The organism is Pedobacter sp. GW456-11-11-14-TSB4 (assembly GCF_059424425.1).
Genome location: NZ_JBWKZK010000004.1, coordinates 1 through 230,686 on the forward strand (window position 1 = coordinate 1; position 230,686 = coordinate 230,686).

At 34.9% G+C, this 230,686-nt stretch carries 202 protein-coding genes and 1 tRNA gene (1 of these 203 cut by a window edge); 91 read left to right on the forward strand and 112 right to left on the reverse strand.

All coding sequences use genetic code 11. The features are described from left to right. From AC07XU_RS13845 to AC07XU_RS13855, 3 genes are all read right to left on the reverse strand, one after another. The coding region (locus AC07XU_RS13845) for a cadherin-like domain-containing protein (RefSeq protein ID WP_494944225.1) at window positions 1-10,094 on the reverse strand (10,094 nt) is incomplete at its 3' end. 283 nt (window positions 10,095-10,377) lie between these two features. After that, window positions 10,378-11,394 (reverse strand): helix-turn-helix domain-containing protein, encoded by a 1,017-nt coding sequence (locus tag AC07XU_RS13850; protein WP_494944226.1) that lies wholly within the window; start codon window positions 11,392-11,394, stop codon window positions 10,378-10,380. A gap of 124 nt (window positions 11,395-11,518) precedes the next feature. Continuing rightward, on the reverse strand, window positions 11,519-12,574 hold the full coding sequence (locus AC07XU_RS13855) for a helix-turn-helix domain-containing protein (RefSeq protein ID WP_494944227.1): 1,056 nt from the start codon (window positions 12,572-12,574) through the stop codon (window positions 11,519-11,521). Between the two features lie 132 nt (window positions 12,575-12,706). On the opposite strand from AC07XU_RS13855, the gene ku reads away from it, so the two are divergent. Next, window positions 12,707-13,477: a non-homologous end joining protein Ku gene (gene ku, locus AC07XU_RS13860; RefSeq protein WP_494944228.1), complete on the forward strand. Its 771-nt coding sequence runs from the start codon at window positions 12,707-12,709 to the stop codon at window positions 13,475-13,477. Window positions 13,478-13,488: 11 nt separating this feature from the next. On the opposite strand, the gene ligD is transcribed toward ku, so the two are convergent. Continuing rightward, window positions 13,489-16,149 (reverse strand): DNA ligase D, encoded by a 2,661-nt coding sequence (gene ligD, locus AC07XU_RS13865; protein WP_494944229.1) that lies wholly within the window; start codon window positions 16,147-16,149, stop codon window positions 13,489-13,491. Window positions 16,150-16,244: 95 nt separating this feature from the next. Between ligD and AC07XU_RS13870 the strand changes: the two genes are divergently transcribed. After that, complete coding sequence (locus tag AC07XU_RS13870) at window positions 16,245-17,147, forward strand: SDR family oxidoreductase (RefSeq protein WP_494944230.1); 903 nt, start codon at window positions 16,245-16,247, stop codon at window positions 17,145-17,147. 24 nt (window positions 17,148-17,171) lie between these two features. Beyond that, window positions 17,172-17,339: a hypothetical protein gene (locus AC07XU_RS13875; protein WP_494944231.1), complete on the forward strand. Its 168-nt coding sequence runs from the start codon at window positions 17,172-17,174 to the stop codon at window positions 17,337-17,339. An 11-nt stretch (window positions 17,340-17,350) separates the two neighbouring features. Here the strand turns inward: AC07XU_RS13875 and AC07XU_RS13880 are convergent, their stop codons facing one another. Continuing rightward, the gene (locus AC07XU_RS13880) at window positions 17,351-17,716 is read right to left on the reverse strand and encodes a response regulator transcription factor (RefSeq protein WP_494944232.1); all 366 of its coding nucleotides are present in this window, start codon (window positions 17,714-17,716) and stop codon (window positions 17,351-17,353) included. 99 nt (window positions 17,717-17,815) lie between these two features. Further along, window positions 17,816-18,415 (reverse strand): hypothetical protein, encoded by a 600-nt coding sequence (locus AC07XU_RS13885; RefSeq protein ID WP_494944233.1) that lies wholly within the window; start codon window positions 18,413-18,415, stop codon window positions 17,816-17,818. 153 nt (window positions 18,416-18,568) lie between these two features. Between AC07XU_RS13885 and AC07XU_RS13890 the strand changes: the two genes are divergently transcribed. The 4 genes from AC07XU_RS13890 to AC07XU_RS13905 are packed head-to-tail and all read left to right on the forward strand — an operon-like array spanning window position 18,569 to window position 21,441. Continuing rightward, window positions 18,569-18,937, forward strand: a complete 369-nt coding sequence (locus AC07XU_RS13890) for a SpoIIAA family protein (RefSeq protein ID WP_494944234.1) — start codon at window positions 18,569-18,571, stop codon at window positions 18,935-18,937. A gap of 3 nt (window positions 18,938-18,940) precedes the next feature. After that, window positions 18,941-19,378: a hypothetical protein gene (locus tag AC07XU_RS13895; RefSeq protein ID WP_494944235.1), complete on the forward strand. Its 438-nt coding sequence runs from the start codon at window positions 18,941-18,943 to the stop codon at window positions 19,376-19,378. Window positions 19,379-19,398: 20 nt separating this feature from the next. Continuing rightward, window positions 19,399-19,950, forward strand: coding sequence for a pyridoxamine 5'-phosphate oxidase family protein (locus tag AC07XU_RS13900; protein WP_494944236.1), 552 nt, complete (start codon window positions 19,399-19,401; stop codon window positions 19,948-19,950). A gap of 21 nt (window positions 19,951-19,971) precedes the next feature. Beyond that, window positions 19,972-21,441 (forward strand): glycoside hydrolase family 130 protein, encoded by a 1,470-nt coding sequence (locus AC07XU_RS13905; protein WP_494944237.1) that lies wholly within the window; start codon window positions 19,972-19,974, stop codon window positions 21,439-21,441. A gap of 196 nt (window positions 21,442-21,637) precedes the next feature. Here the strand turns inward: AC07XU_RS13905 and AC07XU_RS13910 are convergent, their stop codons facing one another. Further along, on the reverse strand, window positions 21,638-23,923 hold the full coding sequence (locus tag AC07XU_RS13910) for a glycosyltransferase family 4 protein (protein WP_494944238.1): 2,286 nt from the start codon (window positions 23,921-23,923) through the stop codon (window positions 21,638-21,640). Between the two features lie 211 nt (window positions 23,924-24,134). On the opposite strand from AC07XU_RS13910, the gene AC07XU_RS13915 reads away from it, so the two are divergent. Further along, window positions 24,135-24,214 (forward strand) — tRNA-Leu (locus AC07XU_RS13915). 114 nt (window positions 24,215-24,328) lie between these two features. Then, complete coding sequence (locus AC07XU_RS13920) at window positions 24,329-25,639, forward strand: sensor histidine kinase (RefSeq protein ID WP_494944239.1); 1,311 nt, start codon at window positions 24,329-24,331, stop codon at window positions 25,637-25,639. A 279-nt stretch (window positions 25,640-25,918) separates the two neighbouring features. On the opposite strand, the gene AC07XU_RS13925 is transcribed toward AC07XU_RS13920, so the two are convergent. Next, on the reverse strand, window positions 25,919-26,623 hold the full coding sequence (locus AC07XU_RS13925; protein ID WP_494944240.1) for a M15 family metallopeptidase domain-containing protein: 705 nt from the start codon (window positions 26,621-26,623) through the stop codon (window positions 25,919-25,921). Between the two features lie 157 nt (window positions 26,624-26,780). Then, a complete protein-coding gene (locus AC07XU_RS13930; RefSeq protein ID WP_494944241.1) occupies window positions 26,781-27,449 on the reverse strand; it encodes a response regulator in 669 nt (222 codons plus the stop codon). 88 nt (window positions 27,450-27,537) lie between these two features. Between AC07XU_RS13930 and AC07XU_RS13935 the strand changes: the two genes are divergently transcribed. The 3 genes from AC07XU_RS13935 to AC07XU_RS13945 all read left to right on the forward strand — a co-directional run bounded on the left by AC07XU_RS13935 (window position 27,538) and on the right by AC07XU_RS13945 (window position 29,359). Next, window positions 27,538-27,948: a hypothetical protein gene (locus AC07XU_RS13935; protein WP_494944242.1), complete on the forward strand. Its 411-nt coding sequence runs from the start codon at window positions 27,538-27,540 to the stop codon at window positions 27,946-27,948. A gap of 75 nt (window positions 27,949-28,023) precedes the next feature. Further along, complete coding sequence (locus AC07XU_RS13940; RefSeq protein ID WP_494944243.1) at window positions 28,024-28,584, forward strand: hypothetical protein; 561 nt, start codon at window positions 28,024-28,026, stop codon at window positions 28,582-28,584. After that, on the forward strand, window positions 28,577-29,359 hold the full coding sequence (locus AC07XU_RS13945) for a sensor histidine kinase (protein ID WP_494944244.1): 783 nt from the start codon (window positions 28,577-28,579) through the stop codon (window positions 29,357-29,359). The genes AC07XU_RS13940 and AC07XU_RS13945 overlap by 8 nt, the downstream gene beginning before the upstream one ends. Before the next feature lie 95 nt (window positions 29,360-29,454). Here the strand turns inward: AC07XU_RS13945 and AC07XU_RS13950 are convergent, their stop codons facing one another. From AC07XU_RS13950 to AC07XU_RS14005, 12 genes are all read right to left on the reverse strand, one after another. Beyond that, window positions 29,455-29,751: a DUF3817 domain-containing protein gene (locus AC07XU_RS13950; protein WP_494944245.1), complete on the reverse strand. Its 297-nt coding sequence runs from the start codon at window positions 29,749-29,751 to the stop codon at window positions 29,455-29,457. A gap of 79 nt (window positions 29,752-29,830) precedes the next feature. After that, window positions 29,831-30,358, reverse strand: coding sequence for a Fe-S protein assembly co-chaperone HscB (gene hscB, locus AC07XU_RS13955; protein WP_494944246.1), 528 nt, complete (start codon window positions 30,356-30,358; stop codon window positions 29,831-29,833). 38 nt (window positions 30,359-30,396) lie between these two features. After that, a complete protein-coding gene (rseP, locus tag AC07XU_RS13960; RefSeq protein ID WP_494944247.1) occupies window positions 30,397-31,779 on the reverse strand; it encodes an RIP metalloprotease RseP in 1,383 nt (460 codons plus the stop codon). A gap of 19 nt (window positions 31,780-31,798) precedes the next feature. Beyond that, window positions 31,799-32,965 carry a 1-deoxy-D-xylulose-5-phosphate reductoisomerase gene (locus AC07XU_RS13965; RefSeq protein ID WP_494944248.1) on the reverse strand — a complete coding sequence of 389 codons (1,167 nt, stop codon included), beginning with the start codon at window positions 32,963-32,965 and terminating at the stop codon, window positions 31,799-31,801. Between the two features lie 142 nt (window positions 32,966-33,107). After that, on the reverse strand, window positions 33,108-34,607 hold the full coding sequence (locus AC07XU_RS13970; RefSeq protein ID WP_494944249.1) for a GH3 auxin-responsive promoter family protein: 1,500 nt from the start codon (window positions 34,605-34,607) through the stop codon (window positions 33,108-33,110). A 112-nt stretch (window positions 34,608-34,719) separates the two neighbouring features. Beyond that, window positions 34,720-35,604 (reverse strand): glycerophosphoryl diester phosphodiesterase membrane domain-containing protein, encoded by an 885-nt coding sequence (locus tag AC07XU_RS13975; protein WP_494944250.1) that lies wholly within the window; start codon window positions 35,602-35,604, stop codon window positions 34,720-34,722. Then, entirely contained in the window at window positions 35,601-36,569 is a 969-nt protein-coding gene (locus tag AC07XU_RS13980) for a glycosyltransferase family 2 protein (RefSeq protein WP_494944251.1), read from the reverse strand. Before AC07XU_RS13980 ends, AC07XU_RS13975 begins: the two co-directional genes overlap by 4 nt. Window positions 36,570-36,637: 68 nt before the next feature. Next, the gene (locus tag AC07XU_RS13985; protein WP_494944252.1) at window positions 36,638-37,588 is read right to left on the reverse strand and encodes a glycosyltransferase family 2 protein; all 951 of its coding nucleotides are present in this window, start codon (window positions 37,586-37,588) and stop codon (window positions 36,638-36,640) included. 131 nt (window positions 37,589-37,719) lie between these two features. Then, window positions 37,720-38,307 carry a DUF4199 domain-containing protein gene (locus tag AC07XU_RS13990; RefSeq protein ID WP_494944253.1) on the reverse strand — a complete coding sequence of 196 codons (588 nt, stop codon included), beginning with the start codon at window positions 38,305-38,307 and terminating at the stop codon, window positions 37,720-37,722. Window positions 38,308-38,324: 17 nt separating this feature from the next. Then, window positions 38,325-38,999: a hypothetical protein gene (locus AC07XU_RS13995; RefSeq protein ID WP_494944254.1), complete on the reverse strand. Its 675-nt coding sequence runs from the start codon at window positions 38,997-38,999 to the stop codon at window positions 38,325-38,327. Next, the gene (locus tag AC07XU_RS14000; RefSeq protein WP_494944255.1) at window positions 38,989-40,254 is read right to left on the reverse strand and encodes a dihydroorotase; all 1,266 of its coding nucleotides are present in this window, start codon (window positions 40,252-40,254) and stop codon (window positions 38,989-38,991) included. The genes AC07XU_RS13995 and AC07XU_RS14000 overlap by 11 nt, the downstream gene beginning before the upstream one ends. Continuing rightward, window positions 40,251-42,293, reverse strand: coding sequence for a BatA domain-containing protein (locus tag AC07XU_RS14005; protein ID WP_494944256.1), 2,043 nt, complete (start codon window positions 42,291-42,293; stop codon window positions 40,251-40,253). Before AC07XU_RS14005 ends, AC07XU_RS14000 begins: the two co-directional genes overlap by 4 nt. Window positions 42,294-42,602: 309 nt before the next feature. Between AC07XU_RS14005 and AC07XU_RS14010 the strand changes: the two genes are divergently transcribed. Further along, window positions 42,603-43,370 carry a murein L,D-transpeptidase catalytic domain family protein gene (locus AC07XU_RS14010; RefSeq protein ID WP_494944257.1) on the forward strand — a complete coding sequence of 256 codons (768 nt, stop codon included), beginning with the start codon at window positions 42,603-42,605 and terminating at the stop codon, window positions 43,368-43,370. A gap of 61 nt (window positions 43,371-43,431) precedes the next feature. Here the strand turns inward: AC07XU_RS14010 and AC07XU_RS14015 are convergent, their stop codons facing one another. After that, window positions 43,432-44,967, reverse strand: coding sequence for a L,D-transpeptidase family protein (locus AC07XU_RS14015; RefSeq protein ID WP_494944258.1), 1,536 nt, complete (start codon window positions 44,965-44,967; stop codon window positions 43,432-43,434). A 39-nt stretch (window positions 44,968-45,006) separates the two neighbouring features. Next, complete coding sequence (locus AC07XU_RS14020) at window positions 45,007-46,584, reverse strand: L,D-transpeptidase family protein (RefSeq protein ID WP_494944259.1); 1,578 nt, start codon at window positions 46,582-46,584, stop codon at window positions 45,007-45,009. Between the two features lie 269 nt (window positions 46,585-46,853). On the opposite strand from AC07XU_RS14020, the gene hisG reads away from it, so the two are divergent. The 9 genes from hisG (at window position 46,854) to AC07XU_RS14065 (ending at window position 55,501) form a co-directional block, all read left to right on the forward strand. Next, a complete protein-coding gene (hisG, locus tag AC07XU_RS14025; protein ID WP_494944260.1) occupies window positions 46,854-47,705 on the forward strand; it encodes an ATP phosphoribosyltransferase in 852 nt (283 codons plus the stop codon). 69 nt (window positions 47,706-47,774) lie between these two features. After that, window positions 47,775-49,058: a histidinol dehydrogenase gene (gene hisD, locus AC07XU_RS14030; protein WP_494944261.1), complete on the forward strand. Its 1,284-nt coding sequence runs from the start codon at window positions 47,775-47,777 to the stop codon at window positions 49,056-49,058. Window positions 49,059-49,140: 82 nt separating this feature from the next. After that, the gene (gene hisC, locus AC07XU_RS14035) at window positions 49,141-50,181 is read left to right on the forward strand and encodes a histidinol-phosphate transaminase (RefSeq protein ID WP_494944262.1); all 1,041 of its coding nucleotides are present in this window, start codon (window positions 49,141-49,143) and stop codon (window positions 50,179-50,181) included. Window positions 50,182-50,262: 81 nt separating this feature from the next. Continuing rightward, window positions 50,263-51,396: a bifunctional histidinol-phosphatase/imidazoleglycerol-phosphate dehydratase HisB gene (gene hisB / locus AC07XU_RS14040; protein WP_494944263.1), complete on the forward strand. Its 1,134-nt coding sequence runs from the start codon at window positions 50,263-50,265 to the stop codon at window positions 51,394-51,396. A gap of 169 nt (window positions 51,397-51,565) precedes the next feature. After that, complete coding sequence (gene hisH / locus AC07XU_RS14045) at window positions 51,566-52,228, forward strand: imidazole glycerol phosphate synthase subunit HisH (protein ID WP_494944264.1); 663 nt, start codon at window positions 51,566-51,568, stop codon at window positions 52,226-52,228. 1 nt (window position 52,229) lies between these two features. Continuing rightward, window positions 52,230-52,979 (forward strand): 1-(5-phosphoribosyl)-5-[(5-phosphoribosylamino)methylideneamino]imidazole-4-carboxamide isomerase, encoded by a 750-nt coding sequence (gene hisA, locus AC07XU_RS14050; RefSeq protein ID WP_494944265.1) that lies wholly within the window; start codon window positions 52,230-52,232, stop codon window positions 52,977-52,979. A 96-nt stretch (window positions 52,980-53,075) separates the two neighbouring features. After that, a complete protein-coding gene (gene hisF / locus AC07XU_RS14055; protein ID WP_494944266.1) occupies window positions 53,076-53,831 on the forward strand; it encodes an imidazole glycerol phosphate synthase subunit HisF in 756 nt (251 codons plus the stop codon). A 113-nt stretch (window positions 53,832-53,944) separates the two neighbouring features. Beyond that, a complete protein-coding gene (hisIE, locus tag AC07XU_RS14060) occupies window positions 53,945-54,532 on the forward strand; it encodes a bifunctional phosphoribosyl-AMP cyclohydrolase/phosphoribosyl-ATP diphosphatase HisIE (RefSeq protein ID WP_494944267.1) in 588 nt (195 codons plus the stop codon). A gap of 69 nt (window positions 54,533-54,601) precedes the next feature. After that, window positions 54,602-55,501 carry a WD40 repeat domain-containing protein gene (locus tag AC07XU_RS14065; RefSeq protein WP_494944268.1) on the forward strand — a complete coding sequence of 300 codons (900 nt, stop codon included), beginning with the start codon at window positions 54,602-54,604 and terminating at the stop codon, window positions 55,499-55,501. Here the strand turns inward: AC07XU_RS14065 and AC07XU_RS14070 are convergent. Further along, window positions 55,498-56,214: a carboxypeptidase-like regulatory domain-containing protein gene (locus tag AC07XU_RS14070; RefSeq protein ID WP_494944269.1), complete on the reverse strand. Its 717-nt coding sequence runs from the start codon at window positions 56,212-56,214 to the stop codon at window positions 55,498-55,500. The two genes, AC07XU_RS14065 and AC07XU_RS14070, sit on opposite strands and share 4 nt — an antisense overlap. 94 nt (window positions 56,215-56,308) lie before the next feature. Between AC07XU_RS14070 and AC07XU_RS14075 the strand changes: the two genes are divergently transcribed. After that, window positions 56,309-56,962 (forward strand): YceH family protein, encoded by a 654-nt coding sequence (locus AC07XU_RS14075; RefSeq protein ID WP_494944270.1) that lies wholly within the window; start codon window positions 56,309-56,311, stop codon window positions 56,960-56,962. Between the two features lie 69 nt (window positions 56,963-57,031). Here the strand turns inward: AC07XU_RS14075 and AC07XU_RS14080 are convergent, their stop codons facing one another. Further along, window positions 57,032-57,811 (reverse strand): C40 family peptidase, encoded by a 780-nt coding sequence (locus AC07XU_RS14080; protein WP_494944271.1) that lies wholly within the window; start codon window positions 57,809-57,811, stop codon window positions 57,032-57,034. A gap of 95 nt (window positions 57,812-57,906) precedes the next feature. On the opposite strand from AC07XU_RS14080, the gene AC07XU_RS14085 reads away from it, so the two are divergent. Further along, a complete protein-coding gene (locus AC07XU_RS14085) occupies window positions 57,907-58,365 on the forward strand; it encodes a universal stress protein (RefSeq protein WP_494944272.1) in 459 nt (152 codons plus the stop codon). 108 nt (window positions 58,366-58,473) lie between these two features. Here the strand turns inward: AC07XU_RS14085 and AC07XU_RS14090 are convergent, their stop codons facing one another. Further along, the gene (locus AC07XU_RS14090) at window positions 58,474-58,824 is read right to left on the reverse strand and encodes a 4Fe-4S dicluster domain-containing protein (RefSeq protein WP_494944273.1); all 351 of its coding nucleotides are present in this window, start codon (window positions 58,822-58,824) and stop codon (window positions 58,474-58,476) included. Window positions 58,825-58,964: 140 nt separating this feature from the next. Here AC07XU_RS14090 and AC07XU_RS14095 point away from each other — a divergent pair, with 140 nt between their 5' ends. The 9 genes from AC07XU_RS14095 to AC07XU_RS14135 all read left to right on the forward strand — a co-directional run bounded on the left by AC07XU_RS14095 (window position 58,965) and on the right by AC07XU_RS14135 (window position 68,797). Next, a complete protein-coding gene (locus AC07XU_RS14095; RefSeq protein WP_494944274.1) occupies window positions 58,965-59,927 on the forward strand; it encodes an acyl-CoA reductase in 963 nt (320 codons plus the stop codon). Window positions 59,928-60,015: 88 nt separating this feature from the next. Next, window positions 60,016-61,908 carry a T9SS type B sorting domain-containing protein gene (locus AC07XU_RS14100; protein WP_494944275.1) on the forward strand — a complete coding sequence of 631 codons (1,893 nt, stop codon included), beginning with the start codon at window positions 60,016-60,018 and terminating at the stop codon, window positions 61,906-61,908. Between the two features lie 49 nt (window positions 61,909-61,957). Further along, window positions 61,958-62,161: a fructose-6-phosphate aldolase gene (locus AC07XU_RS14105; RefSeq protein WP_494944276.1), complete on the forward strand. Its 204-nt coding sequence runs from the start codon at window positions 61,958-61,960 to the stop codon at window positions 62,159-62,161. Between the two features lies 1 nt (window position 62,162). Beyond that, window positions 62,163-62,846 (forward strand): cell division ATP-binding protein FtsE, encoded by a 684-nt coding sequence (locus AC07XU_RS14110; RefSeq protein ID WP_494944277.1) that lies wholly within the window; start codon window positions 62,163-62,165, stop codon window positions 62,844-62,846. Window positions 62,847-63,096: 250 nt separating this feature from the next. Beyond that, entirely contained in the window at window positions 63,097-63,681 is a 585-nt protein-coding gene (locus AC07XU_RS14115) for a nucleotide exchange factor GrpE (protein ID WP_494944278.1), read from the forward strand. A gap of 144 nt (window positions 63,682-63,825) precedes the next feature. Then, entirely contained in the window at window positions 63,826-64,998 is a 1,173-nt protein-coding gene (gene dnaJ / locus AC07XU_RS14120) for a molecular chaperone DnaJ (RefSeq protein ID WP_494944279.1), read from the forward strand. Window positions 64,999-65,277: 279 nt separating this feature from the next. Then, the gene (locus AC07XU_RS14125) at window positions 65,278-66,189 is read left to right on the forward strand and encodes an ABC transporter ATP-binding protein (RefSeq protein WP_494944280.1); all 912 of its coding nucleotides are present in this window, start codon (window positions 65,278-65,280) and stop codon (window positions 66,187-66,189) included. Beyond that, window positions 66,182-67,516, forward strand: coding sequence for an ABC transporter permease (locus tag AC07XU_RS14130; RefSeq protein WP_494944281.1), 1,335 nt, complete (start codon window positions 66,182-66,184; stop codon window positions 67,514-67,516). The genes AC07XU_RS14125 and AC07XU_RS14130 overlap by 8 nt, the downstream gene beginning before the upstream one ends. Window positions 67,517-67,891: 375 nt before the next feature. Further along, window positions 67,892-68,797 (forward strand): Ppx/GppA phosphatase family protein, encoded by a 906-nt coding sequence (locus tag AC07XU_RS14135; protein ID WP_494944282.1) that lies wholly within the window; start codon window positions 67,892-67,894, stop codon window positions 68,795-68,797. Between the two features lie 51 nt (window positions 68,798-68,848). Here the strand turns inward: AC07XU_RS14135 and AC07XU_RS14140 are convergent, their stop codons facing one another. The 12 genes from AC07XU_RS14140 to ccsA all read right to left on the reverse strand — a co-directional run bounded on the left by AC07XU_RS14140 (window position 68,849) and on the right by ccsA (window position 78,998). Continuing rightward, window positions 68,849-69,418: a Maf family protein gene (locus AC07XU_RS14140; protein ID WP_494944283.1), complete on the reverse strand. Its 570-nt coding sequence runs from the start codon at window positions 69,416-69,418 to the stop codon at window positions 68,849-68,851. A 194-nt stretch (window positions 69,419-69,612) separates the two neighbouring features. Next, a complete protein-coding gene (locus AC07XU_RS14145; protein WP_494944284.1) occupies window positions 69,613-70,017 on the reverse strand; it encodes a hypothetical protein in 405 nt (134 codons plus the stop codon). A gap of 154 nt (window positions 70,018-70,171) precedes the next feature. Then, window positions 70,172-70,699 carry a KdsC family phosphatase gene (locus AC07XU_RS14150; RefSeq protein ID WP_494944285.1) on the reverse strand — a complete coding sequence of 176 codons (528 nt, stop codon included), beginning with the start codon at window positions 70,697-70,699 and terminating at the stop codon, window positions 70,172-70,174. A gap of 73 nt (window positions 70,700-70,772) precedes the next feature. Next, complete coding sequence (iscX, locus tag AC07XU_RS14155; protein WP_494944286.1) at window positions 70,773-71,018, reverse strand: Fe-S cluster assembly protein IscX; 246 nt, start codon at window positions 71,016-71,018, stop codon at window positions 70,773-70,775. Between the two features lie 75 nt (window positions 71,019-71,093). Continuing rightward, on the reverse strand, window positions 71,094-71,426 hold the full coding sequence (locus AC07XU_RS14160) for a 2Fe-2S iron-sulfur cluster-binding protein (RefSeq protein WP_494944287.1): 333 nt from the start codon (window positions 71,424-71,426) through the stop codon (window positions 71,094-71,096). A gap of 41 nt (window positions 71,427-71,467) precedes the next feature. Then, window positions 71,468-72,226: a Rossmann-like and DUF2520 domain-containing protein gene (locus AC07XU_RS14165; RefSeq protein WP_494944288.1), complete on the reverse strand. Its 759-nt coding sequence runs from the start codon at window positions 72,224-72,226 to the stop codon at window positions 71,468-71,470. Between the two features lies 1 nt (window position 72,227). Then, on the reverse strand, window positions 72,228-74,687 hold the full coding sequence (locus tag AC07XU_RS14170; RefSeq protein ID WP_494944289.1) for a heme lyase CcmF/NrfE family subunit: 2,460 nt from the start codon (window positions 74,685-74,687) through the stop codon (window positions 72,228-72,230). Further along, the gene (locus AC07XU_RS14175; protein ID WP_494944290.1) at window positions 74,687-75,103 is read right to left on the reverse strand and encodes a cytochrome c maturation protein CcmE domain-containing protein; all 417 of its coding nucleotides are present in this window, start codon (window positions 75,101-75,103) and stop codon (window positions 74,687-74,689) included. The genes AC07XU_RS14170 and AC07XU_RS14175 overlap by 1 nt, the downstream gene beginning before the upstream one ends. Window positions 75,104-75,390: 287 nt before the next feature. Next, entirely contained in the window at window positions 75,391-76,041 is a 651-nt protein-coding gene (msrA, locus tag AC07XU_RS14180; RefSeq protein ID WP_494944291.1) for a peptide-methionine (S)-S-oxide reductase MsrA, read from the reverse strand. A gap of 436 nt (window positions 76,042-76,477) precedes the next feature. Beyond that, window positions 76,478-77,899, reverse strand: a complete 1,422-nt coding sequence (locus tag AC07XU_RS14185) for a Glu/Leu/Phe/Val family dehydrogenase (protein WP_494944292.1) — start codon at window positions 77,897-77,899, stop codon at window positions 76,478-76,480. A gap of 145 nt (window positions 77,900-78,044) precedes the next feature. Then, window positions 78,045-78,263 (reverse strand): CcmD family protein, encoded by a 219-nt coding sequence (locus tag AC07XU_RS14190; RefSeq protein WP_494944293.1) that lies wholly within the window; start codon window positions 78,261-78,263, stop codon window positions 78,045-78,047. Between the two features lie 78 nt (window positions 78,264-78,341). Further along, window positions 78,342-78,998, reverse strand: coding sequence for a cytochrome c biogenesis protein CcsA (ccsA, locus tag AC07XU_RS14195; protein ID WP_494944294.1), 657 nt, complete (start codon window positions 78,996-78,998; stop codon window positions 78,342-78,344). Between the two features lie 183 nt (window positions 78,999-79,181). Here ccsA and AC07XU_RS14200 point away from each other — a divergent pair, with 183 nt between their 5' ends. After that, window positions 79,182-79,994, forward strand: a complete 813-nt coding sequence (locus AC07XU_RS14200; protein ID WP_494944295.1) for a hypothetical protein — start codon at window positions 79,182-79,184, stop codon at window positions 79,992-79,994. A gap of 8 nt (window positions 79,995-80,002) precedes the next feature. On the opposite strand, the gene AC07XU_RS14205 is transcribed toward AC07XU_RS14200, so the two are convergent. After that, on the reverse strand, window positions 80,003-80,665 hold the full coding sequence (locus AC07XU_RS14205) for a heme exporter protein CcmB (protein WP_494944296.1): 663 nt from the start codon (window positions 80,663-80,665) through the stop codon (window positions 80,003-80,005). Between the two features lie 73 nt (window positions 80,666-80,738). Between AC07XU_RS14205 and AC07XU_RS14210 the strand changes: the two genes are divergently transcribed. Further along, window positions 80,739-81,221: a methylated-DNA--[protein]-cysteine S-methyltransferase gene (locus AC07XU_RS14210; protein ID WP_494944297.1), complete on the forward strand. Its 483-nt coding sequence runs from the start codon at window positions 80,739-80,741 to the stop codon at window positions 81,219-81,221. A gap of 53 nt (window positions 81,222-81,274) precedes the next feature. Here AC07XU_RS14210 and AC07XU_RS14215 read toward each other — a convergent pair whose 3' ends face one another. From AC07XU_RS14215 to AC07XU_RS14235, 5 genes are all read right to left on the reverse strand, one after another. Further along, complete coding sequence (locus tag AC07XU_RS14215) at window positions 81,275-83,914, reverse strand: T9SS type B sorting domain-containing protein (protein ID WP_494944298.1); 2,640 nt, start codon at window positions 83,912-83,914, stop codon at window positions 81,275-81,277. A gap of 54 nt (window positions 83,915-83,968) precedes the next feature. After that, window positions 83,969-84,376: a hypothetical protein gene (locus AC07XU_RS14220; protein WP_494944299.1), complete on the reverse strand. Its 408-nt coding sequence runs from the start codon at window positions 84,374-84,376 to the stop codon at window positions 83,969-83,971. Window positions 84,377-84,448: 72 nt separating this feature from the next. Next, window positions 84,449-84,784, reverse strand: coding sequence for a gliding motility protein GldC (gene gldC, locus AC07XU_RS14225; protein WP_494944300.1), 336 nt, complete (start codon window positions 84,782-84,784; stop codon window positions 84,449-84,451). 102 nt (window positions 84,785-84,886) lie between these two features. Beyond that, window positions 84,887-85,153 (reverse strand): hypothetical protein, encoded by a 267-nt coding sequence (locus AC07XU_RS14230; RefSeq protein WP_494944301.1) that lies wholly within the window; start codon window positions 85,151-85,153, stop codon window positions 84,887-84,889. Further along, window positions 85,153-86,496, reverse strand: coding sequence for a DEAD/DEAH box helicase (locus tag AC07XU_RS14235; protein WP_494944302.1), 1,344 nt, complete (start codon window positions 86,494-86,496; stop codon window positions 85,153-85,155). Before AC07XU_RS14235 ends, AC07XU_RS14230 begins: the two co-directional genes overlap by 1 nt. A 328-nt stretch (window positions 86,497-86,824) precedes the next feature. Between AC07XU_RS14235 and AC07XU_RS14240 the strand changes: the two genes are divergently transcribed. Together AC07XU_RS14240 and AC07XU_RS14245 are read left to right on the forward strand one after the other, a co-directional pair. Further along, a complete protein-coding gene (locus AC07XU_RS14240; protein WP_494944303.1) occupies window positions 86,825-88,159 on the forward strand; it encodes a dihydroorotase in 1,335 nt (444 codons plus the stop codon). Window positions 88,160-88,316: 157 nt separating this feature from the next. Further along, window positions 88,317-89,405 carry a DUF3810 domain-containing protein gene (locus AC07XU_RS14245; protein ID WP_494944304.1) on the forward strand — a complete coding sequence of 363 codons (1,089 nt, stop codon included), beginning with the start codon at window positions 88,317-88,319 and terminating at the stop codon, window positions 89,403-89,405. Between the two features lie 40 nt (window positions 89,406-89,445). Here the strand turns inward: AC07XU_RS14245 and AC07XU_RS14250 are convergent, their stop codons facing one another. Then, a complete protein-coding gene (locus AC07XU_RS14250; RefSeq protein WP_494944305.1) occupies window positions 89,446-90,027 on the reverse strand; it encodes a MiaE family protein in 582 nt (193 codons plus the stop codon). A 237-nt stretch (window positions 90,028-90,264) separates the two neighbouring features. Here AC07XU_RS14250 and AC07XU_RS14255 point away from each other — a divergent pair, with 237 nt between their 5' ends. The 5 genes from AC07XU_RS14255 to AC07XU_RS14275 all read left to right on the forward strand — a co-directional run bounded on the left by AC07XU_RS14255 (window position 90,265) and on the right by AC07XU_RS14275 (window position 95,889). Next, window positions 90,265-91,509, forward strand: a complete 1,245-nt coding sequence (locus tag AC07XU_RS14255) for a glycosyltransferase family 4 protein (RefSeq protein ID WP_494944306.1) — start codon at window positions 90,265-90,267, stop codon at window positions 91,507-91,509. 37 nt (window positions 91,510-91,546) lie between these two features. After that, window positions 91,547-92,506, forward strand: a complete 960-nt coding sequence (locus tag AC07XU_RS14260; protein ID WP_494944307.1) for a Fic family protein — start codon at window positions 91,547-91,549, stop codon at window positions 92,504-92,506. Window positions 92,507-92,666: 160 nt separating this feature from the next. Continuing rightward, entirely contained in the window at window positions 92,667-94,526 is a 1,860-nt protein-coding gene (gene hscA, locus AC07XU_RS14265; protein ID WP_494944308.1) for a Fe-S protein assembly chaperone HscA, read from the forward strand. 362 nt (window positions 94,527-94,888) lie between these two features. Next, complete coding sequence (locus tag AC07XU_RS14270) at window positions 94,889-95,359, forward strand: hypothetical protein (protein WP_494944309.1); 471 nt, start codon at window positions 94,889-94,891, stop codon at window positions 95,357-95,359. A 119-nt stretch (window positions 95,360-95,478) separates the two neighbouring features. Beyond that, window positions 95,479-95,889: a hypothetical protein gene (locus AC07XU_RS14275; protein ID WP_494944310.1), complete on the forward strand. Its 411-nt coding sequence runs from the start codon at window positions 95,479-95,481 to the stop codon at window positions 95,887-95,889. 107 nt (window positions 95,890-95,996) lie between these two features. Here the strand turns inward: AC07XU_RS14275 and AC07XU_RS14280 are convergent, their stop codons facing one another. Beyond that, on the reverse strand, window positions 95,997-96,443 hold the full coding sequence (locus AC07XU_RS14280) for a DUF2059 domain-containing protein (protein WP_494944311.1): 447 nt from the start codon (window positions 96,441-96,443) through the stop codon (window positions 95,997-95,999). Between the two features lie 357 nt (window positions 96,444-96,800). Here AC07XU_RS14280 and AC07XU_RS14285 point away from each other — a divergent pair, with 357 nt between their 5' ends. The 6 genes from AC07XU_RS14285 (at window position 96,801) to AC07XU_RS14310 (ending at window position 104,590) form a co-directional block, all read left to right on the forward strand. Beyond that, window positions 96,801-99,155 (forward strand): DUF2339 domain-containing protein, encoded by a 2,355-nt coding sequence (locus AC07XU_RS14285; protein WP_494944312.1) that lies wholly within the window; start codon window positions 96,801-96,803, stop codon window positions 99,153-99,155. Beyond that, complete coding sequence (locus AC07XU_RS14290) at window positions 99,145-100,368, forward strand: DUF3999 family protein (RefSeq protein ID WP_494944313.1); 1,224 nt, start codon at window positions 99,145-99,147, stop codon at window positions 100,366-100,368. Before AC07XU_RS14285 ends, AC07XU_RS14290 begins: the two co-directional genes overlap by 11 nt. A 59-nt stretch (window positions 100,369-100,427) precedes the next feature. Next, complete coding sequence (locus AC07XU_RS14295) at window positions 100,428-100,880, forward strand: DUF1569 domain-containing protein (RefSeq protein WP_494944314.1); 453 nt, start codon at window positions 100,428-100,430, stop codon at window positions 100,878-100,880. A 231-nt stretch (window positions 100,881-101,111) separates the two neighbouring features. Next, entirely contained in the window at window positions 101,112-101,834 is a 723-nt protein-coding gene (locus AC07XU_RS14300) for a class I SAM-dependent methyltransferase (protein ID WP_494944315.1), read from the forward strand. A gap of 116 nt (window positions 101,835-101,950) precedes the next feature. Then, window positions 101,951-103,393, forward strand: a complete 1,443-nt coding sequence (locus tag AC07XU_RS14305; protein ID WP_494944316.1) for a S41 family peptidase — start codon at window positions 101,951-101,953, stop codon at window positions 103,391-103,393. A gap of 129 nt (window positions 103,394-103,522) precedes the next feature. After that, window positions 103,523-104,590, forward strand: a complete 1,068-nt coding sequence (locus tag AC07XU_RS14310) for a serine hydrolase domain-containing protein (protein ID WP_494944317.1) — start codon at window positions 103,523-103,525, stop codon at window positions 104,588-104,590. On the opposite strand, the gene AC07XU_RS14315 is transcribed toward AC07XU_RS14310, so the two are convergent. Beyond that, window positions 104,587-105,258, reverse strand: coding sequence for a TetR family transcriptional regulator (locus tag AC07XU_RS14315; RefSeq protein WP_494944318.1), 672 nt, complete (start codon window positions 105,256-105,258; stop codon window positions 104,587-104,589). The genes AC07XU_RS14310 and AC07XU_RS14315 overlap by 4 nt on opposite strands. Before the next feature lie 143 nt (window positions 105,259-105,401). On the opposite strand from AC07XU_RS14315, the gene AC07XU_RS14320 reads away from it, so the two are divergent. The 3 genes from AC07XU_RS14320 (at window position 105,402) to AC07XU_RS14330 (ending at window position 107,980) form a co-directional block, all read left to right on the forward strand. Continuing rightward, on the forward strand, window positions 105,402-106,295 hold the full coding sequence (locus AC07XU_RS14320; protein ID WP_494944319.1) for a bestrophin family protein: 894 nt from the start codon (window positions 105,402-105,404) through the stop codon (window positions 106,293-106,295). Between the two features lie 19 nt (window positions 106,296-106,314). Then, on the forward strand, window positions 106,315-106,938 hold the full coding sequence (locus tag AC07XU_RS14325; RefSeq protein WP_494944320.1) for a carbonic anhydrase family protein: 624 nt from the start codon (window positions 106,315-106,317) through the stop codon (window positions 106,936-106,938). An 85-nt stretch (window positions 106,939-107,023) separates the two neighbouring features. Next, complete coding sequence (locus tag AC07XU_RS14330) at window positions 107,024-107,980, forward strand: zinc dependent phospholipase C family protein (RefSeq protein WP_494944321.1); 957 nt, start codon at window positions 107,024-107,026, stop codon at window positions 107,978-107,980. Between the two features lie 377 nt (window positions 107,981-108,357). On the opposite strand, the gene AC07XU_RS14335 is transcribed toward AC07XU_RS14330, so the two are convergent. The 9 genes from AC07XU_RS14335 to AC07XU_RS14375 form a co-directional block, all read right to left on the reverse strand. After that, complete coding sequence (locus AC07XU_RS14335) at window positions 108,358-109,041, reverse strand: VTT domain-containing protein (protein ID WP_494944322.1); 684 nt, start codon at window positions 109,039-109,041, stop codon at window positions 108,358-108,360. 300 nt (window positions 109,042-109,341) lie between these two features. Beyond that, complete coding sequence (dnaN, locus tag AC07XU_RS14340; protein WP_494944323.1) at window positions 109,342-110,466, reverse strand: DNA polymerase III subunit beta; 1,125 nt, start codon at window positions 110,464-110,466, stop codon at window positions 109,342-109,344. A 33-nt stretch (window positions 110,467-110,499) separates the two neighbouring features. Next, window positions 110,500-112,161 (reverse strand): gliding motility-associated ABC transporter substrate-binding protein GldG, encoded by a 1,662-nt coding sequence (gldG, locus tag AC07XU_RS14345; protein ID WP_494944324.1) that lies wholly within the window; start codon window positions 112,159-112,161, stop codon window positions 110,500-110,502. Between the two features lie 41 nt (window positions 112,162-112,202). Beyond that, window positions 112,203-112,931, reverse strand: a complete 729-nt coding sequence (gene gldF, locus AC07XU_RS14350; protein WP_494944325.1) for a gliding motility-associated ABC transporter permease subunit GldF — start codon at window positions 112,929-112,931, stop codon at window positions 112,203-112,205. Window positions 112,932-113,029: 98 nt separating this feature from the next. Then, window positions 113,030-113,563: a hypothetical protein gene (locus AC07XU_RS14355; RefSeq protein ID WP_494944326.1), complete on the reverse strand. Its 534-nt coding sequence runs from the start codon at window positions 113,561-113,563 to the stop codon at window positions 113,030-113,032. Between the two features lie 197 nt (window positions 113,564-113,760). Beyond that, window positions 113,761-114,306, reverse strand: a complete 546-nt coding sequence (locus AC07XU_RS14360) for a hypothetical protein (protein ID WP_494944327.1) — start codon at window positions 114,304-114,306, stop codon at window positions 113,761-113,763. Then, the gene (locus AC07XU_RS14365) at window positions 114,307-115,017 is read right to left on the reverse strand and encodes an ATP-binding cassette domain-containing protein (RefSeq protein ID WP_494944328.1); all 711 of its coding nucleotides are present in this window, start codon (window positions 115,015-115,017) and stop codon (window positions 114,307-114,309) included. It abuts the gene before it with no gap. 1 nt (window position 115,018) lies between these two features. After that, complete coding sequence (locus AC07XU_RS14370; RefSeq protein ID WP_494944329.1) at window positions 115,019-115,939, reverse strand: glycerophosphodiester phosphodiesterase family protein; 921 nt, start codon at window positions 115,937-115,939, stop codon at window positions 115,019-115,021. Between the two features lie 63 nt (window positions 115,940-116,002). Continuing rightward, entirely contained in the window at window positions 116,003-117,052 is a 1,050-nt protein-coding gene (locus tag AC07XU_RS14375; RefSeq protein WP_494944330.1) for a patatin-like phospholipase family protein, read from the reverse strand. Window positions 117,053-117,625: 573 nt separating this feature from the next. Here AC07XU_RS14375 and AC07XU_RS14380 point away from each other — a divergent pair. Beyond that, window positions 117,626-119,104, forward strand: a complete 1,479-nt coding sequence (locus AC07XU_RS14380) for a glycine--tRNA ligase (protein ID WP_494944331.1) — start codon at window positions 117,626-117,628, stop codon at window positions 119,102-119,104. A 45-nt stretch (window positions 119,105-119,149) separates the two neighbouring features. Then, window positions 119,150-120,058, forward strand: coding sequence for a DUF6252 domain-containing protein (locus tag AC07XU_RS14385; protein WP_494944332.1), 909 nt, complete (start codon window positions 119,150-119,152; stop codon window positions 120,056-120,058). A 77-nt stretch (window positions 120,059-120,135) separates the two neighbouring features. Here AC07XU_RS14385 and AC07XU_RS14390 read toward each other — a convergent pair whose 3' ends face one another. After that, window positions 120,136-120,492: an arsenate reductase family protein gene (locus AC07XU_RS14390; protein ID WP_494944333.1), complete on the reverse strand. Its 357-nt coding sequence runs from the start codon at window positions 120,490-120,492 to the stop codon at window positions 120,136-120,138. Further along, on the reverse strand, window positions 120,479-121,684 hold the full coding sequence (locus AC07XU_RS14395; protein ID WP_494944334.1) for a C40 family peptidase: 1,206 nt from the start codon (window positions 121,682-121,684) through the stop codon (window positions 120,479-120,481). Before AC07XU_RS14395 ends, AC07XU_RS14390 begins: the two co-directional genes overlap by 14 nt. A 160-nt stretch (window positions 121,685-121,844) precedes the next feature. Here AC07XU_RS14395 and AC07XU_RS14400 point away from each other — a divergent pair, with 160 nt between their 5' ends. The 7 genes from AC07XU_RS14400 to AC07XU_RS14430 all read left to right on the forward strand — a co-directional run bounded on the left by AC07XU_RS14400 (window position 121,845) and on the right by AC07XU_RS14430 (window position 128,360). Beyond that, entirely contained in the window at window positions 121,845-122,927 is a 1,083-nt protein-coding gene (locus tag AC07XU_RS14400) for a calcium:cation antiporter (protein WP_494944335.1), read from the forward strand. A 144-nt stretch (window positions 122,928-123,071) separates the two neighbouring features. Next, window positions 123,072-123,560, forward strand: coding sequence for a GtrA family protein (locus AC07XU_RS14405; protein ID WP_494944336.1), 489 nt, complete (start codon window positions 123,072-123,074; stop codon window positions 123,558-123,560). Between the two features lie 475 nt (window positions 123,561-124,035). Continuing rightward, window positions 124,036-124,365, forward strand: a complete 330-nt coding sequence (locus tag AC07XU_RS14410) for a DMT family transporter (protein ID WP_494944337.1) — start codon at window positions 124,036-124,038, stop codon at window positions 124,363-124,365. 28 nt (window positions 124,366-124,393) lie between these two features. Beyond that, on the forward strand, window positions 124,394-124,855 hold the full coding sequence (locus tag AC07XU_RS14415; RefSeq protein ID WP_494944338.1) for an SRPBCC domain-containing protein: 462 nt from the start codon (window positions 124,394-124,396) through the stop codon (window positions 124,853-124,855). A gap of 308 nt (window positions 124,856-125,163) precedes the next feature. Next, on the forward strand, window positions 125,164-126,948 hold the full coding sequence (locus AC07XU_RS14420; RefSeq protein ID WP_494944339.1) for an aromatic amino acid hydroxylase: 1,785 nt from the start codon (window positions 125,164-125,166) through the stop codon (window positions 126,946-126,948). Window positions 126,949-127,042: 94 nt separating this feature from the next. Continuing rightward, window positions 127,043-127,744, forward strand: a complete 702-nt coding sequence (locus AC07XU_RS14425) for an SDR family NAD(P)-dependent oxidoreductase (protein ID WP_494944340.1) — start codon at window positions 127,043-127,045, stop codon at window positions 127,742-127,744. 79 nt (window positions 127,745-127,823) lie between these two features. Then, the gene (locus AC07XU_RS14430; RefSeq protein WP_494944341.1) at window positions 127,824-128,360 is read left to right on the forward strand and encodes a C40 family peptidase; all 537 of its coding nucleotides are present in this window, start codon (window positions 127,824-127,826) and stop codon (window positions 128,358-128,360) included. Between the two features lie 316 nt (window positions 128,361-128,676). On the opposite strand, the gene AC07XU_RS14435 is transcribed toward AC07XU_RS14430, so the two are convergent. The 3 genes from AC07XU_RS14435 to rpiA all read right to left on the reverse strand — a co-directional run bounded on the left by AC07XU_RS14435 (window position 128,677) and on the right by rpiA (window position 131,433). Further along, window positions 128,677-129,564 (reverse strand): flavin reductase family protein, encoded by an 888-nt coding sequence (locus AC07XU_RS14435; protein WP_494944342.1) that lies wholly within the window; start codon window positions 129,562-129,564, stop codon window positions 128,677-128,679. Between the two features lie 81 nt (window positions 129,565-129,645). Next, window positions 129,646-130,644 carry a fumarylacetoacetate hydrolase family protein gene (locus AC07XU_RS14440; RefSeq protein ID WP_494944343.1) on the reverse strand — a complete coding sequence of 333 codons (999 nt, stop codon included), beginning with the start codon at window positions 130,642-130,644 and terminating at the stop codon, window positions 129,646-129,648. Window positions 130,645-130,743: 99 nt separating this feature from the next. Further along, entirely contained in the window at window positions 130,744-131,433 is a 690-nt protein-coding gene (gene rpiA, locus AC07XU_RS14445; protein WP_494944344.1) for a ribose-5-phosphate isomerase RpiA, read from the reverse strand. 242 nt (window positions 131,434-131,675) lie between these two features. Here rpiA and AC07XU_RS14450 point away from each other — a divergent pair, with 242 nt between their 5' ends. The 3 genes from AC07XU_RS14450 to AC07XU_RS14460 all read left to right on the forward strand — a co-directional run bounded on the left by AC07XU_RS14450 (window position 131,676) and on the right by AC07XU_RS14460 (window position 135,511). Beyond that, window positions 131,676-132,842, forward strand: coding sequence for a homogentisate 1,2-dioxygenase (locus AC07XU_RS14450; RefSeq protein ID WP_494944345.1), 1,167 nt, complete (start codon window positions 131,676-131,678; stop codon window positions 132,840-132,842). A gap of 114 nt (window positions 132,843-132,956) precedes the next feature. Next, window positions 132,957-134,087, forward strand: a complete 1,131-nt coding sequence (gene hppD, locus AC07XU_RS14455) for a 4-hydroxyphenylpyruvate dioxygenase (RefSeq protein WP_494944346.1) — start codon at window positions 132,957-132,959, stop codon at window positions 134,085-134,087. Window positions 134,088-134,638: 551 nt separating this feature from the next. Continuing rightward, the gene (locus AC07XU_RS14460; RefSeq protein ID WP_494944347.1) at window positions 134,639-135,511 is read left to right on the forward strand and encodes a YihY/virulence factor BrkB family protein; all 873 of its coding nucleotides are present in this window, start codon (window positions 134,639-134,641) and stop codon (window positions 135,509-135,511) included. 87 nt (window positions 135,512-135,598) lie between these two features. Here the strand turns inward: AC07XU_RS14460 and AC07XU_RS14465 are convergent, their stop codons facing one another. Beyond that, window positions 135,599-136,189 (reverse strand): porin family protein, encoded by a 591-nt coding sequence (locus tag AC07XU_RS14465; protein ID WP_494944348.1) that lies wholly within the window; start codon window positions 136,187-136,189, stop codon window positions 135,599-135,601. A 136-nt stretch (window positions 136,190-136,325) separates the two neighbouring features. On the opposite strand from AC07XU_RS14465, the gene AC07XU_RS14470 reads away from it, so the two are divergent. Next, window positions 136,326-138,089, forward strand: coding sequence for a sensor histidine kinase (locus AC07XU_RS14470; protein WP_494944349.1), 1,764 nt, complete (start codon window positions 136,326-136,328; stop codon window positions 138,087-138,089). A gap of 52 nt (window positions 138,090-138,141) precedes the next feature. On the opposite strand, the gene AC07XU_RS14475 is transcribed toward AC07XU_RS14470, so the two are convergent. After that, complete coding sequence (locus AC07XU_RS14475) at window positions 138,142-138,441, reverse strand: hypothetical protein (protein WP_494944350.1); 300 nt, start codon at window positions 138,439-138,441, stop codon at window positions 138,142-138,144. Between the two features lie 145 nt (window positions 138,442-138,586). On the opposite strand from AC07XU_RS14475, the gene AC07XU_RS14480 reads away from it, so the two are divergent. Beyond that, window positions 138,587-139,759 carry a tetratricopeptide repeat protein gene (locus AC07XU_RS14480; RefSeq protein ID WP_494944351.1) on the forward strand — a complete coding sequence of 391 codons (1,173 nt, stop codon included), beginning with the start codon at window positions 138,587-138,589 and terminating at the stop codon, window positions 139,757-139,759. Here AC07XU_RS14480 and AC07XU_RS14485 read toward each other — a convergent pair. The 5 genes from AC07XU_RS14485 to AC07XU_RS14505 all read right to left on the reverse strand — a co-directional run bounded on the left by AC07XU_RS14485 (window position 139,714) and on the right by AC07XU_RS14505 (window position 144,900). Next, on the reverse strand, window positions 139,714-140,175 hold the full coding sequence (locus AC07XU_RS14485; protein ID WP_494944352.1) for a DUF4268 domain-containing protein: 462 nt from the start codon (window positions 140,173-140,175) through the stop codon (window positions 139,714-139,716). The two genes, AC07XU_RS14480 and AC07XU_RS14485, sit on opposite strands and share 46 nt — an antisense overlap. A gap of 310 nt (window positions 140,176-140,485) precedes the next feature. Then, window positions 140,486-141,073, reverse strand: a complete 588-nt coding sequence (locus AC07XU_RS14490) for a riboflavin synthase (protein ID WP_494944353.1) — start codon at window positions 141,071-141,073, stop codon at window positions 140,486-140,488. Window positions 141,074-141,151: 78 nt separating this feature from the next. After that, entirely contained in the window at window positions 141,152-142,669 is a 1,518-nt protein-coding gene (gene accC / locus AC07XU_RS14495; RefSeq protein ID WP_494944354.1) for an acetyl-CoA carboxylase biotin carboxylase subunit, read from the reverse strand. Between the two features lies 1 nt (window position 142,670). Beyond that, window positions 142,671-143,693 carry a threonine aldolase family protein gene (locus AC07XU_RS14500; protein ID WP_494944355.1) on the reverse strand — a complete coding sequence of 341 codons (1,023 nt, stop codon included), beginning with the start codon at window positions 143,691-143,693 and terminating at the stop codon, window positions 142,671-142,673. Window positions 143,694-143,760: 67 nt separating this feature from the next. After that, the gene (locus AC07XU_RS14505) at window positions 143,761-144,900 is read right to left on the reverse strand and encodes an alpha/beta hydrolase (protein WP_494944356.1); all 1,140 of its coding nucleotides are present in this window, start codon (window positions 144,898-144,900) and stop codon (window positions 143,761-143,763) included. A gap of 102 nt (window positions 144,901-145,002) precedes the next feature. On the opposite strand from AC07XU_RS14505, the gene AC07XU_RS14510 reads away from it, so the two are divergent. The 7 genes from AC07XU_RS14510 to AC07XU_RS14540 all read left to right on the forward strand — a co-directional run bounded on the left by AC07XU_RS14510 (window position 145,003) and on the right by AC07XU_RS14540 (window position 155,125). Beyond that, a complete protein-coding gene (locus AC07XU_RS14510; RefSeq protein ID WP_494944357.1) occupies window positions 145,003-146,022 on the forward strand; it encodes a LacI family DNA-binding transcriptional regulator in 1,020 nt (339 codons plus the stop codon). A 438-nt stretch (window positions 146,023-146,460) separates the two neighbouring features. Further along, window positions 146,461-149,520 carry a SusC/RagA family TonB-linked outer membrane protein gene (locus AC07XU_RS14515; RefSeq protein ID WP_494944358.1) on the forward strand — a complete coding sequence of 1,020 codons (3,060 nt, stop codon included), beginning with the start codon at window positions 146,461-146,463 and terminating at the stop codon, window positions 149,518-149,520. 22 nt (window positions 149,521-149,542) lie between these two features. Further along, window positions 149,543-150,916, forward strand: coding sequence for a RagB/SusD family nutrient uptake outer membrane protein (locus tag AC07XU_RS14520; RefSeq protein WP_494944359.1), 1,374 nt, complete (start codon window positions 149,543-149,545; stop codon window positions 150,914-150,916). A 15-nt stretch (window positions 150,917-150,931) separates the two neighbouring features. Further along, the gene (locus tag AC07XU_RS14525) at window positions 150,932-151,429 is read left to right on the forward strand and encodes a DUF5004 domain-containing protein (protein WP_494944360.1); all 498 of its coding nucleotides are present in this window, start codon (window positions 150,932-150,934) and stop codon (window positions 151,427-151,429) included. A 9-nt stretch (window positions 151,430-151,438) separates the two neighbouring features. Then, window positions 151,439-152,215 (forward strand): hypothetical protein, encoded by a 777-nt coding sequence (locus AC07XU_RS14530; protein ID WP_494944361.1) that lies wholly within the window; start codon window positions 151,439-151,441, stop codon window positions 152,213-152,215. Between the two features lie 7 nt (window positions 152,216-152,222). Further along, entirely contained in the window at window positions 152,223-154,004 is a 1,782-nt protein-coding gene (locus tag AC07XU_RS14535) for a SusE domain-containing protein (protein WP_494944362.1), read from the forward strand. 269 nt (window positions 154,005-154,273) lie between these two features. After that, window positions 154,274-155,125, forward strand: coding sequence for an N-acetylglucosamine kinase (locus AC07XU_RS14540; RefSeq protein WP_494944363.1), 852 nt, complete (start codon window positions 154,274-154,276; stop codon window positions 155,123-155,125). Between the two features lie 289 nt (window positions 155,126-155,414). Here the strand turns inward: AC07XU_RS14540 and AC07XU_RS14545 are convergent, their stop codons facing one another. Together AC07XU_RS14545 and AC07XU_RS14550 are read right to left on the reverse strand one after the other, a co-directional pair. After that, entirely contained in the window at window positions 155,415-155,843 is a 429-nt protein-coding gene (locus AC07XU_RS14545; RefSeq protein WP_494944364.1) for a T9SS type A sorting domain-containing protein, read from the reverse strand. A gap of 76 nt (window positions 155,844-155,919) precedes the next feature. Continuing rightward, window positions 155,920-156,609 (reverse strand): NUDIX hydrolase, encoded by a 690-nt coding sequence (locus tag AC07XU_RS14550; protein ID WP_494944365.1) that lies wholly within the window; start codon window positions 156,607-156,609, stop codon window positions 155,920-155,922. 122 nt (window positions 156,610-156,731) lie between these two features. Here AC07XU_RS14550 and pfkA point away from each other — a divergent pair, with 122 nt between their 5' ends. The 3 genes from pfkA to gap (AC07XU_RS14565) are packed head-to-tail and all read left to right on the forward strand — an operon-like array spanning window position 156,732 to window position 159,574. Beyond that, window positions 156,732-157,718 (forward strand): 6-phosphofructokinase, encoded by a 987-nt coding sequence (gene pfkA, locus AC07XU_RS14555; protein WP_494944366.1) that lies wholly within the window; start codon window positions 156,732-156,734, stop codon window positions 157,716-157,718. Window positions 157,719-157,724: 6 nt separating this feature from the next. Beyond that, window positions 157,725-158,567 carry a hypothetical protein gene (locus tag AC07XU_RS14560; protein WP_494944367.1) on the forward strand — a complete coding sequence of 281 codons (843 nt, stop codon included), beginning with the start codon at window positions 157,725-157,727 and terminating at the stop codon, window positions 158,565-158,567. Window positions 158,568-158,572: 5 nt separating this feature from the next. Further along, window positions 158,573-159,574, forward strand: coding sequence for a type I glyceraldehyde-3-phosphate dehydrogenase (gene gap / locus AC07XU_RS14565; protein WP_494944368.1), 1,002 nt, complete (start codon window positions 158,573-158,575; stop codon window positions 159,572-159,574). A 916-nt stretch (window positions 159,575-160,490) separates the two neighbouring features. On the opposite strand, the gene AC07XU_RS14570 is transcribed toward gap (AC07XU_RS14565), so the two are convergent. From AC07XU_RS14570 to AC07XU_RS14640, 15 genes are all read right to left on the reverse strand, one after another. Then, complete coding sequence (locus AC07XU_RS14570; protein ID WP_494944369.1) at window positions 160,491-160,997, reverse strand: hypothetical protein; 507 nt, start codon at window positions 160,995-160,997, stop codon at window positions 160,491-160,493. A gap of 298 nt (window positions 160,998-161,295) precedes the next feature. Next, window positions 161,296-163,650, reverse strand: coding sequence for a PAS domain S-box protein (locus AC07XU_RS14575; RefSeq protein ID WP_494944370.1), 2,355 nt, complete (start codon window positions 163,648-163,650; stop codon window positions 161,296-161,298). Between the two features lie 119 nt (window positions 163,651-163,769). Continuing rightward, window positions 163,770-164,339: a hypothetical protein gene (locus AC07XU_RS14580; RefSeq protein WP_494944371.1), complete on the reverse strand. Its 570-nt coding sequence runs from the start codon at window positions 164,337-164,339 to the stop codon at window positions 163,770-163,772. A 34-nt stretch (window positions 164,340-164,373) separates the two neighbouring features. Beyond that, entirely contained in the window at window positions 164,374-166,389 is a 2,016-nt protein-coding gene (gene glgB, locus AC07XU_RS14585) for a 1,4-alpha-glucan branching protein GlgB (RefSeq protein WP_494944372.1), read from the reverse strand. A 702-nt stretch (window positions 166,390-167,091) separates the two neighbouring features. Beyond that, the gene (locus AC07XU_RS14590; protein ID WP_494944373.1) at window positions 167,092-167,748 is read right to left on the reverse strand and encodes an ATP-binding cassette domain-containing protein; all 657 of its coding nucleotides are present in this window, start codon (window positions 167,746-167,748) and stop codon (window positions 167,092-167,094) included. Then, window positions 167,730-168,053 carry a hypothetical protein gene (locus AC07XU_RS14595; RefSeq protein WP_494944374.1) on the reverse strand — a complete coding sequence of 108 codons (324 nt, stop codon included), beginning with the start codon at window positions 168,051-168,053 and terminating at the stop codon, window positions 167,730-167,732. Before AC07XU_RS14595 ends, AC07XU_RS14590 begins: the two co-directional genes overlap by 19 nt. A 648-nt stretch (window positions 168,054-168,701) precedes the next feature. Then, window positions 168,702-171,176: a glycoside hydrolase family 31 protein gene (locus AC07XU_RS14600; RefSeq protein WP_494944375.1), complete on the reverse strand. Its 2,475-nt coding sequence runs from the start codon at window positions 171,174-171,176 to the stop codon at window positions 168,702-168,704. A 15-nt stretch (window positions 171,177-171,191) separates the two neighbouring features. Next, entirely contained in the window at window positions 171,192-172,604 is a 1,413-nt protein-coding gene (locus tag AC07XU_RS14605; protein ID WP_494944376.1) for an MFS transporter, read from the reverse strand. A gap of 187 nt (window positions 172,605-172,791) precedes the next feature. Then, complete coding sequence (locus AC07XU_RS14610; RefSeq protein WP_494944377.1) at window positions 172,792-174,537, reverse strand: alpha-amylase family glycosyl hydrolase; 1,746 nt, start codon at window positions 174,535-174,537, stop codon at window positions 172,792-172,794. 85 nt (window positions 174,538-174,622) lie between these two features. Continuing rightward, window positions 174,623-176,932 carry a glycoside hydrolase family 65 protein gene (locus tag AC07XU_RS14615; protein ID WP_494944378.1) on the reverse strand — a complete coding sequence of 770 codons (2,310 nt, stop codon included), beginning with the start codon at window positions 176,930-176,932 and terminating at the stop codon, window positions 174,623-174,625. Window positions 176,933-176,937: 5 nt separating this feature from the next. Further along, window positions 176,938-177,588, reverse strand: a complete 651-nt coding sequence (gene pgmB / locus AC07XU_RS14620; RefSeq protein WP_494944379.1) for a beta-phosphoglucomutase — start codon at window positions 177,586-177,588, stop codon at window positions 176,938-176,940. 5 nt (window positions 177,589-177,593) lie between these two features. Further along, entirely contained in the window at window positions 177,594-179,432 is a 1,839-nt protein-coding gene (locus AC07XU_RS14625; protein ID WP_494944380.1) for a glycoside hydrolase family 13 protein, read from the reverse strand. A gap of 307 nt (window positions 179,433-179,739) precedes the next feature. Beyond that, window positions 179,740-180,042, reverse strand: coding sequence for a hypothetical protein (locus tag AC07XU_RS14630; RefSeq protein ID WP_494944381.1), 303 nt, complete (start codon window positions 180,040-180,042; stop codon window positions 179,740-179,742). A gap of 387 nt (window positions 180,043-180,429) precedes the next feature. After that, window positions 180,430-180,912, reverse strand: a complete 483-nt coding sequence (locus AC07XU_RS14635) for a hypothetical protein (RefSeq protein WP_494944382.1) — start codon at window positions 180,910-180,912, stop codon at window positions 180,430-180,432. A 426-nt stretch (window positions 180,913-181,338) separates the two neighbouring features. Continuing rightward, window positions 181,339-184,182, reverse strand: a complete 2,844-nt coding sequence (locus AC07XU_RS14640) for a TonB-dependent receptor (RefSeq protein WP_494944383.1) — start codon at window positions 184,180-184,182, stop codon at window positions 181,339-181,341. 195 nt (window positions 184,183-184,377) lie between these two features. On the opposite strand from AC07XU_RS14640, the gene AC07XU_RS14645 reads away from it, so the two are divergent. Genes AC07XU_RS14645 through AC07XU_RS14655 form a run of 3 tightly spaced genes read left to right on the forward strand, consistent with a single transcriptional unit; the run spans window position 184,378 to window position 188,174 of the window. Beyond that, entirely contained in the window at window positions 184,378-186,810 is a 2,433-nt protein-coding gene (locus tag AC07XU_RS14645; RefSeq protein WP_494944384.1) for a penicillin acylase family protein, read from the forward strand. Window position 186,811: 1 nt separating this feature from the next. Next, entirely contained in the window at window positions 186,812-187,171 is a 360-nt protein-coding gene (locus tag AC07XU_RS14650; protein WP_494944385.1) for a hypothetical protein, read from the forward strand. Between the two features lie 4 nt (window positions 187,172-187,175). Then, complete coding sequence (locus AC07XU_RS14655; RefSeq protein WP_494944386.1) at window positions 187,176-188,174, forward strand: LuxE/PaaK family acyltransferase; 999 nt, start codon at window positions 187,176-187,178, stop codon at window positions 188,172-188,174. Window positions 188,175-188,347: 173 nt separating this feature from the next. Here AC07XU_RS14655 and tyrS read toward each other — a convergent pair whose 3' ends face one another. After that, window positions 188,348-189,634, reverse strand: coding sequence for a tyrosine--tRNA ligase (tyrS, locus tag AC07XU_RS14660; RefSeq protein ID WP_494944387.1), 1,287 nt, complete (start codon window positions 189,632-189,634; stop codon window positions 188,348-188,350). Window positions 189,635-189,929: 295 nt separating this feature from the next. Between tyrS and AC07XU_RS14665 the strand changes: the two genes are divergently transcribed. The 5 genes from AC07XU_RS14665 to AC07XU_RS14685 all read left to right on the forward strand — a co-directional run bounded on the left by AC07XU_RS14665 (window position 189,930) and on the right by AC07XU_RS14685 (window position 194,888). Continuing rightward, window positions 189,930-190,604 (forward strand): ACP phosphodiesterase, encoded by a 675-nt coding sequence (locus AC07XU_RS14665; protein ID WP_494944388.1) that lies wholly within the window; start codon window positions 189,930-189,932, stop codon window positions 190,602-190,604. A 312-nt stretch (window positions 190,605-190,916) separates the two neighbouring features. Then, complete coding sequence (gene ligA, locus AC07XU_RS14670) at window positions 190,917-192,932, forward strand: NAD-dependent DNA ligase LigA (RefSeq protein ID WP_494944389.1); 2,016 nt, start codon at window positions 190,917-190,919, stop codon at window positions 192,930-192,932. 56 nt (window positions 192,933-192,988) lie between these two features. Continuing rightward, the gene (locus AC07XU_RS14675) at window positions 192,989-193,369 is read left to right on the forward strand and encodes a GxxExxY protein (protein WP_494944390.1); all 381 of its coding nucleotides are present in this window, start codon (window positions 192,989-192,991) and stop codon (window positions 193,367-193,369) included. A gap of 74 nt (window positions 193,370-193,443) precedes the next feature. Next, window positions 193,444-194,319, forward strand: coding sequence for a 4-hydroxy-tetrahydrodipicolinate synthase (gene dapA, locus AC07XU_RS14680; protein WP_494944391.1), 876 nt, complete (start codon window positions 193,444-193,446; stop codon window positions 194,317-194,319). Window positions 194,320-194,612: 293 nt separating this feature from the next. Next, window positions 194,613-194,888, forward strand: coding sequence for a hypothetical protein (locus tag AC07XU_RS14685; protein WP_494944392.1), 276 nt, complete (start codon window positions 194,613-194,615; stop codon window positions 194,886-194,888). A gap of 56 nt (window positions 194,889-194,944) precedes the next feature. On the opposite strand, the gene AC07XU_RS14690 is transcribed toward AC07XU_RS14685, so the two are convergent. The 21 genes from AC07XU_RS14690 to AC07XU_RS14790 form a co-directional block, all read right to left on the reverse strand. Then, entirely contained in the window at window positions 194,945-195,121 is a 177-nt protein-coding gene (locus tag AC07XU_RS14690) for a BF3379 family histone-like protein (RefSeq protein WP_494944393.1), read from the reverse strand. Between the two features lie 264 nt (window positions 195,122-195,385). After that, window positions 195,386-196,627 carry an aminotransferase class I/II-fold pyridoxal phosphate-dependent enzyme gene (locus tag AC07XU_RS14695; RefSeq protein WP_494944394.1) on the reverse strand — a complete coding sequence of 414 codons (1,242 nt, stop codon included), beginning with the start codon at window positions 196,625-196,627 and terminating at the stop codon, window positions 195,386-195,388. Window positions 196,628-196,928: 301 nt separating this feature from the next. Continuing rightward, window positions 196,929-198,587, reverse strand: a complete 1,659-nt coding sequence (gene ftsZ, locus AC07XU_RS14700; protein ID WP_494944395.1) for a cell division protein FtsZ — start codon at window positions 198,585-198,587, stop codon at window positions 196,929-196,931. 128 nt (window positions 198,588-198,715) lie between these two features. Beyond that, on the reverse strand, window positions 198,716-200,074 hold the full coding sequence (ftsA, locus tag AC07XU_RS14705) for a cell division protein FtsA (RefSeq protein WP_494944396.1): 1,359 nt from the start codon (window positions 200,072-200,074) through the stop codon (window positions 198,716-198,718). 24 nt (window positions 200,075-200,098) lie between these two features. Further along, complete coding sequence (locus AC07XU_RS14710) at window positions 200,099-201,175, reverse strand: cell division protein FtsQ/DivIB (protein WP_494944397.1); 1,077 nt, start codon at window positions 201,173-201,175, stop codon at window positions 200,099-200,101. Continuing rightward, window positions 201,168-202,520, reverse strand: a complete 1,353-nt coding sequence (murC, locus tag AC07XU_RS14715) for a UDP-N-acetylmuramate--L-alanine ligase (protein ID WP_494944398.1) — start codon at window positions 202,518-202,520, stop codon at window positions 201,168-201,170. The genes AC07XU_RS14710 and murC overlap by 8 nt, the downstream gene beginning before the upstream one ends. Window positions 202,521-202,593: 73 nt before the next feature. Further along, a complete protein-coding gene (gene murG / locus AC07XU_RS14720) occupies window positions 202,594-203,703 on the reverse strand; it encodes an undecaprenyldiphospho-muramoylpentapeptide beta-N-acetylglucosaminyltransferase (RefSeq protein WP_494944399.1) in 1,110 nt (369 codons plus the stop codon). Window positions 203,704-203,822: 119 nt separating this feature from the next. Beyond that, window positions 203,823-204,980 carry an FtsW/RodA/SpoVE family cell cycle protein gene (locus AC07XU_RS14725; RefSeq protein ID WP_494944611.1) on the reverse strand — a complete coding sequence of 386 codons (1,158 nt, stop codon included), beginning with the start codon at window positions 204,978-204,980 and terminating at the stop codon, window positions 203,823-203,825. Between the two features lie 88 nt (window positions 204,981-205,068). Continuing rightward, a complete protein-coding gene (gene murD / locus AC07XU_RS14730) occupies window positions 205,069-206,412 on the reverse strand; it encodes a UDP-N-acetylmuramoyl-L-alanine--D-glutamate ligase (RefSeq protein WP_494944400.1) in 1,344 nt (447 codons plus the stop codon). Next, a complete protein-coding gene (gene mraY, locus AC07XU_RS14735; RefSeq protein WP_494944401.1) occupies window positions 206,412-207,659 on the reverse strand; it encodes a phospho-N-acetylmuramoyl-pentapeptide-transferase in 1,248 nt (415 codons plus the stop codon). Before mraY ends, murD begins: the two co-directional genes overlap by 1 nt. After that, complete coding sequence (locus AC07XU_RS14740; protein ID WP_494944402.1) at window positions 207,659-209,116, reverse strand: UDP-N-acetylmuramoyl-L-alanyl-D-glutamate--2,6-diaminopimelate ligase; 1,458 nt, start codon at window positions 209,114-209,116, stop codon at window positions 207,659-207,661. Before AC07XU_RS14740 ends, mraY begins: the two co-directional genes overlap by 1 nt. Before the next feature lie 87 nt (window positions 209,117-209,203). Next, window positions 209,204-211,300, reverse strand: a complete 2,097-nt coding sequence (locus AC07XU_RS14745; protein ID WP_494944403.1) for a penicillin-binding protein — start codon at window positions 211,298-211,300, stop codon at window positions 209,204-209,206. Beyond that, complete coding sequence (locus tag AC07XU_RS14750; RefSeq protein ID WP_494944404.1) at window positions 211,290-211,712, reverse strand: FtsL-like putative cell division protein; 423 nt, start codon at window positions 211,710-211,712, stop codon at window positions 211,290-211,292. Before AC07XU_RS14750 ends, AC07XU_RS14745 begins: the two co-directional genes overlap by 11 nt. Continuing rightward, window positions 211,709-212,614, reverse strand: a complete 906-nt coding sequence (rsmH, locus tag AC07XU_RS14755) for a 16S rRNA (cytosine(1402)-N(4))-methyltransferase RsmH (protein ID WP_494944405.1) — start codon at window positions 212,612-212,614, stop codon at window positions 211,709-211,711. The genes AC07XU_RS14750 and rsmH overlap by 4 nt, the downstream gene beginning before the upstream one ends. Beyond that, window positions 212,604-213,074 (reverse strand): division/cell wall cluster transcriptional repressor MraZ, encoded by a 471-nt coding sequence (mraZ, locus tag AC07XU_RS14760; protein ID WP_494944406.1) that lies wholly within the window; start codon window positions 213,072-213,074, stop codon window positions 212,604-212,606. The genes rsmH and mraZ overlap by 11 nt, the downstream gene beginning before the upstream one ends. Window positions 213,075-213,284: 210 nt before the next feature. Continuing rightward, on the reverse strand, window positions 213,285-214,475 hold the full coding sequence (locus AC07XU_RS14765; RefSeq protein WP_494944407.1) for a phosphoglycerate kinase: 1,191 nt from the start codon (window positions 214,473-214,475) through the stop codon (window positions 213,285-213,287). A gap of 5 nt (window positions 214,476-214,480) precedes the next feature. Beyond that, on the reverse strand, window positions 214,481-214,909 hold the full coding sequence (locus tag AC07XU_RS14770; RefSeq protein ID WP_494944408.1) for a GNAT family N-acetyltransferase: 429 nt from the start codon (window positions 214,907-214,909) through the stop codon (window positions 214,481-214,483). Window positions 214,910-214,916: 7 nt separating this feature from the next. Next, on the reverse strand, window positions 214,917-215,912 hold the full coding sequence (gene gap, locus AC07XU_RS14775) for a type I glyceraldehyde-3-phosphate dehydrogenase (protein WP_494944409.1): 996 nt from the start codon (window positions 215,910-215,912) through the stop codon (window positions 214,917-214,919). A gap of 75 nt (window positions 215,913-215,987) precedes the next feature. After that, window positions 215,988-217,109, reverse strand: coding sequence for an MraY family glycosyltransferase (locus tag AC07XU_RS14780; protein ID WP_494944410.1), 1,122 nt, complete (start codon window positions 217,107-217,109; stop codon window positions 215,988-215,990). 57 nt (window positions 217,110-217,166) lie between these two features. Beyond that, window positions 217,167-217,919 (reverse strand): glycosyltransferase family 2 protein, encoded by a 753-nt coding sequence (locus AC07XU_RS14785; protein ID WP_494944411.1) that lies wholly within the window; start codon window positions 217,917-217,919, stop codon window positions 217,167-217,169. After that, window positions 217,888-218,355 (reverse strand): hypothetical protein, encoded by a 468-nt coding sequence (locus tag AC07XU_RS14790; protein WP_494944412.1) that lies wholly within the window; start codon window positions 218,353-218,355, stop codon window positions 217,888-217,890. Before AC07XU_RS14790 ends, AC07XU_RS14785 begins: the two co-directional genes overlap by 32 nt. Window positions 218,356-218,791: 436 nt before the next feature. Here AC07XU_RS14790 and AC07XU_RS14795 point away from each other — a divergent pair, with 436 nt between their 5' ends. Further along, complete coding sequence (locus AC07XU_RS14795) at window positions 218,792-219,385, forward strand: hypothetical protein (protein ID WP_494944413.1); 594 nt, start codon at window positions 218,792-218,794, stop codon at window positions 219,383-219,385. A 274-nt stretch (window positions 219,386-219,659) separates the two neighbouring features. Here AC07XU_RS14795 and AC07XU_RS14800 read toward each other — a convergent pair whose 3' ends face one another. The 5 genes from AC07XU_RS14800 to AC07XU_RS14820 all read right to left on the reverse strand — a co-directional run bounded on the left by AC07XU_RS14800 (window position 219,660) and on the right by AC07XU_RS14820 (window position 222,340). Continuing rightward, complete coding sequence (locus tag AC07XU_RS14800; RefSeq protein WP_494944414.1) at window positions 219,660-220,028, reverse strand: hypothetical protein; 369 nt, start codon at window positions 220,026-220,028, stop codon at window positions 219,660-219,662. Window positions 220,029-220,250: 222 nt separating this feature from the next. Beyond that, window positions 220,251-220,733: a hypothetical protein gene (locus AC07XU_RS14805; RefSeq protein WP_494944415.1), complete on the reverse strand. Its 483-nt coding sequence runs from the start codon at window positions 220,731-220,733 to the stop codon at window positions 220,251-220,253. Window positions 220,734-220,862: 129 nt separating this feature from the next. Continuing rightward, on the reverse strand, window positions 220,863-221,300 hold the full coding sequence (locus AC07XU_RS14810; protein WP_494944416.1) for a hypothetical protein: 438 nt from the start codon (window positions 221,298-221,300) through the stop codon (window positions 220,863-220,865). A gap of 149 nt (window positions 221,301-221,449) precedes the next feature. Further along, the gene (locus AC07XU_RS14815; RefSeq protein ID WP_494944417.1) at window positions 221,450-221,845 is read right to left on the reverse strand and encodes a hypothetical protein; all 396 of its coding nucleotides are present in this window, start codon (window positions 221,843-221,845) and stop codon (window positions 221,450-221,452) included. 123 nt (window positions 221,846-221,968) lie between these two features. Continuing rightward, on the reverse strand, window positions 221,969-222,340 hold the full coding sequence (locus tag AC07XU_RS14820) for a hypothetical protein (protein ID WP_494944418.1): 372 nt from the start codon (window positions 222,338-222,340) through the stop codon (window positions 221,969-221,971). 336 nt (window positions 222,341-222,676) lie between these two features. Here AC07XU_RS14820 and AC07XU_RS14825 point away from each other — a divergent pair, with 336 nt between their 5' ends. The 7 genes from AC07XU_RS14825 to AC07XU_RS14855 all read left to right on the forward strand — a co-directional run. Next, complete coding sequence (locus AC07XU_RS14825; RefSeq protein ID WP_494944419.1) at window positions 222,677-223,483, forward strand: polysaccharide biosynthesis/export family protein; 807 nt, start codon at window positions 222,677-222,679, stop codon at window positions 223,481-223,483. Next, window positions 223,483-225,873: a GumC family protein gene (locus AC07XU_RS14830; RefSeq protein WP_494944420.1), complete on the forward strand. Its 2,391-nt coding sequence runs from the start codon at window positions 223,483-223,485 to the stop codon at window positions 225,871-225,873. The genes AC07XU_RS14825 and AC07XU_RS14830 overlap by 1 nt, the downstream gene beginning before the upstream one ends. 94 nt (window positions 225,874-225,967) lie before the next feature. Further along, entirely contained in the window at window positions 225,968-226,474 is a 507-nt protein-coding gene (locus tag AC07XU_RS14835) for a UpxY family transcription antiterminator (protein ID WP_494944421.1), read from the forward strand. Window positions 226,475-226,580: 106 nt separating this feature from the next. Then, on the forward strand, window positions 226,581-228,368 hold the full coding sequence (gene asnB, locus AC07XU_RS14840) for an asparagine synthase (glutamine-hydrolyzing) (RefSeq protein WP_494944422.1): 1,788 nt from the start codon (window positions 226,581-226,583) through the stop codon (window positions 228,366-228,368). Continuing rightward, the gene (locus AC07XU_RS14845; protein ID WP_494944423.1) at window positions 228,358-229,551 is read left to right on the forward strand and encodes a glycosyltransferase family 4 protein; all 1,194 of its coding nucleotides are present in this window, start codon (window positions 228,358-228,360) and stop codon (window positions 229,549-229,551) included. Before asnB ends, AC07XU_RS14845 begins: the two co-directional genes overlap by 11 nt. An 82-nt stretch (window positions 229,552-229,633) precedes the next feature. Next, on the forward strand, window positions 229,634-230,488 hold the full coding sequence (locus AC07XU_RS14850) for an ABC transporter permease (RefSeq protein ID WP_494944424.1): 855 nt from the start codon (window positions 229,634-229,636) through the stop codon (window positions 230,486-230,488). An 89-nt stretch (window positions 230,489-230,577) separates the two neighbouring features. Then, window positions 230,578-230,686 carry the 5' portion of a four helix bundle protein gene (locus AC07XU_RS14855; protein ID WP_494944425.1) on the forward strand. The gene runs 182 nt beyond the window's last position, so only the first 109 of its 291 coding nucleotides appear in the window; its start codon is at window positions 230,578-230,580; its stop codon lies off the right edge, out of view.

The window sequence follows — 230,686 nt, forward strand, 5'->3', positions numbered from 1 at the left end:
AATGTCATTGCTCCAGTCTGTACAATTGGTGTAACCGTACAGGTTGGGCAGGCTGGTGTTGGTGGCGTAACAGGGTAGCTCGGATCGGTCGGCGCCAATGGCGTAGGATCAGTTGAGTTTGCTGTTACGGTATTGTTCTTAGGATCTTTTCCTGTTGCAATTGCTACGTTGAATACCCCTCCGTTATCGATCTCTGCCTGTGTTAAGGTGTGGAAACCGGTAAAGGCAGTGTTGTCTACCGCTCCTGCTGCAAGTGTGGCAATCGGTCCACCAGTAATAGTAGCATTGGCATCTGTAATAGAAATATTTGTTAATGCTATTGTACCACTATTTCTTACTGAGAAAGTATAGTTAATGCGATCTCCTGCATCTACTTTTCCATTTCCGTTAAAATCAAAATATGTTCCATCCTTTGCTAAAGTCATTTTTGGATCGTAAACATTTATTGTTACGGTTATAGGATCCGATTTTACACCATCTGGAGTTTCCAAAATATAGGTATAGGTGTCTGTTCCTACATAACCATTATTTGGCGTATAAGTGATAGATTTATCAGGATTAATAGTAATTGTTCCATTGGTTGGATTTATTCCTCCTAAAATTACTAATGTTCCAACTCCACTTGTACCATCATTTGCAATTACATTAGTGGTAGTTGGTATATTAATTGGAGTGATATCTGTATCTGCATTGCCTACAGGTTTAATATTAATAACAAATGTCTGAATAACTGATTCATCAATTCCACCATTTGCAGTTCCTCCATTATCATGAATTTTTACAGAAACTGTTGCTTTACCGTATTGATTTGGTGCTGGAGTATAGGTTAAGTTACCATTCGCATCTATAGCTGGTTGAGTGGTGAACAAGCTATTTTTATCATTAGTTACAATAAAATCTAATAACTGAGCGCTTTCATCAGCTGGTCCTTTGCTCAGTGCTGAGGCCCATCCAGTTACAGTTTGCACTGCAGCTACTGAACTAATTGCGATAGTTTGATCTGCTCCTTTTGTAAATGATGGTGCATCATTTACAGGTGTAACAGTTAATGTTAGTGTACTTGTTGCAGAACCATTAGGACCTTTTAAGTCGTTAACCGTATAGGTAATTAATGGCACTGCTCCATTAAAGTTTGGCGCCGGAGTAAATCTATAACCACCTGTTATGGCGATATTAATTGTTCCAACTCCAGGAATTACAACATCGTTTCCAATTATCTGCGTTCCAACTATACCCGCTATAGTATAATCAGTAACGGCTAAAGGTGTATCTCCATCTATATCAGAGTCATTGCTTAATAATCCATTTGCAGGTAACACAACCAAAGTAACGTCTTCTAATGTAGTTGCTAAATCAGGTGCAGCTGTTGGTGCATCATTTACAGGATTTACTACAACTGTTAAACTTGCCTGATTAGAAGTTGCTCCATCATTATCATTTATTGTATAATTGATGCTTGCAGTACCATTAAAGTTAAGTACAGGGGTAAATAATACATTTCCAGTTGCTGGAGTTAACGTCCATGTGCCTTTTGCATCCGTAAATGTCAATTGCTGACCAGCAGTTAATGGATCCAAATCTATAGTAGATGAAACCACATTTCCATCAATATCTATGTCATTATTTTGTATAGCAAGCAAAGTTACCGGAGTGTCCTCATTGGTTGTTATTGTATTTGCAACAGCAACTGGTGGCGTATTCGTAAGCGGGATGGTGAAGGTTGCAGGTGTTGCATCCTCGGCCCCGTTGTTGTCGATCGCAGCAAGGGTAAACGTTACCGGTGCATTGGTGTTGCCTGCCGGCTGGAACTTCAGTCCATCGGCCTGTGCCACCGTAAGTACCTGACCCAAAGTTACCGCAGTGGTACCGTTGGCAAGGTAAAGTGTGCCCGATGTTGGAAGCGTAACGATCTTATAGCTTACAACTGTTCCGTCAACATCCGCTCCTGTTGGGTTCGAGATGTCAACAGGTGTAGCCGTGTTGCTCGCAATGGCCGCATTTGTAATATCGCTGGTTGTCGGTGGGGTGTTGGTAAGCGGGATTGTGAAGGTTGCAGGTGTTGCATCCTCGGCCCCGTTGTTGTCGATCGCAGCAAGGGTAAATGTTACCGTTGCATTCGTGTTGCCTGCCGGCTGGAACTTAAGTCCATCGGCCTGTGCCACCGTAAGTACCTGACCCAGAGTTACCGCAGTGGTACCGTTGGCAAGGTAAAGCGTGCCCGATGTTGGAAGCGTAACGATCTTATAGCTTGTTACCGTTCCGTCAACATCTGCCCCAATCGGGTTCGAGATGTCAACAGGTGTTGCCGTGTTGCTCGCGATTGCAGCATTGGTGATATCGCTGGTTGTCGGTGGGGTGTTGGTAAGCGGGATGGTGAAGGTTGCAGGTGTTGCATCCTCGGCCCCGTTGTTGTCGATCGCAGCAAGGGTAAATGTTACCGTTGCATTGGTGTTGCCTGCAGGCTGGAACCTAAGTCCATCGGCCTGCGCCACCGTAAGTACCTGACCCAGAGTTACCGCAGTGGTACCGTTGGCAAGGTAAAGCGTGCCAGATGTTGGAAGCGTAACTATCTTATAGCTTACAACCGTTCCGTCAACATCTGCCCCAATCGGGTTCGATATGTCAACAGGTGTTGCCGTGTTGCTCGCTATTGCGGCATTGGTGATATCGCTGGTTGTTGGTGGGGTGTTGGTAAGCGGGATGGTGAAGGTTGCAGGTGTTGCATCCTCGGCCCCGTTGTTGTCGATCGCAGCAAGGGTAAAGGATACCGTTGCATTGGTGTTGCCTGCCGGCTGGAACTTCAGTCCATCGGCCTGTGCCACCGTAAGTACCTGACCCAAAGTTACCGCAGTGGTACCGTTGGCAAGGTAAAGCGTACCCGATGTTGGAAGCGTAACGATCTTATAGCTTACGACCGTTCCGTCAACATCCGCTCCAATCGGGTTCGAGATGTCAACAGGTGTTGCCGTGTTGCTCGCGATTGCCGCATTGGTGATATCGTTGGTTGTTGGTGGCGTGTTGGTAAGCGGGATGGTGAAGGTTGCAGGTGTTGCATCCTCAGCTCCGTTGTTGTCGATCGCAGCAAGGGTAAACGTTACCGGTGCATTGGTGTTGCCTGCCGGCTGGAACTTAAGTCCATCGGCCTGTGCCACCGTAAGTACCTGACCCAGAGTTACCGCAGTGGTACCGTTGGCTAGGTAAAGCGTGCCCGATGTTGGAAGCGTAACGATCTTATAGCTTGTTACCGTTCCGTCAACATCCGCTCCAATCGGGTTCGAGATGTCAACAGGTGTTGCCGTGTTGCTCGCGATTGCGGTATTGGTGATATCGTTGGTTGTTGGTGGGGTGTTGGTAAGCGGGATGGTGAAGGTTGCAGGTGTTGCATCCTCGGCCCCGTTGTTGTCGATCGCAGCAAGGGTAAATGTTACCGTTGCATTCGTGTTGCCTGCCGGCTGGAACTTAAGTCCATCTGCCTGTGCCACCGTAAGCACCTGACCCAGAGTTACCGCAGTGGTACCGTTGGCAAGGTAAAGCGTGCCCGATGTTGGAAGCGTAACGATCTTATAGCTTACAACTGTTCCGTCAACATCCGCTCCAATCGGGTTCGAGATGTCAACTGGTGTTGCCGTGTTGCTCGCGATTGCCGCATTGGTGATATCGTTGGTTGTTGGTGGAGTATTCGTAAGCGGGATGGTGAAGGTTGCAGGTGTTGCATCCTCGGCCCCGTTGTTGTCGATCGCAGCAAGGGTAAACGTTACCGTTGCATTGGTGTTGCCTGCCGGCTGGAACTTCAGTCCATCGGCCTGTGCCACCGTAAGCACCTGACCCAGGGTTACCGCAGTGGTACCGTTGGCAAGGTAAAGCGTGCCCGATGTTGGAAGCGTAACGATCTTATAGCTTACAACCGTTCCGTCAACATCCGCTCCAATCGGGTTCGATATGTCAACAGGTGTTGCCGTGTTGCTCGCGATTGCCGCATTGGTGATATCGTTGGTTGTTGGTGGTGTATTTGTAAGCGGGATGGTGAAGGTTGCAGGTGTTGCATCCTCGGCCCCGTTGTTGTCGATCGCTGCAAGGGTAAAGGTTACCGTTGCATTGCTAGTACCATTAGGTCTGAACTTGAATGCGTTTGCATCTGCAACCGATAGTACCTCGTTAAGCGTTACTGCAGTCGTGCCGTCTGCCCTAAAAAGTGTTCCGCTTGTTGGTAGACTGGTAATCTTATAGCTTACAACTGTTCCGTCAACATCTGCCCCAATCGGGTTCGAGATGTCAACAGGTGTTGCCGTGTTGCTCGCTATTGCGGCATTGGTGATATCGCTGGTTGTTGGTGGCGTGTTGGTAAGCGGGATGGTGAAGGTTGCAGGTGTTGCATCCTCAGCCCCGTTGTTGTCTATCGCAGCCAATGTAAAGGTTACCATTGCATTGCTCGTACCGTTAGGTCTGAACTTGAATGCGTTTGCATCTGCAACCGATAGTACCTCGTTAAGCGTTACTACAGTCGTGCCGTCTGCCCTAAAAAGTGTTCCGCTTGTTGGTAGACTGGTAATCTTATAGCTTACAACCGTTCCGTCAACATCTGCCCCAATCGGATTTGAGATGTCAACAGGTGTTGCCGTGTTGCTCGCTATTGCGGCATTGGTGATATCGCTGGTTGTTGGTGGAGTATTCGTAAGCGGGATGGTGAAGGTTGCAGGTGTTGCATCCTCGGCCCCGTTGTTGTCGATCGCTGCAAGGGTAAAGGTTACCGTTGCATTCGTGTTGCCTGCAGGCTGGAACTTCAGTCCATCGGCCTGTGCCACCGTAAGCACCTGACCCAGGGTTACCGCAGTGGTACCGTTGGCTAGGTAAAGCGTGCCCGATGTTGGAAGCGTAACGATCTTATAGCTTACAACAGTTCCGTCAACATCTGCCCCAGTCGGGTTCGAGATGTCAACAGGTGTTGCCGTGTTGCTCGCTATTGCGGCATTGGTGATATCGTTGGTTGTTGGTGGCGTGTTGCTGAATGGCATACTCACAGTTGCTGGAGTTGAAACTCCATTGTCAGCATCAATATGACTATATGTAAATGTTAAATTTGTTATTCCATTATTTGGATCTACAGTTAATTTAGAAGGATCGTAATTAGTTATGATTTGGTTAAGCGTAACAGCAATATTATCATAATATAATGTTCCACCCGTTGCCAAACTTCTAATTTGGATTTTATTTGTAAGACTTGTTCCATTATATGTACCATCTTCAACATCAGATCCTGTTAACGTTGGAACGATTAACTGAACTGTACCGCCAGGATTTGATTGAGAAGTAGCAGTAACTGCATTTGAAACTGGTATGTTATTAGTAACCGTTAAGGTCGCAGTTCCAGTTCCATTACTTTGCTTGCCTGCTTCGTCAATAGCTACGAAAGATATAGTTGATGTACCAGAAGAAACGGGATCAAATGTGATGGTTTGTGTTGGTGTACCAGAATTATTTGCCGGAATAATTAAGCTAGTCAATGCGTTAACTTCTGACGGAACATTCGCATTATACGTTACCCCATTTACCACAATACTCGTTGTATTGGTTGGGAAGACTGTAATTCTGATACCAGTTACAGCAGTAGGATCACTACTTACAGTAATATTAGAAAATGTATTGGCAGGTACTGTTACCTGCGTGGTACCTCCCGGATTGGTGACCGTATTGCTACCAGAACCTGCAACGGTTGGAATTTGCTCTATACCAAAATTTGCATTGCTGATGCTTCCGGTTAATGAAGGCAACATGATGATAATGTCTGCAGTTCCATCGTTTCCTGCCCCTGCACCTACAAACTCACCCGTAGGCACATAACCCGCAGGTAACAAAGTTACGGTTGGCGCAGCATTCAATGTTGGAGATGCTGTAGTAAGATAGACCAGATAGTCTCCGTTAGACGGAGCACTTAAGGTATAGTCACCTGCCGTTACAGGCGCAACGGCAACAACCACGTTTGTTGTAGTGTTTACCAATACAGCATTTAAGCCTGCGGTTGTATATTTGGCTCCATCGCTTACGGTATTGGCAGGTGTGCCGTTTAGTCCGTTTACATCATTGTAAACGCTACCTGCAATTACATTGTTAACCGTTAAAGTTGCTGTTCCGGTTCCTGTGCTTTGCTTGCCAGCCTCGTCAATCGCTCTGAAAGAGATTACAGATGTTCCTGCAGCTACAGGATCAATTGTGATTGTCTGAGTTGGCGTGCCTGAGCTGTTGGCTGGGATGATCAAGTTAGTTAATGCCGTAACTTCTGCCGGAACGTTTGAATTATAGGTTACACCATTCACAACAATACTGGTTGTATTGGTTGGGAAGGCTGTAATTCTGATACCAGTTACCGCCGTAGGATCGCTACTTGCAGTAATATTAGAAAATGTATTGGCAGGTACTGTTACCTGCACAGTACCTCCAGGATTACTCACCGTATTGCTACCAGAGCCTGCAACCGTTGGAATTTGTTCTATACCAAAATTTGCATTGCTGATGCTTCCGGTTAATGAAGGCAACATGATGATAATGTCTGCAGTTCCATCGTTTCCTGCCCCTGCACCTACAAACTCACCTGTTTGCACATAACCCGCAGGTAACAAAGTTACGGTTGGCGCAGCATTCAATGTTGGAGATGCTGTAGTAAGATAGACCAGATAGTCTCCGTTAGACGGAGCACTTAAGGTATAGTCACCTGCCGTTACAGGCGCAACGGCAACAACCACGTTTGTTGTAGTGTTTACCAATACAGCATTTAAGCCTGCGGTTGTATATTTGGCTCCATCGCTTACGGTATTGGCAGGTGTGCCGTTTAGTCCATTTACATCATTGTAAACGCTACCTGCAATTACATTGTTAACCGTTAAAGTTGCTGTTCCGGTTCCTGTGCTTTGCTTGCCAGCCTCGTCAATCGCTCTGAAAGAGATTACAGATGTTCCTGCAGCTACAGGATCAATTGTGATTGTCTGAGTTGGTGTGCCTGAGCTGTTGGCTGGGATGATCAAGTTAGTTAATGCAGTAACTTCTGCCGGAACGTTTGAATTATAGGTTACACCATTCACAACAATACTGGTTGTATTGGTTGGGAAGGCTGTAATTCTGATACCAGTTACCGCCGTAGGATCGATGCTTGCCGTAATGTTAGAAAACGTATTTGCGGGTACAGTTACCTGTGTGGTACCTCCCGGATTGGTTACCGTATTGCTTCCGGAACCTGCAATGGTTGGAATTTGTTCTATACCGAAGTTAAGGTTAGTTTGATTTGAATTTATTGTTCCTATTGGAAGAATACTATTCACTGTACCATCATTTCCCGCTGTAGTTCCAATGTTTTCTCCAGTACTTACCCAGCCTGCAGGTAATGCAACGACTGGCGTTACTGTACTGCCTACCGCATAACTATTGGTAGTCAAATATAAACTATAAGCTTTAGTTGAAGGAACTGTTAAGTTGTATGTTCCAGTAGCACTTACTGCTGAAATAGCTTCTACTTTATTGTCTGTAGTATTCCAAGCTACAACATTAACATTTGCAGCTGTATAATCTAAACCATCAACAGTATTAGTAGGCGAACCTAACAATCCATTGGTATCATTAAAAACTTTACCAGCTAAAGTATTTGTTGTGGAGTTAACTGTAATATTAAGAGTAGATGTTGTTGTTGCTGTACCGTCAGTTAATGTATATGTAATTGTATTTACTGCACCTGTGAAATTTGTTACTGGTACAAAGGTATAGCTACCATTTGCATTAATAGTAATTGTTCCTTGACCAGGAATTAAAAATCCAGGTCCACCAAGAGCTTGATCTCCAGCAGTTCCTGCAACTGTAAACTTGGTTACGGTAAGAACATCTCCATCAGCATCTGTATCATTAACCAATAAATCTCCAGCTGAACCTGGAGCTCCATCAGCAACTGTTAAAGTTGTATTCATGTTGGTGCTACTCACATTGGGCACACCAACAGGTGGATTGTTTGTGATCGTAACACTATTGGTTTTAATGTTATTACATCCTACCCCACTTGGTGCTCCATTACATTCAGTATCAACATTGTTTGAAAAAGCTTGAGTAGCCTCACTTGTTGCATCTGGGTCAGAAATATCTGCTTGACGAAGCATAGTTGACCTAGTACTTAACGTTGTATTCTTTAAAGATGGACCAACAATACCCTTAATTACATAAGTACCCTGAGAACCATTTGTCATGCTTAAGGTTGACTCCCACTTTGTAGCGCCATTTGTAGGTGAAGTTTCTACAATTGTACCATTATTAACAGTTAGCACAGCGGATGTAACAGTGAAACCAGCAGGATGTTCGAAACCAAATTTTGCGCCATTAACATTACTTACACTTATACCAGCAGTAAATAAGTTTTTTATTACAACAGTATAAGTAATCTCATTGCCTGAGGTTGTTGTTGTTGTAGCGGTGTTAGAACTAGTAACCTCTAAATCTGCTGCATCTATGGTAACAGCTATGGTTTGGGTAACTTCAGGCCCTGGTACAAATGTATAAGTATCAATGGCTTTTTCATTTCCATATTCATTTAAACCTTGTCCGGGATATGTTCCCCAAATATGCCCATTAGTGGTACTATTTTGAGGTGTAAGACCCAAAACAGCTCTTTTTGGATTTGGAGGAGTAGAATTAGCTGGGTTCACCACATCAGTGTCATCCCAATAAACCACGTCTCCATTGGCTATTGGATTATATAATCCATCGGTTGTGAGTTGTCTGATGATTATACCTCTTGGATTTGCCTCAACATCCAAATAAGGAAAGTGAACTTCAGCCCCAAATAATTGAACTTTAACAGAATTTAATGTTGTACCTGGTGGAACTTTATTTCCAGCTGTAACCGGATCTGCGACAGAGGTTCCTGCTTTTCCGTCCCAAAATACAGTATTTGCTCCCACAGTAGATGGACCAGTCAATACGCGATCGAAGAAATTACCGCTACCTGGAATAACAATTTTGTAGGTTCCGTTGATATTAGAATTAAATTTAATATAAGCACCTTTATTACTCACAGATGATCCAGAATTTTCAACCCCTTCAAAAGACACTGTTGAAACAGTAGGAACTGTAACAACTCGTTTTAACCAAGTGGTGCCTCCATCCGTGGGATTTATAGCTGCGTCGGGTGGTAAATTTGCATCGTCAGGTTTATTGTAGAAAATTTTATGTGTTATCCCATCAGCATTATCTTGTGCTGTAGGATCTTTAGTATTTATTCCAGCAGTAGAATTTAAACTTTTATAAGTAGGACTTCCTGAACCATTTGCACCAGTAGTAAATCCCTTATTATTAACGAAGAAGGTGAAAAAAACACCAATTTGACCATTGTTGTTCACTTCATATGCATATCCATCTTTTGTTAAAGGATAAACCTTTCCATAAAATCCTTGTGTATTATTAGTGAACGAGTTAGCTATTGAAAGGTTAAGAATATTGGTATAAACCCTTCCAGAAACCCATGCTGTGTTAGCGGCATTTCTTACAGATACATCCCAAGCAGCGATGGTTATCCGTGCATCTCCTGTGGTTGGCTGTGTCCAACTTGCATCTGCACCAACAACTGCTGCTGTTGTAGTATAATTTCCAGCAATTGATGTAATCGCCCCTATAAATTCAACTTTCCAAACCCCTTCTGTGGCAGCAGAAACTGTAATAAAAGTAGGCGCATATTTATTTCCATTAGCGGCTTCAGATGGAGCTAAGGGCCCTGCAAGTTCGGCGGTACGATTGGTTATAAGACCCGTTGTAACCGTAGTTTGAGTTCCTGTTGGTGAGGTATAGCGAATAGATCCACCATTTGCTGCTTGAGCACTTGATGCTACAGCGATTGTTTCGCCATTTTTTGCATAAACATAATGCACACCATGGTTTTTATATGGCCAAGATGCGTTACCGTTTGTACCTAAAGATGCACCACTAGGGTAACTCATCAAAAAAGCCCTATTCCCAGTGGTACCACTCGGATATAAATCCTTAGATCCCTCAGCAAACAGATTAGTTGTAGAAAAAATTCCCAATAATAAAACAAAAGAGAAAAGAATGCGTTTGTAAAGTTGTATCATACACAGAAGCGCTAATATTGCTATATAAAAACTTGCGCAAATATGTGTTTTAACAACATTTTTTTGTGACTCATCCGTGTGGCAAGACGTCCATCCCATATGGATGAATCTATCCTTAAAAAGGGTTTTAGGTACTGAAAATCCAAAGATTCAGTATTTTATACATTAAATGCTATATATTTTATTACAAAATTTAAAGGTTACAACACTATTAGCTGTGACTTATTTAAAAGGAGCATAGTGTAAAAAATACATTATGGTTTAAATATTAATTCTTTCAGTTTTATTTCTTCTGAAGAGAAATTCTATATTCTGAAGGAGTACAATTCATGATTAACTTAAATTGCCTATTAAAAGATGGCTTAGAATTAAATCCACTTTGTTCTGCTAATTCCTCAAAATTCATAATTGCTTCATCTGATTTTAATAGCTGGCATGCATAGGCAATCCTTAAACTATTAATGTATTGATAGAAAGTTTGATTGATTTGTACACTAAAAACTTGTGTTAAGTGGTGATTTGGAAGCTTTAAATAAGTTGATAAACTTGTGAGTGATAATGTTGGGTTTAAATATAATTTTTCGTCCAACATTGCTTTAGTTAATTTTTCTTGATAAAATACAAGCTGCTCGTCAGTTAAAGATGATTTTTCGTATCTAGAATTTTTATTTAAATCAATGTCCTTATTTGTGTCCTTTATATCACTATTTGGCAAACTTAATATACCACCCACTAATCGCTTAACAACAAAATTGAATAATATACCAATATACATTAATAAACAAAAGTAGATTAGCACCCTTAACAAGTTAACTGCTCCCCAATTGTTGCTAATACGGCTAGAAAAAATTACAATTATAAATAACATCGCTAAGAATAAGAGTAAAATACGCCCGAAAACAAATACAAATAATTTATCTTTTAATTTATACTGCAATAAATTTCTTCCGATAATAAATGATAGCAATGAATAACTTATAAATGATATTGCAGCAACTGCATATAAGGATTTTACTACATGCATAGAATAACCTACCAAGCCTACATACGAACTTAGAAAATAGATTGTGTAAATAAAAAATGGTAAGCTATGCAGCGCAATTCCGAGTTTAGAAAAAGTTCCCTTTTTTATGGCGATTAGGCCATAAAATATAATCGGACCATAAAGCAATATAAAAGGAATTATTTTTTGAGACCAAGCTTGATCACCAAAACCAACTTCGATGATAAAACCATAAGTGCTATTAAAAAAAACTAAGCTTACAGTAAAAACGAATACTTTTTTAAATGCATCTGGCAATTTAACTTTTAAAGCAAGATAAAGCGTAATTAATGAAACTAAGCTTATAGCAAATAATAGATATGATATAATTGGAAAAGAATGAGGCATTAATTAATAGGCCAAATTTTAAATAAATTTAAAGCTAAGCAGTTTGCTTATTTAGTCTCACTAAGTATTCAGAAGGGGTAAAACCTGTAATTTCTTTAAAATACTTGTTAAATGATGTTTTAGAATTAAAGCCACAAGAATGTGCTAGCGATTCTATTTTTAAACGACCATTGTTAAAATTAACGAGTTCAATAGCATATAAAATTCTATACTCAGCTACAAAGCTGTGAAAACTTTTTTCGAAATACACATTAAAGAGTTGAGAAAAATAATGTTTTGGAATACATAATTCTTTGGATAATGTTTCCAGAGATAATTTTGAATCTAAATATACTGACTGATTTTCAAAATAAGATGTGATCCTATCTTTGTAATCTAATGCCAATTCATCTGTTAATGGAGAGTTTTTATAACTTTTATAATTAAAATCTTCGTTGTATTGTGGTGTATTTTCAACTCCCTTATCTCCAAAAATCCAGAAAAAACCAATTACCAAATTGCAGAAAAAAAGTAGTGAATAAGTTAAAAATCGATAATCAAAGCCCATATCAATTGGATATATCCACCAACCAATTAATAGCATAACCAGAACTATACAAATTAAAATATAACTTACGGCAATTGATATAATTAAAGAATCTGCATCAGGATAATTCCGCTCATTTGTCTTGAGTATTTTCGAAATAATAAATATGCTATATAAAGCTAATGATACTGCGATAACTACGTAACTATTTTGGTAAAAAACATAAAATTTATCCTGCCAAGGATTTTGTAGATCTACATATAAACTAATATATATGTAATAAAAACTAAAGATTAAAAATGGCAGTAGATGAAAAATGTATTGTTTGCTAAACTCAATTTGCTTGCTTAATATCGCTTTATAACTTAGAAAAAGAAGTGGGCCAAATAATAACCAAATCGGGTTCCAAAGATTTTCATTAGTAACGAAACCTCCATCCTTCCAAGAAATTTTATAATAAATATTGATAAAACTTAGTATAAAAATTACAACGGTAATTAAATGCAGGTCGGTTTTTGGCCTCGATAGGTGGGAAAACCACTTAAAAAAATTGAGCTTAAGCATACATTGGGGATGTAAAACAAAAATACAATTTCTAATTAATTATTAATTAAGAATTTAAATTAATAATTATGGTAATTAAATATTTAAGAACATTGCAATCTTATTCTGTGTTATGTTATAAAATTCATACAAATGAGATCAATTTGGAAAGGTTCTATAGGCTTTGGTTTAGTCAATATTCCAGTTAAATTATATTCTGGCGTCCAAAACAGCAATCTAGATTTAGATATGCTCGATGAACGCGATCATGCCAAAATCAAATTCCAACGTATAAATGAAGATACTCGGAAAGAAGTGCCATACGAAAAAATTGTAAAAGGATTTTTTTTAAAAGATAAGTATGTAATTCTAGACGATCATGATTTTGAGGAGGCTGCTCCAGAAAAAAGCAAAATTATTGAGCTAGAAAATTTTGTTAATATCAGCGAAATTAATCCTATCTATTACGAAACTTCTTATTATACAGAACCCGAAAAACAAGGTACAAAAGCTTACGCTTTACTGTTAAAAGCACTCGAAAAATCTAAAAAAGCTGGTGTTGGCAGATTTGTATTACGTAGTACAGAAAATTTATGCGTTATCCATCCTATGGATGGAATAATTGTGATTACCAAAATCAGGTTTCAGGAAGAAATAAGAGCTTTATCAGAAATTAAAAAAGTGGATACCAAAACCATCCCTAAAAAAGAAATGGATGTTGGTTTAGCATTGATTAAACAATACAGCTCAGATTTTGATATCGCTGCATTTAAAGACACCTACACAAGCGAATTGCTAAAAATTATAAAGGCTAAAGCTAAAGGGAAAAGAGCTGTGGTTAAAAAATTGAAGCCTCAAAAGGCAAGTAGCGATAATTTGTACGACCAGTTGATGAAAAGTTTAGGCGGAAAGAAACAGGCATAAATTTAATTATGCTAGCGAGAGTGTAATTTCGAGATAACTTTTTTAAGATCTATCCCTTTCCCTAAAACTGGTTTAAAGATATCACCAAGGCTTTCTATTCTTTCTAAAGCGTTAAAAATATGGAAATCTTTCATTTTTAAACCTTTTTTCACTTCATTCCACGCAAGTGGCATAGAAACAGTTGCTCCAGGCTTTGGTCGTACGGCATAAGGAGCAGCTAATGTTGCTTGTGCCCTGTTTTGCAAAAAATCTAAATACATCTTTCCTCCCCTATCCTTAACCGCTCTTTCTAAACTTGTATATTTTGGTATTTCCTGATGAACAAGCGTGACTATAATTCTTGCAAATTCTTTAGATTGCTCATACGTATATTTTGCCCCTAGCGGGATATAAATATGTAATCCAGTTGACCCACTTGTTTTACAATAACTTGGCACACCCATATCATCTAAAATATCTTTTGTTATCAATGCAGCTTCAACTACCTGATCAAAAGTGTTTTTTGCCGGATCTAAATCAATGATACACCAAGTAGGATGATCTGGTTTTTTTATCGTACTACTCCAAGGGTTAATTTCAATGCAACCCAAACCAACCATGTACAAAAGTGTGGCTTTATCATTACCTAAAAGGAAATGTTTATCCTCATCGCTATCTCCACTATGATAAAGGTATAAATCTGTCCAATCTGGCACCTTACCTGTTACATCTTTTTGATAAAAACTCTGTCCTGTTATCCCGTTAGGAAACCGATTTAAAGATTGGGGCCTATTTTTAAGGTAGGGTAACAAAACTGGTGCAACCTGTTCATAATAATTGATCAAATCTCGTTTGGTTATTTTTTCTTTTGGCCAATAGATTTTACTCAAATTGGTAAATTTCAAATCATTACCGTTTACTTTTTTACCTTGAGTTTCTTCCTCTTCATTTAAAAAGTTTTTACTAGCGGGTTTATTTGTCTTTAATAAATCGACTTTATTGTCAGTATTTTTAATTATATTAGCCGTTGATTTAGCTTTTTCTAAAACCACTTCACCAGCTTCCTTATCTGGTCTCATCCCTGCAAAAGATGCATGCCTCATTACTCCATCACTCGTCATCTCTGTAAAATTTACCTCACAAATTAATTCAGGCTTTAACCAAGTTGCTTTCGCCTTTGGCGGATTAGGTCTAAATCTACTTGCCTTATTTACATCTGGCTCGGTGCTAAATGCTGGCTTGTCTATAATCAACTTTTCAAATTTCAACAACAATTCCTTTTGCTGTTTAACTGTAAAGCCTGTACCTATTTTGCCAGTGTAAACGAATTTATTTTTATCATAAACCCCAACCAATAGAGAACTAAACGGTTTACTGGTATCATCGTTTTTGGTAAAACCTCCAATAACTACCTCTTGCCTTCTATTTGCTTTAATTTTGAGCCAATTACCACTTCTGTGGTTAGTTTCATAAGTGCTATCTTGCTGTTTTGCAATTACGCCTTCCAACTCCATTTTAACAGCAGCAGCTAAAAATTCGGTTCCAGAAGTATTAAAATGCTTACTAATTTTAATTAGCGGATGGTCTGCAATTACTCTTTCTAAAATTTGTTTACGAGCAATAAGCGGCAAATTTTTAAGGTCATATCCTTCAAACCATAAAATATCAAAAACGTAATACATCAAATTCCCATCAGCTTCGCTTTTCCAATTTTGTAAAGCGCCAAAATCTGCGGTTCCTTTATCATTCACTACAATTATTTCTCCATCTAAAACTGCATTCAATTTTAAATCTTTTAATGCGTTATAAATAGGATAAAATTTTTCGTTGTAAGAATTTTCATTCCGTGATTTGAGCTCTAACTTTGTTTTATTTTTAAAAGCTAATGCCCTATATCCATCCCATTTTATCTCATAAACCCATTGGTCATCATCAACCGGATTAGTGACCAAAGTAGCCAACATTGGCTTTAATTTAGTGTAAAAAGTCTGCTTATCTGCTTTTTTAAGGATGGTTTTTAAATCATTTTCAGTTTCTTCGTGGGTATCGTTTATCTTTTTTTCAATCTCTATTGTTAATTCTTTTGGGGGCTTTTGCTTTTTGGCCTTAACCTCAAAACTTTTGGTTACTTGTGCTATTGTTTTTCCAGAAATAACAGATTTGTCTTTTTTGGTAATCTCATCCGCCGATGCGTACTTATCATTATGTTTAATAAGTAGCCAAGCATTTTCTCCCATCCCTTTGGTTTTTACAAGCGCAAACTCACCTTTTAATTTTTTGCCATGTAAAATCATTTTAACAGAACCTTTTTTGAGCTCTTTCAGTAGATATTGCTCTTGCCCTTTTACGTTTTGCTCTTTAGCTTCTAAAGCTTCATAAGTTCCTTCATCCCAAACAATTACAGTTCCTCCTCCATATTCTCCTGCCGGGATAATCCCTTCAAAATCTTTATAATCAAACGGATGATCTTCAACCATCATTGCTAAACGTTTGGTTTTAGGGTCGGTTGATGGACCTTTTGGAACAGCCCAACTTTTTAGCACGCCTCCCATCTCTAATCTAAAATCATAATGCAAATGAGAAGCGGCATGTTTTTGTATCACAAAGCGAAGTTCTTTTCCGTTTCCTGCTCCTCCTTCAGGTTCTGTTGTGGCTTCAAAAGATCTCTTTTTCCTGTATTTTGCTAAACTCATGCTGATGATTTATTACAATAGCTTAAACACTATAGATTTTAAAATGTTTATGTCTTAAACAGTCATTAAAAGCTGATCTTAAATTATCTACCGATATGAAGAAACAGAAAAAGCAAGAAAACAAATCTAATCCAGATCAAAAATATCCGGTGCCGCCGTTTCCTAAACAAGAACAAAATCCGCCAGGTAGCGAAAAAGATTTAAAACCTTTGGCAGACCATGGAGAAAAATCTTACCAAGGTAATGGCAGATTAAAAGGAAAAAAAGCAATTATCACTGGCGGAGATTCGGGAATTGGTAAAGCTATTGCCATCGCTTTTGCAAGAGAAGGTGCCGATGTTTTAATAAGCTATCTAAGTGATGAGGAAACCGACGATGCAAAAGATAGCGCTAAATGGGTAGAAGAGGCTGGGCAAAAAGCAGTTTTAGTAAAAGGCGATATTAGAAAAGAAAGTCATTGCAAAAAAATTATTGAACAGGCAATCTCATCATTTGGAGGTATTGATATTTTGGTAAACAACGCTGCTTTTCAAATGGGGAGAGAGAGTTTAGCCGAAATACCAAGCGAAGAATGGATTAAAACATTTGATACGAACATACACCCAATGTTTTATTTGAGCAAAGCGGCAGTGCCTCATATGCCTAAGGGAAGCAGTATCATTAATACCACCTCAGTTAATGCGTATAATCCTTCTGAAGTTTTACTACCATATGCAGCAACCAAAGGCGCAATCCAAAACTTTACCGCTAACTTAAGTCAAATTTTGTTGATGGAAGGTAAAGGCATAAGAGTTAATGCGGTTGCACCCGGACCAATATGGACTCCGCTTATCCCATCAACGATGCCAAACGCCGAAAAATTTGGACAAGACACACCTATGGGCAGACCAGGACAACCTGTCGAAGTTGCACCTGCTTATGTTTTTTTGGCATCTGATGAAGCCAGTTACATTGCAGGGGCTACATTACCGGTTACCGGCGGAAGAATTACGATATAAAGTAATAATTATAAAATTAATAGAATGGAAAATCAGAAAAAATCAACCGATAAAGAAAAAACGAAAGAAACAGGTGATGCTAAAGGAAAAGCATCTTTTGATCAAAATGGCGAAGGTGCAGCTCCAAAATACGGACAAGCTGGTAAAGACCCAAGTAAAACAAAAGAAGGTGCAAAAAAGGGAAAACTATAATGTTTTCCCTTTTATTTTAAAGCTAATATTTTCGCCACTTTATTGGCAAATTCATCAATATCAAATGGTTTTGAGATAAAATCGTCTGCTTCAGTTTTTTTGTTGATAGACAAAGCATTGGTATTTGCAGACATTAAAAGTATCGGAATGTTTTTAGTTGCACTAGAGGCTTTAATTTTGTTACATAAATCCATTCCATTTCCGTCAGGCAGCATAATATCTAATATTAAAGCATCAGGTAGCTTAACCTCAAATTTTTGATCGAAGTCTGCTACATTAGCAAATGATTCTACCTCATATCCTTCACTCTCTAATAAATATTGTACAAGTTCTCTTATATCATCGTTGTCTTCAACAACGTAAATATTTCTTTTCAAAATATTATATTTAGTAATTATAAATTTGGGGATGTTTAGCAAATATAAAAATCATATGTATAAACACACACGTTCTAAAAAATTAATTGATTAATATTTTTAGCTGCTCACTAATCCTTCAGTTAGGCATTTCCATTGCGGATAGGAAAATCCAATTTTTGCAACCCAACCTATTAGCGTATTTCTAAATTTATCAAAAAAGTTGTTTACATCGGTATTTGGCAACTCATTTCTTCCATGTATTTCTGCAAAAACAATATTTCCTTTTCTTTTAACTTGAAATGTAGAAGTTGCATCATTCTTAAAAAAATGTGCAGTTTCACCGTTATTTTTCAATGGATGTTTTGATGGCCTTACAGTAATGCTCAATATATTTTCATCAATTGCATCCTTTTCCACTATTATTTCTACCTTAACCCAGTCGTAACCATCTCCCGCTCTGCTGCCAGGCCCGGGGATATCAATCCTAATAAAATCGCCCTCTTTTACCAAACCCACTATTAGCTGGCATTTATCATTCATTAATTTAAAAACTGATGACGGAGCTTTACAAGTTTCGTCCCATTGGTTAACATTCATTAACCTTTGCTTGGCTAATTTAAAAAATTCTTGTGCTTCAATAGATGTGGCAAACTTTTTCTCTGATGATAAATCGAGTTGGCTGCCCTCCTTTTGTTCTGGTATTAGATGATTAAACATTTTCTATAGGTTTAGATTTGACTCATCAACACTATAGCTTTTCTTTTGTTGTAAAAACTTCCATAATAACAGATAAGATATAGGTTTAGTACATTCTTATTTTAAAACATTACTGCAAAACTTATTGTTATTCTAACTATAAAATAGAAACCTATGTTAATATTACTACCTAATTTACCAGACCATGTTTTTGGTGTAAAAGCCACTGGTGAAGTTACAGCAGAAGATTTAAAAAGTGTATTATTACCAGGCCTAGAAGTGATTAAAGCAAAATATGGCGAAATACATTATATGCTTGTATTAGAAACTAAAGTAGAAAACTTTACTGCAGGCGCTTGGTTTCAGGATATGGTTGCAGGTTTGAAACATCTTACAGCATGGAAAAAAATGGCCATTGTAACCGACCAAAAAGCAGTAGAAAAATTTACAGATGCCTTTAGTTACGTAACACCTGGAGAGGCAAAAGGATTTCCATTAGCAGAACTTAACGAAGCAATTGCTTGGGTAAGCTTAAAATCATAAATTATGGGATTTATTAAAAACATTACAGCAGGCTTTATAGGTTCAGTAGCCTTAAACCTTTTGCACGAAACGCTTAGAAAAAATGCCACCAATGTTCCGCAAATAAATAAAATTGGCGAGCAGGCACTAAACAAAACCCTAAGCAAATACGGTACTCCTATTACCGATAAAACCGATTTGCACAATGCTACATTAAAAGCAGATTTAGTTGCAAATGCCATGTATTACAGTTTAATTGGCGGTAATAGAAACTTCATTTGGCCCAAAGCAATCTTTTTAGGTTTAAGTGCTGGCATTGGAGCGCTTAAATTACCAGAACCTATGGGCCTAAATCCAGAACCAGTTACAAGAACCAACCAAACAAAAGCACTCACGGTTGGTTATTATCTTTTTGGCGCTTTGGTTACTGCCTATGTATTAAAAACACTTTCAAAAAAATAATCAACCTAAACCTAAATATCATGGAAAACTCGAGAGATAGCTCAAACAATACACAAAACACACAAGATCATATTAAAACACTCGAAGGAAAAGAGGCTGTTAAAAAGTTAAAAGATTTGGCTAAAAGTGCCGAAAATTGTTTTTTCTGTACAAATATTAAAACTGGCTTACCTGTTTCTGTTAGACCAATGTCTGTGCAAGACATAGATGATGATGGCAACTTATGGTTCATCAGCATGATTGATAGCAATAAAAATGAGGAAATTAAAAACGATCCGTTCACGCAGCTTTTCTTTCAAGAGAACAAAAACTCAGGCTTTTTAAGCGTTTACGGCATAGCCGAAGTGATTAAAGATCAAGCAAAAATTGATGAGTTGTGGAATCCATTTTTAAAGGTTTGGTTCCAAAACGGAAAAGATGATCCAAATATCAGCTTATTAAAAATTACACCAACTAATGTTTACTATTGGGATACCAAACATGGCGAAGCAGTTGCATTTATAAAAATGGCAGCTTCAATTATTACTGGTAAAACCATGGACGATTCTGTGGAAGGTAAACTAGAAGTATAATAAAAACTAAAATACCGCAAAATGAAGAGATTAAAAATAGAGCGTAAACAAGTAAAAGTATATCCAGATTCTAAAAGAGTTATTGCTAGGTTTTTCTTTAATGGTGATGATAGGGCCAAAGAAGTAATTAAAAAAGTGCTTACGCTAAATAAAGATCAAGTTTTCGGTATTATTTCGCCGCTGCTTCAAGAATATTCGAAAAGACATAGAAATATTACTAAAATCTTATCGAGACATTGCAAAAAGCTTAAACCGCTTTTTGAGAAAATGGATATTGATTACCATGAGTTAGACCAACATTGCAAATTGCTAATTGGCTCTTATTTTACTCATGAATATTCTATAGAATCTGCGGCGTTTTTTAATCCTTCTATTGTAGAAGACCCAGACCAGTCTGATTTAGTTGAAGGCCAAAGGCGTTTGATCATTAGCTTTAGAGCCGTTGGCGAAGGTCACATTTCATCTATCGTGTTTAGAAGAGCTTTAATTGATAGTCAAAATAACATTACGGTGATGCCCGTTGGCGATTACGTTGATGAAGCGGAAGTAATTAGAAATGCAACCTATAACAAGAAACTTTTCTTAGAAAAAGGCCTAACATCTTTAATAGACAAAGATATTTTAGCAAAACTTGATGCAAAATTGGATGATCATTTCGATTATATCACACTTAAAAAAATAATTGGTGAAGCACAAGCTTTAGAAAATGATCCAGAGAAAGATGTAGAATTTGAGAAAGTGCTTTGGTTATCAGATTCTTATTATGAAATCGTTTTTTCGTTAGATACAGATATATCAGACCGAGTAATTTTTCCAATTTCAGAGTTCGAAAGGAAAGGAATTGAAGATGCCAGATTCACCAAATTTACCAATGATGATGGTTCATCAGCCTATTATGCAACCTATACAGCCTATGATGGACATATCATCATCCCTAAATTATTAAAAACCAAAGATTTTTACGATTTTACCGTCGGGCCATTGTTTGGCGCTGGTGCACAAAACAAAAACCTTGCACTTTTTCCTCGCAAAATTAATGGAAAATATGCCATGTTGGCTCGTATAGATGGTATCAACAATTATATCATGTATTCAGATAAAATTAACATCTGGGAAAATCCAATTAAATTTCAGGAACCAAAATACAGCTGGGAATTTGTACAATTAGGCAATTGCGGTTCGCCAATAGAAACCAAAGATGGCTGGTTAATAATTACCCATGCCGTTGGTCCAATGCGCAGGTATTGTTTAAGTGCAACTTTGCTAGATTTAAATGATCCAACCATCGAAATTGGTCGTTTAACAGAGCCATTGCTCATTCCAAATCCCGATGAACGCGAAGGTTATGTACCCAATGTGGTTTATTCTTGCGGTTCAATCATCAACAATGGCGAGTTAATTCTACCTTACGGACTTTCAGATTATTCATCGTCATTTGCTACAGTTAATTTAGAAAGCCTATTAGAGCGACTTAAAAGTTCACCAGATTAATATTTGAAGCGCAGATGCAGTGCCATTTTTAATGTCAGTCCTGCTTTACGCTAAATTCCCAATCCGATGAAAAATCGGATCGGGAGATATCGCTGCAATCAGGGCTAAAAACATCAGCCGCTGCTTATTCACAAAAACATAACCCACAAAAAAAGAGCTTTGATTTTCATCAAAGCTCTTTTTGCTATTAACATTATTACTTGTTAATTATCGCCAAACTTTCGGCTTTCTTAATTCCGTTTAAATGGTTCTCATGCTTAAATGCTTTTAAAACTGTTAAGTGCGATATCAAGTAAGCCAAGGTACTTTCAGCACCTTGATTTCTATTTACTCCCCCACTCTGTAATCCATCAGCACAACCCTTTGTTTCAGAGTCATACAATGGAATTCTCAATGTATTTTCGCCCAAAAACCATAGGTAGCTTGTAAACATTTTCTTTAAATATTCTTGCTCTCTGGTTACAACATAAGCCTGATGGTACATCAACACCATCGCCATAATCTCTATCGCTTGTTGGTCATACATTGGCACCTCTTTATTACCTTTTAAATGCCAACCATTATTACCAACCGGGTTTACAGTACTCAAACTGAAAGTAATTTTCTCTAAGTATTTTAATGATTCATGTGCAATTTCGCTGACATCTTGTCTTCCAGTAATTTCTTCAACATGAAAAAGCGCTAGTGGAAAAATGGCATTGTCATAAGTTAGATGATTTTCAAACCAGTGCCAATCTTCATCTTTAGTGCTTTTGTAAGATGCAATTAGTTGATCAGTAAGCAAATTCAATTCATTCAATATTCTTTCATCATAAGGGTGAGTTTTTAGATAGTAACTTACCCCAGTAATGGTATTACAAATACCTCTTAAATGAACCAAATTTTTAAAATGATTTACAGATTTAAAAAACAGTTCGTAACCAAACTCAGCATAAGATCTGTTAGGCGCATTATGAATTAAATAACCTAATGACCAAACCGTTCTCCCAAATGAATCATCAGAACCTTCTTCATCTAAAAACTGTCTGCTAAAGCTTGTAAAATTTCTAAAGTTTCCATTTTCAAGCTGTAAGTCGTGTATGTAGCTTAAATAAATTGGTATCAGATTTAAAGCATCCGCATTTTTATTTTCTTGATAAGCCATTAAAGCCATAATTAAAGCTCTCGAATTGTCGTCAATACAATAGCCTTCTTTTCTATTTGGAACCCCAAATTTAGCATGCTGAAAAATGCCAGTATCATCGGTTAATCGCTTAACATAAGATAAATCTAATTCTGGTATTACACTTCTATCAACAATTTGTCGCAATATTTTATCGCTATAATCTGGGTGTTTGGCCGATTTTTCAATCACATCAATAAATGATTTACCAATTTTTGGCCACCTTAACTTTAAACCATATTCATAAGCATTCTTTTTTAATGCCTTAAGCTTGTCGGGATTGTTTAAAAGTTGATTAACAATTTCTGCTAATCCAATATCATCTTTAAAATTAAATAACCGGCCTCTATTGTTATCCAATAACTCTTGAGCATGCCAATAAGGTGTACTAACTACGGCTGCACCTGCTCCTACTGCATAAGATAATGTGCCGCTTGTAATTTGTGCCTCATTAAAATATGGTGTAACATAAACATCTGCTGCTGTCAAATAATCAATCAATTCCTCTTCAGCCACAAAGCGGTTCATAAAAATTAAATGATCTGCCACATTTAAATCAAGGGCCAACTGCTTCAAATAATCACGATATTCCTCTCCCGAATCCTTAACAACTCCTGGGTGAGTGTTTCCCAAAACCACATAAACAACATCTGGATTTTCTCTTACAATACGTGGCAAGGCTTTAACAACGGTTTCTAAACCCTTATTTCTGCTAATTAGTCCAAAAGTTAACAGTATTTTCTTGCCTTGTAATTCTGGTAGTTGTTTAATTGGGTTTATTTTTGGCGCTTCTAAATCTGGCACACCATGCTCAATTACTTTAATTTTTGCACTTGGGATATCGTAAATAGTTTCTAAAAAACCAACTGCTTTATTGCTCATAACCACAATTTTAGCAGATCTTTTAGCAATCTCTTTAATAATAGATTTTTGCAGGTAGGTTGGTGTATTTAAAATTGTATGTAAAATAGAAATAATTGGTTTTTCTATTTCATTGATAAATGGCAGCACATAAATCCCGCTTTCTCCGCCGTAAATGCCAAATTCATGTTGCAAAATACAAGCATCAACATCACTTTCATTAATAAATTTTGCTGCTGCTTTATAATCGTCCTGGTTATTTTGTCTAATTATAAATTTCACTTCCTCAGGATAATTGTATTCAGCTAAATCATCAGGATTATTCATGGCAATAACCATACTGGTTTCTAACAGTGTTGAATTTGTGAAATTGGCGTTTAAAGCTTTTAATAAATTATTGTTAAAAGTGGCTAATCCGCACTCACGAGGTGGATAGGTAGAAATATAAGCGATTTTCATAGGGGTAAACAGGCTAAAAAATTAAGGAACTTCGTCTGTTAGACTTAAGATTAACAATGTTTTTAACCTTGTTGTTTTTAAAACCTATGCACCTAGTAATTAAAATGACATTCCTAAAAGGAGATATTTAACCCTAATAAATTTATTTAAGAAAAAAATTTTGCTTTTTCGCTAGTTTAATGATAGATTTGCAGCCCGCTTAAGAACAAATGCCCAGCTGGCGGAATTGGTAGACGCGCTGGTCTCAAACACCTGTGGGAAACCGTGCCGGTTCGACTCCGGCGCTGGGTACGCTAAAAGCCTTAGAGAAATCTAAGGCTTTTATGTTTTTTGCACATTTTTAACATAAAAAATGGCATAATTTATAAGGTATTGCTATCTTGAAAATATCCCCATTTAAAACACATGTCTAAACCGCTCAATAAAAAATTAACTGATGTAAAAATAACCTCTTGGGCTGATTTAGTTGGCACAAAAGATAATTTTACACTTGAGAGCCGCATTTTTCATTCTATAGCTTTAGGTTTATTAATCATAAACCTGATCTATATTCCCTATAATTTTTTTATTGGTTTACGTTTTGGTGCATTATCGGGTTTAATCTTTTTACTTGTTTTTTTCTATCAGTATTACAATTCTAGATTCAATTACAAACCGCACAGCACCATATTATTTGCAAGCATTGGTATTTTAATTTTAGGAGCAAATTACTTTACCAACTCTGGCATTATTGGCTCTACAGATATCATTTGGCCAGCCTATTTATTATTGATTTTTGCCATATCGCCATACAAACAGCACATCATTTGGCTTATTGTTTATTTATTTTGCTTTGCCATAATCCATGTGGTAGAATATTTACATCCAGAGTGGATACTCTATCCTATTACTCCAGGCAAAAGTCAATTTTTGGATAGAGTTACTGCTTTTCCAATACCAATTCTTGCTACTTTTTTAGTAATTAAATTTATTAGACGTAGTTACGATAAGGAAAAAAATGATGCAATAGAAAAGAGCATTGCAGTAGAGAAAAATAATATTGAAAAAGACAAACTGATGTCTATTATTTCTCATGATTTAAGATCGCCTTTGGTAAGTATCCAAAATTATTTAATGCTTTTAAATGATAATGAAATTGCTGCTGCAGACAAAGCAGTAATAGAAAAAGACTTATTAAAATCTACTAATAGTTCATTAGAAATGCTCTCTAATTTATTGTTATGGTCTAAATCTCAAATGGATGGACCAACTGTACAGCTAAAAGAAATTGATTTAAGATCAGCTTTAGCAACAACATTGGAGATGGAAAAAACATTGGCACTGAATAAAAATATTAGCTTGAACTACCAAATACCATCTCCTATATTAGTTATAGCTGATATTGATATGCTGCAATTGGTTGTGCGAAATTTAATAAGTAATGCGATTAAGTTCACCCCTTTTGGTGGAAAGATAGAGTTGAATGTAGCATTAACTGGCAAACAATGTAAGGTATCAATTACTGATAATGGCGGTGGTATAGCTGAGGATAAAAAATCTGAAATATTTTCGATGAAAGCTACACCAACTTACGGTACAGATAATGAAAAGGGCGTTGGTTTAGGGCTTTTACTTTGTAAGGAATTTATAGAGCTACAAGGCGGAACTATAGGATTTGAAAGTGAGCTGAACGTAGGATCAACATTTTATATATTCATCCCACTTCAATTAGGTTAGTTTACAGGCTAGCTTGTTTGCCGTTAATAATTGAACAGACTTTGAAAGCTAAACCTTATTGCAGCGGTATCTCCCTATTAAAATTTGATTCTCAAATTTTAATGGGGAATTTAGCGGAAAGAAGGAACAACGTTTAAAAATTGTACTGCAACTGCTTTTCTAAAAACTATTTTTTTTATGGATGTTGGTTAGCAAATTATACGGAAAAAGCCTTCAATAGATGAAGGCTTAGTGTTAAATCAACAGCATATTACGTTTGATTTGTGGAGAGCTTGAAAGCTATAATATCGATAAAAGATTGATATCTTCTCTTCGTCTTCTTTCTAATTCTTGTAGCATTTCATTTTCCTTCATTCTAACTGCCCAAGCTGGCCTCAGAATAAAATTAGCCACATTAGATATTGCATTTTTACTGTTTAAACAGGTTAAGCCAATGGATTCACCTAGCTTGGCCACTTTAGTATAATGCGTTATTTTTTCTTCAAAATTATTTTCCGAAGGTTCAGCAAGAATAGTTACATTAAAAGCTAAGCCAAAATTGTATATATTTTGTTCTTTCTTAACATCAGTTAATGCATATTCGCTTTCAGATTTTTCAGTTTGATCATTTAAATTTTTGGTTATTTTAACATTAATACCATGGTTTTCGGCCAAAAAAATTAATTCTTTAACAAATGGAACGACTTCTTTTGGCATCGTTTTAAGCATTTGTTGATTATCATCACCTAATACTACTTCATTATTTACATCATTTACAACGAGTTGGTCATATAAAACATCCCATACCTTGTGCCAAGGATATCCATCAACCCTAACACCTATCTTTTTTTCAATTGCCTTAATAATTGATCGATTATTAATATCATAAGGAATAGATTTGAATAATAAATAATAGATATTTAACCAAATCGTTGAATTAACAACTCCATCAGCTTCAATTCCAGCTTTTGCTTGTAGGGCTTTTATTTTATCTATAGTCTCCATCTTTTTTTAAATATGCTTGCAAGGGCAAAATTTGCATGTTAAAACATGTTGTTTATTTTGCTAAGAGACAATATTTATAAAAGATATTTATGCGTAAAATCACTACTATATTACTTTAGGTAAAACCACGCATATAGGTAGGTAAAATTACCTGGTTTTATGGCAAAAAGGTAGCCAAATCAATCATTTTATGCTGCAATGCATACAAAACTAAGCCAGCCGTGTTTCTACTACCGGTTTTAATTAATAGGTTATTGCGGTGACCTTCTACTGTTCTATTGCTTAAGAATAATTTTTCTGCAATTTCTACGCTGTTAAACTGCTTACAAATGAGTTGTAAAACTTCTATTTCTCGTGGCGTTAAATTATGCTCATTGTTGAGCTGAGTTGCGTGGATATTTTTAGTTAAACCTTTACGCATAATTTCTAGCATAGGTAAGGTAAAATGAAAATCGTTTTTATACACCTCTCTAATTGCTAACTCTACTTCCTCTGGTTCGGCGTTTTTTGCCAAGTAACCATTTGCACCAGCTTGTATTGTTGCTAAAATAAAATTATCTGCTTCGTGGATGGTTAAAACAATAACTGCAATGTTTGGATACTTTTGCTTTAGTATTTTTAATGCATCTAAGCCATTCATTTCTGGCATCGACAAATCTAACAATACCACGTCTGGTTTTACTTCGGCTTGCTCACAAAGCTTTAAAAGCTCTAATCCGTTGCCAGCCTCAAAAAGCAACGTAATATTATCAAAGGTTGATAGTAAGGCAACCATCCCTTTTCTAAAAAGCTTTTGATCATCGGCAATGGCAATATTAATATTCATAAGTAAAGATTGATGGCATGAAATTATAAAAATTGTATGTTATAACAGCAGAATAGCATTTTTTATTTAGATTAGAGGAAAAAAAACCATGAACCCTATTAACGTCCCAACCATTCCGCTTAAAATGGCAAGAGCCAGAGTAACTCGTTTTAGAGAACAAATGAAAAATGCAGCAGTGCCTGATTCAAATATTCCTAGAGCAATTTTAATTCCTATTAATGATCTTTTAGCTATTATTGAAAAATACTCAATAGTTGATAAAGATGGTAATGTTTCTAATTCATTGCAAGGTGTAAGAGCTTATTTTGCTGTTAAACAAACCGATACAACAAAAGATAATGATGTTAGCGCTTTAATTGTTGCTGTAGACAAACAAGGAAATGATATTGTCACTGTTCCAATCAATTTAGAAGATGATGGCGATGGCTCTGAAATTTATGATTTTACAAAACCATGCCCATCTGAATGCGATCCCAAAAGCCCATTATTCATTCCTTAATAAAATATGTTTCTCTCTTATATTGTTCCATTAAGTATTTTAATTCCTCTAACAATTGGTTTATTAAAATATAAAATGGCAGCTAAAGGCCCTAGATTACTTCTATTTTATTTGGTAATCTCGGGCTTAATTAACCTTTCTGCATTAGTATTTGTTAAGTTTGGAATGAGAAATTTACCTCTCCTACATTTGTATACAATTGTTGAAGCAGTTTTAATATTCGCCTATTTCAAAAGTATTTTTGCAGACCAAAAAGTTAAAAGAGCACTAACTTATTTAATGGTTATTTTTCCTTTGCTGTGTGTTTTTAATTTTACATTTATACAAAGTATTTACAGTTTTAATACCTATACAAGGCCACTAGAAGCAATTTTAATTACCTTTTTCTGTTTACTTTATCTCTACAAAAGTGAATTTGCCGAAAATTGGATCAAAAAACCAATTAGTTGGTTTAACATGGGTACATTAATGTATTTCCCTGTTGCTTGTGTTATATTTATTTTATCTAATTATTTAGTATTCGTAAGTGCTAATAAAAGTATGAATACTGTTGTATGGAATTTACATGCAGCACTGGTATTAGTGATGTATCTTTTTTGGGCAAGAGGATTTAGTCTAATTAGCAATAATGGATAATGTTTACCTATTAATTTTTTACAGTGTTGTAGTTGTTTTATTGTTGATAGCTTTTTTTCTGTTGCTCTATATCAGAAACCAAAATATGATTTGGCAACAGAGAAAACTGTTTCAAGACACAGAAATTAAGCAACAAAAAGACTTATTAAATGCCGTAATTGCATCGCAAGAGATTGAAAGAAAACGAATTGGCGAAGATTTACATGATGAAGTTGGTGGTACGCTTTCTGCAATAAAATTAATGCTTAATGCGGCAATAAGGAAGTCTGGCGAATTAGAAAAACAAGCAATTATACCTGCTAAACAGCTAATAGATCAGCTGATTATTGATGTGAGGAATGTTTCTCATGATCTTTCTCCGCCAGGTTTGTCCATGTTTGGTCTTATCAATTCGATAGAGGTTTTTGTATCACTTATTAAAGAAACTGGTGAAGTAGAAATAGAGGTGATAAATAACTTTAAAACAAATGAAAAGTTGCTAAACGAAAGTGAAGAACTTGCCTTGTACAGAGTAATTACACAACTCATTGCCAATACCTTAAAGCATGCCTACGCTACAAAAATTGAGCTAAACTTTAATGAAACACTAGATGAAATATTGATTACTTATCAGGATAATGGAAAAGGGTTTGATTTGGCTATTTTGAATGATAAGAAAGGAATGGGAATGCAAAACATTTCGAGCAGGTTACAAATGATTAATGCCAATTATGAAATTTTAACAGCGGTTGATAAAGGCTTTAACATGAGGATTAGCTGCAAAATTAAGCAATAGTTAAATATTGATGCCATTGTTTAATGATAGCAATTATATTTCATTGCACTTCCACTTTGTATTAATTTTTGTAAATGCAATGCTTCACAACACAATTAAACGTTTGCCGGTCTCTGCTCTTTCAACTTCTTATCAACAATAAATGGTGCAAAAGGTAATAAAGAGGCTATAAAGATTAATACTACCTTACCGAATTTCCATTTTTGCTCTTGCCAAGCCATTAACAAACATGCGCCATAAAGAACAAAAAGCAATCCATGTGCCCAACCTGTATATTTTACAGCAAGCGGCATATCTGCCCAATATTTAAGCGGCATTGCAATGAACAACAATAAAATATACGATATACCTTCGGCTACGGCTACTTTCCTGAAAAGATTTAATGATGACATGGAGAAATACTTTGATGCAAAAATAACCAACCAAGGTTAAAAATGTAATTTACAATTGCTTTTTTACACTAGACTGTGTTTAAGCCGTTATACGAGCTAAACTTTGTTTTATCCGATACAAATATTTGTTTCGATAATAAACATCTTTAATGGCTTTTAAAAGGTTTTCTTGAGTTTCTTGATCGGCATTATCAAAAGTAGTTGTGAGCTGCGTTAATTCTTTAGTGAGCAATTTTTCAAATGAACTTACTTCTCCTTTTACTTTCTCTAATTTTTCGGCATCTGGATCGAATTCTAAATCCATCATCGTTTCATTTACATCCATCATTTCCATTAAAAAATCTTGTGGCAGCGAGTAATTTTCGCCTTCTACCAATTGATTTTTTAATTCTAAAATGTAGTGCAAACGCTTTTGCGGGTCTTGCAAAACCTGAAATGCTTTGTTATTTAAGGTAGAAAGCTCAAGCACTTCTGCCTGCTTTTCTTCACTTTCGTTGATATAAAAATCTGGATGAAACTTTTTACTTAGCGCATAAAATTGCTGCTTCACAATTGCTTGATCGGGATTAAAACTGATGGGTAATTCGTAAAGCTCGAAATAATTCATTTGAGGCTAAATAAGTCCCCTTCAGGGGACGTAGGGGTTTATTTACCAAACAACTTTAAAATATCATTACCAAAGGCGAAAACCATTAAACTTAATAAAATTACAAAGCCTACAATTTGGGCACGCTCCATAAATTTATCGCCAAGTGGCTTACCTTTAATCATTTCTATAATTAGAAATACAACATGACCACCATCTAAAGCTGGTATTGGCAACAAATTCATAAACGCCAATGCCATTGAAATTAAAGCAGTTAAACGCCAGAAATTTTCCCATTCAAACTCAGAACCGTAGACTTGTGCTATACCAATGGGACTGCTAATGTTACGAGCACTTACTTTGCCAGTAATCATTTTCCAAATTCCTTTTCCGTTATCTATAAAAGTGGTGATTGCTTTGTTATTACCCACAGAAAACGACTCCAGGAAACCATACTCTACATGTTTTGTTGGCAAATCTTTAACATCAAACGCAACACCAATTGTACCTACGGCAGAAACTTTAGGTTTTAAATCCAATACCTTACCATTACGCCATACAGTTACGGTAATTTGTTTATTTTTTGAATTTTCTGCAATGCTATTTACTTCATCTCTAAAACGAACTTTTTTACCATTTACGGCTAAAATGCTATCTCCAGTTTTTACACCTGCATCAAAAGCTGGTGCAACAGTTTTAGCAGGTTTTGCACCAAAAAGTTTCTTAATTAATGATACTTTTTCTGGTGTATGATCTACAACTGTTTGTATTTTATTGATTTCAAAACGTGGTGCTACAAACTCACGAATACCATACTCACTAATACTATCTAAAATTGTATCAGGCACTCTTAAATCTATCGCTTGTCCGTTTCTAGAAACTGTTAGTTTTGGATTACCCAAAAGCACTTTTGAACTTATCAACTCTTCAAAACGCATTACTTTATTGCCATTTAATGCCAATATTTTATCTCCAGTTTTAATGCCAATTTGCTTACCAATAACACCAGGATGAACGCCATTTACCAATTGATCGTTAGGAATAAAGTCTTCACCATATTTAAAGGTAATCATCCAAAAAATGAAAATACCAACTATAATATTTACAATAATACCACCCAACATTACAATTAAACGTTGCCAAGCTGGTTTAGAGCGAAACTCCCAAGGTTGTGCGGGTAGGGCTAATTGTTCGGTATCCATAGATTCATCTATCATACCAGAGATTTTAACATAGCCACCTAAAGGCAACCATCCTACTCCATATTCTGTATCGCCAACTTTAAAGCTAAAAAGTTTAAAACCCCAAGCATCAAAGAAAAGATAAAATTTTTCAACTTTTATTCCGAAGGCACGTGCCGCTAAAAAATGTCCTAATTCGTGTAGTATTACTAATATCGATAATCCCAGCAAAAGCTGGCCCGCCATAATCAGTCCGTCCATATAATATTTTAGTATTGTTTTATTTTAGATTTATTAAACTTTGTTTTGTTACGAGTTCGCAGGCAAATATACGTGTCTGTTTGTCGGTTTCTAAATAATTGTTTAGTGTTGGTTGCTCCACAAAGGTAATATCTTGCATACAAGCTTCAATCACATCGCTCATTTCTAAAAATCCGATTTGATCCTTTAAAAATGCATCAACCACAATTTCATTAGCTGCATTAATGATACAAGGCATATTCCCCCCCTTTTTCATGGCGTTAAAGGCAATTTCGAGATTACGGAAACTCTTAGTATCCGCTTGCGAAAAAGTAAATTCTGGATAGTTTAAAAAATTGAAACGCTCAAAATTACTTTGTACTCTTTGCGGATAGGCTAAAGCGTAATGTATAGGTAATTTCATATCGGGCAAACCCAGCTGCGCCTTAATTGAGCCATCATTAAATTGCACCATAGAGTGGATAATTGATTGAGGATGAACCACTACTTCAATTTGATCAGCCTGTAAATCGAACAACCATTTAGCTTCAATCGCTTCTAAACCTTTGTTCATTAGTGATGCTGAATCTATCGTAATTTTAGCACCCATAACCCAATTAGGGTGTTTTAGCGCTTGTGCTTTCGTAACTGTTGATAGGAAATTGAGGTCCTTACCTCTAAACGGGCCACCAGATGCTGTTAAAAATATCTTTTCAATTGGATTTTGTTCTTCACCAACCAGACATTGAAAAATCGCTGAATGTTCAGAATCTACAGGAATAATTTTAACACCATACTCCTTTGCCAATTGCATTACCAATTCGCCAGCTACCACTAAGGTTTCTTTATTGGCAAGGCCGATGTCTTTTTTCGCTTTTATAGCTGCAACTGTAGGTTTAAGACCAACCGAACCCATTATTGCTGTTAACACAAATTGGGTTTGAGGTAATTGAACCGCAGCAATTAAAGCATCTTCTCCGCAAAGTACATTTACGTTAGGCAAGGCGTTTTTTACTGTAAAATAATGATCTTCGCAGGTAATCACCACCATTTCTGGCTTAAATTCTAAAGCCTGCTCAATTAGTAACGCAGCATTATTTTGGGCGGTAAGTACATCAACCTTGTATAAATTTGGGTTAGCCCTAACAACTTCTAGTGCTTGAGTGCCTATTGAACCTGTGCTACCTAATATTGATATGTTTTTCAATTGAAAATTGTAATGTTAAAATGTTGTAATGTTGCAATGTTGTAATTTTCGTCTAATAGTCAGTCATGCTGAGCGTGGTCGAAGCACCTCAAGCTGAGATTCCTCGTTCCTCGGAATGACAAACTAATCCTCAATGACAAATTTATCTAATATAATTCTCCAAAACCTCCGCTAACTTTCTATCGTTACTTAGTCTTGGCACTTTGTTTTGTCCACCGAGTTTACCTTCTGCTCTCATATAGCTTACAAAGGCATCCTTTTTCAAGGATCTAATAATTAGGTTTTGCAAAATTTTTCCCTCAATGAGGTCAAAATAGTAAATGTTTTTCTTTTGTAACGCTAAATCTACTTTTTCGCTAAATGCATTCAAGTCTTTTGGCTCATTTACAAACTCCACAAACCACTCGTGGTAAGGTAATTCGCCAACAGGCGGATTGACCTGTGGAGCTACTGTAAATTCTGTAATTTCTATGCCCTCAGCATTGGCAACCGATAAAATTGCCTGTTCTACTTCCTCGCCAATTACATGTTCGCCAAAGGCAGATATAAAATGTTTAATCCTACCAGTAACTAAAATTTTATAAGGATTTTTTGACACAAATTTAACCGTATCACCTATGCTGTAACCCCACAAACCTGCACTAGTGTTTAAAATTAATGCATAATTTATATCGAGCTCAACTTCCGATAAATTTAAACGAGTTGGCTTTTCATTATAGTATTCATCTGCCGGAATAAATTCGTAAAATATACCTGCTTTTGCCAATAACAATAAACTTTTATCTTGCTGTGTATCTTGGTAAGCAATAAAACCTTCGGATGCTGGATATGTCTCAATGGCATCAATTTTTTTACCAATACTTACTTCAATTTTTGCTCGGTAAGGCTCGTAATTTACGCCACCGTAAACAAAAAGACTGAAGTTTTTAAAAATGTCTTTAATTTTTTTGCCGTTGGATTTTTCGCTTAACTTATCAAAGTACATTTGCACCCAAGGTGGTATCCCCGAGATTAAAGTCATGTCTTCACTTATGGTTTCGCGTACAATGGCATCAACCTTTTCTTCCCAATCTTCAATACAATTGGTTTCATAAGATGGCAACCTATTTTTTTGTAAATACGCAGGCACTAAGTGAGCTACAATTCCTGATAAGCGGCCAACATTTATTCCGTTCTTTTTTGTTAAAATCGGACTACCTTGTAAAAAAATCATTTTACCATTTACAAAATCGGCTTTGCCAGTTTCGTTAATGTAGGTTAATAATGCATTACGGGCAGCTTTAATATGCTCAGGCATAGACTCTTTAGAAATTGGGATGTACTTAACTCCAGAGGTAGTCCCAGATGTTTTGGCAAAATAAGCAGGTTTTCCTTTCCACAAAACATCGCTTTCGCCAGCTACAACACGATCTATGTAAGGTCTTAAATCTTCATAGTCTCTAATCGGTACGTTAGCTTTAAAATCCAGATATGATTTGATATGCTGAAAGTGATGATCCTTACCAAAAGAAGTTTGTGATGCAGTTTTAACAAGGTATTGTAGTGTTTCTTCTTGTGCCTTTAAAGCATTTTTTTTCCATCTATTAATACCTTTTACTATAAACGCTGCAAATGGTTTGCTTAGTGCCGCTTTTAATCCCATATGCCCCAAAACCCCTAAAGAGGTTTCTCCTTACTATCGCTAATGCTAAAATTAATATTTATACGTTCCATTTTAGGAAATTTTGCAAAGTCCCCTTTAGGGGATTTAGGGTTTAAACTATATTATGAATAATATCAGGATGCTCATCTCCTCTGTATTCGCTCATTATTTTACGATAAGCCACAGCAAAAAAAGCTGTAGTAAAAGGCACGATAACGAACGAACTAAAAACTACAACAATTAAGGATACATATTGATTGATATCATAATCAAAAAAGTAATTAACTAAACGAAAACCTGTTAAAACAACAATGTAGAAAAATCCAAAAACGATGGCTTGCACCAAAACCAAACCTGCTAAAATAAACAGCAATTTTATAAAGTTACCCTTGGTTGTTGCTAAACTCAATTTTATAGATTCGAATGGAGTGCTGTGTTTATCAATGATAAAAAATGGGAAAAACACGATCCTTATAAAAGTAAAAAAGATGCTTAACATGCCAATAGCAACAGAAATATTGATAATTATTTTAGCTCCTACCCCACTTCTAAAACTTTCTATCCAACCTTGACTAACCATTAGGCCCAAAATAAAATCGAGTATAAATAATACTGGCATTAATAAAACACCTACTAAAAAGATGCTAATCCCAAAATAAACGGTGCCAATTAAGAACCTGCCTATTTCCACTCTTGTTGGCAATGTCTCAATAATTTTGATATCATTCTGATTTTCGTGATCCAAGAGTTTAAAAATATATTTAATCATACATAATTCTACCACACAATAGCTCATGATGAAGATCAACAACATGATAATTCTGATGCCAACATTTAAATCGCCCATAAAAAAGGCCATAAAAGTTGAGGTAGATGCGGTAATGAAAATCAAAAAGCATAATGTTGCAATAGAAAAATAATTGTCACGAGTTACCCTCCATGCTTGCATAATTACATCCTTGACAGCGAAAGTACTTTCTTTTAAATAATCGATCATGATTGATTAAATATAACTCTTTTGAAAAAATCTTGAATAAAACCTAAACCGTATGCAAAAAGTTGTATAAATGATGCAATAACACTCAAAAATGCAATTTTTATTGATTTATTAACTTGCCAGGCATGAAAAAATATCAACAGAAAAAACAGGACGAAAAAGAAATTGCAAATATATCCCAATGGGGAATAAAACACGTTTGATAAGATTAAAAAGCCTAAACCCACCACAAATACGGCCGGGAAAAAGTGTACAGCTTTTAATTCTTTTGGAAAGTGTTTGTAAATATTAATTCTTGCTCTGCCAAAAAAGTGCAGTTGTTTGTAAAACTGAGCAAAACTAGTACGTCTTTTATGGTAAACTTTAGCCTCAGGAATTAACCCAATCTTAAATCCGCTTTCGTGAATTCGAATACTGTATTCAATGTCCTCTCCCAATCTGGTTAGAATAAAACCACCAACTTTTTCATATACCTCTCTAGAAACTCCCATGTTAAAACTACGCGGATGAAATTGTCCGATGTGTTTTTTATTACCCCTAATCCCGCCTGTTGTAAATGGAGATGTCATGGCGTAACTGATTGCTTTTTGTACTGGTGTAAAAGTTGAGTGTGCAGCATCTGGTCCGCCATAAGCATCAAGCTCATGCTCAAAAAGGTAGTTTTTAACAATTTCCAAATAATCTTTCGGAATGAGGCAGTCGGAATCGAAAATCACGAAATAATCACCTTTAGCTCTTTCAAAACCAAAATTTCTGGCAAAACCCTGACCAGCATTCGGCTTTACGAAATATTTTATGTCTAATTGATCTGCATAGGAAGCCACTATTTCTTTTGCATCATTGGTTGATCCATCTTCAACTACCAAAACCTCAAACTGCAAATACGTTTGTTTGGTTAAGGATAATAAAAGCTCATCAATTTCTTGAGGGCGGTTGTAAAGTGGTATGATGATGGAGAAAAACATGTTTTGAGGCTGAAAGCTGATAGACCAAAGACTAAAGCGCTTTATGCTTTAAGCTTTAGTCTTTCAGCTTATATTATTTCCTTTTCAATTAAATACTGATTTCTTTCTGGTGCATTGCGACCAACTAATTCGGCAACAAAACCTGCCAAAAACATTTGAGAACCTACCACAATTGCAACTAAGGCCAAATAAAATAACGGCTGATCTGTAGAATTGCGGTAAGGTAAATTGTTCCATATTAAAATTTGCTTTTCTACCATAATGTAGATCGCCATTATAATACCTAATACAAAGCTCAAAACCCCTAAGGAACCGAAAAAGTGCATCGGGCGTTTACCAAATTTACCAACAAAAAAGATAGAAAGTAAATCTAAAAATCCGTTGATGAACCTACTCATACCAAATTTAGTGGTACCGTATTTTCTAGCTCTATGTTCTACAACTTGCTCACCAATTTTGCTAAAACCTGCCCATTTTGCAATTACAGGAATGTAACGGTGCATTTCGCCATAAACTTCTATGGTTTTAACCACATCACCACGGTAAGCTTTTAAGCCGCAATTGAAATCATTTAATTGTATGCCGCTCATTTTACGCGTTGCTGCGTTAAATAATTTGGTAGGTATGGTTTTAGTAATTGGGTCGTAACGTTTCTTTTTCCAGCCAGAAATGATATCGTATCCTTCTTCTTTAATTCTCCGGTATAATTCTGGTATTTCATCCGGACTATCCTGTAAATCGGCATCCATAGTAATTACAACATCGCCCTGTGTTACTTCGAATGCAACGTTTAAAGCAGCAGATTTACCATAATTTCTTCTAAACTTAACTGCTTTTATGGTGGCAAAAGTTTCTTTAAGCTGCGTAATTACTTGCCAAGATTGATCTGTACTACCATCATCAACTAAAATAATTTCATACGAAAAATTATTTTCGCCCATTACTTTATCAACCCAAGCAACTAACTCAGGTAGCGATTCATCTTCATTATATAGTGGTACTACAACTGATATATCCATTTATTGAGTATCGAGTATTTAGTATCAAGTTTCAAGACAATGCCCGAAACATCATACGCTTAAAAAACAACGTGCAAATTTCATCAAATATTTTGATAAAACTTGCACGTTGAGAAATTTATGTTTTTTGTTTATTGAACTTCTACATGCTCATCATTAATTGGAGCAAATGGATTTGGGTTACTTCTTTTAAAAATCAAAGCAAAAATTAAAGCCCCGATAAAATAAAGAATTGCAGCAATTCCAAAACCCTGTACAGCTTGTGCAAATGTTGGTGAAAATTGTTTGTCTAAACTTTCAGAAGCACCAGCCATGGCTTTGTCTAAATCTTCACCAGACACCCCCATAGAATTCATCATTTTTTCTGTGCTCTCCAAAGAAAGCTCCTTCATTTTTACTGGATATGAAGGATCAATGTATTTTCCAAAAACAATTGTGAAAACAAAAACTAACGCCATTGATGTTAAAAACATCGCAAAAATTGGCCATAATGCTTCTCCAAAACTCCAGTATCCACCTGCTTTTTTTCTTAAATCCATGCAAAAGAAAACAGCTAAAGTAATACCGATAACAATGGTTATGCCAGCGTAAAAATATGAGCTCATTAAGCTTGGCATGATATACCAGGTAACTAAAAAGATTACAATATTAATTGCACCCCAAATTGCGCCATTCTTTAAAGCTTCTGATTTAAGGTTAAAGTTTGTAGTTGTTTCCATTTTATTTAGTTTTAGGTTTATCTATTTTTATTAAAAGTTGTAATTAAAGTATACAATGCCACATCAAAGCTTTTGTTATTGCTATGCTTAAGTAGTTCTTCTTGAACTGCTGCGCTGGTGTTTGGCTGCAAAAAGAAAGTCATAAATGGCACAAAAAGCTCTTCCATTTCTTCACTCAAATCTAACAAATCTGCATTGCTACAAATATCTTCTACGCTGCTCTCGGCTAATTGTTGGTTGCTGATTAAATCTTCATAAATATGAAACTCATCTTGAAACTCATCTTCCTCTACCAACAAAAATTCTTTTAAGAAATCTTCTAAACCTGGTTTAATTTGCTCATCATGACATTCATTAATGTACAATAACAAATTCAACAGCTCAGTTCCACGATCAATGGTGTCTTCTTCAATTTTTTCCCACTCTCTCGATTCTAAATAATCTTCTTCCAATTTATTTACATCACTTGTAAAAAAGTTAATCATCAATAAATCGAAGTAAACCTCTCTCAATTCGTCAAACTTTGGATGCTCATCGAAAACCTCATCAAACTCTTCAACCTTTTCTAAAAAGATCATGTCTTTGCTAAAAACATCAACTAATCTTTCTTCAATTGCTAGAGATTCTATTTTGTTAGCTGCAGCAAATTTATCTAAAGATGCGACTAAAGCTTGTTGTACACTACTGTTCATTTTTATAAAATTGATTGTTGTTGTAAACTAAATTAACTTTTCCTTTTAGTGTTTTACCTAATAAAGGCGAATTGGCAGACTTTGAAAAGTTAGTTGATGAATTGTATTCCCACTCTTGCGTGGCATCATAAATTGTAAAATTTGCCTTCTCTCCCATTTTTACAGATGGAATTGGCAAGTTTAATATCTTTCTAGGGTTAATTGCCAATTTTTCAGCAATTAAGCTAGAATCTAATCCTGCTTTTATTAAAATTGGTAAAACCGTTTGCAAGGATATAATTCCATAAGCTGCAATTTCAAATTCTACATCCTTAAACTCAATTTCGTGAGGGCGATGTTGTGAAGAAATGGCATCAATTGTACCATCTTTTAAACCATTTATTAGTGCTTTTTGATCAGCTTTGCTACGTAATGGCGGTTTAACTTTATAATTGCTATCAAAAGAATTTAAAAGCTCTTCTGTAAAAAGCAATTGATGAGCAGCAACATCACAAGTGATTTTAACTCCATCTTTTTTAGCTTTTTTTATTAAAGCAACAGCGCCTGCTGTAGAAATATTACTGATATGAATTGGCGCATCATGATAAGTGGCTAGAAAAATATCTCTAGAAATTTGCATTTCCTCAGCCAAGGCTGGTACACCTTTCATCCCCAATAAAACACTATTGGCACTCTCATTAACTTGTGCTTTGCCAGCAATAGACTTATTTTCAGGATAGAGCATCAATAACCCACCAAAACCTAAACAATATTGCAAGGCTCTGCTTATAAAACCATCATCGGCAATTGCTTTGCTACCATCAGAAAAAGCAACAGCACCAGCATTTTTCATATCAAAAAGCTCTGCCAGTTCTTTGCCCTCTAAATTATTACTAATTGCTCCTATCGGATAAACATCAACTAGGTTTCCTTTAGCTCTATTAAGGATATACTCTACTTCACCTTTAGATTGTACAACAGGCTTGGTAGTTGGCAAAACCGCTATACCAGTAAAACCACCAGCTTTTCCAGCGGCAGTTCCGGTTTGGATATCTTCCTTAGTTTCTAAGCCCGGATCACCAATCATACAGTTTAAGTCGAAAAAACCTGGAGAAAGAATAGCTCCATTTATTTCAAAAATTTCTTCATTTTTTATTGATGATAAAGTTTCTGATATAGCAGCGATTTTTCCATTTTCAATTCTTAAATCAACCTTTTGCTGATTAAATTCGCTGTTAGGATCTGCAATTGTAATTCCCTTAACTAAGAGGTTCATGAATTTGTATGATTTTGGGTATGATAAAATCTAATTAATAATATTTCTGCGGCTATAAAAACTAGGCTCAAAATTAGGCAAAGTTTCCATAACTCGGTTCCATTATTTTTTGTATTGATAGCGTTTGCTACACTGTCGCTTTTAGGATCTAAAAAAGTAACTTGTTTTTTGGCAAAAAGTTTTTCTATTTGTTCTCTCTCATCAAAATGCATGTCAGATTCCAATCTGTTATCATTAAAAGCTGCTATTGCCAAAGTTGAATCGCTTTGCTTAACATCGTAAAATCCAGCAGCTTTTATCTGATCGGCAGTATATAGTAGCGTTCTGCCATTTACTTGCCTTATCTCCGGAATGATCTCAAAACCATCAGCAACCAGTTTTAGAGATTGATTTTTTCCAAGATTTGTTTTTGCAATTTCTATGGTGTTATTTTGAGTTGTTGCATAGTAAGCAGGTTGATCCCTAACACTTGCAAAAGCAATTTTATACAATAAAGGAACAAACATTGTGTTTTTTGCAAAGTTGGTATCATCTTCAGCTAAACCCGTAGCTGCTAAAAAAATTGCACCATTACCTTTGTTAAATTTGGCAAAGAAAAACTGATTTGCAGGTAAACTTAATAAGTCTTCTTTGTTATTTCTATTATTTTCTGCATACCTAAAATATCTGTTAACTTGCGGTAAATCTAAATTTTTGGGCAGATTCTCAAATACATCCTTAAATAATGGATGCTTAATTTCTATACCGCTGACTTTTAATTGCTTTTTATTTAATTCAGCAACTGCTGGAAGATTTAAACTCGTTAAAAAGGAATTGTATACTTGCTGATTAGCATTTAAATCAGGAAAAATTAAAATTGATCCTCCATTTTTTAAATACCCTTTAAGTTCTTGTGCCAATCCGCTTGGTGGATTGTTAAGTTCATTTAACACAATTAAGCTGTAGTTTTGCAATAGGCTATAATTGATATTTGCTTCGGGCATTTCAGTTAAATTGAAATAGCTATCAGCGCCAAATAAAGCTTTAATGTATCTTCCGCTTTGCGGACCATTGATGGCTAATATTTTTTGTTCTTTATTAACATTAAAACTAAAATTCAATTGATCATCAAAAGTTAATGGAAAATCTTTTATGCTAATTTTCCCTCTCTGCCAGCCTAAGCTTAAACCGCTGTATGAAAGCGTATCTAATGCCTTTTTACCAGCTGCAATATTTAAACTACTTATTGCCTTTTGCTGGTTATTGATCTCTAGTTTAACAGCAATATTTTTTGCATCTTCTTCTCCATAATTTCTTAGCTGTACTACTAGTTTTTCGGTACTATTTGGTTGATGCACCGGCGAAAGCAGCCAAACGCTATCTACTGCCACATTTGGCAAATCGTTACCATCTAATTTTATTAAAGATAGATTAGTATTTGGATCAGTTTTTATCAATTCATCTCCCGCAAATCCTTTTTGATAATCTGATATTACATAAGCAAAACGATTAGCTGTTCCCTTAAAAATAGCTTGTTGTCTATTTAATACTTGCTGAAATTTTCTACTGGCAGATGATATTTTAACTTCATCCACAGCTTGTAAAAATTCTTCGCCATTAAGCAAGCGCTGATGTTTTCCTTCAAAATCATTTGTAAGCAATTGAAATCTATCGTTAATTTGAAATGCTTTAGCAACTTCTCTTGCTTTTCTTTTTGCCTCATCTAGCAAGCTTCCATCTTTGTTTACAGCTTCCATGCTGTAAGAATTATCAATATAAATACTTACAATACTACCTTTGCTAGCATCTATTTTATTTTGATTAGGAAGATATGGTTTAGCAAAAGCCAAAACTAAAAATAGGATAGCTAAAATTCTGCTCAGTAAAATAAGTAAGTTTTTGAGCCTTTCTTGAGATGATGTTTGCTCCTTTATTTCTTTTAAAAAGGCAACATTGCTAAAATAAACCCTCTTAAATTTCCGGAAATTGGATAAATGAATGATGATCGGTATAGCAACCGCAAAAAGCGCAAAGAGAAAGCCCGGATAAAGGAAATTCATTAAAAATCAAAGATAGAAAAATTATGCAGTTTACCGAATTGGTAATTGAAAACTTACCTATCTGTTTAATTAGTAATCGTTTTAATTTCAGCAAACAACCTTTACTCCTAACGGGAATAAAATTAATTAAAATGACAAATTTAATTGATATTCAGCGGTTTAGCTAAGTCACAAAAAGGTAATGATATAAATGTTTAAATATCTTTAAATTAAAAAATGCGTATATTTGAATTATTAATCATTAACAACGCATTGCCTATATAGCAAACTCATACTATAGATTATTGTGAACGAGATACCGAAAAAACTATGAGAAAATACATTTTAGGAATATCAGGATTATTATCCATCGCTTTCTGTTTAACCATTACCAGTTTTAAATCAACAGAAATAACACCAGTTAAACCTACAGTTATTACTACCGATAGTTTATATACAAACTATATTAGCGGATTGTATAACGCTGCACATTTAAATGAGGCGGGTTTAAATTTTGCTGTATTTGAAAAAGCTGTTACCGGATTCTACAACTTAAAAAAAGAGGGTAAGGTTTCTGGCAAATCAATTTTATCAATTGCTGATTTTGATCAGTCGAGCAAGAAAAAAAGATTATACATTATTGATTTGGCAAAAAGAGAGATGTTGCTGAATACCTGGGTTGCTCACGGACAAAACAGTGGCTTTGATGATGCGGTAAAGTTTTCTAACAAAAACGACTCATTTACAAGTAGCTTAGGATTTTATATCACAGGCGAAGTATATAGAGGCATTCATGGTAGATCTCTAAAATTAGACGGAATGGATCAAGGCTTTAATGACAATGCTCGTAGCCGCTCTATTGTGGTGCATGGTGCTTCGTATGTTAGCGAAGGAACTATAAATGCTTTGGGTAGGTTAGGAAGAAGTCAGGGTTGCCCAGCTGTTGCTCCAGAAGTTGCAGATCAGGTGATTAATACTATTGGTGATAAAACTGTGCTATTTATCAATAAATCTGTTAATGAGTATTCATCAAAATACTTAGACCATACTTTGGCTGCAAACTTTGCAGTTGATACCACAAACCATATGATGGATTAAACCTAAAATAAATAGGCACACAGAAAAAATTTTCTATGTGCCTGTTTGTAGAATAAAATTATTACACCAATCTTTCTAAGTGCGTATAAAGCACAATGTCCAGACCGTAAATATCTTTTCTGTATTGAAGTTTACCAGTTTGATCTGCCCAACAGGTAAAATAAGTTAAATATACAGGAACCTGTTTTGGCAAACCAATATCAGTTGCTACAGGATTGGTACTTTGCATACCTTCTTTAATTTTGTCATACTTTGCACCACTACCAAATAAAGCTTCTGCAAGTTCTAAGGGCTTTTCTACACGTACACAACCGTGACTAACAGCTCTCATATCTTTGCCAAATGCAGCTTTCGCTGGTGTATCATGCAAATAAACACTACTTTCGTTCTGAAATAGGAATTTAATTTTCCCTAATGAATTATCATCACCTGGGCGTTGTTTAAAGGCATATTTTTTACCCGCATCTGCAGCCGACCAATCTATGGTTTCCGGATCTTCGATAAGCTGACCATTCTCAAAAACATCTATATTGTGGTTTGCTAAATAATATGGATCTTTTGCAGCATCCTTAGTTATTTCATTAGTTGCAATACTCTCTGGTATATTCCAAACTGGGTTAACCTGCACACTATGTATTAAACTTTTCAATTGTGGTGTTTCTCTATTAAATGGTCTATCTTTTTTTAGGTCGTTTTCATCGTACTCAACTAAATTATCTTTACTACCTAATTCTCTGCCCTCACCAACACAAACTTTCATGTTTAAAACAGATTTACCACCTTCCATTACATCTAACTTAAAATCAGGAATATTAACCCAAACATACTTATCTTCATTTGGTAAATTTTTCCATCTTAAACGTTCCAAATTAACCTTTAATACTCTTTCACTTTCTTCTAAGCTACTTCCTGGCAAGGTTATTTTATTAGCTAACGCCTTTTGCAAAGCGATGTATTGACTTTCTTTTGGTTGTATGCTATCTAAAAACTCAACAACATCTTTGGTTTCAAAAACCTGTAAAAAGCTGTTGCTATCTGGTCTTTTAGTTGCGGTATAGTACTGAGCATAAATCTTTCTCGGACTTATTATTCCGAATTGTAGCGCATTACTGTAGTTGGTTAGTGAATTAGCTGCAGAAAGCTCTAAATCAATTAATACCTGATAAGCCTCATCCAATGTTTTGATTTCTTTTTTATTGTAAGTTTTTTCAATTAGTTCATTAAGCTCGGTTGTTTTAAATATTGCAGGATTTAAACCGTGAGCTGAAGAATTATTTAAAACCCCTAATGCCTCTTTTAGTTTATCCTTCTGCAAGTTTTTCATCAGCAGCACAGGCTCAAAATCATTCGATTCGTAAAATGCCCTCAAGAATTTGGGATTACGGTATTTACTTTCTTGTTTGCTAAAAGTTTCTTTAAATTTTGCAACAAAAGTTTCAGTTTCAATATCTTTAAAGATCTTGTTTCTAGTTTCTTTAAAAACTACTGCTCCAATATCTGAGTGACTTTTTTTACATGATTGTAAAGTCAAAAAACCTAAAAGGATTACAGCAAATAATTTAAATGGAAGTTTTTTTCGGTAGGATGTTAATTTCATATAGGCTTAATAATTTTAAGCCTCCTTTTGTTTCAAAATTTACATATATTTTTTTATTGCATCCCAAAGAATTCCATCATAGTCGTAAACATCTGGTCTAAACTCAACCTTTCCATTTTCCGCCCATGCAGTATAATAGCCAATTACTACAGCAACATTTTTTCTGGTAGCAAACCAAGATGGTTTAAGTTTAAAAACTTTGGTGGTATCATATTTTTTAGCTAAAATTTTCTGATACTGAGCATTTCTATTGGTGTCTACTGGCGGAAGATTTACTTCCATCCTTAATTGGTCATATTGATATTTGTCTCTAACCATCAATTCTGCGAATTTTAATGGATTTTCGATACGTACACAACCGTGACTTATTGCTCTATTTACCAACTTAAAGCCATATTTATTGTTGGTATCGTGCAAGTAAATGCTTGAGCTATTATCAAAAACAAACTTAAATTTACCTAAAGCATTGCCATCGCCAGAGCCTTGTTTAAATGTAAATGGCAATTTATCTCTAGAGTAACGGCTCCACTGTATGGTATCTGGCTCAGAGATCTGTTTACCTTTGTAATATACGCTAATGTTGCTGTTAGATAAATAATAAGGATCTTTTCTTGCCATCCAATAGATTTCGCTTTGTGCTATACTAACTGGGATATTCCAAACAGGATTAACTTGTATGGCGTTAAATACACTTACCAACTGAGGAGTTTCGTGATTTTTTGGCTTATCATCTAAATTACCTGTCTTCAAATAGGTTTTCATCCTTTCTACATATGTAGCCTCTCTTTTGCCACCTACACATACGTTCATATGAGCCAAAGTGTCATCTTTTTTAAACCAGGTTAGTGAAAAATCTGGAATATTTACCATTACCACTTCATCGGTTTTGATAGGAATTTGCCAACGCAAGCGCTCTAAGTTTAATTTTATTTTTCGAATTGATAAATCTTTATCGTTGCCTAAACTATCACGATAGTAAGCTAACAGTTTTTTCAGGTCTAAATAACTTTTTGATTTTGGTTGGGCGTCTTTCAGCACTGCAACAATATTCTTGGTATGTAAAATCGAATCCAACATTAAACTGTCTGGTCGTTTAACTTTAATGTAATACCTGTTAAATATATTCCTAGGATTTACCACACCATATTTCATAAAAGAAGTATATCGCAAAAGTGCATCAGCAGTTTTAATTTCCAATTCGGCAATTATAGGGTAAACTTCTTCAATAGATTTAAATTGATTAGCATTTAATGTTTTAACCAATCCCTCCAACTCTGTAATTTTTAACGAAGCTGGATTTATACCATCTTCTTTAGTTAATTGGAGATATCTCAATAATGAATCGATTTCGCCATTTGTAAAAAAACGAGTGACAAGGATTGGATTATTGTGATTAGAGTTATAAAATGCTTTAGTTGTTTTTGGATTGGATAAAGAACTACTCAAATCGTCCAATTTTTTACTGAATATTGGATAATAAGATGATGTATCAAACTTGTTATAAATTTTATTATCAAAATGCTCGGCCAGCGCTATTGCTATCTCTGGCTTAGTACTAAACCAACCACAAGAACTTAAAACTAAGCTTAAGCACAAAAAAAGTAGCGTTTTCTTCAATTTTTAATAATTTTAAATGACTATGTATTGTTCGTTAAAACAGAAACTCTTCAATTTAGATGCCATATAATTTTTATTTTAACTAAACAAAGCTATATTTGCGTCATCTTCTCAATAAAATTACGGAAAGATAAGCAATATAATGATCCAAGTTTTAAACCATCACGTACATTTACACCATCGCCATTGTGGCGATAGATAGTAGTATGTTTTGTACGCAAAACGGTTTTTAGACAGATTAAATATTCTTATTCCTAATTTTATATAAAGTGAAAACACTTAAAATTGCTATCCAAAAATCGGGTAGGTTAAACGAAAAATCAGTAGAAATTCTTAAAAATTGTGGTCTTTCTTTCGAAAACTACAAAAGTTCTCTAATTGCAACAGTTGCAAATTTTCCTCTTGAAATTCTTTTTTTAAGAGATGATGATATTCCAGAATACGTACAAGATGGCATAGCCGATTTAGGTATTGTTGGCGAAAATGTAATCATTGAAGCAGGTGCTGATGTATCTTATTTACAGCCTTTAGGTTTTGGCAAATGCACCCTTAAAATTGCTGTTCAGAGCACCAGTAATATCACCGAATTATCGCAACTAAATGGCAAGGCAATTGCTACTTCTTATCCAGTAATCTTACAGAAATATTTGTCAGAAAATAATGTAGATGCTCAGATCAGAAACATCTCAGGATCGGTAGAAATTGGCCCGGGTTTGGGACTAAGTGATGCGATTTTCGATATCGTTTCTACTGGTGGCACTTTGAAAAGTAACGGACTGAAACCTTTCAAAAATGTAATGGATTCTCAGGCAGTTTTAATTGCCAGCAAAGGGATGGAAACCAACCCTGAGGTGTTAGAGTTGTTGCAAAGAATTCAATCGGTACTACGAGCAAAAGCTACAAAATACGTAGTGCTAAATGTGGCAAAAGAAAATTTACAAGCTGTGGTAGATTTACTTCCTGGCGTAAAAAGTCCTACTGTTGTACCACTGTTTGAGGAAGGTTGGGTAGCTGTACACTCGGTAATTGCAGAAGAAGATTTTTGGGAAAAAATTAACGGTTTAAAATTAGCTGGCGCTGAAGGAATTGTGGTGATGCCAATTGAGAAAATTATTACCTAAAAAACATTAAAAATAGATTTAAACACGATATTTTATATTAACTATTAGTTAAATTTAACACATAACATATTGAAACTCTATAATTATAAAGATTTAACTCAACAAAAAATTAAAGAGCTTTGTTCTCGTCAGGTTGAAGACGATAATGTAGTAATTTCTAGGGTTAAAAACATAGTTGATACCGTAAAAACCGATGGTGATAAAGCACTCCTCTCCTATGCCGAACAGTTTGATAAAGTAAAATTATCAACCCTGTTTATTGGAAAAGAAGAGATAGCAGCAATAGCCAAACAAATTCCTTTATCAGTAAAAAATGCCATTGATGTTGCCTATCAAAACATCTATAAGTTTCATTTCGCACAGTTAAAAACTGAAGCTAAAATTGAAACAATGGAAGGTGTAATTTGCTGGAGAGAAGCTAGAGCAATTGAAAAAGTTGGACTGTATATTCCGGGTGGAACAGCAGTTTTACCTAGTACATTTTTGATGCTTGGCATACCTGCAAAAATTGCTGGTTGCAGCGAAATTGTTGTTTGTTCACCACCGCAAAGTGACGGCAAAATTAACACTTACATTGCCTATGTTGCCACCTTGCTAAACATAGAAAAAGTATACTTGGTTGGCGGTGCGCAAGCGGTGGCGGCAATGGCTTTTGGCACCGAAACAATTCCTAAAGTTCATAAGATTTTTGGACCAGGAAATCGCTATGTAACCGAGGCAAAAAAGCTGGTACAAAACACGCTTGCAATTGACATGCCAGCTGGCCCATCTGAGGTTTTAGTTGTAGCAGATGAAACTGCTAAAGCTGCTTTTGTTGCAGCAGATTTATTGGCTCAAGCAGAACACGGAATTGACAGTCAAGCGGTACTTGTTGCCACCTCAAAAAAATTAATTGATGAGGTAATTTTAGAAGTTGAGCAACAACTTCAAAATTTGCCGAGGAAAGATATTGCAGCGAAGGCAATTGAAAATTCTTATATAGTTTATACCGAAGACTTAAAAGATGCAATGACTTTTAGTAATGCTTATGCACCAGAACATTTGATCTTAGCTACTGAGAATTTTGAGCCACTTATTCCTATGATTATCAATGCTGGATCTGTGTTTTTAGGAAATTTAACTCCTGAAAGTGCTGGCGATTATGCATCAGGTACAAACCATACGCTACCAACAAGTGGTTTTGCAAGTGCTTTCTCAGGTGTATCTGTTGATACTTTTTTGAAAAAAATCACTTTTCAGCATATTTCTGTAAAAGGAATACAAAATATAGGAAATACAGTAGAGGTTTTAGCAGAGGCTGAAGGTTTGCAAGCACATAAAAATGCAGTTACGATAAGATTAAAAGAGATGTGAGAAGTTAGACATGAGATGTGAGAAATCAGATCGCATCACAGTCTCAAATCTAACTACTCCTATCTCAAATCCCAAAAAGAAAATGGATATTAAAGATTTACAAAGAGAAAATATAAAAAACCTAAAACCCTACTCTACTGCAAGAGATGAGTTTAAGGGGCAAGCAAGCGTATTTTTAGACGCAAATGAAAACAGTTTTGGTTCACCACTACCTGCAAATTACAATCGCTATCCTGATCCATTACAATTGGATGTAAAAGATGCGATTAGCAAAATTAAAGGGGTGCCAATTGAAAATACATTTTTAGGAAATGGTAGTGATGAAGCTATCGACTTGTTGTACAGGGCATTTTGCAATCCGGGCAAAGATAATGTTGTCATCTTACCTCCTACTTATGGAATGTATGAAGTATCGGCAAATATTAATGATGTAGAGGTTAGAAAAGTAGATTTACTGCCTAACTTTCAATTAGATTTAGAAAAAATTGCAGAAGCAATTGATGCAAATACAAAGATGATTTTCATCTGCTCGCCAAATAACCCTACCGGAAATTCAATCAACAGGACAGACATAGAAACTATTTTGGCTAATTTTAAAGGTTTGGTAGTAATTGACGAAGCATATATCAATTTCGCAAAGCAAAAGACTTTTATTCAGGAATTAACTGAATATGCAAACTTAGTAATCTTACAAACATTTTCAAAAGCATGGGGCTTGGCGGCTTTACGTTTAGGCATGGCTTTTTCATCGAGACCAGTTATTGATATTTTGAATAAGGTTAAACCGCCCTACAATATCAACCAAGCTACACAAGATTTAGCTTTGGCTGCGCTAGAAAATATCCAGCAGGTGAATGAATGGATAAAAATTACCGTTTCTGAGAGAGATAGATTAGGTAAATTGTTAGCTAATTTACCAATGGTGAAAAAAGTCTATCCATCTGATGCTAATTTTATTTTGGCACAGGTTGATGATGCTTTAGGAACTTATAATTTATTGGTTGATAAAGGCATTATTGTCCGCGACCGATCGAAAGTTTCACTTTGCGAAGGATGTTTGAGAATTACTGTGGGAACAGTTGAAGAAAATAATCAGTTAATTAGCATTTTAGAGAAAATATAATGAAACCGCCATGATCTTCGAAATAAAGATGGAATGAACGATCATGGCAGCTTCATTACAAATGAAAACAAAATTAAACAGATGAAAAAAGTATTGTTTATAGACCGCGATGGCACACTAAACATTGAACCAGAGGATGAGCAAGTAGATAGTTTTGCGAAGCTAAAGTTTTACCCAAGATCATTGTATTATCTTTCTAAAATTGCAACTGAGTTAGACTATGAATTGGTGATGGTTACTAATCAGGATGGCTTGGGTACTCCATCAAATCCTGAAGAGAACTTTTGGCCAATACACAATTTCATGATTGATACTTTTGCAAACGAAGGTGTTGTGTTTAGCGAAATTGTAATTGATAGAACTTTTGCAAAAGACAATGCTCCTACTCGCAAACCTCAAACAGGTTTATTAACACATTATTTTAATGAAGGTTATGATCTAAAAAACTCTTTCGTAATTGGCGATCGTTTAAATGATGTGATTTTAGCTAAAAACTTAGGTGCAAAAGCAATTTATCTTCGTCAGAATGATGCTTTGGGCAGCGCTGAAGCTTTAGACAAATATGAAACCTTAGCTGATATAATTGTTTTGGAAACTCAGAAATGGGAAGATATTTATACTTTTTTAAGAGCTGGTGCTAGAAAAGTAAATCACGTTCGTAAAACAAATGAAACAGATATAACCATTGGTTTAGATTTAGATGGAACAGGAAAAGCAACCATTAAAACAGGCTTAAATTTTTTCGACCATATGTTAGACCAAATTGCCAGACATGGCAGCATGAATTTGGACATTGTTGCTAAAGGCGATTTACATATTGATGAACACCACACCATTGAAGATACCGGAATTGCTTTAGGCGAAGCATTTGCGCAAGCTTTGGGCACTAAATTAGGCATAGAGCGTTATGGCTTTTGTTTACCAATGGATGATTGTTTAGCACAAGTAGCCATAGATTTTGGTGGCAGAAACTGGATTGTTTGGGATGCAGAATTTAAACGTGAAAAAGTTGGAGATATGCCAACTGAAATGTTTTTCCACTTTTTTAAATCTTTTAGCGATGCTGCAAAATGTAATTTGAACATAAAAGCAGAAGGCGAAAACGAACATCATAAAATTGAGGCTATTTTTAAAGCTTTTGCGAAAGCAATTAAAATGGCTGTGAAACGTGATGCTGAAAAAATGGTTTTACCGAGTACAAAGGGAGTGTTATAGGTAGAAGGATGAAAGGCGGAAGTTTGAAGGTCTTGATGCACGAACTTTGAATAGTAAACCTGATAGTAGCGAACACGGATCCCGATTTTTCATCGGGAGGAGTAAAGCGAATAGCAGGACTGCAGCAACTATGAAAAACCGACACTCATTTTCTAATAAATCAATTAAAATGGAAGAAAATATAATTAAAGAAAAGTCCCCTTTAGAGCCTGCTCCGATTTTATATCGGAGGGATTTAGGAGTTGGAATAGTAAACTACGGTGCTGGAAACATATTTTCGCTAACCGCAGCTTTAGAAAGACAAAATATTAGCTACGGAATGGTAAATACAGAGGCTGATTTTGAAAAATACAGCCACATTATTATTCCTGGAGTTGGGCACGCTGGTTCGGCAATGAAAAAGCTAGAACAAACGGGCTTGGTTAATGCAATCAAAGCTTTAAAAAAACCAGTTTTAGGTATTTGTGTAGGTATGCAGTTAATTACGCAACATTCTGAAGAAGGAGACGCTAACCTTTTGGATATCATTCCGTTAAAAACAAAATTATTCGATAAGAATTTAGGAATTAAAATTCCGCACATGGGCTGGAATAATGTTGATTTTAAAAACAACTTACTCTTTGAAGGTGTTAATTCTGAAACACAATTTTACTTCGTTCATTCTTATTTTATTGAATATAACCCTACTTTTGATATCGCAGCTGTTAACTATGGCAACAAATTTTCGGCGGCAATACAAAAAGATAATTTTTACGGCGTTCAGTTTCACCCAGAAAAATCTGGCGAAGCAGGCGAACGTTTATTGAAAAACTTCTCAAACCTTAATTCATAAAATGTATATAATTCCGGCAATTGATATTTTAGATGGTAAAGTTGTTCGCTTACGCGAAGGCGATTACAACCAAAAAACAGAGTACGATGTTTCTATAGAAGAAATGATTGAGCGCTACCGTTCTAATGGCACTGATTTTATCCATATAATAGATTTAAATGGCGCCAAAGGCGATTTTAGCAATCAAAAAACTTTGTTTGATATCATTAAAAAAACAGAGATGCGTGTGCAGTACGGTGGTGGAATTAGAACTATTGAGCAAGTAAATAACTTATTAGATGCTGGTATTCATCGTGTAATTGTAGGTACACAAGCTATTAGTAACCCAGATTTTTTACCTGATTTAAGTAAGGCTTTTGCCAAAAAGGATGATTATGCCAACAGAATTGTAATTGCAATTGATGTTTTAGATGAAGTAATCAAATATTCTGGTTGGATGGAAAGTTCGCCAATAAAATTGATGGATTACGTTGATAAATGTTTGGCATTAGGATTTTTCCGTTTTTTATGCACAGACATTAGCAAGGATGGCAAATTAGGTGGTGCAGCAGTTGATTTATACAAAAAACTGTTAGACCACTCGCCAATGATTAAATTAATTGCATCTGGCGGAGTTAGCTCGATGGAAGATATTTATGACTTAGCCAAATACGACATTAGAAGTGTGGTAGTTGGAAAAGCGATTTATGAAGATCGAATTTCGATTGATGAAATTAAAGAGTGGAATTTGAAGGCTTTATCGTCAATCTAAATTAAACCACCATTACGAGCTTACGAAGTAACCCTACAACGATAGATAGGTGTTTTAAGATTGCCTCGTTCCTCTGCAATGAATAAACTAAAAAAAATGCTGAGTAAAAGAATAATCCCTTGCCTAGATGTAAAAGATGGCCGTACAGTAAAAGGCATCAACTTTGTTGACTTACGTGATGCTGGTGACCCAGTTGAGTTAGCTGCTCAATATGCTAAACAAGGTGCAGACGAGTTGGTGTTTTTAGACATTACTGCAACTCACGAACGCCGCAAAACTATGATTGAGATGGTAAAATCTGTTGCTAGACAGTTAAATATCCCCTTCACCATTGGCGGTGGCATTACCGAATTGGCAGATGCTGAAGCTTTGCTAAATGCTGGAGCAGATAAAATTAGCATCAATTCGGCAGCGGTTCGAGACCCACAATTAATTGAAGATTTAGCTAAAGCTTTTGGCGTTCAGTTTGTAGTTTTAGCAGTCGACACTAAATTTGTTGGCGGTAAAAATATGGTTCATTTAAATGGTGGAAGATTAATAACCACCATCGAAACTGAAGATTGGATTAAAAAAGCAGAAGATTTAGGCGCTGGAGAAATTTTGCTTACTTCTATGGATCATGATGGCACCAAACAAGGTTTTGATTGTGGCTTGTTGAGTAAAATAAACAAGATGATTAATATTCCTATCATCGCCTCTGGCGGAGCTGGAAAAACTGAGCATTTTACAGAAGTTTTCGAAAAAGCTGGAGTTGATGCTGCTTTAGCTGCATCGGTATTTCATTATGGGGAAATTTTAATACCAGATTTGAAACAAGAATTGAAAAGAAAAGGAATTTCTGTTAGAATATAAAAAATAACTCGTCATTGCGAGGCACGAAGCAATCTTACATACTTAAGCAGGTAATAAAACCAATCGCTTTAGGATTGGTTGGTACATCGCAATGAAGAAACTTGATAGAAACAATGAATATAGATTTTAATAAAAGTGATGGTTTGGTACCTGTAGTGATACAAGATGAACAAACTCTAGAGGTTTTAATGTTAGGTTACATGAACGCCGAAGCATTTGAAAAAACACAAAGTGAAGGTAAAGTAACTTTCTTTTCTCGCTCTAAAAACCGCTTATGGACCAAAGGTGAAGAAAGTGGAAATTTCCTTTTCGTAAAATCTATCCATATTGATTGCGATAACGATACGATTTTGATTAAAGCCAATCCGGTTGGACCAACTTGCCATACGGGCAGTAGGAGTTGTTTTAAAACAGATTACAACCAGAACTTCATTTTTGAGCTTCAAAATATTATTAATGACAGATATGACAACCCTGTTGAAGGCTCATACATTAATAAAATGCGTAAAAAAGGTTTAAATAAAATTGCGCAAAAAGTGGGTGAAGAAGGTGTAGAAACCGTAATTGCAGCCTTGGCAGAAACTGAAGAAGATTTGATTGGCGAGGCAGCAGATTTACTTTTTCACTTAACTTTTTTATTGAAAGAAAAAGGATTATCACTCCAAGATATTGCTAAAAAATTAGAAAGTAGACATAAATAGACGTAAGATGTGAGATTTGAGACACATCCAATTCCCAATTCGCAATACTCATTACGCAATACAAAAACAATGCTCAAACATCTCCATACCTTTCCCGGTCATCAAAACCCAGTTTATGCTTTGGCAAACGCCAGTGAAGGAGGTGTTTTTTACAGCGCTGGCAATGACAAGGGAATTGTAGAATGGTCTCTGGACAATATGGCATTTGTAAAAGTAAAAATGCCTGTACAAAGCTCGGTTTATAGTTTATTTAGTTATAATAATTTGCTCTTTATTGGTGAAAGAAGTGGTGCGTTTAACGTTTATGATTTGGCCAAGCAGGAAATAGTTGTAAGGATAAAGGCCCATCCAAAACCAATTTTTGATATTCAAGTAGCCAAGGGCAAAAACGAATTATTAACCACAGGCGAAGATGGTTCGGTAGCAGTTTGGTCGCTTGCAGATTTTTCAGAAATCTATCGTTTTCAAGTCGCTTATGATACGGTGAGGAGCCTGGCTATTTCGCCCGATGAAACTGAAATCGCCTTTGGCTGTAAAGATCATTTGATTAGAATTTACAATTTGGCCGATTATAGTTTAAAACAAACTCTAGAAAGCCATACTTTACCAGTTACTTCTTTAGCTTATCATCCTAACGGGAAATATTTAATTACTGGAAGTAGAGATGCGCAACTAAAAACATGGAATTTGCCTGATTACAGGTTAGCACAAACTATCCCTGCACATTTATTCGGCATATACAGCATTATTTTTCACCCAATACTACCCTATTTTGCGACTGGCAGTCAGGATAAAAGCATTAAACTTTGGGATGCAGAAAACTTTAAACTCTACAAAATTTTAAGCTTAGAAAAAGGAGAATTCGGCCATACACATTCCATCAACAAAATCATTTGGAGTAAAGATGGAAGATATTTAATTTCTACTGGAGACGACAGGAAAGTAATGGTTTGGGAAATGCAGATTTAGGTGTAAAAAAAATCTTTTATTTTTTCTAAAGTGCTTTTTTCTATCACAAATCCAAGTCCGCCAAGTATTGTTGGAGAAATTTGCATTTCAATAAACATTGGAACGTTTTTATTTAAGTTGACTTTATATTCTCTGGTTTCATAACCTAGATATCGAAATTCTAAAATTGCTTTTTTCGAATATTTGTCTTTTTTTAGTTTAATCTCAAAATTACCTTTAGCGTCAGTGGTTGCAAGTACTTTTCCTCCTTTTAGCATTATAGGCAAGCCAATTATTGGCGATTTATCATCCTTATCTATAACCTTTCCCTTTATAACAATGCTTTCATTTATATCTTTAACATCTAAAATAACATTAGATTTTGATTTTTGATCTGAGAAGAAAGTTGGGTAATGTGATTTTATATTGGCTACACTTAATTTAGGCAAAGTCAAAAGCGTAATTAATGAGGCCGCTATTAAACTTGGTTTAAAACTTTTTAAAGAGAAAGTTGGTTTCGCCATTATTAAATTATTTAATTGGCTTGGATTTAACATCCCACAAGTATTACCACTATCTTTCCTAAACCAATTAATCAAATCTTGATCTGTGAATTTTGTGAAATCTATAACCTCTTTTTCACAACTACCGCAATACCTACCATATCCATATGGCTTCATATTTTTCCAATTTTCTGAGCAAGGTTGCTGAATAGTAATTTTTAAGTTCGACATAAGTTTTGATTTATGATACTTTTAAATGATACTTTTTTATTACTTTTTCCATAATTAGAAAGAATTTTAATTTGGATATTTTATCTTAGCCTCCATGGAAAACGAATTGAAAATACCTGTACTTGGTGCTGAGCAAATTAGAGTTTTAGGCGCTTTAATGGAAAAAAGCAAAACTACGCCAGATTATTATCCAATGACTTTGAATGGTTTAGTTTCTGCTTGCAACCAAAAAACTTCTAGAAAGCCTGTGGTTAATTATGATGAAGAAATCATTGGCACAGCCTTAAATTCATTAAAAATTGCAGGTTTAATTTCCACTGCAAATGGCGGATCTATCCGCAATATAAAGTACAAACATAACTTCGCTATTCAATTTCCTGTTTTACCTTCTGAAGTAGCAGTAATGTGTTTGTTATTTCTTCGTGGACCACAAACACCTGGAGAAATCAATACAAATTCTGGAAGACTGCATGAATTTGAAACTTTAGAAGAAGTTAACCAAACGCTTGAAAAATTAGCCTCCGAAGGTTATATTAAACAATTGCCAAAGCGCCCTGGCCAAAAAGAGCAACGTTACATGCATTTATTTAGCGGCGATGTTGAGTTTATTGAAGATGATTTTGCAACTAACGAAACTCCAACCCAATCCAGCAGTCAATTAGAAGAAAGGGTTACAAATTTAGAAACCGAATTAGCAGAGCTGAAACAAAACTTAGCTAAGTTAATGAGCGAACTTGGTGTTGAGTAGTTGATTTAAAACCATATAAGACATATAGAGTCTTATATATCCTTATATACCTTATATGGTTCGAAGGACCTAAACAAACCGCTTAATTATCCTCAATTTATGCGTGTACCTTCCAAGTTCGGCATTATAAATCCCTTGATCGTCTATTGGATCAATCCGTACCATACCAGCCGAATGGATGATTTCTGAATTGCTTAACATCATTCCAACATGGGTGATTTTTCCATCCTCATTATCAAAAAAAGCTAAATCGCCCAATTGAGCTGAAGCTAAAAAATCAACGGTATTACCATCTTGGGCTTGTTGAGATGCATCTCTTTTAAGTTGTATTCCATTTAATTTATAAACTGCTTGTACAAATCCAGAGCAATCTATTCCAAAAAAAGTTCTTCCTCCCCATAAATAAGGAGTGTTTAAGAAAAATTTTGAAGTTTCTTCAATCTTTAAAGTAAAATCAACCTTGTTGGGTACAAACGGCTGTGAAGTTACCTTAAATTCATTATCACCAATAAAACAACTGCCATTATTATAATAGGGCAATGTACTTCCGGGGCTTAAATAATATTTTGTTCCGTTAGGTGCAATAATTGTATTATCAAGTTGTGTTGGTGTTAAATATTGATAACCCTGATCATCATTAAACTGCAGATCAGTTATTTTCTGAAGCTGTTTATAATCCATCCAACCCTCATAATTATCATGCCTAGTTACAATTAAACACCATTTTTCAGTTTTTTCTAAAACTGTAACTCGATCTCCAAATAAAATTTGAGATACAATCTCACTTCTGTCAGATGGTTCCTTTCTTATTGGTGCTACTGCAAGCCTGCAAACGTGGTAGTTATCCATATTTAAAATGTATCTTCAAAAATAATGATTAACATCACAACATAAACATTTGATTGGGTTATTTGTTAAATTTATACAACCTAAAAACTAATACCATGGACTTTAAAAAAATATTAATTGCAGTTGATAATAGTACATGCGCTGAAAAGGCAGCAAAAGTAGGTTATGAAACTGCGCAAAAATTTGAAGCCGAAGTTGCCTTGCTAAATATTATTGAACCTGCTCCTGCAACAGTAAATCCAGATTATACCTTGGCGCCTGTTTTTATGGAAATGTATGATAATAGCGAAGACCATAGCCAGAAATTATTGACTGAAATTTCTAATAAATACGGTAATGGAGTAGCAACCACATTTTTAACAAGCTTAGATACTGCAACACATGGCATTATACAACAAGCCGAAGAATGGGGAGCAGATTTAATTGTAATAGGTACGCATGGTAGAACTGGCCTTTATCACTTTTTAATGGGAAGTGTTGCCGAACATGTAGCTCGGAAATCTGCTTGTCCTGTTTTAATTGTACCTAATAAAGAGGATTCAATTGACAATTAGCGATTTTTAGTTTACAAATTTCAAATTCATTATATTTTGAATAAAAAAAGAGATTTCATTTTGAAATCTCTTTTTTTATATTGTACAACTGAAAATTGATATTATAAACTATCCTTCCTGGTGTAACCAAGCTTTTTTAGTTAATAATTCTTCTTCAGTTTCTCTAACATCTTCATCATCTACACAACAATCTACAGGGCATACCGCAGCACATTGAGGCTCATCATGAAAGCCCTTGCACTCTGTACATTTGTCAGAAACGATGTAATAAACTTCGTCTGAAACTGCATCTTGAGATGCCCCAGCATCAATTTGTTCTCCACCAAAATCAATAATACCATCTAAATTGGTACCATCAGAAAATCTCCAGGCTGTACCTGCATCATAAATTGCATTATTAGGGCATTCTGGCTCGCATGCTCCACAATTAATGCATTCGTCTGTTATTTTAATTGCCATGTCTTCGTGTATATCTTTTGCTAAGTTTAACTTTGCACTGCAAATATAACAATAATCGATTTAAAATAGTTCTAAATATGTCATCGTTGTCACTAACAAAAGATAAAATAATCACTTCATTAAATAAACTTAGCCAGTTTATGAGCAATCCAAGTGATGATTTTAAAGCAATTATGTATGCTGCTAAAAATAGCAATGGATGGTTTACGGTAAATGAGGTAGAAAAAGCAGTATCTTCTTTAGCAAAAATGTTAAATAAAGAAGATTTAGAAAAATGGTTGAAAGATATATTTATTACACAAACCCCTAAAAAGGTTGGTTTAATTTTAGCAGGAAATATTCCTTTGGTTGGTTTTCATGATGTTTTATGTGTTTTAGCAACTGGAAATATTGCAGTTATTAAAATGTCATCATCTGATGATAAATTGCTGCCTGCATTATTAAATGAGTTAATTGTTATTGAACCAACATTTTCTAATCATATTGAATATGCAGAGCGATTAAAAGATTTTGATGCAATTATTGCAACCGGCAGTAACAACACATCGCGTTATTTCGATTACTATTTTAGCAAAGTGCCTAATATCATTCGTAAAAATAGAAATAGTGTTGCTGTTTTAAAAGGCGATGAAACAGTTGAAGAGTTACAAAATTTAGGTCACGATATTTTCGATTATTTTGGTCTAGGATGCAGGAATGTATCTAAAATTTATATCCCGAAAGGTTATGATTTAAAGCATTTTTTTGAACCTATTGAGAAACATCAAGATATTATCAATCATTTCAAATACAACAATAATTACGATTATAACAAGTCGATTTATTTAGTAAACGGAGTAAAACACTTTGACAATGGTTTTTTATTGGTAAAGGAAGATGATAATTTTGTATCGCCATTGGCAGTTCTTTTTTATGAAGAGTATGAAAACATCAACATTGTTGAAGAAAAATTAAGAAGCCAGCAAGAACAAATCCAATGCGTTGTAACCAATTTAAATTTAGAAATTGGCAAAGATAAAATTGGTTTTGGAGACAGTCAAAATCCAAAGCTATGGGATTATGCAGATAACGTTGATACCATTGCGTTTTTAAATAAGCTTTAATTTTTACTATACAACATTACCACAACAGCATTTATTTTAACTAAATGAAACCTATAATTTTTATACATTGTAAGAAAATTAGTTTCCGTTGAATATATCATCCTTAAAATACCTTTTATTTCTACTTTTAATAACCTCAGCAACTTTAGTTAGTGCTCAAGTTTGCACTGGTACTTTAGGTGATCCCGTTATTAATATTGATTTTGGAAGAGGCAGTGCAACATTTGGTCCTCAAATTTCTGAAACTAATTACAGATATATTGCTGGCAATCCTGAAGATGGACAATATACAATTGTAAAAACAAGTGCTGGATTAAATTCTGGTTGGCACCAAAATGTGGTTAATAGAACTCCAAATGACCCAAGTGGTTATTTTATGCTTGTAAATGCCGATTTCAATAAAGGAGTTTTCTATCAAAATACGATAAATAACTTATGCCCAAATACTACATATGAATTTGCAGCATGGGTAATTAATATATTACGCAATAGCGGAATAAAACCAAACATCAGATTTACTATTGAAAACAATGGTATTTCTATAAAAGAATTTACCACTGGAGATATTGTAGAAGGAAATGCAACCAATTGGATTAAATATGGAACAATATTTACAACCCCAACTAACGTAGGTATTATCACTTTAAAAATGACAAATGAAAACCCTGGTGGTAATGGAAACGATTTAGCAATTGATGACATTACTTTTAGACCATGCGGCCCTACTATTATCTCTACAATTGATAATGCTGGCATTAATGCAAATCTTTGCGAGGGAGAAAGTGGTAGTTTTAGTCTTTCATCAACAGTTTCTTCTGGTTATAATGATCCAGTTTACCAATGGCAGGAGTTTATTAGTAACAATTGGGTTAATATTGCCGGAGAAACTTCCATTCAAACTACCAGAACATTCACCAATGCACAACCAGGATTATATCAATATCGATTAGCTGTTGCTGAAAGGGCAAATATCAATTCTGCAAATTGTAGAGTTTCATCAGCCACTTTAAGTATAACCGTAAATGCTAAACCCGCACCTACTGCCACAAATAGTGGCGCAGCATGTGAAGGTAGCACTGTTCAATTGAATGTTGATCAAGGTATTTCATTTGAATGGACAGGTCCGAATTTTTCATCAACTTTACAAAACCCTCAAATTCCGAATGTTACATTAGCAAGTGCAGGTAATTACCAAGTTAAGGTTACCAATGCAGCCGGCTGTGTTGCAACAACTTCTACACAAGTAAATGTTTTACCTGCAATAAATTCAAGCATTAATATTTCTAACACCACCATTTGCGAGAATCAATCTGTTAATTTAGTTGCAAGTAGCGGTATAACTTATTCTTGGCTACCTACAGCAGGTCTTTCTAACCCGGCAATTGCAAACCCAATAGCTTCGCCAACACAAACAACTACCTACACAGTTACCGTTTCTAATGGGGCTTGTTCTCAAACACAAGAAGTTACCATTACTGTGTTAAAAAATGCAAATGCTAATGCAGGTGATGATAAAAAATTGTTGGTTGGTCAATCGGTTGTGTTAAATGGGGCAGCCATAGGCGATAATATAACGTATTCTTGGTTGCCAACTGATTATTTAGATGATCCTACAAAACTAAATCCTGTCGCAACACCACCAATTGATATTACTTACACTCTCACTGTAAAATCTGACTGTAATACAAGTGCAGATGATGTTTTTGTAAAGGTTTATCCTAAAATAGAAATACCAAATACATTTACACCAAATGGCGATGGGATAAATGATACCTGGAATATTCCATCCATTTCTGCGTTTGAAAAACCGAAATTACAGATAATCAATAGAAACGGACAATTAGTTTATGAAACTAGAAATGCTGAGCCTTGGGATGGAAAATCAGATGGCAAAAATTTGCCTGTCGGCGTTTATTATTACAATCTATATCTTAACGAAGATTTCAAATTATACTCTGGCTGGGTAATGCTTACCAGATAAAATCTATTTTTCAGTTCAATTATCCGACAGAAATGCTATTTTTGAACAAATGTATATCATAAAAGTAAAAGGCATTGCCAAAATACCTGATTATGTGCAGCTTAGAGATGACAAGTTTACACTCTTGGCTTACTTTAGGGTAGATAGACCCGATAAATCTTTAGAGAAATTGGGATTAGGTGATAAGCAAGATAAAATTATGCATATTATTAAAGACTTACCTTTTGGGCAAGTAACGAAATTGGAGATTTAAAATGGCAGAGAATATAGTTATCAACCTACAAAAAGTAGATGTTTTTCAGCAAAAACACCTTGTATTATCAAACGTAAATTTAGATATTGCCAAAGGCGAATTTGTATTTTTAATTGGCCAAACTGGGTCTGGTAAAAGTAGTTTGCTAAAGATTATTTATGGAGATTTACATATTGGTAATGGCAATGGCGCTGTTGCTGGTTTCGATTTAAAAAATCTTGCAGATAAAGATGTGCCCTATCTACGCAGAAAATTAGGAATTGTTTTTCAGGATTTTCAGTTATTAAGCGATAGAACCATTGAGCAGAATTTAGAATTCGTATTAAAAGCTACCGGCTGGGATGATAAAAACTTGATCAACGAACGAATTAAAGACGTTTTGGAGAAAGTTGGTTTACGTTCTAAAATTAAAAAAATGCCTCATGAAATTTCTGGTGGTGAGCAGCAACGTGTAGTTATAGCAAGGGCTTTACTTAACAATCCAGAGATTATATTAGCCGATGAGCCAACTGGAAATTTAGATCCAGAAACCTCTGAAGAAATTGTATTACTACTTAAGCAAATTAGCCAAAGTGGTACTGCAGTTTTAATGGCCACACACGATTATCACATCATCCGTACCTTCCCATCTCGTATTATTAAATGCGAAGGTGGCGTTGTTCACGAGGATGCACAAATTATCTAATAAATTACAATTTTAGATTGACGATTTTAGATTGATTAGCAGGGCAATAGTTCGTACTTACAATTGTGCCTCTTAAACAAAAGTCTGCTAGCAGACATGACATCGTAATTCATAAATCTAAAATCATAAATCTCATTGTCAGTCAATCAGCCATTCTGTTCGGTTATTAATAAGTTAAACTGACAGCATGGCTGATTTTAGTTATTGGCAAAACTTTTGAGTTTGAACAGAAAAAACACGCACACAAAACATGTTTAATAAGAAGAAAAAGGAAGAAGAACCGATTGTAGACAACAATCAGACTGAGCAAGAAATAGCTGATGTACAGACCGATGCTATAGAAGAAAATACCGCAGAAACTGTTGTGGAACCTGTTATAGAACTTTCTGCTGAAGAAAAACTGAAACAAGAAAACAGCAATTTAAACGATAAATATCTTCGTTTGTTTGCAGAATTTGATAATTATAAACGCAGAACACAAAAAGAACGTGTTGAGCTTTTGCAAACAGCTGGTAAGGATGTGGTAGTTTCGTTATTACCTGTTCTTGATGATTTTGAGCGTGCCTTAAAAGCAACTGAAAATGCTACCGAAGTTAGTGCAATTCGTGAAGGTGTAATGTTGGTGCAAACTAAACTTAAAGGCATTTTGAGCCAAAAAGGTTTGAAAGAGGTAGAAAGTTTAAACACTCCTTTTGATACCGATATGCATGAAGCAATTACCAAAATACCTGCGCCAAGCGATGATTTAAAAGGTAAAGTGGTTGATGAACTTGAAAAAGGTTATACACTTAACGATAAAGTAATTCGCTTTGCGAAAGTGGTAGTTGGAGCATAAAAAAGTTGAAGGTTGGAATGTTGTAATGTTGAAAAGTTAAGAATTAACAACAATGGCCTTAAAAAAATAGACTTTAGAATGTTTGACATTGGAACTGAACATTAAAACATTCCAATTTTCAAACATTTCAACATTTAATAAAAAATGAGCAAGAGAGATTTTTACGATATACTTGGCGTGAGCAAAAGCGCATCTGCGGAAGAGATTAAAAAAGCTTACCGCAAGTTGGCTATTAAGTATCACCCAGATAAAAACCCAGATGACAAAGCTGCAGAAGATAAATTTAAAGAAGCGGCTGAAGCTTATGAAATTTTAAGCAGTCCTGAGAAAAAACAACGTTATGATCAATACGGTCACGCTGGCGTTGGTGGTGCAGGTGGCGGTGGCGGCTATGGTGGCGGCGGCATGAACATGGAAGATATCTTCAGTCAGTTTGGAGATATTTTTGGTGGCGGTGGCGGAAGCCCTTTTGATAGCTTTTTCGGGGGTGGCGGCCAATCTCGTGGCGGTGGCGGAAGAAGAGTTGCCAAAGGCAGCAACTTGCGCATAAAAGTAAAACTTACACTCGAAGAAATTGCTAACGGTGCCGAAAAGAAAATTAAAGTAAATAAGCAAATTGCTTGTAAAACTTGCGATGGCTCTGGCGCTAAAGACAAAGGCTCAGTAAGTACTTGTAAAACTTGTGGTGGTAGCGGTGCAGTACGCAGAGTTACCAATACTATTTTGGGGCAAATGCAAACTACAGCAACCTGCCCTACTTGCCAAGGTAGCGGACAACAAATTACAGCAAAATGCGGTGCATGTCATGGTGAAGGAACAGTACGTGGTGAAGAAACCATTACGATTAACATTCCAGCTGGTGTAAGTGAAGGTATGCAATTGAGCATGGCTGGTAAAGGTAATGCAGCTCCAAACGGTGGCGTACCGGGCGATTTAATTATTTTAATTGAAGAATTACCACACGATACTTTAAAACGTGAAGGAAACAACATTGTTTACGATTTACATGTAAGTATTGTTGATGCCGCCTTAGGTTATAGTGCCGAAGTACCAACCATTGATGGTAAAGCGAAAATTAAAATTGAAGCTGGTACACAAAGTGGAAAATTATTGAGACTAAAAGGAAAGGGTATTCCTGAAGTAAACTCATACCACAGAGGCGACCAGATAATACATGTAAACATTTGGACACCAAAAGTGCTTAATGCAGAAGAAAGAGCTATTTTAGAGAAACTAAGAGAATCTCCTAACTTTAAACCACAACCTGGTAAAAACGACAAAAGTTTCTTCGATAAAATGAAAGAATATTTTGAGTAAGAAACTCATCTAATAATTTAATAGCCTCAATATCTAATGTTGAGGCTATTTTTTTTTGCATTGCAACACCACCAAAGAACCACTTCCGTTAAAATCTAAACCCGGTTGCAGTGGAAATCATTTTGTGTCATCCTGAGCGTAGTCAAAGGATAACAAAATATTGCAACGAAAGACGGGACTGAAATAAGCGATGAAATTCTTACCTTGCTTTTCAAATATTTTTGGTAACAATCTATTCGTTATCACATCTAATCATCACTAAACTAAAACAAATTACATATGTTAAGCGTAAAAAATATTGTAAAGCAATATGCTACGCATCGAGCCTTAGATAATGTTAGCTTAGAGCTAGAAAGAGGCAAAATATTTGGGCTTTTAGGTCCAAATGGTGCAGGCAAAACATCGTTAATTAGAATTATAACCCAAATTACTGCCCCAGACAGTGGCGAAGTATCGTTTAATGGCGAAAGATTGAACAGCAACCACATTTCGCAAATTGGGTATTTGCCAGAAGAACGCGGTTTGTACAAAAAAATGGAGATTGGCGAGCAGGTTTTATACCTTTCTAAACTAAAAGGTTTAAGCACGGCCGAAGCTACCAAACGCATTAAATTTTGGTTCGAAAAATTGGGCATGCAAGATTGGTGGAGCAAAAAAGTGGAAGATTTAAGTAAAGGGATGCAGCAAAAAGTACAGTTTGTTGCCACTGTTTTACACCAACCAGAACTCATTATTTTAGATGAACCTTTTTCTGGTTTCGACCCGGTTAATGCCGATATTATTAAAAATGAAATTTTAGAGCTGAACAAACAAGGTGCAACTTTTATATTTTCTACCCACCGTATGGAGAGTGTAGAAGAACTGTGCGATCATATTGCTTTGATCCATCAATCGAAAAAGATTTTAGATGGTAGTGTTGATGAAATTAAAGCTACTTACCGCAACAATACTTATTGGATAGAATATGAAGGCGATTATAAAGTAGAAAGTACCCTAAACATTTTTGAGGTTTTACAGACTGAAAACGTAAAAGGAAAAACTTTAATTAAAATTAAACTGCACGAAAATAGAACTGCAAATGAGGTTTTAGCAATGTTATTGCCTAAAGTAACCATCCATCGCTTAGATGAAGTGATACCAACAATGAACGATATTTTTATTAAAACAGTGAAAGGAGAAGGTCATGAATAAAGTTTTACTCATTATAAGCCGAGAATATTTATCAAGAGTAAAAAAGAAATCATTTATAGTGATGACTTTTTTAACTCCGCTTTTAATTGCGGGTATTTATGGCTTAATTGGCTATTTTACTTACAAAGGAATTAAAGATACGCATGATAAAGTTGCCGTTGTTAGCACCAACACCACGCTAACTGAAAAATTAACAACCGACGAAAATATTGAATATGAGTATGTGAACAAGCCTTTAGACGTGATGAAAAAATCACTCTCTAAATCTGATTACGACTATATTTTATTTTTACCAGAGTTTACCTTGGCCGAGCCAAAAGGCGTGGAACTTTTTGGCGAAAAGCAAGCAGGTATGTCTCCAAACAACAGAATTTCTGGCGATTTAGAAGAACTCATTCGCAACCAAAAACTAAAACAATCAGGTATTTCGCAAACAGATTTAGACCAATTGAAAACATCGGTTGATATTGATACTAAAAAAATAGCTGTAGAAACTGGTAAAGAAGAAGCTAGTAGTGCTGGTGCGAGTACAATTATTGCGTTTATTGCTGGTATTTTAATGTTTATGTTCATTATGTTGTACGGCATACAAGTAATGCGTGGTGTTATTGAAGAAAAAACGAGCAGAATTATTGAAGTCATGATTTCTTCAGTTAAGCCATTTCAACTAATGATGGGTAAAATCATCGGGATTGCTTTGGTAGGCTTAACTCAATTTATTTTGTGGATTGTATTAACATTAACCATTAGTACAATTGCTGCTACCGTTTTAATTGATAAAGCTGATGTGAAAAAAATTACCGCATCTTCGCACAGCGGAAGCACAGTTGACGTAAACCAAGCGCAAGTACAAGCTGCACAAGGACCAACTGGAGATATCCAAAAAAGTTTAGCTGGCTTAGATTTTGGCAAAATAGTAACGGTATTCATCTTCTTTTTTATTGGCGGATATTTATTTTATAGTGCTTTATATGCCGCAATTGGTTCTGCGGTAGACAGCGAAACCGAAACCCAGCAGTTTATGATGCCGGTTATGATGCCGCTTCTTTTAGGCTATGCCTTATCTTTAAGCGTGGTAACAAATGATCCTTACGGTAATGTTGCGTTTTGGCTTTCGATGATCCCTTTTACCTCGCCTATTGCTATGGTTGTACGTTTACCATACGGTGTACCCGGCTGGGAATTGGCTTTATCGATGGCAATTCTAGTAATCGGCTTTATATTTACCGTTTGGGTAGCCAGCAGAATTTACCGTGTTGGTATTTTAATGTATGGCAAAAAAACCACCTTTAAAGAAATGTTTAAATGGTTTACTTATAAAAATTAGATTTTATAAATCTTTTGAACCACCTAAGTTACCTAAGAAAACCTAAGTGTATGCTTTGGTAAATTTTGGTTTCTTTGGTGGTTCATAATTGGAAAACGATTGCCAGCAGCTTTTGGCAAATGCAGCCCTGCTCTCGCTTCTGCCAATTAAGCCTGTTAATTATTAATGCTACAATAAAAAAAATAATCAACGATACTTGAATTGGCATCTCGCTAAATCAGGTTTATATTACAAAGCAAGTAGTTCCTGGGGTTGTTTTCCTTTCAAATCTTCAAGAAATCTAAAACGCGTGGCTTAGGTTCTATTTGGTGCCTAAGGTGCTTTCAAAAACCGTTAATTAACAATACCTTCTAAAATTATTCGTTTATAAATAATATGAAAATAGCTGCAATAGACCTCGGAACAAACACTTTTCACTTGATTATTGCCGAGCAAAACGGAACAGAATTAGAAATTATTTACAAAACTAATGTGCCAGTAAAACTTGGCGAGGATATAACTAAAAACAATACCATTATTCCAACTGCATTTGAAAGAGGAATAAATTGTTTGAAGCAGTTCAAGTTAGAATTAGATCAGCATCAGATTATAAATTTAAAAGCTACTGCAACTTCTGCAGTTCGCAGTGCAGTTAACGGACAAGAATTTGTAGCTGCTGCAAAAGCTGAAGCAGGAATTGATATAAATATTATTGATGGCGATGAAGAAGCCCAATTTATTTACGAAGGCGTAAAACTTAGTGGAGCCATAAACGGAAAATCATTAATCATGGATATTGGCGGTGGCAGCACTGAGTTTATTTTATGTGATGAAGAAAACTTAATTTGGAAAAAAAGCTACAATATTGGAGCCGCAAGGTTGATGCAAGTCTTTTTTAAATCAGATCCTATCAACGAGGTTGATCAACAAAAAATTCAGCAACATATTACAAATGAACTTAAAGCACTCAAAGTAATTTGCGAAGAATACAAACCAGCAACTTTAATTGGCTCTGCTGGTGCGTTCGAAACTTTTTCGCAAATGTTAATGCCAGAAATCGACATAAAAAAAACAAGTACAGCTGAAATTAATTTTGCAGCCTATCAAAACTTGGCATCAAAATTAATTAATTCTTCTCACGAAGAACGTTTAGGCATGGACAACTTAATTTCACTACGTGTAGATATGATTGTGATGGCCACTTTACTTACCAACTATGTGTTGCAAGAGTTCAACATCAACAACATTAAATTATCCACCTACGATTTGAAAATGGGTGTTTTGCAGAGTTTGAGGGATTAATTAGACGGCATAATAGCCGCTTAATCATTAGAACAGATGCCGAAGTAAAAACTATCCTAATTTCTGCAAAGCTTTATATAACTTCTCGGTTGGCAAACCCATTACATTGGTGTATGAACCTTTCATAGCAGTAACAACGGCCAAACCCCACCAATCTTGCACTCCATAACTTCCAGCCTTATCAAATGGCTTAAAATTATCAATATAGTAATCAATTTCTTCTGGCGTTACAGCTCTGCAATTCACTTCAGTTAAATCATAAAATGAGGTTAGTATATTATTTTTAACCAAAGTCACTCCAGTGTAAACCTCGTGTGTGCTACGAGAAAGTTTATTCAACATCTCTTGAGCATGTGCTTTATTATTAGGCTTACCCAAAATTTCTCCATTTAAAGCAACAATCGTATCAGCAGTTATCACAATGTGATTTTCTTTTGCTTCAAATGCGCTTGCCTTTTTTTCTGAAATGTAAACTGCAATTTCTGAAGGTGATAAATCAGCGGGAAAACTTTCGTCAACATCTTTTAGTTCGATAGTAAAATCTAAACCCATCAATTGCATTAATTCTTGTCGACGAGGTGATTTAGAAGCTAAAATAATTGGAGATTGCTGTTTATACATATAGGTGATTAATTTTTTGCTAAATTAACAATATCTTGATTTTAATGCTTCTCATTTTTTATTAAACGACAAAACAATTATTTATCAAACTTATAGATTTCTCTTCGGCTGAAAAACCTTATTCGAAATAACGCGGATGTACTAAAACAACAAAAGCGACTCGAAAGTCGCTTTTGTTAGTATCATTAATTTGATTATTGACCACCAGCTTGGCGTTCTTTCATCATTTTCTCTCTATCTGCTTTAACTTGATCTTGCCAAGTTTTGTAGGCAGTTTTTTGTTCTGCAGTAAATATTGCATTTAATTTTGTATCGGTATCTGCATTCATTTTCTGCATTTTTTCCATCATTGCTTGTCTATCTCCACCACCTTGCATTTCTTCACGCATCTTTTTCATGTCATCTGCGGCTGCTGTATAAACTGCAGTAGCTTTAGTTTTCTGTTCGTCGGTTAACTTAACCTTCTCATCTAATTGCTTTACTCTTTCCTCTGGAGTAGCCATCATTCTGCCACCACCTGGTCTGCCGCCACCTTGCTGTGCATTAGCAAAAGCTACTGTTGCGAATAATAATCCGCAGATCATCAATAATTTTTTCATGTTTTTTTGTTTTTGATTCTTGTTTTAAACCTCTAAAAAGAGATTTTGGGTTCTTTTTTTATACTTATTTGAGTATAAATTTAGCAGATGGTTTAATCTACAATTTAAATTAATTGTAACATTTTTAAACCTAATTTAACAAGAAAAATAAAGCTTATTTACTAGCTTCGGCTGCATCTGGATTTAGATCAAACCAGTTTTTTTGAACTTTCAGCACCTTCTCAATCACGTCTCTTACTGCACAATCGCCACCTTTTTTCGGAGAGATATAATGTGAAATTTCTTTTATCTCATCAATAGCATCACTCGGAGAAGTTGCAATGCCTACTAATTTCATTACAAAATAATCGGGCATGTCATCACCCATGTACAATACTTCATTAGGCGAAATTTTATTTTCATTTAAGTATTGTTCAAATACAGCAACTTTATCACTCACTCTCAAAAAAACATCAGGTAAACCTAAGTTTTCGAAACGTTTTGTTGTTGCTGCTCCGCCGCTACCAGATATGATACAAATTTTATATCCTTTTTTTAAAGCTAACTGTAAAGCATAGCCATCCTTAATGTTAAAAGTACGAAGCAAATCTCCAGACTCTGAAGCAATAACAGTTCCATCTGTTAATACGCCATCAACATCAAAAATGAAAGTGGTTATCTCTTTAAGTTTTTCTAAAAACATGTTTAGGGATATTGTTTAGAAGTTAGCTCTTCGACTATACTCAGGGTGACAACTGTAAACTGCAAACTGTTAACTAGTCTTGATTATCTCTCCACTCGTAAACCCAAGCAGATTGAATTTGCTCCAAATGACCTTCGTTACTTTCTTCACGAGTACCTTTAAAATTAGGCAATTCTAGTACCCATTCCAATAACTCTGTAAAGCGAATGCGGTATATTTTAGGCTCACCAAATTCATCACCAAACTTTTCATAAAGTTCTTGAGCTATATCTTCGTAATCGTTCCAGTAAATTGGTAGTGCAAATTTATCGTTGTTCATAATAATTGTTAAATGTTTGAAGGCTTTAAAGTTTAAATGTTAATGGCAAACTGCTAACTGATAACTGTTAACTAACTAGTGTCCTAAAAATTCAGACTGATCTGGAATAGTTACTTCAATATCGCCATCTAAAACCACACATTGGCAAGCCAAACGAGAGGTAATTTTTGGCCTAACAGCTCTATCAATAAAATCTTCTTCTTTATCAGAAATTTCTTGAAGATTATCCATGCCTTTTGTCACATAAATATGGCAGGTACTACAACCGCAAACACCGCCGCAATTATGCTGCAATTCAATACCATTGTCTAAGCATACATCCAAAACATCTTCTCCGGCAGCTATAGGTAATTCTATGGCTGCTTTATCCGCTTCTTCGAAATTTATCTTTAATTTAAAAATACTCATAATTATTTGCAAAGGTATTAGCTAAAACGGCAATTTTATAATTATATCGTTTTTTTAATGCTATTACTTAATATTTTATAGATCTCAAGCATAGCTTGATGATCATTTAACAACTCTTCATGTTTTTTAAGCGTTTGTTCATCGTTTCTAATCGCTGGTCCGGTTTGTACCGATGAAGGAAATGCATCTTGAACTTTGTTGGCAGTTTCGGTAATTAATGGCCTAATGATGTTAAAATCTAAATCATTTGCCTTTAATAAATCATCCGCCAATGCGTATAAATGGTTAGTAAAATTACAAGCGAAAACCGCAGCCAAATGCAAAATTTTACGTTTATCGCTATTTACCTCTACAACATTTGTACTCAGTTTATTTGCTAGCTTTTTTAAAGCCAATAAGCTTTGTTCATTATTTGCTTCTACACAAAGTGGAATATTTGAAAATTCCACTTCCTTAACCTTCGAAAAAGTTTGCAATGGATAAAATACGCCGTAATTATCAAAATCAGAAAAAACAGTTAAGCCCACAGAACCAGAGGTATGGGCAATTATCCCTCTAAAAGATTTTAATTGATGTGCAACATTAGCAATTTCGTCGTCTTTAACCGAGATTAAACAAAGATCTACATCTAAATCAATTTCTGATAAATCTCTAATTGGAGTTGCATGAACATCACTTGCTAAAGAAATTGCATTTTGATAATGATAAGACCAAATCTGCGCTATACTTATATCAACCGCAACTAAAGCTTTGGCAATATGCGTAGCAACATTTCCTGATCCTATAATTACAACCTTCATTTTAGGTAGTTAATTCTTTCTTTCTTCGAAAAATCGAGATTACAAAACCTACAACCATCACAATTGTACCTACCCAATACAAATTAATATAAGGGAACTCTATCGATTTAAAAACCAACCAATCTTTAGCCTGTTGTGGCTTTTCATAAACCTGTATTTCAAACTTACCCTCTTCAGGTATAATTTTCGTAAACCTTAACCTTAAACCCAATTCTTCAATTTTTCTGGCAAAATCAAATGTATTGTTACCTTTTACCATAAATAAAGGTTCAGCTTTGTATAATTTACCGCTCACATTTACTTCTAAAGGCAAAGCAACTGCTAAATCTCCTTCACCAACCTTTAAATCTTTAACCACTGGTTTAGCGTTTAGTTGACCAACAGTTAAAATTCCACTACTTGTATGAATGGTATCTCCAGCTTTTACACTTAAAATTCTTGGCGCTTTGTAATTTTCCTCTTCTGTATGTCCTTCATGATCACCGTGTTCTTCTTGCTTTTGGGCAGCACTAGTGATGTGCGTATAAATGTCAGAAGTTAAATAGTGTTTAGTATCAGGTGAGGCAATTAAACCCATTTGTCCGTTTTCTTGAATGCTTGGATTTAAATCAAAATCTTCTTTTACCTTACCTGTGGCATCAAAAACTTTAAAATTAAGTTTGTAGTAAGTATTCGGAGCCACTGTTGTATCGCTTAAATAAGTGATGGTGTACTTGCCCATTTTTTTAGGCTCGTTTTTATACAACATTATGTTTTCTCCAGGTTTTGCAGCCTTTTCGAAATCTTTAACGGGGATAAAATTGGTTTCGTTAATAGAAATTGTATTGCTTGTTGCGGCAGCAACTAAAGCGCCTAATAACAATATGGCAAAGCCGATGTGAGCTATTGCAGAACCCAACATTTTATTTGCTTTACCAAATGCACCACTCAATAAGCGGGCGTTAGATAAAACAGCAAACAAACAACTGAATGTTAAAATTATGTACAACAAATTAGTGTATACTCCTGTTAACCAAACAAAACCACCTGTTAATACAAATGCAAACACTACAGAAGAAACTAAGCTGCTATAAAATTTGCGAGGTTCTGTTCTTTTGTACTTTAAAAATTGTGAAAACCCAGAAATCAAAGTGATAAATACTGCAAAAACCGCTTGCCATTTGTTGTAATATTGGATTGGATCTTGTAGAACTTTTGAAGTACCAAATACTTTGTTAAACACTGGATAAGATGTAGTTACAATTACTTGAATACAAGCAACAGTTAGAACTAAGGCACCAATAAACATCCAAAATTCACGAGAGTAAGTTTCTTCATCTTTTGTTGTAATTGGCAAACTTTTCCACCTTGTGGCCACAAAATATACAGAGATTATTAAAAATGCTAAGATGTAGCCAATTAAGTGACCAAACATTCCTAAATCTGTAAATGAGTGTACAGATGTTTCTCCTAAAATACCACTCCGAGTTAAAAAAGAAGCATAAAGAACCAAAAGGAAACTAATTAAGATTAATGCAATTGCAGTAAAGTAAGCGTGACCAGTATTTTTGAAAACAATTAATACGTGTACACCAGCTATTAAAGTCAACCATGGAATGATAGAGGCATTTTCTACTGGATCCCAAGCCCAAAAGCCACCAAAATTTAAGGCTTCATAAGCCCAAAAAGAACCCATAATAATTCCTGTACCCAGAATCATTACAGCAAATAAAGCCCAAGGTAAAACTGGTTTAACCCAATCTTTAAAACGTCTTTCCCACAAGGCAGCAATTCCATATGCGAAAGGCACAACCATACTTGCAAAACCTAAAAATAACGTTGGTGGGTGTATGACCATCCAATAATTTTGCAATAATGGATTTAATCCTTTACCATCGGTTATAAAATTTAAATAGTTTTTATAGTTCTCAATATCTGCAAAAACCACTGGAGCCATGGCTTTTAAATCTCTAGCATCTCTTAGCAGGATAAAAGGTGAACTTCCTATTCGCTGCCCGAAAATTTCAACCCCTAAAAGCATTGAAGTTAAAAATGCCTGTGAGAAGGCAATTACCGTCATTACTCCATTTTCCCAAGTTTTAGCTTTCCAAATTAAAATAGCACCAAGTACAGATTGCCAAAATGCCCATAACCAAAAACTTCCTTCTTGTCCTTCCCAAAAAGCTGAGATAATGTAGTAAACAGGTAGCGACTTTGATGAATGTTGATAAACGTAATTATACTCGTAGTAATGGTTTAAAATTAAATAGAAAAGTGTAGTACCTATACCAATTATACTTACAATATTTATATAAAAGCCTATTCTGCCTAACCTTGTCCAAGATTTATCTGCTAAATCTTTGTTCTTTGTAGCAAAAAAATAAGCTATTGTAGAAAATAATGATGCTGCAAAAGCTAAAACAATAAAAAACTGCCCTACTTTACCAGGAAGGAGTGTTTCTCCGTAAAATTGAATATCCATTAAGATTTTTTGACTTGAGTTACTGTTCCGTCTTGATTAACTTCAACCATGTTGTCGTTATATTTAGATGGGCATTTCATTAATATTTTAGAAGCATAAAAGGTGTCATTTTTCATTTCGCCAATGATAACCAGTTTTTCAGAACGCTCAAAATCTTGAGGTTTAGTGCCGTTTAAAACCACTTTATTTACTTTGCCTTTTTCATCTTTCATGTAAAAAGCGAAGTGATTTGGATCTCTTACAGCATCATAATGCATTCCTTTTGTTTTTTCCCAATGCCCAATTACATGCTCTTCTTTGTTAGAACCTGCTGCTTGAGTAAAATTAGAATATGAATCAGTTTCTGCATTTAAGCTTACCAACAGCCCAATACAAATTGCAATGGTAATTAAACCGATAATAGCACTTTTTCTCATTTTGGTTTGAATTGAAAAATCCCTGACCACAAAGATAAAAAAACAATGCTAGCCAAAGTAATTTGGCAGGTTTCTATTGCGTAACGTGACAATTAATTGATAGTTCATCCTTAAATGTTCACTAGTTCACTGGTTCATTTCTATAACCAGCAATGAACTGGTATTTAAGTGATAAGAAAAGTTATAGGTAACCAACTATTTTAAATTAAGCCGGCTGATTATTAATACTAACCAAATTGCTTAAAATACATCAATAAAGTAAATGGATAACCTGATGAACAAATGAACTATTTATACTCTTTTTTCAATAAGTCTGGAAAAGCTTTTCTTAACTTTTGTACTTTAGGGCCACACACATTTTGGATGTACGAGCTATTTGGATTTAGCTTGTAGTAATTTTGATGATAAGCTTCAGCAGGATAAAAAACTTCGAACTTTTTTATTTGTGTTACTACAGGTGCAGAAGCAAAACCAGCATTTTTATATTTTTTGATTGCTTGTTCTATTTTCATTTTCTCATCATCATTGCGATAAAAAGCGATTGAACGATAGCTTTCTCCAAAATCTGGACCTTGACGATTAAGTTGTGTTGGATCATGCATTGTAAAAAACACTTCTAACAATTTTTCGAAACTAATTACCGCCGGATCATATATTACTTGCACCGCTTCTGCATGACCAGTTTTCTCTGCACTAACCTCTTCGTAAGTTGGATTTTTTTTGAAACCGCCGGAATAGCCACTTGTTGACTTTTTAACACCCTTTAATTGAATAAACCCTTCTTGCAAGCCCCAAAAACAACCACCAGCAAATGTTGCTGTTTGTTCACCTTTTGCAGCCTTAGGCAAATCTGCAACCTTTTCTCCTTTGCTTCCTTCAGCATTGTTGCAAGAAGATAGCACCACCAGCGTTAATAAAAATCCAAATAATGTTTTCATATTACAATATACGTAGTTAGGTTTGTTTTGTTTTTATTGGTTTGTCATAAAATGATAATTATTTTAAGCTCAGTTGAAATAATACAATTAAGGTTAGTGAAACTTTACGCTACCTTGCTTGCCCGCAGGCAGAAATCTTCTTTGTGCTTCGACAAGCTCAGCTTGACAAAAAAGTATACCGCTTCAATTCTTGTCTGCCGAGGCTGATTGGAATTTTACGTTGGCAGTTGCACGTAAATCCCTCATAGAAGCAAAAACCTAAGTGAAATAAACCTGATTGAAGTGAATGCCGATTTTTCATCGGCAGAAACGAAAAGCAGGGCTAACTTTAGGATGAAAAACTGAACTTGCTTTTCAAAAAAAATCCCTACAACTATAAATTGCAGGGACTTTAGTATGATTCATCCTTCGACAAGCTTAGGATGGTAATGTTAAATTATGGCCAAATACCTAAATTCATGTAAGAAATGGCAATTTTATCAATTGAATTTACAAAAGCTGCAGTTCTTAATGTTTTAACTTCTGGTTTAGCTAACCACGTAGCTCTAATTTCTCTGTAAGAGTGGATCATGGTATCTTCTAAACCTGAGTTTACCAATTCCATTTCAGATGCACCTTTAACAATCATTAAACGGTTTTCTGCAGGAATTTGTTTACCTGTTAAACTCTCTAATGTGTTAATTAAGTTGGCATTTGAATTTTCGGCATAACGACTTTCCATACGGCCGAAAGCTACGTGAGAAAGATTTTTTAGCCACTCGAAATAAGAAACCGTAACACCACCAGCATTACAATACATATCTGGAATGATCATACCACCCATTGCTGTGAAAATTTCTTCAGCTTCGGGTGTACATGGTCCGTTTGCACCTTCGGCAATAATTTTTGCTTTAATGTTGCGAATATTTGCCTCTGTAATTACGTTTTCTAATGCTGCAGGCACCAAAATATCGCAATCTTGCTCTAAACCTTCCATAGAATTTTTAAAGTCCGTTGCACCTGGGAAACCTAAAATAGAGCCCGAGTTTTTACGGTGAGCAAAAACCTCATCTATATTTAAGCCGTTGGCGTTGTAAATTGCACCTTCAAATTCGCAAATACCCACAATGGTAGCTCCAAATTCTGCTAAAAATTTAGCAGAGTGGTAACCTACATTACCCAAACCTTGCACAATTACTCTTTTGCCATCTAAGCCAGCCGTTAAACCAACTTTAGCCATATCTTCTGCAAAAGAAACACACTCACGTACTGCATAAGCAACACCACGGCCAGTAGCTTCTTTACGACCGCGAATGCCATGTAAAGCAATTGGTTTACCTGTTACGCAACCTAAAGCATCTAATGAACCTGGGTTCATAGTCATGTAAGTATCTGCAATCCAACTCATTTCACGTTCACCCGAACCATAATCTGGAGCCGGCACATCAATACCAGGACCAATGAAATTCTTTTTAATTAACTCTGTAGTATAACGACGAGTAATGGTTTCTAACTCGGCTACAGTATAATTTTTAGGATTGATGCAAATACCACCTTTAGCACCGCCGAAAGGAACATTTACAATAGCACATTTGTAGGTCATTAATGCTGCAAGTGCCATTACTTCATCTTCATTTACCATTTCGCTATAGCGAATACCACCTTTAGTTGGGCTCATGTGGTGAGAGTGTTCTACACGCCAAGCATCAATTACTTCGAAACCATTACCCCTACGTATAGGGAATTGAAAACGGTATACACTGTTACATGCTTTTATCTGAGCCAATAAACCTTCTGGATGGTTGGTAAATTGTGCGGCACTATCAAAGTTCTTACAAACATCTTGAAAGAAACTTGTAGGGTTTGCTGTATTAGCCATTATTTATTGTTTTATAAATTGTAGTTGTTATTTGACGGGTGCAAAATTGCATTAAAAAACACCACTATTGCAAGTAAAATTTTGCTTAGTGTAACATAAACACTTTAGCAAAATGGGTAAAAGATTAGGCTTATGAGGTTTAAAATTAGTTTTTACCTGTAGATTTTTTTTCTAACATTTTTAAACGTCTATCTAAAGCAAATAGATAAACTAGCAAACCAAGTAAGATAATTAGAATTACAGCTACTACAACATAAATTTTTCCATCGCTACGCATAGCATCTGCCATTTCTACATTATTGTCTTGTGCAAACATATTAAGTGTAAATAGCAACATAAATAAAGTTAATGCAATTTTTTTCATTGTTATATTTTTTATTGATAACGAATATTAAATACTGATATATTGAAAAGATTTGAATTAGGATAAGTTTAAAATAAATTAAAGCTGTTTATTTTCTAATGTCCTAATTCTGAAACGGATGGTATAAATCCAATAGCCAATGATAATCCACCCTAAACATGCCGGATAAAATACCGCTCGCATGCGGCTATCTAAATCATAACTGTTAAAACCTGGATTACCACCATTGCCCGGGTGTAATGATGATTGTAAACGTGGCAAAACAAAAAGCAAAACAACCATCATCGGGAAAGCAAATATGTTGTAAATAGCAGATATTTTGGCTCTTTTTTGTTCTTCGTCTATCGCATTGCGAAGCACTAAATAGGCAAAATAAAGTAATATAGATATTGCTGCAAAATTCTGTTTAGGATCGAAACTCCAAAATTGCCCCCATGTGAATTTTGCCCAGACTGCACCTGTTACAAGCCCTAGTACGCCAAAAACAATCCCTACATTTATACTTTCTACGGCTCTTAAATCGTCTATTTCACTTTTAGAACTTAGTGATTTTACGCTGTAAAAAACTGAGATAGAGAACAAAACAATCATTGCAAACCACATTGGCACGTGGAAATACAAATTTCTAATAGTTTCGTTTAAGATATTAAGATGCGGAACACCTAACAATAAGCCTGCTATGGTTGTATAAATAACCAATATCGAACCTAAAATTTTCCACCAATTTTTAATCATAATGCGCAATTTAATTTCAATAGCAACTCCTAATGCAGATTAGCTAGCAAAGGTAATAATCTATTTGTGTAATTTAATTACGAAAGAGGTGTTAAAGATGGACCGAAAGATTGAAACAAAGTTGAAATGACAAATTTATTACACCTTATTGCTTTTGGTCGTATTGCAAATTAAATCTGTACTGTGAACATCGAAACAGATTTGCCCGAAAAGTTATCTTTTGTTAAAATTTTTGCTGCCTGTTGTGAGCAACTTATATTTGGCGCAATGAGATTTAATCCTGCTTATATTATAATACTGTTGCTAACAGTAAGCTTGCCTTACATAGCTTTTGCCCAACAAGTTAAATTTAGATGGAATACTGAAAGCGAAAAAAAAGAACTTTTAGGCTACAACAATGTGCTTAAAAAACTTGCATTTAATGATAGGCAAATAAAGGATATATCGAGCTGTAGCTTAATGAAGATCAAATTAAAGTACCCCAATGGAATTAATATGACTGAACAGCAGTTTATTGAGGTAACCGATGATATTTTATCTTCTTGTGTGCAAGATGCCAAGCTGATCGTAATACCACCAATTAATAATGAATTAGCCTTAACATTAAAAGATCAGGTATTGGCAAAAATAGACTCATCAATAAGTGAAGTGGCAAAAATAAAATTAAGCGATTGTTTTGTTTCGACAATGATTGCTAAATATCCAAAAGGTATAATTTTCGAACAAGAAAATAGTTATTCATTTAAAAAAATAATGAATAGCATTGGTAGTGATTGTGCAGAACAGCTCATATTAAAAAGCGTAATAAATTGGGATAAGGAAACTGAAAGTCTATTTAGGTATGGATTTACGAAAACGCTATACGCAAATTCTCCATATGCATTATGTTTGCTAACAAAGTTTAAAGAGAAATTCCCGAAAGGATATATTGTAGATGACAACAATAAATTAGAAATGAATAAAATATTTGATGAACTAAAATCATCTTGCCATTAATAAATAGCTTAATCTCTCCATAAAAAAGGAAACAGCAGTAAAGATACAGCCATTACCAATATATTTACAATGGCTACCATGCCGATATCATCTAAACTTACGCTTCTATCTAATCCATCAACTGCATTTTTAGCTAATTTAATTAATAAGATTAACATCGGAATAATGATTGGAAAGCTCAATACCGCCATTAGCATGCCGCCATTACCGGCTTTAGAAGCTATAGCAGATACCATGGTAAATATGGTTGCAAAACTTAAGCTGCCAAGTACTGTTGCAATCACATACATCAATAAATCGCCCGTTGCCGGAAACTCAAATACCAAACAATAAAACAGCAAAGCGATTAAGGTTAAACCGATCATTAACAAACTATTATAAATAGTTTTAGCGATGATTAACGCTGTTGGACTTACCAATGTGTAGATATACAAATGCCTACCTTTACTTTCCTGCAAAAAACTTTTTGCAACAGCGTTGATGGATGCAAATAGCATAATGATCCAAAAAAGAGCGTTCCAAGTTATTTTTTCGATGCTGATAAATGATAAATAGCACACAAAAACAGTAGAAACAACATAGAGTAAAACACCATTTAAGGCATACTTAGACCGCCATTCTAATAGCATCTCTTTTCTGATGAGTTGTTTTACCTGTTTAGCTAATTGCATTGGCGCAAAGATAGTTTTATTGGCAAATTGTTGTATTGAAAAATTGTTGTATTGTTGTAATATTGTATTAAGGATGGAAAAATTTTGCAGCATAGTAAAAAGCCCAATTGGCGATGTAATTATTTTAGCTGATGAAAATGCGGTAAATGAAGTAACTTTTCATCATAGAGAAACAGATGGTTTAATAGAAAATCACATCAGCCAGTTGGCAGCTAAAGAAATTGAAGCTTATTTTGAGGGCATTTTAAAAACATTTACTTTTCCTATTACACAAGGTGGAACTGATTTTCAGCAACAGATTTGGCATAATTTATTGAGTATACCTTATGGAGAAACCACTTCTTATGCGAAATTTTCTGCACATCAACCTTTAGCGATTAGAGCTATTGCAGCAGCCAACGGCAAAAACAAAATTGCAATAGCAGTTCCTTGTCACCGAGTTATTGGTAGTGATGGTAAACTTGTTGGTTATGCAGGCGAACTTTGGCGTAAAAAATGGTTATTGCAACACGAAAGAGAAATTGCGCAAAAAGGGCAAACAGAATTGAAGTTTTAGTGAGGTGTTTTTCAACTTGCAATTCTGAAAAACATATTACATAGGTCTAGATATTATTTAATTAGTGTTAAACTACCAGATATTATTTCACAATCATTATTGAGATTTATAGTGTAATAATAAACGCCAGCTGGCAGCTGTTTTCCATCTAAATTACCATCGAATGAGGCTGATTTTCCTTTAGCTTGATAAACGATTTTACCAAAACGGTTAAAAATTAAAACTTCAACATTGGGGTAATAGAATAGCTCAGGAAGTTCCCAATAATCGTTTACACCATCATTATTTGGACTAAATGCTGATGCAATTTTAAGTTTGGAAGTACTAAAATTAACTTTAAATTTCGAAAAACTACTTTCACATTCATCAATTTTATAACTCAATAATAAATCTTGTTCGTTTTCTATTTTTAGTTTAAAAAGTCCATTTTCGCTTTCGAGTAATAATTTCCCTAAGGTATTATACAAGCTATATCTGGATGCTCCATTTACTTTTACTGTTTGTAGTAACAATTCTCCAGGGCCACACAAAGTGACATTATCCTGTAAGATTGAAGGAGGTGTTTTACCTTCAAATGGTACGATAAAATCAGTGTAGGTATTTGTACAGAACTGATCAGTAATTGTTAAACTATAAGTGCCAGCCTTCAATTTATCAATCGATAAAGTTTGTCCTACAATATTACCTTTGCTATCAAACCAAGTTGTTTTAAATGGACCAACACCACCAGTAATATTTAAATTGCTAATTTTCCCCGTAGAAGCACCACAAATATCTCCTCCAATTTCAACATTACTTTTATCTAACAATAATGCAGGCTGTAGTTTGATTTCATATTTACCAATTAATTGGCTACAGTCATTTTCATCTTTGCCATACAAAGTATAATTACCAACCTTTAAATTAGTTATATCCTTGTTTGTAGAAAAAACAATTCCATTGTCATCTAACCATTCAAATTTAATCGGTGTTTTGCCATTAAACCTAGAAATAGTAATACTTCCATTTTCAAGTCCACAAGTATTATCAGTTTTACTTATTTCAGGTAAACCAAAATTTACAGGCACAATTAATTCAATTTCGAAAGTTGAAACGGCACATGCACCATCTACCGTAATCGTGTATTTACCAACTGGCAACGCATTTAATTGGCTAATAGGAATAAGATTTCCAGCTAGATCAAAAACCTTAGGATTTAAAGCCAAATAAGCCTCCAAACCAATTAATTTACCTAGTTGGTTACACTGTGCTTTTTGAATTATAAGATTTTCGGTTATGTTAAAACTCTTAAATTCTGTAGAATGCTGATTTGAAGTTGCAGAGAAGAAATAGGTTATGGGATTGGTTGATGAAGTAAATTCCCAATTACCACTAGCATCTGCGCTTATTTTTCCAATTCTCGATTTTGGTTTGCATTTTGGAGGATAGCAATTGTCAGAATCATATACTTCAACTATTGAATTTGGATCTGAAGTACCTGAAATTTTATAACTATTTGCATTTATTGCAAAATTTGTAATCGATAAGTTTTGATTAGCAAAAGTTGGGAAATCATTTGAATAGACTTTGAAATTATAAGAATTAATGCAAGTAAATTTATTATTTGATATCTTGGGACTATACGCATTATAGGTTTCAATACCAGCTGAAGCTAAATTAATTGTATTACCTCCATCAATATCATCTCCTACAATTAAACGACCATTATAGATTTCTGCTTTTAAAAATGTGCCCATATTTCCGCTAACTCCCATAGACAGATTATTTCTAGTTGCTCCGTAATAATTACCCACAACACGTTGATTGCCATTTACTTGCCTTAAAAATACTCCAATCCCCATGTTCCAAAAAACATTATCTTTTACTAAAACATCTGGACTGGCGTAATCTGCGGTAGAACTGCCACCTTCGGTATCTATATAAATCCAACGAGCATGGCCTTGTATAAACCATAAGGTTGGAATTTCATTATCTAAAACTCCAAAATTGTTTCCTATTATTTCTGCTTTACAATTAAGTGGTTTAGTAAAGCGAATAAAGACTGTTACGTATAAGAAGTTCTTATCCTTTTCAATGTTACCTCCAACAAATATTTGATCGCTATTTAAAAAATGAATACCAGGGCTATGATAATCAAACCCTTCGCTTATGTCCCATCCAATAAGATTTCCTTTTATATAAATATTTTTACAATTTTCAAAAAGCAAGCTATATCGGTTTCCACCTCTTATTAAATTACCCTTGTTGGCTGCGCCTATATTTATATTTTGTGAATCTTTAAATTCAAAAACAATACGTAAACCAACTGTTGGTCTAGAAACTACCTCATCCGTATAATCGTATACGAAAAGACCATAAACTTCGAAATTAATAATGGAATTACCTTTAAATATGGCTATTGGATTGTTTGATACAGGCGAGCTTATTTTAACTTTAGTTTGATTTGGAAAAGTAAAAACGCTAGGCTGAGTTGTAGCATCAATTATTAAGTTGGAAGAAACGTTAGGAAGGTTTTGTGTTAAATTAATTGTAAAATCTGAAGCTGATGTGCCAGGTAAATTGAAATAAATATAATCGGTAACAGCATTATCATTTATGCCGGCATTTGTCATTGCCTCTCTTAATGTACCAGGACCACTATCAGCATTTGATGTTACTATATATGTTGTTGCCTTGGCTTTATTAAAAAGCATTAGAGTTATGCAGCAACATATTAATAATCTAATACTCATATTTTGGCAATGTATTTAAAGCGTATCGGGTTTTAGTTGCATCTTTTTTACCGAACTAAGTAATAATAAAACCCCAACTAACAAAACAATCCATCCCCATTGGTAATGAATGGTTTTAGCCAAAACCTTATCAAAAAACTTAGAGCCAAAATAATTATTAGATTTAAAATAAACCGCAGCGGCCATTAAAATGCTCCAAACAAACATAACATAGGTAAAAAACCTAAAAGCTGCTACTCTTCTTAAATACAAACAAAACCCAGTTAAGGCCACTAAAATAAAACTGATAAAAAATAAACGATCATCAGTTTGATATAAAATCCAATTTCCCTTAATAGGCACTTTTATCATTGGAGATATGGTAATAGCAATTACAACAAGTAAAAGCCCGATATAAGCGTTTGTTTTTCTGATGGTTAACATGTTAATTTAATTATTAAATCCTTCGACAAGCTACCGATGTAAAATCGGCACACGTCAGGATGACAAGATTAATTATTTACCAGGGTCGATACCCATTTTATCTGCAAAATGTGCGCAATAATCACGCAAATCTTCAACTATATTTTCTTCGCCCGTAGCCTTTAAAAAGCTATCGCCCATGGTTTGCAGAGTTTCATAGAAAAAACGTTTCATCTCATCAACCGGCATATCTTTAGTCCACAAATCTATGCGCATCGAGTTTTTGTAGTTATGATCCCATAAAGCTAAAATCATTGATTTAACAGGTACTTGGTCTTTAGTTTGTGCATCTGTACTTTCCCAAAGAATATTCTCTGGCATGTTTTTATCGTCTAGCTCTACTGTAATTTTAATTTCTGCTGTTCTCATTATAAAAGGATTTCACCGATTGAAGTGATTACACCGGTTTATTTTAATTTTTTCGGTTGCAAATATGCTCATTTTAAAAAGCAAATTTTAACCACCATGGTTTTACTTTTGTAATATTAAAAAAATGATCACCGTTAAAGCAATAAAGGTTAACTCAACAAACCAAATGCGTTTTAATTCTTTAAAGATAAATCTAAAAATCATATCTGTAATGAAACAAACTAAAATTAAAGCACCTAAAATACCTTGATAAAGTGCACTAAAATCATTACGATGATCAAATTCAGTTTTGTTAAAAAAAGAAACAACAAAAAATGCAAATGCCAATGCAGCAACAATATTTAAAGGCGTAATTCTTAGCTTTTTCATTATTTTTTCTTGTCGAAACGCTTTTTGTTTTTAAATACTTTAGTTTTGTATGCTTTGTTTCTAGCCTTTTCTCGCTCACGTTCCTCTATCTGTTTGGCATTTTTCTTCTCATGAAAAGCACCTTTAAAATCAGGATCTTCTTTACGCTTCTGCAAATCTATTTCTTTGGCAATTTGCTGTTTTTCATCATAACCAGTTTCCTCAATAAAAACTCCTTCAGGTATAGGCTCAACATTAATAAACTGACGTGTTAATTTCTCAATCTTACGGATGTAATATTTTTCTGCCTCAGTACAAAAAGTTATGGCATCGCCCTTGGCAAAAGCCCTACCAGTTCTTCCAATTCTGTGTACATAATCTTCAATAATAATCGGTACATCAAAATTAATTACATGGCTTACTTCTGTAACATCTATCCCTCTACTCGCCACATCGGTAGCCACCAAAACCCTAATGTTACCTTCTTTAAAACTATTAATCGAGTTAATCCTGGTATTCTGACCTTTATTGGCATGGATAACACGAACAGATTCTTCGCCAAATTTGCGCACCACATAGCTAAAAATATTATCAGCCACTGCTTTAGTTTTGCAAAAAATAATCAACCTAGTAAATACTTCAACATCTTTCAGCAAATGCTGTAAAAGGTTAATTTTTGTTTTAAAGTTGGGCACTTCGTATAAAACCTGCGTAACAGTTTGTGCTGGTGTGGCTTGTTCAGATGCTTCAATAATTGTTGGATGCTTTAAAAAATCTCCTGCAATTTTTTGCACTAAATCGCTCATTGTTGCAGAAAAAAGCAGGTTCTGGCGCTTGCGTGGCACAACTTCTAAAATCCGGTGTATAGAGCCAATAAAGCCCATATCCATCATTTTATCAGCTTCATCTAATACTAAAAACTGTAAAAATTTGGTATTAATTTCTCCCGATAGGTAGATATCTAAAAAGCGACCAGGAGTAGCAATAATAATATCTACCCCAGTTTTAATTTGCTCTTTTTGCGCTTTCGGGCCAATGCCTCCAAAAATAACTACCGATCGTAAATCTGTATAGGTCGAAAATCGTTTCACTTCTTCGGCAATCTGCATCGCCAATTCTCGTGTTGGGGCTAAAATTAATGCTCTTGCTGCATCGCCCTGCGCATATTTCAATTTCATTAACATGGGCAAAACATAGGCCGCTGTTTTACCGGTACCGGTTTCGGCAATCCCACAAATATCCTGACCAGATAAAACTGGCGCAATTGCCTTTTCTTGTATCGGTGTCGCTACGGTGTAACCCGCATCGGCAACTGCGTTTAAAATTTGCCTATTTAAATTAAATTCTTCGAAAGATTTTGCCATACCCCACAAAGATACGGAATAAGTCTGTAGTCCGAAGTTTATAGTCCGAAAGTCCATAAGAAAAGGTGTTAAAGCTCAGTATGAAAAAAATTAGAAAACGTATGTCAAAGCTTCTCGGCAATTTTAGTCCTGCCCTCGCTTCAATCTTTTTTGTGTATGTCATCCTGAGCTTGTCGAAGCATCTAACAAAAAAGTATTTACGCTAAGTCAGGTTTAAACAACAAAAGGTTGTGCTAAACACTTTCTAACTTCCCTACATTCGGATTTTCCCACTTCATTTCTCACTTCTCCTATCTCAAATCTCAAATCTATCTTTATCTTTACCAACATGAATACTTATTTGATCAAAGGCGCAACTTTAGTTAACGAAGGACAACAATTTGTTGCTGATGTTTTAGTTAAAAACGGTTTAATAGAGAAAATTGGGCAATCATTATCTGCTCCTGGTGCGCAAGAAATTAACGCCGAAGGCTTACATCTTTTACCAGGAATGATTGATGATCAAGTTCATTTTCGTGAACCTGGTTTAACGCACAAAGCAGATATTTTTACCGAAAGTATGGCAGCTGTAGCAGGTGGCATCACTTCTTTTATGGAAATGCCAAATACTGTTCCGAATACTTTAACTCAAGAATTATTAGCCGATAAGTATGCTATTGCCGCCGAAACATCATTAGCTAATTACTCTTTTTACATGGGTGCCAGTAATGATAATATTGATGAAGTTTTAAAAACTGATCCTAAAAATGTATGCGGTATAAAGGTTTTCATGGGTTCATCAACAGGTAATATGTTGGTAGATAATGAAAAAACTTTAGAAAATATTTTTAGCAAAGCGCCAATTTTAGTAGCTACCCATTGTGAAGATGAAGCCACTATTAGAGAGAACTTGGCTAAATTTAAAGAACAATACGGCGAAGATTTAACGATAGATATGCATCCACTAATTCGCAGTGCAGAGGCTTGCTACAAATCATCGTCATTAGCTGTTGAGTTGGCTAAACGTTATCAAACTCGTTTGCATATTTTACATATCTCTACCGCAAAGGAAATTGCGCTGTTTGACAATAGCATCGCTTTAAAAGACAAAAAAATTACTGCCGAAGCTTGTGTGCATCACCTTTGGTTTAACGACCAAGACTATGCTACAAAAGGTAATTTCATTAAATGGAACCCTGCAGTTAAAACAGCCTCAGATCAGGCTGGAATTTTAGCAGGTGTTTTGGCAGACAATATTGATGTAATTGCAACAGATCATGCACCACATACTTTGGCAGAGAAACAACAAACCTACTCACAAGCTCCTTCTGGCGGCCCATTAGTACAACATGCCTTACCTGCTTTGCTAGAAATGCACTTGCAAGGCAAAATTTCTTTAGAGAAAATTGTAGAAAAAACCGCTCATAATTTGGCAGTTTGTTTCGATATCGAAAAACGTGGTTACATTAGAGAAGGTTACTGGGCAGATTTAGTCTTAGTAAACTTAAACGATCCTTTTAAAGTTACACCACTAAATGTATTTTACAAATGTGGTTGGAGCCCATTTGATGGCGAAACCTTTAGAGCAAGTATTACTCACACTTTTGTTTCAGGAAATTTGGCTTATCAGAATGGCAAATTCGTTACCCACCAAATTGGCAAGCAATTAAGTTTTACGAGATAATTTACGTTACGTCATACCTAACGCAGCGAAGCGAGAGCTTGCTCCGATTTTATTTCGGGGAGATATCTTTTAAAAATTAAATATTATTCACTAGGAAGAGATTTCTCCTCACGAAAAGTTCGTTCGAAATGACGACCAAATAAATAACTTTTGGATAATGAAAGAAAAAATCATCTCTAAAATACTTTTAAAAACGTTACTCCTCTTAGGTATTAGCCTAATCATTTTCGCATTAAGCTTATCTCCTATTTTTGTTTTAAATTTCTATACTAACGGCTTTTATCCAGTTATCTCCACAATATTAAGATGGTTCTCATCAATATTTCCATATGCTTTAGGAGATATTTTATACGCATCAATTGTTATTTATCTATTGCGTTTAATTATCAAGTACTCTTGGCGTGTTAAAAAACAAGGTTGGCAAAAAAATGACAGAATAGCAATTCCCGTTTCCATCATAAACACCCTGTTAATTTTTTACATCAGTTTTAACTTATTATGGGGTTTAAACTATTCAAGACCAAGCATTAGCAAACAATTAAACATTAGCAACGATAAATATTCTGTAAAAGAATTAGTGTTGTTAGCTGATTATTTTATCGAAAAAACTAACCAATTACAACCTCAAATATCACAAAATCAAAAATACAATATTAAGCAATTGCAAGAAAAAGCAGTTATCGATTACCATAACGCGGCACAAGAAAATTCATTTTTTAAATACAGCCAATCTTCGGTTAAACCTGTAATTAATGGTTGGTTAATTAGCAAAATTGGCATCGAAGGTTATTACAATCCACTAAGTGCAGAAGCAAACGTAAACATGAAATTACCTGCATGGGTTTTACCATTTGTTACCTGCCACGAAATTGCGCATCAATTAGGCGTAGCTAAAGAAGATGAAGCCAATCTAGTTGCTTATTTGGTGGGAAGTAAAAGTAAGGATGCAAACTTTCAATACTCGGTTTATTACAATATGCTAAGGTATATTTTACTAGAAATCAGAATTAAATCTCCAGAAGATTACGTCGCGTTGCGAGAAAAAATTGACCCAGCAGTTTTGGCAAATTTTAAAGCCGAGAATGAATTTTGGGCAAAATATAACGGTCAAATGTCTACTTATATGGGCATAGCATTCGATAAATTCTTAAAGTTCAACAATCAACCGAAAGGAATTAACAGCTATCAAGATATTGTAATTTGGTTGTGGAATATACACAAAGAGGAATTGACAGATGACAATTAACAGTTTTCACATAACTGAAAACTCCCAACTGAAAACTGATTTATCCATGTATCGCTTCCTTTTTACCAAAACTTTTAATCAGTTCGCCTTCAAAAGCCAACCATTCTTTCCAACGTTTATCCACATCTACATCAATGGTATATTTACGAGCAAAATTTAAAAAAGTGGTGTAATGTGTAGCTTCCGAAACCATTAAATCGTGGTAAAATTTTGCCAATTCTTTGTCTTGTATGTTTTGAGAAAGCACCCTAAAACGTTCGCAACTTCTTGCTTCAATCATTGCAGCAAACAACAAACGCTCAATAAAAGCATTGTTTCTAGAGCCATCTTTTTTGCAAAATTTCATCAACTGCCCCACATAATCATCCTTTCTACCTCGCCCTAAAGTGTATCCACGCTCTTTAATAATGTTTACCACTTGCTGAAAATGCTGCATTTCTTCCAACGCAATTATCGTCAACTCATCAACCAAATCTTGATGCTCACAATTATCTGCTATTAAATTAATGGCATTGGTAGCCGCTTTTTGCTCGCACCAAGCATGGTCGGTTAAAATTTCTTCTAAATTCGATTCGGCAATATTTGCCCAACGTGGGTCTGTCAATAATTTTAATCCTAACATCTGTGGGTTTTGTTGAGCTACAAAATTAAAAATAATAAAGTTAGAAAAACAATGTCATCAATAGTCGCCTGCAGCAGTCCCTCTTTTCGTTTCTGCCGATGTAAAATCGGCATACACTTCAATAGGGTTTATTTTTTAAAGTCAGTATTTCTTGGCAAATTTCCTCAACATAGCGCTAAACTATTTCCATTTATCTGCGGCAGCAAAAAAAACACTTATTTTGCATAAATTTTAAACATGTCAGCAAAGCAAATTTTAGTAATCGGGTTAGTTTGGCCAGAGCCTACCTCGTCGGCAGCGGGCACAAGAATGGTGCAGTTGATTGAATTATTACTTTCCAATGACTATCAAATTACTTTTGCTTGTGCTGCTTCTAAAAGCGAATTCAGTTACAATTTGCTAGAAATTGGAGTTAGCGAACAGGTAATTAAATTAAATGACAAAAGCTTTAATGAGTTTATTAATAATTTAAATCCCACAATTGTAATGTACGATCGCTTTATAACCGAAGAACAATTTGGTTGGCGAGTACAACAAGAATGCCCCAACGCGTTTACAATTTTAGATACCGAAGATTTACATTTTTTACGTAAAGCACGACAAAAAGCAGTAAAAGAATCATCGATATTAAAAGGTGAAGATTTATTTAACGATGAGGCCAAAAGAGAAATTGCGTCTATTTTACGTTGCGATTTATCTTTAATTATTTCTGAAGAGGAAATGAAAATCCTCCAAAATCAATTTAAAATCGAGCCCTCATTACTTTACTATCTTCCCTTTTTAGAAGAAGAAATTTTTACAACCGAAAAATGGATTTCTTTTGAAGATAGAGCCGATTTTGTATTTATAGGCAATTTTTTACATGAACCAAATTGGCAAACAGTTCTGCACTTAAAAAAAACAATTTGGCCTTCGCTGAGCGAAAAACTACCAAAAGCCAAACTACATATTTATGGCGCTTATCCTAGTCAAAAAGTTTTACAGCTGCATCAACCTAAAGATCATTTCTATATAATTGGCAGAGCCGAAAATGCTAAAGAAACGATAGCCAAACATCGAATTTTACTAGCTCCTATCCTATTTGGTGCCGGTGCAAAAGGAAAATTTATTGATGCGATGCAAGTCGGCACACCTTCAGTAACCACAACAATTGGTGCCGAAGCGATGAAAGGAAATTTAGATTGGAATGGCGCTATTGAGGATGATGTAAATTTGTTTATATCTGAAGCAATTGAGCTTTATAAAAACAAAGATTTATGGTTACAAGCCCAACAAAACGGCATAAAAATTATTAACGAACGGTATAGCAAAAGCAAGTTTAGTACTTCTTTTATTGAGCGATTGGAAACTTTGATTTTAAATTTAAAAACGCATCGCAATCAGAATGTTTTTGGTCAAATTTTGCATCATCACACATTACAAAGCACAAAATACATGTCGTTGTGGATTGAGGAAAAGAACAAGTACGGAAACAACAAATAATTTTGTAATTTTGATAGTATCAAATGATAGTATCAAAATGAAGCCTCCATACCAGATAACCTCACAGATTTTAAAGCTAATTACCTCAATTTCGCAAAAAATTGGAGAAGTAAATGCAAAGCATTTAGTGAAACAAAACCCAAAACTCAGAAAACAAAACCAAATAAAGACCATCCATTCTTCTTTAAGCATTGAAGGTAATACCCTAACGGAAGAACAAATAACTTCCATAATTGAGAATAAAAGGGTTATAGGGCCGGAAAAGGATATTAAAGAAGTTTTAAATGCACTTGAAGTTTATAAAAATTTAAAAAAATTTAAATATACCTCACAAAAAGATTTTGTGAAAGCGCATCAAAATTTAATGAATGGCCTTGTTGAATATTCAGGAAAGTATAGAACAAAAGGAGTTGGGATTGTGAAAGGTTCTAAAATTGAACATATAGCACCACCCTACACTAATGTACCATTTTTAATGAATGATCTTTTTAATTACTTACAAGATAAAACAGAGTTAACTTTAATCAAAAGCTGTGTTTTTCATTATGAAATGGAATTTATTCATCCTTTTATTGATGGAAATGGAAGAATGGGAAGAATGTGGCAAACTCTTATTCTAATGGAACAATATCCTTTATTAGAATTTCTACCGTTTGAAACTCTTATATCAAAAAATCAAGGTCAATACTATAAAGCACTTTCTTCATCAGACAAAGAAGGTGAGTCTACAAAATTTATTGTATTTATGCTGAATACCATTGATAAATCACTCAATGAGTTGCTTGAAGTAGGCACAAAAAAGCTAAATGATATGGAAAGATTGGAAATATTCCTAGAAAATTCAGCAAAAGAATTCAGTAGAAAAGATTACATGAAAAACTACACCGAAATATCAAGCGCTACAGCAAGTAGAGATTTAAAAAACGGTGTTGATAAAGGATGGCTTGAAAAGTTTGGAGATAAAAAAACTACTTATTACAGAAAAAAGAAAATCTAATGGCTTAATTTTGATGAATGAGAAATTAAAAACATGCAGTTTAGCAGGTATTAATTTACAGCCTAGTTTTAAAAACATCGCCCCTTCCCAACCTTTTAACTTTCTAACATTACAACATTCAAACAATTTTAAAACAACAAATGTGTAAATTTGCCCTGTTATGGCAAAAATATCCATTAACCTGGCAACGGGCTCATTTCAGAAAGAAGAAATAATAGTAGGTATCGATTTAGGCACAACCAATAGTTTGGTTGCCTTTATCAATCCAGATAAAAATCCGCAGGTAATTAATGATACAGGCAAAGGGCTTTTGGTACCATCTGTAGTGCATTTTAATGAACATAGTGATGCTGAAGTAGGCAACGAAGCAAAGGCTTTTTTAACTACAGATCCTGCAAATACGATATTTTCGGTAAAACGTTTGTTAGGGAGATCATACAAAGATGTTGCTGCTCACCAAGATATTTTTAGCTATAAAATTATTGATGATGATACTGATGCTTTGGTTAAAATTAAAGCTGGCGACAGGTTTTATACTCCAATTGAGCTATCGGCAGAAATATTAAAAGAACTAAAAGCTAGAGCAGAACATGCTTTAAAAACACCAGTTAATAGAGCGGTAATTACGGTTCCTGCTTATTTTAATGATAGTCAGCGCCAAGCAACACGTGATGCCGGCAAACTAGCAGGATTAGATGTTTTGCGAATTGTAAATGAACCAACTGCTGCAAGTTTAGCTTATGGTTTGGGTTTAGATCCTACTCAACAAAAAACCATTGCTGTTTATGATTTAGGGGGAGGAACGTTTGATGTTTCTATCCTTCAAATACAAAATGGCATATTTGAAGTTTTAGCCACAAATGGCAATACTTTTTTAGGTGGAGATGATTTCGATAGAGCTATTTTAAATCATTGGATTGAGCAAAACAAGCTTGATTTTGCAACAGTTGCGGCAGACAATATTTTAATGCAAACGTTAAGATTACAGGCTGAAGCAGCTAAAAAAGCACTTTCAAGCCAAAATTTATACAATGAAAAAGTTGGTGATATTTGGTGCACGTTAGATAAGCAAACTTTTGAGCAGCTAATAACCAACAAAGTTAACGAGACCATAACTTGCTGTAAATTAGCTTTATCTGATGCAAATTTAACCATAGCAGAAATTGACGAAGTTGTTTTAGTTGGCGGATCAACACGTACGCCTTTTGTTAAAAAAGCAGTAAGCGAATTTTTCAATCGCCAACCACACGATCAAATTAACCCCGATGAAGTTGTAGCCTTGGGAGCTGCTATACAAGCCGATATTTTAGCCGGAAATCGTTCTGATATTTTACTGTTAGACGTTACGCCCCTTTCTTTGGGTATCGAAACCATGGGCGGATTGATGGATGTAATTATTGCTAGAAACAGCAAAGTACCCACAAAAGCAGGCCGACAATACACTACCTCTATCGATGGCCAAGTTAATATGAAAATTTCTGTTTATCAAGGCGAACGCGATTTGGTGAACGAAAATAGAAAGTTGGCAGAGTTTGATTTAAAAGGAATTCCGGCGATGCCTGCAGGTTTACCAAAGGTTGATATTAATTTTATGCTAAATGCTGATGGAATTTTAACCGTACAAGCGATTGAATTACGCTCTGGTGTTAAACAAGAGATTGATGTTGTACCAAGTTATGGTTTGAGTGATGACACGGTAGAAAAAATGCTAATCGATAGTATTGAAAATGCCAAAAACGATGTTGAACAACGCATGCTCATTGAAGCTAGAAGTGAGGGTGAACAATTGGTTTACACTGCAGAGAGGTTTATTAGCAAAAACAATCAGATTTTAACTGAAGAGGAAATTACGGAAACAAACGCTCATATTATTGCTTTAAAAGAAGCTTTAGCCACAGGCGATAAAGATCTTATTCTTAAAAAAGCAGATGAGCTAAATGAATTTACCCGTCCGTTTGCAGAGCGTTTAATGGATATGGCTGTTGGCCAAGCCATGAAAGGTAAAAGTATTGACGAGTAGTAATTAGTGTTAGGTCTCAAAAATTAATTTTCGATTAAGTACTAGAGGAATATTTTTTTAAAGCTGCCATCATCCCGTGTAAACGTCAATCGTTGTGCCAGAAAAGGATAAAAAAATAACCTTAACAAAGCATTACGATGCCCAGTCACTTGTCCCGAGTTTATCTCGGGAAGCTGAGCATGACGACACCACAAAATTAATCCGATAAAACTTTATCAATCTGTAGAAGATTGACAACGTAGCTTATTTTCGTCATTGCCAAGGTTGCCTACCAATCATAATGCCAATGATCAACTAAAAATCCCCCTATATTATCATCATCTTTAAAATTCAATTTGCTATATTAGTTCCAAGTATTGCTAATGAAAAGACATTTCAAGTATAGTAATGGGTTTATTAATGTTGATGAAAATAATATCTACTTCACATCTACTGGCAATTGGTCAGAAACTAAAATACTTACTGAAAAACCTTTCGGAAAATCAATGTATGATGATAGAAAATATTTTGGCTTCTACCAAACCTTATTTTTTTTTGTGGTATTCGTAGTCAGCTTGCTTTCAACTGAAACTACTTGGTACATCAAAGCTGGCATAGTTTTGCTTTGCAGTCTTCTTTTTTATAAAACAAAAGATTATTTTACTCCAGAACTCGGAGAGCGTTTTCTTATTCCCAAAATTAAAATTCTAAATATTACTCAAACTAAAAAGCAGCTTGACATAGAGTTTAAAAGTTTGGACAATAAAAATGACCTTATCAAACTTAACGGAATAATTGAAATAGATGAGCTTCTTGAAAATTTAAAATCTGCAATAAATACTTGTCAGATATAAAGCAGTTCACTAAGGCTATTTAAGCTCATTAAAATAGGGAGATAAAATCTATATCATCTAACTTTTTTACTTCGTTAAATTTAATTATGGAATCAAATTATTAACTGCATCAACATAGTATGATGTTTATAAAAGCAACAATATACTCAGCAGTTTTCAATTTTCTATTTATTGGTATAGCAGTTACCTATTATTTTATTATTCCTCAACTCTATTTCACACATACAAAGTCTTTTAGCCAGCTTTATTACAGATGTACAACTTGTAAAATTGCTGAGCAAAACGCAATTGATGATTTTAAAAATAAAAACTATCAAGTCGTTTTTTGGGGATTAGATAATTTGGCGACCAATGATAGATTTAGTTCAAAACTATTACATAAGTATAAGGTAGAAGCCATTTCAGGAGGTTGCATGAGATTAGAGGAGATGGATTGTTATAGCATTAAAATGCACCAACTACTTTTTAAAAAATATGGCGAAGATATTTTATACAAAACCTACAAGGAAATTGATACGCTTAATAACTAACCTTAAAATGTTAGATTTCAATAGTTAAATTAAGCCATTCAAACTTTGTCAATCTGTAAAAAATTGACAAAGTACTTGGCAGTTTATTTTAAAGATAGTAAGATTAACTATTGACCGAATTCTGATTGGATCATTTTAGTTAGTTCATCTTTATGTTCTTGAACTGTAGATTGCCCAATTTCCATCCCTTTCTTTGTTAAAAACCCCAGTTTGCTTGCAAATTTTTTACCAGTTTCTGAACTATAAAATACTGTTAGATCGTTAAGTTCCTTTTCAGAAAACTCTTCAGCATAGATTTTTGCGATTTTAGGCTTTAGTATATCGAAGCTGAAATATTTGGCAAAAAATTCTTTCATTACTTTTGCAAACTTATCTCTATGCTCTACCGGTACAGTTTGAGTTTGCGTGGCTAACATTGAATTAACAACATCATCAAAACTACTTCTTGCTCCAGATACTTCTAAAAAATTTTCACTTGCTTTTAAGTGTTGCTCAGTTTGTGAAAATACAACGCAAGGAAAGGCGATTAAGATTGTCAATAAAATTTTTTTCATAAATAAGATTTGTAAGGTGTTAAGATATAATTTTTTAATAACATTAAAAAAACTCCAAAGCCTATTAAAATAATTAATATGCTTTATTTCATGTTCTGCATATTAAAGTTGGCACTATGCAACTTCAAATAGTTGCACCAACCTTGCATTTTAAACCGCATAGCAGCGGCATCCTTTTCCTAAAGTCCCCTTTGGGGATTTAGGGGAAGATATAGCGAATAGGCGGACTGGATTTCCCTAAATGTTGCTGAATTTCCTTTACAGAAAATCACATATGTTATTAGTTAAACTTTAAAATAATTAGCCCACCTTGTACCAAAGCTTAGTATATTTAAGAAAATTACCTCATGCTACCGAATGGAAAACGACAAGGAAAAGCTCAATTTACTGTTACTTAAACTCGAAAATTTATCACTTAGGCAACAGCATTTTGAGGCAGAAATACATGATTTAAAAAATCAAATTAGGCGGTTACAGTTTTCTGATGATGTTGTTGAGCATACCCAACCTGCTCCCGTTTTACAGGAAGAGAAAATAGTTTTTCCGCCTAAAAACACACCTATAAGTGCAGGAAAGCCTATATTTCAACAAGAGACTAAGCCTAAATTTAGTGATAACTTTAAAAGAGCAAACTTCGAAAAATCTGATTTCGAAAAGTTTATTGGCGAAAACTTAATCAGCAAAATTGGAATTTTAATTTTAGTAATTGGGGTTGCCATTGGTGCCAAATATGCTATTGAAAAAGATATGCTTAGTCCGCTAACGCGTATCATTTTAGGCTATTTAGTTGGCATTGGTTTAATGGGATTTGCAGTAAGGTTGAAAGCGAAATACGAAAGTTTTAGTGCTGTGTTACTGAGTGGTGCCATTGCCATCATGTATTTTTTAACGTATGCAGCTTATGATTTTTACAGTCTAATTCCGCAGGCTTTGGCATTTGGATTAATGGTTATTTTTACCTCATTTACAGTTGTTGCAGCCATAAAATACAATAAACAAGTAATTGCGCATATTGGCTTGGTTGGCGCTTATGCTGTACCTTTTTTACTGAGTGATGGTTCTGGTAAAGTAGCTGTTTTGTTTAGCTATATGGCTATTATTAACATAGGCATATTAATCTTAAGCTTCAAAAAATACTGGAAGCCTTTATTCTTTTTATCTTTTGGATTAACTTGGATTATTTTCGGTTCATGGTTGGTTATGGATTATACCGATGCCAAACATTTTAACTTAGCATTAGGATTTTCGAGTATATTTTTCTTGATATTTTATATAAGCAACTTAGCTTATAAGGTGAATAAAGCAGAAGTTTTTGGCATTACTGATGTAATTATTTTGCTAGCAAATTCGTTTGTATTTTACGGTATCGGTTTCTTTATTTTAAGCGAAAACCAAGGCGATTATTTAGGCTTATTTACCTTGCTGAATGCGATTATCCACTTTGTGGTAAGCCTAGTAATTTATAAACGCAAACTGGCCGATAAAAACTTATTCTACTTTGTTTTGGCTATGGTAATTACATTTATTACCATGGCGGTACCCGTTCAGTTAAGCGGTAATTGGGTAACAATATTTTGGGTAGTTGAGGCATCAATTTTATTCTACTTGGGCAGAATGAAGGGAATTTCTATTTATGAGAAGCTCTCCTACCCGCTTATATTTTTAGCTTTTTTTAGCTTACTGCAAGACTGGACAATTAACAATAGTGAATTTAATTATTTTGGCGAATATGCTTTCGTAAAGCCTTTTTTTAATGTTAGGTTTTTATCGGCATTAATATTCATAGCTTGCTTTTCAAGTATGTTTATGATTAGCAAAAAATCAACTATAAAAGAAGAAACAACAAAGGTTAATTTACCACTTAAAGAGCTATTTAACTACGTAATTCCTTCGATATTGATTGGTGTAATTTATTTTACGTTTAGAATTGAAATTGCTACCATTTTTAGAAATCTGTTTGAAAGCACGAAAATTGATATTGAACCAAACGATAACAATAAAGTTTTTGAATATAACTTTGATTATAAAAACTTTAAAACAATTGCCATTTTAATTTACACCATGGCTTTTGTTAGCTTACTTACATTTATTAACCTTAAAAAAATAAAAAGTAAGGATTTAGCGGTCAGTAATGGAATTATTAATTTAATTACAATTTTAGCTTTTTTAACACAAGGTTTATTTGTGTTAAGCGAATTACGACAAGCTTATATTTTGCAAGTCGACCAATATTTTGTGAGCACGAGCAAGAACATTGGCATTAGATATATTTCTTTGGTATTTTTTGCTTTGCTTATCTCAACTTGCTACTTATTGAGCAAGTCTGAATTATTTAAGGTTAAGTTTAAAACCGCATTTGATTACGTGCTTTACATTGCCATACTTTGGGTGTTAAGCAGCGAACTTTTACATCTTTTAGAGTTAAATGGCTTAAGAACTGGGTATAAATTAGGTTTAAGTATTTTATGGGGAGTTTATGCATTGTTTTTAATAGCTATGGGCTTATGGAAAAATAAAAAACACCTCAGAATTGGAGCTATTATTTTATTCGCCATAACGCTAATTAAGCTATTTTTCTACGATATAGCTTCGCTTAATGGACTTTCTCGCACCATCGTATTTGTATCGCTTGGTGTACTTTTATTGATCATCTCTTTCCTTTATAACAAATACAAACATTTAATTATTGATGATGTTAAAAATGAAATTTAAAATATTAACCTTATTTATTTGCTGTGCCTTAGGCTTGCAAGCCCAAACAAATACCTATCGTTATAAGCGAGATTTAAAAGGTATTAATACTACTTGGCATAGCTTAATTATACCAAATGAGGTTTTTAAAAATGCACAAAGTGGATTAGCAGATTTAAGAATTTATGGTTTTAAAGGAAAAGACACTGTTGAAGTACCGTACATTTTAGAGCAAAGCGTAGATCAAATTACAGACCGCGAAACTGATTTCAACATTATTAATCAAAGTAGCAATGCTGATGGATTTTTCTACACCTTCCAAGCGGCAAACTCTGCAAGCATCAATCAAATTAAACTTTCGTTTAAACAAGCAAATTTCGATTGGAAAACCAAATTAGAAGGAAGTAATGATAACAAGCAATGGTTTACCATTTTAAAAGATTACAGAATTTTATCAATTAAAAACAACAATATCAATTACCATTTTACACAATTAGATTTTACTACAGCAAAATACACTTATTTTAGGTTAGCCATAAAAGCCAATGAGCAGCCTCAATTAAGTGCTGCAAAAATTTTAAAAACCGATACGTTAAAAGGAGTTTATAAAAACGTAGCTTACAAAAGCTATCAACTATTTAATGATGCTAAAACCAAACAAACCATCATTAATGTAGATTTAGTTAGTCCTTCTCATCTTTCTTATTTAAAAATTAATGCACAAAGTGATTTCGATTTTTACAGAACTTTAAAAATTGAATACGCAACAGATAGCTTTAAAACTGATAAAGGCATACAATATAATTATGCTCCACTTTACGATGGCACCATTAGTTCTTTAGAAAATCCTGAATTTAATTTTGCTAGCAATTTTGTGAGCAGATTAAAAATTACAATTGAAAATAATGATAATAAGCCATTACGTTTTGCTTCGTTAGTGTTAAAAGGCCCAGTTTATGAGCTAATTGGCAGATTTGATGACCCATCATTAACCTATGCGCTATTTTATGGCAACAAGGAAGCCAATCAGCCAGTTTACGAATTAAAAACTTTCGAAAATAAAATCCCGATGCAGATTAATCCACTCACTGTTGGTGAGGAGCAAAATAATCCGGGCTTTAAAGTTGAAGCTAAAAAAGTGCCTCTCTTTGAAAATAAGGCATGGCTTTGGGCTTTAATGGCAGTGATTATCGCCTTGCTTGGCTTTTTTGCTTTTAGAATGCTCAAAAATTAATTTTAACAAATTAATTAGTAATCATTTACCATCAACTTAAAACTCAAAAAATCAAAGAAATGAAAACAATTTTCGAACAAGAAGCTGTAAATGAATTAATTGCAAGAATTAACAAACTAACTCCCAATACCAAACCTAACTGGGGTAAAATGAATGTTGGCCAAATGTTAGCGCATTGCAATGTAACCTACGAAATGGCTTACGAAAACATACATAAAGCACCTAACGGATTTGTAAAATTGATTCTTAAACTTTTTGTTAAAGAGCAAGTTGTTGGTAATAAACCATACAAAAAAAATAGCCAAACTGCACCTGCTTTTATAATTACCGACCCTAAAGATTTCGAGAAAGAAAAAGCTCGTTTAATTGGCTACTTAGATAAAACACTTAAATTAGGCGCTAACTATTTCGAAGGAAGAGAATCATTATCATTTGGCAAATTAACTGCTGCTCAATGGAATAACATGTTCCAAAAGCACTTAAATCATCATTTAGCTCAATTTGGAGTTTAAAAATTAGAAAATCAAAACCTGTAAAATATAGCTTAATGCAGCCCCGTTTTACATTACAAGCCCAATGTTTTGATACCGATGCTCGGTAAACATTGGGGCTTTCCATTTCAACCGGGTTTATTTTACAAAATTTTGTGCTCCATATCATACAGCAGCACCAAACCGCATAAAATTTTTGTTCCTTTTTTGTAGTTTAGGAATAATTACCTCAATACATTAACAATAAACCAAATGATTAAAGAGAAAGTAATTGCCGCTTACGAAAAAATGGCTGTTAAATACGATGAACTTATAGATCATAAACCGCATAATGCCTATTATGATAGACCGAACACCTTAGCCTTATTGCCAAATGTAAACGGTAAAAATGTTTTAGATGCAGCTTGCGGACCAGGTAAATATGCTGAAATTTTAATTGCGCAAGGTGCAAATGTAATTGGTTATGATATCAGCCCGAAAATGGTAGAATTGGCAATCCAGAGAAATCAAAACCAAGGATATTTTTTTGTTCACGACTTATCAACCCCGTTTGAGAAAATTGAAAATGAAAGTCATGATATTGTGTTGTGCGCTTTAGCATTACATTATTTAGAAGATTGGGAACCTGCCATTAAGGAATTTAATAGAGTTTTAAAAAAAGATGGAACCCTTGTCATTTCAATTGAGCATCCTTTTAACGATTTTAACTTTTTTAAATCAAAAAAATACTTCGAAACAGAACAAGTTAAATGCACTTGGAGAGGTTTTGGCGAGCCAATTGAGGTAAATAGTTATAGAAGATCATTAGGCGAATGTTTAAATCCGTTAACAGAAAATGGATTTTACATTGATAAACTAGTTGAACCTAAACCTACCAAAGAATTTGAAAATGCAGACCCTAGGCATTATAAAGAATTAAACAACTTTCCTGCGTTCATGTGCATTAGAGCAGTAAAAAAATCGGTCAAAGCCTAATATGATAAAAGAACATTGTTGGTGCTGATAAATTTTATTTTTTTATTCATAAATAATTCAACAAGCTCAAATCTAAATTAATCGATAAAGTAATTCATTTAAAAAATAATCATTTTATGAAAATTTTACTTTTACTCTTACTCACAGTCTCAATTACAGCAAAATCATACAGCCAAAACTGCAATTGCGAAACCACGTTTAAAGAAATAAAAAATATTGTTGAACAAAATTATCCTGGTTGGCAAGATAAAGTTACTGCTACAAATAAATTAGCCTATCAAAATTGGAGCGACAACTATCTCACAAAGGCAAAAACCATTACAAACGACAGCACTTGTTACGCAAATATAAAAGCGTGGATAGGCTTTTATAAAGATAAACATCTATCAATTCGTTTCAATAAAGCAAAGCCAGTTAATGCAAATACTTCAAGTAAAGAGCAAAATTTACCAATAGAAATTCTAAAATCTAACTTAACTACTAATGAAATAAATGAATATTTAAAAAGTAAAAATCTACATCAAATTGAGGGCATTTATGAAAGTAGCAGTTATAAACTCGCGGTTATAAAAGTTAAAAATGATTTATATCATGCGGTAGTTCTTTCATCAAGCAATGAAAACTGGAAAGAAGGTGATGTAAAATTGATCATTAATGCGACTGGGGAGGATTATAATGGCATATTTTACGATGGTTACAAAGAGCAAATGTCTACCCATAAAATTCAATTAGTTGATAATATTTTGGATTTTGATGTTGTATTTTATGAGAAGACTTTTCCTTTAACACCAGTTAAAAGAGATATTAAGGAATACGAAATCATGAAAGATGAGCAAGCTCCTAAACTTAGCTTCGTTAAAAATGATTTAGCTGTTTTTACCTTCCCTAACTTTTATGGTGATTCCTATGATCAATTAGCTTATTTGTTAAAAAAACATGAATCTAAACTTACTACAATTCCTAACTGGATTATTGATTTACGAGATAACGATGGTGGAGATTATCAAGTTGGTATGCAATTGATGAAATATATGTACACAAAACCTATTGTTGAATACAATACCGAAATGCGAATGACTGAAAGCAATTTCAATTTATGGTACAATAGTTTTGTAAAATATACCTACGAAAATGCTAGCGATAGTACAAAGAAAAAATTTGACGAATTATTTAGTACCATGAAAAATAATTTTGGAAAAATGTACAATAGGAGCAACAAACCTACCGATACTTTAACATTTACTGTAAGCGCAGAATTCCCAAAAAAAATTGGGATACTTATCAGCAAAAATACAGTAAGCAGTGGCGAGTTGTTCACTCTTATAGCAAAACAAAGTGATAAAGTGAAGGTTTTTGGAACTAATTCTGGAGGTATGATGGATTACGGTAATGTAGTGAATTATAAAATGAGTTGCCCTATAATTAGTTTAAGATTACCAATAGCTAGGTATTTATGGTTAGACAAAGGTTTTTCAGTTGATGGTGAAGGTTTAATTCCAGATGTATATTTAAAGGGTGGAAATATAATAGATAAGGTTTATGATTATTTAAGCAAATAAATATTCCTTCTATAAAAATTGTTTGAGTTTACATGTTAAAGTTTTGCAAAAAAACGTAAAAAAGTAGCATTAAACGTTTCGCGATTTGTTTAGTCTCATGAATAAATGGACATTTAAACTGCTCAAATCATGAAACATCCTTATTTTATGTTATTGATATTTTTTTTTGTTGGCTGTAGCAAAAAGAACAACAACCCACTTAGTGAGCCAAACCAAACAATGTATTTTCCGGCAAATGCCAACGCAAATTGGGAAACTACAAGCATAACAAGCCTAAATTGGACCCAAAATGCTTTACAACCTTTAAGGGAATACTTGCAACAGAAAAATACCAAATCGTTTTTGATTTTGGTTAACGGTAGAATTGTGGTAGAAGAGTATTTTAACGGACATACTGCAGCCACAACTTGGCAATGGAATAGTGCAGGTAAAACATTAGTAGCCACTACAACTGGTATAGCCCAGCAAGAAAATTTATTAAATATAGATGCTAAAGTTTCTCAATACTTAGGTAACGGGTGGACTAGTGAGCCTTTGGATAAAGAAAATTTAATAACCTCAAAAAATTTGCTAACCATGACTTCAGGTATTAGCGATGATAAAGAATTGGTGATTAAAGCCAATTTAAATTATCTAGCAGATGCTGGTACACGATGGTCATACCATAATGTTTTTCAGAGATTAATGGATGTTGTTGGCTCAGCAAGTAAGCAAGATTTTGAAAACTATTTTAACACCAAGCTTAAAAATAAAATTGGCATTGAAGGTTTTTGGAATAACGGCTTAATTTTTAAGATTTACCATAGCAATACCCGCAGTATGGCACGTTTTGGCCTACTAGCACTAAACAAAGGTAAATGGAACGGCGAAGTAATCATCAATGAAAATTTTTTCAACGAAAGTATCAGCACCTCACAAAACATTAATCAATCTTATGGTTATTTGTGGTGGTTAAATGGGAAATCGAAATACATGGTGCCAGGTTCGCAAACAGTTTATCAAGGTAGTTTAGTGCCAAATGCTCCATCAGATATGTATGCAGCTATGGGCGCAGAAGATCAGCGTATTTATGTAATACCTAGCAAAAAAATGGTAATTGTAAGAATGGGTAATGCTTCTGATCCATCAAACCCAAATTTTGCACTTTCTGGTTTCGACAATGAACTATGGCAAAAAATTAATGCATTAATCAATTAAGCCAACACCTTAAATAAAAAATCTTCAATAAATACGCTTGTAAATTCAGTATCATTTTTTGCTTTTGCATCTGTTAGCTTAGGTAGGTTTACGCTAAAATATTGCTGATGGTGAGAGGTTTCTATTAAAGTTGTGCTAAGCGATCTGGGATATTTATAACTAGGCTTGTAGGCAGAAATTACCTCAGCTATTTTAGCACATAAATCCTTATATGGCTTAAAAACTTCATTCTTATTAATTTCAGCTACCTCTTTAACCAAATAAACCTTACTGCTTTCTGCAATAACAATCTGGTTTATATACTTTTTATTATAATCAAACTGACCAGTACTTTCTGCCAGCTCATGGGTAAGCAAATGCACAATACTTTTTAACTGCTCTTTAGTATCGCTTACGTTTTCTAATTTAAATGTGAGCAGAAACTCCATATAGCTCCAATACCAATTAAGTATATATAGCAACAATCTGTGCTTGTTCTCAAAATACCTGTAAATAGTAGCCTCAGTACTGTTAATTTCTACAGCTAATTTCTTAAACGTAAATTGCTCAAAGCCCAAAGTGTAAATTAAATCAATGGCTTTTTTGATCATCAGTTTTCCTACTTCACTATTCTCCGGATTTCTTAAATAAATCCGCTCATTGATATCAAATTTCACTTGAAACTCCATAGCCATTTAAATTTAACACAAAGTTAGCAATTATTTGTTTTAGGATAGCAGAACAATTAATAAAACAATTTTACAATTATATGTAATAGTAACACTATTAATGATTGTTGGATTTTATATCTTTATAGTACAAAAGTGAAAGCATGCTCATCAGTAAAAAAATTCCAATTCCATATATTTTTAACAAAATAAAATTTGATGTAGCTTATGTGCTTGGAATTGGCTTATTGGTAAATTATTTAACTGCAACATTTCCAAAAGTAATCCCTGTTTTACCAGTGGTAATACCTTCGTTTATTGGCGTTGCCATATCTGTTGTACTTTCTTTTAAGCTAAATCAATCTTACGATAGATGGTGGGAGGCCAGAAAAATTTGGGGAACTATTGTAAATGAGAGTAGAAACTTTGTACTACAGCTACAAGCTTATGTGGTTAAAGAGAAATATTTAGAAATTAAGGAAATCGCTTACAGACACATTGCTTGGTGTTACGCACTCGGACAAAATTTACGAGAGCTCAATCCCACAGAAAACATAAAAGACTTAATTAGTTACGAAGATTTAACTCACATTGAAAATCAGATACATAAGCCTTTAGCTTTAATGCAGTTAAACACTTTAAAAATAACGCAATTAAGACAAGAAAATGCAATACCGCTAACTGGCCAAATTCAACTTGATAATACAATTGTAAACCTATCTAATGCAATGGGTATGGCAGAAAGCATCAAGAATACTATTTTTCCAATTACATATAGATTATTTTTGCATCTTTTCATCTATTTATTTGTGATCACTTTTTCTATCGCTCTTCAAGGTATTGAAAGTTATTTTGAAATCCCACTTTTGGTTACTATTTCGAGTGTTTTTTTCCTTTTAGAAAAATCTTCAACACACTTGCAAGATCCTTTTATCAATAGGCCAACTGATACAGCAATGACCGCTATTGCACAAACCATAGAAATAAATATTAAACAACTTATTGGTGACAAAGAAGAAATAACTACTTCACAACCAGAAACTTATTATATTTTATAAACTATAAAAATAAATTTTTATGTATACACATTCAAAAGAAACCCAAAACAGTTTAACACCGCAAACTGCCCTAGAAATATTAAAAGAAGGTAACCACAGATTTGTAAATAATCTTAAGGCAAATAGAAATTTATTGCAACAAGTAAATGAAACTGCTGCTGGCCAATTTCCTTTTGCAACCATTTTGAGCTGTATTGATAGCCGTGTTTCTGCAGAGTTAGTTTTCGATCAAGGTTTAGGAGATATTTTTAGTATCCGTATAGCTGGTAATATTTTAAACGAAGATATTTTAGGTAGTATGGAGTTTGCCACCAAAGTAGTTGGAACGAAAGTTATTGTTGTTTTAGGCCACACCAAATGCGGAGCTATAGTTGGAGCTTGTAACCATGTAGAATTAGGCCACCTAACTACATTGCTCCATAAAATAAAACCTGCAATTGATCAAGAAAAAACTACTGCTGAACAAAGAGACGGTTCTAATGTAACATTTGTTAAAAATGTAACAGAAAACAATGTTCATTTAACTATTGAAAGAATTAGAAAAGAAAGTCCTGTAATTAAAGAATTAGAAGACCAAGGCGCTTTGATAATTGTAGGCGGCCTATACGATGTAGAAACTGGACATGTAAATTTTTACGATTAATAAACTAGCATAACCCAAAAATAAATTTGGTGATGAAAGGCTTTTGATATTTTGTATCAAAAGCCTTTTTCTTTATATTCAAATTATGAAAAGATTAGCAAAGTTAAGTTTGTTAATCATCCCTCTTATTTTCTGTACTTCTTGGGGCTTTTTTGCGCATCGGCGAATTAATCAATTGGCCATTTTTACCCTGCCAAGTGATATGGCTAATTTCTATAAAAATGCTAACAAATATATTATAGAGCATGCAGTAGATCCTGATAAGAGAAGATATATCGATACTTTAGAGGCACCGCGACATTACCTAGATGTGGAAAATTATGAAGAAAATATTGATAGTATTCCAGAAAAGTTTAATGATGCTCTACTAAAATATGGACAAAAGAAATTAAATGAAAGTGGAATTGTTCCTTGGCAAATTCAGCGAACTTATTACAGTTTAGTTAAAGCTTTTAAAACGCACGATTCCTTAAAGATTTTAAAATACTCTGCTGATTTAGGTCATTATATTGGTGATGCACATGTACCATTGCATACCACACATAACCATAATGGTCAACTCACCAATCAACATGGCATACATGCCTTTTGGGAAAGTAGAATACCAGAACTTTTTGCCGGAAAATATAACTTTGTAGTCGGTAAAGCTGCATACATTGATGATCCATTAAAAGCTGCATGGAAAGTTGTTAAACATTCTCATAGCTTGTTAGATAGTGTTTTATTATTTGAAGCAGAGCTGAATAAAACTTTTCCATCTGATCAAAAATTTAGTTTTTCTGAGCGAAACAATGTTGTCCTTAAGCAGTATTCAGAGGCTTACTCAAAAGTTTATCAAGATAAAATGAATGGCATGGTTGAGAAGCAAATGCGTGCTGCTATCTTATCAATTGGCTCGTATTGGTTTTCTGCTTGGGTAGATGCTGGTCAGCCAACTTTAAAAAATTTAATTAAAACAGAAATTGATACTGAAGAGAAAAAATGGGCAGAACAAACCGAAAAAAAATATAAAGAAGGTAATATTATTGGTAGAGAGAATTAGAGAACATTTTTACAAATAACCATTTACCTATTTCGGTTAGTAGATAAATACTAATTAATAAAAAAATCGTCATGAGGCTGTATCAGAATTAAAAATTCAAAAGCATAAGGAGAATTAAATTTGGTAGTTTCGTCATGCTCAGCTTCCCGAGATAAACTCGGGACAAGTGACTGAGCATCGTAATGCGTTTAATGGGGACGATAATTAACCTACTATAGCATTACGATTCCCGTTTTCACGGGAATGATGACCGCACAAAATATCACTCAGCCTTCCAATCTTTAAAATCAGTTCTAATAGAGCGTCATCATAATGCGATTAACACATGCTTTAAGATATCTCCTCGCTGCGCTGCGTTCGATATGACGTGTGCAGTACTAATCTTCCTTAATCTCTTCTTCTATTTGTTTTTCTATTGGTTTTTTTGAGAATAAAGATTTTAATGCACCGTAGATTACTGGCAAAAATGTTCCTACAGCAATAATTAATACTAAAATCTCAAAATTCTTTTCTACAAATGGGATTTTACCTAAAAGATATCCTGCAAACAGTAAACTTGCAATCCATACCACACCACCTACAACGTTGTAAAAGCTAAACTTACCGAATGACATTCTTGCTGCACCGGCTACAAATGGAGCTATTGTTCTAATAATTGGTAAAAAGCGACTAAATACGATCGCTTTGGCACCATGCTTTTCGAAATACTCGTGTGATTGATGATAGTATTTCAACTTCAAAATTTTGTTATTCTCTTTAAATACTTTAATACCGAAGTATTTACCCAATTGATAATTTAAGGTATTACCAGTTATTGCTGCAATGATTAAAATGATTAACATGAACCAGATATTTAAACCAGTTCCATTGCCCGCAACTAGTGCACCAACTGCAAAAAGCATCGAATCACCCGGTAAAAATGGAGTAACCACAAAGCCAGTTTCTGCAAAAATGATGATGAATAAAATCAGATAAGTCCAGGTTCTGTACTCCTGCATAATCTGCTCTAAGGTATCTTTTGTATTTGTAAGTAGTTGTAATAATAGATCGAAAAATTCCAATGTGTTTATATTTTTTTTTACAAAAGTAAGGATATCGTTTTGATAACGGAGCAATTTTTAAAATATGATTGTAATTAGATAATTTTTGCTAGGTCTTCAGTCGTCATGCTGAATTTATTCCAGCATCTGTTAGCATTACAGACCCTGAAATAAACAGCGAAGCTCTCTTGAAGGCTAAAATCAATATGGGCTACTGAAAAATTCAGGGTGACGAGAACTTAAAAAAAAAGTGACTTGGAAAAACCAAGCCACTTTAAATTATATTAAATTAAAAACCGTTGACAGAAAACTGTTAACTGATTAGTAGCTATTGTTAAGCATAACAGGCATCACTAACATCAAAACATCTTCGTTTTCATCATTAGTTTGAGGTATTAATAAACCAGCTCTGTTAGGGGTTGATAATTCTAAAGTAACTTCCTCACCACTTAAATTACCTAACATCTCAATTAAAAAACGGGCGTTAAAGCCGATTTCCAAATCTTCACCTTCGTATTGACAGCTTAAACGCTCATGCGCTTCGTTTGCAAAATCTAAATCTTCTGATGAAATATTTAATTCACTTCCGCTAATTTTCAATCGCACTTGATGTGTAGTTTTATTTGCAAAAATTACCACCCTGCGTAAAGTATTTAAAAACAAAGCTCTATCAATAACCAATTTATTAGGGTTATTTGCAGGTATTACCGCTTCATAATCTGGGTAACGCTCATCAATTAAGCGACAAACCAAATTGATATTTTCGAATTTAAAAAATGCACTAGTTGCGTTATAATCAACAGAAACATTTACATCAGAATTTGGCAAAGCAGCTTTTAAAAGTGTTAAAGCTTTTTTAGGCAAAATAAATGATGATGCTTTATCAGCCTTGCCATCCATACGACGGTAACGAACCAACTTATGAGCATCTGTAGCTACAAAAGTAATATGCTGAGGAGATAGCTGACAATAAACACCTGTCATCGCTGGTCTTAACTCATCATTACTAACTGCAAAAATGGTTTTGGCAATAGCTTCAGTTAAAACCGAAGCTGGCAAATTAACAGAAGATGCATTTTCTACAACCGGGATTTTAGGAAAATCATCGCCGTTTTCGCCACTTAATTTATATTTACCATCACCAGCACTAATCTCAATAGAAAATGTACTATCATCAATATTGAAAGAAATTGGCTGATCTGGTAGTGTTTTTAAGGTATCTAATAATATTCTAGATGGAACAGCAACTTTTCCTTCTTCTTTAGATTCAACTGGCAATGAGGTTGTCATGCTGGTTTGTAAATCGGTAGCAGAGATGGTCAAATTTCCATCCTTAATTTCGAATAAGAAATTTTCTAATATTGGCAAAACTGTACTGCTGCTAGATGCACCGTTAACCGTTTGTAAATGTTTTAATAACGTGGAAGTTGATACTATAAATCTCATAGTTGGTTTTGTATATCATCAAAAATATAAAAATTACTTTGCATACTTATGCTTGCGGTAATAATGTTGAAAAATTGCGAAACATATTAACAATGCCAAAGGTAAAAGTGTATTTATTAATTGCCATTTTAATTTTTCGGCACGTACCAATGTTTTATCCAAAAGCCTAACTTTTAATTCTTTGTTGCGCAGGGCGATGAGGTTATCGTCATCTGTAAAATAATCGGCAATGTTTAAAAGCAATGCCTTATTGCCATAATTTTGCTGGGCATATCTATCTAAACCCAAAGGGAAAATTGAATTTTCAGTTTGACTGAATTGATTAGTAAAAATATCTCCATCGCCAATTACAATCATTTTAGTAGGCTTACTGCTTGCGGGCAAATTATACTCTTCATCAATACCAGCAGGTACTGGTCTATTTAAAAATACCGATTTAAAGCTTCCTTCTAATAAAACTCCAGCAGTTTTTGGCGTGCTGGTATATTCTTCTTGTTTTGGTTCTTGCGCCAGCATTTGTAGCGACAGCATTTTTGGTGTATCAAAAACTTTGTTGTAAGCCGAGGTTTGAAGAATTACGGTCTTTTTAACATTCGGTACATCAATAATATCAACTGTACTTGCAAATTGCGACTTGATACCATCAATATTTTTAACAATTGCACTAGCCGTATCAGGTAAAAAAATTGGATAATAAATCCATGGTGCCAAATCAATTTGGGCTTGCTCACCTGGATTATTGGTAGCCACCGGAATAGCTGCACAGTTTACATCAGTAATTAAATTATAATTTATTCTAGCGCCGTATTCGAACAACATATCATCAATATTTAATTGATTATTCGTTGCCATAATTTGTGGCCGCTTTTGCAAACTATCTAAATTGGCATTTACTTGATCTATAGACCAAACCAATTTGCCACCTTTCATTACAAAATAATTAATTTTATACTTTTCTAATTCGCTAAAAGCAGTTTGTGGTTTGGCAATAAAAAGCACATCCAAATCATCTAAACCTTGTTTTTTTATCACTTTTAAATCTACCCAACCTGCATAAAAATTTTGTGCAAGGGTATTATTAACTGCATCGTAAAACTGAGGATTTGATGATTCACCATGCCCTTCGGTAAATGCAATTTTAGCGTTATAGCCTTTCTGCAACCTTTTAATAGCTGATGTAAATGAGTATTCTAAATTTTGTATAGAACTATTGATATTAGTTTCATAATCAGTTGCTGGCCCGCCAGCTTTTTGCAATAAATTTACCGCCATCGGCTTGCCATTAATATCAATTAATGCCATCGGGAAGATAATTTTTTGTGTTAAACCAGCATCACTTTTAATGTTAACTGCAATCGGATTGATACCAATCTCGTGTAAGCTTTTAATCAATGTGTGTTGCTCATTGGCTGGCACCCCATCCAAGGGATCTTGAAAAATGATTTTTACATTGGCATTTGAGTAGGCTTTATAATCATTTAACAAATCCTTTGTGGCATTGCGCAACCTTTTAAAAGCACTCGGTATTTCTCCATCTAAAAAAACCGTGATGGTAATATCTTGATCTGTTTTGGCTAAAATATCTTTTGTTTTACTATTTAAGGTGTATCGCTTTTCTTTAGTAAAATCGATGCGGGTGTAAAAATAAGTTGAGGCTAGGTTGAATAATACCAAAATGATTACTAACCCAAACATTTTTAGATAAGCATTTAACTTTCGCTCTTGAGTTTTAAAATCTACCACTTCCTACCTCCTATTACTAACCTACTTAAACCTAAAAACACCAACGCAAAGCTGATAAAATAAACTAAATCTCTAGTGTCTAAAACTCCTCTACTTATCGATTGATAATGTTCAGTGATGCCTAAATTAATTAGAATAACACCTAAGGTTTGCATTTCGAAAAGCTGTCCGAGGGATTCAAATCCACTGAAAGTGAAAAAACATAAAAATACAGCTACCGCAAATGCGATGACTTGATTTTTTGTTATTGAAGAAGCAAAAATACCGATGGCAGTAAATGCATTTCCTAATAAAAACAGGCCTAGATATGAACCTATTACTGCTCCACTATCTATATTACCTTTGGGTAAACCTAAGTGGTAAATGCTGTAGTAATAAATAAGTGTTGGCAATAACGCAAACAACAATAAAACTACACAAGCAAGATATTTTGCTAATATAATTTGAGACGCAGTTAAAGGTTTGGTTGCCAAAATAACGTAGGTTCCTTCTCTACGTTCTTCTGCAAAAGAACGCATGGTAATGGCAGGTATCAAAAACATGAATAAAAATGGTGCAAGACTAAAAAAGCCATTCAGCTCTGCATAACCATAATCTAAAATAGAAGTTTCTGGAAAAAACCAGAGCAACATGGCGCAAGCCAATAAAAATATACCAATGGTGATGTAGGCCACTGATGAATTTAAAAAACTAAATAACTCTCGTTTAAAAACTGCGTACATGCAATGCGATTAATGATGCCGAAGTTATGCAATATCTATAAAACTAAAAAGTCTCGACAATATTGCCGAGACTTTTATTTCATCTATTTCTCTAACGCTTATAAACCGAAAGCAAAAGCTGCACGTAAACCGATAAAACCTCTAGAGCCATTATCTCTCGACCAGTTTTCGTAGCGAACACCAAAATCTAAGCTAGATTTATCTGATACTGAGAAAGATGCTCCCAATGTTGGTGCAACAACGAAATAAGATCCAATTCCGTCTTCTGTACTAACAGCTGCCCCAATTTCACCAGCACCATAAAAGTTACCACCGAAATAATATTTAGCACCAGCTTTTAATGGAATATAACCAATACTTGTTGGTAAACCTAATACCTCAAATGCATCTTTTGTATCCCCAGTTATCATATTAGCCAAATAACCTGCAGATAAAGTTAAATTTAATGCTTTTGCAATTGGTTGTTCAAATTGTAATGAACCACCTGCAAATAATTGATCTTGTGACCCGCTTTCAGTAGGAAAACCAAATTCAGCTCCTACACTTAATTTTCTAACTGCACCTTCTGTTTGTGCGCTTGCTGCAAAACCTAAACCTGCAACTAATACTAATGATAATAATAATTTTTTCATTGTGTTTTTGTTAAATTAAATTTAAATTAATTAAATCTTTAGACACAACAAGTTTGCCAATCGTTACAACTAGGAGGAATTATTTGGATAGCTGCAAGAGCTTAAAAACTAACAAAATGGTTATCAATTGATTAAATTAAAACCTGTTTTTAATTGCTACATTGGCTTGACAAATGAGAAATGGTAGTATTGACAGGTTATTTTTTTAGATTGAACGCATATGCAAATCTTAAACCAATAAAGCTAAAAGTACTAAAAGTGGTATTTGTAGCCGATATTGTTCTTCTACTAGACCAGCCTTCGTAACGTAAACCCACATCTAATAGGTTATCAGAGTTTCGCAATTTTAAATAGGTGCCAATTCCAGGCGACCACACGAAACCTGCCTTACCATGACCCGAAATGGGGATATTTGTTCCAACTTGTCCCTCAACATAAAAATTAGGCGAAGTGTAATATTTAAAACCTGCCTTTAGCGGAGCAGCAGTTTCTGTTGGTGTGCGGATGCCAAAATAATTACGACCCAAAAAACTCGTGATGCCACCATTTAAAGTTAACCCGGTGTTTGGTGAAAGACTAAATTCTGCTTTTAATGCTGCGCTAGCCCCAATCGAGCTGATATTTGATGAATTACCTGTAGGTACATTTAATTCTGGACCAATGCCAATAGTGCTAATTTGAGCATTATTTTTCGTGAAGATAAAAACACAGCAAAGAAAGGTAAGTATCGTTCTAATTTTCATCTAATTTGCAGTTAAATTTCTAAAAATATCTTCTAATGTTGCCGTCTTATTTTTTTCTTTCAACCCCTGTAGCGTATCATTTGCGACAATATTACCTTTGCTAATGATGATTACTTCGTCGCACAACGCTTCAACTTCTTGCATAATGTGTGTAGAAATAATTACGGTTTTTTCTTTACCAAGGTTTTTAATCAAAGTTCTAATATCTGCCAATTGATTAGGGTCTAAGCCAGATGTAGGTTCGTCTAAAATTAGCACTTCGGGATTATGGATGATTGCCTGAGCCAAACCTACACGTTGTTTGTAACCTTTAGACAAGGTGCCAATTTTTTTATGCTGTTCTGGTGTTAAACCTACTTGTTTTATAACTTCTTCTACCCTATGTTTAAGATTAGAAATTTGGTAAGTCTCGCCAACAAAAATTAAAAATTCGCGGATGTACATCTCGTTATACAAAGGTGTATTTTCTGGCAAATATCCGATTAACTTTTTTACCGCTAATTCATCAGTTAAAATACTTTTGCCACAAATTTCAGCATCGCCGGAAGTTGGTCTCATATAACAAGTTAGCATTTTCATGGTGGTAGATTTACCTGCACCATTTGGCCCCAAAAACCCTAAAATTTTTCCTGGTTTAGCCTCAAAACTAATCTCATTTACTGCGATTTGGCTTTCGAATTTTTTAACTAATTTTTTTACAACGATGCTCAATTTACTTTATGCTTAGGTTAGCAAATTTAAGCTTTTTCTCATTTCTATAGCTATCAAATTCTTTACCGGCCAATACCAATTCATCCGTAGAAATCATATCTGCCCCATTGGCTAATAATTTTTCATAAACTTTTTGGCTTGGATTAGCTATCGCACTGCGATCCAAGTTGCCCATTGAACCTAAAATGCAACTAATACCTTTGCTATGCAAATATTCATAAACGGTTTGATCTGGTGCTGCTGTACCCACAAAAGCCACAATTCTGTTATTCGGAACACCCATTTGATTTAAACGCTCAATATCTTCTTGTTTTCTGGCAGAGGCCGATATCATTAAATCTGGCGCTAACTTGTGTACCTCGGCTGCTTGGTTTGCATTATAAGTGATAATGATAGCGTTTGTTTCAGATTTGGTTTTGCGCACAGCTTCGATAATTTTAGCATACGGAACACCTCTCTTAATATCGATAGTAAAAATCACCTTATTTTTGCCCCAATTTAAAACTTGTTCAATAGTTGGTATTTTAAATGAAGTTACCTTACCAGCTTTATCTTTTAAAGTAAACTTTTGCAACTCTGCATAGGTATAATCGCCAATTGGCCCGGTACCAGTACTTGTTCTGTCTAATTTATCATCATGCATTACAACTAAAACAGAGTCCTTGCTTAAAGCCACATCAAACTCAATAATTACTGGCTGATAAGTTGTTGCATTTTCAAAAGTTTCAATTGCATTTTCAGGAAAGCCCGGCATTGGGCCACCGCGGTGCGCACTAATTAATGGAAAATTAGCTGTTTCTCGATTTAAAAATAAACGAAATTCTTTAGCCGTTTTAAAACTAATGTAATGATGTTTTGTTGGCCCGATAAATGAAATGCCTGCAATGGCAAGAAATAACAATAAAAACTTAATATGCTTCACGTGATCTGTTTTGAACCGCAAAGTTAATCCTTTGTATTAAATTAAATTGTAATTAATGTGATGCTATCGTTTTAAAAAGCTCCACACCGATACTTCCTCTTTTGCTTTTTTATCTTCAATCAGATTTTTCACAATTCGATCTAATAATTCCTCATTTTCGCTCACTAATTTGTCACCTAATGATACAATTTTTTGAATATTTGATGGCGTTGCCGCATCCATTGAGGAGTTGATAGAAGAAAGGTTGTTTGGATCAATTCGGATATAATTATTAACCTCGTTTACCGAACGAAATAATTGCTTTAGAAAATAATTGCTGCTTTCTGCAGAGCTGCTACTCATTATATCTACCAAGGCCGGGCCAATTGAGATTGCTTTTTTCTTTTTAAAATCTTCGTACTGATAAGATATTTTTGATAAACCTGTACCTAATGATAAAATCCAAATATCATCAATTCGGTAGGTTTTGTAAGTTTTCATTACTTCGAGCAATGCGGATAAGGATGGATTATGAGCAAAAACGCCACCATCAACTAAAGGGTATCGTGTTTTTGCTAATGAGAAAATTTCTGCAACCGAAAAATATGTTGGGGCCGCAGAGGTAGCTCTGCAAACATCTTTGATGTAAAAATCTCGAGATGCGCCATGAGAAATGGCTTTCTGTTGTCTGAATAAATGATTTTTACGCAACTCGATATCATAAGCTGTAATAATACAAGGCCGTAATAACTCACTTAACTTTTTGTTCCCGAAATAACCATCTAAAATCCGTTCCAAAATGGTGGCATCATAGAGTTCGCTCACTAACCCAAATTTGCCTAAAAACCGTCGCCAGCGGTTAGCCGAAAAAATTTGAACGCCGTGCTCTAGGTAAATATCTAAAGCTTGTTTCGCAGTGTACCTAGGTTTTTGTGGGTTTTCATCATCAGGGCAAAGCAAAATAGAGAGTAATATACCGCCGGTACTTGTACCTGCAAAAAAGTCAAAATAATCTATTAAATGTGCATTCTGATTTTTAGTTGCTTTTTGGATCTTTTCTTCTAATGCCACCAAAATCATTCCTGGTATAATACCCCGAATGCCGCCGCCGTCTATAGAAAGAATTCTCTTCATTTTGTATACGCTTAGTAAATTACCGAATGTAATAAAAAATATTGAGTTGGTTAGTTGGTTAAGGGATTAGGTTAAAATGCTTATTTTTTTTCTAAAAAAGCAAAAACAGAACTCTATTAAGGTAAGTCGGGCTATGCACTTCAATCTTTTTGTGCGCTTTAACTACGCTGCCGATATAAAATCGGCATACGCTCAGCGTAACACAAAAAGGATTTCCGCTACTATCCCGTTTATTTAACTTAGGCCGGTAATTCTATTACGGGTTGCTGTACGCCTAGAACTACATAGTAGCAAAAGCCTGAGTAACTTAAACCCGACTTAGCGGAAATACTTTTTTGTTTTGCCAAAATAGTCATCCGATGAATATGAGCACATAGTCAATATTTATCGGATGACTTTTGTATGATTCACAAAAAAGATTGTAGCGAGGGCGGGACTGAAGAAAGTTTTTTTTGTACTAAAATTGCGTTTCTAAAAAAGTATTTGTTACTGAGATAAGCGCTTTTACACACTCCGCAATACATTTTACATCTTACCCTTAACATCTTACATTTTTATTATCTTTGCGTTACTATGGCTAAAACAAACGACGAACAATTTAAAAATGTAATATCACACGCTAAGGAATACGGTTTTGTGTTTCAGAGCAGCGAAATATATGACGGTTTAAGTGCCGTTTACGACTACGGACAATTAGGTGCCGAATTAAAAAACAACATTAAAACTTACTGGTGGAAAGCAATGGTGCAGATGCACGAAAACATTGTAGGAATTGATTCTGCAATTTTTATGCATCCTAAAGTTTGGAAAGCAAGTGGCCACGTTGATGGTTTTAACGACCCGATGATTGACAATAAGGATAGTAAAAAACGCTACCGTGCTGATCAGTTATTGGAAGATAAAATTGCTCGTTATGAAAAAGATGGCAAAACAGAAAAAGCTGCAAAATTGCAAGCTGATATGGATGCCGCTTTAACAGCTGAAGATTTACCTCAATTAAAAGTTTTAATTGAAGAGCATGAAATTGCTTGTCCGGTGAGTGGTACAAAAAATTGGACAGATGTTCGCCAGTTTAACTTGATGTTTAGCACCCAGTTTGGCGCAATGGCAGAAGGAAGTGACGAAGTTTACCTTCGTCCGGAAACTGCTCAAGGTATTTTTGTAAACTTTTTAAATGTGCAAAAATCTGGTAGAATGAAAATTCCATTCGGGATTGCACAAATTGGTAAAGCTTTTAGAAATGAAGTAATTGCTCGCCAGTTTATTATGCGTATGCGTGAGTTTGAGCAAATGGAAATGCAATTTTTTGTTCGCCCAGGTGAAGATAAAAAGTGGTTTGCTTACTGGAAAGAAGCTCGTTTAAAATGGCACCAAGCATTGGGTACATCGCCTGATAAATACCGTTTCCACGATCACGTGAAGTTGGCACATTATGCAAATGCAGCTACAGATATCGAATTTGAATTCCCTTTTGGTTTTAAAGAAGTAGAAGGTATACACAGTAGAACTGATTTCGATTTAACACAACACCAAGAATATTCTGGTAAAAAAATGCAGTATTTTGATAACGATTTGAATGAAGAAGGTAAGCCTTATGGTAATTACGTTCCTTATGTTATCGAAACATCAATTGGTTTAGACCGCATGTTTTTGCTAACCATGATTAATGCTTTTGAAGAGCAAGATTTAAGCACAGCTGACAAACAAGACAGCAGAACGTTATTGCGTTTACACCCTGCCTTGGCGCCAATTAAAGTAGCCATTTTCCCTTTGACCAAAAAAGACGGTTTACCAGAAAAAGCTCGTGAAATTATGGATCAGCTGAAGTTCGACTTTAACTGTGTTTACGAAGAAAAAGATGCAATTGGTAAACGTTACCGCCGTATGGATGCCATTGGTACTCCTTTCTGCGTAACGGTTGATCACCAAACTTTAGAAGACGATACTGTTACCATTAGACATAGAGATACAATGGAACAACAACGTATTGAGATTAAAGAATTACACACAATTATTGAAGGCAAAGTTAGCTGGAGAAATTTATTGGCTTAGTAACATGAACTGCTGAGAGATCAGCAGTTTTTTTATTTTAAAGAAATGAAAAACATAAAATCACTTTTGCTGCTTTTAATATTAAGCTCCATTGGCTTTTCTTCTTGCCAAAAAGATATTGTATTTGTTGAAGGCTCTGGCCCAGGTGGAACAGTACCCCCAAATTACACTACCAAAATGAGCGCAAAAGTAGATGGGGTTTTGGTAGAATGCGAATTTGCATCCAGTCAGACTTACAAAAACAGTGATGGCCAAATGGATTTGGAAATTAATGGCATAAAAAATCCACAAGCTTTTGTTTTTAACTTTCAAAATTTTAAGGGCTTTGGTACTTATAATGCTGCCGATCTACTTTCTGAAGCTACTTATTTTGCAGCCAGTGGCGATGCTACAAACAACAATTACATCGCTAAAACTGGAACCATAAAAATTACGACCTACAGCAGCAAAGCAATAATAGGTACTTTTGAATTTAACGGTGTAAATGCTAATGGAATAGTAAAAAACATTACCGAAGGCACCTTTGTAATCAGTTTAACCAATAATACAGGAATAACAAACGCAAATGTATCTGCCAAGGTTGATGGTGCAGTAACCTTGTTTACCGGACAAGGTGCATACATTAAAAGCGCTGCAGTTGGCAATATTTTAACAATAACTGGAACGAATGGCAATAAGGCAATTAGTTTAGTCATTCGTGATTTTAAAGGCAGCGGAACTTATGAAATTGACATTGATGCGCAAGGTGCCTACAATGAAGACCAATCTCAGAACGGCTCTTTTGCTACGTCTAGTGGTGTAAAAAGCGGTAAAATAATAATTACCAGTTCTACTGCAACCACATTAAAAGGTATTTTTGACTTTATTGCACCAAACAGCAATAGTACTTTGACCAATAATAAAGTTATTACTGAAGGCAAGTTTGATATCTCCTACACTACTACCACAATTTAATATGATTTTGATATCGGTTGTGTAGCCCTATTGGTTTTCGAATAGGCTCAGACTCGTAAAAACAATTATTTATCACTTTAGATCACCTCATCCAAAGCATCTTCACTCCTACCAATAACCGCTAAATCTCCCTTAACCAGAATTGGTCTTTGCATCAAGATGGGGTTTTCATGCATGGCTACTATCCATTCTTCATCAGACAAAGTTTTGTCTTTAAATTTATCTTTATAAACATTTTCTGTGGTTCTAATCAGCTCAAAAGGTTTGATACCCAATTTTGAAATAATTTCTTTTAAAAGTTCAATACTTGGCACCTGTTCTAAGTAATTTACCACCTCAAAATCTTCTCCGCTTTTTGTTAATTCTGCTAAAGCAATTCTGCTTTTACTGCAGCTATTGTTATGATAAATGGTAATCATTCTATTTTCTCCCATACCAATCATGTTCCTCAACCCTAGTAATTTCAGGTTTGCCAATTTCCGTTAAAATTCTTCTGGCGCCAACCAAAGTTGTGCTTTGTCCGGCATCATAATTTGTAGCTGCTGGTATTAAACTGCTAATTTTAACCATTCCAGCACTTTGAATAAATTCTCCCTCACCCATATAAATTGCGGTATGCGTTACCCTACCACTATTTAAACCTTTCCGCTTTGCGGCAGAAAAAAACAATAAATCTCCAGCTTTTAAATTTTTAAGGCATTTGGCTACGCTAATGCTATCATTTTCTAAAACATCAATCGCTTGCCCAACCAAAGCTTGTTGTGATGCATCCCGCGGAATAATAACTCCATTTAAAAAATAGGCAGTTTTGGTAAAGCCACTACAATCTACTCCTTTAACAGATGTTCCGCCCCATAAATAAGGTACACCAATTAGGGTTTTTGCTGTTGCCAAAATATCTTTTGCCGATGGATTTTCCTTTTTAACCCAATCCTGATAAGGTTTTATTTTTGCAGTTTCTATATAACCTAATCTCCCATCAGGAAAAGCCACTTTACTAAAAACTTTTCCCTTAGCTCCTATCAACTTCAAAATATTTCCACTCACCAAGTCAGAAACCCTCATACCATTAAAATTTGGAGAAGCATATGCATGGCCGTAATCTGCAGTAAAAACTACTTTTTCTGAAGATTGCCAGGTTTCAAACTCAGTTTTGGTCATAGGTTTTATGGCACTTCCATCAGTCCAGCTCAAATATAAATCGGGTGTTTGCACCAAATAGAATCCGCCTTGCTTTTTTAAAATTTTAACCGGCGTTCCCAAAATCATTTGTGTCATCAGCTCTGCTGCATTTTGCGGATTTGCCCTATTGTTACTTACCGATAAGTTAGAAACTCCGTATTCCAATCCATTTAATGCTTTGCTAGGCAGTAAAACTGAAGTATATTTAATCAAACTAGTACTTGGTTTTAATTTTTCAAATTCTTGCAAAACCAATTCGGAAGAACTTTCTAACCAAACCGAATCCCCTTTAATTTGCAGGTTAACATAAATCGCTCGCTTATCTGGAGCATATTTTTTCTGTATCTCTTTAGCCAGCAAGCTATAAGCTGATGTATCTGATTGTGCAAAAACAATCAATCCAGTAATACTTAAAACCAATGTAAAAATTAGATTTTTCCTCATCATAGCTAATAAAACACTAAGTTACAAAAACACAATACATCTCAACATTTGCTAAGTAAATATCCATTTACATTCAAAAATATCCTTCTAAAAATTTGAATTTTAAGAAATCGGCAAACACTACAGCTCTAAAAACGTTGTAATATTAAAGATTTATACTATGCTCAAAAAACTACAATTACCATTATGGACAATAGGCGCTCCCATTCTTGCTTGGCTCGCTTATTTAACTCCAATTAGTGATTTAGGAATCACATCAACAATTATACTTACGGTTTTATTAATTGCCAGCGTTTTGGCGGCTGTACACCACGCCGAAGTAGTAGCACACAAAGTTGGGGAGCCATACGGAACCTTAATTTTAGCATTGGCTATTACTGCAATTGAAGTTGCGCTTATTGTTTCACTTATGTTAACCGGCGGACCAGAAACTACTGCCCTTGCCAGAGATACCGTTTTAGCAGCTGTAATGATCATATTTACAGGTATTATTGGCATTTGTTTATTGGTAGGTGGCTTAAAACACCGCGAACAAAGCTTCAGTTTAAGTGGAGTTAGCGTTTCTTTGGTAGCATTAACTGCTATTATCATTCTTACCTTAATTTTACCAAATTACACAACAACAACTCCTGGTCCATTTTATAGTCCGGTGCAATTGGGTTTTGTAGCAGTAATTTCGTTAATTATTTACGGCGCTTATATTTTAACCCAAACCATTAGGCACCGAGATTTCTTTTTACCACCAGTAGAAGCTGGTAATGAAGAAGTGCATGCCGCACCGCCAACAAAATACACCACCATAGCGAGTAGCATTTTATTATGTACCTGTTTAGGCATTGTTGTATTATTGGCTAAAGCATTAGCTCCCGAAATAGAAGTTGCTATTGTAACAGCTGGTGCGCCAAAATCATTAGTAGGTGTAATTATTGCAGGGGTAGTTTTATTGCCCGAAGGCTTAGCCGCTTACAATGCAGCTAGTAAAAACCGCTTACAAACCAGCTTAAATTTGGCCTTAGGTTCGGCACTGGCATGTATAGGTTTAACCATTCCTGCAGTTGCAATTGTTGCATTGGTAACCGGCATGACTATTACTTTAGGTATAGACATGAAGGCAACCGTTTTACTTTTATTATCTCTTTTTACCATTATGCTCTCATTAGCAACAGGCAAAACCAATATGCTACAAGGTGTAGTTCTTTTGGTAATTTTTGCCACCTACCTATTTACCATTATTGCTCCATAAAGCTAAGCAGATTTTAAAATACCATTGGCAATACCTAAATTGCGTGCTTTTAATGAACAAAGCACGCAATTGTTTTATAAGCACAATTTTTAGCTAAGCATTTACGTTAAAAAACAATCGTTAACACCCCTCTTTTTAAACCTTATGCGTAAAGCAATTTTAGCTTTTATAGATCTTTTTCATCCACCCTTTAAAAAATGGTTTTCGTTAAATACATTTAGGTACATGGCCAGTGGCGGCATTACCGTTACCACAGGTATAGTTGGTTATTATATCATTTACAATTACATTTTAAATCAGCAAGATGTACACATAAATAGGTTTTTAGTAACGGCTCCAATTGCCGCCCTAATTTTAGAATCTGCTGTTACTTTTTGTGTGGGTTTTGTGCTCAATAAATACCTAGTTTTTACACAATCAAATTTAAAAGGCCGCGTACAGTTGTTTAGATACGCTACCGTTTATGGAACTAACATTTTGCTAAATTATGCCTTAATGAAAATTCTTGTCGAAGGATTTTTATTCTACCCAACCATTGCTAAAGCACTCATTACAATACTATTAGCAGTATTTAGCTATTTCTCTCAAAAATATTTTACGTTTCGCGTTAAAAAGGATCTGCCGAAGATTTAATTTTTTTTGCAAAGCAATCGCTTGCTAACTATGAAGGTTTGCTCCTGCTTTCCACTACATCTTTTTGGCCCCCACAAAACTTACGAATTCTATTTTCTAATTTGTTAGGAGACTTCGTAAGTTTTACCCATTCAACCAAAAAGTATATCGCTGCAATCAGGTTTAAAATGCCAAAATAGTGCTCCTATTTAAGGTTGCATGCTGGTAAATAGATATAAATCAATACCTGCAAAATAAATTTATTATTGGGAAAATAAAGGGTTATATTAGTTTACAAACGTGTAAAATCAGATGAGTTGCGCAAAGCAAGAAATTATAGGCAAGCTTAAACAGACAACGCAGCGATGAAAGAGAGAATTTAAAATATCGTGTATGACTTTTTTGTAGCCTCTTCGGACTTCAACGGAATCCATACAATTCAAATTAATTACCAAATCCCCCTTACATTTTCCATCTTTGCCTAAAATACAACACCATGAATTGGATCATCTTAATTATTGCAGGTCTATTTGAAGTAGCTTTCGCCTCTTGCTTGGGTAAGGCCAAAGAGGCAACAGGCAACGACGTTTATTATTGGTACCTCGGCTTTTTTGTATCACTTACCATAAGTATGTTACTTTTGGTAAAAGCTACCCAAACTTTACCAATTGGCACCGCTTATGCCGTTTGGACCGGGATTGGAGCTGTCGGCACCGTTTTAATGGGTATTTTTGTTTTTAAAGATCCAGCAAATTTTTGGAGGATATTTTTTATTTTTACTTTAATAGGCAGCATTGTTGGTTTAAAGGCCGTTTCTGCTCATTAAAATTTACCTGATAATTCCACCAATAATAATGGCAACCGAAATAACCCAAACCACACCCGAAAGTGAAATTGTAAGCACAAGGACTGTGAATTTTAACATTGATAGTGTTTTTGAAGCGTTCGCAAATCCGGCTCATTTAAAAAGCTGGTGGGGGCCGGCGGGTTTTAGCAACACTTTTAATGAATTTGATTTTAGGGTTGGCGGCAAATGGAGTTTTATAATGCATGGCCCAGAAGTTGGAAATTATGCAAACGAATGCGAATTTATCAAAATAGAAAAACCTACATTAATTGCTTGGAAAAGACATTCTCAACCCTTATTTCAAGTCCTTTTTACGTTTGAAAGCTTAGCCGAAAACAAAACAAAAATTGTTTTTAAAATGCTTTTTGAAACAGCTAAAGAGTGCAGCAAACTTAAACCTTATGTAGTTGACAAAAACGAGGAAAACTTTGATAAGTTGGAGCTTGAACTCGAAAATATGATTGGGTAAAAGTATTCATTATTACCAGCTCAAATTACAATATTGGTGCTTAGGCATTTACACCCAGCAACCCAGCCTAAAGGCACTACATTTTGTGATCTAAACCCTACATAGCGGAAAATCCTTTTAACCAAGTCCGCTTTAGGGGATTTAGGGGTTAAAAGATTGAAGCGTTGGCGGGACTGCTTTGCCCTAAAAGCTGCTGTAATTGCTTTTCAAATAAAAATGATACTCATCATATTAGCGTAAAAGGGAACTGTTTTTTTGGAATACTAGTTCTAAGAAGCTATTTTAGCCATAATCAATCCACATGCATCATGAGTGATTTTAATGATTTTAATAATCAACAAGTAGCCAAGTTGCCTAAACACTTGAGGCAGTTTATAGTAGAGCAACATTACGAAAAATATACGCCGGTAGACCAAGCGGTTTGGCGTTATGTAATGCGCCAAAACTATAGCTATTTAAAGCATGTGGCATTTTATCCTTACATCAAAGGTTTGCAAAGAGCGGGTTTGAGTATAGAATATATTCCAGATTTGCAATCGATGAATGACAGTTTGGGCAAAATTGGTTGGGGTGCTGTTACGGTTGATGGCTTTATTCCGCCTGCTGCCTTTATGGAATACCAAGCTCATCGGGTTTTGGTAATTGCTGCAGATATTAGGCAAATAAACCACATTGAATATACTCCTGCACCAGATATTATACACGAAAGTGCTGGTCATGCGCCAATTATCGCTGATACAGATTACAATAATTACTTAAGCTATTTTGGTTCTATTGGCGCAAAGGCGATGTTTAGCAGCAAAGATTTTGAGTTATACGAAGCCATTAGAAAATTATCAATTTTAAAAGAGGCACATGGTGTTGATGAAGCAGAAATTGCCGCAGCCGAAAAGCATTTAAAATATATTGCAGAAAATATGGGTGAGCCTAGTGAAATGGCTTTGCTAGGTCGTTTACACTGGTGGACGGTTGAATATGGTTTGATTGGAACTTTAGAAAACCCAAAAATTTATGGTGCAGCTTTGCTCTCGTCTATTGGCGAAAGTGCAACCTGTATGAACCCAGATGTAAAAAAGATTTGGTACGATTTAAATACGATTAATTATGCTTACGATATTACGCAACAGCAACCGCAGCTATTTGTTACCGAAACTTTTCAGAATTTAATTGATGTTTTGGAAGCTTTTGCAGATACCATGGCATTTAGACGTGGTGGTGCCGAAAGTATTTTAAAAGCAATTGAATGTAAAAACCCAAGTACTGCAGTTTACACCTCTGGCTTGCAGGTTACGGGTGTTTTTACTGATGTTGGTATCGCTAAAAATGATGAATTAACTTTTATAAAAACTACGGGACAATCTGCCTTAGCTTTTAATGGAAAACAAATAAGTGGCCATGGAAAGGATTACCATAAGGATGGATTTTCATCGCCAGTTGGCAAACTAAAGGGAATTGATAAGCCTTTAGAGTTACATACTTTAGCAGAGCTTGAATTATTAGGTGTTGCAAAAGCTAGTAAAGCTGATTTAACTTTTGAAAGTGGAATTAATGTTAAAGGCATTGTTAAGGATATTTTAATGGCCGATGAAAAAGTGATTTTAATTGCTTTTGAAGATTGCACTGTGCAAGAGGAAAATGGCAATGTGTTATTTATGCCAGATTGGGGCATTTACGACATGGCAGTTGGCGAAAAAATAGTTTCGGTTTTTAATGGTGCAGCTGATAAAGATGCATATGAGGAAATTCCATTAATTAGTCACGAACTTACGCACAAAGTGATTTATGATGAGTTGACAAAAAGTCTGCATAATTTATATCAAAAAGTAAGAGCTGCCAGAGAAAACGAAACTGGATATGAAGAATTACCAGCTATTTTTAACGAGCTTAAAACAAAACATCGTACAGATTGGCTTTGTACTTTAGAAATTTTAGAGATTGTTTATCATAGAAACATTGATGCCGCTTTTGAGAAAGAATTGCGTATTTATTTAGAAATGAAAGCAGCTACAGAGCAAGATCATACCAAGTTAATAAACGATGGTTTACATGTAATTGCAAATCCGGTTACGCAGTTAATTACTGAAGAGGATTAAGGGTTGATTTATTTGGTGAGTTAGCTAATATTAGCAACTACTGAAAATTAATATTTGATAATTAATTTAAAATTCCGCGGCTGCGGATTGTGAAATGAATATAATAATTACTGGCGCTAGTAGCGGAATTGGATTTGAAACTGCTTTAGAATTTTCTTTAGATAGTAAAAACAAAGTTTTATGTATTGCTAGGTCGGCCGACAAACTGAAAAAGCTGTTTGATATTGCTAAGCAAATTAATCCAGATTGTACCGTTTTACCAGTAGCTTTTGATTTGGTAAACGATGATTATGAGGTACTTATTACTTTTTTACAAGAACGTTTAGGCACAATTGATATTTTAATTAATAACGCTGGGAGCTTAATCAACAAACCTTTTTTAGAAACTAATGAAGCTGATTTAGCCAATATGCTAGAAACTAATGTATTGAGCCACTTTAAAATGATTAAAGCATGTGTGCCTTTAATGCAGAGTGGTAGCCATATTGTAAATGTGGGCAGTATGGGCGGTTTTCAAGGGAGTGTAAAGTTTCCAGGTTTGGCAGCATATTCGGCAAGTAAAGCAGCATTGCATACTTTAAGCGAATGTTTAGCGTTTGAGTTAGCAGATAAAGGCATTAAAGTGAACTGCTTGGCTTTAGGATCGGCACAAACAGAAATGTTAGAGGCAGCCTTTCCAGGATATGAAAGCCCAGTAATGGCCTTTGAAATGGGAAAATATGTAGCAGATTTTGCTAAAACGGGACATAAATTTTTTAATGGAAAGATTTTGCCAGTAGCAGTTACAACACCATAGTTTTGATTTTATCTACAACACACAAGTTATCAACATCTTATCTCAAAGATAATTTTTTGACTATCTTTGAATATAAATTATGAAGAAAACCTTATTCATCATTTCATTCTTTTTGTTTTTAGGGCTAACTAGTAAAGCTCAAGAAAACAAATCGCTTCCAAAACAATATCAGGAAGCAGTTACAAATATCTTAGGTCAAATTCCTGATGCTGCTACTCAAAAAGCTACTCAAGTTATGGATTTCGCAAAATCTTTACTTGGCGTACGTTACAAATATGCATCTGCCAGTCCAGAAAGAGGATTTGATTGCTCAGGTTTTGTAAGTTATGTGTTTAAAAATTTCGGCTTTACTGGTGCTAGATCATCTGTAGATTTTGCCAAAAAAGGCAAGCAAGTAAAATTAGAAGAAGCCAAAGTGGGCGATGTATTGGTTTTTACGGGCACAAATTCTAAATTAAGAAGCCCTGGTCACGTAGGTATTATTTCTTCTATCGATAAAGAAGGAAATATCAAGTTTATACACTCATCATCTGGCAAAGCCAAAGGTGTAACTATAACTGATTTAGAGGGTTATTACAAAAACCGTTTCTTAAAAGCAGTTACCATTGTTGAGTAAATCATTCCAAATTCAAATAAGTAATGCTTAATTATAGTTTTTATTTTCGAGCTTAAAACTAAAATTACTTAGCAATCTATTTCCGATTAAATTAGCCAGTTTATAAACTATAAATAATTTAAAAATTAAGCTTCTGTTTTTTTTTGAAGCGCAATTTTCTACACAAATTATCGCTAATCCTGCTCTCCGCTTTACTTCGTGTTCGCTTCTATCAGGGCTAAATCACAAAAGCCTTTGCAAGAAACTGCAGCTGCAAAATCACTAAATTCAAACGTTAAAAAAAAAGATTAATTTGTTATCCTGATCTAGAATTAAATTACAACAGAACAACTTTTAATGCATCATTAACGTTCCCGAGGGCCAACAACTGGTGCGCCAATTCGTGCAACTCTCTTTCTCGGTTTGTTGCATCACCAATGGTAGCATCTAAAATATCTTTTACATTGCTATTCCATTGAATGGCGTCAATTTCTTCGGCGCTTGGCAAATTTTCTATATTGCCCAACATCCCTAAATCGTTACCAGTTAATACTCTCGAATTTCTCACAGACACGGGTAATGCATCAACTCCAATACCTAAAGTGGTAAGTGGTTTGGCAACTTTAAATAAACTCTCTGGTGTTACTCTACAATACCAATCTCCACCCAAACGAGCAACCAAATCAATTTTCGCTTGGTCTATTTTCCCTTCGCTGTCTAATACTTCTTCCTTAATATGGATTAATTTTATTTCAGCCAAAACCAAATTTCCAGCGCCATGGCTTTCACCTAATGGTATAACTTGATTAACTACACATTCTAATTGTACTGGTGCTTCTGCCACTCTTGGTGGTGTTACCAAATGCGATTCGAGCATACTAAAACCTGCTTTTTCAAATTCATTTACGCCTTTGGCATATTCGGTACTGGCTAAACTCATCTGCTGAACCATGGCATAATCAACAATGTTAATTACGCATTCTTTTACCTCTAATACGTTTTCTAAGGTGTGTTTAATTGTATTGTCTCTTACTCTCCTAGCAGGAGAAAAAATACAAACCGGTGGATTGGTACTAAACATGTTAAAAAAACTAAAAGGACTTAGATTTACATTTCCATCTGCATCAATTGTAGAGGCAAAACAAATTGGCCTAGGCGCAATGGCATATTGCAAATAGTTTTGCAATTGCATTGGAGAAAGAGAATTACAATCTAGTGTTAACATGAGTTGGAAAGTTTAAATGTTGTAATGTTGAAAGGTTTTAGGAGGTTTTGGGACGTTAATGAATTTTAAAACATTTTAACATTAAGACTTTTTCAAAGCTAGTATAGAAAAATCTGAATCAACTTTAGTAATAATATTGGTCAAACTACCTAAACCTGTAATCTCCATTTCAACATCATCTCCAGGTTGTAACCATTGTGTTTTATAATTTGGATCATTTAGTAAACCTGTTCCGTTTAACTCTAAAAAACAGCCTGTTCCAACGGTTCCAGAACCGATTACATCACCTGGCAAAATATCTACACCGTAAGCACAACGCTCTATAATTTCTGCAAAAGTCCAATCCATATCTGCCATATTACCAGCAGAAACCTCTACCCCATTTACTCGACAAGTCATTTTTAAGTTATAGGCGTTCCCAGTATGATTCGCTTTTGCGGCAACTTTGTAAGGTTCTAATTCATCAGGAGTAACTAACCACGGACCAATTACTGTTGAAAAATCTTTTCCTTTCGCCGGACCTAAATTTAACAGCATCTCTTCCATTTGTAAGGTACGAGCACTCATGTCATTCATGATCGTGTAACCAGCAATATAATCATCAGCTTCTGCTGCCGTTATATTTCTACCTTTTTTACCAATTACTACAGCAACCTCCAATTCAAAATCTAATTTTTCAAAATGATCTGGCATGCATTCTATCTCACCAGGCCCTTGAATGGCATTATGGTTAGTAAAATAAAATATCGGATATTGATCAAACTCAGCAATCATATCAACCTTCCTGTTTCTACGAGCTGCTGCAACATGCTGTCTAAAAGCATAACCATCTCTACATGATGTTGGATGAGGAACTGGAGCTAAAATTTGATAAAAAACTTCCTGCTTAGGCATTAAAGCTCCGCTAATAATTTCATTGTTAATCTGCTTTGCTCTTTCCATTAGGGGCTCGCCACCTAATAAAAACTCATTCATATTATCAGGAATTAACTTGTTGCATGAGTTTAAATTGTAAATATGTCCATTTACAAAAACGCCTAAATGTTCAATGTCTTCAGTTTTATAGGTTACGAGTTTCATAAAAAAATCTAGTTAAGTACATTGGTAAAGCTAATAATTAGTGAAGGCTTTCAAAATTTTTATCTTAAAATATTTATCTATTTATGTTAAAATAGAAGTTCAAAGTGACTTATAGTAACTTTTTATAGCATTACCTTCTGCCATTAAAACAACATCAGCTAAATTAAAAAACAGTCCATGCGCTACCACGCCCACAATTTGATTTAATTTCACATCTAGTTCTTGCGGGTTTTCTATCAAACCAAAATCAGTGTCAAAAATGTAATTTTGATTATCGGTAATAAATGTTTTGCCATCTCTTACTCGCTTAAAAGGCCTACCTCCTAATTTACTAAGCTGTAATTCAACATAAGCAGCTGCATTCGGGTTAACTTCTATTGGTACTTTAAATGCACCTAGTCGATCAACCAATTTGCTACGATCAGTTATAATAATTGTTTTTTTACTCAGTGATGCCACAATTTTTTCTCTAAACAAAGCACCTCCACCACCTTTAATTAGATGTAATTCATGGTTAAATTCATCTGCGCCATCTATGCTAATATCTATTGAGCTTACTTGTTCTAACTCTAATAATGGAATACCTAAAGAAATCGCCAAGGTTTTAGTGGCTTCAGAACTTGGTACACCTGTAATTTTAAAGTCATCATTTATTAATTTTGCCAACTCCTTAATAGCTAACGTTGCAGTTGAGCCTGTTCCCAAACCAACTACATCGTTGTTTTTAACCATGGCAACGGCGGCTTTAGCAACTGCAAGTTTTTCTTCGTAAGTATCATGTGTAGACATATTTAAAAGTACAAATTAATTTGAATTTGCAGTTTAAAATCCTACTTTTACTCAGTAAAATGATCAATAAATCAACATATCAAAACCTTAATGCAAACGAAGTTCTTGCTGCATTTAGATCTGCTATGCTTTCTAAAATCATTTTTGCACAATATTCTTTTTAGGCTAATTCTAAGCAACATTACCGAACGTTTACGCGTTTTATTTAATACACTTACATTCTAACCAAATTACCTAACGCTATGCCAATATATCATACATTAGGATCAATTCCGCCGAAGCGACATACTGTTTTTCGCAAACCAGATGGCAATTTATATGCCGAGGAGTTGGTTTCTACCGAAGGTTTTTCTAGTTTATATTCGTTAGTTTATCATTGCCATCCACCAACAATTGTAAAATCTTTGGGTGAGCCTTATTCTGTTGAGCCCAAAATTGCTCGCGAAAAACATTTGCGACACACCAGCTTAATCGGTTTTAACATTAAACCAGAAGATGATTATTTAAAAAGTCGTAAACCAGTTTTGGTGAATAGCGATTTGCATATTTCGTTGGCGGCTCCAAAAAAATCAATGACTGATTATTTTTATAAAAACAGTCAGGCTGATGAAGTGATTTTTATTCATGAGGGTACAGGAACCTTAAAAACTGGTTTTGGTAAAATCAAGTTTGCATACGGAGATTATCTGGTGATCCCTCGTGGAACTATTTATCAATTAGAGTTTAACGACGAGAAAAACCGACTTTTCATTGTAGAAAGTTTTAGTCCGATACGTACACCAAAGCGTTACAGAAACCAGTTCGGACAACTGGAAGAGCATTCTCCATTCTGCGAACGCGATATTAGACGCCCACAAGATTTAGAAACGATAGATGCCGTAGGCGATTTTAAGGTTTTAATTAAAAAACAAGGCATCATGTATCCTTACACCTATGGCACGCATCCTTTCGATTTTGTGGGTTGGGATGGTTTCCATTATCCTTGGGCATTTTCTATTCACGATTTTGAGCCCATAACTGGCCGTTTACATCAACCGCCGCCTGTTCATCAAACTTTTGAAGGACATAATTTTGTGATCTGTTCTTTCGTACCGCGTAAATATGATTATCACCCATTATCAATTCCTGCTCCTTACAACCACAGCAATGTAGATAGCGATGAGGTTTTATATTATGTTGATGGAGATTTTATGAGCCGCAAAAGTGTTGTTAAAGGACAAATTACGTTGCATCCAGGTGGTATACCTCACGGGCCACATCCGGGTACGGTAGAAAAATCAATCGGTAAAGAAAGCACTGAAGAACTTGCTGTAATGATAGATCCTTTTAGGCCATTAATGTTAACCCAAGATGCGGTTGATATTGAAGATGAAAGCTACCATACAAGCTGGCAGATTAACGTTGAATAAAAGTCTGAAAGCTATTAGTCGGGAAGTCCGAAAGGTAGAATTGTCAGATCTTAAATTGTAAACTAAAAACCTCCGACTTCCGGTCTTGCGGACTTTCGGACCTATTAAAAAAAAATGAGCACACAAACATTCGCAGAAAAAATAGCAAAAGCACAAGATTTTCTTCCAATTAACGGAACGGATTATATAGAATTTTACGTGGGTAATGCCAAACAAGCTGCCCATTATTACAAAACAGCATTCGGTTTTCAATCATTAGCTTATGCCGGCCCAGAAACCGGTGTACGTGATAGAGCATCGTATGTTTTACAACAAGGTAAAATTCGTTTAATTTTAACAACCGCATTAAAATCCGATAGCCCAATTGCCGAACATGTTAAAAAACATGGTGATGGAGTTAAAATTTTAGCGCTTTGGGTTGATGACGCCTACAGTGCCTTCGAAGAAACCACCAAACGTGGAGCAAAACCTTACCTAGAGCCACAAACGCTAACAGATGAAAATGGTGAAGTAAAAATGAGTGGAATTTACACTTACGGAGAAACGGTACACATGTTTATTGAACGTAAAAACTACAATGGCACTTTTATGCCTGGTTATAGAGAATTAAAAAGCGATTACAACCCAACGGATGCTGGTCTTTTATACATCGACCATTGTGTAGGTAATGTGGGTTGGAACCGCATGAACGAAACCGTAAAATGGTACGAAGATGTAATGGGCTTCGTGAATATTCTTTCTTTTGATGATAAACAAATCAATACCGAATATTCTGCTTTAATGAGCAAGGTGATGAGCAACGGCAATGGTTTCTCAAAATTCCCAATCAACGAGCCTGCAGAAGGTAAAAAGAAATCGCAAATTGAAGAATATTTAGAGTTTTACGAAGGCGAAGGTGTACAGCACATCGCGGTAGCAACAAAAGATATTGTAAAAACGGTGAAAGAATTAAAAGCTCGTGGTGTAGAGTTTTTGAGCGCTCCGCCAGAAGCTTATTACGAAATGATGCCAACTCGTGTTGGAGAAATAGATGAAGAAATAGCTTTATTAAAAAGCTTAGGTATTTTGGTAGACTGTGATGAAGAAGGCTATTTATTGCAGATTTTTACTAAACCCGTAGAAGACAGACCGACCCTATTCTTCGAAATAATTCAACGTAAAGGAGCACAATCTTTTGGTGCTGGTAACTTTAAAGCGTTATTTGAAAGCTTAGAGCGTGAGCAAGAACTGAGAGGCAATTTATAGGTATTCATTTCGTCATTTCGAACCGCAGTGAGAAAACTCATGAGCTAACAAATTACAGATTTCTCCAAAAGTCGAAATGACGAAAACTACTAACAATGCCCTAAAGCATAATAAATTACCACAAATATAACGATGGTAGATAAGCAGCCACCACCTAATTTTTTTGCGCCGTATCCGGCAATAATTGTTCTAAAAAAGTTGTTCATAGTTTAAGTTTTTTTAAAACAACCGTTAAAACGCTAAAAAGTTTTGAAAATTAATGTAGGTAACCATTAACCTACTTCGTCCCGCCATCCATTCTATCTTTTTTAAACCCTAGCTCAATCCCCATCAATAAAAAAGGATGCCATTTCTGTCGGAGTTTAAGAGGAAAGTACGTGCTTTTTATAACCCTTCATCAAGCAAAATAACATTTAATTGCTTAATGTTTTCTTCATTAATGCTAATGCTGAAACATTTATTTGCATAATTTTGTTAATTTTGGCATATTACAAATGGGGAAAGTTAAAAATTCAATAAAAAGAACTAGCTTGTTTCTTAGTCATTTCGGAATGGCTTTTAAACTGTTTCAAAAAAACGACCCCTTACGTTTAGCAGGTGCAACTGCGTTTTTTGCAAATTTTGCCTTACCTCCTATCCTTTTGATATTGATCAGATTATTCGGTTTTTTTGTTGATCGAAGAACATTGGCAACCCGAATTTTTGATCGATTAGGCAACATTTTGGATGAAGGAAGTACAGCTCAAATCCGTCAAACGCTTTTAAATATTAGAGGTGTAGATTACAATTGGATTGCGACTATCATCAGTTTTATATTTTTTATTTTTGTTGCCACCACATTGTTTAATGTGATTAAAAATTCGATGGAGCAAATTTGGCATATCGGCATTAAAGACAAACCCGGCATCTTATTTACGTTGAAATTAAGAGGCAGATCAATGATTATCATTTTGCTTGCCGGAATTTTGTTTTTTGTAGGTTTGGTAACTGATAGTATTCAGGCATTTATTGCCGCTTATATCAATAATGCATCACCCCCTTTCGGTAAAATATTTTTAATTGTATTAAATCAAATTTTATTTGTAGCTATTGTTACCACCTGGTTTACTGTCTTATTTAGATTTTTAACCAATGGCAGACCAAGCTGGAAAACTGCGATAAGAGGTGGCTTACTTACCGGAATTTTATTTACTATCGGAAAGTTTATCCTGCGAATTATGTTGCCGCTGAGCAATATTGGTAATATTTACGGTGCATCTGGGTCAATTATTTTGATCATGTTATTCGTTTTTTACTCCTCATTTATATTCTACTTCGGAGCTTGTTTTGTTAAAATTCTGAGCGATGCAAGTGCAAAACCTATAAGAACCATAAAAGGAGCATTTCTATATGAGCTAAAAGAAATTCCGAAAGAAACGAATTAATCGAATTTCATTTCTATTAAATAGGATTGCAAAAAAAATGGATAGATTAAAAATCTATCCACCTAAAATTAGTTTATGTATAGTTGATTAAAATAATTTATAAGCAACGCCTAAAGTAAATAGATTCAACTTTGTTGATGAATAATTTGAAGAGTTCAATTTCGACAAGCCTAATTCATACCGCAAATCAACACCAAACTTACCTACATCTAAACCAGAACCAAATTGCCATGCAAAGTTTTGATTTTTAAATTCGCCATTAAAAGCGGCTGAAGCAGCTTGACCAATACTTTGATCTTCGCTTAAAACAAAAGAGATTACCGGGCCAGTATTTAAACGTAAACCAACACCTGCAGCACCAATTTTTGTACCTACTAATATTGGCAAATCTAAACTTGTAAATTTCACATCATTTTCTATGCCCGAGTTATTTTTTAAAGTAGCATTTTTACCCGAAATGTAAAGCTCTGGCTGTAAATGGATACCTGCAGCACCTATTCTTGTCCATATACCAGCATAATAACCAGCTTGGTTATCGCTACTAAAAGTGTTTGCAGTACTAAATTTCGATAAATTCAATCCACCTTTTAGGCCAAATTGAAATGAAGGTATTATTTGGCTATAGGAAAATGTACTAACGCACAATAACACGACTAACGATAATAGGATTTTTTTCATAAGAAACAATATTAAATTTAAAGACAATTATTTTCGTAAAACTAACAATATTTTTAATTCAAAACTAAATTGCGTAGATTTAACACACATCTATCCATTTTAGTTTAAATTACAGCACAAAATTACACTCTCTTAAATGGATTTTTCATTTAACGTCTATTCTACTTTTCTTATAACTTGTGGTCTGCTAACGCTCCTTTTGGCATTTTATATTTTTAAGAGAACTGGTAGTACAGTTAAATGGTTTTCATTAATGATGCTTGCCAACTCAATTTGGTCTATTGCTTATGGTTTTGAAATAGCCAGCAGTACCTTATCACAAATTATTTTTTTAATCAACATTGAGTATATTGGTATTGTAACCTTACCCATATTATGGTTTATCTTCTGCCTGTATTTTTGTGGTAAAGAATGTTGGTATAAAAAACCACTCAATTTTTTGTCAATTGTAATTTTTCCTGTAATAACCCTTATAGTGGTGTGGACAAATCCATATCATCATTTACAATTTAAAAGCATTACAATAGCTACCGATGGTCCATTTCCTTTGGCCAACCTTGATCCTGGTCCATGGTATTTAATATTTACGATCTACTTTTATTTGTTATTAGCATGTGGTTCGTTTCTTATCATCCAAAAGTTTCAAACCATAGACCCAATTTACAAAAGACAAAATTACAGCATTATTGTAGCAGCATTTGTACCTTGGATTGCAAACATAGCGTATTTAATTGGTCTCAGACCTTTCGAACACTTAGACTTAACCCCTTTCGCATTTATAGTTGCTACTTTTTTAATTTTTATAGGCATTTATAGATTTAAGCTTTTTGATATAATTCCAATAGCAAGAGAGAAAGTTCTGGCTTTAATGCAAGATGGCTTTTTCGTATTAGATCATCAGGATAGAATAATTGATTATAATAAATCTACCACTCAGTTTATTAGTAAAAATGCTAATCAAGACTTGATAGGCAAACACATTTCAACTATTTTGCCTAACCAGCCTAAATTATTAGATCATATTAGCAATCACACTTCTGGTAAAGTTGAACTTGATTTGATGGTTAATGATAGTTATTTCTATTTAGAGGCAGATCTTCTTTTTTTGAACGAAAACAAGATTAATAATAACTTTACAATTATAAAACTACAAGACTTAACCAACCTTAAAAAAGATGCCTTAACAGCCAAAGATCAAGCTTTAGAATTAGAAAAATTAAACCAGCTAAAAGATAGGATATTTTCAATTATTGCTCATGACTTGAGAGGTCCACTGGTAAATTTGTCAGAAGTACTAAAGATGATGTCTAATAATCAAATTAGTATTGAGGAATTTAAAAGCTTATCGCCAAGCTTAAGTAAAGACATAGTTTACACCACAGACCTTTTAGAAAACATCTTACATTGGTCGCGTAGCCAGCTCAAAGGTTTTGGAATAAAAAAAGAGTTTTTTAATCTTAGAAACTTAATAATCAATGAAATTAATTATCATTTACCCGCGGCATCATTAAAAAAAATAAAGATTATTCATGATGTTTTTCCCGCAGAAATGGTTTATGCAGATGTTTTAATGATTCAAATTGTGATGCGAAACATTATAAACAATGCCATTAAATTTTGTAATGAAGATAGTGAAATTCATATCACAGCTGCCTACCAGAAAAATCATAAAATGCTAGTCTGTATAAAAGACAACGGTATAGGAATGTCTGAAGAGATCATCTCTAAAATTTTTAAAGACGAGAATGTAACCACAAGAGGCACATCAAATGAAAGAGGAACCGGATTAGGGTTAATGGTTTGTAAAGATTTTATGAACCGCAATGATGGTGATATTACAGTTACAAGCACATTAGGTAAAGGATCAAAATTTTGTTTAACTGTACCTACTACAGCTTAAAAATATTTAGCAAAAAAAATGGCTATTAAATTTAAGAGCCATTTTTAAATAATTATTGACCAGTTACCTGGTTAATTGCTTCTTGTTCTTTAAGTGCATCTACGTTGTTTTTATTACCAAAATTTTGAGTTTTATCTGCAAAATAGGCTAATATATCAACAATGGAATCTAAATTATCAGCAACACGCTGGTGCATATCAGGTAAATCTTTATCTAATTTTTTATCACCTAATTCTATATTATCAACTTCAATTTTTCCAATTTTTTGGATAATTGCTTGCTGAGAGTGTTGTAAGTCTTCTAATTCTCTTACAATCTTTTCCATTAACTCAAACTTCTTTAACGTATCCATAATTCTTTTTTTATTAATGATAAAACAATTTGTTTCTCATCTAATAACCAATAAAGAAGTTAAAAGTTTGTTTTGATAGCTATTTATTAAAACATATTTGCTTTTTTAAATAATAACTAATATTTTAGTTTAAAATTAAATCCTTATGAAAAAGCTTATTCTTCTGCTCATTTTATGCTCTTGCAGTTATTTAACTAAGGCGCAAAACGCGGTTATTGACAAAGAAAAGCTATTAGATTTATATCAGACACAACGTTATGCAGAAGCTGCCCAATATCTGCAATCTATTTATCCACCAGATACACAGGATGTAAAAGCACTAAGTCAGATTGCTTACTGCTACATGATGTCTGGCAAATTACCTGATGCAGAAAAAAATTACTTGAAAATAAATTCATTACAGCCAAATACACTTCCGGTTTTATTTAGCTTAGCCAACATTAATTCTAGAAGAGGAAATACAGCCGCAGCACAGCTTTTTCTCTTAGATATTATTAAACTAGATAGCACTAACTTTAATGCCTATAAGCAATTAGCCAACTTTACAGATAGCGTAAAATTAAAGGTTAAATATTTAGAAAAGGCAAATCAATTAAATGCTACTGATGCAGATGTGGCCTATGATTTAGCCCTCCAGTATAAATATTTAAAAGCTTTTGAGCCTGCTTACAAAGTTCTGCAAATTGCAATTTTGGCCGATACCAATAATTTGATATTACAACAGGCCAAATTACCTATAGCTAATGAGCTTAAAAAGTACAATGAGGTAATTAGTATTGGAGAAAAGTTATTGAAAAATAGCGCAGATGGTAATGTAATTAGGGATGTTGGAAAGGCCTATTTTTATTTAAAAAACTACCAAAAATGCCTTTACTTTTATAAATTATTGGAAAACATGTCTATGCAAAATGAATCTATTTTGTATTACATGAGTATTAGCTACCGCGAACTTAAAAATTACGATTTGGCAGCTACGTATGCAAAAAAAACAATAGATGAAGGCATTTCGCCAAATACACCTCTTTATTATTCTTTATTGGGCGGCATTTACGAAGAGAAAAATCAAAACACAAATGCTACAGCCGCATATAAAAAGGGACTAACTTTTGGGGATTACAATAGCATTTACTACAGATTAGCACTATTGTATGATTTTAAGTTTAACCAACCAAAAACTGCTTTGGGTTATTACAATCAGTATTTAAAAAGCAAGCCAAGTGCAAGTGAAAAATCTCAAATTGAATATACAAAAACAAGGATTGCAGAAATTAATCAACCTAAATCTTCGAAAACAAGTTTAACATCTGTCCAGAATTGATCTAATGCAATAATGCGAGGTTTTAAAAATGAAATGATTGTTGGCCAGTCTTGCTGGTTAAATATACTCACGTTAGCAAGCGTTTTCGAGATTTGACTAAGCGCAACACCGTACTCATTTAAAGCATTTGGTTCCCACTCCCACTCTTCGTTAACAGCCTCGGTAAATAAAAGTTTAAAAGCTGCAAACTGCTCAAAAAATAGATTTCGTGTCGCCAAATCTGCATGAGTAAAATCTATAGAAATAGTAGTTTGCTTTTGCTCAGCATTCATTCTAAAGAAAACGTGTTTCACTCCTGTTTTATAATTAACCCAATTAATAGGCAAGCCTTCGGCTGATGGAATAGGCTTCATATACTTCCCAAAAGTAATCCAAAATTGCTGGCGGAGTTTTGATGCTTCTTCTTTACTATACATTGTTTGGTTTGATTAAGCTTTGACAAAATTCTAAACAGCTTGTAAGAAGTTTGTTAAAGCTTAGTTTATTAGACTTTGCAGCGTTTTGTTACTGAACCTTTGTTAACTAAACCTGATTACAGCGATATCCTTTTTGGCTGATATGGTTAAAACTTACGAAGTCTATCAAAATTTGCAAATAAACTTCGTAAGTTTTGTAGGGGCCAAAAAGATAAAGTGGAAAGCAGGGCTGATTTTTCAAAAGAACCACACCCTCTGCTTTTCTAAAAATTGAGGTCCGGCTCTCCACTCCCAACTCTTTTCTTAAAACTCAGCTATTTCCCATTAATCTGGCCACGTATTTACCAATAATATCAAACTCTAAATTAACGGTGTCGCCAACATTAACTTGGTGCAAATTCGTATGCTCATAAGTGTAAGGAATAATAAATACAGAAAATTCATCTTGCTGAGAATTTACAACGGTTAAACTTATTCCGTTTACGCAGATAGAGCCTTTTTCTACAGTTACATTGCCTAAAGTATGATCATACTTAAATCGGTATTCCCAACTACCATCAAGTTCATTTACCAAAACACATTTCGCAGTTTGGTCTACATGGCCTTGTACAATATGACCATCTAAACGGGCATTCATTTGCATGCATCGTTCTAAATTAACCTTACTGCCAACTTTTAAGCTCCCTAAACTAGTTTTGTTTAATGTTTCTTGGATTGCGGTTACGGTATGCGATTTTTCATTCAAAGCAACAACTGTTAAGCAAACGCCATTATGCGCTACACTTTGGTCTATTTTAAGTTCTGCACAAATGTTAGATTTCACCGTAAAATGTACATTAGTACCTTCTTCTACTATTTCTGTTATTTCGCCTAGGGTCTCTATTATTCCTGTAAACATTTAATATTAAATTTATGTCATGTTGAGCATGTTGCAACATCTCATTAAACTCCTTCGACAGGCTCAGGATGACAAATTTTATAAATAATTCTTTCTATTCTTTTTCCAGTTACTTACACTTTCCACATGCTGATTGCTTGTAACCACGCTTTTTTCTTTTTGCAACAGTAAAACAACTGACAATGCCGCTAACATGGCCTCGCTTTCGCTATCGTTTTTTAGGCTATCTGTATTAAAATATTTACTTACAAAATGCGTATCAAAATTGCCCGAAGTAAAAGCATCATGTTGCATTACAAATTTACCAAAGCTTAAAGTGGTTTGTATGCCCGTAATGTCATATTCGTCAATTGCCCTAACCATTCTATTTATTGCTTCTTCTCTATTTGCACCAAAGGTGATGAGTTTGGCAATCATTGGATCATAATAAATAGGAATTTCCATGCCTTCTTCAAAACCATCATCAACACGTACACCATTACCCTTTGGGGTGGTATAAGTTTGTAAAGTACCAATATCTGGCAAGAAATTATTTAAAGGATCTTCTGCGTATACGCGTAACTCTACCGCGTGACCGTTAATTTTTAAATCTTCTTGTCGATAACTTAATGCTTCGCCCCTGGCAATTTTAATTTGTTCTTTTACCAAATCTAAACCAGTTATCAATTCGGTAACCGGATGCTCAACTTGTAAACGGGTATTCATTTCTAGGAAAAAAAAATCTAAATTTTCATCTAAAATAAATTCTACTGTTCCTGCTCCAACATAATTAACAGAGCGAGCCACATCAACTGCACACCTGCCCATTTCCTGCCTAATTTCTTCAGTTAGTACCGATGAAGGTGCTTCTTCTACCACTTTTTGGTGCCTACGTTGTATAGAACATTCGCGTTCGAACAAATGCACAATATTGCCATGGGAATCACCTAAAATTTGTATTTCTATATGACGAGGCGAAGTGACATATCTTTCAATAAATACAGCTCCATCAACAAATGCGGACGTTGCTTCGCTAACTGCTAAATGCATTTGCTCCTCAAAATCTTCAACTTTTTCTACAATCCGCATTCCTTTGCCACCACCGCCAGCTGCAGCCTTAATCAAAATTGGAAAACCAACCTCAACAGCCCTAAGTTTAGCCTCATTTAAATCGGTAATGGCTTCTTCTGTACCTGGCACCATGGGAATGTTATACTTTAAAGCTGCAGCTTTTGCAGATAGTTTATTACCCATGGTTTCCATTGCTTCGGGCGTTGGGCCAATTAAAATTAAACCTGCCGCTTTAACTGCTCTAGCAAAATTCGCATTTTCTGATAAAAAACCATATCCGGGATGAATTGCCTGAGCTCCAGTAGTTTTACAAGCCTCAATAATTTTTTCTATTACAAGATAAGATTGATTTGATGGCGCTGGACCAATACAAATAGCTTCATCTGCATAACGAACATGCAGAGCATTTCTATCAGCCTCCGAAAAAACAGCAACTGTTTTGATACCCATTTCTTTTGCCGAACGCATAATTCGCAATGCGATTTCGCCACGGTTAGCAACTAATATCTTAGAGATTGGAGACGTGAGATTTGAGGTGTGAGACATATTATATCTTCAATTTTTTAATAACCTGAATAGCTTCATCAACCATAGCTGATGTAATATCTAAATGTGTTACAAACCTAATTGTTTTTGTTGATGTACTGTTGCAAAAAATTCCTTTGGCCTCAAAAGCCTTTACAATTTGATCTACTTTGTAATTTGGAGTGATATCAAAAAGTACAATATTGGTTTCAACAGGCATAACCGAACTGACAAAACTAGCCTCACTTAATGCATCAGCCAATGCTTTCGCATTGTTATGGTCATCTGCTAATCTATTCACATGATGATCTAAGGCATATATTCCGGCCGCTGCCAAAAAACCAGCTTGTCTCATACCGCCACCCAAAACTTTTCTAATTTTTGTAGCTTTTTTAATTGTATCCTTTGAGCTTAAAAACACAGAACCAACTGGAGCGCCTAAACCTTTTGAAAGACAGATAGATATACCGTCAAAATGTTTACCGTACGCAGATGCTTTGTCGCCAGTAGCTACTAATGCATTAAATAATCTAGCACCATCTAAATGAAGTTTAATAGATTTTACGGCACATAAATTATGAATTGGCGCTATCTGACTTAAACTATAGCATTTACCACCGCCTTTGTTTACTGTGTTTTCCAAAACTACCAAACTAGAATTTGGATAATGAATATTGTCATCATTGATTTCTGGCTCAATCATTTCTGGGGTTAAAATACCTCGTTCGCCATTTAATAAACGTACTGATGCTAATGAGTTGTAAGCGATGCCGCCACCTTCATATCGATATACATGCGCCGTTTGGTCGCATATCACTTCATCCATTGGATTTGTAAAACACTTAATGGCAATCTGGTTGCTCATGGTGCCAGATGGACAAAACAAGGCAGCTTCCATATTAAATAGATCTGCTAATTTTGTTTCCAATTCATTCACTGTTGGGTCTTCGCCAAACACATCATCACCCACTTTTGCGCTCATCATGGCATCTAACATGCCTGCTGTAGGTTTGGTTACGGTATCACTTCTAAAATCAATTCGCATTATATGTTGTTAATTAGGATGTTATTAATAAAAAAGATCATTCAAAACGTAATCAAGTTTCGATAGCTTATCGAGCTATAAATTTATAAAAATCTACGAATTCACGGCTCCAAAACCATTCTTTATGCTCTCCATCATTTCTGATAAATAATTTTACAGTTTCGCTTTTATCAGAGGGATTTAAAATTTGATAAACTTCTTTCATATCACTTACCATCGTTTTACTCTCCTGTTCACCAGCCACAAAGTATATTTTATGATGATTAAGCTGATTTTGAGCATTCTTTAAATCAGCTACAATAGATTTACCTACCCAAAATGCTGGAGAAAAAATACCTGCATTGCCAAACACATTTGGATAGCGCATAATTGCATACATACTAATTAATCCACCCATTGAGCTACCAGCAATGCTTGTATTTTTGAAATCTGCTCTGGTTCTATAATTTTTATCAATGTAAGGTTTTAATGTTTTTACCAAAAAATCTACATATTGTTTCCCCTCACCTTTTCCAAATTGACTATCGTAAGGATTGTATTCTTTTAATCTGTCGGCATTGCCGTGATCTATACCCACCACTATCAATTCTTTACTTCCTTTTTTTTCCAGTTCGTTTAAAATCTCATCAATTTTCCACTCGCCATAACTACTAGTAGTTTCATCAAATAGGTTCTGTCCATCGTGCATGTAAATAACCGGATAGTTCTTGTTTGTAGTTTTATAAGTTGGTGGTAGGTAAATCCAAATCTTTCTTTTTTTCCCCAACTGGGGGATATTGAATGCAGTATCAATGACTTTTACATTTGCCGTTGCAGTACTTATCCGTTTAGATTTGCTAAACTGATCTGCCCAATTGGAAACATTAATAGTGATTACAGTATCTGCGTTTAAAGCTAACCGCCTATTTGTTATGGTTTCTCCATTAAAACCAGTTTCTACTGTTTCCCAATCGCCTTTAGTAAGTTTATATTCGTAATTACCTGCCGGAAGTTTTTTTTCTAGCAAATAAGAACCATCCGCTTTGCGATTAAATTGAAATGCAGTGTCATTTGGCTTCCAATTGTTAAAATTACCCGCTACAAAATAATTTGTATCAGCAGCTAACTTTGATATTCCTACATTTAGCCTGTAAATAATTTTAATTTGAGCAAAACTAGAAGCTGATAAAAATACTAAAAAGCTGAAAAGACTAATTTTTTTGAACATTTAAAGCTAATTTATAATCATTTAACAAATAAATAGAAATAAATACTTTTTTTATCATTTATATTTACAACCAAAATCAGACAAATTAACAGCTATCAGTAGATGGATCACGTAAATATAAAAATACTTGCCGAAGCTCTTCGTCTTTCTACATCAACAGTTTCTAGGGCATTTAGAGACAATAGTGACATCAGCTCTGCTACAAAAGAGCGAATTTTGGCAAAGGCAAAAGAATTAAATTACCAGCCTAACCATTATGCGAGCAATTTACGCGAACAGCGAAGTAAAACAATTGCGGTGATTGTACCTGAGTTAGCAAATAACTATTTTTCTTTAGCCATCCAAGGCATAGAAAGAGTGGCTAGCGCAAAAGGATATCATATTTTAATTTATGCTACAAACGATCAATTCGAAAAAGAAGTTTCTTTCATAAAACACTTGCATAATGGCAGAGCCGATGGGATCATCATGTCGGTTTCTGGTGAGGCAAACGATCATAATTACCTTAACGAAATAGCAAAAAAACGCTTACCTCTCGTTTTTTTCGACCGTGTTTATGAGGATATTGTAACACCTCGTGTAATTACGAACGACTACGACAGTAGTTTTTCGGCAACTAAACATCTAATTCAGCAAGGTTGTAAAAGAATAGCTTATTTAGCGGTAAATAAAACCTTATCTATTGGCAAAACACGTATGCAGGGTTACATCGATGCACTTAAGAAATTCAAAATCCCTTTTGAAGATGAACTTATCATTGATTGTACCAATAACTACAAAGAAAACATTGATTTATTGAAACAGGCATTTACAGAATTAAAGCCAGATGGTGTATTTACTTCGGTAGAACGTTTGGCCTTTGCAACTTACTATGCCTGTTACGATATCAATATTAGTATTCCGAAGGATTTAAAAGTAATTGGTTTCTCTAGTTTAGAGATTGCCCCACTCCTAAACCCTGCACTAAGTACCATCACCCAACCTGCTTCAGATTTGGGTAAAACTGCAGCCGAACTGCTCTTCAAAATGCTCGAGAATCCAGCAGATGTACACCCAGATTCAGAAGTGATTTTAAAGTCGAAATTGATCCAAAGAGAGTCTACTTTTAACCACAAAATTTAAGCAAAAATAGAAGCGGTTTTCAGGCATTAAAATCACTCTTTTTTATTTAAAAAAAAATCAGTTTTCTCCAAAATACGCAGAATTTTACCTCTTCACTTTGTAGCACAAACAAAAAAATGTTGATAATTTCGGGAACGTTCCCGAAAACGTTCCCGAAAACTGATATAATTTACATATAGTGTAAAAATTACACCTCCTCTTTTAAATGCTATTTATAACTCATTAATAACCAATAATTTAAATATTAAAAATAGCAAAAAACATGAAAAATTTTCAGTCTAAAATTTGCTTTTTTAGGGCTTTCGCTTCCTCAAAATATGGTGTTCAAAAAAAATATGATATAAAATTTTGAATATTCATCTCCTACGTTAAATTTACAAAAGTGTAATACACAAGATTTTATAACCAAATATTTAACCATTAAAACGGGCTTTTTCAATGAAAAAACTTTACCCAATTAAGCTTTGTTTGTTAATGTTTTTTGCACTCTGCACATTAACAACTTATGCGCAAACCGGAAGCATTTCTGGTAAAATTGTCGACGAGTCTAAACTGCCAATTCCAGGCGCTTCCGTACAAGTAGACGGTACCCAAAAATTAACAGTTACAGACAGCGACGGAAATTTCAGAATTACAGGTTTAACCAGTGGAACTTATACTTTAACCGCAAAGTATATTGGCTTCGCTCCGCTAAAACAAACCGTAACAGTAGGCGCTGCAAATGTGGTGGCAAATTTTAACCTTAAAGGCGAGCAAACTAACTTAAACGAAGTAATTGTTGTTGGTTATGGTACCCAAACTAAGCGTGAGGTTACTGGTGCTATTTCAAAAGTGAGTGGCGATAAACTAACTTCTTTACCTACACCAAGTTTCGAAGCAAGCTTACAAGGACAAGCTGCTGGTGTGCAAGTAACGCAAGGTAGTGGTTTAGCCGGTAGCGGTTCAGTAATTAGAATTAGAGGTATCGGCTCTATCAGTGCTGGTGGAGATCCTTTATATGTTGTCGATGGTATTCCTGTTACTGCAGATCCATTTATTACAGGTAACCGCGGTGCAATGAACCAAAATCCTTTGGCTACCATTAATCCTAATGACATCGAATCAGTAGAGATTTTGAAAGATGCTGGTGCTGCTGGTATTTATGGATCACGTGGTGCAAATGGTGTAATCTTAATTACTACAAAAAGAGGCAAAACTGGTAAGCCAAAAATTTCATTATCAACTAAATACGGTTTGAGCACTTACGCTAACAGGCCAGAATTTGTTAGTGGTTCTGAATGGTTACAATTGCGCCAAGAAGCATGGACGAATGATGGCAATACTGGTTTAGCTCCATTACCTGGTGGTTTAACTTGGGCTCAAGCTCAACAAAACAATACAGATTGGTGGGATATTTTAACACAAACTGGAAAATCTAACGATCAGGCTATCTCATTTAGTCAAGGTACAGATAAAATCAAAACCTACATTTCCGCTAATTACAGTGACAATGCTAGTTTCTTAAAAGGTAACTCTTACGAACGCTACGGTTTTAGAACTAACTTTGATATCAAACCTACAACGTATTTCTCAACAAGTATTAATGTTGGTTACGATAAAGGCATTAACCAACGTGTAAATGCAGCTTGGGGTGGCGGTTTAGGAGATGCAATGTCTACAGCACTTCCTATTTATCCAGTTTACAATGCTGATGGTACTTTCTTCAGCAATGGGGCCAATCCAGCAAGAAATTTAGGTTTATTAGATTGGAAAACTAGAAATTCTCGCTTATTAGCTGGCGTAGTGATGGAGTTAAAACCGATTAAAAACTTAAGTTTAAAAGGTAGCTTTAACATGGATAATTTGGACGTGCAAGATAATATCTTTACTCCAGCATCTCTTAACAACTCTACAATTGGAAATGCAACATTATATCCAACCAAAATTTTCAATAGAACTTTTTCTGGTACCGCAACTTACGATTGGTTAATTACTGACAAACATAAAATCACGACCTTAGTTGGCACAGAATCTCAATTCTCATACAGAAATAGTTATCCTAATGGCATTAATGGACCTGCAAATGAGCCATTCTCAGAAAATAAGGAAAACTTATATACTGCCATGCAAAATTTGGCTAATAGCAATAGTTTGCTTTATTACAGCGGTAATGGTAGAGATACATTTGCATCACTTTTTGCTCGTATCAATTATTCTTACGATAATAAATATTACTTACAAGTTTTAGCTCGTAGAGATGGATCTTCTAAATTTGGTCCAGAAAATAAATATGGTTATTTCCCTGCTGCATCTGCATCTTGGTACATTAGTCAAGAAGATTTCTTAAAAGATAATAAGGTAATTAGTAACTTGAAATTAAGAGCCAGTTATGGTTTAGTTGGTAGTTCTAACTTTCCATCAGCTCAATATTATCAACAATTCCAATTTTCTGGAAGTTATAATGGCCAGCCAGTATTATTCCCAACTAACGTAGCAAACCCTGCTTTAAAATGGGAAGAAGGTAGAAATATGGATTTAGGTTTAGACTTTGGTTTATTTAAAGATCGTATAACTGGAGAGTTCTCTTATTATAGAAAAACAACTAAAGGTGCTTTAATTAATGGAGGAATATCTCCATCAACTGGTTTTGGTTCAGGTTATCTAAACGTTGGTGAAATCTTAAACGAAGGTGTTGAGTTAAGCTTAAACACTACAAACATTCAATCTAAAGACTTTAAATGGGTTACCCGTTTAAATGTTTCTAAAAATTACAACGAAGTGGTTAGTCTTGATGGTTTAACTCCTGATGCTGTTGGTGGAGGTACAAATGATACACGTATAGCAGAGGGATATCCAATCGGAACAAACTTCTTGGTACGTTTCAAAGGCGTTGATCCTAATGATGGCTTACCAATTTGGTTAGATAAAGATGGTTTTGAAACTAAAACATTTTCATTGGATAACCGTGTACCTGTGGGCAAAATATTACCAGACTATGTTGGAGGTTTAACAAACACTTTTTCTTACAAAGGTTTTGAGTTAAATACCTTGTTTACCTTTGCAATTGGTGGAAATTTATATGATGCATCGGCTAAACGCCAATTAGGTGTGGTTACCGATTGGAACATTAGAACAGACATCGCTAACCGCTGGAGAAAACCAGGAGATATTGCTGACTTTCCACGTTTAACTATGAGCCCAGGAACTTACAGTGGATTGTCAAGTGAATGGCAATACAATTCTACTATGTTTTTGTATGATGCTACTTTTGTAAGATTAAGAGAAGTTACATTATCTTATGCATTACCTGCATCTTTTGCTAATAAATTGAGATTACAAAACCTTAGGTTATTTGCTACTGGTATGAACTTATTGACTTTCAGTAAATATCCAGGTGGCGATCCAGAAATTGCTAGAGATTTCGAAAATCCACAAGATAGAAACATGAGCCCTAATGTAACTTATTTAACTACTCCGCAACAGAAGTCTATTACTTTCGGATTATCAACTTCATTTTAATACACATTAATAGCTAAAGAAAATGAAAATCAATTATAAAAATATTTTAAAATCCTTCATTGTACTTTCTGTTATTACAGTTGTAGGTACAGGTTGCGAAAAATTTCTTGAAACTCCTCCTCTCGAATCGATACCGAAAGATCAGGCAATTGCTGACGAAACTGGCTTGAAAGCAGTAATGAACTCTGCCTATCAAATTGTTGGTGGAGGAAATATGTTCGGTGGAAAAATCCAAGTTATCAATGAAATGCTTGCCGACCAGATTAATGGCACTTTATTAACTGGTGATTTTGGCGAAATTTTTGGACGCAAAACTTCTGTTTTTGGCGATTACAAAAATGGAATGTATACTGACATGTATCAGTCTATTTTTAGAGCTAATACAGTGCTTGAGAATTTGGATAAAGCAACCTCAATGAGAGATAATTTGGAAGGTCAGGCAAAGTTTGTAAGAGCACTGTCTCATTTCCAATTAGTACAATTGTTTGCCCAGCCATTTGGTTTTACAACAGACAACTCACATTTAGGTGTTCCAATTAGGTTAACAACAAGCATTGAACCGGGTGTTAGATTAACAGTTAAGCAAGTTTATGATCAAATCATTGCAGACTTAAAAGTAGCGGAGGTTAAATTGCCAGAGGATAATGGAGGATATGCTACTCGATGGGCTGCAAAAGCTTTATTGGCAAAAGTGTATTTTCAAATGAATGATTACCCAAATGCCTACCTATATTCAAACCAAGTAATTACAAGTAATAAATTTATTTTAGATACTTATATTTCTCGTTTCTCAGAAACTGGCTCTAAAGAAAGTATTTTCAAAATCATTAATACTCTAAGTGCTTATGAAGCTGGCGGAGAGTTAAGAGGTCAATTTAGATCAGATTTTAATTTACCTACAATCCGTTTCACAACAGACTTTTATGCAAGTGTAAATACAACCAATGATACGCGTAAAGTTTTATATGATAATGTAAAATATCCTGGTTTTATTGTTACTACCAAATACAATAAAGACAGGTTTGAAGTTCCTGTGATTCATCTAACAGAAATTAAATTAATTAGAGCAGAGTCTGCTGCAGAAACTAACACAAATTTAACTGTTGCAGCTCAAGACATCAATGATATTCTTGCTAGAGCCTATAACAATACAAGAAGCATTCCTTTGGCATCATCAGCAAGCTTAATTAGGACTAACGCTCGTTTCGAACGCAGCATTGAAATGGCTGGCGAAGGCAATAGAATTTCAGAAATTAAAAGAATTGGTGCCAAAGGTGAAAATATAGATAAACGTGGTGCAGTTTGGAACTGCGCTGGTTTGGTATTGCAATTTCCTCAAGGCGAAATGGCAAGCAACACAAGTTTCCAAAGAAATCCTGAAGGTGGTTGTAACTAATTAACATAAAGAAATATGAAAATTATTAAATATATCGTACTGGCACTCTGCATTACTACAATTTATAGTTGCAAGCCAGAAGAATTTGGGCCTATCGGCGAAGAAGAAAATATTGTAAAATCATTGCAAGGTACTTGGGGTTTAACCAAGGTTACGCAGAAAGATGAAGATGCGGCTACAAAAGGTTTCCCATACAAAGAATTAGACATTACCAATGTGTATGCTTATAAAGATTTGGTAATTGCTTTACAAGGTGATGCCGCTGGAACACCAACTTCTTTTACCATTACACAAGGTAACTCTCCTAAAATTTCAGATTTTAATGCAGGTACATGGACTGTTGATAATGCAAAGGCACCAACTGTAATTAACCTAAAAAGCGGAACGCTTACTTCCGAATTAACTTTAGGTTCTTATGCCGAATTAAAAACAGGTAAATTTTACCTTAAAAAAGTTAAAAAATCTAACGGTAAACCTATTGTTAGCTATACTTATCAATTTACCAGAAAGTAATTAAAAAAGATGAAAAAAATATTATTAACAATGATATTGGGATTTTGTGTAGCATATGGTTTTGCACAAAGCAACCCAAGCTTTAGTCCAGCAACATTTACCGCAGAAGATGAAGTAACCATTACTTTAGATGTTACAGGAACTGGAATGGCCGGACAAACTGAAGTTTATTTATGGATGTTTTCTAATGATGGCGTTGGCGGCGGTAAAGATGCCTTAACCAATGGCCAATGGGGCAATTCTTCTGAAGCTGCTAAAATGACTAGAGTAGCTGGAAACGTTTTTACCTACAAATTTACCGGTACAACTTTGTTTGGTCAAAGTCCAGCAGAGCTGATTAACTTTGGTTTCTTAGGCAAAAGCAAAGATGGAACTAAACAAACTCAGGATTTTAAACCATATAAATTTGATCCATTAGTTTTCACAGCTTCACAGTTTCGTGTATTCCCATCAAAAATGGATTTCAGTGATATGGCAACTGTTTATTTTCACCAAAATTTAGCTACAGATCAAAATTTGCAAAGAATGTTTGATATTAAGGTTACGCTAACTTTTTACAATGAGGCATCAGCTGTAGTAGCTACTAGAAATGCATTGGTAACAACTAAAGAATCAAATACGCTTTATTCCTATTCTTTCATTCCAGAAAGATTGATCACACTACCAGCAGGTACAAAGTTGAGCAAATTCAGTTACCAGTTTACAGGTAGTATTAAAGATGCAAATGGTGGTAATGTACCAACAGCTGGTCCGGTAACCGAAGTGAGCTATACAGTTTTTAATTAATCATATTATGAAAAACAAAATATTATACCTCCTAGTTGCCATTGTAGCAATTGCATTAGGTTGTAAAAAAACAGATTTTGATGAGGTGTCTAAAGGTGAAGCTTTAGGAAGTTTTACAGTTACTGCACCAGCAAATAATGCGATGTTGGTTTTAAATTCGGCTACGCCAAATGCTAAACTTACTTTTACATGGACAGCAGCAAAACCAGGTGTTAGCACTGCTCCTACCTACAAGTTTGTAGCAGCATTAAAAACTGGAAACTTGGATGCTCCTTTAATTGAGTTAGCTTCTGACAATGCTGGTGCAAGTACAACATTAACGCTTACGCAAAAGCAATTAGACGATGCCTTAAAAGCAAAATCTATTGCTGATGGTGTTAAAACAGATTTAATTTGGGCAGTTAGAGCTACAAACGGTTCTGTAACTGTTAGCACAACTCCTATTTTAAATGTAGCTATTACACGCATGGGCGATGGCGTGAGCAATTTCTTATTGTATGGCCCAGTTTCTTCTAATACTGCTGTAGTTTTAAATCCAAACTCTACCACAGATGTATTGAGGTTCAAATGGCAAAAATCTTTTCCGGGTGTAACGGCCAACTTAACTAAATACCAAGTTAAATTTGTAGCCAAAGGCGGAAACTTTAATACTCCTTTATTTACCTACACATCTGATAATAATGGTTTAGACTCGGCACTATCTGTAAGTTATAAAGATATCAGTGACAAAATGACCGCAGCTGGTTTTACCGATCAAGCTACGCCAACAGCTTTACAGTGGACGGTTGAAGCGACTTCAGGAAACTTCAAAAAAACTGCTGATTATGTAAATGATTTAGTAATTACTAGAGAAGTGAAAATCTTTTTGGTTGGTGGTGATACCCCAGCTGGATGGAATGATGCTGCTGCAATACAAATGATCCCTGATGCTTCAAACCCTGGCACCTTCTTTATCTACGTAAAACTTACTACAGGCAATGGCGGATTTAAATTCTTAAATCAACAACAATGGCCAGGTGGTAGTTTAAATTCATCTGATTGGGGTATGAAACCTGGTACACCTGGCGATGCTGCTGTAGATAATGAAGCAAACATCGAAAATTACGGTGCTAGCGGTGTTTATCGCATTACTTTTGATCAGAAAAACTTGAAATACTATGTGCAAGCAGGTAGAATGGGTGCTGTGGGTGGCGCTACTGCAGCAGGTTGGAACCCGCCAAACATTTTCCCATCTCAAGCTTTAACACTTATTGCTACCAATAAATTTATGGGCTTTGTTAATTTAACAGCTGGTCAAGAATTTAAATTAATTGATGGTGCAAATTGGCCAAATGGTGGCGGACCAGTTAATCAGGAAAGAGATTATGGCAAAGGGGCAACGGATGGTGTGATGCTTGAAACTGGCGAAAGCAATTTCATGACTCCTGGTGCAAGCGGCTTAAAACGTATTGTATGGAACGGAACGGATATCAAAAACTTAAAATATGCCATTACAGATGGTACCATGTTCTTGGTTGGTAATGCAACTACAGGCGGCTGGGATAATTCTGCTGGAAATGCACTTTTGCCTGCAATGACTTACAGTGGCAATGGAAAATGGACCGTTACTACCAACATGACGGTTGGCGAATTTAAGTTTATTTTCACAAAAGGTAGTTGGGCAAATGAGTACGGTGGCACAGCAGGTGCAATTGCCGAAGGTGGTGCTAATATTGCCATCTCTAGCGCAGGTAACTATACAATTGTGTTAGATGAGTTTAACAGAACTTATACGGTAACAAAAAATTAAAATATTTTTTTTTAAGCAAAACGCCCTTAAATTTTTTAAGGGCGTTTTGTTTTTAAATTACCCCTATACCAATCTAAAAAGCAGTCTAAAACTGTGGTTATTAGTGTATAAAGTACACTTTATACAAAAACTTTAAATCGTGGTAGTATACATCATATTATGATAAATTTAATGTTAAGAAAATAAAAACTAAATTTTAATTTTTTATTTGAAAAAAGCCACATATATTGGTAGACTTTTTACTTATTACATAACTTAAAGAACAAAAAATGATAGTTATTGCAGATGGTGGATCAACGAAAACAAATTGGTGTTTAATAAATGAAGCCGGAAGAAAAATCCATTTTAATACAGAAGGTTACAACCCCTATTTCGTTGATAGTGACTATATAGAACAGTCGCTAAAAACATCTTTACCAGATCACCTTGAAGCTGATAAATTAACTGAAGTTTACTATTACGGTGCTGGCTGCTCTACTGATGCTAAAAGAAAAATTGTATCAGACGGAATGCAAAACATCTTCACAAACGCTCAAATTAACATTGGCCATGATTTATTGGCTTCTTGCCGTGCTCTATTAGGCGATAATGAAGGCTTTGCTGCAATTTTAGGTACAGGTACTAATACTTGTTTGTATGATGGTAACGATATCACCTTAAACATTGATTCACTTGGTTACTTTTTAGGTGATGAAGGTAGTGGTAGCTTCATTGGTAAACGTATTTTGGCCGATTACATGAAAGGTTATATGCCTAAAGGTTTAAGAGAAAGCTTTTATGACAATTATGCCTTAACTAACGAAGATATTTTCGACCATATCTACAATAAACCTTTACCAAATCGTTTTTGTGCTAGCTTTAGTAAGTTTATTTATGATTTTAAAGACAGCTACGAAGATTATACACACTCAGTTGTAGATTATGCCTTCACAGCTTTCTTCGAGAACTTGGTAATTCACTATCCTAACTACAAAAACTACAAATTAAACTGTGTTGGTTCTGTTGGTTACAGCTTTAGAGATATTTTAAGCATTGTTGCTGATAGATATGAAATGGGTGTAGGTAAAATTATCCGCTCACCTATAGATGATTTGGTAGATTACCATTTGAGCAAAAAATAAAAAATTAATCTTATTAAAAATAACCTCAGCACTAGTTGAGGTTTTTTTTCGTCTCAAAAATTTGGCATCACAAATTTATACCCCGCAACCTTAAAAAATAGCATAATTGCAGCCACCTAAACTGGATTGAAGTGGTATCCTTTTTGACTAATTTTCACTCAGCACTAAAGAAGTTGAAGCGCAAGTTTGCAGATCTGCTTCGAAGTTTTTTAATGAACTCAAAAAGATTTAACGCAAAGCCAGACTTACATTAATTTAAAGGAGTAACCTGCTTTGCTAAATAGGTATATTATTGAACAATAATTTTTCTGCTGTAGGTTTTGTTATCAACCTGCAAAAATAAAATATACATGCCAGAGCTAATGTTGTTTCTGGCAAACTCCCAATAAAACTCTTGCTTGCCTGCATTTTGCTTTTGCTTTATTAAAATGGCCAATTGTTTACCCGCTAAATCTATAACACGCAAATTAACAGTAGCTCTATTTGCCAAATAATAAGAAACAGTAGTTGATGTACTTGCTGGGTTTGGGTAATTGATAAAATCAATAGCTTGTTGAGCGCTAGATTTTAAAGTAGAACCCCAAGCATACGTAGAACTATGATTGGCGTAGGCCGATAATATAAAATATGGAGCACGAGATTTTGACTGTGCTTGAGCGTTTAAGTTCAACACGGTTAGCCCAACAAAAAGTAAAATTAATTTGTAGAGTTTCTCCATATAGTAGAGTTGATAGTGTAAATATAACACTTGAGCGTTAAAGTTGGATGTATCATTTCTGTTTTTTATTTAAAACTTAAAAAGAAATTTCCTTACCAAATAACTTAGCGTATTTTCTTTTATCAAATTTATACAGTGTTGCAGCCCTAAAAGAAACTCCCTTCTGCTTTTCATCCAATTCTTTAAGCACACCAAAACTTAATATTTTCTTTCTAAAGTTTCGTTTATCTAACTTTTTGCCTAAAATTAATTCATATACATTTTGCACCTGCGTTAAGGTAAATTTCTCTGGTAAAAGCTCAAAAGCAATAGGCAAATGTTTAATCCTCCTTTTAATTTTTTCTAAACCTTTATCAAAAATATGCTGGTGATCGAAACCTAATTTTGGCAACTCTTTTACATTGATCCACTGTGCTTTTTTAGCATAAGTGGTAAGCGGCTTTAATGCTTTATCGCCCCCTAAACGCAACATAGCATAATATGCAACCGTAATTACCCTACCTTGTGGATGTCGATTTACCTCACCAAAAGTATAATATTGCTCCATGTAAATGTCACTCAACCCAGTTAACTCATGTAAAATTCTAGAGGCCGATTGGTCTACACTTTCACTCTCGCCAACCAAATTACCGGGCAAGGCCCACCAATCTTTAAATGGTTCTTCATTTCGCTCAATCAACAAAATTTTGAGTTCGCCATTGTCGAAACCAAATAAAACACAATCTATGGAGACTGCAGAGTTAAACACAGGGAGTACTTCTTTCAAAACAATTAGTTTAGATTTTTTATAATATTAGAACAAAATAAATACGTTTGTTCGGTTAATTCATAAAAATAATAAAAAAAAATTACTTAGTGTAAAAAATACACACTATATTCGTATATAAAATGGAACCAAATATTAGAAATATTGCTGTACTAACCTCCGGAGGAGATGCGCCAGGCATGAATGCATGCATTAGGGCCGTTATTCGTACAGGTATTTACCACGGCAGAAACATGTTTGGGGTAATGCAAGGATACCAAGGTTTAATAGATAACAACATAAACCAAATGGATGCCCGCTCTGTAAGTAACATTTTACACATGGGTGGCACTGTTCTTAAAACCGCTAGATGTTTAGCGTTTAAAGAAGAAGCCGGAATGGAAATTGCCTTTAAAAATTTACAAGACAGACATATTGATGGTTTAATTGTAATTGGAGGTGATGGAACGTTTACCGGTGCCAAAAGATTTGGCGAAAAATTTGGCATTAATGTTATCGGCATACCCGGTACTATAGACAATGATCTTTACGGCTCTGACTTTACTTTAGGTTATGATACTGCCGTAAATACAATTATAGAAGCAATTGATAAAATTAGAGATACCGCAGATTCGCATGATCGTTTGTTTTTTATTGAAGTAATGGGCCGCGACTCTGGCTGCTTGGCTTTAAGGACTGCCATTGCCAGCGGAGCAGAAGCTGTTTTATTACCCGAAAAAGAAACTTCTTTAAAAGAACTAATTACCAAGCTTAAAGCTGGGGTTACTACCAAAAAATCATCGAGCATTGTAATTGTGTCTGAAGGAAACAAATATGGTGGCGCTTATGATATTGCCAAAAGTGTTAAACGCAAATTTACCCATTACGATACTAAAGTAACCATCTTAGGTCACCTGCAAAGAGGTGGTAGCCCAAGTGGGTTCGACCGTATTTTAGGCAGTAGATTGGGTTATGCTGCGGTAAATGCAATAATTAAAGGCGAAACCATGCAAATGGTTGGGCTCCGCGGCAACGATATCAGACTAACAAGCTTAGAAGAAGCATTACATGCCCACAACTATAAGCTGGAAGCCGATTTGTTGGAAATGACACATGTTTTATCAATTTAATATAGGATGATAGCAGTAGTTTATAGCGGATCGAAAAGTGCCTTTTGGCGAATAGCCAATGAGGGTAAAGTGATTGCCGAATGCACCATGGCAGGGATCAATCCAACTTTTAACGATCAAAAGCATACCCTACATTTGCTTAATAAAAACATTGTTTTAATAAACAACGCCGAAGCAATTAAAAAGATTTTTGTATTTGCAGCCGGTGCCTCTGCTCCAAAAATGCAAGAAAGCCTAGCCGAAACCTTAGAGATGTTTTTTAAAAACGCAAAAATAAAGGTTAAAGACGATTTATATGGCGCATCATTAGCCGCTTGTTACGATCAAAGTGGCATTGTAGGTATTTTAGGTAGCGGCGCCAACTGTGCTTTTTTTGATGGAAAAACGCCAGAAAAAAACAATTACGGACTAGGTTATATCTTAGGCGATGAAGGTTCTGCAAACTATTTGGGCAAAATTTTGTTAAAAAATTACCTAGAAGAAAAAATTCCATCAGCGCTGCGCAAAAAATTTGAAGAAAAATATAATGTAGATCGAAGCATTATCTTAGAACGAATTTACAAAAAGCCAGGCGTACAAAATTATTTAAGCTCTTTTCTAGATTTTTACCTAGAAAACCGCAACGATAAATACCTTGAGCAAATTATAGATAACGCTTTTGATAAGTATTTTACAACCTATCTAATGCCAACGGCTGCTAAACACCCCAACCAAGAAGTACATTTTGTGGGTACCGTAGCCGGAAATTTTCAAGATAGGTTACGTTTTATAGCCCAAAAGCACAACATACAAATCATTACAATAACAAAAGAACCAATAAATAATTTAATTAATTATTACTCAAATTAAATAAAATGACTAAAGTAGGAATAAATGGATTTGGCCGTATCGGCAGATTAGTTTTTAGAGCCGCAATTAAAAGAGGCTTAGACATTGTTGCAATTAACGATTTAATTGAGCCAGATTACATGGCTTACATGTTAAAATATGATACCACTCATGGCCGTTTTGATGGCACTATCGAAGTAAAAGATGGTCAGTTAGTGGTAAATGGTAAAACCATTCGCATTACAGCAGAAAAAGATCCAGCTAACTTAAAATGGGGTGATGTTGGTGTAGATATCGTAATCGAATCTACTGGTTTATTTTTAACCCGTGCCGATGCTGAAAAACACATCGCCGCTGGTGCTAAAAAAGTAGTTTTCTCTGCTCCAGCTAAAGATGCTGATATCCCAACTTATGTAATGGGTGTTAACCACGATAAATTAACAGCAGATCAAACAATCGTTTCTAATGCTTCTTGTACCACCAACTGTTTAGCGCCAATTGCTAAAGTGTTAAACGATAACTTCGGTATTATCGAAGGTTTAATGAGTACCATCCACGCAGTTACAGCAACTCAAAAAACAGTTGATGGTCCATCTGCTAAAGATTGGAGAGGCGGCCGTGGTGGTTTTTCTAACATCATTCCTTCATCAACTGGTGCTGCAAAAGCAGTAGGTATGGTTTTACCAGAACTAAAAGGTAAACTAACCGGTATGTCTTTCCGTGTACCTGTTGCAGATGTTTCTGTAGTAGATTTAACAGCACGTTTAGAAAAACCTGCTACTTACGAGCAAATTAAAGCAGCCATGAAAGAAGCTTCTGAAGGTTACTTAAAAGGTGTTTTAGGTTATACTGAAGATGAAGTTGTTTCTTCAGATTTCATTGGTAACGACCACGCTTCAATTTTTGATGCTGGCGCTGGCATCTCATTAAACGATAATTTTGTAAAAGTGGTTTCTTGGTACGATAACGAATGGGGTTATTCTTCTGCCCTAGCTAAATTTGTAGAGTACTACGGTACATTAAAATAGCATACCCTTCTAAATTAATAATTACACAAAAGGCAGTACCCAAAAAGTATTGCCTTTTTTCTTGCAATCAAATTTTCGTCAAGCTAAATTTTTAATAGCTTAATTAATTTTTGTCTTCATAATAAGATTGCTGTATATTTTAGCATCTGTTTAGCTCGTAATATTTAACCTGTGGCTCAGCAGAAGCTATGCATAAATCTTATCCTTAATGTAAAACTTCATTAAATTGTCTATATCAAATGCATTAGTACATCAGGGATTTTAGAAAAACAATATCAGTATTTCATCGGCAATTACAGCCCTTCTTTCCGCTACAATCTTTTTGCCCAAACCTAAGCTTCGCTAGCCCTTAGCTTCCAAAAAGTATTTCCGCTACAATAAGGTTTATTTTATAAAGCCAATGTTCCATATCAAAAGCTTGCTTTCAAAAATCATAGTCCTAAAAAAACAGGTAAAAAAACCAATTGATAATTCAATGATACATCCCTATTTCTGCCTAATCACAAACCCGAACTGGCAATGGATAGACTCTAAAATTAACCCTAAAATTTTTATTTTAACATAAATTTAACGTTTACTAATAAATTTATAAAAATTAAGCAACTATCTTTGTGCTGTAAATGTTGCTTAAAGCAGTCATTTAGCTAGTTTTGTCATTTGAAAAACATGAAATTAAAAATAAATTAAAATTCCTTAGTGTATTATTTACACTATTAAGATTTATTTCTATATTTGTATCATCAAAGGTTGAGAGATTTAAAAAAATCAACCAATTAAAAAAACAAAACAACCGGAATATTGGTTTAAAAAAATAACCCGTTCATACAGGTTTATATTTGGTTAGAAAAGGAGATTAGTCTGGATGGATAATCTCCTTTCTTTTTTTAACCGAATTTTAAAAACTTAGAGGCGCATTTTAATCAGCAGGGTTTTCATTGAGCCATTCAACAAATGTATTTTTAATGACCGAAAACATATTATTTCTGTCCATACCATCAACATACCATTGAACATCGTCTTGTTGAAGATCGTCAACCCCATAATACAAGGCATAGAATGTACTAAGGCCTCTATCATAATCAAGTTCGTAATAAAGATCTCTCAACTCTCTTAAGATCTTTAGCGATAATGTAATATTAAGTTCTTCTCTTATACCTGCTTGAATTAGATAACGAACATACCCTTTAATTGCTTCCTTTTTATTGGAATAGTCTAAACTCAATTCATCTAATACCTTATCAGTTAACGCTTGCAGTTCAAACTGGTCGTATGGAGAACTAATCCCTGCGAGGATAACAAGATGTTCTGTATCAAAGCCATTCATCAGCATATCTACTGCCCAATCAATCCAAAACTTATCGATATTACGATTAAGTACTTTGTAAGCTAGTATTGCAGGAGTTGTTTTTACATATGGTTGCACAGGATCAAGATATACAATATCCCTAAAATAATCAAACACACCTAGTTAACCAGAGAGGACTAACTTTTGGATATTGTTGGAGGACTAAGTGGGTTTCGTTTTGCTTGTTTAAAATTTCTATATGTATAACCCTTCAAATTCTTTACCTTTTTAACTATACAAGCTTAATTAAACTACTTGCAATATTCATCTTATATCTCTTTACGTCTTTTGTATCTGTTATCTAGACAAGTAAATTAAAGAACCATTTGAAAAATTAAAAGCTTCCAAAATAGGTGTTCAAATACCTAAACAGCAATTACTTAAAATATATCTTAAATGTAGTGCCCTTATTAATATCGCTCTCAACCTCTATTTTACCTCCCATAGCCTCTACCTGGTTTTTAGAGATAAATAAACCAAAACCACGGGCATCGGCATTACCATTAAAAGTTTGGTAAATACCAAACATCTTCTCGCCATGTTTTTGTAAATCTATCCCCAAACCATTATCAGAAATCCGCAACACCAATTGCCCCTTTTCTTCAAAACATGTAAAAGAAAGTACAGGTTTGCGATCGGGATGCGAGTAGCGCAAAGCATTCGAAATCAGATTAAGTAAAATACTTTCTAAATAGGCCCTGTTATATTCAACAACTATTCCCGCATCAACTTTGTTGATGATAACCGCCTCCTTAGCCAAAATTTGAGCATTCAAATTGGTTAATGTGGTATTAATGTAATGACGGATACTCAAAGGCTCAACAAAAATATCTATCTGGGTCTGTATGTTAACGATGTTATTCAAATTGAGCAGCGTTTCATTTAAATTTTCGGCTACTTGTTTCAATAACTCAATCATCTCATCTCTATCCGTATCATTTTGCGCACTTTCAATCAGGGTGGTAATCCCCAAAATATTGCTCGCATGCGAGCGTAAATTATGCGAAACGATATAAGAAAAATTAAGCAGTCTTTTGTTCTGCTCCGTAACCAAATCGAATGACTTTTTAAGAGCCAAATCAGCTTCAATTCTTTTGGTCACATCAATCATTATCCCCCTAAGTTTTACCGGCTGTTCAGCTTCCGCTACAATCGTAACAATATCTCTAATCCAAACCACACTCCCATCACTGGCAATCATCCTATATTCCTCATCCAACTGATAGGTATCTGGCGCCAAATTTCTGAGATAAGAGATAACCTTATCTTTATCTGCTGGGTGCACATGATCAAACCAAAAACTAGGACTTCTTTTCCATTGTTCTACCGTGTAGCCAAGTATATCCTCAACTTTTTTACTAATAAAACTGCATTCATGAGTTTCTAAATCACCCTCCCAAACAATCCCATCAATGGTATTGATCAATGATTCAATTCTGTCTTGCGAATCACGTAAAATCTGCTCCTCTTCTTTACGTTTCGTAATATCTTCTATAATCACAATGTGATGCGTAGGCTCTTCTCCAACATCCCACAAAGGGGTAATAATTACGTTGCCCCAAATAACCTCACCGTTTTTGTGCACATAACGCTTTACATTTTTAAGCTCTCTTATTTTACCAGCCAATAATTGCTTAAAGAGATCTCTATCCGGGTCTAAATCATCATAATAAATTAATGATTTGATTTTTTTCTCAAACAACTCCTCCGTACTATAGCCCAAAAAAGTAGAGATATAATCATTCACCTCTAAAATCTGACCTGTTTTTGAGTTAATCCTGATAATCCCAATCGCCGCATGGTCAAAAATCTTTTTATACTTATTTTCTGCAGCTTCCAACTTAAATGCCTGATCATCCACCACAACATGCAGTTGCAATTGTTTATTCAATAAACGGGTAATCAAATAACTTGATAAAATAGCCAAACCCAAACCAAAAACAACAACACCAATAAGCTCCAACCAACCATCGTAGCTATCTGTACTTACCACATACAACTTCCAATCGCCATCCGGAAAAACTATGGCCTGCGATTGTGCTTTGGCAAAGTTTTTTGGCATAGGCAGAAAAAACTCTTCCTTGTTGGTAAGCTCATTAATTTTAGAGAATTGAAACTGATAACGTTGGTATTTTCGATTGTCAATCCCTACCGAATGAAATAGGGTTTTAAGTTTGATCACTACTGCCGAAAATCCCCAAAATTTACCATCAATATATAAGGGCAACCTGCCAATTACACCTACCCCACCTTGCGTAAGTTTAACAGGCCCTTGGAAATAAATTTTACGCATTTCTATCGCCTTTTTTACTTCATAAACTGTTTGCGGCGGGCTTTTAAATAAATCTAAATTTAAAGCCGGCTCATTTCCTTTTAACGGATAAATGTATTTAATAACGCCATTCGGCACCAACTGAACAGCCTGCAAATCCGGATTACTTTGGATCAAGGAAGCAGCAACCTTCTCAAAATTCTCGGGCACACCATCTCTATTTAGCGTTAAAGCCAAGGTTAGGGTTACGGTATAGGAGTTTTTTAAAGATTGCTCAACCTTTTCCTTTACTCCATTTAAAATATTGGTAATTTCACGCTTTTTATTTTCCTGATATATATAATGGCGTTGCAGGGTAATCAAAAAAATCAACGATACCAGCAGCAGAAAAGAAATAAACCCTGTAGTTTTCGGCCTCATTAAGAACCAGTTAGAAAACTGATGAGATTTTTTCTGCATGGTTAACCGAACTGATAATTTGTATTGATCATATTTAATGCCGCAAGAATACGGTTAAATATAGCAAATTTGAGTAATTATTTAATTAAATTTTAAACCTGCAGATAGGCAGCCAATAACTACAATTCACCGACCAATTGCATAGCCGCTGTATAACTAGATGCCGTTGCAGGTATTCTTCTCAACCAACCTACACACTCAAAAGTGTTATCCTCTTTCAAATAACTTAGCGCAATAAAAAATGCGGCATCAAATTTAAATGGAGTTTCGCTCACAAATACTTTGGTTAAAACCGTTCTTGCTACATCTTCTTGCCGAGTTTCTATAAGCACTATTCCGTAATAATAACCAACACTAGCACTACTCATATCAGCCAAATAAGCTTTTTCTAAATAGGGCTCCGCAGCTACATAATCACCTTCGTTATACAAAGATGCAGCTATAGCCAAGTCATTTTGCCCGGTTAAAACTTGTTGGGTAACCAACATCTGCCCTTTACTTGCATATTTTTCATACAAACTATCATTCCACGGTGCCCAAAGCAGCAGCCCAACAATTCCCATTACCACAAACGCAGGCAGCCATTTGCGATATGGCTTTAAAGAAATCTTCACTTCAGCCCCATCGTTTTTAAGCTGCTGCTCTTGCTGCTCTTTGTTCGCATATGGTTGATGTGTATGGGCTTCCATGAGTTTACCTTATACTAAAACGACCCAATTAAACTTATGCCTTTTTAAAAATAGAAACCGCCAATGGCGCTAAATTAATAGCGATAGAGTGCTGCTGGTTCAACAATGGAACATTTTCTGAGGGTATAACTTTCGGATTGAGCTTACCACTGCCGTAAAATTCTTCAGCATCGGTACTAAAAATTTCTTTCCATTTACCTTTGGGCACAGCCACCCTAAAATCTGCTCTATAAACAGGTGTCAAATTTAAAACTACAATTAGCGTATCTTTTAACTTATCAGATTTTCGGGCATATACAAATACAGAATGATCCGCATCATCGGCATTAATCCATTCAAAACCATCGTAACTAAAATTGTAATGATAAAGAGCTGGCTCGCTCCGGTAAAGTTTATTCAATGCTTTAACCAGCTGTTGCATACCCTTGTGTGGTGCATGCTGCAACAAATCCCAGCTTAATGATTGCGTAAAATTCCACTCATTGGTTTGGGCAAACTCATTACCCATAAATAACAATTTCGTACCCGGATGCGTAAACATATAAGCATAAAGTGTGCGCAAATTCGCAAACTTCTGCCATTCATCACCCGGCATTTTATAAATCATAGACGATTTACCATGCACCACCTCATCGTGCGAAAAAGGCAACATAAAGTTTTCTGTAAAAGCATAAGTCATGCTAAACGTTAACTGATGGTGATGGTGCTTTCTCTCAATAGGATCATTTTTAAAATACTTCAACGTATCATTCATCCAACCCATCATCCATTTCATGCCAAAACCTAAGCCCCCAGCAAAAACTGGTCTGGTTACGCCATCATAAGTACTGCTCTCTTCTGCAATGGTGTGTACGCCCTTAAAGTTTCCGTAAACCGCTTCGTTCATATCCTTTAAAAACCTTACCGCTCCCAAATTTTCGGTACCACCATACTCATTCGTTCCAAACTCACCTTCGCCCCTACTAAAATCAAAATACAGCATCGAGGCTACAGCATCTACACGCAAACCATCTGCATGAAACTGATCTAACCAAAACATGGCGTTGCTAATCAAAAACGAACGAACCTCATTTCTATCATAGTTAAAAATATACGATTTCCAATCCGGATGAAACCCTTTACGCATATCTGCATGCTCATACAAATGGGTTCCGTCAAAGTTAAAAAGCCCATGTGCATCACCTGGGAAATGGGAAGGTACCCAGTCTAACAATACACCAATATCATTTTTATGCAACTGCTCAATCAAATACATTAAATCCTGCGGACTGCCATGTCTAGAGCTTGCTGCAAAATAACCCGTAATTTGATATCCCCACGATGGGAAATAAGGATACTCCATAATCGGCATCAATTCTACATGCGTAAAACCCATTTCCAAAATATAAGGAACTAAGGTATTGGCAATTTCACCATAACTTAAAACCCTTTCCGGATTACTCGGATCTCGCTGCCACGAACCTAAATGCAGTTCGTAAACCGACATCGGTTTGTCTAATGCCGTTAATTTTTCCCTCTTCTTTAACCAGGCTTTATCGGTCCAATTGTAGGTTGTATCCCAAACAATACTTGCTTTTTGCGGCGGATGCTCCCATCGCAATGCAAATGGATCACCCTTTTCTAGATCACTCCCATCAAAACCCTTAATGTAATATTTATAAACCTCACCTTTACCAACATGCGGTATAAAACCCTCCCAAATACCAGATTCATCCCATCTTTTGTTCAATGGGTGGGTGGCTCTATTCCACTCATTAAAATTGGCAATTACAGAAACCTGTTGTGCATTAGGCGCCCAAACCGAGAAATAAGTACCCGCAGTTTGATTAACCGTGAGCAAATGTGCACCCATTTTTTCGTACAAACGAAAATGCTTGCCCGACACAAATAGCGCAACATCAAAATCAGTCAATAAACTATGTACCCATACACTTTTGCTGTAATCTGTAAACGGGTTTGCTGTGGTAATTACCGTACCAGCTTTTTTTGCTTTTACTTTAACAACGCCCTTGGTAGCTTTAGTTTCAAGTGTTTTTTTGGTGGTAGCCATGTTCTGTTTTTGGTTGGTATTTGATAGCGGTAATTTACTTTATTTAACCTTAGTTTAAAGTATTTTTGTGTAAAAATTGAAATGCTTAACAATAACGCAACATTTATTTTTTTGTTTCTAGAAAACCAATGTCAGCATTTCATGGCAATACTAGCCCCGCAATTTGTTTCGGTATTGCCCTCCGCACCTTGGCCAAACCATACCTACACGGCTGTCGGGTTTATATAACGAGGCAGGTAGTGCTTGGCCAATTTTGTTCTCCCTCAAAGTTTAATAATTAGCTCGGTTATTTTCGGCTGCTGAGAAACCAGCCGATAGAAAAAAACCCTATGTGTTCTATATGCCTAACTCCTTGGTCTGTGGCACACAGAACACTTTCAAAACAACCCCTTATATGTTCTATGTGCCTATGTGGTAAATCCTATTTAATAATAACTCAAATCCTTGGTCTGAGGCACATAGAACACTTTCAAAACAACTCCTTATATGTTCTATGTGACTTGTGGTTTAAGCCAAATTCGTAGTCTGTGGCACACAGAACACTTTCAAAACAAACCCTCATGTGTTCTATGTGCCTATGTGGTTAAAATCTATGCATTTTGTCATTAAGAACTTGTCCAATTTCACTTCGATAGCGCAGCGAATAACTTCAATTAAAGAGATCCTCCCTACGTCAGGATGACACACGAAGCAGTAACAGCGTCACTCCGAACCGGGCAAATAACCATATAAAATCAAATCATCCTCACTATTAATTGTATAATTACATCCATTATTAATCAATACCACTCGAGACGAAACCGTTAATATTTGTTTATAATAATGATCGGTGATGATGAACCCTTTATGCTGGTTAAACTTTGCGATATGCGCTTTAAGTTCGTCAGCAATTAATGGTGCCAATTGTGAAAACGGCTCATCCAACAAAATATATCGGGCATCGCTATAAATAATCAATAAGGCCTCAACCAATCTTCTATTTCCACCAGACAAACTACCCAATCTTTCTTTTAAATGCTGTTTAATAAGTTCAACATCCAATAATTGAGCCCTGTAAGTTTTAGTATATAAATTCACTAAATCAGCTATTCTCAAGTAGTGCGGAATAAAATATCCCTGAGGTAAATAAGCCACTTTGCCAGAAAGGTATGTTTTTAAAGCGAGTTCACCATCAACCCTCAAATGCATAAAATGAGGCTTAATTTCTCCAAAAATAATCTTCAACAAAGTCGATTTTCCTGAGCCATTCCTCCCCAATAAACCAACAACTTCACCTACTTTGCAGTTTAAAAAGACACTACTCAATACTTCCCTTTCGCCAAAACGATGGTTAACACTATCTATATAAAGTTCATCCATAGATAAGAGATTATTAACAATGAAATAAAAAGTAAAAAGTCGAAGGCAAAGAATAAGCCTAATAATTTGCGGTAGCTAAAGCCCAAATTGCGGTAGTAATAAGAACGATAAGCAAAAAATAATTTCTCTATCACCAAAGTAGTAACATAAGCAATCCATTTTAATGCAACTGCAATGTTGTACAAATTAACCTTATCAAAGCCTTTTAATACAAATAAATAAATGAGATATAGTGTTAAACTAAAATTTAAAACTGCTACTAATTTAAAATGGTGAACAAATAAAAACTTTAGTTTATGTAGCATTTAACTAATTAAAAATTGATACATCATCATCAACAATATTATAAATATAAAAAAGTCTGGTATAAAAAGAATAGAAAATATGCTACGATAGCTAATCCTCAAATTTCTGTAAAAATATTTTCGTTCCGGAAAAATCACCTTTTCTAGCATAACTGATAATGCATAACCAGAAAATTTAAATAATACAGCATAATAATAAAGATTGATTTTATCGAAGCCTTTTAAATAGAACAAATAAGTAAAAAATAAGCTCACAAAAACATTGAGGCAAATGATTGCTTTAAAATGATTGCAATACAAAAATCTCAATTTTTTTAGCTTAATTAAATTTTATTAAAAGACATTGATCTTAAAAAACCACATCGCAAAATCTTATTAAATCTATTAATTTTTTTATTCAGAACTTGTACCAATTTCACGTTGTAAGCGCAGCGAAGAATCTCTATCGATAAATTTAATGTTTGGTTAGTTTTACAAATCCGTGGTCTGTGGCACACAGAACACTTTCAAAACAAAACCTCATTTATTCTATGTGCCTATGTGGTAAATCCTATTTAATAATAACCAACAAAAAACCACATAGCTACACAGCAAAATCTAATAGCTATGCAACTATGTGGTTAAAATTTAAAAAAATAAACCTAAATATTAAGCTCCGAAAATCTTAATATTCATAAAGTTCTTGTTCGATTTAAATCTCAAACGTTTTCGATCATCAATAGAAAAGTCTGTTACCTCTTTATCATCAACAAAAATTTTGTTTACTGCAAAAGGCAAACCAATTACGTTATAATCATAAAGCTCGTAAGTTGGAGTATATAAACCTTCAATCGTTTGCTCAATAAACAAGTTTTTACCATCACCTCTTACGCTAAATTTCTTCTCTAAATAAATATCTTGTTCGTAAGCAAATGTATCTCCATGATCTTCAAACAAGAATGAATTTACTTCGTATCCCGAATAATAAATATTTAGCCAAAGCTCATCAATTGGTTTTTCGCCAACATATTGCATCACCGGATATTCTGGCACAACCGAACCTGCTCTCACAAATAAAGGCATATCTTCTAACGGCGCATCAATGTTGTATTCATTTTCGCCGTTTAACAATTCATGCGACCAGAAATTATACCATTGTCCTTTTGGTAAATAAACGATACGAGAAGTTGCTCCTTGCTCTAAAACCGGGCAAACCAATATTTTATCTCCAAAAGTAAATTCATCCTGACGGAAATGGTTACTGATGTTTTCCTGTTCTAACATCGCCAATGGCCTTAAAATAGGGAAACCATAACGGTGATGCTCCCAAAAAACAGAGTAGATGTAAGGCATTAAACGATACCTTAACTCTATAAATTTGCGGTTAATTGAAGTAAATGGCTCGCCAAAACTCCAAGGTTCACGTACCGAAGTATCACCTGCAGAGTGGGCTCTCATAAATGGAGAGAAAGTACCTAACTGTATCCAACGTGTAAATAACTCACCATCTGGCTCTCCGCTAAAACCACCAATATCGGTACCGCAAAACGGAACACCTGAAATCGACATCCTTTGGCATTGAATATTACCCAACTTTAAATGTTCCCAAGTTGCTACATTATCACCCGTCCATACGCAAGCATAACGCTGCATACCCGAATAACCTGCTCTGGTAATCGTAAACGGACGTTTATTGCGCATCAACTTCTTTAAACCATCATAAGTAGAGCGTACCATTTGCATACCATATACATTGTGTGCTTTACGGTGCGAACCACGGTAACCTTCGTAATTATGGCGAACATCATTAGGGAAAGTTCCGGCACCAAAAACAGCTGGCTCATTCATATCGTTCCAAAAACCTGCAACGCCTAATTCAACCAATTCTTTGTATAATCCACCAAACCATTCTCTAACTGTCGGATTGGTAAAATCTGGAAATTGGCATCTCCCTGGCCAAACATGCCCTTCCATAAAATAATCATCACTCCTTCTACAGAAGTAATTATTTTCTTTTCCTTCTTTAAACACCCAATAATTGTCATCCACCTTAATCCCCGGATCTATCATTACAACGGTTTTCATGCCGATGTTAAGCAGATCTTTGATCATTTTTTTAGGATCAGGGAAATATTTTTTGTTCCAAGTAAAACAACGGTAGCCATCCATGTAATCGATGTCTAGGTAAATGGCATCACACGGAATTTTATTTGATCTAAAACCTTCTGCAACTTCTCTAACCCTGCTTTCTGGATAATAACTCCAACGGCATTGGTGATAACCTAAAGCCCATTTTGGCGGTAATTTATGTGTTCCTGTTAAGGTTTGATAACGCTTAACCACATCCATCATATGTGGCCCGTGGATATAGTAATATTGCAACTCTCCACCATCAGCCCAAAAACTTGTTTTATCGTTGTTCTCTCTACCAAAATCAAAATAAGAACGGAATGTATTATCAAAAAACACTCCGTAACTTGCACCTTTATTAATCCCAATATAAAAAGGAATAGTGCGGTACAATGGATCTTGATCCCAACCAAAAGAATAGGCATCCGTATTCCAGTTCTGGAATTTTCTGCCACGTAAATTCATGTTACCAGATTTATCGCCCAAACCAAAAAAGTTTTCTTCTGGCATGCACTCTTTGGTGGCAAAAACATAATAGCCACCAAATTCTATATTCTCTTCCCAATGCATTGGTGAAGCATCTTGGCTCATTACCATCCCTGTGGTATTGTCAGAAAATGAAACTAAAAAGTCTTCTTTACTTACTTTACAAGTAACAATACTGGTCGATATTAAATAGTCGGTATCCGTTTCTTCTAACCTAAAAGTGGTAACTCGTTGGTCTACAACTGGAACCGCATAAGAAAAATCATCCAAAAAAACACCGTGTGGTGCTAAGCGAACTCTTATAATTTCGTCGCTAACAACACGAACCTCTACTCTGGCATTACCATCAGAAAAATAAAACTTATTACCTTCTTTTTTTACACCTTTAACTTCTGTTAAGTATTGTTTAACAATTGGCTTTAAATCTGTAACTGGGTTGTTAAGATGCTGAATTACCTCTTCTGTATTTTCTTGCGCTATTGTTTCTGCTATAATTTGTTTTTCGTCGTGGTTGATTTCTTCTGGCATATTACTAAAATACGATTAACTTAATACTTCTTTGTCATCCGCTTGATGCGTGATTACTTTTTTATCCGTAATCAAAAAATTAGCCAAGCCTCCAATAATAAGAGAAACCCCTGCCAATAACATTGCATTGATTACTGCCGAACCAAAAATAACTTGGTAAAGATAGTTTAAACCACCTGTTGCAGCAATAATTTGCGGAATTACAATAAACATATTAAAAATCCCCATATAAACACCCATTTTTTTAGGATTTATAGCACTTGAGAGCATGGCATATGGCATAGATAAGATACTACCCCAAGAGATTCCAATCAAAATAAAAGAAAAAATTAATTGTTGCGGTTCTTGAATGAAATACATCGATATGAAACCTAAGCCACCTGCTATTAAACTAAACATGTGGATATATTTCCTGTTTATGCTCCATTTTGCGGCATAAAAGGTAAGGACTAAAGCAAATGCCATAGATGATAAACCATACATCCCCATGTAAGAACCCACTAAATCTGCTGCATCATTGTATGATTTACTGGCGGCCATAAATAACGCTTTTGAACTTTCATCTGCCATGTTAAAAGCTGTTTCTACAGGTGCTGGAGCATTAAAAACATGTGTGGTTAACGCGGGCGTTGCCAAACTCCACATCGCAAAAAACGCAAACCAACTAAAAAATTGAATTACACCCAGTAGTTTCATGGTTTTTGGCATTTGGCCGATGCTCGAAAATATTTCTCTAAAACCATTAGCAAAGCCTTTGCTAGCTTCATTTTCTTTTTTAAATTCTTCTAAATCTTCTGGTGGATATTCTGTTGTAGTGAAAATGGTATATAAAACTGATGCTAGAAAAACAACGCCTCCTATGCCAAAAGCTATTTTTACAGACATGGGGATCACACCCGGTAAAGCTTCGTTACTAACACCTAACTGATTAACCAACCACGGCAAGTTACTCGCTACCCAAGTACCCACCCCAATAATTAGCGTTTGCATTACAAAACCATAAGAGCGTTGCGAATCAGGCAATTTATCTGCTACCAAAGCTCTAAATGGTTCCATGGTAATGTTAATGGAAGCATCTAAAACCCATAAACATCCCGCAGCAACCCACAACACTGGTGAGTTTGGCAAGAAAAATAGAACAATTGTACTTAAAATAGCCCCGATTAAAAAGAAGGGCTTTCTCCTTCCCCAGCGTGGGCTCCAAGTTCTGTCGCTCATGTAACCGATGATGGGTTGCACTAACAAACCTGTTAATGGAGCTGCAATCCATAATGCTGGTATTTCATCTTGACTTGCACCTAAGGTTTGAAATATGCGAGACATAAAGCCGCCTTGTAATGCAAAGCCAAACTGTATACCCAAAAAGCCGAAGCTCATGTTAAAAATACTCCAAAATGATAGTTTTGGTTTGTGAGATAGGTTGTTCATGGTTTATTTGGTCATATTTGGTTAGGTCTTCGATTACGCTCAGACTTACACATTTTGTCATCCTGAGCTTATCGAAGGATTTTTATTGCTACTCATTAGGTGTTTTGTCATCCTGAACGCAGTGAAGGATCTCTAAGACGGACTCACTAAAGTTATTCCTCAACTGCGCTCAGCAAAACAAGTTTGCTTAAAACTCCAATATCACAGCACTTGTTGATGGCATTTTAATGTTTAAACCATCATTCATATTTGTAGTATTAAATGTGGTATCAGACAATAAATCAGTAAAAGTGATGCCTTTGGCTTCTAAATTAAAAGCTTTCAAAACATCAGTAGGAAATTTTACATTTAAGTTGGTTTCATTTCTATTAAAATTAGCCAATACCAAAACACGTTTATTTGCTGTATAGCGTAAATAGGCATAAACCCTATCGTTAAATCCTGCAGAACCTTGGTTTGCATTTAATAACTCGTAAAAATTACCACTGCTAATTGCCTCATTTTCATCAACGAGATTTAACAACTTGCTATAAAACTGGCGAAGACTTTTTTCTTCATCATTTAATTTGCCACCATCAAAAGCGCCATCATTCATCCATTTTTGGTGTTTTGGTAAACTCCAATAATCAAAAATAGAAGAGCGACTATCTTCACCACCAAAACCCTCGGCTCCATGAGCAGGCTCACCAACTTCTTGTCCGTTGTAAATCATTACCGGCCCAGATGATAAAGTAGCCGTTACCACCATGCCGGGTACACCATACCAAGCATTTTGCGCAAAATCATTAGAAGCTATCCTGGTTTCATCATGGTTTTCTAAAAAGCGTAACATGTGCTGCGAAAATCCGTTGCTTTCTTTTTGCCAAACAAAGCTGATGTCTTTTACTGTCGCATTCGCTTCATTCCTCATCAGCCTTTTGATACCATCGTACAAACCAACCTTGTCATACAAATAATCAAATTTTCCATTCACTAAAAAATTCTTGTATTCATTCCTATCGTAAGCCTCGCCAATAAAAATTAAATCTGGATATCTCTTTTTTAAATCGGTAATAGCCCAACTCCAGAACTCTACAGGCACCATTTCTACCATATCGCACCTAAAACCATCTACTCCTTTTGATGCCCAAAACGCTAAAATATCTCTCATTTTTCTCCAAACTGGAGGCTGAGGTACAAAATTTTTGGTATTTTTATTCTGAATATCAAGACCGTAGTTTAATTTAATGGTTTCAAACCAATCGTCAATACTTGGCGACTGACTAAATACATTATTTCCGGTGGCCTTGGCAGGATATTCGTCAAATTTGCCATCCTTCAAAGGACTTTTAAATTCATCGCCTCCTGGATTATATCCGTTAGGTACAACAAAATGTTGATTTGGAATGTAATAAAAATCATTTGTTGGCGAAAAGCTTTTGGTAGTATCATCATTAGCTCCCAAATCTATTACTGTACTTGGTTTTTGATCAGAATGATAGGTTCTTGCTACGTGATTGGGAATAAAATCCATCAACACTTTTAAACCTTGTGCGTGTGTGCGCTTAATCAAGGCTTCATACTCTTCCATTCTCTTATCCACATCAACCGCCAAATCTGGGTCAACATCATAATAATCTTTAATAGCATATGGTGAACCAGCCCTACCCTTCACAATATCCGGATCATCAGATTTGATACCGTATTGCGTATAATCTGTCATGGTTGCGTGCTCAATTACTCCAGTGTACCACACATATTTTACGCCAAGCTTTTTGAGCTCGCCTAAAGCATTATCACTAAAGTCATTAAATTTTCCACTCCCGTTTTCTTGTATAGAACCATAAAATTTATTGGTGGTATTTTTATTCCCAAAATGACGAACAAATGCCTGATAGATCACCAATTTTCTGTTTTCTATCTGCTCTGCAGTCGTTTGATTTTGATCTAACATGTTAAGATTATTTTTTGTTACGCAAGCAGAAAAGCTAACAATTAAGCTTATCGATAATGCTATTTTAATATAGTTTTTCAACTGATTATGCGTTAATTGCTAATGTTCCGTTGGCTTCTAAATGTTCGTCTTTTCCAAAAACATTCAGATCTAAAGCGTGTTCACTTTCATTGGTTAAGCTCACTTTTTTACCATCAAATTTAACGGTAACAATGGCTTTTCTAAACCCAATTTTAAAACTGTAAGATTTCCAGTTTTTAGGCAACACAGGATGTAAACTTAACTGATTATTTTTTACCCTCATACCGCCAAAGCCTTCTACCACACTTAACCAAGTACCAGCCATTGAAGTGATATGTAAACCATCTTCGGTATCGTTGTTGTAATCATCTAAATCTAAACGTGAGGTGCGCAAATAAAATTCGTAGGCTCTATCTAAATCACCAAGTTTAGCTGCAATAATAGCGTGTACGCAGGGCGATAAAGAACTTTCATGAACTGTACGTGGCTCATAAAAATCGTAATTGCGACGAATGGTTTCTAAATCGTAATCCTCCTCAAAAAAGTAAATGCCCTGCAAAACGTCAGCTTGTTTAATAAAGCAAGAACGTAAAATCCTGTCCCAACTCCATTTTTGATTTAATGGTCGATCTATTGCAGGTAAATCTTTTACTAGAACTTGCTCCTTATCTAAATAACCATCTTGTTGCAAGAAAATACCTAATTTTTCATCCGTTGCATAAAACATTTTGTCTATAATTTCTTGCCAATGCTCCTGCTCTTCAACCAAGTTAAATTTGGTTTTACTTATAATTTCATCTAATCGGGATGCATCATTTTGTTTAACCAATTCAATCGATTCGATGGTATATTTTAAACACCAAGTTGCTATTGTGCTTGTGTACCAATTGTTATTGATGTTATTTTCGTACTCGTTCGGGCCAGTAACGCCCAACATCACATACTTTTCTTTATCAATGCTCCAATTAACACGTTGTGCCCAAAAACGAGCAATACCAATTAGCACCTCTAAGCCATATGCTGCTAAATATTTGTTTTCTCCCGTGTAACGGATATAATTAAAAATAGCAAAAGCAATTGCACCATTTCTGTGGATTTCCTCGAAAGTAATCTCCCATTCATTATGGCATTCTTCGCCATTAATGGTAACCATTGGATATAAGGCCGCTCCATTTTTAAAACCTAGTTTTTCTGCATTTTCAATTGCCTTTTCTAAGTGTTTGTAACGATAAATCAATAGATTTTCTGCTACCTGTTGCGGTGCGGTAGCTAAGTAAAATGGCAAACAATAAGCTTCGGTATCCCAATAGGTAGAACCTCCATATTTCTCGCCTGTAAAACCTTTCGGACCAATATTTAACCTTGCATCTTCGCCAGTGTAAGTTTGGTGCAGTTGAAAAATATTAAATCTTATGGCTTGTTGTGCAGCTACGTCACCTTCAATAATCACATCCCCATTTTGCCATTTTGAAGCCCAGGCATCAGCCTGTTCGCTTAACATTATGTCGAAGCCTTTTTCCTTAACTTCATTTAGTTTTAAGATTGCATTTGCTTCAATCTCCTCTTTTTCATGATTTTCTGAAGAAAGATTTACAGCATATTTATAAATTGAAGTAGCTTGCTTTTGTTTAACATCAACTTCAAACTTTTGCGACACATATTTTTCTTTACTGGCAAAAGATGATTTTAAATTTACCTCACTGCCATCCTTAACAATAGAAGTATAAATTACAGAGCTTACCCAAAATGCAGTTTTTTTAGTCTCTAAAGTTAACAAGGCAAAATCAGCTTCTTGTTTAGCTGTAATTTGGTTCCAGAATTTCTCATCATAATTAGAGTCCTGGTTTTTTACATCACCATCTAAAAAAGATACAACCTCTATTTTACCATCGAAATTTTGAGGGGTAATGGTATATTTAATCACTCCAGCTTCATCGTCTACAATGCTGCAAAAACGAACTGATTCTATTGCTACTACATTTCCATTTTTTAGCTCGGCTGTAAATTTTCTGGTTAGTGTACCCAACTTCATATCCAACACACGACTAAAATCTAAAACCTTGCAGGTATTTAAATCTAAAACTTCGCCATTGATGGAGATATTTAAACCAATCCAATTGGTTGCGTTTAAAACTTTGGCAAAATATTCTGGATAACCATTTTTCCACCAACCCACTCTGGTTTTATCAGGATAATACACTCCTGCAACATAGTTTCCCTGCAAAGTTTCGCCAGTGTAAGTTTCTTCAAAATTGGCTCTTTGCCCCATTCTTCCGTTACCAATGCTAAAAATACTTTCAGATATTTTATTTAAATGCGGGTCAAAACCTTCTTCAATAATCTGCCACTCGTTATGCTTAATGTAATTCTTCATTCTAATTATAAATTCTCCAATTTTTCAATCGTCATTTCATTCAATCCAGCCACTACCAAATCAGCCTCTTTTAACACATCGGCCTTGCCAATGCCAACTGCTTTCATTTCACCTTTTTTTGCAGCCTGTACTCCTGCAACTGCATCCTCAAAAACTACACATTCTTCTGGTTTAACATTTAATTCTTTAGCACCTACCAAAAAAACTTCAGGGTTGGGTTTAGATTTAGTAACCTTATTACCATCAACCAATGCATCAAATAAATCAATAAGTCCTATTTGGTTTAAAATGGTTTCTGAGTTTTTACTTGCCGAACCTAATGCGGTGAGGTAATTATTTGCTCTAACCAATTCTAAAAACTCCTTTGCTCCTGGCAAAATTTCATCAGGTGTCATTTTGGTAATCATGTCTACATACCAAGTGTTTTTTAGGGTTGCGATCTCTTCCATCTCCGTTTCAGATTTACTTACTCCGCCCCAATTTAAAATAATTTTTAAGGATTCTATTCGGCTAATTCCTTTTAACTCTTCATTTTGCTCTTCCGTAAAATCGAACCCTAACTGGTTGGCTAACTTGCGCCAAGCTTTGTAATGATACACTGCTGTATCTACAATTACACCATCAAGATCGAAAATACATGCTTTTATTTTAGACATATTTCTTATTGTAATTCAAATATATAAGTTGTTTTGGCTGGCAATTTCAAAGTTTCAACAGCAATTTTTTCATTTGTAATGATATTTTTTGCCCACTTGTAATTACCAATTCGCTCTGCAAAACGATCTGTTTTTAAAACTTCATCCTTTTCATTGCTATTCATTACCACCATTACAGTTTTTTCTTTATTGTATCGAAAATATACGTAAATACCATTTTCTGGCACAAATTGCATCATACTTCCATTTTGCAACACGTTGTTTTGCTTTCTGTAATTTGCTAAGGTTTTAACAAAATTAAAAGCTTCATTTTCTTTTTCATTTCTTCCTGTCGGGATAAATTTATTTATTTTATCTGTAGGCCAGCCGCCCGGAAAATCTTCTCGTACCTTACCATCCGGATTGGCATAGTTTTTCATTAAAATTTCGGTACCGTAATACATTTGAGGGATCCCACGAAGTGATAATAATAGTATGATACCCGATTTAAATTTGTTAAAATCTTCATTCACTACCGAATAAAACCTACTGATGTCATGGTTATCTAAAAACACAACATTTCTACTTGGGTCTTTGTATTGGTAATCGCTAGCCAAAACCGAATACAACCTGTTTACACCATCCGTCCACCCGAATTTACCATTTAGCGCCTCGTTAATGGCAAAATAAGTCTGAAAATCTGTTACCGCTTGCAAACCTGTATCGAACTTTTGGTTTACAGTATTTCCTTCTGTAAAAAACACCTGATTTGCAGTTCCGTTTACCCAGGTTTCGCCGAAATAGCTGAAATCTGGATATTCTTTTGAAATTATTTTTGCCCATTCGGCCATAAAATCTCGATCGTTATAAGCATACGTATCTAACCTAAAACCATCTAAGCCCGCATATTCTATCCACCAGATGTGGCTTTGTGTAATGTATTTTTTTACTAACGGATTTTTTTGATCAACATCTGGCATGTGCCGATCAAACCAGCCATCAGTCATTATTTTTTGATCAGCTTTTGCTGCATATGGATCAAACAAGGTTTGGTCTTTATAAGTGGTACCTGTATATTTTGGCCATTGATGAAACCAATTTTTAGCAGGTTGATCTTGATATAAAAAATGCTGATCGCCTATATGGTTGTGCACCAAATCTTTAATCATTTTCATCCCACGCTTGTGGCATTCGTCAACTAGTTTTTTATACAATTCATTAGTTCCTAATCGGCGATCAACTTTATAGTTTTCGGTGTTGGCATAGCCATGATAGGAAGTTCTATTTTCATCGTTTTCTAAAACCGGATTTAGCCAAAGTGCTGTAACTCCCAAATCTTGCAAATAAGGCAATTGATTAATAATACCCTGAATATCGCCACCGTGACGGTAAAAGATAGAATCTCTGCTAAACTTCTTATCTTTCATTTCGGCAATTTGATCATTGCTTACATCGCCATTGGCAAAGCGATCTGGCATTATCAAATAAATGAAATCTTGATTGGTAACTCCTCTTTTCTGTTTAACTCGAGATTTAAGTTCATAAGCATAAGTTAAAGTTTTTTCTCCCTTTTTAATGAAATTTATCGGGAACGTTCCCGATTTAGTGCTTGAAGAAATGAGCAGGTTAACAAATAGATAATTAGGGTTTTCTACTTTTTGCACGCTCACTAACTTTACTCCAGGGTAATTTAACGAAGCAACTCTTTTAGCAATTTGATTTCCTCTTACCAATAACTGAAGTGATTGATCTTTAAAACCAACCCACCAATTCATGGGCTCAACACGTTCTAAATCTGCCAATTGAGCAAATGAAACTTGTATTTGCGCTACAAATATAAATACAATAAGGATCGATTTTTTCATCGGTTTACATTTGGTTTATTAAAAAGCTAAAGTGTAAATTTTTAAGTTAAAACACAAAGAATTAGCAAAATAAAACATAAAAAAATAGCTTACCGAAAAATCGAGAAGCTATTGATTACACTATTTATAATTTGATTGTTGGTCTTATCTTAAGATTGACCTAGGGATGGAACCAATCTTTGTTTTTGTTTAGTGTTTTCTCAATCCTATTATATTTAAAATTTATTTATGGTTATTTTTATATACTTTTCTGTTAAACTCTACTATCATCTCACAATTTACAGACTTACGGTATAGAGGCATTAACCTATCGGATTACAAATCCGTTTTTATCTTTAGTTCGAGATGCCCTGCGGAACATCTCGAACAGCTGGTACATAAAGTTTACCGCTTCGTAATAGTCAGTATACAAATCTTTTATTAGATAGCCTGCTGAGTATTTTGCGATAGTAGAGATTAGTATATCTCCAGCCATACTATTTAGGACAATATGTTTTCTATCCAAGGCTATTTCATCATTTTTAAACTTCTCAATTCTCTTTATTCTCCCTCTTAATTCGGCATTAATCTTATTTTCAAAGTACGAATTGTCTTTTAACTTATCTCTCATATTTATAGATTTATGATTTCAAACACCTTACCTTCTTGATCTTTGAGTAACTTATAACTTATTTTTCCATCAGGGGCAACTTCTGATAATATACGCTTATAACCTTTATCTTCAATTTCTTTTCTAATTTCATCACCTACTGCATTACCCCGCGTGTGCAACTTCTAAAACCATCATAAAACCCTCGCTAGCGCACGCGTGCCGCGTGTGCAATTTCTAAGCCTTCATCATATCAATTTAAACACATTTTTATATTTCATTCTGTTAAACATTACTATATATCACACTCCACAGGCGTGCGCTAGCGGGGGAAAGTACCGCTATTAGTATTAATATTGTAAAGTTAGTTTTCATTTTTAATATGTTATTTTCTTCGAAAACCTTAATTCAATCTCGTCTAAATGTGTGTTTCATACCACGATTGATTTTATTTTCCAGAAACCGCAAATCATCAGTTATAAATGCCATAATACATTTTATCACAAATGCTTGATTACAATCGGGAAGATGATTTGGGGTGGATACAATTTTTGTTTTTTCTGCACCTAAACCCAAAAAGCCCCTACTCTTTTTCTCTGCTGGCCTTTCATAGATTACATCAAACAGTGGTCCTGATTTTTCTAGTTGTTCTCCATAAGTATACTGACCAGCGATGGTTAAATTAAATTTGGAACCTTGATCATTCGTAGTTTCTACATCGAAAAAATAAAAATTATTTAAAACCTCTTCTTCTTTATTAAAACATTCAAGATTTAACTTCGCCCAATCAATTGCTAAAAAGCTTTTAACAGTTTCTTCTTGGTTGATGTAATTAATTTGGGTGATATCTCGATCAAACGGATTTTGAAAACTGATTTTAAATTGTTTCATGTTATTGACTTCAGATTGTTAAGGCTTTATTTCTATTTTTGTTTCAATTTTTACTGATGCGTAAAGTTCATCCCCCCTGCTGGCGCACGCGTGTCGCGTGCAACTTTTAAAACCATCTGGTTTAAGTGTTCCAACGGACAATTTAAATTCCCTTTTCAAACCCAGGTCTCCAGACCGAAATATATTACTACATAAATGTTATAGGCAATAGCTCGCTCTGATTATTTAACAGTAAAAAATGATGCCTTATTTTTAGAGTTTAACTTTAAAGAAGCTAGAAAGGTTATGAGTGAGAATCTGTGCAATTAAGGTAAAGCAATTGTGCAAATTCACCACAATATCTCTACATATTGGGAAAATTAACCCATAAAAAAATCCTCCCTGCTTTTGCAGAGAGGATCGATTATAAAAAAATTAATGTTTAGTTTAAGGGTTAAACGCTAATGAAACATAATACATTGCACCAACTTCTGGGTTACCATAAGAAGTGTAATAGTATTTATTTAAAATGTTTGAACCACCAATTTTAATTACAGAATTAACTGAAGGCACTTTTAAATTCACTTGAGCATCTACAGTTCCAAAAGCTGGTACTTCGCCACCGGCAAAAGAAGAGAACCAAGTAAATTTATCTTGCCAACGGTAATTTATGTTAAAACCAAAGTTTTTAATAAGCTCACGATTGCTAAGACCGATGTTGTAACGAACTTCTGGCGTGTTGAAATCATTTTCATAAGCAACTGGTAAATCTTGCAATTTATTGTAAGAAACGTTACCCGAAGCTGTGTATTTACCCATCACGTAATCTAAGCCGAAAGCACCACCATAAGTTTTAACTTTACCGGTAGCGTTAACTGGCACACCGAATTTAACAAAGTTAGGTGCAGTTGGAGTACCTTGATTTTGGCGTACAGTAACAGCAGTTATAAAGTCTTTATAGGTGTTCATGAATCCATAAACATCTATCAATAATTTAGAACCTAATAATCCTTTGTATCCTAACTCATAAGCAGTAACACTTTCAGGACGAACACCTCTAGCATCAAAATTATAAACTACTGGTGCGCCCGTTCCAGCAACCAAACCTCTATAACTTGCCTCAGTTATTGGCTTGTTGGTTAATAGATTATATTTGTTTAAAAATTCTGGTATACCACCAATTAAACGCTGACTACCACCACCTACAGCTAAATCTATATATTGATTTTGGGTTGTTGGATTGCGGAAACCTGTTTGGAATGATGCTCTAATGTTTGAGTTTTTAGCAACTGTCCATACACCAGTAACACGTGGTGTTAAACGACCTTCAAAATTCTGACTTTTATCAAAACGACCAGCTACTGATAACTTAAATGATTCGCCGAATTTTTTAGCTAATTGTGCAAATGCTGCATACTCATCAATGTCAATTTCCCTGTTTAAATCATCAAAAATAGTACCTCCAGAATTTAAATCATATCTACGAGCTGAGGCACCAACTTGAAACTCTACTACATTATTAAATGCTCTAGAGAAGTTGTACATACCTTCGTAGTGATAAAGGTTAGATTTATCATCGAATTTTGCACCGTAAACACCAGTTGCTAAATTTGTTTGACTGATGAAAGTGTCTTTAATTTGATTTGCAAAGGTTTCAAATCTAGCTGTGCCTGGCAAAGCTCTACCTGCATCTGCAGCCTGACGAGCAGCATTATGTGCTTGTGCATCAGTAACCGCTGGATTTGATAATCTAGCTCCAATATAATTACCAACATATTGAGGTAACCATGTTTGCGAAGATTTATCTTTTTCACTCACATATGCACCTAAGATTGAAGAAATATATGAATCACCAGAACGCTCTTGAGTAGTATATCCTCTAATGTAAAAATCTTCACCTTTTAATTCTAATTTATATAAACCAATATTAAAATTACGTAAAGAATAACGATCTGAACCTGTATAAACTGAAGTTCCTGTACCCCAATTTGCCTGAGCTATTAATTGAATTGTAGGTGTAAAATTATAATACAAACCTCCACTCATTTTTAATGATTTAGTATCATAATCAACTAAATCAATCTCATTATAACCAGTTCTTGTAATATCCTGATTTGGCAATAAACCTGGAGTGTTAATGCCTGCGAAGAATGGTCTTGTTTGAGCATTAGTAGATAAAAATGAATTAATTTGAGCCTGACTTGGAGTTAAACCACCTGTCAATTGACCATACTGTTGGATAAAACCTTGCGTACCAGCTGCTAAAACACTATTTGCTACCAAACGCATATTATAGGCTGTCTCATCACCATAAACATTAACTCCGTCATAAGCTGGATCTGATTGACGAGTACCAGATTTAGGCATGTTAGAACTTCTATCAAAGTTAGAATAATTGGTACCAAACCAATCTTTTGCTTGTAAATAAGAGAATGCAAACTTAGCACCAAACTTATTGTTCCAAGATTTAGCCATTCTCATATCAAATTGTCTAAATTCTTGTACCGAAGTATTGTTATCATTAACATGGTTTACACCAACTTTTAATTGCGCACTTACGCCTTGATATTTAAAAGGATCTTTAGAAGTCATTAATAACGTACCGCTAATACCACCAGCACCATACAAAGCCGATGAAGCTCCTGGCAATAACTCAACATTATCTACATCTAATTCTGTAATACCTACAATATTACCTACCGAGAAATTTAAGCCTGGCGCCTGGTTATCCATTCCATCAATTAACTGATTAAAACGGGTATTTCCATTGGCATTAAAACCCCTTGTATTGTAAGATCTGAAGGTTAAACTTTGAGTACTCATCTCAACACCTTTAATGTTTTGAATGGCATCATAAAAAGATGGCGCAGCTACTTCTCTAATTTGTGCAGCTCCCATACGTTCAACAGTTACCGGCGATTCTAAAATACGTTCTGGTGTTCTAGAAGCAGATATTACAACTTCTTGTCCTAAAACTGTACCATCTTCTAATTCGAAACTTAAATTTGAAGCATTGCCAGTTATTTCTCTTTCTTGAGATTGAAAACCTACGTAAGAAACAACAAGGGTAAAAGGTGCCTTTTCTGTTGTGTTGAATGAGAATTGACCCTTTGTATCAGTTGATGTGCCTACAGTTTTACCTTTAATAGTTACACTAACACCAGGTAATGGTTGTTTTGTAGATTTATCGGTTATGGTTCCGCTAACCACTATGCTTTGAGCATGTACGGCAACCCCAGTTACCAGCAACATTACAAGCATAAAAATAACTTTTGTAAAGATTTTGTTCATACTTAAGAAGTTTATATTTGTTTATTTAGTATAAACTTAAAACAAATTTTGATACTAACAAATTCTATTCTGCACAAAATTTAATTCACAAAATCTAATTTGATTACCAACAAATTCATTTTTATCTTAAATTGCAACAATTGTTTGAAGTAAAAACTTAGTAAACAAGCCAAACCGAAGTAAATATGTATCTATATGAATAAAGTAAAAGCGCTCATTTGCATTATCATACCTATTATATTAGCCTATGCGCTAAATACAAAATTTGGCGATACACCACCTGTTGCCAAACTATTAAATCCGTTTATGGGTTTTTGGCAAAATGCTGAAAGTGACCTAATTGCATCATCTAAAAAAATATCATTAAAAGGAGCTAAAGATGATATAGATATCTTTTTTGATGACAAGATGATTCCGCATGTGTTTGCAAAAAATGATTATGATGTATATTATGCCCAAGGCTATGTTACCGCTAAACATCGCCTATGGCAAATGGATTTTCAAACTAGGTTTGCAGCAGGCCGATTGTCTGAAGTGGTGGGTGATAAAGCCATAGAAGTAGACCGCTACCAACGGAGAATGGGAATGGTTTATGGCGCCGAGAATTCTTTAAAAGGAATGATGGCAGATCCTAAATCTAGAGAAATGATTTTAGCCTACACTGCTGGAATTAATGATTACATCCACTCACTAAAAAAAGGAAAATTACCATTAGAGTATAAAATATTAGATTTTAAGCCCGAAGATTGGACACCTATAAAGTGCGCACTTTTGCTTAAACAAATGTCGGCTGTATTAGCCATGGGTTCTGATGAATTTTACATGACCAACATCCTTAAAAAATACGGACCGGAAATTACAAAAGACCTTTTCCCTGATTATCCTTTTAAAGAAAGTCCAATTATCCCGGTAGGTACAAAATGGGATTTTGATCCTTTGCCTATACCGCCAACACCTAAAGGCTATACCGAAATGATGACTGGCAACATCAAAACCGCTCAAAAAATTGAAGGAATTGGCAGTAACAATTGGGCTGTAAACGGTTCGAAAACAGAATCGGGTTCTCCTATTTTAGCAAATGACCCACATTTAGATTTATCATTACCATCTATCTGGTATCAAATTCAGTTAAATGCGCCAGGTTTAAATACATATGGTGTTTCATTACCAGGTGCGCCAGGTGTTATTATTGGCTTTAATAAAGATATTGCTTGGGGCGTTACCAATGTGGCTGCTGATGTTTTAGATTTTTATCAGATTAAATTTAAAGACAATACACACCAAGAATATTGGTACAACAACAGTTGGAAAAAAACAACCAAGCGTTTAGAAAACATCAAAATTAGAGGTGCTGCGGATGAAATTGATACGGTTTACTATACCCACCAAGGACCAGTTGTATATCTACAAAAAGCAAAATATAGCAAAGCCAACAATGTACCTATTGGCAATGCATTAAGATGGATAGCCCATGATAGCTCTAATGAATTGATGACTTTTTATTACCTAAACAGAGGTAAAAATTATGCCGATTACCGCAAAGCGTTAACATTTTATACTGCTCCAGCTCAAAACTTTATTTTTGCAAGTGCCGAAAACGATATTGCCATTACACCAAATGGAAAATTCCCATTGAAATGGAAAAACCAAGGTAAATTTATTTTAGATGGCTCAGACCCAGGTAACGATTGGCAAGGTTGGATACCTGCTTCTCAAAATCCAACAGTTAAAAATCCACCTCGCAACTTTGTAAGCTCTGCCAATCAATCATCAACCGATCAAACTTATCCTTATTACATTAATTGGGAATTTTCGCCTTATGAACGCGGTCAGCGGATTAACGACAGGCTCACAGCGATGAATAAAATCAATGTAGATATCATGCGAAATTTACAAACCGATTCATACAGCATTATGGCTGATGACTTATTACCGCACATTTTACCATTAATTGATGCCAGTAAATTAAATGCTACCCAAAAAGAGGGTTTAAGTTATATCACAAAGTGGAATAAATATTTTGAGGCCAAAGAAATTGGGGCAAGTATTTTTGATTTATGGACAAAAAGATTAAGCTATGATATTTGGGATGATGATTTTACTATCGCCGATGTTCCTATGCGTTACCCATCAAGAGATAGAACAATAGAACTAATCAAAAAAGATCCTAACGCTAAATGGTTTGACAATGTAAAAACTAGTGAAAAAGAAACGCTGGCATATTTAGTTAACGAATCATTTAAATTTGCTTGTGATAGTTTAGAACGTAAATATGGTACCATTGGCAAAAACTGGAATTGGGGCGATGTAAAAGGAACAAACGTACCACATTTAGCAAAAATACCTGGTTTTGGCTCAAAAAAATTAGCAATTGGTGGTGCTAAAAGCACAGTTAATGCCATGAGTGAAGCTAACGGGCCATCATGGCGCATGGTTATTGAGTTAGGCAAAAACGTAAAAGGTCATGGTGTTTATCCAGGTGGGCAATCAGGTAATCCAGGCAGTCCGTTTTACGACAACATGATTGATACCTGGGCAGAAGGAAAACTAAACCCATTGTTTTTTATGCAATCTCCTGATGATAAATCAGGTAAAATTATCTCTCATTATAAAATTTCAAGAAAATAGTATGGTATTTATCGTAATCATTATAGCTGCATTTTTATTACAAACAGTTTTACCTTGGTGGATCGTAGTGATCATCAGCTTTGCTACCTGTGGCATTATTGGCAAAACTGGTAAAATTTCCTTTTGGCAACCATTTCTAGCTATATTTTTGCTTTGGATTGGAGTTGCTTTATTTAAAAGTTTGCCTAATCATAATGTTTTGGCGGGCAGAATGGCGCAAATGCTTAGCGTTAAATATTGGCCAATAGTATTATTTGCTACAGGTTTAATAGGCGGCTTAGCTGCTGGCATTTCTGGCTATTGTGGCTACCAATTTAGAAAAGCTATGATTATAAAGAAAACGCCAGCACAAAAAGCATAATTCTTTGTATTTTTGTGCAGTGAATTTTTCTGCTGATCAAATTTTTTCAATTAACGATGAAGCTACTTTTAACAAAGTGGCTTTAACTGTTTTTAGGCATCAGGTTGCTAAATGTGAACCTTATCATGCATTTATCAATCATCTAAAGATAGACATCAAAGCAATTGATCACTTTACTCAAATTCCTTTTTTACCCATCAGTTTTTTTAAAAGTCATCAAATATTAAGTACTCAAGACAAACCAGAAATCATTTTCAGCAGTTCGGGCACTACAGGGCAAATTACCAGTAAGCACTTGGTTAGCGATGTAAGTATTTATGAAAAAAGTTATAATAAAGCTTTTGAGCAATTTTATGGCAAAGCAGAAGATTTATGTATTTTAGCCCTGCTTCCATCCTATTTAGAACGAGATGGTTCTTCGTTAATTTACATGGTTGATGATTTGCTCGAACAAAGTAAGCAGCCACAAAGTGGATATTTTTTGCACGATTTAAATACACTTTACCAAACACTTTTATCACTTAAAGCAGCAAAGCAAAAAACCATACTTATTGGTGTAACTTATGCTTTATTAGATTTTGTTGAGCAATTTCAGATAGATTTCCCTGAGCTAATTGTGATGGAAACAGGTGGCATGAAAGGTAAGCGAAAAGAAATGGTTCGCGAAGAATTACACGACACGCTGTGTAATGGCTTTGGTGTAGCAAATATACATAGCGAATATGGGATGACAGAATTGCTTTCGCAAGGGTATTCTTACGGCAAAGGAATATTTAACTGTCCGCCTTGGATGAAAATATTATTGAGGGATACATCTGACCCTTTAAGTTTAGTAAAACTTAAGCAAAGCGGAGGAATAAATGTAATTGATTTGGCTAATTTTAACTCTTGTTCTTTTATTGCTACGCAAGATTTAGGAAAAACTTATAGCGATGGTAGTTTCGAGGTATTAGGCAGATTTGACAATGCCGATATTAGGGGCTGTAATTTGTTGGTGCAGTAAAACCGAGCTCTTATCTATAACTCAAAATAAAATAGCCAAACGAAACTAAATTTTGCAGCTTATTCTTTAAAATTAAATTCCTTTGATATTTTCAGTCTAAGCGTAGTCGAAGACCAAAAAATGCGATTCGACTACGCTCAGCGTGACAGCCAATTTACGTTGAGATTTGAATTTTATTCCGCTATTAGCAAAAAGTAATTTTTCTTTCCTTTTTGCACAATAATGAACTCGTTATTAATTAAGTCTGATGTGGTATAGTTAGCCAACATCTCGGTTACTTTTGTTTTGTTTACGCTTAAACCACCGCCTTGTATCGTCTTTTTCACTTCCCCTTTTGAAGGAAAAACATTTGTTTTTTCGGCTAATAATGTTGCTATATCTATTCCCTCAGCAAGTTCGCTTTTGGCAATTTTAAATTGAGGCACACCTTCAAACATTTCTAAAACACTTTTAGCATCTAATGTTTTCAAAAACTCTAATGCTCCATTACCAAACAAAAATTCAGACGTTTTAATAGCAGTTTCTAACGCCTCTTCAGAATGTGTTTTAATGGTAATTTCTTGAGCTAAAGCTTTTTGCAAAGTACGCAAATGTGGTGCAGCATCGTGTTCTACTTCTAATGCTTCAATTTCTGCTTGGGTTTTTAAAGTAAAAATTCTGATCCATTTTTTCACATCATCATCGGATGCATTTAGCCAAAACTGATAATATTTATACGGTGAAGTTTTTTCTGGATCTAACCAAACCGCACCAGTTTCTGTCTTACCAAATTTGGTACCATCAGCTTTTTTAATTAGTTGTGTTGTAATTGCATAAGCCGTACCCTGATCTTTTCTTCTGATTAATTCTGTACCTGTAACAATATTACCCCACTGGTCTGAACCGCCCATTTGCACCAAACAATTATTGTTTTTCCACAAATAGTAAAAATCGTATCCTTGTATCAATTGATAGCAAAATTCGGTAAATGATAAACCAGAATCGCCTTCTAATCTTCTTTTAACGCTATCTTTTGCCATCATATAGTTAACGGTGATGTGTTTACCTACGTCTCTGATAAAAGTAAAAAGGTTCATATCCTTAAACCAATCGGCATTGTTAACCATAACCGCACCATTGCCAGCGTCTTCAAACTTTAAAAATTTGGCAAGCTGTTTTTTCATGCCATTAAGGTTATGCTCAATCATTTCTGGCGTTTGTAAGTTACGCTCATCAGATTTACCCGATGGATCACCAACCATTCCGGTTGCACCACCAACTAACGCAAAAGGCTTATGACCAGCTCTTTGAAAATGAATTAAAGTCATAATTTGCGTTAAATGACCAACATGTAATGAATCTGCTGTTGGATCAAAACCGATATAACCGGATGTCATGCCTTCATTCAGTTTTTCTTCAGTATTAGGCATAATATCATGCAACATACCTCGCCAACGCAATTCTTCTACAAAATTATTCATCTCTATTATTTTAGGTGGGCAAAGATAAGAGATTAAGCTGAAAGACTAAAGACCAAAGCTGAAAGACTAGAAGAGGTGGAAGTTGGAGGACTGGAAGCTGAAAGACTAAAGACCAAAGACCAAAGCTGAAAGACTAAAAAAGATGGAAGGCTGGAAGAGGAGAAAGGCTGGAAAATGGAGGGAAGAAAGGTGGAAGGTCCATTTCATTCAATTAAAAATTATGAAATATTAGTGCAACCGGCTGGCTTACTCACCTACTTCCGAACTTTCGGACTTTTCTAACTACCTTTACCTAATGAATTTCCTATCGCATTACTATTTCGAGCGTAAAAACACAAACTCCAATATGGTTATTGGAACTGTTTTGCCCGATTTAGTTAAAAATGCGCATAAAGAATGGAATTTTTATCCTCAGAAAAAAGAAGAAAATTTTATTGCTGATGATCAATTACTTCAAATTCTTAACGGTTGGAAACGCCATTTAGAAGTTGATTTGATTTTCCACTCTTCGCCATTTTTTATAGATGAAATGGCAAAGCTAAAACAACTGCTTTTACCCATATTAAAAGATAGCCCGGTTAGGCCATCTTTTTTAGCACACATCGGGGTAGAATTGGTTTTAGACCATCTTTTAGTTGTTAATCATAAAATTAATATCAATTCATTTTACGAGCACTTAAACAAGGTTGATGATGCTGTTTTAGCTCAGTTTTTACAAAACTGCGGAGCAGAAAACTTAGATCAGTTTTTTAAGTTTTTTAATAGTTTTAAATCGAGCAGGTACTTGTTGAGTTACCAAAAGCTAGAGAACATTAGTTATGCATTACAACGAATTTGCATGCGTTTATGGAATAATCCGTTTGATGAGGAAACCGTATTACAACTTACCCAGCAGCTGGAAATCTATAAAAAATCGTTAGCAACAAATTACCTCGATATTTACCAAGTAATTGAAGAAAAAATAATTTGAAACGCAAAATAGTTTTCCAATTAAAGTTAGTCCCGCCATTCGCTTCAATTCCCGATTAATCGGGAGATTTCCGCTGCTGTCGGGGTTAGCACACTTAAGGCGGTGCAATTGAAACCCCTCATAGTAGCAAAACCTGAGTTAACTAAACCTGATATGAGCGAGCATGTAGGGGCAACCCTCGCGGTTACCCCGAAATATAGCGGTTAGCAGGAGTAACGCTAATCGCTGCATTAAATTTGCTTTTCTAAAAATTTGATTAACCAAAATCATTTCAAATATCTCACATCTCAATACTATTTTTATATTTGCTTCATGTCTATTTTTGCGGTGAAAGAACAAATTGATGCATTGGTTACAGAGTTAAACCAGCATACTTATAACTATTATGTTTTGGCAATGCCCACAATTGCCGATTATGAGTTCGACAAGAAATTAGAAGCGCTTGCAGAGTTAGAAAAAGCACATCCAGAATTTGCAGACCCTAACTCTCCTACTCAAAAAGTTGGCGGCGATATTACCAAAAATTTCGTAACGGTAAAGCACAAGTGGCCAATGCTATCGTTGGGTAATACCTACAACGAGCAAGATTTAAGAGATTTTGATGAACGTGTAAAAAAAGTCATTGGCGATGATTTTGAATATGTTTGCGAACTCAAATTTGATGGTTTATCGATTAGTTTAACTTATGAAAATGGCATATTGGTTAGAGCCGTAACCCGCGGAGATGGTACACAGGGCGATGATGTAACTTCAAATATTAAAACGATCCATACTATTCCGCACCGAATAAAAGGAGATAACATTCCTGAAGTTTTTGAAATTAGAGGCGAAGTTTTTATGCACAGAGCAGCGTTTGAACGCTTAAACAAAGAACGTGAAGAACTGGGTGAAGTACCTTATGCCAACCCGAGAAATTTTGCCAGCGGAACGGTAAAAATGCAAGATTCTAAAGAGGTTAAAAAACGACCATTAGATTGTTTCTTATATGCTTTAAATACCGATAAGCAACTTTTTAAAACACATTGGGAGAGTTTGCAAACGGTAAATAAATGGGGTTTTAATATTTCTGAGCATAGTAAATTAGTTAGCAATATTGATGATGTTTTAGATTTTATTGCCTATTGGGAAGAAAAGCGTTTTAAATTAAGTTACGACATAGACGGAATTGTAATTAAGGTAAATAGCTATGCACAACAGCAGGAATTGGGTTTTACGGCCAAATCTCCGCGTTGGGCAATTTCTTATAAATATAAAGCCGCCGAAGTACAAACAGAGTTAGAAAAAGTGACCTATCAAGTTGGGAGAACTGGCGCAGTTACTCCTGTTGCTAATTTAAGACCTGTTTTATTGGCTGGAACAACTGTTAAACGTGCTACTTTGCATAATGCTGATGAGATTTTAAGATTGGATTTGCATGAGCATGATACTGTATTTGTTGAAAAAGGCGGAGAAATTATCCCGAAAATCATTAAAGTAAATATTGATTTGCGAAAAGCTGATTCTAAACCTATTCAATACATTAGTAATTGTCCTGAATGCGGAAGTGAATTGATACGTAAAGCAGGTGAAGTTGCTTTCTATTGCCCTAACGACGAAGGTTGCCCGCCACAAATTGTGGGTAAAATACAGCATTTTATTGGTCGAAAGGCGATGAATATAGACGGCTTGGGTGATGAAACGATTGAAACTTTTTATCAGCGTGGTTTGGTTAAACATATCAGCGATTTATACACTTTACATACTAAGGCAGACGAGTTGAAACAAATTGATCGCTTTGGCGAACGTTCTATCGAGAATATGTTAAAAGGTATTGAAACATCTAAAGAAATGCCTTTTGAAAAAGTGTTGTTTGGCTTAGGGATTAGATACGTGGGCGAAACAGTTGCCAAAAAATTAGCCAGAGGTTTAAAAAATATAGATAACTTAATCACTGCGTCTGTAGAAGAGCTTACTGCTGTTGATGAAATTGGTGGAAGAATTGCAGAAAGTATTCAAGAGTACTTCAGCAAGGCAGATCATTTGCAACAAATTGTGCTTTTAAAGCAAGCAGGTTTACAATTTGAAGTAGTAGAAATTGAAATGTTGCTGCAAAGCGACAAATTAATTGGAAAAACATTCGTAATTTCGGGTGTTTTCGAAAAGCATAGTCGCGAAGAGTTAAAGACTATAATTGAAGAGAACGGCGGCAAAATTTTAAGTGGTATTTCTGCCAAGCTAGATTATTTGGTTGCTGGCGAAAATATGGGACCATCTAAGTTAGAAAAAGCAACAAAATTAAATGTGCCTTTGATAAGTGAGGAAGAGTTGCTTTTTTTGATTAACCACTAAGGCACAAAGAGCACCAAGATTATTTTGTAATTCGCAATCTTACAGTATATTTATACATGACTGAAGATGAAATAGCTAAGAAAATTGTCCAAGCTGCGTATAATGTACATGTGCAACTTGGTCCTGGATTACTAGAATCGGCATATGAAGCTTGCTTAATTTTTGAACTAAATGATTTAGGTCTTAATGTTGCTTCTCAAGTAAACTTACCTATAAGTTATAGAGGAGTTTATTTAGAATGTGGTTATAGAATTGACATCTTAGTTGAAGGAAAAGTAATTGTGGAGATAAAATCAGTTAGTGAATTAAATAATGTTCACCTAGCTCAGACTTTAACCTATTTAAAGCTTACAAATTGCAAACTTGGATTGATAATGAACTTTAACGTTATAAGAATAAAAGATGGAATAAAAAGAGTTATAAATGGCTACTTATAATTTCAATAAAATATAATAAATTTAAAAAACACCCTTGTGTTCTTAGTGACTTGGTGGTAAACTTTACAATTAAAATGAATAAATTTCACGGTACTGGTGTAGCCTTAGTTACGCCTTTTAACACAGACGGATCGGTAGATTATCAGGGATTAGAAAAACTGATCAATCACTTGGTTGATGGAGGTATAGATTACCTTGTATCATTAGGTACAACAGGCGAAACAGCTACATTGAGCAAGGACGAGAAGAAGAAGGTGTGGGATTTTACTGCTGAAATTAACAATGGACGTTTACCATTAGTTGCTGGTATTGGTGGCAATGACACTCAAGTTATCGGCGATGCCATTAAAACTTTCGAAAATAACAATTATAGTGCGGTACTCTCGGTTAGCCCTTATTATAGCAAACCTACGCAAGAAGGAATATACCAGCATTATAAATACTTGAGCGAGTTAAGTTCAATGCCAATTATGCTTTATAATGTACCTGGCAGAACTGGAAGTAATATGAGTGCAGAAACAACCTGTCGCTTAGCTCATGATTTTAAAAACATCATTGCTACTAAAGAAGCTTGTGGAAATTTTGAGCAATTTAATGCGATTATGAGAGATAAGCCAGAAGATTTTTTATTAATTTCTGGTGATGACCCTATTGCTTTACCAATGATTTCAATTGGTGCTGTTGGTGTAATTTCGGTAATTGGTAATGCTTTGCCAAAACAATTGTCTGATATGATTAGGTTGTGTTTAAAAGGCAACTATGCATCAGCTTTACCATCGCATTTAAGTTTGTTAGAAATTACAAGGTTAATGTTTGCTGAAGGAAATCCCGCTGGTGTAAAATCTGCTTTAAAAACATTAAATATCTGTGATGATGTTGTTCGCTTGCCACTGGTAAGTGCTTCTGCTGAACTTACTCAAAGTATTGCAAAACAGTTAGCAAATTTATAATTATCAAAAGAATTTAATGGTGATTAAGAATAAATTATAGGTCATTTGTTATCTTTAATTGTATTCCTTTCTAATCAAAGCTCTAAATTTTTTAGGGCTTTTTTGATTCTCAACCTTTCAACATCGTCCATCTTATATCTAAACTAGAGTTGTTGCTCTTTACAATTTCACTAGTGATAACTTTGCCTAATTCAACTTTTATTTTCGTTTAAATTGTTACAAAATAGGCTTTATTATGGAAGCAGCAGGCATAATTATTGAAGCGAAGCAAGTACACACTTAAACACACACAAATGAAAAAATTAGTATTAATACTTATTGTGCTAGGCACAATGGGTTGCCATGTGATGGGCTACGATCGGCCAAAATACAGCATTGGCATGAGCGAGCAAGAATTCTTAAAATTAAACAAACCAGAAAAAGTTATGGCTGATGACAGAGGTATTACCATTTACAGAACAAACAATGGCCTGCAATCTTTGTATGCCTTTTTTGCTTTTGACAAGGGAAAATTATTTCGATATGAGGAAGGTGAAAATGTTAATGACTACAAATTCATGAGATTTTAAAATAAAAAAAGCGCCTTGGTTATGGGCGCTTCTTTTTTGTTAAACGAGAAAGCTAATTACGCTTTGTTTTTAGTTTCTTGAACTTCTAAACGGATGCTTTGAGCTAAGTTTTTTAAATCTTGCATACCTTTACGTACACGTGTTCCAGCAGCGCTGTTAGATTTGTTGTAAAATTTGTCTGCATCAGCTTCTAAAGCTGCAACTAGTGCTTTTACTTCTTCAAATTTTTTCATTTTTAAAATACTTTTTAGTTCTTTTTTAAGGTTTTGATTAATACTCTTGTACTAAAGTAAGAGGATTATTTTAATAAAAAAATATTTTAAACATAAAATGAAGTGTCACATTGCTGTTTTTTTCCACATTTAACTAGGTTATAAACAAGCAAATACGTTTAAAATCTACACAAATACCTATAAATCAAATAGTTAAGTCAAAAATTAAAATAAAAATGCCCTCACAATGCTGTAGAGGGCATTTTTATCTAATTCTATTAATTTCTAAGTTGTAGGTATTTCAGCGTTAGCGTAAACTCCAGTTTTAAGCTTTTCTGCAACCTCACTAAAGGCATCTAATGTACGTTGCACATCTTCCATGGTATGTACAGCCGTAGGAATTAACCTTAGCTCAATCATGCCTTTTGGTATAACCGGATAAACTACAATAGAACAGAAAATACCATAATTTTCACGTAAATCCATTGTTAAAGCTGTAGCCTCTAGCAACTCGCCTTTTAAGAAAACAGGTGTAACTACTGTATCAGTTACTCCAATATCAAAACCTCTTTCTTTTAAGCCACCCTGTAAAGTTTTAGCAACCTTCCAAAGTTTTTCTCTTAATTCTGGAGCGTTTTTTAACAACTCTAAGCGTTTTAGTAAACCGATAACCATTGGCATTGGCAATGCCTTTGCATAAGTTTGCGAACGTAAGTTATATCTAAAATAATTTGTTAAATCTTTTGTAGAAGCTACAAAGCCACCAATACCCGCCATAGATTTTGCAAATGTTCCAAAATAAACATCAACACCATCAATACAGTTCTGAGCCTCGTGTGTACCTGCTCCAGTTGGTCCCATAGTACCAAAACCATGCGCATCATCAATAAGCAATCGGAACTCAAATTCTTGCTTGAGATCTATAATTTCTTTTAATTTACCTTGCGCACCCGACATGCCAAAAACACCTTCAGTAATTACTAAAATACCACCACCATTAGCTTCAGCTAATTTAGTTGCTCTTACTAATTGTTTACGACAATCATCAATATCATTGTGCTTGTAAACGAAACGTTTACCCATGTGCAAGCGCAAACCATCAATTATACAAGCATGCGATTCGCCATCGTAAACCACAACATCTTTTCTATCAACTAGTGCATCAATAATAGAAACCATACCTTGATAACCGTAGTTAAGCACAAAAGCATCTTCTTTACCAACAAACTCAGCTAATTCTTGCTCTAATTGCTCATGGTATTTAGAGTTTCCAGACATCATACGAGCACCCATCGGATACGCCATGCCAAATTCTGCTGCGCCTTGCTCATCTGCCTTTCTCACCTCCGGGTGATTTGCTAAACCTAAATAGTTATTTAAGCTCCAAACCAATAATTCTTTTCCTCTAAAGTTCATGTGTGGGGCAATCTCTCCTTCTAATTTAGGGAAAGAAAAATAACCATGAGACCATTTAAAATGTTCCCCAATTGGGCCCATGCGCTTTGTAAGTTTATCGAAAATATCCAATGTTATGTATTTTAATGTTATCTATTTTTGTGCGCCAAATTTAAGCTTAAAATCCCTATTTAACAAGGTTTAAAAATTGTCTTTGTACTTAAACTACAAACTGTTGACTAATTAGGGCATGCCCCAACCTACGCAAGGGTCTGGCTATACGTTTCAATCTTTTTTGTTCTTCGACTTCGCTCAGAATGACAAAAAAGGATTTTCACTGCTATCCCTCATGCAAAAACAACTAAACCCATGTCATAATACAAAAAAGCCTTAACAAAAACATTGCTAAGGCTTTAATCTATTTCGTTATTTATTAATCAACATTATCATGTAAGAATGAGTTGTTTGGTCTTATTTCTGTAGAACCATCTTCATCATTACTTAATGTAAATCTCGATACTTGAGACTCAGAAGAATGTTGTACTTGTTGCAATTGCATTTGCTTGCGTTTATAGGCAGGCTCATTTTCTAATTCTTGCAAACCATTTGTGGTACGTAACTTCATACTCAAATCTTTCAACTTAAGAATTCTTTCTTTAGATTTTCTTAATTGATCTTCAATTGAGTCGTCATTCTTATGGTCATCTAATCCAACTACTGGCTCTGGTGCTGAAGCAACTGGCGCAGGTGTTGGAATATGTGTTAGCTCTTCTTCCTCGTCAAAATTAGCAATAGGCGTATCAAAAACAAACTCCGTTTCTGCTAATTTTACTTCAAATTCAAAACCAGATTCTGCTTCATTTGATTGTGCTTCTTCTTCAACCAAGTGATGAACAACTGTATTTTGGTTAGTTGGTTCCTCTGATTTTGCTGGTCTACTTAGGTTAAATAAATCACCAAATAAATCAGATTGTTTTTTTTCTTCTTGTGCTTTTAAAACTGGCTCATTACTTACCTGTTGTGGCTTTGCTTCAATAAAAGAGTTTACCGGCTCAACTGGTCTAACTAGTGGGGCTTCTTCTGGAGTTAATAAAGAGATTTTTTTAACATTCTCTTTATCTTTTGCTCTTTGCTCTGTAGTTTGGAAACCAGTAGCAATAATTGTTACCGATAAGTTATCACCTAAGTTCTCATCAATACAATTACCCCAAATTAAATCTGCAGATAAACCTGCTTTATCCTGAATGTAGTCTGTTATGATTGAAACTTCGTCCATAGTTACTTCACGTACACCAGAACTGATATTTAATAAGATGTATCTAGCACCCTCAATTTCGTTATCTTTTAATAATGGAGAAGCTAAAGCTCCTTCTACTGCAACTAAAGCTCTATTTTCGCCATCTGCGGAAAAACTACCCATTATAGAAACACCGCTATCTTTCATCACAGTGCTTACATCTTTAAAATCAACGTTGATGTAACCAGGAACAGTTATAATCTCTGCAATACCTTTAGCAGCAGTTGTTAAAATATCATCTGCTTGTGCAAAGGCCGAGCCTAAAGTTAAGTTGCCAAAAATTTCACGCAACCTATCGTTAGAAATCACTAGGTAAGAATCCACATATTTTTTCAATTCTTCCATCCCATCATCGGCTTGCATTTTACGTCTTTTACCTTCAAAAGCAAAAGGAGTTGTAATAATTGCCACCGTTAGAATGCCTAATTCTTTTGCTGCTTTTGCAATAATTGGACTGGCACCAGTACCTGTACCACCACCCATACCAGCAGTAATAAAAAGCATTTTAGTAGTGCTTCCCAACATCGCTTTGATGTCGTCGATATTTTCTATAGCAGAGTTTTTACCAACTTCAGGTTGTGCACCAGCACCCATACCTTCGGTTAAGCTAGCACCCAATTGCACCTTGTTAGGAATAGGACTAAACTCTAGCGCTTGCGCATCAGTATTACAAATAATAAAGTCTACACCCGTAATTCCTTGACGGTACATATGGTTTACCGCATTACCTCCACCGCCTCCAACACCAATTACTTTGATGATTGACGACTTATCTTTTAACATTTCGAACTTCATATCGTTATGAATCAGTTGTTTAAAAATTGAAATTTCTGTTCATCTTCTTTTGTAATATTAACACTTTTTTAACAGGCGTTTTCCACAACTGTTAATAATGTGGAAAAATCCTAAAATGTGGATAAATATTACGGTTTGATGTAATCCTCATCACTCACATTCATATCATCTTTGATGAATTCTGTGGTTTTTTTAAGTAATTTATCAAACAAACCTCCTCCACTGCGTTTTTTCTCTTTTTCTGCTTTTGGTTGCTCTACAAAAACACCAGGCTGTTTCATTTCCTCTAACATCTCTTCTGCTTTTTGTATTCCTTTTATAAGTAATCCAACAGATGTTGCGTACATCGGACTTTTCAAATCATCGTAGGTAGTTTTTGGCATATCTTCATATTTAGATAAATGCTCATTCGGATAACCAACGCGACAATCTAATCCGGTTACGTACTCTACCAATTGGTTTAAGTGTTTTAATAACGCCCCACCACCTGTAATTACTACACCACCTATCAATTTTTTTTCATAGCCTGAAGATTTAATCTCGTAATAAACATGCTCAACTATTTCTTCCATACGGGCCTGGATTACATAAGCTAAGTTTTTTACAGAAATTTCTTTCGGCTCTCTTCCACGCAAACCTGGCACACAAATAATTTCATTTTCTTTATTTTCTTCAGCCAAAGCTGAACCAAAACGAGTTTTTAATAACTCTGCCTGATTACGCATTACCGAACAACCTTCTCTAATATCCTCGGTTACGCTATTACCACCAAAAGGGATCACTGCCGTATGACGAATAATGCCTTCGTGGAAGATTGCGATATCCGTTGTGCCGCCACCTATATCTACTAAACAAACACCAGCTTCTTTCTCTTCATCGCTTAACACCGACTCAGACGATGCCAAAGGCTCTAAAATTAACTCTTGAGTTTGTAAACCTGCATTGGTTACACAACGCATAATGTTTTTAACTGCAGTTACCTGACCAGAAATGATGTGGAAGTTGGCTTCTAAGCGAACTCCAGCCATACCAATTGGGTCTTTAATACCTGGTTCATTATCTATGGTAAATTCTTGTGGCAAAACATGAATAATCTCTTCGCCCGGAGGCATAACAAGTTTAAACATGTCATCCACTAATTTATCAATGTCTTTTTTACTAATCTCGTTTTGTAATTCTCTACGCGTTAAAATTCCGCGGTGTTGTAAACTTTTAATATGCTGGCCAGCAATACCCACATTTACTACACGAATTTCTACATTAGATTGGCTACTGGCCAATTCTACAGCAGCGGCAATACCTTGTACTGTTTTTTGAATATTAGAAACTACCCCACGTGTTACCCCTGCTGATTCTGCTTTTCCAATTCCTAAAACCTCAATTTTATCATGCTGTGTTCTGCGACCCACAATTACACAAATCTTGGTTGTACCAATATCTAATCCTACTACGATTGGAGATTGAATGGTAGATTTTTCTTTGCCCATAACTTTATTATTTTGCTGAGTTTTTTATTTGTTTTTCTTGGTATCTGTTTTATCTTTTGTTGCTACAACTGGTTTAGTTTTATCTTTATCAGTTAGAGTTTTTGTTGCCTTAGTTTCGCTACTTTTAACTGTTGGTTTTTGCACCACTTTCTCAGCCGTTGGCTTAACTGTTGTCTTTTTTACTGCTTGATCTTCTGTACTGGCTTCAGCGGCAGCTTTTTTTATTTCATCTCTAATTACATCTCTGATAACAGAGTCTGTTGCTTTGCGTTTTATAGTAGTACTATCCAAAACTGCTGCAGCTATGGCCTTTTTTACAGCTAATGAGTCATATCGTTCAGCTACAATTTGGTTATTATATTTCAAGTTAATAGTCTTGTAGGCATTCCAACCAACTTTTGGCATTGCTTGCTTATAAAAAACTAGCAAATTATTCATTTTAGTCGCTAATGAATCTGCGTTTCCTAAAATGATCCTTTGGTTGCCAACCCTAGGAATTAATTCTATATCACTTTTTGCATTCACAAAAATCTGTTCAAATTGAGCATCCCATAAGGTATCTCTTTTAGAGAACAAAGCCGTTTTATATAAATCTTTAGCTAAAGGAGTTAATAACGTATCTACCCTACCACTAAAACCTTCTAATATGTTACCTGTAGCAACCAATACATTGGCAGTAAAGTTTGGCGACATAGGCATTTTTAATCCTTCGCTATCTATATAGTAATCTTGTCCGCCCGCATTAATAATTCTTAAAACTGGTTGCCTCTGTTTAATTTCAATATGAATAACACCATCCATTTCGTTATAAACCTTCACATATGCGATATAAGGATTGGATTGGATGGTTTTTTCAATTTCATGAATATTGATTTCAGCTAATTTTCTCCCAATTAAATCACCCTCATTTGCTTTTAAAATGGCATCTATTTCTTCCCTCTCAATAAAATTATCGGCACCCGGAATAAGAATTTCTACTTTGGTACATTTTACTTCATGTTTTTTTATACTAATGAAACTCATTAGCACAACCATTCCTGCCAAGCTAATAAGCCAAGCAAAACCTTTAAAAATTGCTTTCCAGTTTATTCTATTAAGCATTATTTAATGTTGTTTTTAATGGTTCTATCAAAGTATCTATATCTCCGGCACCAACTGTCAAAAGTAGTTCAGGTTTTTTGCTTTTGATATAGGCAACAACCGAATCTTTTCCACATATTTCTTTTTTATCTAAAGTCATTTTATCCAATAAAAACTGCGAATTTATACTCTCTATTGGCAATTCTCTGGCCGGATAAATTTCTAATAAAATTACGTCATCAGCTGTGCTTAAAACTTTTGCAAATTCATCTGCAAAATCTCTTGTTCTGGTAAATAAATGCGGCTGAAAAATTACTGTCAATTTCTTATCAGGATGTAATTGTCTAACCGCATCAAAACAGGCTTTTAACTCTTCTGGGTGATGTGCATAATCATCGATATAAATATGCTCAGCGTTGTTTACGTGCTTTTCAAATCTTCGTTTAACTCCTTTAAAAGATGCTATTGCTTTTTTAATGCTTTTTGGGTGAATACCTAAACTTAATGCTACACCAATTGCTGCAACCGCATTTTCTACATTATGCTTACCTGGCATCGACAAGCTTAAATCTGTTATACTGGTGTATCCATCATTAAAATCGAAAACAAAATTGCCATTTTCTACATGGATATTGCTTGCCCTTAAAGCGGCTTTATCATTTGCAGCATAGGTAATACCATGCATTGGCAAACCGTGTTTAACAAATAATTTTCCATCAGCCTTTAATTGATCGGCGAACAAATTAAACGATTCATGTAAATGACTTTCGTCTCCATAAATATCTAAATGATCGGCATCCATAGACGTAATTACCGCAATATCTGGATGAAGCGTTAAAAATGAACGATCATATTCATCAGCTTCTACAACCACTACATTATTCTTTCCGAAAAGAACATTGCTATTATAATTGCTAGTAATACCGCCTAAAAAAGCCGTACAACCAAAACCTGTATCGGTTAAAATATGCGCTATCATTGATGAAGTAGTAGTTTTGCCATGTGTGCCTGCAACTGCCACACAATACATACCTTCACTAATAATTCCCAAAACCTCCGAACGCTTCTTTAGTGAAAACCCTCCACTTAAAAAATGATTGAGTATAGCTGAGTTTTTAGGAATTGCAGGAGTATAAACGATTAGTGTTTCATCATCATTCTGCTGAAAAGCATCAGCAATAGCTGATACATTATCTTCGTAAGAAACTAAAATCCCCTCGTCTTCTAACTGTTTAGTTAAATTAGTTCGGGTTTTGTCGTAACCGCTCACAGCTACTCCACGTTTTGCAAAATAACGAGCAATAGCACTCATACCGATACCACCGATACCCACGAAATAAACTCTTTTTATTTTACTTAATTCCATTTTATTTAGATTGGAGATGTGAGATCTGAGATGTGAGACGTAATGCCCAAACTCATACCTCATATCTAATGTCTCATATCTTATCTACCAACTTCAATACCTCTTCTGCTATCACAATATCAGCATCTTGGTAAGCCATTTTACCGATATTTTCGCTTAAGGTTTCGCAGCGTTCTTCGTTATTTAACAACTGTAAAGCTTCTGCAACTAAAGTATCTTCTGCAGAGCGATCATTAATTAAAATAGCAGCATCATTTTTAACCAAAGCCATTGCATTTTTAGTTTGGTGATCTTCTGCAACGTTTGGCGAAGGAACCAAAATAACCGGCTTTTTAATAATGCATAATTCGGCGATAGTACCTGCACCAGCTCTTGATATAATTAAATCTGCCGCTGCATAAGCCAAATCCATTTTATTTAAAAACTCAAGAATAATGATGTTCGGGTGGTAATTTAAACCCACACGTTCCAAAACTCCATTGTAGTAGAATTTACCTGTTTGCCAAATTACCTGCACATCTTGTGCGATGATTGATGCCAAGTGCTTTTCTATGCTTTTATTTAATGTTCCAGCACCCAAGCTTCCGCCAGTTACTAAGATTGTTTTCTTTAAAGGATCTAATTTTAACAACTCCGCACCTGCGTGATGTTTGCCTTTAATATCTACAATATTCGAACGAACAGGATTGCCAGTTTTTAAGATTTTATCTGCCGGAAAAAACGCCTCCATTCCATCAAATGCAACACATATTTTTGATGCTCCACCGCCCAACATTTTATTGGTGATACCAGCGTAAGAATTCTGTTCTTGTATTAGATAAGGAATGCCTTTTAATTTAGCTGCGTACAAAACTGGTCCAGAAGCATAACCACCAACTCCCACAACTGCATCTGGCTTAAAATCTTCAATTAACTTCATCGCTGTGCGAACACTTGAAATTACTTTAAAAGGCAGGCCTAAATTCTTCAAGATAGAACCCCTCTGTATCCCGCTTATATTTAAACCCACAATTTTATATCCAGCTGCAGGTACTTTTTCCATTTCCATGCGACCAACGGCACCAACAAAAAGGATCTCGCAGTTTGGCGAAATGCTTTTTAGCGCGTTGGCAATGGCAACGGCGGGAAATATATGCCCGCCTGTGCCACCTCCAGATATGATAATTTTTGGGAAATTATTCATGTTTAATTTAATTTTTATTTTAGAAAGCCGCGTCATTGCGAGAAACGAAGCAGTCTTTCTTATTATTTACTTACTGGATAGATTGCTTCGTCATACTTCCTCGCAATGACGACATAATGCTACCCCATTGCTGGTATTGTTCCTACTACAACCTTTTCTTCTTTTTTGGTGCTATGTTCTTCTACATCTCGGCTTACACTTAAAATAATACCAAATGCAATACTGGTAAATATCATTGATGTACCACCCATACTTACCAAAGGTAAAGGTACGCCCGTTACTGGACCTAAACCTACCGCTACTGCCATATTTGCAAAAGCTTGTATGGTTAAGCTAAAACTTAATCCGGCGGCGAGCAATGCACCAAAAGCCTTCGGACTTCGGACGACAATCCGCACACATCGGTATAGCAAAACCAGGTAAAGCACAACGATGCCTAAACCCCCAATAGTTCCATATTCTTCGATAATAATGGCAAAAATAAAATCAGAATATGGATGCGGTAAGAAGTTTCGCTCTGTACTATTACCGGGTCCTTTGCCAAATAATCCGCCAGTTGCCAAAGCAATTTTCGAATGGTCTGACTGAAATGTTTTATCAGATGATTGCATTTCTGGATGCATGAATGTGTTGATACGAGATTTGTAGGTTTCTCTCCTAGGACCCAAAAACACTACAAACATTAAAAGTACTACACCACCAGCGCAAACAAATGCAATTTGTTTGATACTAATACGACCTATGATTAACAACAAAATACTAACACCAAATAACATTAAAGCAGTAGATAAATTAGCTAAAGCAATTAAAACAAATACTACACATACAGAACCCATGATTGGGATAAATGCATTTTTTACATCTTTAATATTTTCTTGTTTTTTGGTAAGCATACGAGCTAAAAATGTAATTAAAGCAAGTTTAGCTAAATCTGATGTTTGAAAAGTTAAACCAATTACCGGAACCTGCACCCAACGAGATGCGCCATTAATTTGACTACCGAAAGCTAAAGTGTATAATAATAACGGTAGGGTTATAATCATCAAAATCTTTGAAATCCCGGCATAATATTTATAATCTAACAGGTGGGCAATGTAAATCATGCCAATACCCATTAACACAAAGATGATGTGTTTAAAAAGCAAATACTTTTCTACTGCAACACCTTTTTTGTAGGCAATTGCACCAGTAGCGCTATAAACCGCCATAATAGAAATCATAGATAGCATAATGATAATCAGCCAAATCCATCGATCTCCTTTGGTGCGTTCAAGCATTTTTTGAACCCAAGATAGCTGACGGTTTAAAACACCGCCATCTTCGCTATCGCGTTCGTCTATATGTGTATTTGCGCTATACATATTTTTATAATTCTTTAACTGCCGCTTTAAATTGGTTACCTCTATCTTCGTAGTTTTTAAATAAATCGAAACTAGCGCAAGCCGGAGATAACAATACTGTATTGCCTTTTTTAGCTAAATGATATGCAACTTGCACTGCCTCATTTGCCGAAAATGTATTTACAATAATTTCGACATCATCTTCAAAAGCTTCGTGAATACGTTTATTATCCTTACCTAAACACACAATAGCCCTTACCTTACTACGTACCAAGTCTTTAAGCATAGCATAATCATTCCCCTTATCTACACCACCCATGATTAAAACTACATCAGTGCCAACGCTTTCTAATGCGTACCAAGTAGAATTTACATTGGTAGCCTTTGAGTCGTTAATGTAGGTCACATCAGAAATCTTTGCCACAAACTCTAACCTATGTTCGATATTTTTAAAGTTACCCATGCTTTCGCGGATGGTGTTGTTGCGTAACTCTAAAACCTTTGCTACTATGCCCGAAGCCATAGAGTTGTAGATGTTGTGTTTTCCTTGTAAAGCTAACTCTGAAATTGACATGGTAAATAGGTCTTTAGGTTGTGTGTTGATTAGTATGTTTTCATCTGCTAAATAAGCTCCCGCATCGATCTTTTTATGGATAGAAAATGGATATTGTTGAGCAAGTATTTTTGTAACTTTTAATGCTTTGTTGGTTTCCTCATCATCTGCACAGTAAATAAATGCATCATTTGCTGTTTGATTTTGGATAATGCGCATTTTTGATGCAGCGTAATTCTCTAATTTATAATCGTAACGATCTAAGTGATCTGGTGTAATATTTAATAGCACAGCGATATCTGCCTTAAACTCAAACATATCATCGAGCATAAAACTTGATATTTCTAAAACATACCAATCGAAATCTACTGTTGCCACTTGTGCTGCAAAACTATGACCGATATTACCTGCTAGACCAACATTTAATCCAGCATTTTTTAGGATATGATATGTTAATAAAGACGTTGTAGACTTTCCGTTAGAACCTGTGATACAAACCGTTTTAGCCTTTGTATATCGCTTTGCAAATTCAATTTCTGATATTACTGGAATACCATTTTTAACTAGCGCTTTAACAATTGGAGCTGTGCTAGGTATACCCGGACTTTTAATCACCTCCGTTGCGTTTAAAATTAGTGCATCAGTATGTTGTTTCTCTTCAAAAGAGATTTTCATTTCCTGTAGCGAAGTTTTGTAACGATCAGCGATAGCTCCAAAATCTGAAACAAAAACATCATAACCCTGCTTCTGCGCCAACATTGCCGCACCTACTCCACTTTCTCCTGCTCCCAGAATTACAATTCTTTTTGTTTCCATTATCTTAGTTTTAAGGTTACAAAAGTGATAATGGCCAACATGATCCCAATGATCCAAAAACGGGTAACGATTTTAGCTTCGTGGTATCCTTTTTTCTGATAATGATGATGTAAAGGAGACATCAAAAAGATCCTTCTTCCTTCACCAAAACGTTTTTTAGTATATTTAAAATAACTTACCTGTAACGTTACCGATAAAACTTCTACCAAGAATACGCCGCATAGAATTGGAATTAATAATTCTTTACGGATCATAATTGCAAATACTGCAATGATACCGCCGATGGTTAAACTTCCGGTATCACCCATAAAAATTTGAGCCGGATAGGAGTTGTACCACAAGAAGCCAACACAAGCGCCCACAAAAGCTCCTGCAAAAATAATAAGCTCGCCAGAATTAGGAATGTACATGATATTGAGATATTCGGCGATTACCGTATTACCCGAAACATATGCCAAAATACCTAGCGTAATACCAATAATAGCGGATGTTCCGGTGGCCAAGCCATCAATACCATCTGTTAAATTAGCGCCATTAGATACCGCAGTTACGATGGTAATTACAAAAAACATGAAAACAACAAGTGCGTACTTTTCATACCCATCACCTAAAAACTTTACAACTTTTGCATAATCAAATTCATTGTTTTTGTAGAATGGTACGTTTGTCTTTGTAGACTTAACGTCTTGCGTATAGTAAAAATTCTGTCCTTTTTGTCTTAAAACCATTGGTGCAGCATGTTTAGTAACAGCGGTTTCATCAACTGTTTGGCGAACAACAATATTTGGATGGTAGAACATAGTTAAACCAACAATTGTGGCTAAACCAATTTGCCCAACTACTTTAAATCTTCCTGCTAAGCCTTCCTTATTTTTTCTAAAAACCTTGATATAGTCATCTAAAAAGCCAACAGCTCCCATCCACACTGTGGTAATAATCATTAGAATTACATACACATTGGTAAGGTTGGCAAATAATAAAGTAGGAATAAGAATACCCAATAAAATCATGATACCACCCATTGTTGGCGTACCTTGTTTTTGCATCTGCCCTTCTAAACCTAGGTTTCTTACCGTTTCTCCTACTTGTTTGCGGTGTAAATAATCGATAATTCTACGACCATAAACGGTGGTTATAATTAAAGAAAGCACAATAGATAATGATGCTCTGAAAGTTAAGTATTGGAACAAACCCAATCCAGGAAAATCATAGTGCTTATGCAGATATTCGAATAATAAATATAACATTAGTTGATTTGGTTTAGTTGTTCGGTTAATACTTCTTTATCGTCAAAATGATGTCTTACACCATTAATTTCTTGGTACTTTTCATGCCCTTTGCCTGCAACCAAGATGATATCTCCTGGGCTAGCTAAATGACATGCAGTTTTTATCGCTTCTCTTCTATCAGCTATACTTAAAGTTTTTCGCTGATTAGTTGGAGAAACTCCTTTTTCCATCTCTGCAATAATATCTTGAGGATTTTCGGTACGTGGGTTATCAGATGTTAAGATTACTTTATCGCTCCAATCGCAAGCTACTTGCGCCATAATTGGTCGCTTGGTTTTATCTCTATCGCCACCACAACCTAAAACAGTAATCACTTGCTCGGTTCCTTTTCTGATATTGGCAATGGTGCTCAATACGTTTTGAACAGCATCTGGCGTGTGTGCATAATCTACAATACCAATTACACCACTTTTAGAAACCGTATAATCAAACCTACCTTCTGCACCTGCAAGTGTGCTTAAAATAGTTAGCACATTTAATTTATCTTGACCTAACAAAATAGCAGTTCCGTAGGTAGCCAATAAATTGTAAGCATTAAAAGAGCCCACCATTTTAAAGAAAACCTCGGTATCATCAATATCTAAATGCAAACCACTAAACTTATTCTCAATTAGCTTGGCTTTAAAATCTCCCATTTGCTTTAAAGCATAAGTCTTTTTGCTGGCTTTGGTGTTTTGCAACATCACCATTCCGTTTTTATCATCGCCATTTGTTAAGGCAAAGGCCGATTTTGGCAACCCATCAAAAAATGCCTTTTTAGCTTTTAAATAACTGTCAAAGGTTTTATGAAAATCTAAATGATCATGGGTGATATTTGAAAATATTCCACCAACAAATGTTAATCCTTCTATGCGATGTTGTACTACCGCATGTGAACTTACTTCCATAAAACAATACTGACATTTAGCCTTCACCATATCATCAAGCAAGGCATTTAATGCTATTGGATTTGGCGTAGTATGTGTTGATGGAATGATATCATCGTTGATGTGATTTTGAACAGTTGAGATTAACCCTACATTATAACCCAACTCTCTAAAAAGCTGAAAAAGCAAAGTAGCAATTGTTGTTTTGCCATTTGTACCTGTAACGCCAATCAGTTTTAGTTTTGATGAAGGATTTTGGTAATAATTGCTCGCTACTTGACCTAATGCAACAGAAGAATCTGCAACCTGCACAAAGGTTACATTGCTAGCCATTTCAGCTGGCATATCCTCGCAGATAATTACAGTAGCACCAGCATCTATAGTTTTAGCGATAAACTGATGACCATCTACAGCCGTACCTTTGATAGCAAAAAATAAAGTGCCATTTTTTACCGCACGCGAATCAAAAGCCAAATCAGCAACCTCAACATTTGGTTGTCCAACTACGCTTTTAATTGCTACTCCGTACAGTAAATCTTGTAACTTCATATTTTTAATTTTCAATGAGTGGATTTTGAATGAGTGAATATTTGAATATCGTCCATTCAATCATTCAAAAATTTATCATTCAATCATTTAATTTAATTCTATCTCTACCATCAATCCTTTGCCAATTCTACTTCCTGGCACTATAGATTGTTTAATTACTTTGCCACTTCCTTTTACCCTAGCTTTTAATCCGGCATTGCCGATTAAATACATAGCATCCTTTAAACCCATACCAGCAATATTTGGCATAATTCCTTTTACAGGCATGTTTTCTTGATAAGCTACGCCATTACTGGTATCAACAGTGTTGAAATAATCTGATTTAGCTGCGTAAAGTGCTTTAATACCAAAAGCATTATACACTTTCCGAGTTGCCTTGCTTTGTCCTGCTTTAGCTGGTGGAGGAACTGTATTACCAATCAAATTTTCTTTTACTCCGCTGTACATATTTACATCACCAGCGTAAATTCTATCAGCAATTTTTCTGAAAACTGGACCAGAAACTAATGCTCCATAATATTCTCCCTTTGGATCATTAATAACTACGATTAAAGAATATTTGGGTTTTTCTGCCGGAAAATAACCTACAAAAGATGCTTGATATTGCTTTTTACCTTTATAACCTCTATCATCATCAGCAACTTGGGCAGTACCGGTTTTACCTGCAATTTTGTAAAGTGGATTGTAAACAACTTGTTTACCACTACCATTAAGCACAACCCCTTCTAACATACTTTTGATTTTAGAAAGAGTTACATCAGAGCAAATTTTATCATTAACTACTCTTGCCTTAAACTGCTCAATCGGATTACCCAACCTTCTAATTTCTTTTACGAAGATTGGCGCTACAAATTTTCCATTGTTGGCTACTGCATTATAAAATGATAACATTTTTAGCGGCGTTAACTGCATCTCATACCCGTAAGCCATTTGCGGCAAAGTCATGTTTTTGTTCCAACTTTTATTTGCTTCAATATTTTTTACCACTGGCTTTGCTTCACCTGGAATTTGTAAACCCAGTTTTTCATTAAAACCCCATTCATATAAATGGTTGGTAAATTTCATCGGGTTTTCTTTGTAGTTATCGTTAATCAGTTTAGCAATAGCCGCGTTTGATGAATGCTCGAAAGCGGCTTTAACAGTAACCATCTCATCTTTAGGATGTGAATCAGTAATTCGTTTCCCAGGGATCTGGTACCAACCTGTTCTAACTAAGGTGTTGGTATCAACAAACTTATCTTCTAACAAAGCCATGTAAGAAGCCAGTTTAAATGTAGATCCAGGATCTTGATTACCTGCTATAGCGTAATTGAATGATTCTTTATAAACACCCTCTTCTACTTTGGTATAATTAGCAACCGATCTCACCTCGCCTGTAGCTACTTCCATTAAAATAGCAGTTCCGTGGTGTGCATTAGATTTTATCAAACCTTCTTTTAAGGCATTTTGAACCAAATCTTGCATATTAATATCGATGGTAGAAATGATATCAGCCCCATCTCTTGGTGCAATTTCTGCATCACTATTAATTGGCATCCATAAACCACCAGCAACACGCTGTCTCATTTGTTTGCCAGTTTCGCCATCAATATAGTTGCCATAAGCACCTTCTAAACCCACACTAATATTTGGTTTTTTATAGCCGATGGTTCTTGCCGCCAAATCTTTAAAAGGAAAAATTCTTTTGTTTTGCTGTTCAGCCTTTAAACCTGCAGCATAAGCTCCCATATTGTACATCGGGAACTTTTTAATAGCTTTTAAATCTTCATAAGAAACCCTACGTTTTAAAAGTAAAGCTCTCATTTTATCTCTTCTAGCATTACGTAAAATCCTAGAATACTCCTTGGCAGATTTATCTTTAAAAAACCCTGCAAACGCAGCACCTAACGAATCTACCTTGCCATAAAAAACTTCATCTTTTTCTATACCACCCGCAATCATGTCCATCCTCAATTCGTACTCAGGCACAGAGGTTGCCAATAAACTCCCATCGTTTGAGTAAATATTGCCACGAACAGCCTCAATTTCGAATTCCCTTACAGAAAGACTATCAGCCATTTTTACCCATTTCTCTCCCTGAATGTATTGCACATGCCCCAACCTCATTATCACAGCAAAGGCAAAAAGTACAATAAGCCCGAAAGCGATGTATACTCTTAATAATATGTTTGCTCTAATGTTCATCTTTAGTGATTACTAATTTTTTTGGTGGTTCTATTAATTCTTTTAAACCTAACGTATCTACTTTTGCAGCCACTTCGGTTAATTTACTCTTGAACATTAAATCGGCTTTAAACGATTTATATTCCCAATTGAGCACTTTTACTTCTTTATTTAATTTATCTATACTTCTAATGTTTTTCATCGCCATGTGGCTATTGGCAATGTAAATCATTACCAAAACACATAAGAAAATGATAAATGGCAACATATCAGTAGCCGATTCTTTTGTTACTACACCATCTACAAATAACTTTCTAAAAAAGGCCGTTGTACTTCCCTCTTTAGTTATAGTTTTTGGTCTTGGCTTTTCTTCAACAAGATGAATTTCTTCCTCCTCCTGTTCCTCTATCCTTTTTCTGAATTGATTACTCATAACCTTTCAGCAATTCTAAGTTTAGCACTGCGAGCACGACTATTCATACTCAATTCTTCCTCATTAGCCACCACTGCTTTTCTGGTGATAGATTTAAAAGGCTTCTGCTCATTACCAAAAAAATCTTTCTCTACTTCACCTCTAAATTTGCCTTTGGCGATAAAACTTTTTACAGGCCTATCTTCTAAAGAATGATAAGACATGACCACTAAGCGACCACCAGGTTTTAAAACTGATGCCGTTTGTTCTAAAAAATTTTCCAGAACTTCAATCTCTGCATTCACCTCAATTCTAAGCGCTTGAAAAACTTGCGCCATGTATTTATTTTCTTTTCCTTTCGGGATATGCGCAGTGATAATTGCTTTAAAATCAGCCAAAGTTGCAATGGATTTATTTACCCGTGAGGCTACAATGGTTGCTGCTAGCGATTTTGCATTTTTAACCTCGCCATAAATGCCGAAAATTTTATGCAGCTTATCTTCTGGATAAGTATTTAAAACGATGGCAGCCGTTAAAGGGCGATGTTTGTCCATACGCATATCTAGATCAGCATCAAAACGGGTAGAAAAACCTCTGCTTGGCTCATTAAACTGATGAGATGAAACACCAAGATCGGCCAAAATACCATCTACCTCCCTATAACCCAATAAACGTAAGTTGTTTTTAAGGAAGCCAAAATTTTGATCCACAAATTTAAATCTAGGATCATCTATTTTATTTCTTTGCGCATCAGGATCCTGATCAAAAGCGATCAAAACTCCATCTTTACCTAAATTTTTTAAAATTTCTCTAGAATGGCCTCCACCACCGAAGGTTACATCAACATAAACCCCAGACGGATTGATATTTAAACCCTCAATACACTCTTTCAACATCACCGGTACATGGTAATTATTCTCCATCTGCTATCCTCCCATTATTACCACCCATTACTTTTTGCGCTAATGCAGCAAAATCCTCAGGCGAATCGTTAAACAAATCTTCATAAGCTTTTTTATCCCACACCTCAATCTTATCTAATTGACAAGCCAACACCACTTCTGAACCTATTTTTGCAAAATCGGTTAATGATTTAGGGAGTAGAACCCTACCTGCAGCATCTAAAGAAAGTTCGGTTGCACCACGCTGAAATCTACGCACAAAATCCCTGTTCTCAGGCACGTACATGTTCAACTTCATCATCTCAGCTACAATGCCTTCCCAAACCTTTTTTGGGTAAATGATTAAGTTTTGCTCAAAACCGCGACTTACAATCAAGCCATCACGCTCAACATCAGGCAATTGCTTCTTCAACGAAGAAGGCACGCTTAAGCGCCCTTTCGCATCCAATTTACAATCAAATTCTCCTATTAGTTGAGTCATTACGGCTTATACACTTTTTATGTAGTGTAAAAATAAAACACTTCTACCACTTTTTACCACTTTTTACCACAAAAAAGTTATCAACATCTAAAAAGTTGTCATTTTATCCCACATTGGCACATTTTGAGTGGGAAATTATCCCATAAAAAAAGCGGCTAACTGAATTTACATTCAGTTAGCCGCTTAATAATCTATTAATTAAAAGCTTAACTAGCTCTGTATTGCTTTAACTCCAGGCAATTCTTTGCCTTCCATATATTCTAACAAAGCACCGCCACCGGTAGAAACGTAACTCACTTCATCTTCTAATCCGAATTTTGCTATTGCCGCAGCAGAATCGCCACCACCAATTAATGAGAATGCACCATTTTTTGTTGCTGCTACTACAGCTTCTGCAACAGCCTTTGTACCTTGCTCAAAATTAGCCATTTCAAACACACCCATTGGTCCGTTCCATAATAAGGTTTTAGAATTTTTGATGATTTCTGAGAACAAATCGATGGTTTTTGAACCAATATCTAAACCCATCCAATCTGCTGGAATATGTCCGCTATCTACCTGATCTTTAGCTGCATCATTATCAAATTTATCAGCAATAACGGTATCAATCGGAAGAATTAAATTTACACCTTTAGCTTTCGCTTTTTCTAAAAGCTCCAAACATAAAGCCATTCTATCTTCTTCTAAAAGAGAAGTGCCGATTTCTCCACCTTGTGCCTTTGCAAAGGTGTAAGCCATGCCACCACCGATGATTAAATTATCAACCTTGTCTAATAAACTTTCGATCAACAAAATTTTATCAGAAACTTTAGCTCCACCCATAATAGCTGTGAAAGGTTTTGCTGCGCCATGGTTAACTTTCTCAGCATTCTTCAACTCTTCAGCCATTAAGTAACCGAAATATTTGGCATCTGGAAAAAATTGGGCAACAATTGTGGTTGACGCATGTGCACGGTGAGCTGTACCAAAAGCATCATTAACATACACATTACCCAGTTTAGAAAGTTTTTCAGCAAATGCCTCATCTCCTTTTTCTTCTTCTGGATGGAAACGCAAATTCTCTAACAATAAAACTTCGCCCGGAAACAAGTTTTTAGCTTTATTTTCAGCATCATCACCAATACAATCGCTAGCAAATTTCACCTCAACATCTAGTAATCTAGATAAATCGCCAAGGATATGTTTTAAAGAATATTTATCTTCTGGACCGCCTTTTGGTCGACCTAAATGCGACATTAAAACCACTGAACCACCATCATTTAAAATTTTGTTAATGGTTGGCAAAGCAGCACGCATTCTTTTATCATCAGTAATATTAAAATCTTTATCCAAAGGCACATTAAAATCTACCCTAATTAAGGCTTTTTTATCTTTGAAACTTATCTGGTCTATTGTATTCATATCTTTTAAATTTTTAATATCATTTCGTAGTGTGGGCCAACTCCGGCAATTTCAAATTCTTCTGAAATAATCTCGAAGCCCAATTTTTTATAGAATTCTATTGCATTACTTCTGGCGTTGCACCAAATATAGCTAGCTTTTGTAGTTTTTATATATTGAACAGCAAATTGGATCAGTTGTTTACCAAAACCTTTACCTACAAAAGGTGTATTAGTAGCCATTCCTCTTAATTGATAGCCTAATTCTACATTGTTTTTATGTTTGTTCGGAAAAAAGGTGGCCACGCTGGCTATCTCATCATCTTTATATGCAGCCAAATGGAATACTCCTTCAACATCATCAGTTGGAAATTTACATTCGGCCAATGGCATACCATTTCTTAAAATTTTACTTCTAAGCTTTAATGTTAATTCAAGTGGAATAAATTTAACCATCAAAAAATCAGTTTTTCTGTTTACCTATTAGCTCAACTAAATCTGTTAAACGGTTGGAATAACCAGATTCATTATCATACCAACCTACAACCTTTACCAAATCGCCAACTATTGAGGTAAGTTGTGAATCAAATATACAAGAATGTGGATTATTGATAATATCAACGGAAACAATTGGGTCTTCTGTATATTCTACTATTGATTTTAATTCCTTAGCTGCTGCTAATTTAAATGCTTTATTAATTTCTTCGATGGTAGTTTTAGTTTTTAAAATGCAGGTAAAATCTGTTAGCGAACCATTTAATACTGGTACTCGGATACCTGCGCCTCCAAGTCTTCCTTCTAGATGAGGAAAAATATGGGTAATTGCTTTTGCTGCTCCAGTAGTAGTTGGGATGATTGATGACGAAGCTGCCCTGGCTCTACGTAAATCTTTATGAGGCGAATCGTGTAAGTTCTGATCACCGGTCATTGAATGTATGGTAGTGATGTAGCCTTCTTCAACACCCCAAATGTCATCTAAAATCTTAACCATTGGCGCCACATTATTGGTAGTACATGAAGCATTTGATAAGATGGCCGAATTTAAATCAATTTGTTGATCATTTACGCCAATTACCACCATTGGTATAGATGCATCTGTAGCTGGCGCTGAAATTATTACTTGTTTGGCACCGGCAGAAATGTGCAAATTTGCCTTTTCTCTGTTGGTAAATTTGCCAGTAGATTCTATTACAAGATCTATATCTAATTTGCCCCAAGGTAGTTGACTGGGATCTTTCTCTGCAGATACTTTGATTGATATTCCATCTATTGTAATTGAATTTTCATCAGAAGTAATCATGCCATTATAAACGCCATGAACCGAATCGTATTTAAACAAATGTGCTAATGTAGCTGGCTCCGTGAGATCATTTATAGCAAGTACATTAAGTTTACGTTTAAGCGCATTACGAAGAAAAGTTCGACCAATTCTACCAAAGCCATTTATTGCAATGTTCATGGTGTAAAATTAGCTATATTCTTTTTAAGAGTGTGATAATATTTATGTTTCTGAGGTAAATATTTAAACAAGAAGTTAGTCGGCTGATTTAAAAGTATCGTTAAAAATTATATCTGTCAATTTATAATTAACATCTCTCATTTTACCTATCCGGTAGGTAATGATGGCGTTTAAGCATACGCAGATAGTTATTATTATTGATATCAACATAAAATTTCCCCATTCTTGAAGCATTAATGCCATTATAATCATTAAAAAATTTATGGAGGCCAAAGAAATAACAATTTGGTTGGTAGTAAAACCTAATCGTTGCAAACGATGGTGTACATGATTTCGATCGCCCTTGAAGGGATGTTTTTTATGTAATAATCGAATAAAGAAAATTCTAAGAGAATCGAATATTGGGATGATAAGAACTGCTACCGCAATTGCTGGTGCAGAATAAAAATTTGGATCAGGCTTATTGCCAACCTTATTTAATTCTATAAATTTTATGGCTAAAACGACACAAACCAAACCAATTATAAGCGAACCAGTATCGCCCATAAAGATTTTTGCTGGTTGATAATTGAAAACTAAGAAACCAATGATTGCGCCGAACATAGCAAAAGCAATAAAAGCATAAGGCAAAGTCTCTGCAATTGCAAAAAACACGCCGAAGCATAAAGTTGCTATTGCGCCTAAAGTGCCTGCCAAACCATCAACCCCATCTATTAAGTTGAACGCATTATTCACAAAAATAATTACCGCTATCGAAAACAGAGCACCCCATAAAGGCTCAACTTCCCACAGCAAAAAAACACCATAAAAACTGGTGAGCCTGAAACCACCTGCAACAACTAATATAGTTGCTACTACTATTTGTAATAAAAATTTGGTACCCGGACTAACGCCATATAAATCGTCTTTTAAACCCAGCGCAAATAAAATGATGGATGAAGTGATTAAGAAATTGGCTTGCTTGTAATCTACCATTGCCGCAAATAACAATGTTGTAATGGTAAAACTACAGAAAATAGCCACCCCACCTAATCTCGAAATATGTATTCTGTGTGATTTGCGGTAACCATCAGCGCTATCGAACAAACGATATTTAATGGCTGTAAAAATGATAGAAGGTATACTTGCTACCACTAGCAGGAATGACAAACCAATAATACCAATGTAATAAATCAAGTAGCTCTGAAAAAAATCCACGATATGTAATTGAGTGTAACCAAAAGTACCTAATAAATTTATAGAAAATTAAAATAATTACTTTCTATGTAAAAATTGGCTAATCTTACCAATTTTTTTTAATACAATTACCCATAAGGGGAATGAAATTTGGTTATGTTTAGCCGCTTTGTAATCGTTAATGAAAGCCAAACACCGTTGCTTAACAGAAGAGTTACTTATACCTCCAATTCGCATATTTACAATGAGTTGATTAATAAAAACAGCTCTAATTTGATAACGATATAAGAACCTGATCATCAGTTCATAATCACCAGCAGTACCATAATTTAAGGAATAATTTCCGTAGGCTTTGAATAACGATTTTTTTAAATATAAAGTAGGATGAGCGGGCATCCAACCCTTATTAAAATCATTGATTTGATGCTGTTTACTTACCCAGTGTCTAACTATTTTTTTAGGATCATTTGCGTCTACATAATTTAAATTACCATAAACTCCATCTGCATTAGCTTCGACAAATTTCGACACAATATCAGTAATAACAGTAGAAGAAGCTAACATATCATCCGAATTTAAAATACCGATAACATCTCCACTTGCTAAGGCGATACCCTTATTTAGGGCATCATACATTCCATTATCTTGTGCTGAAATTAAATGATGAATTTGATCTTTATATGATTTTACAATAGCTAGCGTGTTGTCTTTGGAAGCACCATCAACAATGATGTATTCTAAATTTGAATAATCTTGTTCAAGCACTGATTGAATACAATCATGAATAAACTTTTCGCCATTAAATACTACCGTGATGATGCTTACTTTCATTTACTAAATTTGGCACTCCTCTGATGTAAACAATTGCAATGCCAAGGGTAAAGATAAATAAAGCAGGGATATAATCATCAATTGGGCAATCAATCATTATTGCATAGTTTCCGGTATATAAAATATCTGCAGGAACTGGGCTTGATCCAGTTCCAAACTTATATACCGTGCAAAATGCCCCAACAGTTTCTATACAACGACTAGTTGTGTTTAAATTATATCCGGCGCCACTTGCTGATGTAGCTATCCACTCACTAGGGCTGCCGGCACCTGAGAGAAATGGTGTATGGTAATTTCTATGCTGCCCACCAGGCGTCACTATATGGCAACCGTCTACTCCATCGGCTGCTATAACATTAAAACTATGGCATAGTATTATCAGTAATAGAGTGAAACAAAATAAAACCTTAGGGATGATAAATAACAACTTTTTCATAAGCTAGGATTTATCAGGTTAACTAAACTTAAGGAATAAAAAGCTGAATAAACAATTCTTTTAATAATTAGAAATGATAAGTTAATTAATTGTTTATTAATGAGATAAATTAAACTATTAAGTAAAAAAATTAAAGTTGCAATACGAATTTAGCTATGGAAATTTAGGATTTATGAACATTTGCCACGTTGATCAACAAATACTTATTTAATTACAACAATGCATCATCTTAAAACAAAAGAAACTTAGATAGCAGCAGCGCATATTTGCTATAGCAAATGATTAGCATGTTTAGATAAAGTATAAATTATGCGATCATAATGCGGACTTGAGGCGGAGTTTTTATGGACTAGTGTTAAAGGTTAGAGATTGGATTTTTAGAAATTTTACCTAACTTTAAGTTATCAATCCCTCTATTACGCTAATATACAAAATTATGGCCATACAAAAAGGGATTGTTAAATTATCGGGGAAATTGGGAAACCTTATCTTCTACTCCCGAAATCAAAAAGTGCTAGTGAGAACAGCAGCCAACAATTATCAACTTTCTGAGGGAAGTAAACAAAGTGCTAAAGATTTTGGCGAGGCAAGTAAGAACGCTGCTTATGTTCGAAAAGTATTGACTCCAATTATCACCAAATACGGCAATGGGAATCTCGTAAATCGGATGAAAAAGGTGTTTATGCAAATTTTCAATAGCATACCTAAATCGCTTAGCGGAAATAAAAGTTTGGTTGACGGCGACATTAGTTTATTAAAAAGTTTTGCGTTTAATGCTTTTGCTTCTTTTAACCAATTTATTTTTTTTACCCCTAAGGTGCAACTGGATAAAAATGCACATTTAACTATCGATGTTAAAGCAGGAGCTGTTGAACAAGTTTTCTTTTTAAAAGTTTTAAATGCCAGCACTATTGGACTTGATGTACTGATTTTTAATTTTGATCTAAGTAGAGATCAATATCAAATCTACCAGAGCCAAACGCTTAAAATAGACCTTTGCGTGCCTTTTAAAGGAGCTAACTTCAAATAGATGCCAGGCAAAAAGGAGATTGCTGTTTGTTGGTTGCAATAGGTGTACATTATTACACAGATCGAGTTCAAATTGAAAACAGGAAATATTTTGCAGCTCAAATTGTGGAGAGTTGGCGTATAAGAGATTGTTAAATTATTCCTTTTGTAAATACTCAGCAAAAAAGCATTGAGCCTAATTTAGTAAACAATAATGAAGCCTTAAGTTGGGAATTGGGTATTTAACTAATCATAAAACTTGCAGAGGAATGATGATACTTGACGCAAAATTTAAGTCAAGGCTTCTTACGAATTCTGATGTAGGCGAATAGTGCAGCTGCACTGAAAATTACCGCGGCAGAATCATCTAAGGGGCATTCGACCATTGTAAAAAAACCCTGAACACCCTCACTACCTGAATCAAAAAAGCATGATAAGTTAGCCAGTGAGTTGCATACTGTACATGATGGGCCATTTGAAGGAGACCATGCACAATAATTAGGCGCTAGTGTTAGTGTAGGCCCATTTCTCTTATAGGTATTTGAGGCTGCAAGAGACTGTGTATAAACAATTCCGTTTGGTAGTAAACAACCTGAGGCAGAACCCTGGCAAAATGCATCTAATGAAAGTACTGTAAAAATGACAATTAAGATTGATCTAAACATAGTTTTTAGCAATGATTATGCTAAAACTAACTCCTTCTTCAGGAAACTGTTCAGTTCATTTTGTTCATTTTCAAATGATGGATTACGCTGGAAGTCGTATTTCTCTGTATTTTGAAAAACAATTAATTATATGAGTGAAGTATAAAACCATAATTCATATTCATCTTACACCATTAAAAAATTATAGTGATTTTAGTAAGCAAGAAATTTGATTTAAAAACCTTATAGTTTAGAGTTTTCATTAGGCATTAAACCCTTTCTCCGAATAAACACAAATCCGGCTGCCGCTGCTGAAAACCCAAAATAAAATAGTTGTTCATCTAATGGACAAGGAGTTACTGAAGTATAGTTTACCCATGCGCCATACTCTACTGTATCTTGGTTATTGTTTGGATTTCGAAAATTACTTACCCAACATTGCCCAGAATATCCCGGACGACTATAAGATGTAACATTTGCAGAGTTGGTCTCGCCGCAATTGCTTGTAGGACCGTAAATTTTCATATAGGTATTCCCTGCTCTATTATAAACCCTGTATCTAGTGCCAAAAAAATTAGTGTCTCCAAATTCGGTAGTGTAAATTACTCCGCCTCCGCCTGTTTCTAAGACACATCCAATACCGCTTTCGGCTTTAATTAAAGACGGTAATAAAATAAAGATAAAGGCAAAGCTCAAGCGCTTTAAAGTTTGTAAATGTAGTTTCAAGTTATTTAAATTTTGAAATACAGTTACGGAAAATTTTATAGCAGGGTTTTGGGAATTGCTTAAATTTTTTATTTAAATGGTTTGATTAAAAATTTCAATACGATTCGTAATAGTTTTAGCTATAAAAGCCTAAGCAAAAATTCTTTTTTGAAGAAAAAAACTTCCTGAAATCACAATGAGAGCTATCAAATAGGAGACGTGATCGTCAATTGGGCATGGTGTGTAAGTACCAGTGATATTTACTTTTGTTTGCCAAGAAACACCTGCTGATGAATTATTTGGAGGTACGCTTGCTGCAATCCAGCATTGATTACCACCTGTTGGCGTAATTCCCGTTGGCACAATTTCATCACACTTTGGTGTGTTTGTCCCGTCAGAATTATTATATATGGTAATTACATACTCGTCGTTAGCGTTCGAATAAACTTCATGAATTGTACCATAATGGTTGGAAGTACCTAGATAATTAGTGTAAACTTTACTTCCATCATAACATCCTGAGCTAGCCATTTGAGCAACACCTTCGCTATATATTAAAAGCAGAATAGGTAGAAAAAGGTATTTCATAGAATGGAAAACTATTATTAAAAAGCAGCGCAGATTAAAGCCACTAAAACCCATTATTTTATCTTCAAATTAATTTTAGTAAATAAAATTAACTGCAAGTTAAACATTTAAGTTTTAAAAGGAACTCTAAATTTAAGATCAAGTAAAAATCATATTGCGGTGTAAACCAGCAAATGTCTCATTGTTAGATTTTTAATATAACAAAAGCCAAAAAGAGCAAATACAACTATAAGAAGCGGAACATAATCATCTATCGGGCAATAATCTGGGACGCTTGGAGGCCCATAATCACCTAGAGTTCCATTACCGAAATTAATCCAACTGCTACCCCAAAAAAAGCCCCACTGACAAGGTGTTGCAGATGTGCCATTTCTAAGGCAAAACCCTGTTGCGTCTGTACTTGGTGTAAAATTATAATAAGCAACACCACCAGAGCTACCCACATTATTGGTGTATAAATTTGTTCCAACTAAACAACCAGTGATAGCACTGGCGGGAATAACGGTCAAAAATAAAAGAGCTATTAAAAGGATTATTTTTCTCATGAATGGAAGATTCATTAACTAAAACGAAATTTTCACAACTTTAAGGAATAAATTAATATATTCCAAAATAATTCTCCATTTTGATTGAGCTATATCGGAAAGAGAATCAAAATTAAATAGCTATTAACCCAAATGGAAAGTTATGCGCTTTTTTAAAGAGACAAAACCTAAGGCAGAAAAGGCAATTACAAAAAATGGGATATAATCATCTATTGGACAAGGATAGATTAAATCAGTAGTCGCGTTTCTATAATTGGTACTACTCGTACCTTCTATTAAACAATATCCTCCTGTATATGATCCACCCGTAAAAGTACTGCAGGTAGCTGTGCCACTGGCGGTTGCATAGGTACTACCACTCCAATTATTTGCACCTATTGAGATATAATAAAACCTTCCTGTTGAACTGCTGTAACATCCATCAGCTGCATATGTATCATAACTTAAAATACAACAAGATGTGAACACTAAGATTATTGCAATGAGATATTTCATACTTGGCTAATTCATATAATAAATGTTAAGCCATTAATCATACTGGCTACATCAGAAGATAAATATCATATATCTATTTTACTGATAACAATATACTTATCCAACTTCTTTGTTACAAAGATAATAAAAACATACATTTATATATAATTCAATAATTTGTTTACACACCTAAGTTTTATTATATATAACCTATTAATAAAACTGCATATGTTAGTTTAATAAGTTAATTAAATCATCAAACACATTATGATAAAAAATGCTATATAACTTTCATAATCCTATTTTTTTCATCATCTTTAATGCCTAATAGGCATATCCCCTAAATTTCTATAATTCATGAAGCTGAGATCTATTTTTAATTTGATATTGGTATTATTTATTGGAATAACGATTTTAAGTTCTTGCGGCGCCCGTAAAGAGCAATCTTTATTTAATGCACCTACAGATGTTGTAACTGACACCATTAAACAAGTGTACGTTGTGAATGATCAAGGCACTACAGATATTTATTATAAAATAAAGGTGAATGACCTTTTAGCTGTTAGAAATATACAAAACAAGGAATTTGGAGCAAAAAGCTCGGCTACCACTAACACAAATGATGTTATTGGTGCTAATGTAATCACTTACCAAGTTGATGAAGAAGGCAAAGTAAATTTACCTGCTATAGGTAGAATTGATGTACTTGGCTTAACAAGAAAACAAGCTGCTTTTAAATTACAGGAAATTTATGGACAAAAACTTTTGCAAGACCCAATTATAGAAGTTACTGTGGTGAATGTAAAAGTGACTTTATTTGGTGAGTTTAACAGACAAGGGAATTTTTTGTTGGAAAGAGATAATACTACCTTGATTGATATTTTAGGCGAAGCCGGCGGACTAACAAAATTTGCCGATAGAAAAAGTCTTAAAATTATTCGTGGAGAAAAAGATAAACAAGAAATCATTTACGTTAACTTAAATGACATTAATAGTTTGGCAAGCAGATACAATAAATTGGTATTACAAAACAATGATATCATTATTATTAACCAAACCAAGAGTAGCGCCCTTAGTGATAAGTTGCAGAGTGTTAACAGCGTTGTACAACCTGTATTAGTTTTATTGAATGTTGCGTTATTGATTTTCACATTTACTAAATAATGAATACTCCAGATCATATTTCCAACCCAAAATCTGTTCGTCAGGACATTGATTTTTATAAGATATTTAAAGTTTTCTTTAGCAGATGGTACTGGATTGCCGGCTGTGTTGTTATTGCACTAATTATTGCCAAGATTAATTTGATGTATACTGTACCAACCTACCAAACATTTGGGCAATTGAAATTACAGGAGAGCAATCCTACGGTAAATTCTGCAGCAGCTTCGTCACAAGTATACAATTATACAGATAAGATACAAGCAGAAGGTTTTGTAATTAGAAGTAATGCAGTTATTTTAAAGGCTATTGAAAATTTAGATTATAAAATTTCTTATTTCATACAGGGAACCATTAGAAAAACAGAATTATACCCGAATAAGCCATTTGAAGTCGAAATTATACAACAAGATTCAATCAACTTCGCCAGAAATGAATATTTCGTTGAACATATAAACGGCTCGAAATTCTCTATGGCGACTAGTGAAAAAGGAGCTAAAACGCAGTATAGTTACGGTCAACCTATTTCAATTGGCAACATGATTTTCAAAATCAAAACCCAAATACCAGAATTAGGTAACTATAGCTTTAAATTTAATAGCAAAGAGGATTTTTTGGGCAGAGCTAACGTGAACACCAATGAGGCCGCTAAATATACAAATGTAATGCAGTTGAGCCTTACCGATATCAATGCTGGATTTGCAACTGATATGCTTAACTCGATTATGAAGGAGTATATTGCTCATGACGTGGTAGAGAAAAGAAGATCTGCTAGGCAAACGGTTGCTTTTATTGATCAGCAGTTAGGATTTTCTAACAAAAAGGCAGATACTGCAGGGTCAAACTTTGCGAATTACAAAGTACAGAATAATATCCTTGATCTTAATTCAAGTAATCAGGTTAACACTGGAAAACTAACTAATTTTGAAACGCAAAAAACGACACTTAATTTAGAATTATTAGGAATAAGGCAGTTACAAGAAGAATTAGATAGTAACCGCGATCAGGTGTCAATAAACTTAAATTTAGAAGGAAATTTAAGTGCTTCTTTATCAGGATTAATTAGTCAACTTAACACATTAATTGCCAATAAATCACTTAAATTAAAAGATTTTAGGGCAAATTCTGCACCTATAAAAGAGATTGATGATCAAATCAACACCGTTAAAAGTGCGATTAGAAATAACATTTCGGCAGCGAGAAGCAGGAATTTAAAAACGCTACAATATGTAGATAGTCAGATTGCACAAATTAAACAAGCCATAAGTGCCACACCAGCAAAAGAAAAAGATTTTGTTAGATACCAAAGTAATTTTGATGTAAGCAATAAAGTTTTGACCTATTTATCTGAAAGAAAATTAGAATCAGAATTGAATGAAGCCGCAATAGTACCAGGAGCTGCTATAGTAAATTTAGCCACTTATGCTAGTCCGATTTCATCAAACCCAAATAAAGTTTATTCGTTTGCTGCAATGATGGGATTAGGTGTAGGTGTTGGATTAATCTTGTTAGTTCGTTTCCTTAATCCGTTTATCTATGACAAAGAAACGGTTGAAGCACTTACAAACACGCCAATTATTGGTGTTATTAGAAAATTCCCGGAATTTATTGATAAGGATAGTAGACAAGCGCTCTCATTGGCTAAGCCAAAATCGGTTTTTGCTGAGTCGGTACGATCTGTAAGAACAAATTTGAGTTTTCTAGCTGCCAATAAAAAGAGCAAAACTATTTGCGTAACGTCCGAAGTTTCTGGTGAAGGAAAATCATTTGTTACCGTTAACTTAGCTAGTACGTTAGCCTTAATTGATAAAAAAATTATTCTGATTGCAGCAGATTTACGTAAATCGAAAATGCATAAAGCTTTTGGCAATAATAACAAAATTGGTTTAAGTAGTTACTTATCCGGACAAGCTACCTTAGAAGAGGTTATTACTCGAGACGATGTACACAATTTAGACTTCATGCCTTCAGGACCTGTTCCTCCAAATCCTTCAGAATTATTACATACTGAAAAAATGAAAGAATTGTTGGCTATTTTAGCACCAAAATACGATTATGTTTTGGTAGATACTGCCCCAGTTGGATTGGTTTCTGACGCTATTCCATTAATTAGACAATCTGATGTTAATTTATTTGTTATCCGCTCTGGTAAATCACAATATAGAGCCGCAGCTATACCAGAGAGACTATCTCGCGAGTATGGTTTAAGCAACCTTGCCATTGTGCTTAATGCCTTTGGAGATGATGCCTTGCATTCTAACTACTACACTACCGATTACTCAAGAGGCGGTGGCAATAGCACATATTACTATTCTGATTATTCTGGTTATGCTGGTTCTGGCTATTATGACAATGACCCTAAGAAATGGTGGGAATTTTGGAAAAAGAAATAGGATTTTTTTAGTTTGTTAATCAGGTATTATATACAGATGTTAATAGCGTAAATAAGTACAAACAAATAACCTCTGGCAAATCTGCCTTTCCAAAATGATCGACAGCAATTATAAATGGTATCCAATATATACACGTTCAAGAGCAGAGAAGAAAACACAAGAAGAACTCAATAAAAAAGGAATTGAAACTTATCTGCCTCTTATTAAAACCGAAAAGCAATGGAGTGATCGCAAAAAAATTACTGAAGAACCCTTGCTTAAATCTTATTTATTCGTGTATATATCTGCAAAAGAATATGCTGAAGTTTTAATGACCTATGGTGTGACCAGATTTATCTATTTTTCTGGCAAAATTGCTTCTATTCCAACTAAACAATTAGCAGATTTAAAATTATTATTAGCTAACTATTCTGATTTAGAGCTTATTGAACACGAACTTTCATTAGGTGAAAAAGTTTTAATTAAAGCTGGTCCTTTTAAGGGAATTATCGCGGAATTAGTATCTTTAAAGAGCAAAAAAAGTTTAGTTTTACGATTAGAAAACCTAGGTTTTTCTATTTTAATTAAAACTTCGATGGCTCACATCGAGCCTTTGAAGTAAAACATTAAAGATTAAGAGGTTACAATAATCAGTTGTGACTGAGAGGGCGAAGCTGTATCCTCACTTCATATTTTTTACGACAGAAAGATATAGAGAAGCAAATAAAATGTGTAGAATAGCTGGCATCATATCTCAAAGACTTCAATCTGAAGACCTTAAGTTAAAGGTAACGCAAATGTGCGATACTATGATACACGGTGGCCCGGATGACTTTGGCCTTGATCTGAATAAATCGGATAATGTTTGTTTCGGACATCGAAGATTATCCATATTAGATTTAAGTAGCGCAGGCCATCAACCGATGTACAGCGATAATCAGCAAATTTCGATTACTTTTAATGGTGAAATTTATAATTTCAGATCGATAAGAAATGAACTTGAACTTTTCGGCTATAAATTTACTACTCAGACTGATACAGAAGTTATCATCAAAGCTTATCAACATTGGGGAGAATTCTCATTTGCTCGTTTAAACGGGATATTTGCGTTTTCTTTGCATGACAGTGAGAAAAATTGTGTTTATCTGGTTAGGGATCAAAGTGGCATAAAACCCTTATATTTCGGTAAATCTGGCAATGATTTCTTTTTTGCTTCGGAAGTTAAGGCTTTTAAGAAAATTGGCATTATCCAAGAAAATGAAAATTGGAAAATATATTACTTAGCATTTGGACATATTCCAGAACCATTTACAACATTAAAAGACATATTTAGCATACCAAAAGGAAGTTTCTTAAAGTATGACTTAGGTAAGGCTACTTTTCAAATTTATCCCTACTATCAATTTACCACCAATATCCAGATTTTAGATGAAGAGGAAGCGATTGAAAAGATCAAAATTGAGCTCAATCAAGCTGTTAAACTACAGCTGATAACAGACACAAGTATAGGTGTTTTGTTAAGTGGGGGCTTGGATTCTAGCATATTAACTATTTTAGCCGATCAATATACTGATGGGAATCTCACTTCTATTTCGGCAAATTTTGATGAATTAGATTATTCTGAAAGTAAACACCGTAAGGTTATTACAGATCAACTCTCTGCAAGGCACCATGAGCATAACATTAGCTACCGCGATTTTGTATATAATTTCGAGCAAATTTTGCAAGACATGGATCAGCCAACTAATGATGGGATCAACTCTTGGTTTGTATGCAAATGTGCAAAAGAGAATGGTATCAAATCAGTGCTATCTGGTTTAGGTGCTGATGAACTTTTTGGAGGATATCCCTCATTTGACCGAATAAGAAAAATACAGAATTTAGGTAGAATAAGTAAAGAATTGATTAAGGGTGCTCGTTATTTAACCAACAACAAGCTCAGAAGATTATATTATTTGAGTTTCCAATCACCTGTAGGTGAATACTTATGCTTACGAGGGCTTTACACACCAGATGTAATAGCACAACTTTTAGATATTGATATTAAAACAGTGATCGACTGCTTGCAAAATATCCCTTTAAATGAAAGCATTAAATTCTTAAATGATGAAGAGCGAGCCAGTTGGTTTGAGATTAACATGTACATGCAAAACCAGTTGTTAAAAGACACTGATTTTATGAGCATGAGCCACGGCGTTGAAGTTAGAGTTCCATTTTTGGACAAAAATTTCATCAATTTGGTAACTTCAATTCATCCAGTGATAAGATTTGGCATACATCAAAAAAAGAGATTATTAATTGAGGCTTATAAAGATCAATTGCCTGAGGAAATATGGAATAGATCTAAAATGGGTTTCACCTTCCCTTTTCAAGAATGGATGAAAAAAAACAAAGAAATTTCATCTCCTGATTTGTATCAAAATAAAAGAGCCCAAAAATTGATGAGTAGTTTTAATCAAAATGAATTGCATTGGTCTTCTGCATTTGCTTTGTATAAAATTTATCATGGCAGCTAAAAAAGTTCTTTTTCTAACCTTAAAAACCTTCGGTTTTACTGGAGGAATTGAAAAAGTTTGCAGAACCATTTGTAGGGCTCTTTATGACTTGGCGACAGAAAATGTCGTTATATCAAAGGTATATAGCATGTATGATACCTCTTACGACAGAGATTCACGGTATTTAACCAATGAACAGTTTACAGGTTTTAGTGAAAACAGAAAAAAGTTTGTGCTTCAATCTATTATAAAAGGTATATTTTCTGATGTAGTTATCCTTAGCCACATTAACTTGCTCACTATCGGTTATCTTATCAAAAAAATTAGTCCGAAAACTAAGGTATACCTGATAGCTCATGGCATAGAGATCTGGCGCAAGTTACCCGAAGCCAAACTTAGGGCATTGAAAAAATTTGATCAAATTATTGCGGTTAGTGAATTTACATTACAAAAAATCAGTGCGATTCAAAGTATAGAAAAGGAAAAATTAGCTGTTTTAAATAACTGTTTAGATCCTTTTTATTATTTTCCAACTGATTTTAGCAAACCGGTTAGGTTGCTTAAACGTTATGGATTGACTGAAGATCATAAAATTATTTTTTCATTGTGCAGGCTTTCATCGTCAGAAAAATATAAAGGTTATGACAACACAATTGCCATACTCCCAAAACTTATTGAGAAGTATCCAAAACTGGTTTACCTTATTGCTGGCAAACCTGACGAAGTGGAAAAAATTAGACTTGAAAAACTGATAGCAAAACATCGATTGCAGCAACATGTAAAGTTAATAGGCTTTGTAGATGAAGCAGAAGTGACAGCACATTTTCTTTTGTCGGACATTTTTATTTTACCCAGCAAAAAAGAAGGCTTTGGAATTGTATTTATAGAAGCAATGGCTAGCGGATTAAAAGTAATTGGTGGTAGCAAAGATGGCAGCGTTGATGCCTTAAAAAATGGAACCTTAGGGAAGTTAGTAGATCCGGATGATCTTGACGGGATACAATCTGTTTTAGAAAAGTCGCTCTTAGAAACCACTACTGATGAAACTAAAATTAAACTACAGCAGCAAGTTTTTACAGCTTTTAGTTATGAAAAATATCGTGAAGCGATTAAGAATTTAATTTTACATGGTTCTGTAACTTATGATGCCAAGTTTTCTGATAATACATTATACCTCAACAAAAGCGAGCTAACTACATCATAAAATAAATGAGCTTAGAAATAGATTTGTCTTTTACCTCACCCCCCGCCCTCTCCTTAAAGAGAGGGAGCTATAAACTTATTAAATGAGTTTAGAAAAAAATGATTGGACAATAGAAGCAAAATCTTCTTTACTAGACCTCAAACTAAATGAGGTTTGGGCATATAGAGATTTGCTGGTGCTTTTGGTAAGGAGAGATTTTGTTTCTTTTTATAAACAGACCATTTTAGGTCCACTGTGGTTTTTTATACAACCTTTATTTACCACCATTATCTTCACTTTCATTTTTGGAAATTTAGCCGCCATATCTACAGATGGACTTCCAAAGCCCCTGTTTTACATGGCAGGTATAACCGCCTGGAATTATTTTGCAGATTGTTTAACCAAAACCTCAAGTGTTTTTAAAGACAATGCGGCTATGTTTGGGAAAGTCTATTTCCCAAGATTGATTATGCCTTTAAGTATTGTAGTAAGTAATTTGGTAAGATTTGCAGTACAGATGCTCCTATTTATTGTTTTTATGGTCTATTATTATTTAAATGGAGCAGCATTTCACATTACTTGGGCAATTTTGCTTTTCCCATACATTATTTTATTAATGGCTTTATTAGGTTTAGGTGCCGGAATGATTATTTCTGCAATGACAACAAAATATAGAGATCTGGCTTTTTTAATCGGTTTTGGAGTGCAATTGCTGATGTATGCTACAACGGTGATCTATCCTTTATCTGAAGCCATCGCAAAATATCCAACCTACAGCTGGCTAATAGAGTATAACCCTATGACTTCAATTATTGAAACCTTTAGGTTTGGCTTTTTAGGTGAAGGTAGTTTTAGCTGGAACTATTTAGCTTATACTTCTTTGGTTACTCTTGTATTATTGCTGATTGGAATTGTGACTTTTAATAAAGTGGAGCGGAATTTTGTGGATACGGTTTAGGTGGGGAGTTGGGAAGTTGGTGAGATGGTGAGATGGGAATGAAATAATAAATCATCCTTTATTTATTATTCAGTAATTAAATAAAGCTTATGTATACTTATCCGTTTGAAAAATTAGAAGTCTGGCAATTGTCTAGACAGTTTAGAAAAGAAGTTTATTTAATTGTAAATCAATTTCCTAGAGAAGAACTTTTTGGAT

Coding starts and splice junctions, on each gene's coding strand:
- ftsA (WP_494944396.1), bottom strand. CDS start 200,074: ATGGGCAAAGAAAAATCTACCATTCAATCTCCAATCGTAGTAGGATTA.
- AC07XU_RS14075 (WP_494944270.1), top strand. CDS start 56,309: ATGGAAAACGAATTGAAAATACCTGTACTTGGTGCTGAGCAAATTAGA.
- ligA (WP_494944389.1), top strand. CDS start 190,917: ATGTCTATTTTTGCGGTGAAAGAACAAATTGATGCATTGGTTACAGAG.
- AC07XU_RS14535 (WP_494944362.1), top strand. CDS start 152,223: ATGAAAAACAAAATATTATACCTCCTAGTTGCCATTGTAGCAATTGCA.
- AC07XU_RS13985 (WP_494944252.1), bottom strand. CDS start 37,588: ATGGATATATCAGTTGTAGTACCACTATATAATGAAGATGAATCGCTA.
- AC07XU_RS14305 (WP_494944316.1), top strand. CDS start 101,951: ATGAAAATTTTACTTTTACTCTTACTCACAGTCTCAATTACAGCAAAA.
- AC07XU_RS14330 (WP_494944321.1), top strand. CDS start 107,024: ATGAAAAGATTAGCAAAGTTAAGTTTGTTAATCATCCCTCTTATTTTC.
- AC07XU_RS14385 (WP_494944332.1), top strand. CDS start 119,150: ATGAAAAACATAAAATCACTTTTGCTGCTTTTAATATTAAGCTCCATT.
- AC07XU_RS14235 (WP_494944302.1), bottom strand. CDS start 86,496: ATGGCAAAATCTTTCGAAGAATTTAATTTAAATAGGCAAATTTTAAAC.
- AC07XU_RS13885 (WP_494944233.1), bottom strand. CDS start 18,415: ATGTTTAATCATCTAATACCAGAACAAAAGGAGGGCAGCCAACTCGAT.
- hppD (WP_494944346.1), top strand. CDS start 132,957: ATGAGCACACAAACATTCGCAGAAAAAATAGCAAAAGCACAAGATTTT.
- murC (WP_494944398.1), bottom strand. CDS start 202,520: ATGGAATTAAGTAAAATAAAAAGAGTTTATTTCGTGGGTATCGGTGGT.
- AC07XU_RS14800 (WP_494944414.1), bottom strand. CDS start 220,028: ATGTTTAGATCAATCTTAATTGTCATTTTTACAGTACTTTCATTAGAT.
- AC07XU_RS14320 (WP_494944319.1), top strand. CDS start 105,402: ATGCTCATCAGTAAAAAAATTCCAATTCCATATATTTTTAACAAAATA.
- AC07XU_RS14595 (WP_494944374.1), bottom strand. CDS start 168,053: ATGCTACATAAACTAAAGTTTTTATTTGTTCACCATTTTAAATTAGTA.
- pgmB (WP_494944379.1), bottom strand. CDS start 177,588: ATGTCTAAAATAAAAGCATGTATTTTCGATCTTGATGGTGTAATTGTA.
- AC07XU_RS14290 (WP_494944313.1), top strand. CDS start 99,145: ATGAAATTTAAAATATTAACCTTATTTATTTGCTGTGCCTTAGGCTTG.
- AC07XU_RS14560 (WP_494944367.1), top strand. CDS start 157,725: ATGATAGCAGTAGTTTATAGCGGATCGAAAAGTGCCTTTTGGCGAATA.
- ligD (WP_494944229.1), bottom strand. CDS start 16,149: ATGAGTTTAGCAAAATACAGGAAAAAGAGATCTTTTGAAGCCACAACA.
- AC07XU_RS14765 (WP_494944407.1), bottom strand. CDS start 214,475: ATGAATACAATAGACCAGATAAGTTTCAAAGATAAAAAAGCCTTAATT.
- AC07XU_RS14080 (WP_494944271.1), bottom strand. CDS start 57,811: ATGGATAACTACCACGTTTGCAGGCTTGCAGTAGCACCAATAAGAAAG.
- AC07XU_RS14255 (WP_494944306.1), top strand. CDS start 90,265: ATGTCAGCAAAGCAAATTTTAGTAATCGGGTTAGTTTGGCCAGAGCCT.
- rseP (WP_494944247.1), bottom strand. CDS start 31,779: ATGGACGGACTGATTATGGCGGGCCAGCTTTTGCTGGGATTATCGATA.
- AC07XU_RS14635 (WP_494944382.1), bottom strand. CDS start 180,912: ATGAAACAATTTAAAATCAGTTTTCAAAATCCGTTTGATCGAGATATC.
- AC07XU_RS14845 (WP_494944423.1), top strand. CDS start 228,358: ATGGCAGCTAAAAAAGTTCTTTTTCTAACCTTAAAAACCTTCGGTTTT.
- AC07XU_RS14830 (WP_494944420.1), top strand. CDS start 223,483: ATGAATACTCCAGATCATATTTCCAACCCAAAATCTGTTCGTCAGGAC.
- AC07XU_RS13935 (WP_494944242.1), top strand. CDS start 27,538: ATGAACCCTATTAACGTCCCAACCATTCCGCTTAAAATGGCAAGAGCC.
- AC07XU_RS14545 (WP_494944364.1), bottom strand. CDS start 155,843: ATGGAGAAACTCTACAAATTAATTTTACTTTTTGTTGGGCTAACCGTG.
- AC07XU_RS14000 (WP_494944255.1), bottom strand. CDS start 40,254: ATGAACCTCTTAGTTAAGGGAATTACAATTGCAGATCCTAACAGCGAA.
- AC07XU_RS14450 (WP_494944345.1), top strand. CDS start 131,676: ATGCCAATATATCATACATTAGGATCAATTCCGCCGAAGCGACATACT.
- AC07XU_RS13945 (WP_494944244.1), top strand. CDS start 28,577: ATGGATAATGTTTACCTATTAATTTTTTACAGTGTTGTAGTTGTTTTA.
- AC07XU_RS14460 (WP_494944347.1), top strand. CDS start 134,639: ATGGCTTTTAAACTGTTTCAAAAAAACGACCCCTTACGTTTAGCAGGT.
- AC07XU_RS14525 (WP_494944360.1), top strand. CDS start 150,932: ATGAAAATTATTAAATATATCGTACTGGCACTCTGCATTACTACAATT.
- AC07XU_RS14015 (WP_494944258.1), bottom strand. CDS start 44,967: ATGAAATTAACATCCTACCGAAAAAAACTTCCATTTAAATTATTTGCT.
- AC07XU_RS14440 (WP_494944343.1), bottom strand. CDS start 130,644: ATGAAACTCGTAACCTATAAAACTGAAGACATTGAACATTTAGGCGTT.
- dnaN (WP_494944323.1), bottom strand. CDS start 110,466: ATGAGATTTATAGTATCAACTTCCACGTTATTAAAACATTTACAAACG.
- AC07XU_RS14325 (WP_494944320.1), top strand. CDS start 106,315: ATGTATACACATTCAAAAGAAACCCAAAACAGTTTAACACCGCAAACT.
- AC07XU_RS13990 (WP_494944253.1), bottom strand. CDS start 38,307: ATGGAAACAACTACAAACTTTAACCTTAAATCAGAAGCTTTAAAGAAT.
- dnaJ (WP_494944279.1), top strand. CDS start 63,826: ATGAGCAAGAGAGATTTTTACGATATACTTGGCGTGAGCAAAAGCGCA.
- AC07XU_RS14625 (WP_494944380.1), bottom strand. CDS start 179,432: ATGAAAAAATCGATCCTTATTGTATTTATATTTGTAGCGCAAATACAA.
- AC07XU_RS14215 (WP_494944298.1), bottom strand. CDS start 83,914: ATGCTTTTTAATAAAGCCAAGGCAACAACATATATAGTAACATCAAAT.
- AC07XU_RS14745 (WP_494944403.1), bottom strand. CDS start 211,300: ATGAACATTAGAGCAAACATATTATTAAGAGTATACATCGCTTTCGGG.
- AC07XU_RS14725 (WP_494944611.1), bottom strand. CDS start 204,980: ATGCTTGAACGCACCAAAGGAGATCGATGGATTTGGCTGATTATCATT.
- AC07XU_RS14490 (WP_494944353.1), bottom strand. CDS start 141,073: ATGTTTACAGGAATAATAGAGACCCTAGGCGAAATAACAGAAATAGTA.
- hisIE (WP_494944267.1), top strand. CDS start 53,945: ATGAATATAGATTTTAATAAAAGTGATGGTTTGGTACCTGTAGTGATA.
- ftsZ (WP_494944395.1), bottom strand. CDS start 198,587: ATGAAGTTCGAAATGTTAAAAGATAAGTCGTCAATCATCAAAGTAATT.
- AC07XU_RS14520 (WP_494944359.1), top strand. CDS start 149,543: ATGAAAATCAATTATAAAAATATTTTAAAATCCTTCATTGTACTTTCT.
- AC07XU_RS14360 (WP_494944327.1), bottom strand. CDS start 114,306: ATGAAAATTAGAACGATACTTACCTTTCTTTGCTGTGTTTTTATCTTC.
- AC07XU_RS14540 (WP_494944363.1), top strand. CDS start 154,274: ATGATAGTTATTGCAGATGGTGGATCAACGAAAACAAATTGGTGTTTA.
- hisH (WP_494944264.1), top strand. CDS start 51,566: ATGGAAGAAAATATAATTAAAGAAAAGTCCCCTTTAGAGCCTGCTCCG.
- AC07XU_RS14645 (WP_494944384.1), top strand. CDS start 184,378: ATGAATAAAGTAAAAGCGCTCATTTGCATTATCATACCTATTATATTA.
- AC07XU_RS14825 (WP_494944419.1), top strand. CDS start 222,677: ATGAAGCTGAGATCTATTTTTAATTTGATATTGGTATTATTTATTGGA.
- AC07XU_RS13890 (WP_494944234.1), top strand. CDS start 18,569: ATGTTAATATTACTACCTAATTTACCAGACCATGTTTTTGGTGTAAAA.
- AC07XU_RS14630 (WP_494944381.1), bottom strand. CDS start 180,042: ATGAGAGATAAGTTAAAAGACAATTCGTACTTTGAAAATAAGATTAAT.
- AC07XU_RS14485 (WP_494944352.1), bottom strand. CDS start 140,175: ATGTATAGTAAAGAAGAAGCATCAAAACTCCGCCAGCAATTTTGGATT.
- AC07XU_RS14435 (WP_494944342.1), bottom strand. CDS start 129,564: ATGTTAACACTAGATTGTAATTCTCTTTCTCCAATGCAATTGCAAAAC.
- rpiA (WP_494944344.1), bottom strand. CDS start 131,433: ATGTCTACACATGATACTTACGAAGAAAAACTTGCAGTTGCTAAAGCC.
- AC07XU_RS14815 (WP_494944417.1), bottom strand. CDS start 221,845: ATGAGAAAAATAATCCTTTTAATAGCTCTTTTATTTTTGACCGTTATT.
- AC07XU_RS13995 (WP_494944254.1), bottom strand. CDS start 38,999: ATGAACAGTAGTGTACAACAAGCTTTAGTCGCATCTTTAGATAAATTT.
- AC07XU_RS14090 (WP_494944273.1), bottom strand. CDS start 58,824: ATGGCAATTAAAATAACAGACGAATGCATTAATTGTGGAGCATGCGAG.
- AC07XU_RS14185 (WP_494944292.1), bottom strand. CDS start 77,899: ATGGCTAATACAGCAAACCCTACAAGTTTCTTTCAAGATGTTTGTAAG.
- AC07XU_RS14390 (WP_494944333.1), bottom strand. CDS start 120,492: ATGGGAGAAAATAGAATGATTACCATTTATCATAACAATAGCTGCAGT.
- gldF (WP_494944325.1), bottom strand. CDS start 112,931: ATGTACGCAGTTTTTAAACGAGAGTTATTTAGTTTTTTAAATTCATCA.
- AC07XU_RS13910 (WP_494944238.1), bottom strand. CDS start 23,923: ATGAAAATCGCTTATATTTCTACCTATCCACCTCGTGAGTGCGGATTA.
- AC07XU_RS13980 (WP_494944251.1), bottom strand. CDS start 36,569: ATGTTTTTCTCCATCATCATACCACTTTACAACCGCCCTCAAGAAATT.
- AC07XU_RS13930 (WP_494944241.1), bottom strand. CDS start 27,449: ATGAATATTAATATTGCCATTGCCGATGATCAAAAGCTTTTTAGAAAA.
- hscA (WP_494944308.1), top strand. CDS start 92,667: ATGGCAAAAATATCCATTAACCTGGCAACGGGCTCATTTCAGAAAGAA.
- AC07XU_RS14010 (WP_494944257.1), top strand. CDS start 42,603: ATGAGAAAATACATTTTAGGAATATCAGGATTATTATCCATCGCTTTC.
- msrA (WP_494944291.1), bottom strand. CDS start 76,041: ATGAAAACATTATTTGGATTTTTATTAACGCTGGTGGTGCTATCTTCT.
- AC07XU_RS14190 (WP_494944293.1), bottom strand. CDS start 78,263: ATGAAAAAAATTGCATTAACTTTATTTATGTTGCTATTTACACTTAAT.
- murD (WP_494944400.1), bottom strand. CDS start 206,412: ATGGAAACAAAAAGAATTGTAATTCTGGGAGCAGGAGAAAGTGGAGTA.
- AC07XU_RS14420 (WP_494944339.1), top strand. CDS start 125,164: ATGAGTGATTTTAATGATTTTAATAATCAACAAGTAGCCAAGTTGCCT.
- AC07XU_RS14375 (WP_494944330.1), bottom strand. CDS start 117,052: ATGAAGAGAATTCTTTCTATAGACGGCGGCGGCATTCGGGGTATTATA.
- hscB (WP_494944246.1), bottom strand. CDS start 30,358: ATGAATTATTTCGAGCTTTACGAATTACCCATCAGTTTTAATCCCGAT.
- ccsA (WP_494944294.1), bottom strand. CDS start 78,998: ATGATTAAAAATTGGTGGAAAATTTTAGGTTCGATATTGGTTATTTAT.
- AC07XU_RS14160 (WP_494944287.1), bottom strand. CDS start 71,426: ATGAGTATTTTTAAATTAAAGATAAATTTCGAAGAAGCGGATAAAGCA.
- AC07XU_RS14085 (WP_494944272.1), top strand. CDS start 57,907: ATGGACTTTAAAAAAATATTAATTGCAGTTGATAATAGTACATGCGCT.
- AC07XU_RS14820 (WP_494944418.1), bottom strand. CDS start 222,340: ATGAAATATCTCATTGCAATAATCTTAGTGTTCACATCTTGTTGTATT.
- AC07XU_RS14850 (WP_494944424.1), top strand. CDS start 229,634: ATGAGTTTAGAAAAAAATGATTGGACAATAGAAGCAAAATCTTCTTTA.
- AC07XU_RS14610 (WP_494944377.1), bottom strand. CDS start 174,537: ATGTTAGATCAAAATCAAACGACTGCAGAGCAGATAGAAAACAGAAAA.
- AC07XU_RS14380 (WP_494944331.1), top strand. CDS start 117,626: ATGGCTAAAACAAACGACGAACAATTTAAAAATGTAATATCACACGCT.
- AC07XU_RS14165 (WP_494944288.1), bottom strand. CDS start 72,226: ATGAAGGTTGTAATTATAGGATCAGGAAATGTTGCTACGCATATTGCC.
- AC07XU_RS14650 (WP_494944385.1), top strand. CDS start 186,812: ATGGTATTTATCGTAATCATTATAGCTGCATTTTTATTACAAACAGTT.
- AC07XU_RS14675 (WP_494944390.1), top strand. CDS start 192,989: ATGACTGAAGATGAAATAGCTAAGAAAATTGTCCAAGCTGCGTATAAT.
- gap (WP_494944409.1), bottom strand. CDS start 215,912: ATGAACATTGCAATAAATGGCTTTGGTAGAATTGGTCGAACTTTTCTT.
- AC07XU_RS14230 (WP_494944301.1), bottom strand. CDS start 85,153: ATGAAAAAGCTAAGAATTACGCCTTTAAATATTGTTGCTGCATTGGCA.
- AC07XU_RS14220 (WP_494944299.1), bottom strand. CDS start 84,376: ATGTTAACCATCAGAAAAACAAACGCTTATATCGGGCTTTTACTTGTT.
- gap (WP_494944368.1), top strand. CDS start 158,573: ATGACTAAAGTAGGAATAAATGGATTTGGCCGTATCGGCAGATTAGTT.
- AC07XU_RS14690 (WP_494944393.1), bottom strand. CDS start 195,121: ATGAAAAAATTTGAAGAAGTAAAAGCACTAGTTGCAGCTTTAGAAGCT.
- AC07XU_RS14510 (WP_494944357.1), top strand. CDS start 145,003: ATGGATCACGTAAATATAAAAATACTTGCCGAAGCTCTTCGTCTTTCT.
- AC07XU_RS14665 (WP_494944388.1), top strand. CDS start 189,930: ATGAATTTCCTATCGCATTACTATTTCGAGCGTAAAAACACAAACTCC.
- AC07XU_RS14500 (WP_494944355.1), bottom strand. CDS start 143,693: ATGCGAATTGATTTTAGAAGTGATACCGTAACCAAACCTACAGCAGGC.
- AC07XU_RS14605 (WP_494944376.1), bottom strand. CDS start 172,604: ATGAACAACCTATCTCACAAACCAAAACTATCATTTTGGAGTATTTTT.
- AC07XU_RS14640 (WP_494944383.1), bottom strand. CDS start 184,182: ATGAACAAAATCTTTACAAAAGTTATTTTTATGCTTGTAATGTTGCTG.
- AC07XU_RS14170 (WP_494944289.1), bottom strand. CDS start 74,687: ATGGATATTCAATTTTACGGAGAAACACTCCTTCCTGGTAAAGTAGGG.
- AC07XU_RS14685 (WP_494944392.1), top strand. CDS start 194,613: ATGAAAAAATTAGTATTAATACTTATTGTGCTAGGCACAATGGGTTGC.
- AC07XU_RS14785 (WP_494944411.1), bottom strand. CDS start 217,919: ATGAAAGTAAGCATCATCACGGTAGTATTTAATGGCGAAAAGTTTATT.
- AC07XU_RS14615 (WP_494944378.1), bottom strand. CDS start 176,932: ATGAAGAATTACATTAAGCATAACGAGTGGCAGATTATTGAAGAAGGT.
- AC07XU_RS14810 (WP_494944416.1), bottom strand. CDS start 221,300: ATGAAATACCTTTTTCTACCTATTCTGCTTTTAATATATAGCGAAGGT.
- AC07XU_RS14750 (WP_494944404.1), bottom strand. CDS start 211,712: ATGAGTAATCAATTCAGAAAAAGGATAGAGGAACAGGAGGAGGAAGAA.
- murG (WP_494944399.1), bottom strand. CDS start 203,703: ATGAATAATTTCCCAAAAATTATCATATCTGGAGGTGGCACAGGCGGG.
- dapA (WP_494944391.1), top strand. CDS start 193,444: ATGAATAAATTTCACGGTACTGGTGTAGCCTTAGTTACGCCTTTTAAC.
- AC07XU_RS14405 (WP_494944336.1), top strand. CDS start 123,072: ATGCGTAAAGCAATTTTAGCTTTTATAGATCTTTTTCATCCACCCTTT.
- AC07XU_RS14835 (WP_494944421.1), top strand. CDS start 225,968: ATGATCGACAGCAATTATAAATGGTATCCAATATATACACGTTCAAGA.
- gldC (WP_494944300.1), bottom strand. CDS start 84,784: ATGAGAACAGCAGAAATTAAAATTACAGTAGAGCTAGACGATAAAAAC.
- AC07XU_RS14410 (WP_494944337.1), top strand. CDS start 124,036: ATGAATTGGATCATCTTAATTATTGCAGGTCTATTTGAAGTAGCTTTC.
- AC07XU_RS14270 (WP_494944309.1), top strand. CDS start 94,889: ATGAAAAGACATTTCAAGTATAGTAATGGGTTTATTAATGTTGATGAA.
- AC07XU_RS14145 (WP_494944284.1), bottom strand. CDS start 70,017: ATGAAAAAATTATTGATGATCTGCGGATTATTATTCGCAACAGTAGCT.
- mraY (WP_494944401.1), bottom strand. CDS start 207,659: ATGTTATATTTATTATTCGAATATCTGCATAAGCACTATGATTTTCCT.
- AC07XU_RS14315 (WP_494944318.1), bottom strand. CDS start 105,258: ATGGAGTTTCAAGTGAAATTTGATATCAATGAGCGGATTTATTTAAGA.
- AC07XU_RS14140 (WP_494944283.1), bottom strand. CDS start 69,418: ATGTATAAACAGCAATCTCCAATTATTTTAGCTTCTAAATCACCTCGT.
- AC07XU_RS14205 (WP_494944296.1), bottom strand. CDS start 80,665: ATGCAATTAGCTAAACAGGTAAAACAACTCATCAGAAAAGAGATGCTA.
- AC07XU_RS14310 (WP_494944317.1), top strand. CDS start 103,523: ATGAAACATCCTTATTTTATGTTATTGATATTTTTTTTTGTTGGCTGT.
- AC07XU_RS14425 (WP_494944340.1), top strand. CDS start 127,043: ATGAATATAATAATTACTGGCGCTAGTAGCGGAATTGGATTTGAAACT.
- AC07XU_RS14580 (WP_494944371.1), bottom strand. CDS start 164,339: ATGGAAGCCCATACACATCAACCATATGCGAACAAAGAGCAGCAAGAG.
- hisB (WP_494944263.1), top strand. CDS start 50,263: ATGAAAAAAGTATTGTTTATAGACCGCGATGGCACACTAAACATTGAA.
- AC07XU_RS13975 (WP_494944250.1), bottom strand. CDS start 35,604: ATGATCGATTATTTAAAAGAAAGTACTTTCGCTGTCAAGGATGTAATT.
- AC07XU_RS14415 (WP_494944338.1), top strand. CDS start 124,394: ATGGCAACCGAAATAACCCAAACCACACCCGAAAGTGAAATTGTAAGC.
- AC07XU_RS14600 (WP_494944375.1), bottom strand. CDS start 171,176: ATGCCAGAAGAAATCAACCACGACGAAAAACAAATTATAGCAGAAACA.
- AC07XU_RS13900 (WP_494944236.1), top strand. CDS start 19,399: ATGGAAAACTCGAGAGATAGCTCAAACAATACACAAAACACACAAGAT.
- AC07XU_RS14430 (WP_494944341.1), top strand. CDS start 127,824: ATGAAGAAAACCTTATTCATCATTTCATTCTTTTTGTTTTTAGGGCTA.
- ku (WP_494944228.1), top strand. CDS start 12,707: ATGAGATCAATTTGGAAAGGTTCTATAGGCTTTGGTTTAGTCAATATT.
- AC07XU_RS14295 (WP_494944314.1), top strand. CDS start 100,428: ATGAAAACAATTTTCGAACAAGAAGCTGTAAATGAATTAATTGCAAGA.
- AC07XU_RS13970 (WP_494944249.1), bottom strand. CDS start 34,607: ATGGGATTAAAAGCGGCACTAAGCAAACCATTTGCAGCGTTTATAGTA.
- AC07XU_RS14470 (WP_494944349.1), top strand. CDS start 136,326: ATGGATTTTTCATTTAACGTCTATTCTACTTTTCTTATAACTTGTGGT.
- asnB (WP_494944422.1), top strand. CDS start 226,581: ATGTGTAGAATAGCTGGCATCATATCTCAAAGACTTCAATCTGAAGAC.
- AC07XU_RS14480 (WP_494944351.1), top strand. CDS start 138,587: ATGAAAAAGCTTATTCTTCTGCTCATTTTATGCTCTTGCAGTTATTTA.
- gldG (WP_494944324.1), bottom strand. CDS start 112,161: ATGTTTGGGTTAGTAATCATTTTGGTATTATTCAACCTAGCCTCAACT.
- AC07XU_RS14505 (WP_494944356.1), bottom strand. CDS start 144,900: ATGTTCAAAAAAATTAGTCTTTTCAGCTTTTTAGTATTTTTATCAGCT.
- AC07XU_RS14150 (WP_494944285.1), bottom strand. CDS start 70,699: ATGTTTTTAGAAAAACTTAAAGAGATAACCACTTTCATTTTTGATGTT.
- hisF (WP_494944266.1), top strand. CDS start 53,076: ATGCTGAGTAAAAGAATAATCCCTTGCCTAGATGTAAAAGATGGCCGT.
- AC07XU_RS14245 (WP_494944304.1), top strand. CDS start 88,317: ATGAAAGAAAAAATCATCTCTAAAATACTTTTAAAAACGTTACTCCTC.
- AC07XU_RS14740 (WP_494944402.1), bottom strand. CDS start 209,116: ATGAAGTTACAAGATTTACTGTACGGAGTAGCAATTAAAAGCGTAGTT.
- AC07XU_RS14070 (WP_494944269.1), bottom strand. CDS start 56,214: ATGTCGAACTTAAAAATTACTATTCAGCAACCTTGCTCAGAAAATTGG.
- hisC (WP_494944262.1), top strand. CDS start 49,141: ATGGATATTAAAGATTTACAAAGAGAAAATATAAAAAACCTAAAACCC.
- AC07XU_RS14475 (WP_494944350.1), bottom strand. CDS start 138,441: ATGGATACGTTAAAGAAGTTTGAGTTAATGGAAAAGATTGTAAGAGAA.
- AC07XU_RS14240 (WP_494944303.1), top strand. CDS start 86,825: ATGAATACTTATTTGATCAAAGGCGCAACTTTAGTTAACGAAGGACAA.
- tyrS (WP_494944387.1), bottom strand. CDS start 189,634: ATGAATAATTTTGTAGAAGAATTGCGTTGGCGAGGTATGTTGCATGAT.
- AC07XU_RS14395 (WP_494944334.1), bottom strand. CDS start 121,684: ATGAGGAAAAATCTAATTTTTACATTGGTTTTAAGTATTACTGGATTG.
- AC07XU_RS14095 (WP_494944274.1), top strand. CDS start 58,965: ATGAGCAATCCAAGTGATGATTTTAAAGCAATTATGTATGCTGCTAAA.
- AC07XU_RS14795 (WP_494944413.1), top strand. CDS start 218,792: ATGGCCATACAAAAAGGGATTGTTAAATTATCGGGGAAATTGGGAAAC.
- AC07XU_RS14400 (WP_494944335.1), top strand. CDS start 121,845: ATGCTCAAAAAACTACAATTACCATTATGGACAATAGGCGCTCCCATT.
- AC07XU_RS14770 (WP_494944408.1), bottom strand. CDS start 214,909: ATGGTTAAATTTATTCCACTTGAATTAACATTAAAGCTTAGAAGTAAA.
- AC07XU_RS14590 (WP_494944373.1), bottom strand. CDS start 167,748: ATGGATGAACTTTATATAGATAGTGTTAACCATCGTTTTGGCGAAAGG.
- AC07XU_RS14575 (WP_494944370.1), bottom strand. CDS start 163,650: ATGCAGAAAAAATCTCATCAGTTTTCTAACTGGTTCTTAATGAGGCCG.
- AC07XU_RS13920 (WP_494944239.1), top strand. CDS start 24,329: ATGTCTAAACCGCTCAATAAAAAATTAACTGATGTAAAAATAACCTCT.
- AC07XU_RS14065 (WP_494944268.1), top strand. CDS start 54,602: ATGCTCAAACATCTCCATACCTTTCCCGGTCATCAAAACCCAGTTTAT.
- AC07XU_RS14110 (WP_494944277.1), top strand. CDS start 62,163: ATGGCAGAGAATATAGTTATCAACCTACAAAAAGTAGATGTTTTTCAG.
- AC07XU_RS13875 (WP_494944231.1), top strand. CDS start 17,172: ATGGAAAATCAGAAAAAATCAACCGATAAAGAAAAAACGAAAGAAACA.
- hisA (WP_494944265.1), top strand. CDS start 52,230: ATGTATATAATTCCGGCAATTGATATTTTAGATGGTAAAGTTGTTCGC.
- AC07XU_RS14260 (WP_494944307.1), top strand. CDS start 91,547: ATGAAGCCTCCATACCAGATAACCTCACAGATTTTAAAGCTAATTACC.
- AC07XU_RS14285 (WP_494944312.1), top strand. CDS start 96,801: ATGGAAAACGACAAGGAAAAGCTCAATTTACTGTTACTTAAACTCGAA.
- AC07XU_RS14210 (WP_494944297.1), top strand. CDS start 80,739: ATGGAAAAATTTTGCAGCATAGTAAAAAGCCCAATTGGCGATGTAATT.
- AC07XU_RS14355 (WP_494944326.1), bottom strand. CDS start 113,563: ATGAAAAAATTATTATTATCATTAGTATTAGTTGCAGGTTTAGGTTTT.
- AC07XU_RS14465 (WP_494944348.1), bottom strand. CDS start 136,189: ATGAAAAAAATCCTATTATCGTTAGTCGTGTTATTGTGCGTTAGTACA.
- AC07XU_RS14115 (WP_494944278.1), top strand. CDS start 63,097: ATGTTTAATAAGAAGAAAAAGGAAGAAGAACCGATTGTAGACAACAAT.
- pfkA (WP_494944366.1), top strand. CDS start 156,732: ATGGAACCAAATATTAGAAATATTGCTGTACTAACCTCCGGAGGAGAT.
- AC07XU_RS14710 (WP_494944397.1), bottom strand. CDS start 201,175: ATGCTTAATAGAATAAACTGGAAAGCAATTTTTAAAGGTTTTGCTTGG.
- AC07XU_RS14105 (WP_494944276.1), top strand. CDS start 61,958: ATGTATATCATAAAAGTAAAAGGCATTGCCAAAATACCTGATTATGTG.
- AC07XU_RS13950 (WP_494944245.1), bottom strand. CDS start 29,751: ATGTCATCATTAAATCTTTTCAGGAAAGTAGCCGTAGCCGAAGGTATA.
- AC07XU_RS14515 (WP_494944358.1), top strand. CDS start 146,461: ATGAAAAAACTTTACCCAATTAAGCTTTGTTTGTTAATGTTTTTTGCA.
- AC07XU_RS13855 (WP_494944227.1), bottom strand. CDS start 12,574: ATGCTTAAGCTCAATTTTTTTAAGTGGTTTTCCCACCTATCGAGGCCA.
- AC07XU_RS14250 (WP_494944305.1), bottom strand. CDS start 90,027: ATGTTAGGATTAAAATTATTGACAGACCCACGTTGGGCAAATATTGCC.
- AC07XU_RS14005 (WP_494944256.1), bottom strand. CDS start 42,293: ATGAATTTCCTTTATCCGGGCTTTCTCTTTGCGCTTTTTGCGGTTGCT.
- AC07XU_RS14130 (WP_494944281.1), top strand. CDS start 66,182: ATGAATAAAGTTTTACTCATTATAAGCCGAGAATATTTATCAAGAGTA.
- AC07XU_RS14125 (WP_494944280.1), top strand. CDS start 65,278: ATGTTAAGCGTAAAAAATATTGTAAAGCAATATGCTACGCATCGAGCC.
- AC07XU_RS13895 (WP_494944235.1), top strand. CDS start 18,941: ATGGGATTTATTAAAAACATTACAGCAGGCTTTATAGGTTCAGTAGCC.
- AC07XU_RS14280 (WP_494944311.1), bottom strand. CDS start 96,443: ATGAAAAAAATTTTATTGACAATCTTAATCGCCTTTCCTTGCGTTGTA.
- accC (WP_494944354.1), bottom strand. CDS start 142,669: ATGTCTCACACCTCAAATCTCACGTCTCCAATCTCTAAGATATTAGTT.
- AC07XU_RS14790 (WP_494944412.1), bottom strand. CDS start 218,355: ATGAAAAAGTTGTTATTTATCATCCCTAAGGTTTTATTTTGTTTCACT.
- AC07XU_RS13925 (WP_494944240.1), bottom strand. CDS start 26,623: ATGGAGACTATAGATAAAATAAAAGCCCTACAAGCAAAAGCTGGAATT.
- AC07XU_RS14300 (WP_494944315.1), top strand. CDS start 101,112: ATGATTAAAGAGAAAGTAATTGCCGCTTACGAAAAAATGGCTGTTAAA.
- glgB (WP_494944372.1), bottom strand. CDS start 166,389: ATGGCTACCACCAAAAAAACACTTGAAACTAAAGCTACCAAGGGCGTT.
- AC07XU_RS14275 (WP_494944310.1), top strand. CDS start 95,479: ATGATGTTTATAAAAGCAACAATATACTCAGCAGTTTTCAATTTTCTA.
- AC07XU_RS14175 (WP_494944290.1), bottom strand. CDS start 75,103: ATGAGAAAAAGTGCTATTATCGGTTTAATTACCATTGCAATTTGTATT.
- AC07XU_RS14135 (WP_494944282.1), top strand. CDS start 67,892: ATGAAAATAGCTGCAATAGACCTCGGAACAAACACTTTTCACTTGATT.
- AC07XU_RS13905 (WP_494944237.1), top strand. CDS start 19,972: ATGAAGAGATTAAAAATAGAGCGTAAACAAGTAAAAGTATATCCAGAT.
- AC07XU_RS13940 (WP_494944243.1), top strand. CDS start 28,024: ATGGCAGCTAAAGGCCCTAGATTACTTCTATTTTATTTGGTAATCTCG.
- mraZ (WP_494944406.1), bottom strand. CDS start 213,074: ATGACTCAACTAATAGGAGAATTTGATTGTAAATTGGATGCGAAAGGG.
- AC07XU_RS13870 (WP_494944230.1), top strand. CDS start 16,245: ATGAAGAAACAGAAAAAGCAAGAAAACAAATCTAATCCAGATCAAAAA.
- AC07XU_RS14530 (WP_494944361.1), top strand. CDS start 151,439: ATGAAAAAAATATTATTAACAATGATATTGGGATTTTGTGTAGCATAT.
- rsmH (WP_494944405.1), bottom strand. CDS start 212,614: ATGGAGAATAATTACCATGTACCGGTGATGTTGAAAGAGTGTATTGAG.
- iscX (WP_494944286.1), bottom strand. CDS start 71,018: ATGAACAACGATAAATTTGCACTACCAATTTACTGGAACGATTACGAA.